The 193,374-nt window shown below is 62.7% G+C and carries 176 protein-coding genes and 1 pseudogene (1 of these 177 cut by a window edge); 115 read left to right on the top strand and 62 right to left on the bottom strand.

The features are described from left to right. The 3 genes from PQR54_RS28720 to prpF all read left to right on the top strand — a co-directional run. Positions 1-157 (top strand): citrate/2-methylcitrate synthase (locus tag PQR54_RS28720; protein WP_408251661.1); only part of this gene is annotated, 157 nt, incomplete at its 5' end. 327 nt (positions 158-484) lie between these two features. Continuing rightward, positions 485-3,082 carry a Fe/S-dependent 2-methylisocitrate dehydratase AcnD gene (gene acnD, locus PQR54_RS28715; protein ID WP_408251635.1) on the top strand — a complete coding sequence of 866 codons (2,598 nt, stop codon included), beginning with the start codon at positions 485-487 and terminating at the stop codon, positions 3,080-3,082. A 112-nt stretch (positions 3,083-3,194) separates the two neighbouring features. Continuing rightward, positions 3,195-4,382 (top strand): 2-methylaconitate cis-trans isomerase PrpF, encoded by a 1,188-nt coding sequence (gene prpF / locus PQR54_RS28710; RefSeq protein ID WP_408251633.1) that lies wholly within the window; start codon positions 3,195-3,197, stop codon positions 4,380-4,382. Between the two features lie 240 nt (positions 4,383-4,622). On the opposite strand, the gene PQR54_RS28705 is transcribed toward prpF, so the two are convergent. Continuing rightward, the gene (locus tag PQR54_RS28705) at positions 4,623-5,459 is read right to left on the bottom strand and encodes a class I SAM-dependent methyltransferase (protein ID WP_408251631.1); all 837 of its coding nucleotides are present in this window, start codon (positions 5,457-5,459) and stop codon (positions 4,623-4,625) included. Positions 5,460-5,687: 228 nt separating this feature from the next. Here PQR54_RS28705 and PQR54_RS28700 point away from each other — a divergent pair, with 228 nt between their 5' ends. Beyond that, positions 5,688-6,734, top strand: a complete 1,047-nt coding sequence (locus PQR54_RS28700) for an AraC family transcriptional regulator (RefSeq protein WP_408251629.1) — start codon at positions 5,688-5,690, stop codon at positions 6,732-6,734. A gap of 31 nt (positions 6,735-6,765) precedes the next feature. On the opposite strand, the gene copM is transcribed toward PQR54_RS28700, so the two are convergent. Beyond that, the gene (gene copM / locus PQR54_RS28695) at positions 6,766-7,161 is read right to left on the bottom strand and encodes a CopM family metallochaperone (protein ID WP_408251627.1); all 396 of its coding nucleotides are present in this window, start codon (positions 7,159-7,161) and stop codon (positions 6,766-6,768) included. A gap of 30 nt (positions 7,162-7,191) precedes the next feature. Then, positions 7,192-7,389 (bottom strand): heavy-metal-associated domain-containing protein, encoded by a 198-nt coding sequence (locus tag PQR54_RS28690; protein WP_408251625.1) that lies wholly within the window; start codon positions 7,387-7,389, stop codon positions 7,192-7,194. A gap of 152 nt (positions 7,390-7,541) precedes the next feature. On the opposite strand from PQR54_RS28690, the gene PQR54_RS28685 reads away from it, so the two are divergent. The 9 genes from PQR54_RS28685 to PQR54_RS28645 all read left to right on the top strand — a co-directional run bounded on the left by PQR54_RS28685 (position 7,542) and on the right by PQR54_RS28645 (position 16,019). Beyond that, positions 7,542-7,982: a hypothetical protein gene (locus PQR54_RS28685; protein WP_408251623.1), complete on the top strand. Its 441-nt coding sequence runs from the start codon at positions 7,542-7,544 to the stop codon at positions 7,980-7,982. A gap of 96 nt (positions 7,983-8,078) precedes the next feature. Beyond that, positions 8,079-8,381, top strand: a complete 303-nt coding sequence (locus PQR54_RS28680) for a hypothetical protein (protein WP_408251621.1) — start codon at positions 8,079-8,081, stop codon at positions 8,379-8,381. Further along, complete coding sequence (locus PQR54_RS28675; protein WP_408251619.1) at positions 8,378-9,829, top strand: TolC family protein; 1,452 nt, start codon at positions 8,378-8,380, stop codon at positions 9,827-9,829. Before PQR54_RS28680 ends, PQR54_RS28675 begins: the two co-directional genes overlap by 4 nt. A 1-nt stretch (position 9,830) precedes the next feature. Beyond that, positions 9,831-11,126, top strand: a complete 1,296-nt coding sequence (locus tag PQR54_RS28670; RefSeq protein WP_408251618.1) for a multicopper oxidase family protein — start codon at positions 9,831-9,833, stop codon at positions 11,124-11,126. A 55-nt stretch (positions 11,127-11,181) separates the two neighbouring features. Then, positions 11,182-11,517, top strand: a complete 336-nt coding sequence (locus tag PQR54_RS28665) for a copper-binding protein (RefSeq protein ID WP_408251616.1) — start codon at positions 11,182-11,184, stop codon at positions 11,515-11,517. Positions 11,518-11,652: 135 nt separating this feature from the next. Further along, positions 11,653-13,236, top strand: a complete 1,584-nt coding sequence (locus PQR54_RS28660; RefSeq protein ID WP_408251614.1) for a tetratricopeptide repeat protein — start codon at positions 11,653-11,655, stop codon at positions 13,234-13,236. A 125-nt stretch (positions 13,237-13,361) separates the two neighbouring features. Continuing rightward, positions 13,362-14,321, top strand: coding sequence for an O-fucosyltransferase family protein (locus PQR54_RS28655; protein ID WP_408251612.1), 960 nt, complete (start codon positions 13,362-13,364; stop codon positions 14,319-14,321). Between the two features lie 160 nt (positions 14,322-14,481). Then, on the top strand, positions 14,482-14,796 hold the full coding sequence (gene hmuQ / locus PQR54_RS28650) for a heme-degrading protein HmuQ (protein WP_012427906.1): 315 nt from the start codon (positions 14,482-14,484) through the stop codon (positions 14,794-14,796). Positions 14,797-14,999: 203 nt separating this feature from the next. Continuing rightward, positions 15,000-16,019, top strand: coding sequence for a zinc-dependent alcohol dehydrogenase family protein (locus tag PQR54_RS28645; protein ID WP_408251610.1), 1,020 nt, complete (start codon positions 15,000-15,002; stop codon positions 16,017-16,019). A gap of 74 nt (positions 16,020-16,093) precedes the next feature. On the opposite strand, the gene PQR54_RS28640 is transcribed toward PQR54_RS28645, so the two are convergent. The 3 genes from PQR54_RS28640 to PQR54_RS28630 all read right to left on the bottom strand — a co-directional run bounded on the left by PQR54_RS28640 (position 16,094) and on the right by PQR54_RS28630 (position 18,395). Then, on the bottom strand, positions 16,094-16,717 hold the full coding sequence (locus PQR54_RS28640) for an ABC transporter ATP-binding protein (protein WP_408251608.1): 624 nt from the start codon (positions 16,715-16,717) through the stop codon (positions 16,094-16,096). Positions 16,718-16,840: 123 nt separating this feature from the next. Next, positions 16,841-17,683 carry a shikimate dehydrogenase family protein gene (locus PQR54_RS28635; RefSeq protein WP_408251606.1) on the bottom strand — a complete coding sequence of 281 codons (843 nt, stop codon included), beginning with the start codon at positions 17,681-17,683 and terminating at the stop codon, positions 16,841-16,843. Positions 17,684-17,966: 283 nt separating this feature from the next. Further along, a complete protein-coding gene (locus PQR54_RS28630; RefSeq protein WP_408251604.1) occupies positions 17,967-18,395 on the bottom strand; it encodes a (R)-mandelonitrile lyase in 429 nt (142 codons plus the stop codon). 114 nt (positions 18,396-18,509) lie between these two features. On the opposite strand from PQR54_RS28630, the gene PQR54_RS28625 reads away from it, so the two are divergent. From PQR54_RS28625 to PQR54_RS28580, 10 genes are all read left to right on the top strand, one after another. Next, positions 18,510-19,400, top strand: a complete 891-nt coding sequence (locus PQR54_RS28625) for a LysR family transcriptional regulator (protein ID WP_408251602.1) — start codon at positions 18,510-18,512, stop codon at positions 19,398-19,400. A gap of 291 nt (positions 19,401-19,691) precedes the next feature. Next, positions 19,692-20,420, top strand: coding sequence for an SDR family oxidoreductase (locus PQR54_RS28620; RefSeq protein WP_408251600.1), 729 nt, complete (start codon positions 19,692-19,694; stop codon positions 20,418-20,420). Between the two features lie 396 nt (positions 20,421-20,816). Next, entirely contained in the window at positions 20,817-22,391 is a 1,575-nt protein-coding gene (locus PQR54_RS28615) for a sensor histidine kinase (RefSeq protein ID WP_408251598.1), read from the top strand. Continuing rightward, on the top strand, positions 22,373-23,749 hold the full coding sequence (locus PQR54_RS28610) for a sigma-54-dependent transcriptional regulator (RefSeq protein ID WP_408251596.1): 1,377 nt from the start codon (positions 22,373-22,375) through the stop codon (positions 23,747-23,749). Before PQR54_RS28615 ends, PQR54_RS28610 begins: the two co-directional genes overlap by 19 nt. Positions 23,750-23,888: 139 nt before the next feature. Continuing rightward, complete coding sequence (locus tag PQR54_RS28605; RefSeq protein ID WP_408251594.1) at positions 23,889-24,695, top strand: hypothetical protein; 807 nt, start codon at positions 23,889-23,891, stop codon at positions 24,693-24,695. A gap of 31 nt (positions 24,696-24,726) precedes the next feature. Then, positions 24,727-25,293 (top strand): hypothetical protein, encoded by a 567-nt coding sequence (locus PQR54_RS28600; RefSeq protein WP_408251592.1) that lies wholly within the window; start codon positions 24,727-24,729, stop codon positions 25,291-25,293. A 56-nt stretch (positions 25,294-25,349) separates the two neighbouring features. Next, positions 25,350-25,598, top strand: a complete 249-nt coding sequence (locus tag PQR54_RS28595; RefSeq protein WP_408251590.1) for a hypothetical protein — start codon at positions 25,350-25,352, stop codon at positions 25,596-25,598. Next, on the top strand, positions 25,595-26,905 hold the full coding sequence (locus PQR54_RS28590; protein ID WP_408251588.1) for an MFS transporter: 1,311 nt from the start codon (positions 25,595-25,597) through the stop codon (positions 26,903-26,905). The genes PQR54_RS28595 and PQR54_RS28590 overlap by 4 nt, the downstream gene beginning before the upstream one ends. A gap of 9 nt (positions 26,906-26,914) precedes the next feature. After that, the gene (locus PQR54_RS28585) at positions 26,915-28,186 is read left to right on the top strand and encodes an arsenic transporter (RefSeq protein WP_408251586.1); all 1,272 of its coding nucleotides are present in this window, start codon (positions 26,915-26,917) and stop codon (positions 28,184-28,186) included. A 39-nt stretch (positions 28,187-28,225) separates the two neighbouring features. Next, positions 28,226-28,369: a hypothetical protein gene (locus PQR54_RS28580; RefSeq protein ID WP_408251584.1), complete on the top strand. Its 144-nt coding sequence runs from the start codon at positions 28,226-28,228 to the stop codon at positions 28,367-28,369. Between the two features lie 63 nt (positions 28,370-28,432). On the opposite strand, the gene PQR54_RS28575 is transcribed toward PQR54_RS28580, so the two are convergent. Then, positions 28,433-29,458: an NAD(P)H-dependent flavin oxidoreductase gene (locus PQR54_RS28575; protein WP_408251582.1), complete on the bottom strand. Its 1,026-nt coding sequence runs from the start codon at positions 29,456-29,458 to the stop codon at positions 28,433-28,435. Between the two features lie 533 nt (positions 29,459-29,991). Between PQR54_RS28575 and PQR54_RS28570 the strand changes: the two genes are divergently transcribed. Further along, entirely contained in the window at positions 29,992-31,896 is a 1,905-nt protein-coding gene (locus tag PQR54_RS28570) for an AAA family ATPase (RefSeq protein ID WP_408251580.1), read from the top strand. A 79-nt stretch (positions 31,897-31,975) separates the two neighbouring features. Here the strand turns inward: PQR54_RS28570 and PQR54_RS28565 are convergent, their stop codons facing one another. The 3 genes from PQR54_RS28565 to PQR54_RS28555 all read right to left on the bottom strand — a co-directional run bounded on the left by PQR54_RS28565 (position 31,976) and on the right by PQR54_RS28555 (position 34,489). Next, positions 31,976-32,239, bottom strand: coding sequence for a hypothetical protein (locus PQR54_RS28565; RefSeq protein WP_408251578.1), 264 nt, complete (start codon positions 32,237-32,239; stop codon positions 31,976-31,978). A gap of 88 nt (positions 32,240-32,327) precedes the next feature. After that, positions 32,328-33,125, bottom strand: coding sequence for a TSUP family transporter (locus PQR54_RS28560; RefSeq protein ID WP_408251576.1), 798 nt, complete (start codon positions 33,123-33,125; stop codon positions 32,328-32,330). A gap of 206 nt (positions 33,126-33,331) precedes the next feature. Continuing rightward, complete coding sequence (locus PQR54_RS28555; RefSeq protein WP_408251574.1) at positions 33,332-34,489, bottom strand: acyltransferase family protein; 1,158 nt, start codon at positions 34,487-34,489, stop codon at positions 33,332-33,334. 232 nt (positions 34,490-34,721) lie between these two features. Between PQR54_RS28555 and PQR54_RS28550 the strand changes: the two genes are divergently transcribed. The 3 genes from PQR54_RS28550 to PQR54_RS28540 all read left to right on the top strand — a co-directional run bounded on the left by PQR54_RS28550 (position 34,722) and on the right by PQR54_RS28540 (position 37,842). Continuing rightward, positions 34,722-34,850: a hypothetical protein gene (locus PQR54_RS28550; RefSeq protein WP_408251572.1), complete on the top strand. Its 129-nt coding sequence runs from the start codon at positions 34,722-34,724 to the stop codon at positions 34,848-34,850. Between the two features lie 191 nt (positions 34,851-35,041). Further along, on the top strand, positions 35,042-36,175 hold the full coding sequence (locus PQR54_RS28545; RefSeq protein ID WP_408251570.1) for an OpgC domain-containing protein: 1,134 nt from the start codon (positions 35,042-35,044) through the stop codon (positions 36,173-36,175). Positions 36,176-36,240: 65 nt separating this feature from the next. After that, a complete protein-coding gene (locus PQR54_RS28540) occupies positions 36,241-37,842 on the top strand; it encodes a tannase/feruloyl esterase family alpha/beta hydrolase (protein WP_408251568.1) in 1,602 nt (533 codons plus the stop codon). Positions 37,843-38,011: 169 nt separating this feature from the next. Here PQR54_RS28540 and PQR54_RS28535 read toward each other — a convergent pair whose 3' ends face one another. After that, positions 38,012-38,428 carry a hypothetical protein gene (locus PQR54_RS28535; RefSeq protein WP_408251566.1) on the bottom strand — a complete coding sequence of 139 codons (417 nt, stop codon included), beginning with the start codon at positions 38,426-38,428 and terminating at the stop codon, positions 38,012-38,014. Positions 38,429-38,783: 355 nt separating this feature from the next. On the opposite strand from PQR54_RS28535, the gene PQR54_RS28530 reads away from it, so the two are divergent. The 4 genes from PQR54_RS28530 (at position 38,784) to PQR54_RS28515 (ending at position 42,503) form a co-directional block, all read left to right on the top strand. Beyond that, a complete protein-coding gene (locus PQR54_RS28530; protein WP_408213116.1) occupies positions 38,784-39,710 on the top strand; it encodes an ABC transporter ATP-binding protein in 927 nt (308 codons plus the stop codon). Further along, a complete protein-coding gene (locus tag PQR54_RS28525; RefSeq protein ID WP_106282490.1) occupies positions 39,707-40,468 on the top strand; it encodes an ABC transporter permease in 762 nt (253 codons plus the stop codon). The genes PQR54_RS28530 and PQR54_RS28525 overlap by 4 nt, the downstream gene beginning before the upstream one ends. 56 nt (positions 40,469-40,524) lie before the next feature. Continuing rightward, positions 40,525-41,940, top strand: coding sequence for an amidase (locus tag PQR54_RS28520; RefSeq protein WP_408251564.1), 1,416 nt, complete (start codon positions 40,525-40,527; stop codon positions 41,938-41,940). Between the two features lie 272 nt (positions 41,941-42,212). Next, positions 42,213-42,503, top strand: a complete 291-nt coding sequence (locus PQR54_RS28515; protein ID WP_408251562.1) for a hypothetical protein — start codon at positions 42,213-42,215, stop codon at positions 42,501-42,503. Positions 42,504-42,602: 99 nt separating this feature from the next. Here the strand turns inward: PQR54_RS28515 and PQR54_RS28510 are convergent, their stop codons facing one another. From PQR54_RS28510 to PQR54_RS28495, 4 genes and pseudogenes are all read right to left on the bottom strand, one after another. Continuing rightward, positions 42,603-43,469, bottom strand: a complete 867-nt coding sequence (locus tag PQR54_RS28510) for an SDR family NAD(P)-dependent oxidoreductase (RefSeq protein WP_408251560.1) — start codon at positions 43,467-43,469, stop codon at positions 42,603-42,605. A 109-nt stretch (positions 43,470-43,578) separates the two neighbouring features. Then, positions 43,579-44,676 (bottom strand): annotated as a pseudogene (gene ribBA / locus PQR54_RS28505) (bifunctional 3,4-dihydroxy-2-butanone-4-phosphate synthase/GTP cyclohydrolase II); the annotation flags it as partial. A 37-nt stretch (positions 44,677-44,713) separates the two neighbouring features. Then, entirely contained in the window at positions 44,714-45,517 is an 804-nt protein-coding gene (locus PQR54_RS28500) for an enoyl-CoA hydratase/isomerase family protein (protein WP_408251558.1), read from the bottom strand. 11 nt (positions 45,518-45,528) lie between these two features. Next, the gene (locus PQR54_RS28495) at positions 45,529-46,500 is read right to left on the bottom strand and encodes an alpha/beta hydrolase (protein ID WP_408251556.1); all 972 of its coding nucleotides are present in this window, start codon (positions 46,498-46,500) and stop codon (positions 45,529-45,531) included. Between the two features lie 270 nt (positions 46,501-46,770). On the opposite strand from PQR54_RS28495, the gene PQR54_RS28490 reads away from it, so the two are divergent. Beyond that, positions 46,771-47,952, top strand: coding sequence for a helix-turn-helix transcriptional regulator (locus PQR54_RS28490; protein WP_408251554.1), 1,182 nt, complete (start codon positions 46,771-46,773; stop codon positions 47,950-47,952). 70 nt (positions 47,953-48,022) lie between these two features. Here the strand turns inward: PQR54_RS28490 and PQR54_RS28485 are convergent, their stop codons facing one another. Further along, positions 48,023-48,373, bottom strand: a complete 351-nt coding sequence (locus PQR54_RS28485; protein WP_408251552.1) for a VOC family protein — start codon at positions 48,371-48,373, stop codon at positions 48,023-48,025. A 309-nt stretch (positions 48,374-48,682) separates the two neighbouring features. On the opposite strand from PQR54_RS28485, the gene PQR54_RS28480 reads away from it, so the two are divergent. From PQR54_RS28480 to PQR54_RS28355, 26 genes are all read left to right on the top strand, one after another. Next, positions 48,683-49,837 carry an LLM class flavin-dependent oxidoreductase gene (locus PQR54_RS28480; protein ID WP_408251550.1) on the top strand — a complete coding sequence of 385 codons (1,155 nt, stop codon included), beginning with the start codon at positions 48,683-48,685 and terminating at the stop codon, positions 49,835-49,837. Positions 49,838-49,961: 124 nt separating this feature from the next. Beyond that, positions 49,962-51,155 carry a flavin-dependent monooxygenase gene (locus PQR54_RS28475; protein WP_408251548.1) on the top strand — a complete coding sequence of 398 codons (1,194 nt, stop codon included), beginning with the start codon at positions 49,962-49,964 and terminating at the stop codon, positions 51,153-51,155. Positions 51,156-51,166: 11 nt separating this feature from the next. Further along, on the top strand, positions 51,167-52,927 hold the full coding sequence (locus PQR54_RS28470) for an FAD-dependent oxidoreductase (RefSeq protein ID WP_408251546.1): 1,761 nt from the start codon (positions 51,167-51,169) through the stop codon (positions 52,925-52,927). Beyond that, entirely contained in the window at positions 52,924-53,442 is a 519-nt protein-coding gene (locus PQR54_RS28465) for a flavin reductase family protein (protein WP_408251544.1), read from the top strand. Before PQR54_RS28470 ends, PQR54_RS28465 begins: the two co-directional genes overlap by 4 nt. A gap of 17 nt (positions 53,443-53,459) precedes the next feature. Then, positions 53,460-55,157 carry an FAD-binding protein gene (locus PQR54_RS28460; RefSeq protein ID WP_408251542.1) on the top strand — a complete coding sequence of 566 codons (1,698 nt, stop codon included), beginning with the start codon at positions 53,460-53,462 and terminating at the stop codon, positions 55,155-55,157. Positions 55,158-55,178: 21 nt separating this feature from the next. Beyond that, positions 55,179-55,943: a glucose 1-dehydrogenase gene (locus PQR54_RS28455; protein ID WP_408251540.1), complete on the top strand. Its 765-nt coding sequence runs from the start codon at positions 55,179-55,181 to the stop codon at positions 55,941-55,943. An 11-nt stretch (positions 55,944-55,954) separates the two neighbouring features. Then, complete coding sequence (locus tag PQR54_RS28450; RefSeq protein WP_408251538.1) at positions 55,955-57,031, top strand: 2Fe-2S iron-sulfur cluster-binding protein; 1,077 nt, start codon at positions 55,955-55,957, stop codon at positions 57,029-57,031. Positions 57,032-57,103: 72 nt separating this feature from the next. After that, positions 57,104-58,741: a FadD3 family acyl-CoA ligase gene (locus tag PQR54_RS28445; RefSeq protein WP_408251536.1), complete on the top strand. Its 1,638-nt coding sequence runs from the start codon at positions 57,104-57,106 to the stop codon at positions 58,739-58,741. A 76-nt stretch (positions 58,742-58,817) separates the two neighbouring features. Continuing rightward, positions 58,818-59,714 carry a VOC family protein gene (locus PQR54_RS28440; protein WP_408251534.1) on the top strand — a complete coding sequence of 299 codons (897 nt, stop codon included), beginning with the start codon at positions 58,818-58,820 and terminating at the stop codon, positions 59,712-59,714. A gap of 6 nt (positions 59,715-59,720) precedes the next feature. Beyond that, a complete protein-coding gene (locus PQR54_RS28435; protein WP_408251532.1) occupies positions 59,721-60,605 on the top strand; it encodes a CoA transferase subunit A in 885 nt (294 codons plus the stop codon). A gap of 10 nt (positions 60,606-60,615) precedes the next feature. Continuing rightward, complete coding sequence (locus PQR54_RS28430) at positions 60,616-61,413, top strand: CoA-transferase subunit beta (RefSeq protein ID WP_408251530.1); 798 nt, start codon at positions 60,616-60,618, stop codon at positions 61,411-61,413. Positions 61,414-61,421: 8 nt separating this feature from the next. Then, positions 61,422-62,339: an enoyl-CoA hydratase gene (locus tag PQR54_RS28425; RefSeq protein ID WP_408251528.1), complete on the top strand. Its 918-nt coding sequence runs from the start codon at positions 61,422-61,424 to the stop codon at positions 62,337-62,339. Further along, the gene (locus PQR54_RS28420) at positions 62,336-63,418 is read left to right on the top strand and encodes an NAD(P)H-dependent flavin oxidoreductase (RefSeq protein WP_408251526.1); all 1,083 of its coding nucleotides are present in this window, start codon (positions 62,336-62,338) and stop codon (positions 63,416-63,418) included. Before PQR54_RS28425 ends, PQR54_RS28420 begins: the two co-directional genes overlap by 4 nt. A gap of 43 nt (positions 63,419-63,461) precedes the next feature. Continuing rightward, on the top strand, positions 63,462-64,271 hold the full coding sequence (locus PQR54_RS28415; RefSeq protein ID WP_408251524.1) for an enoyl-CoA hydratase family protein: 810 nt from the start codon (positions 63,462-63,464) through the stop codon (positions 64,269-64,271). Further along, the gene (locus PQR54_RS28410; protein WP_408251522.1) at positions 64,268-65,449 is read left to right on the top strand and encodes an acyl-CoA dehydrogenase family protein; all 1,182 of its coding nucleotides are present in this window, start codon (positions 64,268-64,270) and stop codon (positions 65,447-65,449) included. The genes PQR54_RS28415 and PQR54_RS28410 overlap by 4 nt, the downstream gene beginning before the upstream one ends. 87 nt (positions 65,450-65,536) lie before the next feature. Next, entirely contained in the window at positions 65,537-66,601 is a 1,065-nt protein-coding gene (locus PQR54_RS28405) for an acyl-CoA dehydrogenase family protein (protein WP_408251520.1), read from the top strand. Beyond that, a complete protein-coding gene (locus PQR54_RS28400) occupies positions 66,598-67,749 on the top strand; it encodes an acetyl-CoA C-acetyltransferase (RefSeq protein WP_408251518.1) in 1,152 nt (383 codons plus the stop codon). The genes PQR54_RS28405 and PQR54_RS28400 overlap by 4 nt, the downstream gene beginning before the upstream one ends. Before the next feature lie 27 nt (positions 67,750-67,776). Further along, positions 67,777-68,652, top strand: coding sequence for an SDR family oxidoreductase (locus tag PQR54_RS28395; protein WP_408251516.1), 876 nt, complete (start codon positions 67,777-67,779; stop codon positions 68,650-68,652). A gap of 4 nt (positions 68,653-68,656) precedes the next feature. Continuing rightward, on the top strand, positions 68,657-69,889 hold the full coding sequence (locus PQR54_RS28390; protein ID WP_408251514.1) for an acyl-CoA dehydrogenase family protein: 1,233 nt from the start codon (positions 68,657-68,659) through the stop codon (positions 69,887-69,889). Then, a complete protein-coding gene (locus PQR54_RS28385) occupies positions 69,889-71,082 on the top strand; it encodes an acyl-CoA dehydrogenase family protein (protein WP_408251512.1) in 1,194 nt (397 codons plus the stop codon). Before PQR54_RS28390 ends, PQR54_RS28385 begins: the two co-directional genes overlap by 1 nt. After that, positions 71,079-71,882, top strand: coding sequence for an SDR family oxidoreductase (locus tag PQR54_RS28380; protein WP_408251510.1), 804 nt, complete (start codon positions 71,079-71,081; stop codon positions 71,880-71,882). The genes PQR54_RS28385 and PQR54_RS28380 overlap by 4 nt, the downstream gene beginning before the upstream one ends. 29 nt (positions 71,883-71,911) lie before the next feature. Beyond that, entirely contained in the window at positions 71,912-72,376 is a 465-nt protein-coding gene (locus PQR54_RS28375) for a MaoC family dehydratase (protein WP_408251659.1), read from the top strand. Positions 72,377-72,407: 31 nt separating this feature from the next. Next, on the top strand, positions 72,408-73,613 hold the full coding sequence (locus PQR54_RS28370) for an acetyl-CoA C-acyltransferase (RefSeq protein WP_408251509.1): 1,206 nt from the start codon (positions 72,408-72,410) through the stop codon (positions 73,611-73,613). Between the two features lie 122 nt (positions 73,614-73,735). Next, complete coding sequence (locus PQR54_RS28365; RefSeq protein ID WP_408251507.1) at positions 73,736-74,734, top strand: WD40/YVTN/BNR-like repeat-containing protein; 999 nt, start codon at positions 73,736-73,738, stop codon at positions 74,732-74,734. Between the two features lie 133 nt (positions 74,735-74,867). Next, a complete protein-coding gene (locus PQR54_RS28360; RefSeq protein ID WP_408251505.1) occupies positions 74,868-77,363 on the top strand; it encodes an efflux RND transporter permease subunit in 2,496 nt (831 codons plus the stop codon). Positions 77,364-77,519: 156 nt separating this feature from the next. Beyond that, a complete protein-coding gene (locus PQR54_RS28355) occupies positions 77,520-78,596 on the top strand; it encodes a 3-ketosteroid-9-alpha-monooxygenase, oxygenase component (RefSeq protein WP_408251503.1) in 1,077 nt (358 codons plus the stop codon). Positions 78,597-78,652: 56 nt separating this feature from the next. Here the strand turns inward: PQR54_RS28355 and PQR54_RS28350 are convergent, their stop codons facing one another. The 7 genes from PQR54_RS28350 to PQR54_RS28320 all read right to left on the bottom strand — a co-directional run bounded on the left by PQR54_RS28350 (position 78,653) and on the right by PQR54_RS28320 (position 87,316). Then, the gene (locus PQR54_RS28350) at positions 78,653-79,450 is read right to left on the bottom strand and encodes a tyrosine-protein phosphatase (RefSeq protein WP_408251501.1); all 798 of its coding nucleotides are present in this window, start codon (positions 79,448-79,450) and stop codon (positions 78,653-78,655) included. Positions 79,451-80,405: 955 nt separating this feature from the next. Next, positions 80,406-81,434, bottom strand: a complete 1,029-nt coding sequence (gene dmpG / locus PQR54_RS28345; protein ID WP_408251499.1) for a 4-hydroxy-2-oxovalerate aldolase — start codon at positions 81,432-81,434, stop codon at positions 80,406-80,408. Positions 81,435-81,444: 10 nt separating this feature from the next. Next, positions 81,445-82,344, bottom strand: coding sequence for an acetaldehyde dehydrogenase (acetylating) (locus tag PQR54_RS28340; RefSeq protein ID WP_408251497.1), 900 nt, complete (start codon positions 82,342-82,344; stop codon positions 81,445-81,447). A gap of 34 nt (positions 82,345-82,378) precedes the next feature. Then, positions 82,379-83,161, bottom strand: coding sequence for a 2-oxopent-4-enoate hydratase (gene dmpE, locus PQR54_RS28335; protein ID WP_408251495.1), 783 nt, complete (start codon positions 83,159-83,161; stop codon positions 82,379-82,381). A 78-nt stretch (positions 83,162-83,239) separates the two neighbouring features. Continuing rightward, positions 83,240-84,619: a DUF1329 domain-containing protein gene (locus PQR54_RS28330; RefSeq protein WP_408251493.1), complete on the bottom strand. Its 1,380-nt coding sequence runs from the start codon at positions 84,617-84,619 to the stop codon at positions 83,240-83,242. Positions 84,620-84,718: 99 nt separating this feature from the next. Next, positions 84,719-86,293, bottom strand: a complete 1,575-nt coding sequence (locus PQR54_RS28325) for a DUF1302 domain-containing protein (RefSeq protein WP_408251491.1) — start codon at positions 86,291-86,293, stop codon at positions 84,719-84,721. 111 nt (positions 86,294-86,404) lie between these two features. Next, entirely contained in the window at positions 86,405-87,316 is a 912-nt protein-coding gene (locus PQR54_RS28320; protein ID WP_408251489.1) for an SDR family oxidoreductase, read from the bottom strand. A 172-nt stretch (positions 87,317-87,488) separates the two neighbouring features. Here PQR54_RS28320 and PQR54_RS28315 point away from each other — a divergent pair, with 172 nt between their 5' ends. The 4 genes from PQR54_RS28315 to PQR54_RS28300 all read left to right on the top strand — a co-directional run bounded on the left by PQR54_RS28315 (position 87,489) and on the right by PQR54_RS28300 (position 90,199). Beyond that, positions 87,489-88,367 carry an alpha/beta fold hydrolase gene (locus PQR54_RS28315; protein WP_408251487.1) on the top strand — a complete coding sequence of 293 codons (879 nt, stop codon included), beginning with the start codon at positions 87,489-87,491 and terminating at the stop codon, positions 88,365-88,367. 105 nt (positions 88,368-88,472) lie between these two features. Then, positions 88,473-89,258, top strand: a complete 786-nt coding sequence (locus PQR54_RS28310; RefSeq protein WP_408251485.1) for an SDR family NAD(P)-dependent oxidoreductase — start codon at positions 88,473-88,475, stop codon at positions 89,256-89,258. 8 nt (positions 89,259-89,266) lie between these two features. Continuing rightward, positions 89,267-89,659: a nuclear transport factor 2 family protein gene (locus tag PQR54_RS28305; protein WP_408251484.1), complete on the top strand. Its 393-nt coding sequence runs from the start codon at positions 89,267-89,269 to the stop codon at positions 89,657-89,659. Between the two features lie 18 nt (positions 89,660-89,677). Next, on the top strand, positions 89,678-90,199 hold the full coding sequence (locus PQR54_RS28300; RefSeq protein WP_408251482.1) for an acyltransferase: 522 nt from the start codon (positions 89,678-89,680) through the stop codon (positions 90,197-90,199). A gap of 154 nt (positions 90,200-90,353) precedes the next feature. Here the strand turns inward: PQR54_RS28300 and PQR54_RS28295 are convergent, their stop codons facing one another. Further along, a complete protein-coding gene (locus PQR54_RS28295; protein ID WP_408251480.1) occupies positions 90,354-91,355 on the bottom strand; it encodes a helix-turn-helix transcriptional regulator in 1,002 nt (333 codons plus the stop codon). 182 nt (positions 91,356-91,537) lie between these two features. Here PQR54_RS28295 and PQR54_RS28290 point away from each other — a divergent pair, with 182 nt between their 5' ends. The 4 genes from PQR54_RS28290 (at position 91,538) to PQR54_RS28275 (ending at position 98,149) form a co-directional block, all read left to right on the top strand. Then, positions 91,538-92,449 (top strand): AraC family transcriptional regulator, encoded by a 912-nt coding sequence (locus PQR54_RS28290; protein ID WP_408251478.1) that lies wholly within the window; start codon positions 91,538-91,540, stop codon positions 92,447-92,449. A 490-nt stretch (positions 92,450-92,939) separates the two neighbouring features. Then, positions 92,940-93,365: a DUF3830 family protein gene (locus PQR54_RS28285; RefSeq protein ID WP_120295817.1), complete on the top strand. Its 426-nt coding sequence runs from the start codon at positions 92,940-92,942 to the stop codon at positions 93,363-93,365. A gap of 282 nt (positions 93,366-93,647) precedes the next feature. After that, complete coding sequence (locus PQR54_RS28280; RefSeq protein WP_408251475.1) at positions 93,648-94,868, top strand: sensor histidine kinase; 1,221 nt, start codon at positions 93,648-93,650, stop codon at positions 94,866-94,868. A gap of 428 nt (positions 94,869-95,296) precedes the next feature. Beyond that, entirely contained in the window at positions 95,297-98,149 is a 2,853-nt protein-coding gene (locus tag PQR54_RS28275) for a YadA-like family protein (RefSeq protein ID WP_408251473.1), read from the top strand. 110 nt (positions 98,150-98,259) lie between these two features. On the opposite strand, the gene PQR54_RS28270 is transcribed toward PQR54_RS28275, so the two are convergent. From PQR54_RS28270 to shiA, 3 genes are all read right to left on the bottom strand, one after another. After that, positions 98,260-98,388, bottom strand: coding sequence for an MFS transporter small subunit (locus PQR54_RS28270; protein WP_106282486.1), 129 nt, complete (start codon positions 98,386-98,388; stop codon positions 98,260-98,262). 10 nt (positions 98,389-98,398) lie between these two features. Further along, a complete protein-coding gene (locus PQR54_RS28265) occupies positions 98,399-99,802 on the bottom strand; it encodes an L-lactate MFS transporter (protein ID WP_408251471.1) in 1,404 nt (467 codons plus the stop codon). Positions 99,803-100,157: 355 nt separating this feature from the next. Then, positions 100,158-101,477, bottom strand: coding sequence for a shikimate transporter (gene shiA / locus PQR54_RS28260; protein WP_408251469.1), 1,320 nt, complete (start codon positions 101,475-101,477; stop codon positions 100,158-100,160). 361 nt (positions 101,478-101,838) lie between these two features. On the opposite strand from shiA, the gene PQR54_RS28255 reads away from it, so the two are divergent. The 5 genes from PQR54_RS28255 (at position 101,839) to PQR54_RS28235 (ending at position 106,214) form a co-directional block, all read left to right on the top strand. Continuing rightward, positions 101,839-102,057, top strand: coding sequence for a hypothetical protein (locus PQR54_RS28255; RefSeq protein ID WP_408251467.1), 219 nt, complete (start codon positions 101,839-101,841; stop codon positions 102,055-102,057). After that, on the top strand, positions 102,035-102,754 hold the full coding sequence (locus PQR54_RS28250) for a GntR family transcriptional regulator (RefSeq protein WP_012427873.1): 720 nt from the start codon (positions 102,035-102,037) through the stop codon (positions 102,752-102,754). Before PQR54_RS28255 ends, PQR54_RS28250 begins: the two co-directional genes overlap by 23 nt. A gap of 388 nt (positions 102,755-103,142) precedes the next feature. Continuing rightward, positions 103,143-104,390 (top strand): formyl-CoA transferase, encoded by a 1,248-nt coding sequence (gene frc / locus PQR54_RS28245; RefSeq protein WP_106282483.1) that lies wholly within the window; start codon positions 103,143-103,145, stop codon positions 104,388-104,390. Between the two features lie 29 nt (positions 104,391-104,419). Next, positions 104,420-105,238: a fumarylacetoacetate hydrolase family protein gene (locus PQR54_RS28240; RefSeq protein WP_408251464.1), complete on the top strand. Its 819-nt coding sequence runs from the start codon at positions 104,420-104,422 to the stop codon at positions 105,236-105,238. 64 nt (positions 105,239-105,302) lie between these two features. Beyond that, positions 105,303-106,214 carry an NAD(P)(+) transhydrogenase (Re/Si-specific) subunit beta gene (locus PQR54_RS28235; RefSeq protein ID WP_408251462.1) on the top strand — a complete coding sequence of 304 codons (912 nt, stop codon included), beginning with the start codon at positions 105,303-105,305 and terminating at the stop codon, positions 106,212-106,214. 62 nt (positions 106,215-106,276) lie between these two features. On the opposite strand, the gene PQR54_RS28230 is transcribed toward PQR54_RS28235, so the two are convergent. Together PQR54_RS28230 and PQR54_RS28225 are read right to left on the bottom strand one after the other, a co-directional pair. Then, positions 106,277-106,582, bottom strand: coding sequence for a hypothetical protein (locus tag PQR54_RS28230; RefSeq protein ID WP_408251460.1), 306 nt, complete (start codon positions 106,580-106,582; stop codon positions 106,277-106,279). A 96-nt stretch (positions 106,583-106,678) separates the two neighbouring features. Further along, positions 106,679-107,626: a LysR family transcriptional regulator gene (locus tag PQR54_RS28225; RefSeq protein WP_408251458.1), complete on the bottom strand. Its 948-nt coding sequence runs from the start codon at positions 107,624-107,626 to the stop codon at positions 106,679-106,681. Positions 107,627-108,033: 407 nt separating this feature from the next. On the opposite strand from PQR54_RS28225, the gene oxlT reads away from it, so the two are divergent. The 3 genes from oxlT (at position 108,034) to PQR54_RS28210 (ending at position 111,895) form a co-directional block, all read left to right on the top strand. Beyond that, on the top strand, positions 108,034-109,377 hold the full coding sequence (gene oxlT, locus PQR54_RS28220) for an oxalate/formate MFS antiporter (protein ID WP_408251457.1): 1,344 nt from the start codon (positions 108,034-108,036) through the stop codon (positions 109,375-109,377). Between the two features lie 29 nt (positions 109,378-109,406). After that, positions 109,407-110,378, top strand: a complete 972-nt coding sequence (locus tag PQR54_RS28215) for a LysR family transcriptional regulator (RefSeq protein ID WP_408251455.1) — start codon at positions 109,407-109,409, stop codon at positions 110,376-110,378. Positions 110,379-110,443: 65 nt separating this feature from the next. Then, entirely contained in the window at positions 110,444-111,895 is a 1,452-nt protein-coding gene (locus tag PQR54_RS28210) for an aldehyde dehydrogenase family protein (protein WP_408251657.1), read from the top strand. A 107-nt stretch (positions 111,896-112,002) separates the two neighbouring features. On the opposite strand, the gene PQR54_RS28205 is transcribed toward PQR54_RS28210, so the two are convergent. After that, positions 112,003-112,980 carry a 2-dehydropantoate 2-reductase gene (locus PQR54_RS28205; protein WP_408251453.1) on the bottom strand — a complete coding sequence of 326 codons (978 nt, stop codon included), beginning with the start codon at positions 112,978-112,980 and terminating at the stop codon, positions 112,003-112,005. A gap of 449 nt (positions 112,981-113,429) precedes the next feature. Between PQR54_RS28205 and PQR54_RS28200 the strand changes: the two genes are divergently transcribed. The 12 genes from PQR54_RS28200 to PQR54_RS28145 all read left to right on the top strand — a co-directional run bounded on the left by PQR54_RS28200 (position 113,430) and on the right by PQR54_RS28145 (position 128,319). After that, entirely contained in the window at positions 113,430-114,845 is a 1,416-nt protein-coding gene (locus PQR54_RS28200; RefSeq protein WP_408251451.1) for an undecaprenyl-phosphate glucose phosphotransferase, read from the top strand. Between the two features lie 256 nt (positions 114,846-115,101). Then, positions 115,102-116,202 (top strand): polysaccharide biosynthesis/export family protein, encoded by a 1,101-nt coding sequence (locus PQR54_RS28195; protein ID WP_459251844.1) that lies wholly within the window; start codon positions 115,102-115,104, stop codon positions 116,200-116,202. Between the two features lie 11 nt (positions 116,203-116,213). Beyond that, positions 116,214-116,636, top strand: a complete 423-nt coding sequence (locus PQR54_RS28190; protein WP_408251447.1) for a low molecular weight protein-tyrosine-phosphatase — start codon at positions 116,214-116,216, stop codon at positions 116,634-116,636. Positions 116,637-116,639: 3 nt separating this feature from the next. Beyond that, positions 116,640-118,850 carry a polysaccharide biosynthesis tyrosine autokinase gene (locus tag PQR54_RS28185; protein WP_408251445.1) on the top strand — a complete coding sequence of 737 codons (2,211 nt, stop codon included), beginning with the start codon at positions 116,640-116,642 and terminating at the stop codon, positions 118,848-118,850. 94 nt (positions 118,851-118,944) lie between these two features. Then, entirely contained in the window at positions 118,945-120,093 is a 1,149-nt protein-coding gene (gene wecB / locus PQR54_RS28180) for a non-hydrolyzing UDP-N-acetylglucosamine 2-epimerase (protein ID WP_408251443.1), read from the top strand. Positions 120,094-120,124: 31 nt separating this feature from the next. Next, on the top strand, positions 120,125-121,369 hold the full coding sequence (gene wecC, locus PQR54_RS28175; RefSeq protein WP_408251441.1) for a UDP-N-acetyl-D-mannosamine dehydrogenase: 1,245 nt from the start codon (positions 120,125-120,127) through the stop codon (positions 121,367-121,369). Between the two features lie 109 nt (positions 121,370-121,478). Beyond that, positions 121,479-122,789: a lipopolysaccharide biosynthesis protein gene (locus tag PQR54_RS28170; protein ID WP_408251439.1), complete on the top strand. Its 1,311-nt coding sequence runs from the start codon at positions 121,479-121,481 to the stop codon at positions 122,787-122,789. Then, a complete protein-coding gene (locus PQR54_RS28165; RefSeq protein WP_408251437.1) occupies positions 122,786-123,865 on the top strand; it encodes a glycosyltransferase in 1,080 nt (359 codons plus the stop codon). The genes PQR54_RS28170 and PQR54_RS28165 overlap by 4 nt, the downstream gene beginning before the upstream one ends. Continuing rightward, entirely contained in the window at positions 123,862-125,073 is a 1,212-nt protein-coding gene (locus PQR54_RS28160; protein WP_408251435.1) for a VpsF family polysaccharide biosynthesis protein, read from the top strand. The genes PQR54_RS28165 and PQR54_RS28160 overlap by 4 nt, the downstream gene beginning before the upstream one ends. A gap of 119 nt (positions 125,074-125,192) precedes the next feature. Further along, on the top strand, positions 125,193-126,296 hold the full coding sequence (locus tag PQR54_RS28155) for a glycosyltransferase family 4 protein (RefSeq protein WP_408251433.1): 1,104 nt from the start codon (positions 125,193-125,195) through the stop codon (positions 126,294-126,296). 225 nt (positions 126,297-126,521) lie between these two features. Next, a complete protein-coding gene (locus PQR54_RS28150) occupies positions 126,522-127,286 on the top strand; it encodes a WecB/TagA/CpsF family glycosyltransferase (protein ID WP_408251431.1) in 765 nt (254 codons plus the stop codon). A gap of 250 nt (positions 127,287-127,536) precedes the next feature. After that, positions 127,537-128,319, top strand: coding sequence for a heparin lyase I family protein (locus PQR54_RS28145; protein ID WP_408251429.1), 783 nt, complete (start codon positions 127,537-127,539; stop codon positions 128,317-128,319). Between the two features lie 244 nt (positions 128,320-128,563). Here the strand turns inward: PQR54_RS28145 and PQR54_RS28140 are convergent, their stop codons facing one another. The 3 genes from PQR54_RS28140 to PQR54_RS28130 form a co-directional block, all read right to left on the bottom strand. Further along, positions 128,564-129,184, bottom strand: a complete 621-nt coding sequence (locus PQR54_RS28140) for a LysE family translocator (RefSeq protein WP_408251427.1) — start codon at positions 129,182-129,184, stop codon at positions 128,564-128,566. A 113-nt stretch (positions 129,185-129,297) separates the two neighbouring features. Beyond that, a complete protein-coding gene (locus tag PQR54_RS28135) occupies positions 129,298-129,837 on the bottom strand; it encodes a hypothetical protein (protein ID WP_408251655.1) in 540 nt (179 codons plus the stop codon). Between the two features lie 230 nt (positions 129,838-130,067). Next, positions 130,068-130,652 (bottom strand): IMPACT family protein, encoded by a 585-nt coding sequence (locus tag PQR54_RS28130; protein WP_408251425.1) that lies wholly within the window; start codon positions 130,650-130,652, stop codon positions 130,068-130,070. A 294-nt stretch (positions 130,653-130,946) separates the two neighbouring features. Here PQR54_RS28130 and PQR54_RS28125 point away from each other — a divergent pair, with 294 nt between their 5' ends. Beyond that, a complete protein-coding gene (locus PQR54_RS28125) occupies positions 130,947-131,573 on the top strand; it encodes a LysE family translocator (protein WP_408251423.1) in 627 nt (208 codons plus the stop codon). Positions 131,574-131,624: 51 nt separating this feature from the next. Here PQR54_RS28125 and PQR54_RS28120 read toward each other — a convergent pair whose 3' ends face one another. After that, complete coding sequence (locus PQR54_RS28120) at positions 131,625-131,993, bottom strand: hypothetical protein (RefSeq protein WP_408251421.1); 369 nt, start codon at positions 131,991-131,993, stop codon at positions 131,625-131,627. A 107-nt stretch (positions 131,994-132,100) separates the two neighbouring features. After that, on the bottom strand, positions 132,101-132,223 hold the full coding sequence (locus PQR54_RS28115) for a hypothetical protein (protein WP_408251419.1): 123 nt from the start codon (positions 132,221-132,223) through the stop codon (positions 132,101-132,103). 78 nt (positions 132,224-132,301) lie between these two features. Here PQR54_RS28115 and PQR54_RS28110 point away from each other — a divergent pair, with 78 nt between their 5' ends. After that, positions 132,302-132,940, top strand: a complete 639-nt coding sequence (locus PQR54_RS28110; protein ID WP_408251417.1) for a 2-hydroxychromene-2-carboxylate isomerase — start codon at positions 132,302-132,304, stop codon at positions 132,938-132,940. 39 nt (positions 132,941-132,979) lie between these two features. Here the strand turns inward: PQR54_RS28110 and PQR54_RS28105 are convergent, their stop codons facing one another. Next, the gene (locus tag PQR54_RS28105) at positions 132,980-133,237 is read right to left on the bottom strand and encodes a DUF2866 domain-containing protein (RefSeq protein ID WP_012427844.1); all 258 of its coding nucleotides are present in this window, start codon (positions 133,235-133,237) and stop codon (positions 132,980-132,982) included. 274 nt (positions 133,238-133,511) lie between these two features. Here PQR54_RS28105 and PQR54_RS28100 point away from each other — a divergent pair, with 274 nt between their 5' ends. Beyond that, on the top strand, positions 133,512-134,627 hold the full coding sequence (locus PQR54_RS28100) for a GGDEF domain-containing protein (RefSeq protein ID WP_408251415.1): 1,116 nt from the start codon (positions 133,512-133,514) through the stop codon (positions 134,625-134,627). 159 nt (positions 134,628-134,786) lie between these two features. Here the strand turns inward: PQR54_RS28100 and PQR54_RS28095 are convergent, their stop codons facing one another. The 3 genes from PQR54_RS28095 to PQR54_RS28085 all read right to left on the bottom strand — a co-directional run bounded on the left by PQR54_RS28095 (position 134,787) and on the right by PQR54_RS28085 (position 139,121). Further along, entirely contained in the window at positions 134,787-136,520 is a 1,734-nt protein-coding gene (locus PQR54_RS28095; RefSeq protein WP_408251413.1) for a peptidoglycan D,D-transpeptidase FtsI family protein, read from the bottom strand. Positions 136,521-136,545: 25 nt separating this feature from the next. Continuing rightward, on the bottom strand, positions 136,546-137,169 hold the full coding sequence (locus PQR54_RS28090) for a trimeric intracellular cation channel family protein (protein WP_408251411.1): 624 nt from the start codon (positions 137,167-137,169) through the stop codon (positions 136,546-136,548). Between the two features lie 410 nt (positions 137,170-137,579). Then, the gene (locus tag PQR54_RS28085) at positions 137,580-139,121 is read right to left on the bottom strand and encodes a methyl-accepting chemotaxis protein (protein ID WP_408251409.1); all 1,542 of its coding nucleotides are present in this window, start codon (positions 139,119-139,121) and stop codon (positions 137,580-137,582) included. Positions 139,122-139,724: 603 nt separating this feature from the next. On the opposite strand from PQR54_RS28085, the gene aepX reads away from it, so the two are divergent. The 3 genes from aepX to PQR54_RS28070 are packed head-to-tail and all read left to right on the top strand — an operon-like array spanning position 139,725 to position 143,713. Then, a complete protein-coding gene (aepX, locus tag PQR54_RS28080; RefSeq protein WP_408251407.1) occupies positions 139,725-141,470 on the top strand; it encodes a phosphoenolpyruvate mutase in 1,746 nt (581 codons plus the stop codon). Beyond that, the gene (gene aepY, locus PQR54_RS28075; protein WP_408251405.1) at positions 141,467-142,630 is read left to right on the top strand and encodes a phosphonopyruvate decarboxylase; all 1,164 of its coding nucleotides are present in this window, start codon (positions 141,467-141,469) and stop codon (positions 142,628-142,630) included. The genes aepX and aepY overlap by 4 nt, the downstream gene beginning before the upstream one ends. 15 nt (positions 142,631-142,645) lie before the next feature. Continuing rightward, on the top strand, positions 142,646-143,713 hold the full coding sequence (locus PQR54_RS28070; protein ID WP_408251403.1) for a 2-aminoethylphosphonate aminotransferase: 1,068 nt from the start codon (positions 142,646-142,648) through the stop codon (positions 143,711-143,713). 43 nt (positions 143,714-143,756) lie between these two features. Here PQR54_RS28070 and PQR54_RS28065 read toward each other — a convergent pair whose 3' ends face one another. Together PQR54_RS28065 and PQR54_RS28060 are read right to left on the bottom strand one after the other, a co-directional pair. Continuing rightward, positions 143,757-143,999: a hypothetical protein gene (locus PQR54_RS28065; protein ID WP_408251662.1), complete on the bottom strand. Its 243-nt coding sequence runs from the start codon at positions 143,997-143,999 to the stop codon at positions 143,757-143,759. A gap of 10 nt (positions 144,000-144,009) precedes the next feature. Then, a complete protein-coding gene (locus PQR54_RS28060) occupies positions 144,010-144,714 on the bottom strand; it encodes a PIG-L family deacetylase (protein WP_408251401.1) in 705 nt (234 codons plus the stop codon). 444 nt (positions 144,715-145,158) lie between these two features. Here PQR54_RS28060 and PQR54_RS28055 point away from each other — a divergent pair, with 444 nt between their 5' ends. Beyond that, complete coding sequence (locus PQR54_RS28055) at positions 145,159-145,584, top strand: helix-turn-helix domain-containing protein (RefSeq protein ID WP_408251399.1); 426 nt, start codon at positions 145,159-145,161, stop codon at positions 145,582-145,584. 8 nt (positions 145,585-145,592) lie between these two features. Beyond that, on the top strand, positions 145,593-146,882 hold the full coding sequence (locus PQR54_RS28050) for a type II toxin-antitoxin system HipA family toxin (protein WP_408251397.1): 1,290 nt from the start codon (positions 145,593-145,595) through the stop codon (positions 146,880-146,882). 80 nt (positions 146,883-146,962) lie between these two features. On the opposite strand, the gene PQR54_RS28045 is transcribed toward PQR54_RS28050, so the two are convergent. After that, entirely contained in the window at positions 146,963-148,564 is a 1,602-nt protein-coding gene (locus PQR54_RS28045) for a UdgX family uracil-DNA binding protein (RefSeq protein ID WP_408251395.1), read from the bottom strand. 350 nt (positions 148,565-148,914) lie between these two features. Between PQR54_RS28045 and PQR54_RS28040 the strand changes: the two genes are divergently transcribed. Further along, positions 148,915-149,457, top strand: coding sequence for a PaaI family thioesterase (locus PQR54_RS28040; protein ID WP_408251393.1), 543 nt, complete (start codon positions 148,915-148,917; stop codon positions 149,455-149,457). Between the two features lie 102 nt (positions 149,458-149,559). Here PQR54_RS28040 and PQR54_RS28035 read toward each other — a convergent pair whose 3' ends face one another. The 4 genes from PQR54_RS28035 to PQR54_RS28020 form a co-directional block, all read right to left on the bottom strand. Next, positions 149,560-150,147: a nucleotidyltransferase family protein gene (locus PQR54_RS28035; protein WP_408251391.1), complete on the bottom strand. Its 588-nt coding sequence runs from the start codon at positions 150,145-150,147 to the stop codon at positions 149,560-149,562. Between the two features lie 122 nt (positions 150,148-150,269). Next, complete coding sequence (locus PQR54_RS28030) at positions 150,270-152,492, bottom strand: xanthine dehydrogenase family protein molybdopterin-binding subunit (protein WP_408251389.1); 2,223 nt, start codon at positions 152,490-152,492, stop codon at positions 150,270-150,272. Next, entirely contained in the window at positions 152,489-153,490 is a 1,002-nt protein-coding gene (locus PQR54_RS28025; protein WP_408251387.1) for an FAD binding domain-containing protein, read from the bottom strand. Before PQR54_RS28025 ends, PQR54_RS28030 begins: the two co-directional genes overlap by 4 nt. Before the next feature lie 12 nt (positions 153,491-153,502). Further along, positions 153,503-154,228 (bottom strand): 2Fe-2S iron-sulfur cluster-binding protein, encoded by a 726-nt coding sequence (locus PQR54_RS28020; protein ID WP_408251385.1) that lies wholly within the window; start codon positions 154,226-154,228, stop codon positions 153,503-153,505. A gap of 209 nt (positions 154,229-154,437) precedes the next feature. On the opposite strand from PQR54_RS28020, the gene PQR54_RS28015 reads away from it, so the two are divergent. From PQR54_RS28015 to PQR54_RS28005, 3 genes are all read left to right on the top strand, one after another. Continuing rightward, positions 154,438-156,495, top strand: coding sequence for a D-(-)-3-hydroxybutyrate oligomer hydrolase (locus tag PQR54_RS28015; protein ID WP_408251653.1), 2,058 nt, complete (start codon positions 154,438-154,440; stop codon positions 156,493-156,495). 159 nt (positions 156,496-156,654) lie between these two features. After that, on the top strand, positions 156,655-156,873 hold the full coding sequence (locus tag PQR54_RS28010; protein WP_106304997.1) for a hypothetical protein: 219 nt from the start codon (positions 156,655-156,657) through the stop codon (positions 156,871-156,873). A 23-nt stretch (positions 156,874-156,896) separates the two neighbouring features. After that, complete coding sequence (locus tag PQR54_RS28005; protein WP_408251382.1) at positions 156,897-157,709, top strand: exodeoxyribonuclease III; 813 nt, start codon at positions 156,897-156,899, stop codon at positions 157,707-157,709. Between the two features lie 96 nt (positions 157,710-157,805). Here PQR54_RS28005 and PQR54_RS28000 read toward each other — a convergent pair whose 3' ends face one another. The 4 genes from PQR54_RS28000 to motA form a co-directional block, all read right to left on the bottom strand. Continuing rightward, entirely contained in the window at positions 157,806-158,093 is a 288-nt protein-coding gene (locus PQR54_RS28000) for a CsbD family protein (RefSeq protein ID WP_168791284.1), read from the bottom strand. 169 nt (positions 158,094-158,262) lie between these two features. Continuing rightward, the gene (locus tag PQR54_RS27995; RefSeq protein ID WP_408251651.1) at positions 158,263-158,946 is read right to left on the bottom strand and encodes a Pr6Pr family membrane protein; all 684 of its coding nucleotides are present in this window, start codon (positions 158,944-158,946) and stop codon (positions 158,263-158,265) included. 85 nt (positions 158,947-159,031) lie between these two features. Further along, positions 159,032-160,021: a flagellar motor protein MotB gene (motB, locus tag PQR54_RS27990; RefSeq protein WP_408251380.1), complete on the bottom strand. Its 990-nt coding sequence runs from the start codon at positions 160,019-160,021 to the stop codon at positions 159,032-159,034. A gap of 14 nt (positions 160,022-160,035) precedes the next feature. After that, positions 160,036-160,905 carry a flagellar motor stator protein MotA gene (motA, locus tag PQR54_RS27985; RefSeq protein ID WP_408251378.1) on the bottom strand — a complete coding sequence of 290 codons (870 nt, stop codon included), beginning with the start codon at positions 160,903-160,905 and terminating at the stop codon, positions 160,036-160,038. Positions 160,906-161,332: 427 nt separating this feature from the next. On the opposite strand from motA, the gene PQR54_RS27980 reads away from it, so the two are divergent. Both PQR54_RS27980 and PQR54_RS27975 read left to right on the top strand, forming a co-directional pair. After that, positions 161,333-162,346, top strand: coding sequence for a hypothetical protein (locus PQR54_RS27980; RefSeq protein ID WP_408251376.1), 1,014 nt, complete (start codon positions 161,333-161,335; stop codon positions 162,344-162,346). An 87-nt stretch (positions 162,347-162,433) separates the two neighbouring features. Next, positions 162,434-163,846 (top strand): DUF2252 domain-containing protein, encoded by a 1,413-nt coding sequence (locus PQR54_RS27975; protein ID WP_408251374.1) that lies wholly within the window; start codon positions 162,434-162,436, stop codon positions 163,844-163,846. A 103-nt stretch (positions 163,847-163,949) separates the two neighbouring features. Here PQR54_RS27975 and PQR54_RS27970 read toward each other — a convergent pair whose 3' ends face one another. Further along, a complete protein-coding gene (locus tag PQR54_RS27970; protein WP_408251372.1) occupies positions 163,950-164,807 on the bottom strand; it encodes a polysaccharide deacetylase family protein in 858 nt (285 codons plus the stop codon). A gap of 229 nt (positions 164,808-165,036) precedes the next feature. On the opposite strand from PQR54_RS27970, the gene PQR54_RS27965 reads away from it, so the two are divergent. From PQR54_RS27965 to PQR54_RS27935, 7 genes are all read left to right on the top strand, one after another. Further along, positions 165,037-165,801, top strand: coding sequence for an SDR family oxidoreductase (locus PQR54_RS27965; RefSeq protein ID WP_408251371.1), 765 nt, complete (start codon positions 165,037-165,039; stop codon positions 165,799-165,801). A 77-nt stretch (positions 165,802-165,878) separates the two neighbouring features. Continuing rightward, a complete protein-coding gene (locus PQR54_RS27960; protein WP_408251370.1) occupies positions 165,879-166,091 on the top strand; it encodes an oxidoreductase-like domain-containing protein in 213 nt (70 codons plus the stop codon). Positions 166,092-166,144: 53 nt separating this feature from the next. Continuing rightward, entirely contained in the window at positions 166,145-167,014 is an 870-nt protein-coding gene (locus PQR54_RS27955) for an NAD-dependent protein deacetylase (RefSeq protein WP_408251369.1), read from the top strand. 29 nt (positions 167,015-167,043) lie between these two features. Beyond that, on the top strand, positions 167,044-167,649 hold the full coding sequence (locus tag PQR54_RS27950) for a pyridoxamine 5'-phosphate oxidase family protein (protein WP_408251368.1): 606 nt from the start codon (positions 167,044-167,046) through the stop codon (positions 167,647-167,649). 25 nt (positions 167,650-167,674) lie between these two features. Beyond that, complete coding sequence (locus PQR54_RS27945) at positions 167,675-168,307, top strand: DUF938 domain-containing protein (protein ID WP_408251366.1); 633 nt, start codon at positions 167,675-167,677, stop codon at positions 168,305-168,307. Between the two features lie 177 nt (positions 168,308-168,484). After that, the gene (gene gnd, locus PQR54_RS27940) at positions 168,485-169,894 is read left to right on the top strand and encodes an NADP-dependent phosphogluconate dehydrogenase (RefSeq protein ID WP_106282432.1); all 1,410 of its coding nucleotides are present in this window, start codon (positions 168,485-168,487) and stop codon (positions 169,892-169,894) included. A gap of 267 nt (positions 169,895-170,161) precedes the next feature. Beyond that, positions 170,162-170,479, top strand: coding sequence for a DUF4148 domain-containing protein (locus PQR54_RS27935; RefSeq protein ID WP_408251364.1), 318 nt, complete (start codon positions 170,162-170,164; stop codon positions 170,477-170,479). Positions 170,480-170,786: 307 nt separating this feature from the next. Here PQR54_RS27935 and PQR54_RS27930 read toward each other — a convergent pair whose 3' ends face one another. Continuing rightward, entirely contained in the window at positions 170,787-171,107 is a 321-nt protein-coding gene (locus PQR54_RS27930) for a hypothetical protein (RefSeq protein WP_408251362.1), read from the bottom strand. Between the two features lie 251 nt (positions 171,108-171,358). Here PQR54_RS27930 and PQR54_RS27925 point away from each other — a divergent pair, with 251 nt between their 5' ends. The 3 genes from PQR54_RS27925 (at position 171,359) to ltaE (ending at position 173,760) form a co-directional block, all read left to right on the top strand. Further along, positions 171,359-171,670, top strand: coding sequence for a cupin domain-containing protein (locus PQR54_RS27925; RefSeq protein WP_408251649.1), 312 nt, complete (start codon positions 171,359-171,361; stop codon positions 171,668-171,670). 155 nt (positions 171,671-171,825) lie between these two features. Then, positions 171,826-172,602, top strand: coding sequence for a peptidoglycan DD-metalloendopeptidase family protein (locus PQR54_RS27920; RefSeq protein WP_408251360.1), 777 nt, complete (start codon positions 171,826-171,828; stop codon positions 172,600-172,602). A 150-nt stretch (positions 172,603-172,752) separates the two neighbouring features. Then, positions 172,753-173,760 (top strand): low-specificity L-threonine aldolase, encoded by a 1,008-nt coding sequence (gene ltaE, locus PQR54_RS27915; RefSeq protein WP_408251358.1) that lies wholly within the window; start codon positions 172,753-172,755, stop codon positions 173,758-173,760. 119 nt (positions 173,761-173,879) lie between these two features. Here the strand turns inward: ltaE and PQR54_RS27910 are convergent, their stop codons facing one another. Continuing rightward, positions 173,880-175,247: an MFS transporter gene (locus PQR54_RS27910; RefSeq protein ID WP_408251356.1), complete on the bottom strand. Its 1,368-nt coding sequence runs from the start codon at positions 175,245-175,247 to the stop codon at positions 173,880-173,882. 737 nt (positions 175,248-175,984) lie between these two features. On the opposite strand from PQR54_RS27910, the gene PQR54_RS27905 reads away from it, so the two are divergent. Continuing rightward, entirely contained in the window at positions 175,985-178,438 is a 2,454-nt protein-coding gene (locus PQR54_RS27905) for a glycogen/starch/alpha-glucan phosphorylase (RefSeq protein ID WP_408251354.1), read from the top strand. A gap of 121 nt (positions 178,439-178,559) precedes the next feature. Here the strand turns inward: PQR54_RS27905 and PQR54_RS27900 are convergent, their stop codons facing one another. The 4 genes from PQR54_RS27900 to PQR54_RS27885 all read right to left on the bottom strand — a co-directional run bounded on the left by PQR54_RS27900 (position 178,560) and on the right by PQR54_RS27885 (position 181,428). Continuing rightward, positions 178,560-179,651 (bottom strand): hypothetical protein, encoded by a 1,092-nt coding sequence (locus tag PQR54_RS27900; RefSeq protein WP_408251353.1) that lies wholly within the window; start codon positions 179,649-179,651, stop codon positions 178,560-178,562. A 253-nt stretch (positions 179,652-179,904) separates the two neighbouring features. Continuing rightward, positions 179,905-180,264 (bottom strand): hypothetical protein, encoded by a 360-nt coding sequence (locus tag PQR54_RS27895; RefSeq protein WP_408251351.1) that lies wholly within the window; start codon positions 180,262-180,264, stop codon positions 179,905-179,907. Positions 180,265-180,440: 176 nt separating this feature from the next. Next, positions 180,441-180,830: a DUF6232 family protein gene (locus PQR54_RS27890; RefSeq protein ID WP_408251349.1), complete on the bottom strand. Its 390-nt coding sequence runs from the start codon at positions 180,828-180,830 to the stop codon at positions 180,441-180,443. Between the two features lie 94 nt (positions 180,831-180,924). Beyond that, on the bottom strand, positions 180,925-181,428 hold the full coding sequence (locus PQR54_RS27885) for a hypothetical protein (RefSeq protein ID WP_408251347.1): 504 nt from the start codon (positions 181,426-181,428) through the stop codon (positions 180,925-180,927). Between PQR54_RS27885 and PQR54_RS27880 the strand changes: the two genes are divergently transcribed. The 3 genes from PQR54_RS27880 to PQR54_RS27870 all read left to right on the top strand — a co-directional run bounded on the left by PQR54_RS27880 (position 181,384) and on the right by PQR54_RS27870 (position 184,031). Beyond that, the gene (locus tag PQR54_RS27880; RefSeq protein ID WP_408251345.1) at positions 181,384-183,174 is read left to right on the top strand and encodes a serine hydrolase domain-containing protein; all 1,791 of its coding nucleotides are present in this window, start codon (positions 181,384-181,386) and stop codon (positions 183,172-183,174) included. The two genes, PQR54_RS27885 and PQR54_RS27880, sit on opposite strands and share 45 nt — an antisense overlap. 125 nt (positions 183,175-183,299) lie before the next feature. Then, positions 183,300-183,521 (top strand): hypothetical protein, encoded by a 222-nt coding sequence (locus PQR54_RS27875; RefSeq protein ID WP_408251344.1) that lies wholly within the window; start codon positions 183,300-183,302, stop codon positions 183,519-183,521. A 3-nt stretch (positions 183,522-183,524) separates the two neighbouring features. Further along, on the top strand, positions 183,525-184,031 hold the full coding sequence (locus tag PQR54_RS27870; RefSeq protein ID WP_408251647.1) for an alpha/beta hydrolase: 507 nt from the start codon (positions 183,525-183,527) through the stop codon (positions 184,029-184,031). Here PQR54_RS27870 and nudC read toward each other — a convergent pair. The 5 genes from nudC to PQR54_RS27845 form a co-directional block, all read right to left on the bottom strand. Then, the gene (gene nudC / locus PQR54_RS27865) at positions 183,956-184,912 is read right to left on the bottom strand and encodes an NAD(+) diphosphatase (protein ID WP_408251342.1); all 957 of its coding nucleotides are present in this window, start codon (positions 184,910-184,912) and stop codon (positions 183,956-183,958) included. The genes PQR54_RS27870 and nudC overlap by 76 nt on opposite strands. A gap of 642 nt (positions 184,913-185,554) precedes the next feature. Next, positions 185,555-186,430 carry a glutamate/aspartate ABC transporter substrate-binding protein gene (locus PQR54_RS27860; protein WP_408251645.1) on the bottom strand — a complete coding sequence of 292 codons (876 nt, stop codon included), beginning with the start codon at positions 186,428-186,430 and terminating at the stop codon, positions 185,555-185,557. Positions 186,431-186,607: 177 nt separating this feature from the next. Next, entirely contained in the window at positions 186,608-189,661 is a 3,054-nt protein-coding gene (locus tag PQR54_RS27855) for an efflux RND transporter permease subunit (RefSeq protein WP_408251340.1), read from the bottom strand. 12 nt (positions 189,662-189,673) lie between these two features. Then, a complete protein-coding gene (locus PQR54_RS27850; protein ID WP_408251338.1) occupies positions 189,674-190,825 on the bottom strand; it encodes an efflux RND transporter periplasmic adaptor subunit in 1,152 nt (383 codons plus the stop codon). 73 nt (positions 190,826-190,898) lie between these two features. Then, positions 190,899-192,422 (bottom strand): efflux transporter outer membrane subunit, encoded by a 1,524-nt coding sequence (locus tag PQR54_RS27845; protein ID WP_408251336.1) that lies wholly within the window; start codon positions 192,420-192,422, stop codon positions 190,899-190,901. Positions 192,423-192,909: 487 nt separating this feature from the next. On the opposite strand from PQR54_RS27845, the gene PQR54_RS27840 reads away from it, so the two are divergent. Beyond that, positions 192,910-193,374: the 5' portion of an OsmC family protein gene (locus PQR54_RS27840; RefSeq protein WP_408251334.1), read on the top strand. It continues 108 nt past the right edge of the window; only the first 465 of its 573 coding nucleotides appear in the window; it begins with the start codon at positions 192,910-192,912; its stop codon lies off the right edge, out of view.

Here is a 193,374-nt window from a genome sequence, read left to right as displayed (position 1 = left end):
GACGGCGATGTTCACGCCGCTCTTCGTGATCGCTCGCACGGCGGGTTGGAGCGCGCACATCATCGAGCAGCGCATCGACAACAAGATCATCCGTCCGAGCGCGAATTACACCGGACCCGACGATCTGCCGTTCGTGCCGCTCGCCAAGCGTGTTTGAGGGCGCTCTGAAGACGCCTTCAATGGCGTATTCATCGCTCTCGGATGCATGAGCGCATAGCCGCGTGAATGCAAGCGTTTCTCCTCCATTGCGTCTAAAGAGCGCGGCGCAGTGAAGTTGGGCCTTGGCTCGCTGAAACCCCGGGCCAAGGCCGTTTTTTGCGGCGCGTTTGAGCGGCCGCCCGCAAACCCGGCCGGCATGCTGCCGCGCGCTAAACTACACGTACTGCCTGACGGGCCCGCCAGGGAAACGCTATAAAAAGGGGCCGCCGATCGTGATCGGCCGCCGCCATCGTCCCCGGATCATTACTGTTTTGTCCCCTACGCCATGAATACTGCAAACCGCAAACGCCTTCCCGGCACCCAGCTCGATTTCTTCGACACGCGCGCCGCGGTCGACGCGATCCAGCCCGGCGCTTACGACAAATTGCCGTACACGTCGCGCGTGCTCGCCGAAAACCTCGTGCGCCGTTGCGATCCGTTGTCGCTCGTCGCGTCGCTCAGGCAGATCATCGAACGCAAGCGCGAGCTGGATTTCCCGTGGTTCCCGGCGCGCGTGGTGTGTCATGACATTCTCGGCCAGACGGCGCTCGTCGATCTTGCCGGCCTGCGCGACGCGATTGCCGCGCAAGGCGGCGATCCGGCGCTGGTGAATCCGGTGGTGCCGACGCAGCTCGTGGTCGACCATTCGCTTGCGGTCGAGTGCGGCGGCTTCGACCCGGATGCGTTCGCGAAGAACCGCGCAATCGAAGACCGTCGTAACGAAGACCGCTTCGACTTCATCAACTGGACCAAGCGCGCGTTCAGGAATGTCGACGTAATTCCGCCGGGCAACGGCATCCTGCATCAGATCAACCTTGAGCGCATGAGCCCGGTGGTGCAGGTGAAAGACGGCGTGGCGTTTCCCGATACGCTGGTCGGCACCGACTCGCATACGCCGATGGTCGACGCGCTCGGCGTGATCGCGATCGGCGTGGGCGGGCTCGAAGCGGAAAGCGTGATGCTGGGCCGCGCGTCGTATATGCGCCTGCCGGATATCGTCGGCGTAGAACTGACGGGCAAACCGGCCGAAGGCATCACGGCGACCGACGTGGTGCTCTCGTTGACCGAATTCCTGCGCAAGGAAAAAGTGGTCGGCGCGTACCTCGAATTCTACGGCGCGGGCACGGCCAAGCTGACGCTCGGCGACCGCGCGACGATCGCCAACATGGCGCCCGAATTCGGCGCCACCGCCGCGATGTTCTCTATCGACGAACAGACCATCAAGTATCTCAAGCTCACCGGCCGCGACGACGAGCTCGTCAAGCTGGTGGAAACCTACGCGAAGGAAACCGGCCTGTGGGCTGACAGTCTCGTCAATGCCGAATACGAACGCGTGCTGAAGTTCGATCTCTCGACCGTGGTGCGCACGCTCGCCGGTCCGTCGAACCCGCATCGCCGTTTGCCGGTGTCGGAACTGGCGGCGCGCGGCATCAGCGGCAAGGTGGAGAACGAGCCGGGTTTGATGCCGGACGGTGCGGTGATCATCGCCGCGATCACGAGCTGCACGAACACCAACAATCCGCGCAACATGATCGCAGCCGGTTTGCTCGCGCGTAACGCAAACCGGCGCGGACTGACTCGCAAGCCGTGGGCGAAGACCTCGCTCGCGCCGGGGTCGAAGGCGGTCACGCTGTATCTGGAAGAGGCCGGGCTGTTGCCGGAGTTGGAGCAACTGGGCTTCGGCGTGGTCGCGTATGCGTGCACGTCGTGCAATGGCATGTCCGGTGCGCTGGATCCGGTGATCCAGAAGGAGATCGTCGAACGCGATCTGTATGCGACCGCCGTGCTGTCGGGCAATCGCAACTTCGACGGCCGCATTCATCCGTACGCGAAGCAGGCTTTCCTGGCGTCGCCGCCGCTGGTGGTCGCGTATGCGATCGCGGGCACGATCCGTTTCGACATCGAGAAAGACGTGCTCGGTATCGATGCCGACGGCCACGCCGTCACGCTGAAAGACATCTGGCCGTCGGATGCGGAGATCGACGCGATCGTCGCGTCGAGCGTGAAGCCGGAGCAATTCCGCAAGGTGTATGAGCCGATGTTCGCGGTTTCCGTCGATACCGGCGAGAAAGCTGATCCGCTTTACGACTGGCGCCCGATGAGCACCTACATTCGCCGTCCGCCGTATTGGGAAGGCGCGCTTGCCGGTGAGCGCACCTTGAAAGGCATGCGTCCGCTCGCCGTACTCGGCGACAACATCACGACCGATCACCTGTCGCCGTCCAACGCGATTCTGGCGGACAGCGCTTCGGGCGAATATCTGGCGAAGATGGGCTTGCCGGAAGAGGACTTCAACTCCTACGCGACTCACCGTGGCGATCATTTGACGGCCCAGCGCGCCACCTTCGCGAACCCCACGCTAAAGAACGAGATGGTGCTCGAAGACGGCAAGGTGAAAGCGGGATCGCTCGCGCGCATCGAGCCCGAGGGCAAGGTCACGCGCATGTGGGAGGCGATCGAAACCTACATGGAACGCAAGCAGCCGCTGATCGTGATTGCCGGCGCCGATTATGGCCAGGGTTCGTCGCGTGACTGGGCGGCGAAGGGCGTGCGTCTGGCCGGCGCGGAAGCAATCGTCGCCGAAGGATTCGAGCGCATTCACCGTACGAATCTGGTGGGCATGGGTGTGCTGCCGCTGGAGTTCAAGCCGGGTGTGAACCGGCTCACGCTGGCAATCGACGGCACGGAAACCTTCGACGTGGTCGGCGAACGCGAACCGCGCGCGGACCTTACGCTGGTGATTCATCGCAAGAACGGCGAGCGGGTCGAGGTGCCGGTGACGTGCCGGCTCGATACCGCCGAAGAGGTTTCCATTTACGAAGCCGGCGGCGTGCTGCAACGCTTCGCGCAGGACTTTCTCGAGTCGTCGAAGAAGGCGGCTTGAGGCTGGCTGGTTTTTCGGATCGCTTCGCTTGAAGCGGCGAACGCTACAACGCGGGACAGGGTGACATGGCACGCTATGCCGTATCACCCGCCCACATCAGGACACGATTTTCATGGCCCACCAACCTCAAATCAAGATTCCGGCCACCTACATGCGTGGCGGCACCAGCAAGGGCGTGTTCTTCCGCCTGCAAGACTTGCCCGAAGCGGCCCAAACGCCCGGCGCCGCGCGCGACGCGCTGCTGATGCGCGTGATCGGCAGCCCCGATCCGTACGGCAAGCAGATCGACGGCATGGGCGGCGCGACGTCTAGCACCAGCAAGACGGTGATCATCGCCAAGAGCAGCCGGCCCGATCACGACGTGGATTACCTGTTCGGGCAGGTCTCGATCGATAAGGCGTTCATCGACTGGACCGGCAATTGCGGCAATCTTTCGGCAGCGGTCGGACCGTTCGCGATCAGCGCGGGTCTCGTCGACCCGAGCCGCATTCCGCGCGATGGCGTGGCCGTTGTGCGCATCTGGCAGGCGAATATTGGCAAGACAATCATCGGACACGTGCCGATGACCGATGGCGCCGTGCAGGAAACCGGCGATTTCGAACTCGACGGCGTGACGTTTCCTGCGGCGGAAGTGCAGCTCGAATTCATGGATCCGGCCGCGGAAGAAGAGGGCGCGGGCGGCTCGATGTTCCCGACCGGCAACCTGGTCGACGATCTGGAAGTGCCGGGCGTCGGCACGCTCAAGGCGACCATGATCAACGCGGGCATTCCGACCATCTTCGTCGATGCCGAATCGATCGGCTACAAAGGCACGGAGTTGCAGGACGCCATCAATAGCGACGACAAGGCGCTCGCGATGTTCGAAACGATCCGCGCGCATGGGGCGTTGCGCATGGGGCTCATCAAGAACCTCGCCGAGATTGCAACGCGCCAGCATACGCCGAAGGTTGCGTTCGTCGCGAAGCCGGCTGCGTATGTGGCGTCGAGCGGCAAGCAGATCGGCGCGGGCGACGTCGATCTGCTGGTGCGCGCGATGTCGATGGGCAAGCTGCATCACGCGATGATGGGCACGGCCGCGGTGGCGATCGGCACGGCGGCGGCGATTTCCGGCACGCTGGTGAATCTCGCGGCGGGCGGCGGCGCGAAAGAGTCGGTGCGCTTCGGGCATCCCTCTGGCACGTTGCGGGTCGGCGCCGAGGCGAGCGAGAGCGGCGGCGAGTGGACGGTGATCAAGGCCATCATGAGCCGCAGCGCGCGGGTGCTGATGGAAGGCTGGGTACGCGTGCCGCAGCAGCGGTGAGCGAACGTCCGGCTTCGTCCGCAATGGACGAAGCCGGGAAAAAAGGGCTTTGATGCAACGTTGAAGCCTAAGACATCAGCCCGATGCTGGCGAGAACGAACCGAAGACCAAAAAAACAAACGGACGAAAACAGCGGCAGGCCGAAAGCTAGCGACATACACCGCAAGCCGACGGCGCTGGCCTGTGGCCATCGATCGAAAAAATAGACAGCCGCGCCGGCCAGTACGCGGCCGACCCCGTTCATTGCCGCACCATCACGATCTCGAGATACTCGCTGGGCAACACGAGTGTCCCGTCGCCTGACCGGTTGCGGCTTTCCATCAGCGTCATCAGATCGCGCTGGAAGGCCGCTTGCCGTTCGCCGTCCATTGCGGCGAACGCCTTGTTGATCGGGCCGTAGTAAGTCCGGAACACCTCGAGCCAATGCGCCGGCGAGTGGTAACGGAACATGAATTCGCGGCTCGTCACGGCGACACTGCGCACACTGCCGTGAAAGAGTTCGTCGAGCCGCGCCCGGGTGCCCCACAGCGCCGGCGACTTGAGGCCAGGCGGCGGAGGCAGATACTTGCCAATTGTCTTGAACACCTGGCCGATGAAGCTATCGGGCGTCCAGTTCGCGAGGCCGATCTTGCCGCCGGGCTTGCATACGCGCGCCAGTTCGCTTGCCGCTTTCTCCTGATTCGGCGTGAACATGACGCCGAAGGTCGACATGACGACATCGAAGGAGGCGTCTGCGTAGGGCAGCGCTTCGGCGTCGGCTTCGCGGAACTGCACCGCTGTCAGACCTTCCGCTTGCGCGCGAGCCTTGCCCGCGTCGAGCAGCGAGGCCACATAGTCGGTCGAGGCGACGTCGCACCAGCGGCGCGCGGCGGCGAGCGTGGCGTTGCCGTTTCCCGCCGCGACATCGAGCACGCGGTTGCCGGCGCGCAGGTCGAGTGCTTCGCACAGGTTTTCTCCGACGATCTGTAGCGTTGTGCCGACGACGGCGTAATTGCCCGTTTCCCACGCGGCGTGCTGGCGCGCTTTGACGTCAGCAAATTCGGAGGTTTGTGATGAAGAAGAATGGACTTCAGACATGGAAATGCTCCAGAGAAAAGTTGTGCGATGCACGCTAGTGTTAATGCGCCAGGGTTTATGAATTCATGTGGTACCTCCTTAATTGCGGTTAAGTATTCGATTCATTCAAGAATCCTTAGCATTGTTGTAAGGGATTCGCATGGATGCTAGTATCAGTGCGACTGTTAAATCGATGAATGACCAGGCGTCCAGATCTTTTGCGCAGGACGCCGAAGTTCCTGGACAACGATGGACGCTCTCTCCGACGTGCTCCGCCTGGTTCGCCTTGGTGGCGCGGTGTATTTAAATGGCGACTTCACCGCACCCTGGTGTTTGTACGGCCAGGCTGACGCAGGGTTGTGCGGCAGCTTTCTTCCTCCGGCCGAACGTATCGTCTCCTACCATCTGATCACCGAGGGGGGCTGCTGGGCTTCGCTCCCTGACGACCCCGAGTCCGCTATTTACGTGGCTGCCGGCGAGCTGCTTGTCGTGCCGCAAGGCGAGGCGCATCTGCTTGGCAGTTCGCTCGACATCACGCCCGGACCCACTGGCGAACTGCTCGAGAGTCAGTTGCGCAATGCACCGGGTCAGGTGATGGCGCTTCAGTACGGCGGTGGCGGCGACCGCACGCGTCTGGTGTGCGGCTTTCTAGCGTGCGACGACACGTTGAGCAACCCGGTGCTGTCCGCGCTGCCACGCATCTTCAAGGTCGACATGCGCAACGATCCGCAGTCCGCGTGGCTCGAATCGTCGCTACGGTTCGCGGCGGCCGAGGCGGCGGAATGGCGAGTGGGCAGCGCGATCGTTCTTGCGCGGCTATCGGAGCTGCTTTTCGTGGAGGCGGTGCGGCGTTGTATCGATGCGCTGCCGTCCGATCGGAAGGGCTGGCTCGCGGGCGTGGGGGACCGGTTCGTCGGGCGGGCGCTCGCGTTGATGCATGCGCAGCCTGCGCACGGCTGGACGGTCGATGAACTGGCGCGCAAAGCCGGGTTGTCCCGCTCGGCGCTGGCGCAGCGATTTACGCAGTTGCTCGGTCAGCCGCCTATGCAATATCTCGCGCATTGGCGTTTGCAGATCGCCGCGCAGGAGTTGCGCGGCGGCACGAAATCGCTGGCGGCGGTGGCGGATCAGGTCGGATATGAGTCGGAGGCGGCGTTCAACCGGGCTTTCAAGCGCGAATTCGGAATGCCGCCGGCGGGGTGGCGCAGAAGCCGCGGTGAGATGGCGGGTATTCCAGCGGGCGCTGCCGGCGCGGCAGCCGCCATGGACGGATCGTTCGACGATCGAGGTGCCTAGACCGCTGGCCGCGCGATCCAGCGCGCCGCCGTCACTTCACCCCATGCTTCGCCTGCCAGTTCTTCATGAACGCGATTTCGTCGTGCTGCGCCTTAATGATGTTTCTGGCCAGCCGCTTCAACTCCGGGTCCTTGCCGTACTTCAGTTCGACCTGCGCCATTTCGATTGCTCCTTGATGATGCGGAATCATGTGCGCGACGAAGTCCTTGTCGGCGTTGCCCGTATAGTCGGCGCTCATGTCCTGCATCATTTTGTCGTCGGCGGCCTTGAAGGCTTGCGTCGCGTCGCCGGCGCCGGCATCCGCTGACTTCGACATGTCCATGCCCGGCATGGCGGCCGGTTGCTGGGCGTGGACGGGCACGGTCGCGACAGCAAACGCAAAGCCGCTGAACAGGCAAAGGGCACGAAAGGCGCGAAGTTTTTTCATAGTGAATGTCCGTTGGGGAAAAGGTGTCCGTCAGGCTCTCAGCGACGGATGAAAGCCCGCCGCCTCGATGGCCTCGATGAGTTGTCCGGCGGCCAGCGTCGACGTAACCTTGACGATTTTAACGGGGACATCGACTTCGAGCTTCGCTGCAGGGTCGAGACTCGTGACTGCACGCGTGATGGCGTTGGCGCAACCGCCGCAGGACATATCCGGGACGTCGAATTCCATTTCCTACCTCCAATGAGAAGTCATGGCTCAAGCGTGGACCTTCCCACGGCGGTAAGGTCAAGCAGGTTTTCGTCGCTGGCTGAACATCGTGTCGGCGCACTCCAAGCCATCATGCGCGGCATCGTCCCAGCCTTACGATTTTGCAAACCTGCATGCTAGACTTCGTACCCATGTCTTACTGGCGCAAACTCTTCATTGTCGTGCTGCTCGTGCTGAGCCTTCCGGCTCAGTCGTTCGCGGCCGTCTCCATGAAATGCGGCTCCTCGCATTCCGTGAGCGATGCGGCGCCCGCGCATGAGGAGGCTGCTCGTGCAATGGCCCAGCATCACGACCATGCCGCGATGATGGCCGACCAAGCCGGCAATAACGCCAGTGCCCATCTTCAGCATCACAGTCCGGCAGGCGGCGAGCATCATGCGCACGCGTGCGCCACTTGCGCGTCCTGCTGTTTCGGCGGCGCGCTGCCGATCACGCCGCTCGCGTCCCTGTCCGCCAACGCGGCTCATTTCGCTGTTCCCCTGCCTCCTGCTGTGCGCGTCGCGCCGTTTCTGACCGGCGGCGTCGAACGGCCTCCCCGCATCACTCTCGTCTAGTTCTTTCGCAGCCTCACGCTGCGTTGTTCCGTTTCCATTCCGCCTCGATGGACGGCCGTGCGCCGTCCGTCGTGGCCGTACATGACGAGATGATTCATGCGAACGTTCATTGCGGCGCTGCTCGGCGCGACGGCATGTTTGCCGGCGCTCGCGCACGCCACATCCATATTTCCTGATCCAGCTGATCCGGCGGCATCCGTGCCGGCGCTCGATACGTCGTCCGTAATGGCCGACTATCGGCCATACCGTGATCAGCAAGCGCCGAGCTGGCCGGCGCTCAATCGCGCGGTGACGCATCCAGCGGGCCGCGCCGGAGCGAGCCACGGCTCGCTCTATTCGAGCAGCGCTGACGTTAAAGAAGACACCCACGGTTCCCATCGCGAAGGGGCGGCGAAATGAGGCCGTGCGTGGTTCCTGCCAGCCGCACCGTGGCAATTGCCATCGCGGTGACCTTACTCGCCGGTTGCACGACGTTTTCGAAGGACGGCGGCTTCGGCATCGTGTCGAGCGCCGCATCCGAACGGCTCGGTAAAGACGCCGTGCTGATCAAGACCGACGACGACCGACGCGCCGTCTCCAAACGCACGCAGGAACTGCTTTCCGCGCCGCTCGGCATGGACGACGCCGTTCAGATCGCGCTCCTGAACAACCGCGGTTTGCAGGCCTCGTACAGCGAACTGGGCATTGCCGAAGCGGACCTCGTTCAGGCGGGGCGCTTGCCGAATCCCGGCTTCTCGTTTAGCCGCACGCACGGTGGCGATGACCTGAGCATCAGCCGCGCGTTCACGCTCGGCATGTTGCGCGTATTGACGACGCCGTTGACGACGCGCATCGAAAGCCGTCGCTTCGAGCAGACCCGCTTGCTGGCCGCCAACACCATGCTCGAGGTCGCCGCCGATGCGCGGCGCGCCTACATCCGCGCAGTCGCTGCAAAGCAATCGGCCGCCTACGCGGAGCAGGTGAAGGACTCGGCCGAGGCCGGCGCCGAACTCGCACGGCGCATGCAGCAAGCCGGCAATTTCAGCAAGCTCGATTACGCGCGCGAGCAGGCCTTCTACGCGGATGCGATGGCGCAACTGGCAAGAGCGCGGCAGCAGTCGATGTCCGCGCGGGAAAAGCTCACTCGCGTGATGGGACTCTGGGGTTCGCAAGCGGAATACGCATTGCCCGAGCGTTTGCCTGATCTGCCTGCGACACGTCCCGAGCTGCACGACCTGGAAGCCTTTGCGATGCAAAACAGGCTCGACATTCAGGCCGCGAAATTGCAAACGAAAAGCGTCGCCGGTTCGCTGGGTTTGAGCAAAGCAACGCGCTTCATCAACGTGCTGGACGTCGGCTATCAGAACAATTTCACGACTTCCGATGGGCGTGAGCAAGGCTATGAAATCAGCGTGGAGATCCCGCTTTTCGACTGGGGCAGCGCCAAAGTGGCGCGCGCCGAAGCGATCTATCTGCAGTCGGCGAATCGCGTCGCCGGGACCGCAATCAACGCGCGTTCCGAAGTGCGTGAAGCGTATTCGACCTATGTGTCCGGCTACGACCTCGCGAAGCACTATCGCGATGAAGTCGTGCCGCTGCGCAAAACCATCTCCGATGAACTGCTGCTTCGCTATAACGGCATGCTCGCGAGCGTGTTCGAACTGCTCGCCGATTCACGCGACCAGATCGGCGCGGTGAATAGCGCGATCGACGCACTGAAGGACTACTGGCTCGCGCAGACCGATTTGCAACACGCGCTCGGCGGCCGGCTGCCTACCGATGCCAGCGCAGCACCGCTCGCATCCACGGCGACGCAAGCGGCGTCGTCCGCTCAATCCGAAGAAACCAAAGAATCCGAAGGTCAATGACATGGTGTCACGTCGACATTTTATGAGCGGCTCGGGCGCCGCTTTGCTGGGAGCCGCACTGGTGAGCAAGGCCGGCGCCGCGTCGCTACCCGAAGCACCCACGATGAGCACGGCCTCGATGCAGCCGCCACGCGCGCCGTCGAACGGCCGGCCGTACACACCGGTCGCCACGCTCAACGGATGGTCGTTGCCGTGGCGCATGAAGAACGGCTGGAAGGAGTTTCATCTGATCGCGGAGCCGGTGGTGCGCGAACTCGCGCCGGGCATGAGCGCGAATCTGTGGGGCTACAACGGCCAGACGCCGGGGCCGACCATCGAGGCCGTTGAAGGCGACAAGGTGCGCATCTTCGTGACCAACCGGTTGCCGGAGCACACCACGGTCCACTGGCACGGCATGCTGCTGCCGTGCGGCATGGACGGTGTGGGCGGTCTCACGCAGCCGCACATTCCGCCCGGCAAGACCTTCGTCTACGAATTCCAGCTCGAAAAGCACGGCACCTTCATGTATCACCCGCACGCCGACGAGATGGTGCAGATGGCGATGGGCATGATGGGCACGTTCATCGTCCATCCGAAAGATCCGGGCCTCATGCAGGTAGACCGCGACTTCGTGTTCATCATGTCCGCGTACGACATCGACCCGGGCAGCTTCACGCCGCGCGTCAACGAGATGACGGACTTCAACATGTGGACGTGGAACGCGCGCGTGTTTCCGGGCATCGATTCATTGCCGGCGCGCGCGGGCGATCGCGTGCGGATCCGCGTCGGCAATCTGACCATGACCAATCATCCGATTCATCTGCACGGCTATCACTTCGAAGTGGTGGGCACGGACGGCGGCTGGATTCCGCCGTCCGCGCGCTGGCCCGAGGTGACCGCCGATATCGCGGTTGGGCAGATGCGTGCCATCGAGTTCACCGCGAATCGTCCCGGCGACTGGGCATTCCATTGCCACAAGTCTCATCACACGATGAACGCGATGGGGCATCAGGTCCCGAACATGATCGGCGTGCCGCAAAAAGACCTCGCCAGACGCATCAACCGGCTGGTGCCCGACTACATGGCGATGGGCAGCACGGGCGGTTCGATGGGCGCGATGGAGATGCCGCTGCCCGACAACACGCTGCCGATGATGACCGGCACCGGCCCATTCGGGGCGCTCGAAATGGGCGGCATGTTTTCGGTGGTGAAAGTGCGCGAAGGGCTGGGTCGCAACGACTACCGCGACCCGGGCTGGTTCAGCCATCCGAAGGGAACGGTGGCTTATGAATATACCGGCGAGTTGCCGGATGGTTGACGTCGACGGTCGCGGATTGGCCGTGTGGATCGTATTTAACGTGGGAGCGTGTGAGATGAAGAATGGTTTGGCTTCAATGGCGATGGGTTGCATGGTGATGATTTCCGCATCGGCGTACGCGGCGGGTGAGGCGAGTGAAGTGCAGGCGAGTGCAAACGTCAATGCGCAGGCGGCGCTGTCGCATGGCGAAGTCAGGAAGGTGGATGTGGCTGCCGGCAAGCTGACCATCAAACATGGTCCGCTGGAAAACCTCGGCATGGATGCCATGACGATGGTGTTCAAGGTCAAGGACCCGGCGATGCTCTCGCAGGTCGAGCCCGGCGACACGATCGACTTCGTTGCCGATGAGGTGGCCGGAGCGCTGACAGTGGTCAAACTGGAGAAGCGATAGCGCGCCAGGCGTGCGGGACGTTTCGGAGCGGTCCTACAGACTGGCCAATGAGCGGCAACCATAATCCGCGCACACCGTTCGCGGGCAGGCAGCGTCGCCCGCGACACGTCACTGCTTCTTCTCATTGCGCTGAATATGCCGACACGTCCTGCTTTACCATTCGAAGAAACCCTTAATGCCTGGTTCGATCAAGCCGAGGAGGCTCGCCTCGCAGGCGAGTTCGACATGGCCCGAACGCTCCTCGACCGGGTCATCGGGCAAGACCCCGGACATGCGGACGCGTTGCACGCGCATGGGCTCGTTGCGCTCGCATCGAACCAATTGGAGTCGGCACAAAGCTGGGTCGAGCGCGCGCTCGATGTGTGCGCGGATCCGGCGTATTACGGCACGTTATGTATTGTCCAGATCAAACTGCGTGCATACGCACGCGCTTTGCAAACGGCCGAATGCGGGCTCGCGCTCGAACCGGCGTCACTGCCGCTCAACTTCTTCATGGCCGTAATCCTGCAAGTGCAGGGACATTCCGAGGATGCCGCCGTCGTCTACCGTCGCTTACTCGAACTCCAGCCGGACCATCCACAAGCGCTTGTCAATCTGGGCGTGGTCGTCAAGGACCTCGGCTCGCTGAGTGAGGCCGAGCGGCATCTCAGGCAAGCCGTCGCGCTCGCGCCGTCTTACCTCGGAGCGCGCGCAAGCCTCAGTCAGGTTCTGTTAGCCGCCGGCCGTTATGAAGAAGCCTGGCCGTATTTCGAAGACCGTTGGGCCAATTTCGTGGATGCCGACGGGCGGCCCGCATCAGTGCGCCCGACATTGCCGCTGCCTCAATGGAAAGGCGAGCGCCTCGACATCGCGAGCGCCAGCCAGGGAATGCCCGAATGCGGCGCGCGTCTGCTCGTCATTCCAGAGCAGGGTCATGGCGACAGCCTGCAGTTCGTGCGCTATCTGCCGATGGCGCTCGAACGTTTCGCGCGCGTCGGCTATATATGCCCGCCATCGCTGCGGCGCTTGTACGAAGAATCATTCGCGCATTTGCCGGGCCTCGTGATGCTCGACGACGGCTTATCCGACTTGAGCGACTGGGACTGGCATTGCCCTTTGATGTCACTGCCCATGGCGTTCGGCACGCGGCTCGACAACATTCCCACCGCCACCTACCTGCATGCGGATGCCGCTCGCTCCGCTTCGTGGCGCGCGCGGCTTGCCATGTTGCCCGATGCCGCCTTGCCGCGTGTCGGCCTGGTGTGGGCCGGCGGCCATTCAGGTCTGACCGAAGACCGCGCGCGTAGCTTGATCCCCGCGCAAATCGCGCCATTGCTCGCGTTACCCAATGTGCGCTGGATCAGCCTGCAAAAGACGGATGATCCCGCAAAGCGCGCCGATGCTGCATCGAACGCGCGTTTGACGGACTGGATGGACGACGCGACGGACTTTGCCGATACCGCCGCACTGATCGACAACCTCGATCTCGTGATCTCCGTCGACACGTCGGTTGCCCATCTGGCCGCGGCAATGGGCAAGCCGGTGTGGCTGCTCAACCGCTTCGCCGGTTGCTGGCGCTGGTTGCGCGATCGCGACGACAGCCCCTGGTATCCCAGCGTGCGGCTCTTCACGCAATCGCAACGCGGCGACTGGGACGGCGTGCTCGAGCGGGTCGCCGAGGCTTTGCGCTGCTCGACCGGTGCGACTTATAGGAAGTCTTACCGATCCTTTGTGCGTTAGCTCACCAAGACAAGAGGATCTTACTCGCCCCGCGCTTCTTAGATGTTATGCTCGGTCGTCGTGAACTTCTTCATGCATAGACGCGCGCGAATTTAAAAATACCTAGATTCCATTAGGAGCCGGGCATGCTAAGAAAAGTAGTCGATCGGGCGAAACAGATTCGACGCAGCGAGGGGTTCAAGCATTCCGTTGCCACACCACGTCGCATCTCGCTTCATGCCACACAGCGATTGAACAGGGGAATCTTCGCCATTGAAATTCAGGAGAACTCGGGTTTCTTCTCCGTGATGCAGATGGTCCTGTTTATTCTGATGTATTGCGACGAGAAGTGTCTGACGCCGTGCATCAGCGCACGCGGTGGGCTCTACGGAGACGCTGCGGGAACGATCGACTGGTTCTCGTCCTTCTTCGAGTCCGTGAATGGCAAGGCCGCGGCACCGCTCACACACAAGGTGAGAAAGTCGACGGTTCGCGACCTGGTCCAGCTAGGGTTTCGTCAACGCTACGAGGCGCAGCTTCAGCTCAACAGCGCCAGCCAACTATTCTTCGCACACTACCGGCCAGCCGCCCATATCGTCGATGAAGTCGATGCGATCTGCGGCAAGCTCGAGATCGGCGCGTCTACGCTCGGTGCGCATTTCAGAGGCACGGACAAATTGCTGGAAGCCATCCCGGTTTCATGGGGCGATTTCTGCCGCCACATAGAAACGACGCTTGCGGAAAACCCGCACTTGAGCAACGTTTTCGTTTCAAGCGACGAACAGGCGTTTCTCGACTTCTTCGTCGCGTGGCCGTTTTCCAGGCCGGTCAAAGTGGCGCCCGCGAAACTGCTCGCGTACGGCAATACGCCGATTCATTTCAGCGGTTATCCGGGACTCGAAATCGGCCGTGAGGCACTGGTCTCCAGTCTGCTGTTGTCCCGTTGTGGGTATCTGGTGAAGACGCCGTCGTATCTGTCGGCATGGTCCAGAATCTTCAATCCGTCGCTGCCGGTGAAGCTCGTGTCGCCGCCGCGGCCTGACGCATTCTGGTTTCCCGACAGCCGGCTATGGCTTGAACAGGTGGCGCAGGACAAAGCGGCCTGAACGAAGACGCGGTCGCTTTGCGTTGGCTGTATCGCAGTCGTGACATGGGTACGATGAGTAGCGCGCATATAATGAAAGGCCGCCTGATGGGTGTGTCGGAACGAGTCGTTCGAGTCCGGCAATCCGCCAGATACATCGTGACTGCAAAGAGGCCTTCAGCATGTACATTGCCATGAACCGTTTCAAAGTGACGCCCGGATCCGAAGCTGCCTTCGAACATCTGTGGACCACGCGCGATACGCATCTGAAAGAGGTGCCGGGCTTCGTGGAATTTCATCTGCTGAAGGGTCCGCAGAAGGACGATCACGTTCTCTATTCCAGCCATACGATCTGGAAGGACTACGCGTCCTTCGAGGCGTGGACGAAGTCCGACGCCTTTCGCGCCGCGCATCGCAACGCAGGCGGCGACAATCGCGTGCTCTATCTCGGGCATCCGGAATTCGAAGGCTTCGAAGTCATTCAGACCGTCAAATGAATGCGTAACCCTCGCGACGGCTCGTGTCATTCACGGGTGCCGCGAAGGGACTTCCCCCGGCGACAATGCGCTTTCAGCGAGCATCTCGCGCGCGTCGGCCCGTGCGCGCCACGACGACGCGCTGAGCAGGCTTGCGGTATTCTTTTGCGAGCATTTCGCCGCGACGCGTCACGCGCCGGCGCAACTCACAGAGGAACGAAAAGATGAAAGCCGTCAAAATCGGTTCGCCCGCCACCGTCGCCAATCTCCAGGTCGTCGACATCGCCGATCCCGGTCAGCCCGCGGCCGGCCAGATTCGCGTGCGTATTCACGCGAACTCCTTGAACTTTCACGACTATGGCGTGGTGAGCGGCAATCTGCCTGCTGAAGCAGGGCGGATTCCGATGGCGGACGGCGCGGGTGTCGTCGAGGCGGTCGGCGCGGGCGTGTCGGAATTCAAAGTGGGCGATCACGTGGTGTCGTGCTTCTTTCCGTTCTGGGAAAACGGGCCGCCTGCCATCGCCGATTTCACGACCACACCCGGCGACGGTGTCGACGGCTACGCGCGCGAAGCGGTCGTGCTGCCGAGCCACTACTTCACGCATGCGCCGCGCGGCTACAGCCACGCCGAGTCCGCAACGTTGACTACCGCCGGGCTGACCGCATGGCGCGCGCTCGTCGTTGACGGCCAGCTGAAGGCCGGCAATACGGTGCTCGTGCTCGGCACCGGCGGCGTGTCTATTTTCGCCTTGCAGATCGCTAAAGCGATGGGCGCTTCGGTGATCGCGACATCTTCTTCGGACGCGAAGCTCGCCAGGCTTCGCGAACTCGGAGCCGACCATACGATCAACTATCGCGAGAATCCGGAGTGGGGCAAGCAGGTCCGCGCGCTGACCTGCGGGCGCGGTGTCGATCATGTGATCGAAGTGGGCGGGCCGGGGACTTTGCCGCAGTCGATCACCGCGTGCCGGATCGGCGGTCATATCGCGCTGATCGGCGTGTTGACCGGACGGGCAGGGCCGGTGCCGACCGCGGCGCTGATGGCGAGGCAGCAGCGCTTGCAAGGCTTGATCGTCGGCAGCCGTCAGGATCAGCGCGATATGATCCGGGCTCTCGAAGCGACCGGCATCAAGCCGGTGATCGACAGCACGTTCGAGCTGGCGAAGCTCGGCGAGGCGTTCGCGCACGAGGAATCCGGCGCTCACTTCGGGAAGATTTGCGTGGCGATTGGCGTGCGCGGGTGAACGCCGGCTTGCCGGTTTCGCTCGCGCATATTCATGCCGCTGCCGGGTGGCATGCACGGGCAAGCAACGGCGTGTCAGTCGCGCTTTCCCAGCTCGGCGAAGTTGACGCTGCGCGCTTCGCACGCATTCGTAAAGACCTCGTCGTAGCTCGAGAAGAACACCGTGCGTGTTTGCGCCAGCGTCTTGAACAGATCGACCAGCACGGCACGTGCGGCGGCGTCGAGTCCGCCGACGGGTTCATCCGCGATCAGCACCTGGGTTTCGCCGAGCACGGCCGACGTCAGGAAAAACTTCTTGCGCGTACCGAACGACATCTGCTCGAAGCGTTTGTCGAGATGCGGCGTGAGGCCGAAGCGGTCTGCGAGCGCCAGCGTGTCGGCGGTGACAGCGGTGTTTCTCGCCGATGCCACCGTGTTCAGATACTCGCGACCGGTCTGATCCGAATAAGGCATGCAGTCTTCGGGCACGTGGGTGAGCACGGATTGCGCGGCCAGCGGCGCACTGTGCAGCGAATGGCCGCCGAGCCACACCTCGCCGGTATCGGACTCGATCGTGCCCGCGAGGATGCCGAGCAACGTCGACTTGCCGCTGCCGGATTCGTCGTTCAGCGCGACGCATCCTGATGCAGTGTCGTAATGCAGTGCCTGAAAGATGAGGCGTTCGCCGTAGCGCTTGCTGAGGTTTACGAATCGAAGCATGGTTGGAGCGTGAGTCGGGAGAAGACCCTCCGCGTCGAATTGCGGGGCACGTGTCTTCTACAGGTTGGCGTCGCGCAAGTGTAGCAGCGCGAGCCGTGGGCGCTGTCGCGTCCCACGCTTCAATTACTTATCGGCATCCAGCAAGAACGCCACGATCCGGTCGCACACGCGGCCGAACATTTGCGTGCCCGTCACGGTCGGGCATCCGCGCGCGCGGGCGGCTTCGATCAACGGCGTGAGCGGCGGCTTCGTCACCACATCGCCGACGAACGTGGTGGCCGGCACACGCGATACGTCGACAGGCAGCGGGTCGTCCGCACGCATGCCGAGCGGTGATGCATTGACGATGACGTCATAAGCACTGGCGTCTACGGCAGCAGCCGCGCTGCGCACTTCGCCTTGTCCGAGCGCATTCAACCGGCCGATCAGCGACGCCGTGCGTTCGGCATCGTTATCGCGCACATCGAGCGATGCCACGCCGCCTTGCACCAGTGCATGTCCGATCGCGGAACCCGCGCCGCCCGCGCCGACCAGCAGCGCACGTTTGCCGCGCAGATCGCAACCTGCATCGACGAGCGCCGCGACGAATCCGGTGCCGTCGAACATGCCGCCGTGCCAACTGCCGTCCACCGTGCGACGCAACGTATTGACCGCGCCGAGAAAGCTCGCCTGCTCGGTGAGCGAGCCGCAATACTCGATGGCGCTGAACTTGTGGGGCACGGTAATGATCACACCGTCGACATTGCGCATGGGCGTCACGCCTGCAAAAAACGCGGGCAGATCGGCGGGCGCCACGTGCGCGGGGACCACCAGCGCATCGCGTCCGGCCGCGCGCAAAGCGGCGGTCACGCCGGACGGCGAGCGGACCTGCGCAATCGGATCGCCGACGATGAAAACCACTCGCGTGGCGCCGCTGAGGCCTTCATCCAGCGAGGTGGAAAAAGAGGGCGCGTCGGGTTGCGTCATGTTGAGTGTCTCCAAAGTGTTGCCCGGCTTTCATCCTGCGCGATGCCGGGCAATCTTGCTTGAATGTACGCGGCGCAAAACGGGTCGTGGACCGGCTCAAGAATTCTGTGAACTCTAACCTTAAGTGGAATAGTGTTCGAAAATAAAATTATTTCACGCCGGCAACGTGGACTGGCGATAAAGCGCCACGGTTTGGCGCAATCCTTCATCTTTGAGCGCGGTATCGACCGGGAACGAAGTGGCGATCGGTAACGGCGCGCCGGCCACAAACGAGACGGACGATTTATTCGGTGACGAGCGGGCCCCCGTGATACTGATCGTCAGTCACCGGCTCCATCCATTCGACGTTTTTGCCGTCGAGCATTTCGGTGATCGCGAGGTGCGACATTGCCGTGGTCGCGGCGGCACCATGCCAATGCCGCTTTCCGCACGAGCACGACACGACGTCCCCGGCGCGAATTTCGGTTCGCGAGCCGCCTTCGCATTGAGTCCAGCCTACACCCGTGAGCACGACCAGAGTCTGGCCGAGCGGATGCGTATGCCAGAAGGTACGTGCGCCGGGTTCAAAGGTCACGATGGCGCCGCCAAGGCGCGCCGGCGGCTCAGCCTGGAAGAGGCTATCGATACGGACGGAGCCGGTGAACCAGCTTTCAGGGCCTTTGATTGACGGCTTGGTGCCGTTACGGACGATAGTCTGAGCTTCTTGTGTCATGGTTCTGATCCTTTGACGTATTAGGGGCGTGGCCGCGATGACACGTAATTTAGTGCTTCAGCAGGCCTTCGACTAGATGGCAAAATGGGCATACACTCATGCACAGGTGCATAAATGCCTACTCCGGACCTGAATGATCTGGTCGCGCTTCTCACCGTGGCGCGCGAACGGAGTTTTACGCGCGCCGCTGCGCAGCTAGGCGTATCGCAGTCGTCTCTGAGCAGAACCGTAACTTCGCTTGAAACGAAGCTCGGGATGCTCTTGCTCAATCGCACGACTCGCAGCGTTTCCACGACAGAAGCCGGGCAGCGCCTTCTCGACTCTGTTGCGCCGAAACTTGAGGAGATCGAGGCGGAGTTGCAGGCGGTCGCCGAACTTCGCGAAAGACCGGTGGGTACGGTGCGGATCTCCGCGACTGACTATGCCGCGAACCAGTACATCTGGCCGAAGCTCCAAGGGTTGCTTCGCGAACATCGCGAGTTGCACATTGAACTCATCAACGACTACGCCCTGTCGGACATCGTCGCCGATCGTTTTGACATAGGTGTGCGACTGGGGGATCAGGTCGAGAAGGACATGATCGCTGTACGGGTCGCGCCGGATGAAACGCTGGCGATCGTCGCGGCGCCGGAGTATCTGCGCGAAATGCCACCGCCCACTGCACCGCACGAACTCACCAGCCACAACTGCATCAATCTGAGGTTGCCCACGAGAGACACGCTCATGCCGTGGGAGCTCAAAAAAGGCAGGCGCCGCCTGGAGGTCAAGGTGACCGGCCAGCTCGTGTTCAATAACTCTTACCAGATGCTGGACGCGGCCTTGAAGGGCTTCGGGGTCGCTTACCTTCCGAAGGCACTCGCGGAAAAGAGCGTTCAGGCGGGGCGGCTTTGCTGGATTCTCGAAGACTGGTTTCCGACATTCACGGGACATCATGCGTACTATGCGACGCGGCGCCAGTCATCGCTTGCGGTTCGCCTGGTTATCGCGGCTTTGCGCGGCAGTTAGCGGCTCGAGGTATCGATGTGATTGGGTACCCGTTTTTTCATGGCGTTCCCTGATGTCGATTTAGTGCGCGAGCAGATCAGCAAAGCAAAGCGAGGCGGCCGCGGATTCGACGAAGCTTTCGATGCCCCATGTGCTCCCTTCACATCTTGGGGTATCCCATACGTCGAATCGCCTTGACAGTGTGCACGTCTAGAACGAACATTTGCGCTGCAAGAGAGCAATTGTTCTCGCGGCAGCTTGCGTCGTTTGGTGAATGCCTAAGCGACAGCCGCTTAGATAGGGGCAGGAGACATGGCGAAACAACTGGATGGGAAAGTCGCGGTTGTAACGGGTGCGGCGTCCGGTATCGGGCTGGCGACCACCGATGCTTTGCTGGCAGCAGGCGCGCGGGTAGTGCTGGTCGATCGCGACGAGGCAGCGCTGACTTCAGTATGCGATGCCCGCGGGGCGGCGGCCGTCCCGCTGGTGATCGATCTTCTGGATGCGAAAGCGTGCGCGACGCTCGTGCCGCAGGCTCTCGACCTCGCCGGCCAGATCGACATCCTGCATGCAAACGCAGGTCTGTACGTCGGCGGCGATCTGGTTGATGCGGATACGTCTGCAATTGACAGGATGCTCAACCTGAACATCAACGTAGTGATGAAAAATGTCCATGATGTTCTGCCGCACATGATCGAGAGACGATCCGGCGACATCATCGTGACGAGTTCGCTGGCTGCGCATTTTCCAACGCCATGGGAACCCGTCTATGCGTCGTCGAAATGGGCCGTCCACTGCTTTGTCCAGACGGTCCGGCGTCAGGTATTCAAACATGGCATTCGCGTTGGATCGGTGTCGCCAGGGCCCGTGATCAGCGCGTTGCTCGCAGACTGGCCGCCAGAGAAGTTGAGAGAAGCAAAGGAATCGGGCAGTCTCATCGAGGCCAGTGAAGTCGCCGACGTCGTGCTGTTCATGTTGACGAGGCAACGAGGCATGACTATTCGCGATGTAGTGGTGATGCCGACCAATTTCGACCTGTAGCTGTAGACGCGAAGCGCGAGTCACGGCAAGCGTCCTTACGAGCGTGGCCGGGAAGTTTAGGGTCGCGCAATGAGGCATCTCGTGTACGACACGCTCGACATATCGAGCACCCAGTCGTGGAAAAACGCCGGTCTGCGTAAAACAGCAACGCTCACCACGGCCTGATCGCTTGCCGTGAGGTGGACTGCGAGTGGAACGAAACGTGCTAATCGTTGGCTTGCACGTTGTGTCGAGAGGAGAACCCGAATGAATTCAGAAACTGTCGTGCTGGTCGCATGCGTTCCCGGAGTGCTGCATTACACTCATCGCCCATCCAGATAAAGTGTGGCGACCGCCAAAACTACCTCGCGTAACTTTCTGGGCCACTTCGACTTTACGCCGCGGACTGTCACGACAATGAAGCGAATCTCCTTCGCAACGCAACTGGCTTTGCTGTGGGCGCTCGTTGCAGTCGTCTGCATGCTGCTCGCAGGAATCATCTGGCTGCTATTCCAGACAGACCAAAGTCGGCAGATTTCCACCGCCAGCCAACAGTCCATTGCCGCGTGCGAACACGTGGCTGCACGCTATGCGCTCTCCCGGCAGCTTGCCACAGACCCAGATGCCACCGACCTGATGCATGCAGTCCTCGACACGGTCCTGATCCAGACACCGAAAGTCGAAGGTGGCTTCTGGGGAAGCAGTGACGACGGCCCGAGCAACCGGACTTCAGCGCCTCCTCCCATGCCCGGTCCTGCCGGCAGTGCTGCCCCGCCGAAGGCGCCTGATGGATTTCTAGCGTATTCGTTCCCGACGTACGAAGGCAGCGGTCTCAAACGGGACATTCCTCAGGCAGAGACGCCCCTGATACTGCGCGCGCTGCGCCTCGCAGTGTCCAGACACGCTTCGGTTTATGACTCGGTGCCCGGCGGCGAAGGCGCTACGGTTTCCGCTGCCTGCCCTGTCGCCGGAAGTTCAACGCTTTATGCATGGACGCTCACCAGGGCACAAGCTCCGCTCGGCCCATATGGCCATATCCTCGTGCTGTCTCTCGCCGTCATCCTGACGGGTATTCTGGTCATTGCCCTGATTCTTGGCATTGCGCTGCGACGGTGGAGGAAAAACCTGTCGGCGCTCGAGCGGGGCCTATCGCCAGAAACGGCGGACTCTCTGACTGAGCTTCCACTGGTCGGGGAAGCCGACCTCGACAAAATCATCAATGCCGTCAACGCGTTCGCCGCGCGGTCCAAGGCTTCACAAGCGCGTGCCTCAGCTCTAAGCGAGAAGTTACTGCAAGCCGAGCGCTTCGCCTCGCTTGGTAAGCTCGCTGCACAGATAGCACATGAAATCCGTAATCCATTGGGTGCCGTCAGGTTGAAACTGGAGAATGTTCTCGCGCATGACGGCGACGCACCGAATCAATCGCTCAAGTCGGCTCTCGGCCAGGTGGAACGTATCGAAACGCAGGTAACGAGCCTGCTCGCGTTGACGCAGCCCGTGACACTCGTCATGAAAACAGTCGATGTGGCGGAATGGGTAGCGTCGAGCGCGGGTACGCATCAGGAACGGGCGGCGCAGAAGGGCGTCAACCTGACATTGGATGTTGACCATCTGAAGCCGGCGCAACCGGCGGTTGACGGCCAACTGGCGAGGTTTGATCCGATACAGATGGCAAGGGCGTTCGACAACCTCATACTGAATGCAATCAGGCACGCCCCGCCCGGGGGCGTAGTCGCGGTACGCGCGCAACACGTCAAAACCAGCACCGGCGACACGTTGCGTATTGCTGTCGTCGATAATGGACCAGGGATACCTGTCGCCGACCGGGAACGTATTTTCGAGCCATTCGTCACCGGACGGCCTGATGGCTCGGGGCTGGGCCTGGCCGTTGTCCGCGAAGTCGCGGCAGCGCACGGTGGCCGCGCGCACGTGGCCGACACTGACAGCGGTGCTTGTTTCGTCATTGAGATTCCATGGCACACATACTCGTAGTCGACGATGACGATGGCTTTCGTGAGGGGCTCGTCGAAACGCTGATCGACCTTGGGCACTCGGTCGATGAGGCGACCTCAGGCGAACAGGCGCTGGAAATCCTGGCGAATGCCGCCGTTCCATTCACCTGCATGTTTCTCGACTTCCGCCTGCCCGGCATGGACGGGCTCGCGGTACTCGAAGCATTGCAGACAACCGTCCACGGGCCGATGCTGCCCGTTGTCATGCTGACCGGCTTTGCATCGAGCGACAACACGATAGGCGCGATGACGTTAGGGGCCTTCGATCATCTGACGAAGCCGGTCGGAAGACAGGCGATACAGTCGTTGCTCGAACGAATCGTCTCCTCGACCGCGGCAGGCGCGACGTCCGACGAGCCGCTGCCTCAGTTCACCGTTGAGCCGGCGAGTACGAAGCCCCGGTTGCTGGGTGTCAGTGAGACGTTGCGCGAGGTACAGAAGCAGATTGGGCGCGCGGCATCATCGGATGCAACGGTCCTCTTCAGCGGCGAAACCGGTACAGGAAAAGAGGTGGCGGCACGCGTGCTTCACGATGCGTCGAAGCGTCGGGGTAAACCGTTCGTCGCGGTGAACTGCGCTGCCATTCCTTCTGAGCTGCTCGAGAGCGAACTGTTCGGGCATGTCAAAGGCGCCTTCACAGGGGCCTCGGCAGACCGCGCCGGATGTTTCGCCGCAGCCGAAGGCGGCACGCTGCTGCTCGACGAGGTTGGCGACATGCCGCTGCCGATGCAGGCCAAGCTGCTGAGGGTCATCCAGGAACGGCAAATTACTCCGCTGGGCTCCAGCCGCGTGATTCCTGTCGATATCAGGCTCGTGGCGGCAACCCATCGGGACCTGAAGGCGATGGTCGAAGCAGGCGAGTTCCGCGAGGACCTGCTTTACCGGCTCAACATTATCCCCATCGAATTACCCCCTCTGCGCGAGCGACTGGCCGACATCCTTCCGCTCGCCGAACACTTCCTCGCCGAAGCCGCCATTCGCCGGTCTCGCGGCATGCGGCTGTCCTCGCCGGCGCAACGCCTGCTGCTCGGTTACCCGTGGCCGGGAAATGTCCGTGAACTCAGAAACGCAATCGAGCGCGCGGGTGCCCTGGCTCCCGGACCCTCGATTACGGCAGAGGACCTCGGGTTCCTGAGCGCGAAACCGAACGATGGCCAACCGCTCCTGAACGCAAGCTTCTTCGACATGTCATTGCCGGGCGCCGTCGAAGCAGTCGAGCGAGCGATGATTACCCACGCGCTGAGACTCGCTGACAACAACCGCGCCGATGCGGCGCGCCGGCTGGGCATTAGCCGCCAGACGCTTTACGCGAAGCTGGCGGCGCTCAAGCTCGAATAAGGTGTCAAGCAATCCGACGCGGTCTGTCGGATTGCCTGACACTGGTCTGGCTTGATCGCCCGCAAAGCCCTGCTGAGAAGGAACATTCGTTATGGCATAGGCCTTGCAATTAACTCCGTGTCTTTCAACGGAGAGCATCATGGCCTCAAACCATTTCAAGCCGACGGGCGGCCAGCACATGCTGGCGAGCACTACCGCTCCAACGGCAAAGGTCACCCGCGCTGCAGCCCTGGCACTGTGCCTCGTCACACTCGCGTGCGCCGCGCAAACCCCGCCGCTTCAGGGACCCGGCACGCCTGTTCCTCCACCGCTCGCCGGTGCACCCGCTGGCGCGATGCCAGCCGTGGCGCCGCCACCTCCGCCGCCGCCCGCTCCATTGGCGATACAGCAGCAGCCGGTTGTCGCGACAGGAACGGTGAGCCGCTTCGTCATCAACCCGGAAGGCGATGTCGACGGCTTGCTTCTGGGTGACGGTTCGCTGGTCCACTTCCCGCCTCACATGAGCTCGCAACTGGTCAGCGTTGTCCATGCTGGCGACCCGGTCCAGATCGCCGGGTTTCGTGGCGGCGCGGGCAACGTCACTGCGCAGCAAATCACCAATCAACGAACGTCCCAGCAGGTCGTCGACCAGCCCCCGCCAGTCAACGCAATGCATCTTCCGCCGGCCTTGCGCGGAGCAGGTCTCGTCAAACTCAGTGTCAAGGGCACGGTGGCACGCGTCACGACTGCACCGCGCGGAGAGCCTGATGGCGTGATGCTCAGCAATGGAACGGTCATCAAGATGCCGCCGCCGCAAGCACAGCAGTTTGCCAACCTGATGCGACCAGATGCAGTGGTGGCCGCCAGCGGATACGGAACGCGCAACCAATTCGGCGAGGCGCTGCAGGCAACAGCGTTCGGTACGCCGGGCAATGTCACGCAGTTGTACAACGACACCCGCAACTAAGTTCTTCTTTCTTACTTACTGGAGTTACACCATGCATTGGATTGACCCGGAGTGCCTGCAGGAGACGCGCGGTACCGTTACCCAGTTTCTCCTGAATCCCCGTGGAGAACTGGACGGTCTGATTCTCGACAGCGACAGACAGGTGCATTTCCCGCCCCATCTGTCCAGACAGGTCGCGAAACACGTCGGCGTTGGCGACAAGGTTCGCGTGCGAGGCGTCAAACCACGCGCTGCCAATATCATCGCAGCCGTTCAGGTGACATCGGGAACAGGTGTCGTGATTCTTGACGAAGGCCCGCATCACCATGGTGAGAAGCATGAGAAGCCTCATGTAGACAGGCATGCGATGGAGGCCACTGGCGAAGTGGAGCTCTCACTGTACGGGCCCAAGGGCGAACTTCGCGGCGCCTTGTTGACCGATGGAACCTCGATTCGCATGCCTCCTCATGCCGCGGAGACTCTGTCCAGTTACCTCGAACCGGGCGCCCATATCCAGGTCTGGGGCCATGGCGTGAAGAACCGGCACGGCAAAACCATCGAAGTCGACGACATCGCCGAACTGGTCGATGCGGAGAATCTCCCGGCGACGGCGGAGTAGTCACGCAGGCTGATCTTTTTCCTTGAGGGAGCGCGCGAGATGCACAGAGGCGACACATGACACAGGCGTCGAAGATTTCGCAACGCAACGAGCCGCGTGTAGGGATGCATATCGGCGACCTACGTCTGACGGAGGCCGAACTGCCCAACCATCTCGTGCTGAGCGACATCATCGCGCAGGCTAATGCGCATCTCGCCCGGCAAACCGACTTTGTCGTGCTACCCGGCGACAATGCCGACCTCGCGATGGATAGCGGCGTGCTGAGCTGGCACTTCAATCCTCTCGCAGAAGGGAGAAAGTGGTGAGCGCACAGTCAGAGCAACCGCCGGGTGACGGCGAAGCGCCGAAGTCTCCGTCGTCACGGAGCCTGCGCGGGCTCGACGGGTTGAACTTCCTGATGGCCGACGTGCGGGACGGTCTCGGCCCCTTCCTGTCCGTCTATCTGAAAGGCACCCAACACTGGGGCTCGGGCAACATCGGTCTGGTCATGGCGGCCAGCGGTGTTGCAGCGGCTATCTGCCAGATTCCGGCGGGATTGCTGGTGGACGCGGTCCGCGTGAAGCGCCTGCTCATTGCGATTTCAGGTTTGCTGGTCGGCGCGGGATGTCTTCTGATTGCGTTCTTCCCGAAACTGCCGACCGTGCTCGCCGCACAGATAACGCTCGGCGCAGCCTCAGCCATCATTCCACCTTGTCTCGCGGCATTGAGCCTTGGCGTGGTGGGACATCGGCTGCTGCCGGCGCGGATAAGCCGCAACGAAGGGTTCAATCACGCTGGGAACTTCACTGCGGCTATCCTGGCCGGTGCCCTCGGACAGTACGTCGGGGTCATCTGGCTGTTCTATCTCATCTGCGGATTCGCGGTAGCAAGTGCGCTTGTGGTTCTGCTGATCAAGCCGAAGGAAATTGACCACGAGCTCGCCCGTGGCGCTGAAAAGCCGTCGGAGACGAAAGGGCGGAGTAGACCCATGACGTTTTCGGCGCTATGGAAAAAGCGCGACCTCAAGGTATTCATCATCTCGGTCGTCCTCTTTCACTTCGGCAATGCCGCGATGCTGCCGCTCGCAGGCCAGGTCATTGCGAAGGTCCATCCAGGAATGGACGTCATTGCGCTAAGTGCGTGCGTTATCGCTGCACAACTCGTGATGGTCGCGGTTGCCGCAACCGTGGGCCATGCCCTGCACAAAGGTGTTGGGCGCAAGAAGATCTTCCTGGTCGCACTGGCTGTACTGCCAGTGCGGGGTGTGCTGTTCTCGATGACGAGCAGCCCCTATGCCGTAGTTGCGATTCAGTTGCTCGACGGGGTGGCAGCCGGCATCTTTGGTGTTATCGGGGTCGTCATAGCGTCCGACCTGATGCGCGGCACCGGACGGTTCAATCTTGCTCAGGGCCTCATGGCGCTTGCGGTGGGGATCGGCGCCGCGCTCAGTAACGTCATCGGGGGATATGTCGTTGAGAAATTTGGTTTTACGGCAGGATTTCTGACCCTGGCTGCCATCAGCGCGCTGGCGCTCATATTCTTCGCGGTGTTCATGCCGGAAACGCGACCGGACGAAGATGGTGAGACGGCGCCGGGCGGGCAGCTCGGAGAGTTCATTCCAACATCGAACTGACTGGAAAAAATGAATGCATTGCTGAGTTCCCCTGTGTCTGTATGGGCTATCGCCGCGATCTCGACGCTCGGCGTCATCACCCGGCCATTCAGGTTTCCTGAAGCAACGTGGGCGGTGCTTGGCGCACTTGCCCTATGCGGGCTCGGGATGCTGTCATGGTCGGACGCACTTGCGGCGGTCGGCAAGGGCCTCGACGTCTACCTGTTTCTGACCGGAATGATGGTGGCGTCGGAGCTTGCCCGCAAGGAGGGGCTATTCGACTACCTGGCTGCGCTTGCTGCGAAACGCGCAGCAGGCTCGGCGAAGCAACTGTTCTTTCTGATGTATTGCGTCGGTACGATCGTGACGGTCTTCATGTCCAACGACGCGACGGCCGTCGTGCTGACACCCGCGGTGCTCGCAGTCGCCCACGTCGTCAAGGCGGAAAAGCCTCTGCCGTATCTCTACATTTGCGCCTTCATCGCGAACGCCGCGAGTTTCGTATTGCCCATCTCCAACCCTGCGAATCTGGTCATCTTTCAGGACCGTATGCCGACACTGTTGAACTGGCTCGGCCGTTTCGCCGTACCGTCCGTGTTGAGCATCGTCGCCACCTATGTGGCGCTGCGTTTCATGCAGCGGCGAGAACTCACGCAGCAGATTGAATCCGAGGTCGACGTTCCCAGGCTGTCGGCCGCCGGCAAAGCGACGGGCCTCGGCATCGCCGTGATGGCCATCGTGATGCTGGGGGCGTCGGCACTCGACGTATCCCTTGGCCTGCCGACTTTCTGCGCCGGGCTGGTTCTCTTTTTCGCCATCTGCATCCTTAAGGGGAAGTTTCTCGGTGCGCATCTTGGCGAGATTTCCTGGGCGGTCCTTCCACTGGTCGCCGGACTTTTCGTCCTGGTTGAGGGTCTTCAACGCACAGGCGTGATAGAAAATCTAGCCGGTGTCGTCAGGACAGCTTCGACAACCATTCCCGCTCACGCGGGCTGGATTTCCGGTGCCGTCATGGTTCTCGTCTGCAATCTCATCAATAACCTGCCGGCTGGTCTGATAGCCGGCTCGGCGCTCACAGCCGCTCATGCACCCACGCCTGTCGCGAGTGCGGTCCTGATAGGCGTCGACCTTGGTCCGAACTTCTCGGTCACGGGCTCACTCGCCACCATTCTCTGGCTGACGGCCCTGCGCCGTGACGGGATCGAGGTAACTGCGTGGTCCTTTCTCAAGCTGGGTGTCGTCGTGACGCTGCCTGCGTTGGTGATTGCATTAGGTGCTGTCGCCCTGGGAGCGACCTGGTAGCTGTCTTGTCCCGAGGCAACCTGACGCGGCTCGAGTAACGTGAAGGACGCTGCTGCCCGCAAAGCGGCCCTGCTGTCCCGCGCCGAAATCAGGCGTATCGTCGCCGCCACCGTGATCGGCAATGGTTTTGTCGCTTACGACTTCACTGTCTTCTCGGCCGTCCTGATCGGCAAAAAGCAGTAGAACCTGAGAGAGCAAGCGGCGACAATGCGAACGGGCCCGGCGCACCGCCCCGACGCCTGACAGTCAATGCGCACCCGCGGCGCGGACCCGCGCCGCTGCGTCCGCCGCCTCGTTCATGAGCCGGTCGATAACTTCTGCCGCAGGCGCGCACCGCTCGATCAGCGCCGACGATTCCCCCGCGAACAACGCCATTTTTTCCATATCGCCCACCGTATCGCGTAGCGGAGAGATCGTGCTGAATTTGTAGATCGGGCCCTGGTCGTCGTGCGCGATTTCTTCGCGCGGCAACACGTGCGGATGATTGCCGAACAGATGGTCGCCGGCCTCGCGCGTCACGCTGTTCGCCAGCACGCGCACCGGCGAGCCCGGCGGCCAGTTGATCGCGTAGATGTCGGTATGCACGGTGTCGCCCGCGCGGGCATCGACGATCCGTTGCTTGTGATAGTCGTGTGCGAAAGATTCATGCGTCGCGACGAATAGCGTGCCGCAATGAATGCCCGCCGCGCCTAGCGCGAGCGCGGCAACCAGGCCGCCACCGGTCGCGAAGCCGCCCGAGGCGACCACCGGCACATGCAAGCGCTGCGTGAGTTCCGGCAGCAGCGCCATGATGCCGATGCGCCCGCGCACGTGGCCGCCGGCTTCCACGCCTTGCGCGATGACGGCGTCCACGCCGGCCTGCTGCGCGGCGAACGCCTCGTCGAGCGAGCCGACCTGCCAGAGGACGAGCGCGCCGGCGTCTTTGGCGCGTTTCACCACGTCCGGCATGACGTCCCAGAAGAAGCACATGGCCGGCACCTGCGCCGCGCGGCATACATCGAGTTGCGCATCGAGCAGCGCGGGTTCGGTCCGGAAAGGAATGAGGTTGACGCCGAACGGCCGGTGCGTCGTCGCGCGCACGGCGGCGATTTCGCACTCGATCACTTCCGGTGCTTCTCCAACCATGCCGAGCAGGCCGAAGCCGCCGGCTTCAGAAACGGCGACCGCCAACTCGGCGCGCGCCGGGCCGCCCATGCCGGCGGAAATGACGGGGTGCCGACAACCGAGCAAACGGGTCAGCGCTGTGTCGAATACCGGCGTGTTGTCGTGCATGGCGGTCCTCCCATCGTGTCGCGTGGCGGTGATTCACAGGATTGTGCGACTCGCCGCATTGCGCCTGCATCCGCGGCGGTCTTTTTAGAGTAGATAAAGATGAGCGCGGCGGCAGCGGCTATTTTTTCGTCGGAGGATAAGCAGGCGCTACGAGACGGTATTCAGTAATTCTGACCGCTTTTAAATAGGGAGCGGTTAATAGTAGATATGCCGGATACGCAATGAATTTAGCGCTGATAAACTGTGCGCCGGAGCACTCTCGTAGCGCGCAGCACGCAGCACTCGCTCCCCAAAATCCGGAGGTTTGAAAACGCCGGATAGACGGTAGAACTAGGCCTTTTCTGCGATTTGGAAGAAGCGGCGGCACGGCATACTGGCCGTGTGCACGTTGCTAAAAGGGACGTATGGTTGGCTGTCCTGTCTTCCGGTTAAGCATTGGTGTCGCATCAGTCGATTCCCCTCCGCCAACCTCTGCCCATCTGAACTTTGACAAGTATCGGGGCTCGCTTTGAGCCCGTTTTTGGAAGTGACTCATGAAGCCGGGAAACAATTCGCTTGGTAAAAGACGCACACGCAAGATCGCCATCTCGGTGGCGGCCGCGCTTATCGCAGTGCTGCTCGCATTCGGCGTGTGGCATTACCAGCAACGCGCTGCACAGGTCGCGCCTGCGCTGACCGGCGTCGCGAGCCAGATGCGCCACGATTCCTCGGCATGGACGCATGAGGAGAAAGACGCGTCGCAAATGCTGCGCGATATTCACGACGCCAAGGTTGCCGCGATCGGCGTGAGTCCCAACGCGATTCTGATCTCGAAGCGCGACGGCACGAAATACTTCGTCACCGACCACAACGCGACGTTCTCGCATGCGCTGCTGCTCGGCGAACCGAAGGCCGACGAAGCGGCTTCATATCAACTCGTCTGGCTTCCCGATGCGGATATTCAATCCGGCGGCTCGCGCTGGGTGCAGGTATTCGATCAGGTGCGCGACGCCATCAGCGTGCTGTTGCCGTTGTTGCTGGTTGGCGGCATGGTGTGGTTCATGCGGCGCGAAATGCGCGGCGGCGCGACGCTGCTCGCCAAAGCGCCCGTCCTGCGTTTCGACGACGTGATCGGCGCGGGCGAAGCGAAGGCCGCGCTCGCGGACATTCGCGGCTATCTGTCCGACCCGAAACAATTCACGTCGATGGGCGTGCGCGCGCCGTGCGGCATTCTGATGGTGGGCGGCCCCGGCGTCGGCAAGACGCGGCTTGCACAGGCGCTGGCCGGCGAGTGCGGCGCGAACTTCATCTCGATCACGGGCAGTTATTTCAGCGCGAAGTATTACGGCGTCGGTATTCAAAAGGTCAAGCATCTGTTCGAACTGGCGCGCAAGAATGCACCCACGGTGATCTTCATCGACGAAGCCGACGGGCTCGCCAAGCGAACGGATACGGGCAGCGGTCCTGTCGAAGCGGAGAGCAACCGCATCATCAATCAACTGCTGGCGGAAATGGATGGCTTCGCTTCGAACGAGGGCGTGATCATCGTCGCGGCGACCAATCATCCCGACAATCTGGACGAGGCATTGCGCCGGCCGGGCCGCTTCGATCGCACCGTGCAGGTCCGTTTGCCCGATCGCGAAGACCGCGCGAAGATTTTCCGTTTCTACGCGGAGAAGCTGAAGTCGAAAGCCGCCGACATCGACTACGATCAACTGGCGCGCCTCACCACCGGTTTGTCGCCGGCAACGGTCGCGATGGTGGTGAATCAGGCAGGGCTCGTCGCGCGTAAGGCGGGCGACACCGAAATCACCTCGAAGCATTTCATGGAAGCGATCAAGATCGCGCGGATCGGCGACGTGAGCGGGGCCGAGCGCGCGCTGAGCGAAGACGAACGCACCCGTATCGCGGTGCACGAAGCGGGGCATGGGCTCGTCGCCGCGCTGCTGGGCACGGGGGTGCTGGAAGAGGTCACGATTTTGCCGCGCGGCGGCGCGCTCGGTGTCGCGCTGATCACGAAAGCGCAGGACAAGCACCTGTATCGCGAGACCGAGATCCGCAACGAAATCCAGGTTTTGCTCGGCGGCCGCAACGCGGAAATTCTGACGTTCTCCGAAGCATCGAGCGGCGCCGCTTCGGATTTGCAGGAGGCGTCGCGTATCAGCCTCGACATGGTGTCGAAATTCGGTTTCAACAGCGACGGCGATCTGTTCAGCCTCGCGGCGCTGCCGTCGCAGTATGCCGGTCTGCAAATGAAGAGCGCCATCGAGCACGCGAATGTACTGCTCAAGGAATTGAACGAACTGTGTTACGGCTTGCTGCATGCGTACGAGCCGGTGCTGCGCGCGATTGCGGACGAATTGCTCGAGCAGGAAACCGTGCCCGGAGAAACCGTGTACCGGTTGATCAGGGAACACAAGAGCGCGCTCAAGATCGTTCATGAGCCGGAAGCGGCTTGAACGGATGATCGACTGATTGGGTCGATCGCAAACAATGGGCGGCGCCAGTCAATGGCGCCGCTTTTTTTTGCCGCACTACCTACGCGAAATCCGATGGTCCGGGCTCCGGTACGCCCGGAGGCGTTTCGGTATCGCCCAGGGCCTCCTCGCCATCGGCTTCGTCAGCGGGCGGCGGCGTTTCGCCTTTTTTCGGCAACGGTTGATCGAGACCCGGTTCGACCGGCGTGGGGATTGCGTCGCCAATCGGTTTGGAAACCTCGGTGGGCGGCCTGCCGGGGTCTTCCTCGGGCTGGCGCGCGGGCTCGTGCTCTTGCTCGTTCGGGGAATTGGCCATGGTTGCCACGACGGGCTCTCCGGTTGATTGAGGTACACCATTGAGCAGCAATGCGTGTACCACAGCCGATTTCGAACCCGCGCTAACGGTGCATTCCTTATAAGACGCCGGATTTCCAGATCATCTGCGCGGCGGCGGCCGCCACGAACACCAGCACCAGAATCCGGAATGCGGAGGGCGGCAATCGATCGCGCAGGGGCCGCACCAGCAGCATGCCCGCGATCACCGGCACGCTCGCGCAGGCGGAGATGGCCAGGTCCGTCCAACTGGCATGCGCTCCGCCGCTGAACGTCGCGACGAGCGTGATGATCGACACCACCAGAATGATGGCGATCTGCTTCGTGAACGCTTTACCCGTCGCGCCCGTGGCGATCAGATACATCGCGAGCAAGGGGCCGGGCACCGAAGCAATGCTTTCCATCAGCGCCGCGCCGAATCCCAGCACGAACCCGGCCGGCTTGGCCCACGTCGGCGAGAGCGTCAGCCGCGGCGAGGCGAGCAACAGCAAGGCTGCGATCATCAGCAAGGCGCCGGCGGCCGCTTGTGCGCGATGCGGCGCCAGCGAGATCAATACCGTCACGCCGACGATGTTGCCGATCACCGTGCCGATCAGCGGCGCGGCGATGCGCCTGACGGTCGGCAGGAGTTCGCCGCCTTCGAGCGCCTGCGGGATATTGCCGAGGATGATCGGCATCGACAGCAGAAGAACCGCTTCCTTGATCGGCAGGAAGTGGCTCAGGATCGGCATGGCCACGAGCGGCACGCCGATGCTGACCACGCCCTTGACCATTCCGCCCAGCAGAAGCGCGGCAACGATGCCGAGCCATGCGTAGAGGCTTAGCGCCTGCAGGCTTGCGCCTAGAACGCCGCCGGCGAAGAAAGTGAAATGGGACATGGTCGGAAAGCGCGTGTAGCAAACCGCGAACCGGCCGCGCGGGTCGGATCGACCGGACAGCGCGCGGGCGGTGGTTTGTTGTTATCGTTCGGCCAGTTCGGTGTCCGCGGGTCACGCAAGATCGGAAGCAGCCGGCTCAGTGAGGCCGCATGATACCGTGCTCCCGCTTGCGCCGCATGCAGGCAAAACGTAATGCGCGCGTGGCGTCAGACCGCGTCCGATGCGGCGCTTTCATTTCTCGACGAATGCTCCGCCCGCTCACGACGCGAGGGCAGCGCCACCGGCGCACGCCGCGTCTTCAAACGAAGGATCGGCTCTTCGATCAGCCGCCACGACAGCATCGCCATGCCGAGCGAAATCGCAAACGACCCGGCGATGCCCACGACGTGCGCCCACACCGGCACCGTGCCGCCGAAGAGCGCCGCGGCGTGATGGTTGCGAGCCAGGTCCGGGATCAGGTTGTGATAGAGGTAGAAGCCATAGCTGATTCGCCCGAAGCTCACCAGCCAGCCCGTTTCGAGCAGGCCGATTACAACGGCATTGCGGCAGCAGGCAATCGAACACACCAGCGCCGCGATGCACACACCGTACGAGGCACTGACCAGGGTGAACAGCAGTGGGCTGTCCACCTCGCTCCACATCGGCTCGGTCGCGCAGAAGCCCACCAGCGCGAGACTCAGCGCGAAGAGCGTCACGCCGTGCCCGAGCCAGCCTCGCAAGCGGCTCGCTTGCCCCGCGATCGTCAAGCCGCCAATGCCGCCCAACGCCAGCAACCAGAAGTTCGTCAGCGGATGCGTGTAAATGGTGATTTCCGGCCAATGCGCCGCGCGCATGGCGAGCAGCGAACCGAGCCCGGCCGCGACGATCGCGAGACACACCGCGCGATGCCGGCGTGTGGCAAGCAGCAGCAGGAGCGGCGCAAACACGAGATAAAACTGCTCTTCGATCGCGAGACTCCACAAATGCGAGTAGCGCCCTGGCCAATAGTGCAGCACGGAACCGATCCAGATGTTCGACAGATAGGCGAAATGAAACGGCATGCCGCTCGCCAGTTCGGGACTCGCGATGCCGAATGCCATCAGCACGCACATCACCACCAGCATCAGGTAGTAAATCGGAAAAATGCGCAGCGTCCGGCGAAACAGAAAGCGCTTCAATTCACCGCCGAATCGACTAGCGCCGCTTTCAATGCGCGCGCGTTGCGCGGCAAGAATGCCGATGATCAGGAAACCGCTCAGCGCGAAGAAAATCCATACGCCGAGATGGCCAATCTCGCCAATGTCGCCGAACAGGCGATGCTGAAAAAACACCATCAGGACTGCGATCGCGCGCAGTCCGTCGAAGCCGGCAATTCTGTTGTTCATGTGGTCGTCTTCCAGTGCGAAGGCGGCGCGCGTAGCGCAGCCGTTCTGGGCGGTAGTGGAAGGACCGGCGCGCATCGGTGACGCTCGGGTCGGCCGTGGCGAGTAGAAGGCGTCGCAATGACGCTTGGCGTACTAGCCGATCGCGGATCGGCGGGCCGCGTGTCCGGTCCACATGAGTGGCCGCCGTCGAAAGGTGGCATCGCGCGAAACGCGCGAGGTCCGACGGGCGTGCATGAAACCATCCTACGATGAAAAAAAGCAAAAAAAATCGCGCATCGCATTCAGCGATTTATTTTCCGCGCTGATTACCGATCGCCCGCGCGTGTGGCGAATTAATGCCGCAAATCTTGCCGCGAACTGAAGGCGTAATGACTCAGTATTACCGCATGCCGACAACGGAATTTCAAATCGCCGCCACGTGATTTGAAATTAGAGGCGGGTTGTCAGCGCGCGCGGCGGGGCAGCGCAGCCTCGCTGGGAACGTTTTATTGTCATGGTGTTCCTACGAAAAACGACGCGCGGCATGCGTGCGTCTCTCCTGCGAGAACCTGAATGGAAACCCGTCGCGGCCGCCCCGGTGGAAGTCCCCCTGGAGGGCGCTCGATCGAAGTGGACTTCTTCCGCGGCGTCGTGCTGATCGTCATCGTGCTGGATCACATTCCCGGCAGCACGCTGTCGCATCTGATGCTGCATGCCTACGCGTTGTGCGATTCGGCGGAAGTGTTCGTGTTTCTCGGCGGCTATGCGTCGGCGGCGGCGTATACGGCGGTACTCGCGGGCCGCGGTGAGAACGCGGCGAAGATGCGCTTTGTCAGGCGCTGCTGGGAAATCTACCGTGCCTATCTGTTGACGGCGGTATTGACGCTGCTGTCCGGCGCCATTCTCGCTACGCTGAATCTGAACCGGCCCATGGTGGACCTCACTGGCTGGCCGCCTTTCGCGGTTCAGCCGCTGCGCGAAGCTTTCGATATCATGCTGCTGCGGCGCCAGCCTTATCTGTCGAGTGTATTGCCAATGTACGTGATCTTCGCGCTCAGCGTGCCGTTCGCGGTGCCTTTGGCGCGGCGTTCGCCGCTCATGGCGCTGAGCCTGAGCGCGCTGATCTGGGCGTTGGCCCGGCCGTTGGCCGCACTATTCAGCATTGACGACGTGGCCGACTGGGCTTTTAATCCGTTTGCATGGCAACTGATGTTCGTACTCGGGATTCTCTGCCGGGTGCAGCCCATCAGCGAGCGCTTTCATGCAACCCGTACCGCGCACTGGTTCACGCGAGTCGCGGTGGTCGCGGTGCTGGCGTTCGCTATCGTCAAACTTTTCGTGCTGACGCAACCTTTGCCCGGCACGTTTAAACAGAATCTGTCTCCTGACCGCGTGATCAACTTCATCGTCATTGCCTGGCTCGCCGCGCAGTTCGTGCGCATGGGTAGCATCGCGTGGCTCGCGCGGCGGCTGCCTGCCGTGGTCACCGTCGGCCGCACGGGGCTCGTGTGTTTCGTTGCGGGCACACTGGTTTCGCTGATCGTCGATACGGCGACGCCGCATATGTTTCATGGCTTTCGCGGCGTGCTGATCGGTCTGGGCGGCGATCTCGTCGCGATCGGCGCCGTGCTGATGATCGCGCGCGGCTGGAACGGCTGGAAAGGGCAGAAGTCGGCTGCGGTCGCCAATGGCGCGGGTTACGGATGAGGTCGCGCCGTCGCCGTGCGCGTGTCGCGCGAGATTCGCGCGCGGTCATCCACGTTGTTGGCGCGATGTTGTGGCTTGCCGCTCACCCGGCGCTCGCCGCGCTCAAGGAAGCGCCCCTCGCCATGCGCTGCGCGGAATTGGCGGGCGCCGTTTTGCAACCGGAACTCATTGCGTTGCCCACTGCCGGCGCGCAGATCGAAAGCGCGGCGATGGTGAGCGCCACTGCGCCCGGCAATCAGCAGGGCGGCGAGTATTGCCGTATTACCGGCCGCATCAAAGGGTTCAACGCCACCACGCCCGATATCCGCTTCGATCTGAATCTGCCGCGCCGCTGGAACGGCCGCGCGCTGCAGATCGGCGGCGGCGGTTATAACGGCGTGGTGGTGAGCGGCACCGGTGTGATGCCGTTCTCGCCGAACCGCGCGCCGCTCGCGCAAGGCTACGCGACGTTCGGCGACGACTCGGGGCATGTCGGCGATTCATCGGTCGCGGTGTTCGGCCTCGTCGACGAGGCCGTCACGAACTTCGGCTTTGCCCATCTGAAGAAAACGCACGATGCCGCGCTTGCGCTGATTGCCCGCGCGTACGGCCGGCCGCCGCAACGCATGTATTTCGCCGGCGGTTCGACCGGCGGCCGCGAAGGCTACACGGTGATGCAGCGCTATCCCGACGACTATGACGGCGTGATCGCCAATTCGCCCGCGCTCAATTTCACGGGCGTACGCCTGCTTGGCGTGAAACTCGGGCAAGCGGAATACAGCACGCCCGGCGGCTTCATTCCGCCGATGCTGCTCGAACACGTCTATCAACGCACGCTCGCCACGTGCGACCGGCTCGACGGCGCGGCGGACGGCATTGTCAGCGATGTTGCTGGATGCCGTGAGCGCGAGGCAGAGATCATCGACTCGCTGCGTTGCAGCGGACGTACGCCTTCGCACGATGAATGCCTCACGAACACGCAGCTTTCCACCTTGCTCGTGATGCGCGACGGACTCTCGTTGCCCTACCGTCTGGCGTGGGATGTCGACGGCTATAGCGGCTACAACATTTTTCAGGGCACGCATCTGACCGGTCTGCTCGGCCTCGCGCATCAGCCGGAGCGCTTGCCGGTGCCGACTTTCTTCGCCAACGGCTACCTGTTCGCGCAAGGCGACGGCTATATCCGCTACTTCGTCGCGCGGGACGCCGGCTTCGACTCGCTCAGGTTCGATACGCAACACCCCGGCAAATATCGCCCGCAACTTATCGCGCTGTCGCAGACGATCGGCGCGATGAACCCCGACCTCACACGCTACATCGCGCGCGGCGGCAAGCTCATCACGCTGCAGGGCCTCGCCGACGAAGTCATCAGCCCGAACCAGACCATCGCCTATTACGAAAAACTGGTCGACCGGTTCGGCATCGACCAGGTCAATAGTTTCATGCGCTTGTACATGGTGCCGGGATTCCAGCATGGCAGCGGCGTGTTCATTCCATCGGTCGATCTGCTGGGCGCGCTCGATAACTGGGTGACGCGCGGGGTATCGCCCGAGACCTTGACGGCAACCGATATCGCGGCGGCGACTAACGGGCGCTCACGTCCGCTGTGCCGCTATCCGCTGTTTCCGCGCTATGTCGGCAAGGGCAATGTGAATTCCGCCAATAGTTTTGTTTGCGCGGAGCCGTGAGCGGTAGTTCTTAAAAAAATGCCTCGAAAGGGAATGACACGCGTGCGTGATCGGAGCCCCCGGTGGATCAACGCGTGATCTGCACTTCAAAAAAGAGGGCGGCGATGCCTTGCATCGGCGCCGTCGCCCCGGTCGAAACTGACCAGTCAATCTCCAACAACAGCCTGTTTTACTGGCCGTTCTGCGTCGTGCCGCCGGCACCATTGTTCATGCCATTGCCGGTCCCGTTGCTCATGCCTTTATTGGTGCCTTTGTTCATGCCATTGCTCATGCCGCTGTTAGAGCGGTTCATCGACGGGCTATTGGGTGTCGCGCCAGTGCCGGTGCCCATACCGCCGCCGGTGCCGGTCACACCCGGCGAGCCGTAGCCCGACTCGCCCGGGCTCTTCATCGACCCGGCGCCCACGCCAGGCGTGGCTGTACCACCAGCGCCGCCGGTCGTGCCGCCGCCCGCACCCACGCCGGTGCCGCCACCGCCCGCACCGCCACCCGCGCCGCCACCGCCACCGCCAGCTTGCGCATACGCGCCGCCCGACAAAGCCATCACGAGCGCCGAAGCGAAAATAGTCCTGGTAATGCGTTTCATGGTTCAACCTCCATAGAGTCGGTTTAATGTCACGCAAGCGCTTGTCGCTCACATGCATTGGACTGCGCAAGCGGTGTGCCTCGTGTAAGCCTTTCGCTTGACCGAGATGTACGCGGCAGCATGCTGGGAATCGAGCATGAGGCGTTCCCGGGGCCGCGTGACCAAACCGATTTGGAAACCGAACTATTTTGCACTGCAGCACGGCGCAGCTCTTTTCTCGTCGCAACCCTACGCGTTTCCGTCCCACTGCCGCGATGCGCTGCACGCTTTCCCACTTTCCTTTACATTGCGGGTGCGATTGTGCTTTAGCATCGCTCCCTCTAATTAAACAACGGTGTCTGCCATCGTCGATTCCATGCAGCCAATCGTCTCAGTCACGAACCTGTCGAAAACCTATGCCACCGGTTTTCATGCCCTTAAAAACATCAATCTGGCGATCAACCGCGGGGAAATCTTCGCTTTGCTCGGGCCGAACGGCGCGGGCAAAACGACTCTCATCAGCATCATTTGCGGCATTGTCAACGCCAGCGCCGGCAGCGTGACGGTGGACGGCCGCGACATCGCGACCGACTATCGCGGCGCGCGCTCGCTGATCGGCCTCGTGCCGCAGGAGTTGACCACCGACTCCTTCGAAACCGTCTGGGCGACCGTCTCGTTCAGCCGCGGGCTGTTCGGCAAGCCGAAAAACCCGGCCTACGTCGAAAAGGTGTTGCGCGACCTGTCGCTGTGGGAAAAGCGCGATAGCAAGATCATCACGCTGTCGGGCGGCATGAAACGGCGCGTGCTGATCGCCAAGGCGCTCTCACACGAGCCGCGTGTGCTGTTCCTCGACGAACCGACCGCCGGCGTGGACGTGGAGCTGCGCCGCGACATGTGGAAGCTGGTGCGCTCGCTCGCCGAGAGCGGTGTGACGATCATCCTCACCACGCACTATATCGACGAGGCTGAGGAAATGGCCGACCGCATCGGCGTGATCAGCGCGGGTGAAATCATGCTGGTCGAAGAGAAAACGGAGTTGATGCGCAAGCTCGGCAAGAAGCAGTTGACGCTGCAACTGGAGAGTCCGCTCGCGCAAGTTCCGGCCTCGCTCGCGGGCTACGGGCTCGACGTCGCGAAGGGCGGCAACGAGCTGATCTACACCTACGAAGGCGAGGGCGGACGCACCGACATCATCGCGCTGCTCAAAGCACTCGACGACGCCGGCATCCGCTTCAAGGACCTGCACACCACCCAAAGTTCGCTCGAAGACATCTTCGTCAGTCTGCTCCGAGGTAACCAATGAACATCTACGCGATTCGCGCGATCTACAAGTTCGAGATGGCGCGCACCTGGCGCACGCTGATGCAGAGCATCATCGCGCCGGTGATTTCGACTTCGCTTTACTTCGTCGTGTTCGGCGCGGCGATCGGTTCGCGCATCAAGGAAGTGGACGGCATCAGTTACGGCGCGTTCATCGTGCCGGGTTTGATCATGCTGTCGCTGCTATCGCAAAGCATTTCGAATGCGTCGTTCGGGATTTACTTTCCGCGCTTTACCGGCACGATCTACGAGTTGTTGTCGGCGCCGGTGTCGTATCTGGAAATCGTCGTCAGTTATGTGGGCGCGGCGGCCACCAAATCGATTCTGCTCGGGCTGATCATTCTCGCGACCGCGGGCTTGTTCGTGCCGCTGCAAGTGCAGCATCCGTTCTGGATGATCCTGTTTCTCGTGCTCACGGCGGTGACGTTCAGTCTGCTCGGTTTCATTATCGGCATCTGGGCGGATAGCTTCGAGAAGCTGCAACTCGTGCCGCTTTTGATCATCACGCCGCTGACTTTTCTGGGCGGCAGTTTCTATGCGGTCAATATGCTGCCGCCGTTCTGGAAGGTCGTGACGCTGTTCAATCCGATCGTCTATCTGGTTAGCGGCTTTCGCTGGAGCTTCTATGGTCTCGCCGATGTGAATGTCGAGGTGAGTCTCGGCATGACCGCACTGTTTTTGGCGGTGTTCTTGTTGATCGTTGCGTGGATCTTCAAGACCGGTTACCGGCTCAAGACCTGATAGTCCGCTTGTCATGCGAAACTCCCGACACCCCTAACACGGAGCCGATAGCCACTATGTCAGTCGATCTCAGTCTGATTGAGCGAAGCGCGTGCGAAGTCGTCGATCTGTTGCGCGAGGAAGCGGTGAGTCCGCACGACCTGCTCGACACGCTTGCCGCGCAGGTGGGGCGCGTCGAGCCGCAGGTCAACGCGCTGCCCACGCTGTGTTTCGAGCGCGCGCACGCTCATGCCGATGCGCTGCTGAAAAAGCCCGTGGCCGAGCGCGGCTTGCTGTGCGGCCTGCCGGTGCCGATCAAGGATTTGACCGACGTAGCCGGCGTGCGCACCACGCGCGGGTCGCTGGTTTATCGCGACCGTGTGCCGGAAACGTCGGATGCCGGCGTGACCTTGCTCGAAGCACGCGGCGGCGTGGTCTACGCAAAATCCAACACGCCGGAGTTCGGCTCCGGCGGCCATACGTATAACAGCGTGTTCGGCGTGACGCGCAATCCCTGGAACCCGGCGCTTTCGGCGGGCGGTTCGTCCGGCGGCGCGGCGGCCGCGCTGGCGTCGGGCACAGCGTGGGTCGCGCAGGGCTCGGATCTGGCGGGATCGCTGCGCACGCCATCGGCTTTCTGCGGCGTAGTCGGCTTGCGGCCGACGCCGGGCCGGGTCGCGTACGGTCCGGCCGCCAATCCTTACGACACGCTCGGCATTCACGGACCGATGGCGCGCAACGTCACCGACGCGGCGCTGCTGCTCGACGCGATGTGCGGCGAAGTCGAGAGCGCGCCGTTGTCGCTGCGTGAGCCGGCGACCTCGTTCCTGGAGTATGCGCGGCGGCCGCAACGTCCGGCGCGTGTTGCGTTCAGCGAAGGGCTCGGCATCGCCACCGTCGAGCCGGAAATCCTGGCGATCTGCCGCAAGACAATGGAACGGCTGTCGACGGATGGCGTCAGCGTCGAGGAGAACGATCTCGATCTGAGCGCGGCGACGCAGGCGTTCCACACGCTACGCGGCCTTGCCTACGCGACGAATTACGAAGACGTGCTGGCGCAACACCGCGACGTGCTGAATCCCAACGTGATCTGGAATATCGAGTTCGGTCTGCAGTTGGATAACCGCGCGATGCGTTCGGCGCAACGCACTCGCGCAGAACTCTTCTACAAGCTGAATGCGCTGTTGCAGCGCCATGACGTGCTGATCTGTCCGGCCTCGATCGTGCTGCCGTTCCCGGTTGAAGCACGCGATATCCGCGACGCGGTCGGCCAGCATTTCGAGACCTACATCGACTGGCTCGCCATCACGTATGCGCTGACGCTCACCGGCATGCCGGTCATCGCGATTCCGTGCGGCATGAGCGCGAGCGGGCTGCCTGTCGGTATTCAGATCGTCGGCAAACCGCGTGGCGAGGCGGCATTGCTTTCCGCGGCGCGCGCGATCGAAGAGATAATCGGCACCTGGGCCACCGGCAAGCCGCAAGTCTTGTGAACGTCGTCACCACGTCGATCTCACTGCGTTGACCCGACGTGACGGCGCTCGCCGTCACGTCCGCGACCTCGTTTTACTTCCTCCGCAATCCCCCTTAGTCCGTCCGGACGATGCCCGTGCGCGCCGAATCACCGTCAATGTCCGTATGAACCGGCAAGCGGCGCAGCCTCGATCGTGGCGCGCCCTATTGCGACAAAAACGCCGTGCGGCAGGCATTCAGGCCGCGAGCATGGACAGGCACGGAGACAGGCATGAGGCAGGAGGGCGGCAAAATGAAAGCGAGAATTCAGCGCGATGGACTGGTAGCCGGTTTGCTGGTGGCGATCGGCGTGATCGGCGTGTCGGTGCGGCAGTTATACGCGTGCGCATGGAGCGACGAATTTCCCGGCATGGTGTGCACGGCGGGCTCGTCGTTGTCGCTGTTTCTCGGCATCACCGGACTGGCCGCGCTGGCAGGCCGAGTGTGGGCGCGCCGTTCAGGCGCGGACGAGCAGTGCTTCACGTTCCTCGGCGCGGTAGGCGGCGCGGCGGTCGTGTTCGCGATGGTGGTGAGCGGTGTTTAGCGCAAAGCGCGCGTGTTTATGTCGAGCGCAACGAGGCTTGGTTCGATACGGTGCTTGCATGGACACTATCGAACCTCGCTGCATGCCCAAGGCTACGTATCAGGCAACAATAGCCGGATGCGCCTGCACCGGCCCGCCCAATGCTTCACGATGCGACGGCGGCCGCCGTCCGTCGAGTTCGGTGACGCCGTACTCGTGAGCCAACTCAGCGCCGACCAGCACCATGCCCGACTTTTGCATTCGTTGCGGATCGCGATACAGCGCGTCGATCAGACGCCCGGTGAACTGCGGCGTCTCCGCCAGTTCGCTGAACCCCGCATATTGCTCGGGATGCGCGGCGATCACGCGCGCGGTGCGCTCCGTTTGCAACATGCCCATCCAGATCGACACTGCGGCCACGCCATACGGTTTCAGATCGACGGCCATATCCTTGGCGAATTTATCGACGCCCGCTTTCTGCGCGCCATAGGCCGCGCCGTGCATATAGCAACTCGCGCCGAACGACGACGTGAACGCGATCAAGCCGCTGCCCTGCGCGGCCATCATTTGCGCGGCGTGCCAGCTCGCCACATACGCGGATCGCAAGCCGACGTCGAGGATATCGACGAGTTCGAGCGGCTTCTCCCAGAACGGCGCGGCGCGGATCAGCTCATCGTGCAACGTGGTGGCGTTGTTGACGAGAATATCCAGCCGCCCGCTGGCATGGCGAATATGTTCGAAGACTTCGGCGACTTGCTGGTCATCGGCATGATCGCAGGTCAGGGCGATGCCTTTGCCGCCCAGTTTGTCGATTTCGATTGCTGTCGCGTGCACCGTGCCGGGCAAGGGCGCGTCGCCTTCGCGTTGCGTGCGGCCGGTCACGTAGACGGTTGCGCCAGTTGCCGCGAGCGCGAGAGCGATGCCCTTGCCCGCGCCGCGCGACGCGCCGGTGACGAGGGCGACGTAGGGTTGTGTCCGTGCAGTCATGGAGGATTCAGCAGGAAGTAGTGTGGAGTTCGGACGAAGCGTTGCGAGTGCCTACCTGTGTCGGTGCGAAAGAGTGACGAACGCCGGCCTTTTGTGGCGTGGATTCGAACGCATGCGGATTGTCGAGATCCGCTTCGCCCAGAGGAATGAACGCCATGATTTCCAGGTCGTGGCCCGAAAGCGCCGGCAGTCTGAATGGACTCGACAGCACGTTCAGTCTGCGCACGCCGAGATCGCGCAAAATCTGCGAGCCGATGCCCGACAGGCGTCCATCCTTGCGAGTGGTGGCGCCCGGCGTACTGCGGCTCGCGTCGGCATGCATGTCGCAATCGAGCAGCACCGCCACGCCGCATCCGGCCGCGTCGATCTTTTGCAATGCCGCGTGCAGCGGCCACGAATGCGCGGACGGCTCGGCATCGAGCAGATCGAGCAGCGAGAAACATTCGTGCACGCGCGTCAGCACCGGCACTTCGGGCAGCGGGTTGCCGCGCACCAGCGCGAGATGCGTGGAAGCGCGCACGGTGTCGCGATACTGGATCGCACGGAACGGTCCCCACGGCGTGTGCAGCGGCCGCTCGCCGACACGCTCCACGAGCGATTCGTTGATGCTGCGATAGTGGATCAGATCGGCGATGGTGCCGATCTTCAGTTTGTGGAGTCCGGCGAATTCGATCAGTTGCGGCAGGCGCGCCATGGTGCCGTCGTCGTTCATGATCTCGCAGATCACGGCGGCAGGCGTCAGGCCGGCGAGCGCGGTGAGATCGCAACCGGCTTCCGTGTGTCCGGCTCGCACCAGCACGCCGCCCGCACGCGCCGCAATCGGGAACACGTGACCCGGCTGCACCAGATGCTCGGCGCGCACGTCGGCGTGAATCGCGGTACGGATCGTGTGCGCGCGGTCGGCTGCGGAGATGCCGGTGGTCACGCCTTGCGCAGCTTCGATGCTGATGGTGAACGCGGTGCCGTATTGCGTGCCGTTCTGTTGCGCCATCGGCGTGAGCTTCAGCCGCTCGCAATGTTCGGCGGCCAGCGTCAGGCATACGAGGCCGCGTCCGAAGCGCGCCATGAAATTGATCGCCTCGGGCGTGACGTGATCGGCGGCGATCAGCAGATCGCCTTCGTTCTCGCGATCTTCCTCGTCGACCAGAATGATCATGCGGCCGGCTTTCAGTTCGGCGACGATTTCGTCGGTGGTGGCCAGTTTCATCGTGGTGATCCGTGCGGGGTGAAGAACACAAACGGCGTCAGCGTGCGCCGGAGCCGAAAACGGGGGGACGTCTGCCGAAAAACGCGTCGATGCCTTCGCGGAAATCGTCGCCGGCCGCGCAGTGCAGGAAGCTGCGCTGCTCCGCGTACAGATGCTCGCCGAAGCTACGCTGCGGCGCGTGCAGCAGCAGATCCTTGGTGTGTGCGAAGGCATCCGGCGCGAGCGCGCCCATGCGTTTGAGCAGCGAGCGCGTGGCCGTGACGAGTTCGTCGTCCGCTACGACCCAGTTGACGAGGCCGGCACGCAGCGCTTCATCGGCCGTGTGGGGTTCGTCCAGATACAGCCACTGCGCGGCTTGCCTCGCGCCGAGCGCGCGCGGCAGCATGTATGTGGCGCCGCCGTCGGGCGAGGTGCCGATGCGGCCATAAGCCGACTTGAATGTAGCGCGTTGCGCGGCGATAGCCAGGTCGCAGGCCGCCACGAGGCTCAAACCGAAGCCCGCGACCGCGCCGTTGATGCTCGCAATCACCGGCTTGCGCGAACTCGTGATGGTCGCGACCACGGTTTGCGCGAGCCGCACGAGTTTGCCGATCGCGCGGTCGCGGGCCGCCGGTTGGGCATCGAGGGCGGCGCGCATGGCCTGCAAATCGCCGCCCGCCATGAAGGCGTCGCCGGCGCCTGTAAGCACGATGGCGCGGATTTCGTCGTGATGCGCGAGGCGTGTGAGCTTGGCGTTCAGTTCGGTTGCCATGGCTTCGTTCAGAGCGTTCAAGGCGTCGGGGCGGTCGAACGTGAGCGTCGCGATGCCGTCTTCGGCCGCGAGGCGAATCAATGCTGTCATGTCAGGTCGGATCAACGAAGTACGAAAGGCTCGACACGCAGCGCGCAATACAACGCGCGCGCGGCTATCGTGATTGCGTGATCGGCGGCATCGAGCACGCCGAGCAGGCTGGCAAAGCCATGCATCTGGCCAGGCCAGCGCATGTGGGTGGTCAGCACGCCGGCTTGTGCGAGCCGGCGCGCGTAGTGTTCGGCTTCATCGCGCAGCGGGTCGTACTCGGCGCTGATAATGGTGGCGCTCGCCACGCCGCTGAGATCGGCGGCGGCGAGCGGGCTGGCGAGCGGATTCGCGCGATCGGCGCCGTTGTCGAAATACTGGTCCTTGAACCAGCGCATCTGGTCCGCGCTCAGGAAGTAGCCAGTACCCATCGATTCATATGACGGATGTTCCGTTGCGCAATCCACCACCGGATAAAGCAGCAACTGGTGCGCGATATTCACGCCGCAATCACGCAACTGTTGTGCTACTACCGCGGCGAGATTGCCGCCCGCGCTATCGCCGGCGACAGCCAGCGTACCGGCGCGCACGCGCAGATCGGCCGCATTGGCGGCGGCCCAGCGCACGGCGTCGAGCGCATCGTGCGCGGCGGCTGGGAAGCGCGCTTCGGGCGCGAGCCGGTAATCGACGGAGAGCACCACGCTTTGCGCCCGTTGCGCGAGGCAGCGGCACAGGTTTGCGTGTGTATCGAGCCCGCAGGCTACGAAGCCGCCGCCGTGAAAAAACACGGTGAGCGGCAGCAATGCGTCGCGATCGACGCCGCCACTTGCGGCCGCCTGCACAGGCCGGTAAAGACGCGCGGCAATCGAACCGTTCGCCGTGGGAATCAGCAGATCTTCTTCAGCCGCGACCTTATCGCCGGGTGCAAAAGCGCCGCCCGCAGCGATCATCGCGCGGTAAGCGGGCGCGCTGAGTTGCGTGAAGTCGAGCGCGGGCATGCCGGCGAAGGCGGCGAGAACGGCCTGCGCCTGGGGATCGAGCGCCATCGGGTCTCCTGAGAAGGCTGTTATGAAAGCGGCTATACCGGGTATTGCAAAGCGAGCGCGGGCCACGCGACGAGCGAATGGCCGCGCCTGTAAGCGCCGATTGCATTGAAGCGCGGCGCCGTGACGGGGGCATCGTCCGATTGGACGAGAGTTCATTTGCACGCTCAGCGAAACTTCCCTCAGCTAAGTAGTTCCACCGATGCCAGCAGCCGGAGCGCCCCGTAAGCTTGGCGTCGCGATGCAAAGTCGCATGGAGGACGGAGCGTGTTGATGGAGACAAAATGGGCCCCTGAAGAGGGTCAGTCCGCGGGCGAACTCGCGGACATGAGCGTGGCGCAGTTCAGTGAACTTGCCGCGCGTATTTATCAGGGCCCGCTCGAAGCCACGCCGTGGGCCAGTGCGCTGGAACTGATCCGCACCTCGCTCGGCGCGAGCTATGCGACGCTGATTCTGCGTTCGCCTTCGAGCGATCGGCGCGGCCTGATGGTGCATGCGTCGGAAACCGGGCCGGGCGTGCCGGGCGAAGCGTCGTACAACAACTACTACTATTCGCTCGACCCGTTCGTCGGCTTGCCCGCCGAACGCGTGGTGACGGTCGACGAAGTTTTCGGCGACACCGGCTGGCTCACCAGCGAGCTGTACAAGCAGTTCCTGAAGCCGGCGGATATCCGCTACATCATGGGCGCGGATCTGCGCACGGAGTCCGGCGTGGAATGCCGTTTCCGCGTGTGCCGCAGTCATGGCGCGACGCATTTTTCCGCACGCGACAAGGCGTTTTGCGCGCTCCTGCTGCCGCATTTGCGTCGAGCGGTCGAACTGCACTCGCGGCTCGACATCGTCGAATCGGAGCGCACGCTGTATGCGAGCGCGATCGACCGGATGCTGGTGGGCACGGTCACGCTCGACGAGAGCGGCGCAATCATGCGCACCAACAGCGTGGCCGACGAAATTCTCGCGCAGGCCAATGGGCTGCGTATCCTGCATGGCCATGTCGAGGCCACCGACGCTCAGGAGAACCGCAATCTGCAGCGCCTCGTGCGTCATGCGCTGATGGGCCACTTCGGCACCGCCGCGCCGATCGTCGAAGCCATGCCGATCACACGCGGTTGCGACAAGCCGCGACTCGGCGTGCTGGTGCGCACGATTCCGCTCTCGGACTGGTCGGAGGACAACAAGCGCCGCCCGGCGACGGTGCTGTTCCTGCGCGATCCGGATCGCAAGTCGCAGGGTTCGCAGGAGATCGTGCGCAAGCTGTTCGATCTCACGCCGGCGGAGACGTCGCTCGCCTTGCTGTTGACCAATGGCTTGACGCTGGAAGAAGCCGCCGACGAACTGGGCATCAGCAAGAACACCGCGCGCGCGCATTTGCGAGCGATTTTCTCGAAGACCGGTGTGACGCGTCAGGCGACGCTCGTGCGGATTCTGCTGGGCAGCGTGGTGCCGCTCGGTTAGCCCTTTGGCGTTGCATGCCCCGCCGCGCTTTTCTTACGCGCGGCGGGCGCTGCAACGTATCAAGCGCGTATCAACCCACGCGCTTCTGCGACAACACCAGCAACGCGCCGTGTTTGTCCTCCAACACAGCGCGCCATTCGTGCGGACCTTGCTGCACCGGCACCCTCACTGAAGCACCGGCCGCCACGACGCGTGCCATCGCCGCATACAGGTCGTCGTTTTCGTCGACACGAAACACCAGCGCCGCGCGCTCGACGATCCTTTCCTCGCCCGCCACCAGCGCCACGGTCAGTGCGCCGCCATCGAGCGCGCAGTAGCGCTCGCCGTCGCGGAATTTCACCGCCAGTCCCAGCCCGTCGACAAAGAGCGGCAGCGCCTCGTCGATCGTATCGACCGGGTACAGCATCATCGAAGCCTTCATTGCATTGCACTCCCATCGGTTGAGCATCGTTGCATCGTCGTTGCACAGCGCTTCGATCGTGCGCCACGCACACGCGCCGCACGAGGTCCAATCGGACTAGCCCGCACGCGAAAAACCGGCGCGCAACGCCTTCGATCAAAGCGTCCACATCAAAGCGCGCGCCGTTAATCCAAATAGACGATGCCGGCAAGCACGCGCGATCTGAAACTCCATTCCGTGGACCGTCACGATCTTCGCGAGAGGTTCATCGCCGGGTCGCGGGCGGACCGCCCGTTTCAGCACAGTCCAAAATTCATGGAGACGCACGCAATGAAGTTTTCTCTGATCTACGAAGCCCAGACCACGGACGCTTCGCGGGAAGGCGATCACCGGGTATTCAAGGAGACCGTCGAGCAGGCGCTCCTCGCCGAGCAGATGGGTTTCGATACCGTATGGTGCGTCGAACACACGTCGCTGACCAACTACGCGCACATGAGCGCGCCGGAAACCTTTCTCGCGTATCTGGCGGGACGTACCACGCGAATCGGCCTCGGCCACGGCGTGATCTGCCTGCCGCCCGCGATGAACCATCCGATCAAGGTGGCGGAGCGAGTCGCCCTGCTCGACATCCTGTCCGGCGGCCGCGTGCATTTCGGCGTCGGCAAGGGCGGCAGCCAGCAGGAAGCCGGTGCCTTCGGCTACGATCTCGCCGAGCTGCAGCCGATGATCGACGAATCCATGTACCTCGTGCCGAAGATGTTCGTGCAGGACGAGATCGAGCACGACGGCAAATACATCAAGATTCCTAAGCGACCGATTCACCCGAAGCCGTTCCAGGACCCGCATCCGCCGATGTACATGGCGTGCACCAACAACGACGGCCTGCTGCGCGCCGGACAGCGCGGCCTCGGCGCACTGGTGCTCGGTTTCGGCGGCCCCGATGAAGTGGCGAAGAAGAACGCGATCTATCGCGAAGCCTGGGCAACGCGCAAGCCCGAAGACCAGGTCGGCTTTCGTCCGACCCAGCATCTGGCCGCGCTGTGCCCGACGGTGGTAATGAGCGATGGCCAGCAGGCGCGCAAGATCGGCATTCGCGGGCAGCGCTATTTCATGGAGTCGCTCGCGTACTGGTATACGGGCGGCGAGCGTCCTGATCCGTCGAGCTGGGGCGACGATCTCGTGAAGGGCAATACCGGCGAAATGGTGATCCGTTCGCGCTTCGCTTCGGAAGAGGTGGTGGTCGATTTCAGCGACCCGGCCCTTTCGATGATGAACCCCAACCACGCGTACGGCACCGTGGACGACTGCATCGGCTACGTGGGGCGCTTGATGGAAGCGGGCGTGGACGAGGTGCTGTTCCTTTGCCAGATGGGCACCGTGCCGCAGGAAGCGCAGCTCGAAACGATCCGCAATATCGGCGAGCACGTGATTCCTTATTTCAACCGCGTGAAGGCGGGCAAAGAGAAGGCGCAGGCCGTGGCGTAACGGCGCTGACGCCTGAACCGGCGCGTCGCTAGTCCCTTCAGACGATGCGACGCGCCCGCCGCGCCTCGAAGATGAACCCAACAGAACAAGCGCGAAACCTCTCGCGTAGACCCAGGAGACAGCCGTGCATCGCGACAACGACTCGAACGCCCTTGCCGCCGAACTGATCGCCCGTGCCGAAGCGCTCGCGCCGGTGTTGGCCGGCCGCGCCGCGCAAGCCGAGGCTAACGGGCGCATTCCCGCCGAAACAGTGGCCGATTTTCAGGCGGCCGGACTGTTCAAGGTATTGCAGCCGAAACGCTATGGCGGCTACGAACTCGACCCGCAAACCTTCTTCGAGATTCAGATGGCGGTGGCGCGCGGTTGCATGTCGAGCGCCTGGGTGTACGGCGTGGTTGGCGTGCACAACTGGCAGCTCGCGCTGTTCGACGAACGCGCGCAAGAAGATGTGTGGGGCAAGGATCAAAGCACGCTGATCGCGTCCACCTATATGCCGGTGGGACGCGTGACGCCCGTCGAAGGCGGCTTCCGGCTGTCGGGCCATTGGAAGTTTTCGAGCGGCAGCGAATTGTGCGACTGGGTGTTTCTCGGCGCGCTGGTGCCACCGGCCAAAGACGGCGAGCCGCCGGAATACCGCACCTTTCTGCTGCCGAAGAGCGATTACACGATCCAGCAGGACTGGGACGTGCTGGGCTTGCGCGCGACCGGCAGTCACGACATCGTGGTGAACGATGCATTCGTGCCGGACTACCGCACGCACAAAGCCATCGACGGGATGATGGGCACGAGCCCCGGCCTCGCGCTCAACGACGCGCCGTTGTTTCATCTGCCGTTCGCACAGATATTCGTGCGCGCAGTCTGCACGGCCTGCATCGGCGCATTGCAAGGCGCGCTCGACGATTTCACCGCGTACGCCGCCACGCGCGTGAGCGCCAACAGCGGCGCGAAGACCACCGACGATACGGGCGCGCAAACGGCCTGCGCCAGCGCGTCGGTAGCGCTCGACGAAATGAAGCTATTGCTCAAGCGCAATTTTGTCGAACTGATGGCAGCCGCTAACGGCGGCCCTGAAGTGTCGATCGAACGGCGCGTGCTGTTTCGCTATCAATCCGCGCAGGTCGCGGAGCGTTGCGCGCAGGCCGCCAACGCACTGTTGCGCTACGCGGGCGGCAACGGCATCTACAACCGCAATCCGCTGGTGCGGCGTTTCCTCGATCTGCATGCGGCGCGCGCGCACTACGCGAATAACGTCGACCGCTTCGGTCAGAATCTCGGCGCCGTGATGCTGGGACGTCCGAACACCGATTTCTTCATCTGACGGACGCGCTCATGAGCGAACAGCAATCGCAGCAGACGCAGGTGTTCGACGTGGTGGTGGTCGGCTCCGGCGCGGGTGGCATGCTGGCCGCGTGCCGCGCGGCTGACCGGGGTCTTTCGGTTGTGGTGATCGAAAAGAGCGAGGTATACGGCGGCACGTCGGCAGTGTCGGGCGGCGGCATCTGGATTCCGTGCAATCACCATATCGCCGAACTCGGCGCGACCGACACGCGTGAAGCGGCGCGCACCTATCTCGATGCGTGCACGAAAGGCCTGACCGCGTCGGACAGACTGGACGTTTACCTCGACGTCGCGCCGGAAATGCTGCGCTATGTCGAAGCGAATACGCCGGTGCGTTACGAGTCGTTGCCGAAATACGCGGACTACTTTCAGCATCTGCCGGGCTCGATGCCGGGCTATCGCGCGCTCGATCCGTTGCCGGTGGATGGCGCATCCCTCGGCGCGGAATTCGCGCGGCTGCGCCTGCCCTCGCCGGGCACGCTGATCGGCGGCCGCGTCGCGGTCACGTCGAAAGAAGCGCATGTGCTGTTGTCGAAAGCACCGGGGTATATCGGCCTCGCGTTGAAGCAATTCGGCCGCTACTGGTTCGATTGGCGTGCGCGTTTTCACTCGCGACGCGATCGGCGGCTGACGCTCGGCAATGCGCTCGTGGGCGGTTTGCGCCGCGCCTTGCTCGATCGCAACGTGCCGCTGTGGCTGAATTCGCCCATGCGTGAACTGCTCGAAACCGACGGCCGTGTGACGGGCGTAGTGATCGAATACGGAGGCCAGCGCGTGCGCGTGCTGGCCAAACGCGGCGTGATTCTCGCGGCCGGCGGCTTCGAACGGAATCAGGCGATGCGCGAGCGTTTTCTGCCGCGCCCGACGCAAGCGCAATGGAGCGCCACGCCGCCGCACAACACGGGTGACGCGATCGCCGCCGGCATGCAACTCGGCGCGCGCGTCGCGTTGATGGAGCACGTATGGGGCGCGCCGACCGTGCACGTCGATCATGAGGAAAAGCAGCGCGCGTTGTTCGTGGAGCGCAACTTGCCTGGATGTGTGGTCGTCAACGGACTCGGCAAGCGCTTTGTCAACGAAGCGGCGCCGTATTCGGAGTTCGTCCCGGCGATGTATCGCGACCATGCGCAGACGGGCGCCAGCGTGCCGGCGTGGATGGTGTTCGACGCACGGTTTCGCCATCAATATCCGTGCGGGCCGATCATGCCCGGCGCGATGATGCCCGACTCGCGCATTCCCGCGCCGTTCCGTTCGCTGCTTTACAAGGCCGAGTCGCTGGATGCATTGGCCGCGAAAATCGGCGTGGATGCGCAAGGCCTGCGCGACACAGCGGCGAAGATGAATCGCTACGCCGCGAACGGCGTGGATGAAGAGTTCGGCAAAGGCGGCAACGCGTTCGACATCTACTACGGCGACCCGAACGTCAAACCGAACCCGTGTCTCGCACCACTCGAAACCGGCCCGTTCTACGCAGTGCGGATCGACGCGGGCGACATCGGCACAAAGGGCGGACTGTTGACGGACGCGTCGGCCCGCGTGCTGCGCGAGGACGGCTCGCCGATTACCGGCCTCTACGCGATCGGCAACACCAGCGCCTCGATGGTGGGCGCGAGCTATCCGGGCGCAGGCTCGACACTGGGCCCGGCGATGACCTTCGGCTACATCGCCGCCAATCATCTTGCCGACGGCGAGCCCGTTGCATCGGACAGCGCCCGTGCTTCAACCAGCGAACTTCGCGGAGTCACACCATGAGCGATCTCAACTCTCACCCGCTGCGCGCGGACATGTTGCTGGCGATGCGCCGTCTCGCGCGCTCGGTCGCCGTGATCAGTTGCAGCGACGATGAGCGGCGCTATTCGATGTCGGCGACCGCGGTCGATTCGCTGTCGACCGAACCGCCTTCGCTGCTGATCTGCATCAACCGCAACTCGTCGATCTTTCCTCCGCTCGATCAGGGCGTGCCGTTCTGCGTGAACGTGCTGTCGGCGCAGCATCAGCATATCGCGATCGATTGCAGCGGCCGCCTGAAGGGCGAGGAGCGCTTCACCACCGGTAACTGGCAAAGCTCGGCGCAGGGCGTGCCGTTTCTGCTCGATGCGCAGGCCAGTCTGATCTGCACGCAGGACGGCCGCTTCGACTATGGCACGCATGCGATCTTTATCGGCCGTGTCGAACAGGTGCTGATCAGCGGCGAGGTCGATCCGCTCGTGTACGTGGATGGCATCTACACGACCGCCACGGCGCCCGCGCGCTGCGTGACGGCTTGAGCGAGGCGCACCGCGACATGCACGACTCATCGTCCGCACAACAGGACTTCGCGACGCCGGTGGATGCGCCGCTCGTCGTGGACGATCCCGCGCGCATGCGCTGGGATGATGTCTGCGACGTGCTGGTCGCGGGCTTCGGCGCGGCGGGCGCGTGCGCCGCGTTGGAAGCGGCATCGGCGGGAGCAAAGGTGCGTATCGTCGAGCGCTTCGAAGGCGGCGGCGCGAGCGCGAAAAGCGGTGGCGTGGTGTATGCGGGCGGCGGCACGCGCTATCAGACCGAAGCAGGCTACGACGACACACCGGAAGCGATGTTCGCGTACCTGCAGCAGGAAGTCGGCGACGCGGTGTCCGCCGCGACGCTCGCGCGCTTTTGCGCGGGCAGTGTCGATATGCTGCGCTGGCTCGAACGGCTCGGCGTGCGCTTCGCCGCGTCGGTGCCGCCGCGCAAGACTTCGTATCCGCAGAATCGTTACTACCTGTACTACTCCGGCAACGAGGCCGTGGGCGACGTCGTGCGCAAACACACGCCCGCGCCGCGCGGACACCGCGTAGTCGGCGACGGCATGTCGGGACGTGTGCTCTACGACACGCTGCGCCGTGCCGTCGAAGCGCAGCCGTTCATCGACACCTTGCGGCACGCAAGCATCCGGCGGCTCGTCACCGATCGCGGCGGGCGCGTGATCGGCGCGCAGGTCTGGCAAGTGGCGCCAGGCCGCGCGCAGCGTGCGCATGGGCGGCTCGCGCGTTGGGCCGAACTTCTGCATAACGGCATGCCCGCATGGGCGGACCGCTTGCGCGCCGCGCTGCATCGCATCGAAATGCGCGAAAGCCGACTTATCACGATCAAGGCCGATGCGGTCGTGCTGAGCACCGGCGGCTTCATCTTCAATCGATCCATGCTGGCGCAGCACGCGCCGCGTTATCTGCCGAACTGGCGGCTCGGCACCACGGGCTGCGATGGCAGCGGCATCCGGCTCGGCGCGTCGGCGGGCGGTGTGGCGGCGCGACTCGAACGCGTGTCCGCGTGGCGCTTCATCAATCCGCCCTATGCATGGGCGCAAGGCTGCGTCGTTGACCGTCACGGCGAGCGTTTCTGCAACGAGGAAGTGTACGGCGCAGCACTCGGCCACGCGATGTGCGAAACACGCGAAGGCCGCGCTTGGCTGATCCTCGACGCGCGCCTCGTCAAGCAGGCGCTCAACGAGTGCGTGCGCGGCAAGCTCTGGACATTTCAAAGCGTGCCCGCGCTGCTGCTGATGCTCGCGGGCCGTAAGCGCGGCAACTCGCTGGCGGAGTTGGCTACGCGCATCGGTTGCGATCCGGCGGTGCTCACGCGATCCGTCGTACGCTACAACACCGCCGCGCTGAACGGCAGCGATAGCGAATTCGGCAAATCCGCCGCGATGCTGCAACCGCTCACATACGGCCCGTATTACGCAATCGATATCTCGGCCGACAGCCGCGTGTTCCCGTGTCCGTCGATCACGCTCGGTGGTTTGCGGGTCGATGAAACAAGCAACGCCGTGCTGTCCGCCGATGGCGAGCCGGTCGAAGGTTTGTTCGCTGCCGGCCGCGCCGCGTGCGGACTCGCATCGAATCATTACGTGAGCGGTCTTTCGCTTGCGGACTGTATCTGGTCCGGCCGCCAGGCGGGCCGGGCCGCAGCGGGCGTGGTTCTCGCGAACGCCGCCCATTCCCTGACTGAAACTGACTGACACTGACAAGAGAGAATGAAGATGGGAGACAGACTCAAAGGCAAGATCGCGATCGTGACGGGCGCCGCGAGCGGCGTCGGCAAACAGGATGCGCTGCTGTTCGCTCGCGAAGGCGCGCGCGTCGTGCTGACCGACGTCAACGAAGAAGCGGGCCGCGACGTAGCGGCGCAAATCGGCGATGCGGCGCTTTTCGTGCGTCATGACATCACCTCTGAAGCGGGCTGGAACGATGTGTTCGGCGCTGCGCAGAGCAGCTTCGGCACGCCGGACGTGCTGGTCAACAATGCCGCCGTGCTGTTGCTCGGCAATATCGAGGACACCACGCTCGAACAATGGCAGCGCGTACTGCGCATCAACGCCGAAGGCTATTTTCTCGGCTGCCGCGCGGCGGTGAAGGCGATGAAGGAGAAGGGCGGCTCGATCGTGAATATGTCGTCGGTCGCGGCGTTGGGTGGGCTCGGCGCGTTCTGCGCGTATTCGGCCAGCAAGGGCGCGGTGACCGCACTGACGCGCGCAATCGCCGCGCATTGCAAGCAACAGGGTTACAAGGTCCGTTGCAACACCATTCACCCGGACGGCATTCTCACGCCGATGACCGCGCCGTTCTTCGGCGCCGCCGAAGAGACGCGCGAAGCGCTCACGCAATCCGTCGATCCGCATGCGCGCATGTGCTTGCCGGAAGATATCGCGAATCTGGTGCTGTTCCTTGCATCCGATGAATCGCGCTTTATCAACGGCAGCGAGTATCGGATCGATAACGCGCAGCTGATCATGGGCGTGGCCTGAGTTCGCGCGCCATGGCCGATTCGCGTTTTCACCGGCTCAAAGTGACGGACGTGATCGCGGAGAGCGCCGACGCGCGCTCTTTCGTGTTCGATCTGCCGCAGCCATTGCGCGATGCGTTCAGCTATCGCCCGGGGCAGTTCCTCACGCTCAAGGTGCCGTGCGCCGACGCGACCGTGCAGCGTTGCTATTCGCTTTCGAGCGCGCCGGGTATCGACCATGCGCCGAAGATCACCATCAAGCGCGTGCGCGACGGACGCGCGTCGAACTGGATGTGCGACAGCGTCCAGCCCGGCGACGAACTGGACGTGATGGCGCCGGCGGGCGTTTTCACGCCGCGCTCGCTCGACGGCGATCTGCTGCTATTCGCGGGCGGCAGCGGCATCACGCCGGTGCTGTCCATCCTGAAGTCGGCGCTGGTGAACGGGCGCGGCACGCTGACGCTGATCTATGCGAACCGCGACGCACAGTCGGTGATTTTCGCCGATGAATTGCGGCAACTCGGGCAGCGGCATGCGGGCCGTTTGCGGGTGATTCATTGGCTCGACAGCGTGCAGGGTATTCCGCAGCAGCGCCATCTGGAAGAACTGGCGCGGCCTTGGAGCATGCAGGAGTGCTTTATCTGCGGACCGGCGTTGTTCATGGAGAACGCGTTGGCGGCGATGCTGGCGTTGGGCTTGCCGCGCGCGAAAGTGCATGTGGAGCGGTTTGCTTCCTTGCCTGATTTGCCGGCGGCTGTGGTGAAGTCCGCCGCGCAAGCCACACCGGCAGCAATGGAATCGATCGGGACGGAAGCGGAAACCGCAGAAGCCACCGCCGCGAAAATCGAAACCGTGCTAGACGGCGCCACTTTTCACGTTGTGAGCGAACCCGGCGAAACCCTGCTGGACGCCATGTTGCGCGCCGATGTTCCCGCGCCCAATTCCTGCCGCAACGGTTTATGCGGCGCCTGCATGTGCCGGGTCGTCGACGGCAGCGTGAAGCTGAACGTCAATCACGTGCTCGACGCGGCAGACCTCGCCGAGGGCTGGACGCTCGCCTGCAGTGCCACACCCGCCAGCGCGACATTGCGTGTGGCTTTTCCCGACTAGGTTCGCGAGCGTGCGCGACGCACGGCTCACGTGTGTCCCGCACGCTCGCGAACCCTCTTCATCGAATTCATCATGACGCTGAACCACATTCTGACGACGCCCGCGTTGATCGCGCGAGGCGCCGCGCGCTACGGCACGCGCATCGCGATCGAAACGGTACAGGGCAATCTCAGCTACGCGCAACTCGACGCCGCGCGGATCACGGCGGCGCGGGCGTTGATCGGTTGCGGCATCGAGACGGGCGAGCGCGTCGCGATCTGGGCGCCGAACGTCGCGCTGTGGATCGTGGCGGCACTGGCGATTCACAGCACGGGCGCGGCGCTGGTGCCGATCAACACGCGCATGAAAGGCCTGGAAGCCGGCGCGATTCTCGAGGACAGCGGCGCGCGGCTGCTGTTCTGCTGCGGCACCTTCCTCGGCGAATCGTATCCGGCAATGCTGGCCGCGCATCGTTCGGCGTCGCTGGAGCGCGTTGTCGTGTTCGACGGTGAGGCGTTGCCGGCCACAGGCACGACCCAGGGTTGCGACGAAACGTGGGACGCGTTCCTGCTACGGGCAGCGGGGACGTCGATGGAAACGTTTCGCAGCCGTGAAGCGCAAGTGCGCCCTGACACGTTGATGGACATCATGTTCACGTCCGGCACGACGGGCCGCCCGAAAGGCGTCATGACCACGCACGGCCAGAATTTGCGCGCGGTTCATGATTGGGCCCAAATCGCGACGCTACGCGAGGCCGACCGCTACCTGATCGTCAATCCGTTCTTCCATGCGTTCGGCTACAAGGCCGGCTGGCTTGCGGCGCTGGCGAGCGGCGCGACGGTGCTGCCGCATCTGGTGTTCAACCCGGAGCGCGTGCTCGAACGCATCGTGCGCGACCGCGTCTCCGTGTTGCCAGGGCCGCCGACGCTGTATCACGCGTTGCTCGACATGCCGGGTCTCGCTGAGCGCGATCTGTCCTCGCTGCGCGTGGCGGTGACGGGGGCCGCGGCGATCGCGCCGAGTCTCATCGAACGAATGCGCGCGCAACTCGGCTTCGAGACGGTGCTGACCGGCTACGGTCTGACGGAATCGTGTGGCTTCGCCGCGCTGTGCCGGCGTGGCGACGACGGCGAAACCGTCGCGCACACCTCGGGCCGCGCGATGCCGGGTGTCGAAATACGTATCGCCGACAGCGACGGAAGCGCGCTCGCGCCGGGCCAAACCGGCGAAGTGCTGATTCGCGGCTACAACGTGATGCAAGGCTACTTCGGTCAGCCGGAAACGTCGCTCGACACGATCGACGCCGACGGCTGGCTGCACACCGGCGATCTCGGCACGCTCGACGAACGCGGCTATCTGCGCATCACGGATCGCATCAAGGACATGTTCATCGTCGGCGGCTTCAATTGCTATCCGGCGGAGATCGAACGGCTTTTCAGCGGGCATCCGTCGATCGCGCAGGTAGCGCTGGTCGGCGTGCCCGACGCGCGGCTCGGCGAAGTGGGGCATGCGTATATCGTGTTGCGCTCGGGCGAGCACGCGAGCGTCGAGGAACTGACCGAGTGGGCTCGCCAGAACATGGCGAATTACAAGGTGCCGCGCTATCTCACGCTGGTCGATCAGTTGCCTGTCAACGCGGCCGGCAAGGTGCTCAAGTACCGCCTGCGGGAGGGTGCCGCAAGCACCGTCGCTGGCAGCGAAAAAACCGCTGAAAACACCGCCGCGAGCTAGTCCCAACAGACGATGTTGCACACGCTGCGCACCGCCAGAATAAGCCTGACAACAACAGCTTCTGGAGGAGTCGGAGATGATCGATGTGCGGGCTTTAGGCTACGTCGTCGTGCAGTCGGCCAAGGTCGACACATGGCGCGATTACGCCGAAAACGTGCTGGGCATGCAGGCGCAGGAAGCAACGAATGGCGCGCTGTATCTGAAGATGGACGAGCGCGATTTCCGCTACCTGATCGTGCCCGGCGACACCGATCGCTACTTCGCGTCGGGCTGGGAACTGGCCGACGCTGCCGCGTTCGATCACGCGATTCGCACGCTCGAATCGAACGGTGTCGAGGCGGTCCGCGCGAGCGCCGATGAAGCGACACTGCGCCGTGTGCAGGCGATGGCGTGGTGCGTCGATCCGTCCGGCAACCGGCACGAGTTTTTCTGGGGCGTGCGCGCCGATTTCCGCCGCTTCGCTTCGCCGCTCGGCGTGCCCGGTTTCGTGACCGGCGCCATGGGCCTCGGCCACGCGGTGCTGCCCGCGCCGCACTTCGACGCCACCGATGCTTTCCTGCGCAACGTGCTGGGCTTCGAGCTGTCCGACATCTTCCGCGTCCGCTTTACCGACGACCCCGCCGAGCCGGAAAAGCGCATCCACTTCCTGCACTGCAAGAACGCGCGTCACCACAGCCTCGCGATCATGGATCTGGCGGTGCCGTCCGGCTGCATTCACGTGATGGCCGAAGTCGACTCGATGGACGAAGTGGGCCGCGCGCTCGACCGCGTCGCGGCGCAAGGCGTGAAGCTCTCCGCCACGCTCGGCCGCCATTGCAACGACCACATGGTCTCGTTCTACATGAAGACGCCGGGCGGTTTCGATCTGGAATACGGCTATGGCGGACTGACCGTCGACTGGGCAGAGCACAGCGTCTATGAAGCGACGCGCGTGAGCCTGTGGGGACATGACTTCAGCGTGGGATTTCGCTAGGCCGATATGAAAACACTCGACAAACAACTCAGCGCGCGCGACGTGGTCGCGCAACTCGCGGACGGCATGACGATCGGCATAGGCGGCTGGGGTCCGCGGCGCAAGCCAATGGCGCTGGTGCGCGAAATCGTCCGCTCCGATCTGAAGGACCTCACGGTGGTCGCGTATGGCGGCCCGGACGTTGGCCTGCTGTGCGCGTCGGGCAAAGTACGCAAGGTGGTGTTCGGCTTTGTCTCGCTCGATGTGATTCCGCTCGAGCCGCATTTTCGCCGGACGCGCGAATCCGGCGCGCTCGATGTGTGGGAGCTCGACGAAGGCATGTTGCAACTCGGCCTGCGTGCCGCCGCCGCGCGCTTGCCGTTTCTGCCCACGCGAGTCGGCCTCGGCACCGATCTGCTCAAGCATGCGCCGCATCTGCGAACGGTCGAATCGCCGTACGGCGGCGAGATGCTGCTCGCGATGCCCGCCATCGAACTCGACGCCGCGCTGCTCCATGTGAACGCGGCGGACCGGATGGGCAATACGCGCATCGACGGCCCCGATCCTTTCTTCGATGCCTGGTTCGCTCGAGCGGCGGCGAAGTGCTTCGTCAGCAGCGAGACGGTCGTCGATTCGCTCGCGAGCAGTGACCTCGACCTCGCGCGCCGTAACACCTTCGAACGTTCGCTTGTAACCGGCGTGGTGCATGCGCCGTGCGGCGCGCATCCGACCTCGTGCGCGCCGGCTTATGGCTGGGATCTGCCGCATCTGAAGACGTATTGCGCGAGCGCCGAGGGCGAAGCGCAAACAGCGGCTTATGTGCACGACACGGTAGGCACCGACGAAGCCGGCTACCTGCAGCGCGCGGGCGGCCGGTCCCATGTGGCGGCGTTGCCGTTGCCGATTGTGTAATGGAGCGCAGATGAGCGACTCTCTCGATTATTCTCTCGCCGAACTCATGATCACCGCCGCGGCGCGCGTCTGGCGCGACGACGGCGAAGTGCTGGCGACCGGCATCGGCACCGGACCGCGGCTTGCCGCGGGTCTTGCACGCCTTGCGTACAACGCCGGTTTGATGCTCACCGATGGCGAAGCCTATCTGGTCGAAAGCCCGGTGCCGCTCGGGCCGCGCGAAGCAGGCTATCGCGTCGAAGCATCGGGCCTGATGACCTACGAGCGCGTGTTCGATTGCGTGTGGCATGGCAAACGGCATGCACTCGTCATGCCCACGCAGATCGACCGCTTCGGCCAGGCCAACATTTCGTGGCTCGGCGACGACTATTCGAAGCCGAAAACACAACTGCTCGGCGCGCGCGGTTTTCCGGGCAACAGCATCAATCACGCGAATTCGTTTTTCGTGAGCGGGCATGGCAAGCGGACGTTCGTAGCCGGCGAAGTGGATATGGTGTGCAGCGTGGGCTACAACCCGGCCCGCGAGATTCCAGGCATGCGTGCATTCACGGATCTGCGCAGCGTTATCACCGATCTGTGCGTGATGGACTTCGGCGGCCCAGAACATGCGGTACGGGTGCGCTCGTTGCATCCCGGCGTGAGCTTCGACGAAGTGCAGGACGTCACCGGCTTTCCGCTGCTCGCGCATCCCGACATGCATGTAACGCCGCCGCCGGCCGAGAGCGATCTGCGCATCGTACGCGCGCTCGATCCGCACAACCTGCGCGCGAGCGTCGTGCGCAACAACCCGGCGCCGCGTCGCGCGTGAGGGACGTCATGTCGAACCAGACATCCACGGCGGAAACGAAAGCCGAAGAGCGGGTCGTCGAGTATCGCGTGACCGACGGCATTGCGACCATTACCATGAATCGCCCCGAGTACCACAACGCGCAGAACTCGAAGATGACTTACGCGCTCGACGCGGCGTTCAAACGCGCATCGAACGACGACGCGGTAAAAGTCATCGTGCTCGCCGGTGCGGGCAAGCATTTTTCGGCGGGCCATGACATCGGTACGCCGGGCCGCGACATCGATCAATCGTTCGAGCGGGAATCGCTCTGGTACGACCACGTCGGCAAGGAAGGCGGCGAGTTTCTCTACGCCCGTGAGCAGGAGGTCTATCTCGGCATGTGCCGCCGCTGGCGCGATCTGCCCAAGCCGACCATCGCGATGGTGCAGGGCGCGTGCGTGGCCGGTGGGTTGATGCTGGCGTGGGTGTGCGATCTGATCGTCGCATCGGATGATGCCTTCTTCTCCGATCCGGTCGTACGCATGGGCATTCCCGGCGTCGAATATTTTGCGCATGCGTATGAACTGAATCCGCGCATCGCCAAGGAGTTTCTGTTTCTCGGCGAGCGGATGGATGCGGCGCGCGCCTATCAGATGGGTATGGTGAACCGCGTCGTGGCGCGTGAGCGCTTGCAGGACACCGTCACGGAGATCGCCGCGAAGATCGCACGCATGCCGAGGCTCGGCTTGGCGCTCACCAAACAGGCGGTGAATCACGTCGAAGAACTGCAAGGCAAGCGCGCCGCAATGGATGCCGCGTTCGCATGGCATCACTTTGCCCATGCGCACAATGAACTGATCAGCGGCGACAAGCTCGGTGGCTACGACGCCCGCAAGATGGCCGACTCGCAACGTGCAACGCCCGCCAACGCTGCGGATGTCACGGCAAATGGAGAAGCCGCATGAGCGCGGCCCTGCATACGCCGCTGTGCGATCTGCTCGGCTGCCGCTATCCGGTCGTGCAAACGGCGATGGGTTGGGTCGCCGACGCGCGGCTCGTGGCCGCCACCTGCAATGCGGGCGGCTTCGGTTTTCTCGCCGGCGCGACGCTCGAAGCCGACCGCGTGGAAGCTGAGATTCTCCGGGTGAAGGAACTGACGGACCAGCCCTTCGGGATCAACTTCCATATGTTCCAGCCGAACGCGGCGCAGGTCGTCGATCTGGCGATTCGCCACAAGCTGCGCGCCGTGAGTTACGGCCGCGGCCCCGACGCGAAAACGATCCGCCGCTTCAAGGACGCGGGCGTGATGTGCATTCCCACCGTCGGCGCGCCGAAGCATGCGCAAAAAGCGGTCGAACTCGGCGCCGACGCGGTCACGGTGCAGGGCGCGGAAGGCGGCGGCCACACCGGTTCGATGCCGACCACGCTGCTGCTGCCGCGCGTGCTCGATGCGGTGAACGTACCGGTGATCGCCGCAGGCGGTTTCTTCGACGGACGCGGTCTCGCTGCCGCGCTCGGCTACGGCGCATCCGGTATCGCAATGGGCACACGCTTTCTGATGACCGAAGAATCGCCCGTGCCGCGCGCGACGCTCGAACGTTACGTCGCGGTGAATGACCCGTCGCACATTCGCGTGTCGGCCGCGCTCGACGGCCTGCCGCAACGCATGATCGACAACCCGTACCTAATGCGGCTCGAAGCCTTCGGTCCATTGCGCCGCACGCTGTTCGCCTTGAAGACGGCCGAAGCATGGCGCCGCCAGAGCGGCATGAGTTTCGCGCAAATGGCGTCGCTCGGACTCAAGGCGTTACGCGACCACAACTACACCGCGAGCCAGACGCTGATGGCGGCCAACGCGCCGTTTCTGATCCAGCGCGCGATCGTCGACGGCGCGCCCGACGAAGGCGTGTTGCCCAGCGGCCAGGTGGCCGCGGTGATCGGCGCGCTCGAATCGTGCGAAAGCGTGATTGCCCGCATCGTCGACGAAGCGGTGGCGCGACTCGACGCGCTCGCCGCCATGCGCGGCATCCCGGTTCACGCCTGAACCGCCCAAGCACATCCACACCATTCATCAGGGACGACAGACCATGACACAAGCCCTCGACAGCGTCCGCTCGCTGCCGTTCAGGATCGAACGCGAAGGCGGCATCGGCGAGCTGGTGATCGATCAGCCGCCGGTCAATGCCCTCGACTCGCAAGGCTGGCAGGCGCTCGCCGACGCGATCGACGCGCTCGGCCGCGACGACAGCGTGCACGTGATCGTGTTGCGCGGTGCGGGGCGCGGCTTTTGCGCGGGTGTCGATATCAAGGAACTGGCCGCGCATCCGGAGCGGATCGTCGCGGTCAACGCCGGCAACTATGCGACCTTTCGCGCGGTGCACCGCAATCCGAAGCCGGTGATCGTCGCGGTGCACGGCTTCGTGCTGGGCGGCGGAATCGGCATCTGCGGCGCGGCGGACGTGATCGTCGCGTCGGAGTGCGCGCGCTTCGGCGTGCCCGAAATCGACCGCGGCGCGATGGGCGGCGGTGCGCATTTGCAGCGCATGTTCGGCGTACAGAAAGTGCGCGCGATGTATTTCACCGGCGAGATGGTCGATGCCGCTGAAGCTTATCGCCTCGGCGCAGTCGAACGCGTCGTGCCGCGCGAACAGTTGCGTGACGCGGCGTTGGAGCTAGCCCGCAAGATCGCGGCGAAAAGTCCCGCGATGCTGCAACTCGCCAAAGAAGCGCTGAACGGCGTCGAGGACGGTGACCTTGAAGACAAATACCGCTGGGAACAGGGCTTCACGTTGCAGGCCTACATGACGAACGATTCGGCCGAAGCACGCTCGGCGTTCGTCGAAAAACGCGACGCGCAATTCGACGCCGCCCAACGCCCGGCCGGAGCGCGCGCATGAAGCTCGACTACACGCCGGCGCAGCGCGCCTTTCGCGCCGAGATTCGCGGCTGGCTCGCCGAGCATGTGCCGCGCGAACCGCTGCCGAGCTTCGATACCGAAGCGGGCTTCGCCGCGCATCGCGCATGGGAGCGTACGCTGCATTCGGGCCGCTGGAGCATGGTGACGTGGCCGCGCGAGTTGGGCGGACGCGGTTGCGATCTGATCGAGTGGCTGATCTTCGAAGAAGAATACTGGCGCGCCGACGCGCCGATGCGGGTGAATCAGAACGGCATCTTCCTGCTCGGGCCGACCTTGATGGACTTCGGCACTGACGAGCAAAAGGCCCGCTTTCTGCCCGCGATGGCGGCCGGCGAACACGTGTGGGCGCAAGGCTGGTCCGAGCCGAACGCGGGCTCGGACATGGCCGCGATCCGCGCGAGCGCGACTCGCAGTGACGGCGGCACGGGCGGCGAGTACATCCTCAACGGCCAGAAAATCTGGTCGACGCGCGCGGTCTGGGCCGACTGGCTGTTCGGCCTGTTTCGCAGCGATCCGCAATCCACGCGGCACCACGGCCTGACTTTCCTGATGGTGCCGCTGAACACCCCCGGCATCACCGTGCGGCCGATCCGCCAGTTGAACGGCCACACTGGCTTCGCGGAGATTTTCTTCGACGACGTGCGCGTGCCGCTCGATCACCGTCTCGCCGGCGAAGGCATGGGCTGGCAGGTCGCGATGGCGACGGCCGGTTTTGAGCGCGGCTTGATGCTGCGTTCGCCGGCACGCTTTCAGCGCACCGCCGAAGCGTTGCGCGAGCTCTATCTGGCGCATCGCGCGCAGGCCGATCGCGATCCGACTCTGCGCGAGCGCGTGATCGACGCATGGATGGACGCGCAAGCCTACGCGCTCTCGACCTACGCGACCGCCAGCCGCTTGCAGAAGGGCGGCCATATCGGCGCGGAGTCGAGCACCAACAAGGTGTTCTGGTCAGAACTCGATTTGCGCATGCATCAGACCGCACTCGACATTCTCGGCGCGCGCGGCGAAGTGGTGCCGCGTACTCACGAACAGCACGCCACGCTCGGTAACTGGCTCGACGGTTTTCTGTTCGCGCAGGCCGGGCCGATCTATGCGGGCACCAATGAGATCCAGCGCAACATCGTCGCGGAACGGATGCTGGGGATGCCGCGCTCGTGAAAGCCGCGCTGGTTGCCGCGTGCGTTGCAGATGCGGCACGCCGCATCGAGCCCGCATTCAGACGCTTAAAGGATTGAGCGAGGAACTATGGATTTCGTATTCAACGAGGATCAGGAAGCGCTGGTCAGCAGCGTCAGGCGTTTTCTCATGACGGAGATGACGCCCGAGCTGATCCGCGAGTTGTGGAACACGCCGACAGGGCGCTCGGACAGCATCTGGGACCTGTTCGCCGCGCAAGGACTGACGGCGCTCTCGGTGCCGGAAACTCACGACGGCATGGGTCTCGGTGAAGTGGAGTGGGCGTTGCTTGCACAGACCTACGGCTACTTCGCCGCTCCCGAGCCGTTGCTCGATACCGCGCTGGTGGCCGTGGGCATGCTCGAAGCGCTGCCCGCGAGCGGGCGGCGCGACGCGTTGTTGCGCGACATCGCGGCGGGCTCGGCGCGCGTGTCGATCGCGCATCCGGTGAACCCGTATGTCAGCGACGCGCATGTTGCCCAGGTTTTGCTGGCCGAGCGCGATGGCGAGTTGCACTGGCTCACGCCGCACGCGTGCCGGCTGAATGCGGTCGAAAGCGTCGATCCGTCGCGGCGTCTGTTCGAAGTCGATTGGCAATCTTCGTCGGACACGCGCGTGGCATCGCGCGACGAAGCGGCGCCGATTCTTGCGGGCGCGCTGGATCGCGGCGCATTCGCCGTCGCCGCGCAATTGCTCGGTCTGACACAGCGCGTGCTGGACATGGCGATCGACTACAGCGCGCAGCGCAAGCAGTTCGGCAAACCGATCGGCTCGTATCAGGCGCTCAAGCATCTGCTCGCCGATGTCGCGATCCGCTATGAATTCGCGCGGCCCGTGGTGCATCGCGCCGCGTGCGCGATCGCCGACAACGATCCGCAACGCGCGCTGTACGTCTCGCACGCCAGGCTCGCCGCCACCGCCGCGGCGCAACTCGCCGCGCGCCACGCGATGCAGGTGCACGGCGCGATCGGCTACACGTGGGAACTCGATCTGCAGATTTTCATGAAACGCATCTGGGCGCTCGTGAACAGTTGGGGCGACACGACGTTTCACAAGGCCCGCGTCGCGGCAGCGCTGATCGATGCGCGCGTGCCGATCGGCCCGGCCCATACTTTTGAACTGGAGTCCCGATGAAACAGGCTTATATCGTCGACGCGCTGCGTACGCCGACCGGCCGCCGCAAAGGCGGACTCGCGCAGGTGCACGCAGCGGACCTGGGCGGCTTCGTGTTGAAGGAACTGGTCTCGCGCAACCCGATTCCCGCAGAAGAGTACGACGACGTGGTGTTCGGCTGCGTCGATACGATCGGCCCGCTGGCGGGCAATATCGCTCGCACCTGCTGGCTCGCCGCGGGTTTGCCGCTGACGGTGCCCGGCGTGACCGTGGACCGTCAGTGCGGTTCATCGCAACAGGCTGTGCATTTCGCCGCTCAGGCGGTGATGAGCGGCACTCAGGACGTGGTGGTCGCGGGCGGCGTGCAGACCATGACGCAGATTCCGATTTCATCGGCGATGACGGCGGCCGTGCCGCTCGGTTTCACCGATCCGTTTTCCGGCAGCATCGGTTGGCGCGCGCGTTTCGGCGACGCGCCGGTCTCGCAGTTTCACGCGGCGCAGCGGATTGCGGATCACTGGAATCTGTCGCGCGAGACGATGGAACAGTACGCGCTCGAAAGTCACCGGCGCGCGCTGGCTGCGATCGAAAGCGGCTACTTCGCGCGCGAGATCGTGCCGTTCGCGGGCGTTGTACACGATGAAACGCCGCGCACGGACACCACGCTCGCGAAGATGGCGTCGCTCGAACCGTTGATGCCGGGCGGCGCGCTGACAGCCGCTGTCTCCAGTCAGACCTGCGACGCGGCAGCGGCCTTGCTGATCGTCTCCGAAGATGCGCTCAAACGCTACGGCCTCACGCCGCGTGCGCGCATCCATCATCTGAGCGTGCTCGGCGACGATCCGCTGTGGATGCTCACCGCGCCGATTCCCGCGACGCGTCACGCGTTGCGCAAAGCCGGCCTGACGCTCGATGACATCGACGTCGTCGAACTCAACGAGGCGTTCGCGTCGGTCGCATTGGCGTGGCTTGCCGAAACGCGCTATCCGCACGCACGCACCAATCCGAACGGCGGCGCGATCGCGCTCGGCCATCCGCTCGGCGCCACCGGCGCGCGGCTAATGACCAGCCTGCTGCACGAACTCGAGCGCACGCAAGGCCGCTACGGCCTGCAGACGATGTGCGAGGGCGGCGGTCTCGCCAACGTCACGATCATCGAGCGCCTGTAAGCGCATCACTGTCTACGAGGATCAAGCATGGGAATCTGCAATGGCCGCACGGTGATCATCACCGGCGCGGGAGGCGGGCTGGGCCGCGAATATGCATTGACGTACGCCGCCGAAGGCGCGGCGGTGGTGGTCAACGACATTCGCCGCGACGCCGCGCAAGCCGTGTGCGACGAGATCGCGCGGGCCGGCGGGCGGGCGCTCGGCAACGCGGACGACATCACGCGCATCGACACCGCGCAACGCATCGTCGATGCCGCGCATGAGGCGTTCGGCGAGGTTCACGTGCTGGTGAACAACGCGGGCATCTGCCGTGACCGGATGTTCGCCAGCATGACCGAAGACGATTGGGACGACGTGATGCGCGTGCATCTGCGTGGTCACTTCTGTCTCGCGCAATTGCTCGCGCGTGAATGGCGCGAGGCGTCGAAGGCGGGCGCCGCCGTGGATGCTCGCATTATCAACACCAGTTCCGGCGCGGGTCTGCAAGGCTCGATCGGCCAGGCGAACTATGGCGCGGCGAAAGCGGCCATCGCGGCGCTCACGTTGATGCAGGCCGCCGAGCTGCAGCGGTACGGCATTCGCGTGAATGCGCTGGCGCCCGCCGCGCGCACCTCGATGACCGAGGGCGTGTTCGCCGACGTGATGAAAAAGCCCGCCGACGGTTTCGACTATTTCGATCCAGCCAACGTGGCGCCGCTCGTGGTGTGGCTCGGCAGCGAACATTCACGCGATGTCACCGGCCAGGTGTTCGAGGCCGCAGGTGGCATGATCGCGGTCGCCGAAGGCTGGCGCACGGGGCCGCGAATCGATCATGGCGCGCGCTGGAACGTCGCCGAGATCGGCGGCGCGGTCGCCGCGCTGATCGCGCAGCGCGAGCCGGCGCAACGCGTCTACGGAAGCTGATGCGATGAACCTCGCTCTCTCCGAAGAACAGATCATGATCCGCGACGCGGCGGCCGAGGTGCTGGCCGAGCGCAGCACGTCGGCGGCCGTGCGGCACGCGATCGAACACTGCGCCGGTCGCGACGATGCGTTATGGCGCACGCTCGCGGGTGAGCTCGGCTGGTGCGCGCTGACCGTGCCGGAAGCATCGGGTGGCGCGGGTCTGGGCGCGACCGAGCTGGTGCTGATGATGGAGCAGATGGGCCGGCGTCTTGCCTGCGTGCCTTACTTCGGCACGGTCTGCCTCGCGGCGACGGCGCTCGCGCACTGCGACACCGATGCGGCCCGCGAGCGGCTCGCGCGAATCGCGAGTGGTGAATCAAATGCGACGCTGGCGCTGCCGCTTTCCGCGAGTTTCGATTTCGCCGACGCACGGAGCGTACCAGTGTTGGCCGAAGAAACTGCTAGTGGCTATCGGTTGTCGGGCACGTTGGCTCAGGTAGTGGACGGCGTGAGCGCGGAGCTTCTGCTTGTGCCGGCCCGCATCGCGAATGAAGCGCAGGCGCTCGCGCTATTCGAGTTGCAGGGCGTGGATATCGCGGGTCTGACGCGCACGCCGCTCGTTACGCTCGACGCAACGCGTCCGTTGGCGCGGCTCGATCTGCATGCCGTCGAGGTGCCGCGCTCGGCATTGCTCGCGCGTGGCCCTCGAGTTGAGCGCACGCTTTCGCGTACCGCCTGGTTTGCCGCGCTGGCGCTCGCTGCCGAGCAGGTGGGCGGCGCGCAGCAATGCCTCGACCTAACGCTTGCCTACACGGCCGATCGCGTGCAATTCGGCCGCACAATCGCCTCGTTCCAGGCCGTCAAACACCGCTGCGCGCAGATGATGGTCGAGATCGAGGCAAGCCGCTCGATGGTGCTCGGCGCGGCGCAGGCGTGGGATCGCGCTGCTGCCGCTGCAGTCGACGTTGATGACACGCTCGCCGACATCGCCGCCGCAAAAGCCGCCGCCAACGACGCTTTCCGTTTCTGCGCGCAGGAAGCGATCCAACTGCACGGCGGCGTGGGCTTCACCTGGGAATACGACCCGCAACTGTATTTCAAGCGGGCGCACGCGGCGGGCGCGATGTTCGGCACGACCTCGCAGATGCTGTCGTTCATCGCGCAACACGTAATGGCTCGCGACGAGCGGGCGTCGAACACGGCGGCGCTCGCGCGTGCCGATCACGCGCAAAACGTGCTCGCGGGAGTCCTGTGATGAACAGCGAAACGCAATATCAGCGCTTGCGCGTCGAAGTCGCCGACTGGATGCGCACGCATCTGAGCGGCGAGTTCGCCTGCCTCAAGTACCGTGGCGGTCCCGGCGACGAGGAAGCTTATCCGGCGCTGCGCAAACAATGGGAGCGCGAACTCGCTGCGGCAGGCTGGACCGGCCTCGGCTGGCCCGCCGGCGAAGGTGGCCGCGGCTTCACGGTGGCCGAGCAGGTGATCTTCCACGAGGAATATGCACGCGCCGGCGGTCCGGGCCGAATGGGTCATATCGGCGAAGGCTTGCTGGGACCGACCCTGATCGCATGCGGCACCGAAGCTCAGCGCAAGCGCTTCCTGCCCGGCATCCTCGACGGCACGCAGTTCTGGTGTCAGGGCTATTCGGAACCGGGCGCGGGCTCCGACCTCGCCAATATCCGCACGCGCGCTGTCCGCGACGACCAGGGCAACTGGCGCGTGCATGGACAGAAAGTGTGGACGTCGCTCGCGCACGACTCCGACTGGATCTTCGTCGTCGCGCGGACTGATCCGGAGTCGCGCGGCAATCGGGGACTCTCGTTCCTGCTTTTGCCGCTCGATCAACCCGGCATCGAGATTCGTCCGATCAGGCAGATGAACGGCGGCGCCGAATTCAACGAGGTGTTCTTCGACGGCGCGCTCGCCGCCGCTAATGACCTCGTCGGCGCGGCGGGCGACGGCTGGCGCATTGCGATGACCTTGCTCGGCTTCGAACGGGGCATGTCCACGCTCGGCCAGCAGATGCAGTTCATCCGCGAACTCGAATGGGTGATCGACGCCGCTCACGAAGCGGGCGTCGCGCGCGACGCGGTGATCCGGCAACGCATTGCACGCGCGTGGGCCGGCTTGCGCGTGATGCGCTACAACGCGCTGCGCATGCTGGCCGGCGCCGACGAATCGTCCGGCGGCGCATTGGGCCGCGAGGCGCTGATCTACAAGTATTACTGGTCGAACTGGCATCGCGAGCTGGGCCAGCTCGCGATGGACGTGCTTGGACTCGATGCCAACCTGATCGCCGCCGACGATGAGAAACGCACCCGTCTACAAGGCGTATTCCTGTTCTCGCGCGCCGACACGATCTACGCGGGCACCAACGAAATCCAGCTCAACATCATGGCCGAGCGCGGGCTCGGCATGCCGAAGGAACCCAGAGGAACGCTATGAACGAGTCTCAAACGGTGCGCAGCGCGCCCGCGTATGTGCCCGGCCATCGGTTGCTGGCGGGCAAGTCCGTGCTGATTACCGCCGCGGCGGGCGTGGGGATCGGTTTTGCCGCCGCAAAGCGTTGCGCGGAAGAAGGCTGCCGCGCGCTCTTTATCTCCGACATCCACGAGAGACGGCTTTCGCAGGCGGTCGAAACGTTGCGCGCTGAAACCGGCTTGCAGGCGATCTACGGGCGCCTCTGCAATGTTTCGGTGGAAGACGACGTGCGCGCGCTGGTGGCCGACGCCGAGGAAAAACTGCAAGGCGTCGATGTGCTGATCAACAACGCCGGACTGGGCGGCGCGCGTCGCATCGTCGAAATGGACGATGCGGAATGGTCGCGCGTGATCGACATTAGCCTCACCGGCACCTTCCGCATGACGCGGGCAATGTTGCCGCACATGCAGCAACGCGGGCATGGCGTGATCGTCAACAACGCGTCGGTGCTCGGCTGGCGCGCGCAGGCGGAACAGGCGCACTACGCCGCGGCGAAAGCCGGTGTGATGGCGCTCACGCGCTGTGCCGCGCTGGAAGCCGCGCCTTACGGCGTACGCATCAACGCCGTGGCGCCGAGTATCGCGCTGCACGATTTTCTGAAGAAGTCGGCTTCGGCCGATCTGCTCGATCAACTGGCGTCGCGCGAAGCATTCGGACGCGCCGCCGAAGTGTGGGAGGTGGCGAACGTGATGGTCTTTCTGGCAAGCGACTACGCGTCGTATATGACCGGCGAAGTGCTGTCGGTCAGCAGTCAGCATGCGTGATGGAGTGCGCCGTGGCTGAAACAAATGCGTTGGAACGCAGCGCGCGCGTATTCGCGCATCCGCGCGAGTTGATCGCGGCGGCGGGTGAACAGCTTGGCGCGAGCGCGTGGCTCGAGGTCGATCAAACGCGCATCGACCGTTTCGCCGACGCGACGCTGGATCATCAATGGGTCCACGTCGATGCCGAACGCGCAAAGGGCGGCCCGTTCGGCGCGTGTATCGCGCACGGCTTTCTCACGCTCTCGCTGGTCAATTTCTTTTTGCCGCAGATCGTTTGCATCGAAGGCGCGCGGCTCGGCGTCAACTACGGCTGCGACCGGATCCGCTTTCCCGCGCCGGTGCGAGTGGGCGCGCGCGTTCGCGGCGTCGGCGAGGTATTGCGCGCCGAAGCGTTCGAAGGCGGCGTGCAGGCGTGGATCCGCGTGAGCGTCGAGATCGAAGGCGAGCCCAAGCCCGGTTGCGTGGCCGACACCATCAGCCGTTACTACCTGTAGAAACCTGTAGAACCCGTAGAGGAAAGAGTTCATGAACGAAGCGGTCATCGTGTCGGTTGCGCGCACACCGATCGGCAAAGCGTATCGCGGCGTGTTCAACGATACCGAAGCGCCCGCGTTAGGCGGCCACGTAGTGCGGGCGGCGCTGGAGCGCGCGCAACTGGAAGGCGCCGAGATCGACGACGTGCTGATGGGCTGCGCCGCGCAGCAGGGCACGCAGGGCTACAACATCGGCCGGCTTTCGGCTGCGGCGGCGGGGTTGCCCGCTTCGGTGCCGGGCATGGCGATGGACCGCATGTGCTCGTCGGGCCTGATGACGATCGCGACCGCCGCGCAGAACATCGTATGCGGCGACGCGCGGATCGTGATCGCGGGCGGTGTCGAATCGATCACGCTCACGCAGAACAAACACAAGAACGCGTACCGGGCTCGCTCGAACGCCGTGCTGGCGCATCAGCCCTCAGCGTATATGGCGATGATCGAAACGGCGGAGGTCGTGTCGCGCCGCTACCGGATTTCGCGCGAGGCGCAGGATGAGTACGCGTTGACGAGCCAGCAGCGCACGGCGGCTGCGCAGGCCGCGGGTCGCTTCGATGAAGAAATTGTGCCGCTGGAAGTGCAGCGCGCGCTGTTCGACAAGGAAGGCAAACAAACGGGCAGCGAAACCGTGCGCGCCACGCGCGACGAATGCAATCGCGCCGACACGACGGCGCAGAGCCTCGCCGCGTTGAAGCCGGTGTGGAGCGGCGGCGAAGCGGTCGCACAGGGCGAGTTCATCACGGCGGGCAACGCGTCGCAATTGTCCGACGGCGCCGCAGCCGTGGTGATGATGAGCGTGGCGGAAGCGAAACAACGCAGCCTCGCACCGCTCGGCATCTATCGCGGCATGGCGGTAGCCGGTTGCGACGCCGACGAAATGGGCATCGGCCCGGCGCTCGCGGTGCCGAAGCTGTTGGCGCGGCATCGGCTGACGGTGAACGACATCGGCCTGTGGGAGATGAACGAGGCGTTCGCGTGCCAGGTGATTTTTTGCCGCGATCAATTGCGTATTCCTGCCGAACGGCTGAACGTGAACGGTGGTGCGATCTCGGTGGGCCATCCGTTCGGCATGTCGGGCACGCGCATGACTCTGCACGGTCTGCTCGAAGCGCGGCGGCGTGGGATGCGCTACGTGGTCGTGACTATGTGCATCGGCGGCGGCATGGGGGCGGCGGCGCTCTTCGAAACAGCGGCATAGATCGCGGTCGGAGGTTTGCAGGGGATCGGGGCGCGCTGCGTGGGACCGGAGTAAGTGCTGAAGCACTAACTCCGGATCGACATAAGCGCTAAAGCGCCAACTCTGGTCATAGGAGACAAAGTATGAACTCGACACTACCGGGCTTGCTGCTCTCGGCGGCCGTGCTGGGCGCGGCGCTATTCGCGTTCTCGCCACGGCCGGTACCCGCCTTCGCGGCCACGGCCATCGAAGCCAATCATCTGCAGATCAATGGGCTCGCCAACGCGGGCACGGGACTCGTCGCGGTGGGCGAGCGCGGCGTGATCCTGCTGAGCGGCGATAAGGGCGCATCGTGGCGGCAAGCGGCGGTGACGCCCAATGAAGCCTCGGCGCTCACGCAGGTGTTCTTCATCTCGCCGCGCGTCGGCATCGCGGTCGGCCACGACGGCTGGATCGTGCGCACCGTCGACGGCGGCGCGCACTGGAACGAAGTGCGCTTCGATCACAGACATTCGGATCCGCTGCTGTCGGTGTGGGGCAATGCGGACGGGCTCGTATTCGTGACCGGCAGCTTCGGCCAGCTGTTCGTCTCGCACGATGCCGGCGCGACCTGGACACAGCAGAAGACGCCCGCCGACGACCGTCATCTGAACGCGATTGCCGGCGACGCCAGCGGCCGTCTGATGATCGCCGGCGAAACCGGCACGCTGCTTCGTTCCACCGATTACGGCGCGACCTGGGAGAAGCGTCCCGTGCCCTATCAAGGCTCGCTATTCGGCGTGCTGAAACTGGCCGACGGCGACTGGCTTGCGTACGGCATGCGCGGCAACGTGCTGCGCAGCACCGATCAGGGCGAGACGTGGACGCATGTGGACAGCGGCGTCGGCACCTCGTACTTCGGCGCGGTGCAACTCGCCGACGGCGAACTGGTGCTGGTCGGCCAGGGCGGAGCGATCGTCACCTCGCGCGATGGCGGCTTGACTTATGCAGTGCGCAAGGTCGGCGGCGTGCAGAGCCTTGCCGCGGTGGTCGATGCCGGACACGGCGAACTGGCGCTCGGCGGTGAAGCGGGCGTTGCGCTATTGCCGGTCACGGCGCCGCCGCGAGCCGGTCAGGCCGCAAACGGCGCGCCGTCTTCCTGATACTGCGGCTCGAACCGCTCCCTCATCGGTTGCCGATTGTTTGCCGAGCTTTTGCCGATCTTTTGCCGCGCGCCCGCCGGTCGTTATTCAGCCGCGTGCGCGGGCTTTCCGTAGTCCTGCCGTGAGACGCACCATGAACGCATCGTCCCATTCTTCATCGTCCCGCTCTCCGTCGCGTTTGTCACGCTTTGTCGAGCGATGTGCCGACGTCATCATGCGTCACCGGCGTATCCTCCTCACGCTTTGTCTCGCGCTGACGGTCGCGCTGGGTTGCTCCGCGACGCGCTTGCGGCTCGACCCCGGCTTCAACAAGATGATCCCGATGCAGCATCCGTACATGCAGGTGTTCAATCGCTACGCGAGTGCCTTTCCCGGTGCGAACACGATACTCGTGAGTCTGCGCTGGAAAGGTCATGGCGACATCTACAACCAGGCGTTCATGGACGATCTGCGCCACGCCACCGACGACGTGTTCTTCATCCCCGGCGTGAATCGCTCGCGCGTGTTCTCGCTATTCACGCCGAACGTGCGTTATACCGAAGTGACCGAGGCTGGATTTCGTGGCGACGTGGTCGTGCCCGGCCAGTTCAGCAGCGCGAATCCCGCCGATCTCGCCACGGTGCGCCGCAACGTCGCGCGTTCCGGCCAGATCGGCCGGCTGGTCGGTAACGATCTGCATTCGGCGCTGATCCGCGCGGAGTTGCGCGAGACCGATCCGGCGACCGGCAAGCATCTGGACTACAGCGCCGTGGCGCGGCAGCTCGAAGAGATTCGCGCGCGGTATTCGAAGCAGGATGTCGAGGTCGACATCATCGGCTTCGCGAAACTTGTCGGCGATGTAGAGGCGGGCATTAGCGGCGTGATCGGGTTTTTCGCGCTGGCGTTTCTGATCACCGCGGCGTTGCTGCTGCTCTACACGCGCTCCGCGAAAACCACGGCCCTCGCGCTCTTTGTCGCGCTGCTGCCGGTGGTGTGGCTGCTCGGTGCGCTGCCGATTCTTGGGCTCGGCATCGATCCCATGTCGATACTCGTGCCGTTCCTGATCTTCTCGATCGGCGTCTCGCACGCGGTGCAAATGACAAACGCGTGGAAACAGGCACTGGTGGCCGGCATGCCTTCCGTCGACGCCGCGCGCGACGCGTTTCGCAAACTGTTCGTGCCGGGCACCGTGGCTTTGCTGACGAACGCGCTGGGCTTCCTGGTGATCATGCGCATCCAGATCGAGATCGTGCGTGAACTGGGCGTTACGGCGTGTCTCGGCGTGCTGCTGATGATCGTCACCAATAAGGTGTTTCTGCCGATTCTGCTGTCGTACACGCGGCTCGAAACGGCCACGCTGGCGCGCGCGCAGCGCCGGGCGGCGGCCGGCGGCAGCCGGCTGTGGACGCGCTTTGCCGTGTTCGCGCGGCCCGCGCCTGCGCTCGGCGTGTTTGCGCTCGCGCTGGTGTTGCTCGCGTTCGGCGCGAAGGCGTCGCGCGATCTGCAGATCGGCGATATCGGTTCCGGCGCGCCCGAGTTGCGCGCCACCTCGCGCTACAACCTCGACAACACGCGCATCACGAGCGAATACAACATCGGCGTCGATGCGCTCTCGGTGATCGTCGAGACCACCGGTTTCGACGATGCCTGTCTGCACTATCCGGTGATGAGCGCGATCGAGCGCTTCGAAATGGAGATGCGCGGCGTGGCGGGCGTGCAATCGGTGGTGAGCGTGCCGTCGCTAGCGAAGATTTCGATTGCCGCGTTCAACGAAGGCAATCCGCGCTGGGGTGCGCTGCCGCGGTCCAGCGATGGCCTCACGCAAGGCGCCAACGCCTTCGATCCCGACAACGGTATGAACACCGCGAACTGCCAGACGATCCAGGTGTTGATCTATACGGCGAATCACGAGGGCAAGACCGTCGCGCACATCGTCGATGAAATCAAACGCGTTGCCGCGCAGGATCACACGCCGAATGTGGCGTTCCGGCTCGCGGGCGGCAATGTCGGCGTGATGGCGGCGACCAACGAGGCGGTCGGCGATGCCGAAGTCGCCATGCTGCTGTCGATCTTCGGCGCAATCGCGCTGTTGTGCGTCGTGACGTTCCGTTCATGGCGCGCGGTGTTGTGCATCGTCGTGCCGCTGACGGTGGTGTCGATTCTGTGCAATGCGGTGATGGCGTGGCTCGGCATCGGCCTGAAGGTCGCGACTCTGCCGGTGATTACGCTCGGCGTCGGTGTCGGGGTCGATTACGGCATCTATCTGTACGAACGCTTGCAGCACGAACTGCGCGGCGGGGCGAGCCTGGCCGACGCGTTCGCGGCCGCCATGCGTCAGCGCGGCACCGCCGCATTGTTCACGGCGGTGACGATGTTCATCGGCGTGGGGACGTGGGCGTTTTCCGCGCTGAAGTTCCAGGTGGATATGGGCGTGCTGCTCGCCTTCATGTTCCTCGTGAACCTGTTCGGCGCGGTGTTTCTGCTGCCGGCGCTCGCGGCGTGGCTCGGTGTCGAACGCGCGGAGAGGCGCGCGGGTGGCGCCATGGTTGCCACTCCTGCAGCGCTGACCGTGAGCGCTGCCCCGTCCGCTGCCGCCTCCGCGAAAACCGCGCAGCCGGCCACGCTGGAGCATGGCAATTCGGCGCGTTAGGGCTAGCTGAGCTACCTAGTCCGTCGAGACGATGAACGAACTTCGAGCTGCGTCTATCGTCAGGCGTGAGCGCGCGAATCCGCGCGCTTTCCAAAAACCATACCTATGACGGCGGCGGGCTCGCAGCGCCGCGTTTTCCATCGGAGGAGATAACAGATGTCCGCACGTCCCTACAAAATCGAGGCGCAACCGCTCGTGCAGCGCTATGCGCGCGGCTGGCATTGCCTCGGTCTCGCAAGCGAATACAAGGACGGCCAGCCGCACACGCTGAATATTTTCGGCCAGCGTCTTGCCGCGTTCATGGACTCGCATGGCCGCGTGAATGTGGTCGACGGCTATTGTCCGCATATGGGCGCCGATCTGAGCACTGGACGCGTCGATGGCGATACGCTGGTCTGCCCGTTTCATGGCTGGCAATGGGGCGGCGACGGCAGTTGCCAGTCGATTCCCTATTGCAAGCGGATTCCGCCGAAGGCGAGGATCGGCACCTGGCAGACCTGCGAGCAGAACCAGTTGCTGTTCATCTGGCACGATCCTGAAGGCAATCCGCCGGCCGATGAAGTGGCGATTCCGCGAATCGAAGCCTGCTTCTCGGAAGAGTGGTCGGATTGGGTGATCGACCGCATGGTGATCGGCACCAATTGTCGCGAGCTGGTCGACAACATCTCCGACATGGCGCACTTTGCGACCGTGCACGGCGCGCCGGTCGATTACTTTGCGAATCTGTTTGAAGGGCATAAGGCGACGCAACTGCTGGTCGGTCGAAGCGAGCGCCTGGGTGACGATGAACTGATCGCACTGTCCACGTATTTCGGCCCCGCGTATCACATCACCGAGATGACGGGAAAGAGTGGCGGGCATCCGATTCATTCGATCCTGCTGAACTGTCACGTGCCGATCGACATGCACAGCTTCGAGTTGCGTTACGGCGTGATGGTGAAGAAGGTGCCGGGTTTGTCGGAGGAACAGAACATGGAGATCGCGCGCGCGTATTCGAAGCAGGCGCAGGCCGCGTTCTACGAGGATGTCGCGATCTGGGACACCAAGACGCGAATCGACAATCCTCTGCTGTGTGAAAGCGACGGGCCGCTCTATCAGATGCGCGACTGGTACTCGCAGTTTTATCTCGACTCGGCGGATGTGCGTCCCTCGTGTACGGCGAAGAAAGTGGTGGAGATCAAGGTGCGCGAGGGCGGGACGCCGCCGCTATTACGGCACGTGTTTGAAGGCTGATCGATGTTTTGAGGGCGGTGCATGCACCGCCTTTTTTTATGGTGCGGCCTGTTTGATTATGAAGGCTGCTCGGGCGCACTGAGATAGTTCGCGCGGATCTTGTCGACGTTGACGTGCAGGACATCGACGAGGTAATGCTGCATGCCGCCGTATTGCTGATCGATGACTTCCATGGCCGCGCCGATGTAGTCGGGATCGACGGCGAGCAACGGTGCCAGTACATCGGGCGCGACACCGATCTTTTCTAATTGCGCGGTGGCTTGTGCGTTGGCGGCGGCGTTGTAGCGGTTCGATTCCAGATAGTTGGCGATGGTGGTGGCGCGGTCGACGCCGAGCGCCGATAGCAGCAGGACGGTGGCGAAGCCAGTGCGGTCTTTGCCTGCGGTGCAGTGGTAGAGGATGGTGCGGTTGGCTTCGGCTAGCTTCAGGAAGCGGGTGAATTGGGGTTGGTATTTTTCTGGGAATTGTTTGTATAGCGAGATCATGAAGTTATGCGTTTGCGTTGCGGTTGAGCGCTTTAGCATTGGGATGATCGCTTCCGGTGCCAGGTTGCCGGCTAGAACTGGGTCGTCTTCGTATGGGAATTGTTTTGTGAAGCTTTGTTCTGTTGGTTTTTTTTCGCTTGCGGCGCGGAAGTCGACGATTGTGTCCAGGTGCATTGATTTTAGTTCTTCAATGTCGGATGGGCTGGCTGAGGTGGGGTTGCCGCTGCGGTACAGGCGATGTGGGTTGATGTGACGGTGGTCGAGGGTTTCTATTCCTGATAGGTCTCGGGTGTTTTGTACTTTTTCTAATGGGATTTGGTGGTCTGTTGTCCAGACTGTTTGTGCTGGGGATGGGAGTGTTGAGGCCATTAGGAATGTGGTTACGGTTATTGATTTGAGCATTTTTTTGCCTGTTGGTTGTCTGGTTGTCTGGTTTTCTGGTTGGTTGTGGTGATGGGGCGTTGGCCTTTCCTTGAATTCTTTGTGGTCTATTAGCGTTGCCCCTGTGCGGGGCGGCACCTACTTCTCTTTGCCGCCGCAAAGAGAAGTAGGCAAGAGAAAGCGGCTCACACCGCTAGCTTATAAGCGGGTCCCCCGCACAGCCACGGTAGTGGTGCATCTGGAATCGGTGTTCTCGCACATTCGGCGTGAGTGACACAGCAGTCATTCTTCCGGCGACGCTGCGCGCGCCGTAGCGGTTGTTCGGAAAACGGTGGCGATTAAAGTTGTCCCGGCCTAACGTCAATGCGTCTGTCGGCTCTCAGCGGGCAGTACTTTGTAGGCCCGTCGGCGTTCCGCCGGCCCGCGATCTTCGCGGATCTTGGGCGAAGTGCGCTGCGGTCGCATCACGCATTTCGGCGATCATCGATCTCCGGACCTGGAACGAGACTGGATGCCGTCGCATCAAACGAATCATTTCCACATTTCGATCAGACGCTCCTCGAAACCGCCGCGCACTACTGCGTATCGCCGAGGCGAAGCCGATGGCCCCAACCGCACAACAACGAACCGCTGGTCTGATGCAACCCCTTCCGGCGAGCACGTAGTGCGAGGCGGGAAGTATGACGGCCTTGTCACCAGGTCCGAATGTGCGAGAACACTGATTCCAGATGCACCACTACCGCGACTGCGCGGGGGACCCGCTTATAAGCTAGCGGTGTGAGCCGCTTTCTCTTGCCTACTTCTCTTTGCGGCGGCAAAGAGAAGTAGGTGCCGCCCCGCACAGGGGCAACGCTAATAGACCACAAACAAATCAAGGAAAGCCCAACACCGCAAAGAACAAAGAAAAAAAGCGCCGCGAAGGCAACCCCAAACCGCTAAACCGCTAAACCGCAACGCGCCCCTTAACAATACTCAAAGCCGTATCCTCAATCATATCCTCCTGCCCCCCAACAAGCCTTTGCCTCCCAAGCTCAACAAGAATATCTCTGGCGGCCACGCCATACTTAACTTCCGCCCGTTTAGCAAAAAGCAAAAACGACGAATAAACCCCAGCATACCCAAGCGTCAACGCATCCCGATCGATGCGAACCGGCGCATCCACAATCGGCAAAACGAGATCCTCGGCCACATCCGAAATCGAAAACACATCAACCCCAGTCTCAATCCCCATCCGCTCGCAAACAGCGACAAACACCTCCATCGGCGTATTCCCAGCCCCCGCCCCAAGCCCACCCGCAGCAGCATCGATCCGGTTCGCGCCGGCGGCAACAGCAGCAATCGAATTCGCCACGCCCATCGCCAGATTGTGATGCCCGTGAAATCCCAGTTCAGTCTCCGGCTTTAAAGCGGCACGCACGCAACCAATCCGCGCGGTCACATCATCAGGCAACATATACCCAGCCGAGTCGGTGACATAAATACAATTCGCCCCATACGATTCCATCAGCTTCGCCTGCTCGACAAGCTGCTCAGGCGGCGCCATATGCGCCATCATCAGAAAACCAACCGTATCCATCCCGAGCTTGCGAGCAAGACCAATGTGCTGCTCGGACACGTCCGCTTCAGTGCAGTGCGTCGCCACGCGAATCGTCTGCACGCCGAGCCCGTGCGCCATGCGCAAATGATCCACCGTGCCGATGCCGGGAATCAACAGCGCCGACACCTTGGCTTGCTTCAGTTCGCGCAGCACGGCGCTCAGATACGCCTCGTCGGTATGCGCCGGAAAACCATAGTTCACCGACGCGCCTCCAAGACCATCACCATGCGTGACTTCGATCAGCGGCACGCCGGCGGCGTCGAGACCACGCGCGATGGTGCGCATCTGCTCCAGTGAAATCTGATGGCGCTTGGGGTGCATGCCGTCGCGCAACGTCATGTCGTGCACGGAAATGCGGGTTCCTTCGAGAGACATGGTCGGCTCCTTACGCAGTGACGGACGATGCTGCCAGCATCTGTTGAGCGAAGACTTCAGCGGTGCGCGCGGCGGCGGCGGTCATGATGTCGAGATTGCCGGCGTATTTCGGCAAATAGTCGCCTAGACCTTCGACTTCCATGAACACGGAGACGCGCCGGCCGTCGAATACAGGGCCATTTTTCAGCTTATAGCCGGGCACGTACTGCCGCACTTCATCGACCATGGCGTGCACTGAGGCGGTGATCGCGTCGATGTCCGGATCGCCTTCGGTCAGACAGTGAATGGTGTCGCGCATGATGAGCGGCGGCTCCGCCGGATTGATCACGATGATCGCCTTGCCCACGGCCGCGCCGCCGATCTGTTCGATTGCAAGCGACGTGGTGCGCGTGAACTCGTCGATGTTCTTGCGCGTGCCGGGTCCGACCGAGCGCGACGACACGGTCGCGACGATCTCGCCGTACGCGACGGGCTGCACGCGCGACACGGCATACACCATCGGAATGGTCGCCTGGCCGCCGCATGTGACCATGTTGACGTTCATCACCTGCTGGTCGTTCTGCGCGGCGAGATTGACCGGCGGCACGCAGAACGGGCCGATCGCGGCAGGCGTCAGGTCGATCACCCGTACGCCGCGCGCGGTCAGCTTGTCGGAGTGCTCGCGGTGCACGTATGCTGATGTGGCGTCGAAGGCGATACGAATGTCGTCGGCGGCCAGATGCGGCAGCAGTCCGTCGATGCCCTCAGCGGTTGTTTTGAGGCCCAGTTCACGGGCTCGCGCGAGGCCTTCGGAAGCGGCGTCGACGCCAACCATCCAGACCGGTTCGAGGACCGCGCTGCGACGCAGTTTGTACAGCAGATCGGTGCCGATGTTGCCGGGCCCGATCAATGCGCATTTGATCTTGCTCATTCAATGCATCCTTAAGTGAGAGACGGTCGAGACTTCAGACGAACCGCACCGCGCAGCCGCCGATGCCTTCTATATGCATCTCCAGCAGGTCGCCACGCGTCACGGGAATTAGCGCCGCGAGCGAACCGGACAGCACCACCTCGCCCGCGAGCAAAGGCATGCCGAGTTCGCCGAGCGTATTGGCGAGCCAGGCGACAGCGTCGGCGGGATGCCCGAGCGCTGCGGCGCCGACGCCTTCGGCAACGCGTTCGCCGTTCTTGTCGAGCGTCATGCGGCAGGCGGCCAGATCGAGCGCGTTCGTCGGCACGCGCTCGTCGCCGAGCACGTAGACGCCGCACGAGGCGTTGTCGGCAACCGTATCGCCGATGCGAATCGCCCAGTCGCGAATGCGCGAATCGACGATCTCGAAGCACGCGCCCACCGATCCGGTGGCCGCAAGCACGTCTTCGCGGGTGACACCGGGGCCGCGCAGATCGTGTTGCAGATAGAACGCGATCTCGCCTTCCGCGCGCGGCTGGATCAGCGTGTCGATGGGGATCGCCTCGCCGGCGGCATAGTGCATGCCCGAAAGCAGCACGCCGAAGTCGGGCTGACGCACGTCGAGCATGTCCTGCACGACCTGGCTCGTCACGCCGATCTTCTTGCCGGCGACGGTTTCGCCGGCCGCGAGCCGGCGCGCGATGAAGTGCTGTTGCACACGGTAGGCGTCGGCGAGCGGCAAGCCTTCCGCGCGCGCGGAGAACGGCGCGACCGGCGTGCGATCGAGCCAGGCGCGATAGAGCGTGTCGCCGAGTTCGGCGTGAAGTGTCGATGTCATGACCGGTACGAGTAGAGAGTTGCGAGCGGCGCCGCGCAAACGCGGCGCCGCTCCTGCTGCGAAGAGGCGCAAGCGGGTTCAGTTGCCCGCGCCGCGAATCGCGTCCGGTGAGAAGTAGGCTTCGGTCAGTTGCGAGCCACGCGTAAGCACGGGCATCGGTTCCTGATTCACCAGACGGTCGGCGTAATAGGCGCCCGAGATCAGGTCGTGATAGAACACGGCGGTCGAATAGAACGTTTTCGCATCGAATGCATAGAGCGTCGGCGCGAAGTTTGTGCGCCACAGCGTGCCGCGCGCGTCGTAGTTGTCAGCGGCCACGGCATTCCACGTGTCTTCGTCGAGATACAGCACACGTTTCGCGTATTGATGGCGATAGCCGGACTTGAGCGTCGCCTGCAACACCCAGACGCGATGCAGTTCGAAGCGCATGTACTGCATGTTCTCGTGACCCTTGGTGAGCAGATCGGTGTACTTGATCGACGGGTCCATCAGCTTGTAGTTGTCGTACGGAACATATGCCTCGCGCTTGCCGACGATCTTCCAGTCGTAGCGTTCGCCCGATCCATTGAAGAGGCGGTCGTCGTCGACGGTGCGGAAACCGCCCGGTCCTTCGGGCTGGTCGAAGCCGAATTCCGGCGCCTGCCGCACGCGCCGCGTGCCGGGGTTATACGACCAGGTGCGGCCCGTATCCGAGCCCTCCTGGTCCCACATCTCGAAGCCGGTGATGATCGTGCCGCGATCGGAGAGCGGCAGCATGGTGGTCTGGCGGAAGAAGCTCTTGCTGTTCAGTGCATTCTTCGGGTCGAAGCGGTCCGCGCTGCGCGGCCCGTAAATCGCGTATTGCACCTTGCCCCACGCGATATTGCCGTCCGGATAGACGACGGCCTGATCGTAGGTCGCGGTTTCGCCTTCAATGGTGGAGGCGAAGCGCAGATTCCACATTGCCTCCACGCCGTTCTTCGGTACGGGGAACGGCGTGACCGGCGGAAACTCCTTCAGGCCGTTCTGGTCTTTCGTCATCGTGGTGGTCGGCGCGTACAGGCGGATGTCCTTGTACACGGCATCGCCATAACTGAAATCGCGGTGGCTCGGATAGACCGGAATCTTGAAGGTGTCGGGATACTTCTTGAACAGCGCTTTCTCGCCGTCGGTCAACCGCGCTTCGTATTGCTGCATGTTCTGCGCGGTAATCACGAAGAGCGGCTTCTCGCTCGCATACGGATCGGGAAAACGCTGCCCCTGTTTGTAATCGACGCCGGGCGGCGTGCCGAACCACTTGCCGCTCCATGCGGGGATCGTGCCGTCGGCGTTGGCCACGCGCTCGGCGCCCATCGGCGTGAGCGGGCCTTCGAGTTTGGCGATATCTTCCGGGCTGGTTTTGGCGAACGATGCGGCTGCGAGCGCGGCGCCTGCAGCAAACACGCAGACACGCAGTGCGGGATTGAAAATTCGACTCATGACCAAATCCTCTTGCAGTAAAAAGACGGCTGATTCAAAGGGTGATGCGTGTTGCAAGGCGCCGCGGATTCACCTTCGGGTTCAGCGCGGCGCGTCGACTCAGAACGAGTAGGTCGCGGTTGCGAGCACGTAGTCGCGATCGGCGAGCGGGCGGTTGGTGGGGTCGGGGCGGCCGAGAAACTTCGCGTAGACGAGCGCGAGTTTCAGGTTGCTCAGACGCGTGAAGTTCACACCGACCGTCACGCGGTGATCGCCGACACCCGTCATCGAACCGAGCGCGCCGGCCAGTGCCGATTTGCCGGTGAAGTCGTCGGCGTAGGTGATCGGTACGTCCACGTCCCAGCCGCTGAAGACGTTCTTGTAGCTGAGCGTCCAGGCCACTTCGAAGGCGGCGGAATTGCGCGTGTTGGCGAGCGTCGACGAGCCGAGCAGCGGCGTAATGTTGCCGGCGTGCACGTACGACACTTCGCCCACCAGCGTTTGCGAGGCGGCGAGGAAGGTCGGGCCGATCGAATAGATCGCGGAAAGATTCGATTGCCAGACGTCGCCGCGAGTGCTCTGTGCACCGGCCGCCGTGTTCACGAGCACGGCGGCGCCTTGCCGGTAAGAGGTTTCGCCCGCGACGTTCACGCCGTTCAGATCAGTGGAAAAACTCAGGCCGCTGAGCTTGATGTTGTCGAAGTACTTCTGCTGATAGCCGAGCGTCGGGAAATAGGTCGTCACGACACTGGGGTTCATGTCGTTATAGTGCAGGTAGTAGGCGCCGATTTCCGTATCGCCGAACACGCGCCAGCGCGCGCCGAGACCCCATTGGCCGCTGTTGCCCGGACGAATGTCGTCGCCGCGCGGAATATGAATGCCACCCGGTCCGATGATGTATTCCGCGCCGGGGCCGACCACGTCGGAATAGCTCATGTAGCTGCCGGGCGCACTCAACTGGTTCGGCTGGAAAGAGAACTGGTAATAGCCGAGCAAACTGAAATTCGGCGCGATCTGCCATTGCGTGGAGATCTGCGGAACTGGCAGCAGAATGTCCTTCACTTCTGCGCCCGCGACGAACGATTTGGTGGCGTCAGCAGGGCCTTGCGCCCCCGCGATGTTCGGGAAGAACACGCTCTCGCCCCACGCCACGACCTGATCGCCGACCTTCACGTTCAGGCTCGTGCCGCCCAGCTTGAATGTGTTGTACACATAAGCCGCGAGTAACTGGGTGCGGCCGCCGGCCCAGTAATTCGCCTGCTCGGTGAAGTTGTTGTAGACGCCGCCGTGATTCACCGTGCCGGGTGCGTCGTTGTAGTTCGGATGTTGATAGGCCTGATCGTAGAACGTGTCGGCGCGCACGAACACGCCCCAGTCGTCGTGCTTCAGGTTCACTTCGCCGAGCAGGCTCACCTGGTTCTGGATCAGCTTGTTTTTGGCGAAATTGCGGTCGCCGTCGTCGCCGTTGATGTTCTCCGGCGTCAGCAGATTGCCGCTTGGCGCGCGGGTGCGCATGCCGAGACCGTAGCCGAGCGTGAACGTGTAATCGAGCGTGGTGTCGGCGCCGAGATTAAGCGTGTCGCCCGCGTGGGCGGGGGCCACTGTGAGCGTCGCCGCGGCCAGCATCGCGAGTTTGCATGCCACGCACAGCGCGCGCATCGCCGGTGCGCGCTCTCGTGTTCCGTTGATCTGCATTCTGTCTCCTCTGTGGTCACATCTGAAATTTGTTGTGCTCAGAGGTTAGGCGGCGCGTGCGGCGCGAGAATCGTCAAAACGGACTAGTCGGTTCTCCTGGGGACGGGCGTGCTACTGACCTGCGGGTTCGTCGGACTTCGCGGTGAAGGCCTGATGCAAGCCGGTGGCGGCGAGAAAGGCCGGCACTTCGCCGCCGCCTTCGAGAATCAGATTGCTGCCCGATGCATATGCCGCGTGCGGCGACGCCAGGAAGAGGCACGCGGACGCGATGTCGGCGGGCTGAGCAAGACGTCCTGCGGGAATCGTTGCTTCGATGCGGGCGAGCGAGGCGTCTCGCGCGTCGCTCGTCGATGAACCGGTGTGTCCGCTGGTGGCGGCTTCGGTGTGCACGAGACTCGGGCTCACCGCGCAGACGCGTACCTTCGGCGCCCATTCGACCGCGAGCGAACGCACCGCATTGAGCAGGCCCGCTTTGGCCGCGCCGTATGCGGCTGTGCCCGGCGAGGCCCGCAAGCCGCTCACACTGCCGGTGAACAGCAACACGCCGCCTTCGCGCCGGCGTTGCATCAGCGCATTGGCGCGTTGCGCGAGTTGCAGCGGCGCGAGCAGGTTCAGGCGTATGACCGCTTCGGTGAAGCGCGGCGAGGCATCGGCGGCGAGCGCGAACGGGGCGCCGCCGGCGTTGCTGACCACGATGTCGAGGCGGCCGGTTTCGCGCTCGATCTGCGCGAGCATGGCGTCGATTGCGTCGATGTCGCGTACGTCTGCGGCGATGAAGCGCGGGGTCGGATCTGGCGCGTGCGCGGACGGATCGCGAGGCGCGTCGTCGTGAGAGCTTCCTAGCCGCTCTTCACGCGGATCGTGCCGCTCCGGCGAACCCGATACCGCGTTCTCCGGTGGCGTCCGTCCACACACATAAACCGTCGCGCCAGCCGCGACGAATGCTTGCGCGATGCCCGCGCCGATTCCCTTGGTGCCGCCCGTCACCAGCACCACCTTGCCGCTGAAATCGAATCCTGTCATTGCCGCTGTCTCCATCAGTTCGTGTGGGCCCGATGGTAGGAGAAATGCGGTGGCGCCTCGTAGTCTGAAAAGACGATGCCGATCCGCGTGTTCGCGCCGATGATGATTGCGCTGGCGACTCACATACCATCTGTCGCGCCGAAGAGCGCGGTGCGAAAGGAGACAAGCGCGCATGACCGCAACGCCCACCGAGTTTCAGGAAGCCGCGCCGCAAGCGCGCGCACCTTTGCAGCCGCCCACCGGCGTTTTCACCGAGGTGCCCGGCGGCCTCACACTGCATCACTTCGAAGCCGGCAGCGGTGCGCCCGTCGTGTTCATTCACGGCAGCGGCCCAGGCGCGAGCGGCTTCAGCAATTTCAAACACAACTACCCGCAATTCGCGGCCGCCGGCCACCGCGCGATCGTGGTCGATCTGCCGGGTTACGGCGCGTCGTCCAAGCCTGCCGACGCGCACTACACGCTCGATTTCTTCGTCAGCGCATTGCGTGCGCAACTCACGGACAACGGCATCGGGCGGGCCACACTGCTCGGCAATTCGCTCGGCGGCGCGATCGCGCTGCAATACGCGCTCGACTATCCCGAGGACGTCGACAGTCTGATCATGATGGCGCCCGGCGGCGTCGAAGAGCGCGAGACGTACTTCAGAATGGACGGCATCCAGAAGATGGTGGCGCTGTTCACAAACCGGCAAATGAACCGGCTGACCATGCGGCAACTGCTCGAAATGCTGGTCTTCGATCGCAGCCTCGTCACCGACGCGCTGGTCGACGAACGGCTGCGCGTGTGCGAGCAACAGCCGCCCGAAGTGCTCTCGACCATGCGCGTGCCGAACCTCACCGCGCGCCTCGCCGAACTGAAGTGCCCGGTGCTCGGCTTCTGGGGCAGCGACGACCGCTTCAATCCGGCGAGCGGCGCGATGCGCTTCCTCGAACATTGTGCCGACGCGCGCTTCGTGCTGATGAATCGCTGCGGCCATTGGGTGATGGTCGAACACCGGCGGTATTTCAATCGCGAATGCCTGGAATTTCTCGCGGAGCGGCGCGGCGCTTGAGGCATGCTTCAGTCTGCGGTGCGCGGTATTGCGATATCGCGACATCGCGACATCGCGTGAAACCGCGCGACGCGGACCACCCAACTACAACATCACGGAGACGCTATGACATTTCCCCATCAACTGTTCGACATGAGCGGCAAAGTGACCGCGATCACGGGCGGCGCGCGGGGCATCGGCGCGCAGACGGCGCGCACGCTGGCGGCGGCCGGCTCGGCGGTCGCCGTGCTCGACGTGCTCACCGAAGCCGGCGAACAACTCGTCGCCGAGATCAACGCGTCGGGCGGCAAGGCGGCGTTCTGGAAGATGGACGTGACGCAGGAAGACAGCGTGCAAAGCGTGTTCGGTGAAATCGCCGCGCGCTTCGGACGACTCGATGCGCTGGTGAACAACGCGGGCATCGAAGGCGCCAATCTGCCGACGCATGAAATGACGCTGCAGCAGTGGCAGCAAGTCATCGATGTCAATGTCACGGGCGTGTTCCTCTGCACCAAGTACGCGATCCCGCACATGCTGGCCGCGGGCGGCGGCTCGATCGTGAATCTGTCGTCGATGTACGGTCTCGTCGGCGGGCCGGACGTGCCGGCGTATCACGCGTCGAAAGGCGCGGTGCGTTTGATGGCGAAGACCGAGGCGATGCTGTACGCCACGCAGAACATCCGCGCAAATTCCGTGCACCCCGGCTTCATTCGCACGCCGTTGCTCGAAGAAGCCTTCGCCAAGCTCGGCGACCCGGAGCAGATTTTCGCGCACATGAAAACGCTCGTGCCGCTCGCGAAGATCGGCGATCCGCAGGATATCGCCGCGGGCATTCTCTATCTGGTCTCGCCGGCCGGCCGCTACGTGACGGGCACTGAACTGGTGATCGACGGCGGCTACACCGCACGCTAGGAGCGCGAATGAACACGAGTGAAAACATGAAGACGCGCCTCGTCGAGTATATCGAGGCGTTCAACGCGGCCGACGCCGCGCGCGTGACCGCGCTGTTCGCCGATAACGCGAGTGTCGAGGACCCGGTTGGCACGCCGGTGAAAGAAGGCCGCAGAGAGATCGACGCGTTCTATGCATACGCCACCTCGGTGGGCGCGCGGCTCGAACTGATGGCGCCGCCGCGCGGCTCGCACGGCAATAGCGCGTCGGTCAGCTTTCGCGTGCATGTCGCGTCGCAAGACGGACAGCCCGCGTATATCGACGTGACCGACGTGATGGATTTCGACGCCGCCGGCAAGATCGTGCGCATGCGCGCGTACTGGGGCGCCGACGACTATCACCTGTCGTCGCAGGCAGCCTGACGCGGCCGGCGCGAAGCGATGGCGCTCTACGAGTTCAACGGTAAGCGGCCGCGCGTCGATCCGTCGGCGTACGTGCATCCGGGCGCGGTGCTGATCGGCGACGTGACGGTGGGCGCGTGCTGTTATATCGGGCCGTTTGCGAGCCTGCGCGGCGATTTCGGCGCGGTGGTGGTCGAGCGCGGCAGCAACGTGCAGGACGCCTGCGTGCTGCATACGGGTGTCGACAACACGTGCCGGCTCGGGGTCGACAGCCATATCGGCCATGGCGCGATCGTTCACGGCGCGACGCTCGAGCCGAACACCATGGTCGGCATGCACGCCGTGGTGATGGACGGCGCGGTGCTCGGCGAGGCCAGCATCGTGGCCGCCTGTGCGTTCGTGAAGAAGGATTGGCATGTGCCGCCGCGCGTGCTGGTGGCGGGCGTGCCGGGGCGGGTGGTGCGTCGGCTGGACGAGGAGGAGATTCGCGCGAAGTCGTCCGGCACGCGGGTGTATCAGCAGCTTGCGGCGGATTGCCTGCGCACGATGCGCAGCGTGTAAGCCACGCTGAGGTACACGCGCAGCGCGCGGGAAATTGCCCTGGCGGAAAAGCGCTGCCGCATGTCTGGCATAGCAGGCGCGCCGCGATGATCCGATTGCGAGAGGCCCCACAGCCGGCACGCGCCTGCGCGCCGGCTGCGACCTTTGTCAGTTGCTACGTCACATAAGCCTGCGCGACATTGATCAACTGCACGCGGTTGCGCACGTTGAACAACTGCCGCAGACGGCGTAAGTGGTAATCGACGTTATGCGGCGACAGCCCGAGGAAGTAGGCGATCTCCTTGTCCCGCTGACCCTGCACCACCGCCTTCAGCACCGCATGCTGCAATTCGCTGAGCGCGACGCGCTGCTGCTGCGCGGGCGCGATGCCGATCACGCTCTTCGCGTGCGTCCAGATGAATTCGTGGATCGTGTGCGCGAACATCAGCGTCTCGGCCACGATCGATTCGGTCATCCAGCGCGGATTGCCGATCTCCGAGTTGAAGCACAGGCTCGCGCTCAGCTCCTGCTCGGGCAGCGGCATCTGCGTGAGAATGCCGCTTTTGCGCCCGGTCGCCTCCAGCATGTCGATCAGCCCGCCGAGCCGTTCGCTGCGCATTTGCGCACGCGGCAGGTCGGCGCGCATGTCGGCCGTATTCCAGAGAAACGGCAGGCCGGTGGGCGACGCGAGCGCCACGCGCGGGTCGAGCTCGAAATAACGCTCGCGGAAATAACGCGTGAGCCAGCTCTGCGATTCGTAGCTGGTCAGCACGAACATCGTCTTGTGATGCGCCGACGTGCGCGTGGCCGAATAGCTGAACGAGTCGAAGCCCAGTTGCTTGATGCGCTGCCGCACGAATTCGATGCGGTCCTGCGCGCTGCCAAAGCGCACCAGCGGACTGATGACGGGTGCGGCGCGCCGCGCGGCGGGCGAGGGCGTGCCGATCTCCTCCTCGGTGAAGAGCGTGAGAAAGCCTGTGGGCGCCACGCCTGTTGCGGTGCGGTTGGGTGCCCTGGATGCTTCAGCCGCGTGGGCTGATTTCTCGAGTTGCCGCGTGCCGGCCGGGTAAGCCGGTTGGGCGGCAACCGCCGAGTTGTATGCTGCCGACGCGTGCCCGGCTTCACCTTGCGGCGAACCGGTCAACCAGTGCGGCAGCGTATCGCATTCGTGTTCCATGAAACGGTAGCTCCGGCGTTCGAAACGCGTGAAAGACGACAACCTGAATGATTAGCTATTTCCAGAAATTGCGGTAGCCGGTTCCTTGCTATCATTTTTGAGTTCTTGCTCCGACAGAGGATCGGCAACGCGGGCATGGCAGGGTTCACTCTTCATATGGCACCTCCCTGGGAATGGACGTGATGGTACGAATTCCAAAACTCACAACGACGCTCGCCTACGACCGCTACATGGCGGGCCAGAAACTGGTGTCGAGCGTGGATCGCCCGTGGCGGCACCTGGTGCTGCGCTCGTATCTCGAACCGGCCGAGCAGGAACTGCTGGAAGCGCCCGGCTTGCAGGACCTCACGCTGATGACGCTCGCGAGCGGCGCCGAGCATCTCGAGCGCAACCTGAACGGGCGCTGGGAAAGCGCCGATCTGCGGATGGGCGACGTCTGGTTCGTGCCGCCCGCGCCGATCTCGTGGCGTTGGCGTTCGATCAGCGATGAGCCGCTGTCGACCGTCCATTTGCACATCGAGCGCAGCCTGATCGACAGCGTCGCCGATCAGATGGAGCTTGACGGCTCCCGCGAGCTGTCGCTCGGCGACGCGATGCAGTTTCGTGATCCGCTCATCGCCGCAATGCTTGCTGCATTGCATCGCGCCGCCGCCGATCCGTCCGACTCGCGTCTCTATGTCGATGCACTGGTTCACGCGCTCGCCGCGCATCTGTTGCAGCACTATGCGCGCGGCCGCCCCGTGTCGGCCAGAACGCCGGCGCGCCCGGAACGCCTCGTGCCGCGCCGGGTCCGTCGTGTAACCGATTACATCCGCGCCAATCTCGACGGTGATCTGGCGATCAGCGAACTGGCCGCACAGGCGGGGCTAAGCAGTTTCCATTTTGCGCGGGTGTTTCGCCGCGAGACTGGCGAGACGCCGCATCAGTACGTATCGCGATTGCGGCTCGAGGAAGCAGCGCGGCTATTGCGTGCCACCGATCAGACCGTGCTGCAGATTGCGATCGCGGTTGGTTTCGAGAATGCCAGTCATTTCTCCGTGCAGTTCAAGCGTGGCTACGGCGTGACGCCGCTCGCTTACCGGCTGCGCGGCTGAAGTACGGATTGCGCGGCTGGAAGTGGCCGGCTGGTCAGCCGGCAGTGGCGGGACGACGGTTAGCGGTTCGAGGCAGCCGCATGAGGGCACCAGGATTCTCGCTGCTTCCGCCGCTTTCGCCGCCGGGCAGTGCTGCCGCCCTGCCTCCGACCGGTTACAGGGTTGGGCCGCCGGCAGGTAAAGTCCGATGAGCCGCCTTGGGGGAATCACGCACATCGCGCAGTGTGCTGCGCATTGCGCGGCTTGCAAACTACGAAGTTTCGTGGCGGCCAGGCGGTTGGACCTGGCATGGACGTGCCGATGTGGCCTGCCGGGCATTGTTCGCTCAACATGTCGGCACTGGTCCAACTGGCCTGACCAGCCGAGCCGGAACTGTATCTGTCGAAGCCTTGCATCGGACGACAGAATCATGTGCCTGCGGCCTGGCTCCCGCCCTGCGTCAAAACCTCCGACCGACCATTCCATTCACTCTCACACTGGAAACCTGGCGATGACCCGACTCCGAATCACCTCCTGCGGCCATGTCTTTACCGCCGAAACCCATCCGGACGCGCCGCAAACCGTAGCCGCCTTCCTCAAGCTCCTGCCGTACCGGCAGAAAATCATTCATGTGCGCTGGAGCGGCGAAGGCTGCTGGGTTCCGCTCGGCGACTTCAAGCTCGAGAACGACGGCGCGGCAGTCGGCTTCGAGAATCACACGAGCCATCCGTCGGTCGGCGATATTCTGTTTTATCCCGGCGGCTACAGCGAAACCGAGATCATTCTCGCGTACGGTTCGTGCTGCTTCGCGAGCAAGATGGGGCAGCTCGCGGGCAACCACTTTCTGACGATCGTCGAAGGCAAGGAGAAGCTGCGCGAACTCGGCACCAAGGTGTTGTGGGAAGGCGCGCAAGACGTGCTGTTCGAGAAGATCTGAAGCGGCGGCGGGGTGTCGCGCAAGGGGATTGCACGCGGACGGTGTTGACGCGGACTTCCTTCTTCGGGACGTGCCAGTGCGGACACGTCCTAACCCTGGTTAATTTTTGTTCCATAAATCGCGCATACTGGAGGCGCCCGGGCGGCTTGCGCAGCGCTCACCGTTTGCCTCCTGAGCGCGTTTTGCAGTCCATGCGGTCGCGTTGAGTATGTCCCGAAGGATGTCTCCCAAGGACGGCGCGGAACACCTATTTTCGCCGCCATGCGGCGCCAGGTCTCCCACATGACAGACTCGCAAGTATTGCCGCTCGCCGCATTTGCCAAACAGTTGCGCCTGCAACAGGTCGAACTGACCGAGCGCTGGATGAAAGCCGTCTTTCACGACGCAGAATTGACTGAATCCGACCGGCTGACCTACGAGCAGTTGGCCGATCACATTCCGAACATCCTCGAGGAAATCTGCAGCGTGCTGGAGAACCAGGATCTCGACCACGCCGAGAACGCGATTGAACGCGACGCGCGCCTGCACGGCAAATTGCGCTGGAAGCAAGGCTACCGGATCGACGAACTGGTGCGTGAGCTCGATCTGTTCCGGCAGATGCTGACCGGCGCGATCGTCGAGTTCAGCGAGCCGCGGCCGTTTTTCACGCGGCGTCACGAAGAGCGGGCGCGGCATTTCATCGACGAAGCCGTGAGCTTTGTCACGCTGACGTCGATCCGCGAGGTCGTCAACGAACGTGACCGCAAGATCGACGACTACACCGGGCGCCTCGAGCGCGCCAATCACGAACTGACGCTCAAGCAACGGCTGGTCGGCGATCTGTACGAGTCGCGCATGCAGATTACGCGCAGCGTGGTGCACGATTTGCGCAACTTTCTCAACGTGTTTTCGATGGCGCTGCAACTGATCAGCCGCGCGCCGGCCAAAGTCGAGACGGCGCTCGCGCTGGCGAACCGTCAGGCGGCCGATATGAAGACGCTGGTCGACGAACTGGTCGAGTACTCGGTGGTGCTGGGCGACGACAGTCCGCTCGCGCTGGAAAGCTTCGCGCTGCGCGAGTTGTTCGACGAACTGGTGATTTCGTGCGAAAGCGCGATCGAAGCGAAAGGGCTGCGTCTTCTGACCGCGTTCGACGGCGCGCTGGACGTGGTTGTCTCCAATCGTCTCAAACTCAAGCAGGTCGCGCTCAACCTGTTGACCAACGCGGCCAAATACACCAAGGCGGGGCAGGTCGAATTGAGCATGACGGCGACGGAAAACGATCGCTGGCGCCTGCGCGTGTCGGACACCGGCGTGGGCATCGGCGCGTCGGACCGGGAGCGCGTATTCAAGGAGTTCGAGCGCGCCACGGATGAGGACATTCCGGGCGCGGGCCTGGGCCTCGCGATCGTCAAGGAATTATGCCGGGTGTTGAAGGGCGAGATTCGTTTCGACTCGCAGGAAGGCGAGGGCACGATCTTCGAGATCAGCTTTCCGATGCGCCTGGAAGCCGAGGGCGGCTGATCGATCTGCCTGGCTGCGGCACGGTCCGCTGTATCAGCTCACGTCTCTTCACGTGTAGTTCTCCTGTATGACTTCCGTTTGACTGCCGAGGGTAGACTCATTGTGGTCGATGTTCGTCCTGTTTGAGAACTTCGACCGGAATCAGCACTGTCTCGTGCGCTGATTCGGAATAGTCAAAGCTACTGCTTAGAAATGCCTAAAAATAACAAGCGCGATATAAGACGTTTGGCATTTTTAGTCTTAAACGCGTTATGCCGTTTTTCCAATATAAGCTAAAAAATCGCTTTACACGGTATATTTGTGTTCGGCGACTTTGTGTCGTGGCGAGGTAGTCACGCTGTCTTAAGTTTCTATTGGATCGCGTTAAATAATTAGGATGGCATAGTAAAAGTCCTGGTGCATGGATCTTCTATAAAAGATTGGGAGGAATGTTGAACAAGTCTTGTAAGACCGTATGGAATAGCACGACCCGCACATACGCGGCGGCGTCCGAGGTGGCGAAAAGGCGTGGAGGGAGAGGGGTTGCGGGCTATGGCGCGCTGGTAGCCGCCGGTACCAGTCTGTTCGGGACGTTGGCGATGTCTTTGCCTGCAAGAGCGGCCGGGGAGTCGCCTAACCCGATCATGAATGCGCCTGTCGAATGGGATGCCGCCGATCTGGCGACTGTCCGCCAAACGCCCGAATCCAACGTGAGCCGTTCAAAACCGCTGGCGCTTGCAACTGCCGTGTTGACCGATCCAGTACCCGTCACCCAGTTCATTGCCGTCAGTCCGTTCACGACACCCGCTCTGACGACGTCCGCGTCGGGAGGCGAAAACGCAATGGCGATCGGCGTCGGTGCGATGGCCATCGACGATAACGCGCTCGCAATCGGCACGAGTTCCGGCGCTGCGCGTGTCAATACGACCGCCGTCGGCGCGGGAGCCGCTGCGTTGGCGTCGAATGCGACGGTGGTGGGCGCCGGCGCGACAAGCAACTATTTTGCAGAGAACGGTGTTGCAATCGGCTATAACGCGGCCGTTCAGAACGTCAATGCGCTGGCTATCGGGACGAACGTTCAGACCAACGCGGCGAACTCGATCGCAGCGGGTAGCGGCGCCTTTATCACGGAGGCCGCCACGAAAGCAATCGCGTTTGGTTCCGGTGCGACGGCCACGGCAGCGGGCTCGGTCGCGCTGGGTGCGGATTCCTCGGCGAACCGGGCGAATACCGTCTCGGTCGGCAGCGCCACGCTGCAACGGCAGATCGCCAATGTCGCGGCCGGCACCCAGGGCAGCGATGCCGTTACCGTCTCGCAGTTGAAGGGCATGGCGGGCGTGCTGGGAGGCGGCACCGACGTTGCCGCCGACGGAACGATCGCGAAGCCCGTCTACAAGGTCGGTGGGAGGATATATAACGATGTCGGCTCCGCGCTCGCAGCCGTCGTCACGAGCAGCACTCAAGCCAGCGCCGATTCCGTTCAGTACGATTCGACCTCACACGATAGCGTCACGTTAGGCGGCACTGCCGTGCCGGTTCGGCTCACCAACGTGCGCGCCGCGAATCTCGCTGCCAACAGTTCGGACGCCGTCAACGGCGCGCAACTGTTCGCCACCAATCAGGCCGTCGCGCAGAACACCGCCAGCATCACGAACCTCGATCAGCGCGTGACGGATAACACGACGAACATCAGCAATCTCGATCAACGCGTCACGGACAACACGACGAACATCAGCAACCTCGATCAACGCGTCACGGACAACACGACGAACATCAGCAATCTCGATCAACGCGTGACGGACAACACGACGAACATCAGCAAACTTGATCAGCGCACCACGACGATCGAAGGCAACGTGAGCAACATCACGAACCAGATCAGCAATGGTGAGATCGGGCTCGTTCAGCAGGATCAGACCTCGCGTAATCTCACCGTGGCGAAAGACACGGACGGCGCCCGCGTCGATTTCGCCGGCACCGGCGGCGCCCGCGAGTTGACGGGCATCGCAGCGGGCACCGTGGACGCATCCGCGGTCAATCTCGGCCAGTTCAAGCCGATGGTGGCCGCGCTGGGCGGCGGCGCGCAGATCAACGCCGATGGCTCGCTGACCGGCCCCAGCTATCACGTGCAGGGCGGCACGCAAACCACCGTCGGCGACGCGCTCGGCTCGCTCGACAATGGCCTCAGCACCTTGCAGCAAAGCATGGAGACCGGCGGCATCGGCATGGTCACGCAGGATCCCGTGTCGCGCGTCATCAATGTCGGTGCGACCACGGACGGCAAGCTGATCAACATGGCCGGCACCGCGGGCAAGCGCGTCATCACGGGCGTGGCAGCCGGCGCGGTCGGTCCGGCCAGCAGCGACGCGGTCAACGGCTCGCAACTGTATGCGCAGGCGGCGAGCACGGCGGTGGCGCTCGGCGGCGGGGCGACCGTCAACGCGGACGGTTCGGTTTCGGCGCCGTCGTATAGCGTGGGAGGCACGGTGGTAAACAACGTCGGCAGCGCGATCACCAACCTGGATGGCCGTGTGACGCAGAACAGCAGCGATATTGCCGGTCTGCAGACCACCGTCGGCAACCTTGGCGGCGCGGTTGCGAATGCGGTGCAGTACGACAGCTCGGCGCATGACAGGATCACGCTCGGCGGCGCGGCGGCCAATGCGCCGAAAGTCCAACTGACCAATCTGCAGGACGGCACGCTATCGTCCACCAGTACGGACGCGGTGACGGGAGCGCAACTCTGGAACACCAACCAGTCTGTCAGCACGCTTAGCCAGCAGATCAACGTGGTGCGGAACAACCAGACCAGCGGCACGCCCTATGTCGCCGTCAACAGTTCCGGCAAAGCGGCGCAGGCAATCGGCAACGGTTCTGTGGCGATCGGCGGCGGCTCGAAAGCATCGGCGCCGAATTCAGTGGCGATCGGCGAGGGCTCGGTGGCCGATGTGACGAACACGGTTTCGGTAGGCTCGTCCGGCAGCGAGCGCCGCATCACCAACGTCGCGGCCGGGCAGGGGCCGACCGACGCCGTCAACATGCAGCAGTTCCAGGGCGGCTTGAGCGACATGGCGCGCAACGCGTACTCCGGAACGGCATCGGCGCTGGCGCTGACGTCGATCCCCGAAGTCGACGCCACGAAGAACCTCGCAATCGGCGTCGGAACGGCTGGTTACAAGGGCTATCAGGCGGTGGCGGTGGGGCTGTCGGCGCGCGTCACGCAGAGTTTGAAAGTGAAACTCGGCGCGGGCATCAGTTCCGCTACGACCGCGGTCACGGCCGGCGCGGCGTATCAGTGGTAGCGAGGAGGCGGGAGATCGGCGCCCTTGAAATGCGCCGGTAGACAGTCAGCGAGTGGCACTCGCTGCAGAGGCACCCCGCACGTCTGAATGCGCGGGGTGCCGAACGACATTTACTTGAAGAGCTTCATCGCCTGCGAGAGCGTATTGACCACGCCCCATGCGAGCGGCAGCGTCACATACAGCCAGAAGACGGCGAGTTTGACCTTGCTGGTCTGATTCACTGCTTGAATGGTCGACATGCGAGTCTCCTTAAGCGCCTTTGGCGAGTTGTGCGTCGGTCATGTGGTGCTTGTCGTCCACACGCTTGATCAGCAGGTTGCAGACGAAGCCGACTACCAGCAGCACGGCCATGATGTGAACGGTCATCGTGTAGGCGTCGGCCTTGGCGACACCTTGCGCGACTTCATAGGCGCGAATGTAGTTCACCAGCACCGGACCGGCGACGCCCGCCGCGGCCCACGCCGTCAGCAGACGCCCGTGAATGCCGCCGACGAACGCCGTGCCGAACATGTCGGCGAGATAGGCCGGCACGGTGGAGAAGCCGCCGCCGTACATCGTCAGGATCACGCAGTAAGCGAGCACGAACAGGGCGATGTGGCCCGACGCCGCGAAACCCGGCACGAGGTAATACAGTACCGCGCCGAGCGCGAAGAAGATGAAGTAGGTGTTCTTGCGGCCGATCCAGTCCGACGCCGACGCCCACACGAAACGGCCGCCCATATTGAAGAGCGACAGCAGGCCGACGAAGCCGGCCGCCGCGGCTGCCGTCACCGTGTCCTTGAAGCTCTCCTGAATCATCACCGAGGCCTGGCCGAGAATGCCGATGCCGGCTGTCACGTTCAGGAACAGCACGAGCCAGATCAGATAGAACTGCGGCGTCTTCAAGGCCTGATCGATATGCACGTGATTGCGCGAGATCATTTTGTTCTGGCCGGTAACGCTCGGCGTCCAGCCGGCCGGCTTCCAGTCCGCCGGCGGCACGCGGATCGCGAGCGCGCCGATCGTCATCGAGATGAAGTAGGCGATGCCGAGCACGACGAACGTTTCGGCCACGCCGATGCTGGTCGCGCTGCGGAAGTGGTTCATCAACGCCACGGACAGCGGCGCGGCGATCATCGCGCCACCGCCGAAGCCCATGATCGCCATGCCGGTCGCCATACCGCGGCGGTCCGGGAACCAGCGGATCAGCGTGGACACCGGCGACACGTAGCCAAGTCCCAGCCCGATTCCGCCGATCACGCCGTAGCCGAGATAGAGCAGCACGATCTGATGCAGATACACGCCGAGCGCGGAAACGAGGAAGCCGCCGCCGAAGCAGCATGCGGCGGTAAACATCGTGCGGCGCGGGCCGACGCGTTCGAGCCACTTGCCGGCGAAGGCCGCCGACAAACCGAGAAACACGATCGCCAGCGAAAAGATCCAGCCGAGCGAAGTCAGCGACCAGTCATCCGCGCTGGATTGAGTAATGCCGATGACTTTCGTCAGCGGGCCGTTGAACACGGAAAAGGCGTACGCCTGGCCGATACAGAGGTGGACGGCAAGGGCCGCGGGCGGAACCATCCAGCGCGAAAAACCTGGCTTCGCGACGGTGGCCTGTTTGGAAAAGAAGGGGGCGGAGCCTGAATTCCCGCTCGGCTCGGTGATGCTGCTCATGGTCGGTCTCCGGGGTGACGAATTAGTTGTTATCGGCGCGGCACGCGAATGCTTTAGGTCTCGCGGCGTAAAAATTGCAGTTTTCGAAGCCGCTAATATATGTATTTCGATTGCATATGGCGTGCTCGAATTTGCGACGAAATCAACTTCGTCGAACGATAGGGCGCGATCATGCCCTTGGCAATATGAGATGCAAATACATAAGGTGTTTGCCTGGTGAAACACGACCGTAATCTGTCGAATCGCGGCCTGATGGTGGTGTTGTCCGGAATAAACTACCGAGTGCCCAAAGCAAAGCGGGCCGGCAGTGGCATCTTTCGCCACGCCGGCCCGCTTGACCGCGATCGGGAAAAACTCAGTCGACGGTGCGCCCGGTCTTCATCTTGGCCGCCACGAGCACCGAGATCAGGCAGCCAACGGCCAGATAAGCAGCCACCGGATGCCACGAGCCGCCGGCAAAGCTGACCAGCGCAACCGCGATAAACGGCGTGAAGCCGCCGCCGACCACGCTCGCCACCTGATAGCCCACGCCCGCACCGCTGTAGCGATACTCTGTGCCGAACAGTTCGGTGAACATGGGCTGCTGCACGCTCACCACCATGTCGTGCGCAACGTTGGCGAGCATGACGGCGAACACCACGATCCACACTGTCGAGCGTGCTTCGAGCGCGAGGAAGAACGGCACCGCGCTCAGCATGCCGACCAGCGCGCCGGTGATATACACGCGGCGGCGGCCGAAACGGTCCGCCAGCAAGGCGAAGCACGGAATCGTCACGCAACTCAGCGCGCCCACCAGCAGACCGATGGTGAGGAAGAACTCGCGCGGCATGTGCAGATTCGCCGTCGAGTAGTTCAATGCGAACGCGGTCACGATATACATCGTGAACAACTCGGCGAGACGCAGCGCGATGATCAACAGGAACGCCTTCGGATGCCGCAGCAAGGCTTCGACGATCGGCAGGCGCACGCTGCGTTCACCGTGCTTGCCGACTTTCTCGACGAATTCCTGCGACTCTTCCATGCTCGAGCGGATCCACAGCGCGATCAGCACCAGCACCACGCTGAACAGGAAGGGCAGGCGCCATCCCCAGCTCAGGAACGAGGCGTTGTCCATGGAACGGCTGATCAGCGCAATCAGTGCGGTCGAGAGCACGAGGCCCACGCCGTAGCCGACCTGCACGCCGCTGCTGTAGAACGCTTTCTTTTTCTCGGGCGCGCTTTCGACGGCCATCAACGCCGCGCCGCCCCATTCGCCGCCCACCGCGAAGCCCTGGATCGCGCGCAGACTCACGAGCAGCGCCGGTGCCCACCAGCCGATGCTGGCGAACGACGGCAGCAGGCCGATTGCGGCGGTCGACAGACCCATCATCATTACCGTGAGCACCAGCATGCGTTTGCGTCCGAGCCGGTCGCCATAGTGTCCGAACACGAAGCCGCCGAGCGGGCGGAACAGAAAGCCGACGCCGAAGGTGGCGAACGCGGCGAGCGTCCCCATCGCCGGGCTGACTTTTGGGAAAAACTCGGCATTGAAAACGAGCGCGGCGACAATGCCGTACAGCAGGAAGTCGTACCAGTCGACCACGGCGCCGACGAAGCTGCCGAGCGCCGCCTGGCGAGCCTGGCTGCGCGCTTTGCGGCTGTCGACCGTGGCGGCCGTCGGGATGGTGGTGCTCATCAAATTGTCTCCTTGAAACGCTCGGGCTGCCGGGATCGTGCGACGGATAAGACTGTGGCCGCTCGTGATCGATTGCAGGATCTGCGAAGGTTAATGATGCGGAGTCAATCCCACAATCCACATGCGCTTGAAATTGCGCGATCATCGAACGCAACTGCGCGAATAGCGCGCGTTTTGCGCGTTTACACCGAGTCTCGGGCGCTCGCGCATTGCAATGAACCACCGGAAAGCGGCCCGTGCTACCGTGAGAGCGTAATCCTGAAAACAACAGCGACTGATATACTACATACGGAATATTGATTTTTGCGGCATTGCAGCATATGATTGAGTCATTCCTTCACTCAATCATCCGGAGTTACAAATGGAAGTTGTTCCTCTCTCGCTGCTCGCCGTTGCTTTTGTCGGTTTAGGCTCTGCCGCCACTGTGCTGTTGACTCGCTGGATTCCGCAGCCGGTCGCGCAGCTCGCAGCGCAACATGGCCGCTTCGTCGGTCTGGGCGAGCAACGCGCGGCAGTGGCAAAACCGTATCGTGCGCATGTTCAACAAGAGGCGATGAATGTCGTCAGAACTTCAAACTGAAGCAGTGGCCACACCGTTGACGTTGTCATTGCAGCCGATCGGCGCGAGCGCGAGCTTGCGCGATCAGGCGTATGCGATGCTCCGCCAGGCCATTGCCGACGCGGACATCTATCAGAACCGTGAAGAAATCCGTCTCGACGAGCGGGTGCTGAGCGAGTCGCTCGGCGTGAGCCGCACGCCGGTGCGCGAGGCCATGACGCTGCTCGAACAGGAAGGTTTTCTGCGCATGGTGCCGCGCCGCGGCATCTATATCGTGCGCAAGAGCAAGCGTGAAATCGTCGAGATGATCCAGATGTGGGCCGCGCTCGAAAGCATGGCGGCGCGTCTTGCCACGCTGCACGCCACGGACGAGGAAATCGCCCGTCTGCGCCATATGTTCGACAACTTTCGCGACGCGACGCCGGCTGAGCACATCGCCGAGTATTCGGACGCCAACATCGCGTTTCACCAGGCGATTGTCGAGTTATCCAAGTCGCAGATCATTCTCGACACGATCAAGAACATCTTCATCCACGTGCGCGCGATTCGCCGCATGACCATTTCGCAGAGCGACCGCGCGTCGCGCTCGATCGTCGATCATCTGCGCATTATCGAGGCGCTGGAGAAGCGCGATACCGAGCTGGCCGAGCGTCTTACGCGTCAGCATTCGCTCGATCTGGCGGCTTTCGTCGAGGCCAATTGCGATTTTCTGGATTGACGCGGCTGCCAGCCTGAGCGGCGTTTGATGGTTGAGTAGGACAGGAAGGGCCCGCGGTGGAGACACCGGCGGGCCTTTTTGTTTGCGTCGAACGCAGGCGGCGCGTGGCTTCCCGGGCAGTGCGGGATAAACCTCGCTTGACGGTCTGAAAAATATGGTATGTGATATATCAAAAGACGCGAGCCGAAAGCCGACGCCGATGTTTCCCTCGCACCGAACGTCAGCGCTAACGTTTTTTGCCGCGAGGACAAGCCGCATAGCCAGTGCGGCGGAGAACGCACCGAAATTTGCCAGGAAATTACAAGTAGACGCCCTTTCAACAACTACGTTGCTTGTGACCAGAGTACGGCGCTAAAGCGCAAGCCCTGGTCGACACAGGAGACAGGACATGAGCAAAGCACTCGACGGTGTGCGCATTCTCGACTTCACGCATGTGCAATCCGGGCCCACCTGCACCCAACTGCTCGCATGGTTCGGCGCGGATGTCATCAAGGTGGAGCGGGCGGGCGCGGGAGACATTACGCGCGAGCAGTTGCGCGATATTCCCGATGTGGACAGCCTCTACTTCACGATGCTCAACCACAACAAGCGCTCCGTCACGATCGATACGAAGAATCCTGAAGGCAAGCAGGTGCTCGAGGCGCTGATCCAGAAATGCGACGTACTGGTCGAGAACTTCGCACCGGGCGCGCTGGACCGCATGGGCTTCACGTGGGAACGGATTCAGGAGCTGAATCCGCGCATGATCGTCGCGTCCGTCAAGGGCTTCGGTCCTGGGCCGTACGAGGATTGCAAGGTCTACGAGAACGTCGCGCAATGCGCGGGCGGCGCGGCCTCGACCACTGGCTTCGACGACGGGCCGCCGGTCGTGACAGGCGCGCAGATCGGCGACAGCGGCACCGGCCTGCATCTGGCGCTTGGCATCGTCACGGCGCTGTATCAGCGCACGCACAGCGGACGCGGTCAGCGCGTACTCGCCGCGATGCAGGACGGCGTGCTCAACCTGTGCCGCGTGAAACTGCGCGACCAGCAGCGGCTCGAACGCACCGGCGTGATGAAAGAGTATCCGCAATATCCGAACGGAGAGTTCGGTGAAGCGGTGCCGCGTGCGGGCAATGCGTCGGGCGGCGGACAGCCGGGCTGGATCCTGAAGTGCAAGGGCTGGGAAACGGACCCCAACGCTTATATCTACTTCATCACGCAGGCGCCGGTGTGGGCCAAGATCTGCAACGTGATCGGCAAGGAAGAGTGGGCCACGGATCCCAACTACGCGACGCCCGCCGCGCGTTTGCCGCATCTGAAGGACATTTTCGCCGAGATCGAACGCTGGACCATGACGAAGACCAAGTTCGAGGCCATGCAGATTCTGAACAAGTACGACATTCCGTGTGGACCGATTCTGTCGATGAAGGAAATCGCCGAAGAACCGTCGCTGCGCAAAACCGGCACGATTGTCGAAGTGGATCATCCGACTCGCGGCAAGTATCTGACGGTTGGTAATCCTATCAAACTGTCCGACAGTCCGACCGAGGTCACGCGCTCACCGTTGCTGGGTGAACATACCGACGAAGTCATGGCCGAGTTGGGCTATTCGCCCGAGCAGGTCAGTGCATTGCGCACTGCCGGTGCGATCTAGGCCCGATCCACGTAAACAGGGAGCGACGTATGGATACATGGATGCGGTTCATGTCGAGCGATGGCGGCGTCGTGTTCGGCCGTGTGGAAGGTGGCTATCTGCACGAGTATGAAGGTCTGGAGCGCCCGGTGCCGACCGGCGCCGTGCTGTCGACGCGCGCGCTGACGCCGCTCGCGCCGTGCGCGCCCGGCAAGATCGTCGCGCTGTGGAACAACTTTCACGCGCTGGCGGCGAAGCTCGACAAACCGGTGCCCGCACACCCGCTTTTTCTGTTGAAGCCCGCAGGTTCGGTGATCGGCTCGGGTGAGCCGATCAGGCGGCCGCTCAGCTATGCGGGCAAGATCGTCTATGAAGGCGAGCTCGGCATTGTGATTGGACGGCGCTGCCGGGACGCGAGTGTCGAAGAGGCGGCCGAAGCGATTTTCGGCTACACGCTCGTCAACGACGTCACCGCAGCCGATCTGTTGAACGAGAATCCGCACTTCCCGCAATGGTGCCGCGCGAAGGGCTTCGATACGTTCTGCTGTATCGGCCCGGCGATCGTCTCCGGTTTCGACTGGCAGCAAGCGCGTCTTGTCACCATGCTCGATGGCGTGGAGCGGCAGAACTATCCGCTCGCCGACATGGTTTTCTCGCCCGCCGAGCAGGTGAGTCTGATCTCGCAGGATCTCACGCTCGAGCCGGGCGACGTGATCGCGTGCGGCACGTCGGTCGGCGTCGGCTCGATCAAGGATGGCGCGACCGTAACGGTTACGGTCGACGGGATCGGCACGCTGAGCAACACCTTGAGCGCCGCGCGCGCGGGCGCCGCCGCGGGCGCGGAGCCGGTCGCGGCAGGCGCTGTCTGAACGGTCGACCGATTGCGCGATCCGTCGGGATCGCGCCCATGCATTCCGGTACGGAGGAGCAGGCATGCCGCTAGCGTATGACAGTACCGTCTGGTGTTCGCTGGCCGTGGTGTTTGCTTCCGTGTTGGCCGTTGCGCTTGCCGCAGTCGGGCAACTGCCGCTCGAACGGCGACCGAAGCGCCGCCCTGACTGGCACGCCGGTGCATTGGCCGCCGCGCTCGCAGGCCTTTTCGCAGCCGGCATGGGTGCAAGCGATGGCGTGGTCGGCGCGGCGGTGGCGGGCGCGGTGCTCGGCGCGTGGCTGGTGCGCCGGCGCAATCTGGCGCGGCGCCCGCGTCTCGTTGCGCTGTTGGGCAGCAGCATGGGGCTCGCTGTCATGTCGGGCGGCTTTGCGCGTTATCTGTCGTCGGCGGCGCAGGCGAATGTCGAGCGCGTCGAACTCTATGCCGCCGTGTTCATCGGCGCGTTGATCTTTGCCACCTCGGCCATTGCGTTCTGCAAGCTGCGCGGTGCGTTGCAGCTTGGCGCGGTGGCGCGTCCGGGGCACGGCATCGTCAATCTTTTCGCACTGCTGCTGTGTGGCTGGCTCGGCTATGGATTCGTGACGGAACCGGCGCAGCCATTCGGACTCGCCGCGCTCCTCGCGATGAGCGCACTGGCTTGTGCGATGGGCGTGCATCTGATGCTCAGCCGCGAGTATTCCGACAGCCGCGAGCATGGTCACGATTCGGGCACACTCGCCTTTGCCGCGCGTTGCCATAGCCTGACGATGCGCAAGCATGGGCTGTTGGCACGAATCGAATGGCGCGGTGGGGAAGAGCAGGGCTGGATGCTGCGCGACGTCACAACAGACTGCGTGCGTACGGCGGCCTACCCGTATCGTCGGAACGGCAGCAATGGTGTGAATGCTCAAGTGCGGCAACGTGCGTGCGACCGCCACCGGCCGGCTCGCGCTAGGACACGGCGCACGCTATGAGTGCTCGCACATTCAGGTGGGCTGGTATGACGTGTCGCGGGACCGTGATCCCGCGAACACCCTCACTCACCCGCCGACGCGAACTCGCTGAAGTACTGAGCCTTCTTGTGCAGAATCATTTGAGCGAGAAAGTCGGCATCGTATGCGCTATGCAGATGGGCGTGAAAGCGCTCGATGTAGGCAGTAATTCGAGCCGCCTCGCTATTGAATTCCTTGAGCACGTCGAGCGTGGCGCGATCCCAGCGGAAGCGCAGGCCGAGGTCGCTGAAGGCGGCGTTGTACGCGCTCAGGTGAGCGTCGTCGGGATGGATTGCGGCAACACGAGCAGTGTGCGCGCTGGGCTGAAACTCAACCGAAGCGTGATTCATGACCGGACTCCTGGGCAGACGAGTGATGGAACTCGCTTGCAGCATAGAAGTCCTGACGAATCCGCAATAGTTAAAGTTTCATTGGATCTCCATAGCCTACTGCTTATACACGCTCAATTCCTTGACGCGCGTGATCTTCTCGATCAGATTCGCGCCTTCCTCCATCAGGAAGCGTTTGAACGCGACTGCCACCGGCGGCAGTCGCTTGTTCTTTCGATGCACCACGTACCAGTTGAGCATGACCGGAAAGCTCTCGACATCGAGCACGACCAGGTGGCCGAGCTGCAATTCGAGGCTGATGGTATGCGCGGACAGAAAGGCGATACCCATGCCTGCGATCACGGCCTGCTTGATCGTCTCGGTGCTCTTGATCTCCATGGCGATCTTGAGGTTGGAAAGCCGTCCGGCAAAACCTTCCTCCATCGAATTCCACGTGTCCGAGCCGCGTTCCCGCACGATAAACGCTTCGTTCGCCAACTGGCTGAACTTGATGTTGCGCTTATTGGCAAGCGGATGCGTGGGCGCCGCCACGATCACATACGGGTGCGGTGCAAACGGCTCGTTGGTCGCGTCGGTCTCGTGGGGCGGACGCACCATCACCGCGAGATCGGTCTGATTGGTGGCGAGCTGATGCAGCAATTCCTCACGATTGTGCACGGCGAGATTGAGCACGACGCCCGAGTAGCGGCGCGTGAATTCGGCCAGCAGCCGCGGAAAGAAGTAGTCGCCGGCGCTGATCACCGCGACATTCAGCTTGCCGCCGGAGACGCCTTTGAGCTGACTCATCGCTTCGTCGACTTCGTGGAACTGTTGAATGATCGCGCGACTGTAGTGAAGCATTTCGGTGCCGGCCGGCGTCAGATAGATTTTTTTGCCGAGTTGTTCGAACAGCGGCAGCCCGGCGTGTTCTTCGAGTTGCCGGACCTGAGTGGAAACGGCCGGCTGGGTGAGGTGCAGTTCTTCGGCGGCGCGCGAGAAGCTCAGGTGGCGCGCCACCGTTTCGAAAACCTTCAGTTGCCGCAGAGTCGCATTCCGCATCGTCATGGCCGATGTATAAGCAAATGTGAATCAACATAATAACAAACTTTAATTATTAGTAATTCAGCAATGACCCTAGCATGGCTCTATATAAGAAAGCGGAATTGCCGCCGGAGCGCCTGGCGAAAAACTCGGGTTAACGCTTGGATTTGAGGCCTGATGTACGAAGCAACCGACGCTCACAGTGTAAAAGGCCTTAATTGATCGGAATAAAGCAGTTCCCAGAAAGCGATGATTTAAGCCGGTCTATTTTTAAAGCAGCGAATTAAAGACGCAAATATCAAATATTCCCGAAGAGCACGGCTTTTCGGGTCATAACCATAAGGTGGGACGCATACAGCGCGGCGCGTCGCCGAGACGACTTCCTTCGGGATGCTGGCCGGCTGCACCAGATAAATAGTGGAGACAAGCGAATGGACGATATCAGTCAGCAGACTACGAGCCGCGCATTTTGGGGCAACCGTTGGTGGCAACTCGTCATCGGCATGGTGTGCATGGCGCTCGTGGCCAATCTTCAATATGCGTGGACGTTGTTCGTCACGCCGATGAACGCGCGGCATCACTGGGGCGAAGCGTCCATTCAACTTGCGTTCGCGATTTTCATCCTCACTGAAACGTGGCTCGTGCCGCTCGAAGGCTGGCTCGTCGACAAGTTCGGACCCCGGCCCGTGGTCGCGGGCGGCGCGATTTGCGCGGGCATTGCGTGGGTGATGAACTCGTACATCACGACACTGCCGATGCTGTACGTCTCCGCGGTCATCGCCGGCATTGGTGCGGGCGGCGTGTACGGCACATGCGTGGGCAATGCGTTGAAATGGTTTCCCGACAAACGCGGACTTGCCGCGGGTCTCACGGCTGCGGGCTTCGGCGCAGGCGCCGCGGTGACGGTGATTCCGATCGCCAACATGATCACGCGTTCGGGCTATGAGCACACGTTCTTCTTCTTCGGCATCCTGCAAGGCGGATGCATTCTCGCGCTCGCGTTGCTGTTGAAGAAGCCGAACCTGCGCGCGCAAGCGGCACCGAAGAAGAAATTCGCCGTATCGAAGGTCGACTTCACGCCGGGTCAGATGATCAAGACGCCGGTGTTCTGGGTGATCTACGTATCGTTCGTCGCCGTGGCCGCGGGCGGTTTGATGGCTACCGCGCAGATCGGTCCGATCGCGAAAGACTGGGGCCTTGCACGCATCCCGATGACGATCTTCGGCATGACCTTGCCGCTTCTGACCGCGACGCTTTCCATCGACAACGTGTGCAACGGTTTTACGCGTCCGCTGTGCGGCTTCATCTCCGACAAGCTCGGCCGTGAAAACACGATGTTCGTGATCTTTATCGGCGAAGGCCTGGCGTTGCTCGGTCTGATGCAATACGGCACTAACCCGTACGCGTTCATGACGTTCGCCGCATTGATCTTCCTGTTCTGGGGCGAAATCTTTTCGATCTTCCCGGCGATCTGTGCGGATACCTTCGGCAGCAAATACGCCGCGGCCAACGCAGGCACGCTGTACACCGCCAAAGGTACGGCCTCGCTGCTGGTGCCGATCGCGTCGGTACTGTCGGCAACGGGCGGATGGAGTCTAGTGTTTATCGTCTCAGCGGTCGTGACGATCGCCGCGGGCATCGCCGCGAAGTTCGTACTCGCGCCGATGCGTTCGCGCTGGATCGAAACGCACAACGAGCCGCAAGGCGTGCTGGCCGTTGCCGGCAACGGCCAGGCTTCGCGCTTGAGCCATTGGCCTGAGCAGACAGGAGAATAGGCGAATGGCCCACACCCGGCAGTGACGTCATGAATGTTTCGTTGCAGCAACTCAAGGTGTTTGTCGCCGTCGCGCGTGAGCGGAGTTTTACGCGCGCGGCGCGTGAGTTCGACTTGACGCAATCGGCGGTGAGTCGTTGCGTGCGCGAACTCGAAGAAGCCGTGGAATTGAAGCTGTTTGACCGCACCACGCGTCAGGTCGAACTGACGCATGCGGGCGCGAGCCTCGAGCGAAGAATCGGCCGATTGCTCGATGAAATCGAACTCACGCTGCGTGAAGAGCGCGCCGCTTACGACGGCCACACCGGTGTGGTGGTGCTTGCCAGCAATCCGGTGTTGTCGTCGAGTTGGGTGGCGCAGGGACTCGCGCGCTGCGCGGCGGCTTTTCCGGAGCTCGCCGTCTCCGTCAGGGATCAGCCGCAAAGCGGCGTGCTCGCGAGTGTCGAACAAGGCGAGGTGGACTTCGGTGTGGTCTCGATGGCCGAGCCGCTTGTTGGCGACCTGTTGCACGCGCAACTGGTCTTCTCGACATCACTCCACGCGGTGATGCCGCCTGCGCATCCGCTAGCCCGCCACGCGAGTGTTGCGTGGAGCGAGTTGCACGAGTGGGCGCTCATCACGCTGAACGCCGACACGGGTATGCGCGCGGCGCTCGAACTCGCCTTCAACGCGAACGGCGTGAAACGACGGCCGGTGCAGGAACTCGGACATGTCGCGGCGGTGCTGCGCATGGTCGAACTCGGGCTCGGCGTCGGCATATTGCCCGTCGACACGCATTGGCCTGCAATCGGCGCATCATTAGTCAGCCGGCCGCTCGCGCCCGCGATGAATCTGGCGACACTGCTCGTGCATCGCCGCAACCGTTCCCTCCGACCCAATGCCGCAGCCGCCTGGGCCCAGTTCTCCACCACTTCACAGACCACCGACGTGTCGCCGTCCGCTTCGCAGATACACGCGAAGCCGACCGTTGCGCGCGACGGCGCCGTTCTCCACGAACCCTAGCGTCATCTACTCGAAGCGGCTCGCACGCACTCAGCCCACGCAACATCCAAGCAAGGAGCTTCATGATGGAAACTGAAACCGACCTCAGGCGCCATGATCTGCTGATCGACGGCAAACGCTTGCCGCCCGGCACCGGCGAATATTCCGTCGACATCAACCCCGCCACCGAAGAGCCGATCGCGCTGGTTGCGCAAGGCAGCGCCGCCGACGTGGATACCGCCGTGCGCGCCGCGCGCGCTGCGTTGAAAGTATGGAACGGCATTCGGGCCGCTGAGCGGGCGCGTATTCTGATGCGCCTCGCCGGCCTGATGCGCGCGAATCTCGAGGAGCTCGCCGCGCTCGAAAGCCTCGACGCCGGCAAGCCGATCGCGGCCGTGATGCGCCAGGATATTCCAGCCGCGATCGATACGCTCGAATACTACGCAGGCTGGTGCGACAAGATCAACGGTCAGGTCGTGCCGGTGCGCCCCGATGCATTGACGTACACGTTGCGTGAACCGGTCGGCGTGGTCGCCGCGATCGTGCCTTGGAATTTCCCGCTGATGATCGGCATGTGGAAGATCGCGCCCGCGCTCGCATGCGGTTGCACGCTGATCGTCAAGCCCGCTGAGATTACGCCGCTGACCGCGTTGCGCGTCGGCGAACTTGCACTTGAAGCTGGCGTGCCGCCGGGCGTGCTGAATATCGTCACCGGCAAGGGACGGGTGGTCGGCGATGCGCTGGTCGCGCATCCCGGCGTCGACAAGGTGACATTCACTGGTTCGCCTTCCGTGGGGCGCGGCATTTTGCAGGGCGCGGCCAGCAATTTCAAGCGCGTCACGCTGGAGCTCGGCGGCAAATCGGCCAACCTGATTTTTCCGGATGCCAATCTCGACAACGCGGTGCGCGCCGCGGCGTCGGGGATCTTCTTCAATACGGGGCAGGTGTGTTCGGCGGGCTCGCGCATTCTCGCCCATCGCGATGTGTACGACGAAGTGGTCGAGCGCCTCGCTGCGCGCGCGAAGTCGATCAAGGTCGGCGACCCGTCGTCGCGCGAAACGTCGATGGGGCCGCTCATCTCCGCGGCGCAGATGAAGACGGTGCTGGGCTATGTCGAGACAGGTCGCGCCGAAGGGGCTTCGCTCGTGACCGGCGGCGCGCGGGTGGGCGAGCGCGGCTTCTTTGTCGAGCCGACCGTGTTTGCCGACGTCGAGCATGAAATGCGTATTTCGCAGGAGGAGATCTTCGGGCCGGTGGCGAGCGTGATTCGCTTCAACGACGAAGCCGACGCGATACGGATCGCCAACGGCACGCTGTATAGCCTCGCGGCGGGCGTGTGGAGCGCGGACATCGGCCGGGTGCATCGGGTTGCGCGGGATCTGAAGGCGGGGACCGTGTGGATCAACACCTACGGATATACCGATGTGCGCCTGCCGTGGGGCGGCTCCGGCGACTCGGGGTTCGGCCGCGAACACGGTGACGTCGCGATCGAGAACTTCACCGAGCCGAAGGCCGTGTGGCTCGCCATCGATCAGTAGCGTTAGAAAAGGATCGAACGCGTTATGGCGTTCGATCCTTTTATGTTTGCGTTTGCCGATATGCGGGAGAGCGAACGGGTTTCTGATCGTGCGCTCTCGCTTAAGCCTCAATCTCCCTGCAATGCCATCCGTTCACGCAGTTTGATGAGCGCCAGCACGACATCGATAGTCGGCGTCGGCTCGGCGACGAGGTGGCCCATTTCCTGCACGACCGTCAGCAGCGGATCGATTTCCATCGGCCGGCGATTCTCGAGATCGACCAGCGTCGAGGTCTTGTGCGCGCCGACCGCGCCCGCGCCATCGATACGCTTTTCCACGTCGACGCGAAAGTGCACGCCGAACTGCTCCGCGATGCGCTTGGCCTCGAGCATCATCGTGCGCGATACCGCACGCGTGCCGGGGTCGCTGGTGAGCACGTCGAGGGTGGCGTGCGTCAATGCGCTGATCGGGTTGAAGCACAGGTTGCCCCATAGCTTGAGCCAGATTTCGTCGCGGATATTGTCGCGGATCGGCGCATCGAAACCCGCCGCCTGCATGATTTCGTGTAGCTGTTGAATGCGCGGCGTGCGTTCTCCGCTCGGCTCGCCGATCGGGAATTTCTTGCCGTACACGTGTTTGATAACGCCGGGTTCGACGATTTCGGCGGCCGGGTAGAGCACGCAGCCGATCGCCCGTTCGGGGCCGAGCCTGGTCCATTGACTGCCGTCCGGATCGACGCTGGTGAGACGCGTGCCGGCGAAGCGGCCGCCGTGTTGATAGAAGTACCAATACGGAATGCCGTTGACGCCCGTGACGATGGCCGTGTGCTTGCCGAGCAGCGGCTGCATTGCATCCACTACGCCAGGCAGCGAATGCGCCTTGAGCGTAATGATCACGAAGTCCTGCACGCCGAGTTCGCGCGGGTCGGACGTGCAGCGCACGGGGGCGCTGAACGTCTCGCCGTCCATGATCAGACGCGCGCCGTGCTCGCGCATGGCCGCGAGATGCGGACCGCGCGCGACGAAACTCACATCCGCACCGGCGCGTGCGAGTTGCACACCCATCAAGCCGCCGATCGCTCCCGCTCCGAAGACACAGATCTTCATGATGCCGCTCCTCTGACGATGAATAGTCGCTTGCCCGATGCCGTGTCTCGCGGTGCACGGTTTGCGGGTCATTGTTCGAGCATACGGGGGCGGGACGATTGCAGATAGTTAAAGTTTGTGGAGAGGTTCATTAGGGATTGGTTATGGATGACGTGGCGTCCGAAAAACATGGGAATAGGACTGGACTGAATTGGAAAGAAAAGGAAAGTGGGAAGAGGGACGAATGCCGCGATCGATTGGGAAATGTCTCAAGCCTGCCCAATCGTCGTAGGCGCAGAATGCGACCTCTTTAAGAAGTTACGCATGCAGGCGGCATCGCAAAAGGAATATTGAGAGTGGTGCCATGAAATCAAAGGTTGATGTGAGCTATCTCGTCGTGTTCTTGCGTGGGGCATCTATGTGTGAGCTGCGCGGCGTCGGATCGACGGTTCCTCGCTAGGCCACACCTCATGCACACGGTGATTCGTAAGACCGCTGGCCGGGATTTGGCGGAGATGGAAAGCGTCCTGGCGCGCCTGCTCGACGCGATGTTGATCGCGTTGTCGGCGGCGCTGGCCGAGCTGCTGTTCATGCCCGGCTCAGGGCATTCGATTCTCGAAGGGGCCTTTGTCGCGCTCGATATAGCGTTCGCGGTTTTGCTGCTGCCCTGGTTCGGTGTGTATGACTCGTGGCGTGGCCGCTCGAAATGGCGGCTGAGTATCAATCTGGTGTTCGGCTGGATCGCGGTGCAGGTGTGTGGGCTTGCCGTGTTGCTTCTGCTTCATCGCGCTTCACAGGTGTCGCGGCTGTGGTGCGGGAGTTGGACCGTGATCGCCGCTGCGGCGCTCGTTGCTTCGCGGTGTGTGGTGCATGCGGTACTCGGTCGGATGAGGCGTAGCGGCCGGAACTTGCGAATGGTTGCTGTGGTTGGCGCGGGCGCGCATCGCGACGCGGTGATCGCCAACATCATGGGTTCGCCAGATGCAGGCTTCCGGGCGGTTGCCACGTTCAACACGCGACAAGACAGCGGATCTGGGTTTTCTGGCTTGCCGTCGTTCGAGGGGTTCCGCGAATTCGCGGACTGGGTGCGTCGCGAACAGGTTGAAGAGGTATGGCTCGCACTGCCGATGTCCGAAGAAGATACCGTGCTGAGGGTTCTCGACGAATTTAGCGGCGACCTTGTTAATTTGCGGTTTATTCCTGATGTGCGCAGTCTCGCGATGTTCGATCGCAACGTGATCGATCTGATCGGCGCGCCGGCCATCAATCTGATGGCCTCGCCGATGACGCCGTACGCGCTGGTTCAGAAAGCGGTTTTCGACCGGTTGTTCGCGAGTGTGGCGCTGTTGGCTTTGTTGCCGGTGATGTTGTCGATTGCAATTGCCGTCAAGGTGACTTCGAAGGGGCCGGTGTTGTTTACCCAACGGCGTAAGGGTGCGGATGGGCGCGTGTTTCGCATTTACAAGTTTCGTTCGATGCGTGAGCACGTGGCGCGGCCAGGTGTGGTTCTGCAGGCCAAGCGTGGAGATCCGCGTGTGACTCGTGTCGGCGCGTTTTTACGTCGCACGAGCCTCGATGAGTTGCCGCAGTTTATGAATGTGTTGCGTGGGGAAATGTCGGTGGTTGGGCCGCGGCCGCATGCGATCGAACACGATGATCAGTATCGGGGCGTTGTCGATGGGTATATCCATCGCTACCGGATTAAGCCGGGTATTACCGGGTGGGCTCAGGTGAATGGTTTTCGCGGTGAGACGGATCGGGTTGAGAAAATGCAGGCGCGGGTTGAGCACGATCTGTATTACTTGCGGAACTGGTCGTTTGGGTTGGATATGCGGATTGTGCTGGCGACGGTGGTGAAGGGGTTGTTGCATCGGAATGCGTATTGACATGCGGGTCCGTAACTGACTTCAAGCAGATTGTTTGTAAAGCAGTACTCCGCGTGCACAGACGCGTGTCCTAATGGAATACGAATCAAATTTGCCCAATGTCGGGCAGCGAGAGCGTCGCTTCGGCACGTTTGCTTGAAATAGGTTGAACACGATGTTAGCGGTATTTTTAACCAGGCCGGCCTTCAGGCTTGGAGCCTTGATGACGGCGGTGAGTCTGTTGACGAGTGCGTGCACGGTGGCGCCGGGAATGCGGATGGAGACGTCTCGCGTGCAGGACATGGCGAGTGCGTCCAATACTTCGACCGTTGCTGGAGAAGCCGGCGAAGGCGCGGCCAGCGAATGGGCAAGTGCAACGAATGGTACGCCGGACATCGCGATAACGGAGGTCGACGCGGCGCTGATTTCGCAGTTGGCACAACGTGGAAAACAGCAGCGGATCGAGCTGTCGCAATTGCTCTCCGGAGTGCCGCAGCCATACGCTGTCGGGCCCGGTGATGTGCTGCAAATCGTCGTTTGGGATCATCCGGAATTTGCTGCCGCACTCGGTTCTTCGCAGACACAATCGTCGGCAAAGCCGGCAGATCCGCTTGCTGGATTCGTGGTTGACCAGAACGGTGGGTTGACGTTTCCCTATGCGGGCACGCTACACGTGGCGGGCCTGCGCACCGAAGAAATTCAGCAACGGCTGAGCAGCGCGCTCGCAACGTATTTCGTCAAGCCGCAAGTCACCGTGCGAATGGCGTCTTATCGCGCGCACCAGGTCTACGTCGACGGCGAAGTGCGTAGTCCCGGTGCATTGGCCGTCAACGACGTGCCCATGACCCTTTACGAAGCAGTCAGCCGGGCGGGTGGTTTCAGTGAAACGGCCGACCAGAGTGATCTCGTTCTGGTGCGTGGCGATCACTCTTATCGCGTGAATCTGACGCAAATGCTCGCTCAGGGATTAAGCCCGTCGCGTCTCTATCTGAACCCCGGTGATCTGCTGCGTGTCGTCTCGCGTGATGAAAACGATGCGTACGTGATGGGCGAAGTGAACAAACCAGTTTCGGCGATTCCGCGCCGAACGGGCCGCATGACGCTGGCTGATGCACTTTCGCAGGCGGGCAGTGTGAACGCCTCGACGGCCGACGCTGCTCAGATGTTCGTGATTCGCGGCTCGCTGGCGGGCACGCCTCAGGTGTTTCACCTCGACGGTCACTCGCCGGTCGCGATGCTGCTCGCCAAGGACTTCGAATTGCAACCGAAGGATGTGGTGTATGTGGATGGTAGCGGTCTTGTTCGCTTCAATCGGGTGTTGAGTCTGTTGATGCCGTTGATTAGTACCGGATTAACGGCAGGGGTGATTGCGAAATGACCCGAGTTCTCATGGTGTGCGAAGGCAATATCTGCCGGAGTCCGGTTGCGCGGGTATTTCTTAAACAGGTGTTGCCGTTCGTCGCAGTGAGCTCCGCTGGCACGCGCGCACTGGTTGGCAAGCAGGCCGATCCACTAGCAATTCAGCTTGCCCACGAGCGTGGAATGGACCTCAGTGATCATGTCGCAGTCGGTTTGACTCGCGATCACGTGCTTTCCGCCGAATTGATCCTGAGCATGACGAACATGCAGCGCGAATTCATCCTCGCGGCTTATCCATTCGCAAGAGGAAAAATATTTCGCCTCGGCGACCACGACGAAATCGATATCGTCGATCCTTACCTGCGGCATCGCTCCGCATTTGACCTGGCATTTGCACAAATCGAACTCGGTGTTTCGAATTGGCTCGAGGCTATTGCAAGGCTCGCGCACTGAATCATGAATATGCTTAAGCAAAGTTGTGCTGCGGATACTGCGGCCAACGACGAAATTGATCTATCTGAAATCATCGGGGTTATCCGCGAGAACCGGCTTTTGATCGCGCTGATCACTGCCGGAATGATGGTTATCGGCATGGCGTATGCATTTCTCGGTACGCCCGTATATAGGGCGGACGCGGTGATTCAGGTGGATGAAGACTCGGGTACCGGGAATATCAATGACAAGCTTGGCGATCTTGCTGCACTCTTCCAGAACAAGGCGACGGCGGATGCAGAGATCGAATTGATCCGCTCACGGATGGTGGTCAACGAAGCAGTGCGCGGCCTGCATCTCGATATCAACGTGAAGCCACACTATTTTCCCGTGATTGGGGCACCCATTGCACGGCGTGCGCCGGGGGATGGTTTGGCCGTCCCAATGCTAGGGCTGAGTCGTTTTGCGTGGGGCGGTGAAAAGCTGGATATGGCCCAATTCGATGTACCACGAAAATTGTACAAACGTGCCTTCACTATTGTCGCCGAGGCGAATCAGCACTTTGAACTCCGTGATCCCGACGGCAATACAGTGCTTCACGGTCGTGTTGGCAATGCTGAACATGGTCAAACCCTGGATGGCCCTGTCGAGGTGACCGTGGCTGGGATGGTTGCCAACGTCGGCACGGCATTCGACCTCTCCCGGTCGTCGACTCAACTCACGATCGAAAATCTGCAAAAGTCTCTCGACATCAAGGAGAAGGTCAAACAGTCCGGCATCATTTCGGTCATGCTCGATGGACCCGACGCGGTACGTACCACAGCGACGGTCAACGCTGTTGCGCAAATATATGTACAGCGCAACGTGGATCGAAAATCCGCGCAGGCGGAGCAGATGCTCCGCTTTCTCGGCGAGCAGCTTCCGGTTCTCAGGGAGGATCTTGACACGGCCGAGCAGCGTTACAACACGTTCCGTGCACAGCACGGCACCGTCGATCTGCAGGCTGAGGGCAAGCTCCTGTTGCAGTCGATTGTCGATAACAAGGGGAAATTGATCGAGTTAGAGCAGCAGCGCTCGCAGCTTGTTCAGCGCTTCACGGCCACACACCCATCCGTTGTGGCGATTGGTGCGCAGATTGGCGAGCTTCAGCGGCAGCAGGACGTTCTTGACCATCAGGCGGCAGCATTGCCCGATGTGGAGCAGCAAGTGCTGCGGCTAATGCGGGACGTGCGGGTCAACACGGATTTATACACGAAGCTTCTCGATAGCACGCAGCAATTGCGTGTATTGAAAGCAGGCCAATTGGGCAATGTACGGGCGGTGGACTATGCCGTGGTTGCAGAGAAGCCGGTCAAGCCCAATAAGCTGCTGGTGATTGCAATGTGCTCGGCATTCGGCCTGCTATTTGGATGCACCATTGCGTTTGTGCGGCGCGCGCTCAATCGCGGTCTGGAAAGCCCCGCTGAAATCGAGCGTGCGGTCGATGTACCGGTGTACGCGATCATTTCGCGCAGTGCACGTCAATTGGAGTTGCAGTCTTCGCGCAGAGGCGTGCCCGGCCCTCGGGTGCTTGCAGTGAACTTCCCTGAGGATATTGCCGTGGAGGGTATCCGTAGCCTGCGGACCGCACTGCAGTTCGGAATTCTGAGGACGGACAACAACATTGTCATGCTCACGGGGCCACGACCCAGCGTCGGCAAGTCGTTCCTATCTGCGAATCTTGCCGCAGTGCTCGCCGCTACAGGCAAGCGAGTACTGCTTGTCGATGCCGACATGCGCCGCGGAAATGTTCACACGTATTTTGAGCTGCCTCGCAGGCCGGGGCTTAGCGAAGTTCTTGGAACAACCAATCCTGGCGAGGCAATTCACCGCGCCGTTCTGCCGAACCTCGACGTTCTCATGAGCGGAACGGTTCCGTCGAGCCCGGCCGAGTTGTTGATGAGTGATCGCCTCAGCAAGGTTCTCGCCATGTTTGGCAAGGAGTACGACGTTGTGATCGTCGACTCTCCACCAGTTCTGGCCGTTACGGACCCTGTGCTGATCGGTAAGCATGCCGGCGCGACGTTGCTTGTCATGCGCCACGGCCGTCACTCCGCGGCGGAACTCAATGAGACGACGCGTCAACTGAACAGCGCCGGCGTACCTTTAAACGGCATCCTCTTGAACGATGTACCGCAGCGGGCCAGCGCCTACGGTGCCTTTTCGGAATACGAGGCGAGGAGGATGGAATCGTGATCCATGATGATCTGGCCTTGCACCGGCCGATGCCATGTGAGGGCGAGGCGATGCGTTTCCGCGAGGTTGTGATGTTGAGTACAGGGCTGACACTATGAACAATCGGATATTGCTCACTTTCGGAACGCGTCCTGAAGCCATTAAGATGGCGCCGCTTGTCCATCTTCTGAAAAACACGGCTGAGGTTGATTGTTTCGTTTGTGTGACAGGCCAGCATCGAGAAATGCTGGATCAGGTGTTGGCTCTGTTTCAGGTACGTCCTCATTTTGACCTGAATGTCATGAAGCGAGGCCAGGATCTTTACGGCATGACGACAGCGATCATGCTTGGTATGCGCGACGTATTGAACGACTGCAGACCGGACCTGGTTCTTGTCCATGGAGATACCACGACAACAGTGGCGGCGAGCCTCGCTTCGTTCTACCAGCGGATTCCGGTTGGGCATGTTGAGGCCGGTTTGCGGACCGGCGACCTGCTGTCGCCTTGGCCGGAGGAGGCGAATCGCAAGCTGACCGGGGCGCTCGCGGCGTTGCATTTCGCTCCAACCGAGTGGGCGCGCCAAAACCTGCTCGCGGAAAATGTGCCTGACGATCGCATCGTTGTGACGGGTAACACGATAATCGACGCGCTATTGCATGTACGGAAGTTGCTCGCCAGCGATCCTCAATTCGTTGCAGCGGCGCAGCGGCAACTGCCGGCTCTCTCACAAACCAGGCGGATAGTGCTCGTCACCGGGCATCGCCGCGAAAGCTTTGGCGATGGATTCGAGCGTATCTGTTCGGCGTTGGCGCAACTCGCGCACACCTATCCGGATGTGGACATCGTGTATCCGGTGCATCTGAATCCGAGCGTACGTGAGCCAGTGAATCGTCTTCTAACGAATATTCCGAACGTTCATCTGATTGAACCGCTTGACTATTTGCCGTTTGTCTATCTCATGGATCGCGCGTATTTGATTCTGACGGATTCTGGCGGAATTCAAGAAGAGGCGCCTTCGCTTGGCAAGCCGGTGCTCGTAATGCGTGACACGACCGAACGGCAGGAAGCGGTCGACGCTGGCGTCGTGCAACTCGTTGGAACGGACTCGCAGAAGATTGTGGACGGCGTCTCGCAGTTGTTATGCGACGCTGGACGGTACGCAGAAATGAGTCGCGGCAGCAATCCGTACGGCGATGGCACGGCCTGTGAACGCATTGTCCGTGCTATTACGGAAAACCGTTTGGCGGCGGCTTTCTCTGCATAAAGATAAATAGATAACTATTCGGACGAAAAATATGGAATTCCAGACTGTTTCGGTGGTTGGACTTGGATACATCGGCTTGCCGACTGCGGCCGCTTTTGCGGCACGTCGAAAAAACGTGATTGGTGTGGATGTCAATCAACACGCTGTCGACACGATTAACAAGGGTGCTATCCATATCGTTGAACCAGAGCTCGATATGCTCGTTCATGCCGCGGTGACGCAAGGCTATCTGCGCGCAACGACGGTGCCGGAGCCTGCAGACGCGTTTCTGATCGCGGTGCCGACGCCGTTCAGTGACGGCTTCAAACCTGACTTGAGCTATATCCAGGCGGCTAGCCAGGCCGTTGCACCCGTGCTGAAAAAGGGCGACTTGATTGTCCTGGAATCCACTTCGCCGGTGGGCGCGACCGAGCAGATGGCATCGTGGATTGCGGAACTCCGGCCTGATCTGACGTTTCCGCATCAGGCTGGAGAAACCTCCGACATACGTATCGCACATTGCCCTGAGCGCGTGTTGCCTGGGCACGTCATTCGCGAATTAGTCGAAAACGACCGGGTGATCGGCGGCATGACGCCGCGGTGCGGCGAACTGGCTCGCGACCTGTATCAGAGTTTTGTCCACGGTGAGTGCATTCTGACTGACGCCCGCACAGCGGAGATGTGCAAACTGACGGAGAATTCGTTCCGCGACGTGAATATTGCGTTCGCAAACGAACTGTCTCTGATCTGCGACGAACTCGATATCAACGTGTGGGAGTTGATTCGCCTTGCGAATCGCCATCCACGCGTGAGCATCTTGCAACCTGGGCCTGGCGTCGGCGGGCATTGTATTGCGGTTGACCCGTGGTTCATCGTGGACTCCGCGCCTAATCAAGCCCGTCTGATTCGCACGGCGAGGACGGTGAACGACGACAAACCGCGCTATGTGATCGACCGCGTCGAACGCGCGGCGAAGCGCTTCAGGGATCCCGTGATCGCGTGCCTCGGGTTGGCGTTCAAGGCGAATATCGACGATCTGCGCGAGAGTCCCGCTCTTGGAATTGCGCATCAACTGGCCGAGCGTTTCGCGGGGCGAGTGGTGGCGGTCGAGCCGAATATCAGGAAGTTGCCGGAAGTGCTCGAAGGCATGGTGCGACTTTGTGAATTAAACGAGGCGCTTGCTGAGGCGGACGTGGTAGTGATTCTCGTCGACCATGCCCAGTTCAAACGTGTCGATCCCATAAGACTGCAAGCGAAGGTGGTGATCGATACGCGAGGGTTGCTCTCGCATGGCTAGGCGGGAGTTCGGTCTGGTTGCGGGATATGCCACTTCTCTGGTGGGTGGCGTACTCTCGCTCGTAATGTATGCGCATATGCTCGGGCCCACCGACTACGGGCGTCTTGCGGTGAATCTCGCGCTCGTTGAGGCATTGCAAGGTGTGTTGTTTCAGTGGCACCGACTAGCGGTCGTGAGGTTCTGGGCGGAGAACGAGACGGCAGGCCATGCGTCATATTTGACTACCTACCACCTGACGTGGTTTGGTTTGGCATGTGCCGTTCTTTTCGTGTCAGGTGTTTTTGGGGTTTTCGGCGTCAAAGTCTCGACAACCGAGTGGCCGGCAGTGATTGTGATGGGGATTGCGAAGAGCGCCGCTCTGTACGCTCAGGAAATCGCTCGCGCATCGGGAGCAAGTTTGCGCTACGCAGCGGGTGCGCTACTTCTGACTATAGGCAGTTCAGTTGCAGGAGTGGTCGCCTATCGAATGACACATTCGATAACGCCCGTGCTCATGGCCTCAGCGGCCGTATTCGCCATGTTGAGCGCCCTATGTGTATGGCGCAATGGATCGCGCGTGGGTGTAGGAGGATTCAACGGCGACCATTTTCGTACGATGCTGCGATACGGACTTCCTCTGATTCCAGTCTTTATTTCTGTGACCGCTCTGACAAGGCTCGACCGCCCCATTCTGGCATTATTCGCAACTTCTTCTGTTGTCGGTGTCTATGCCGCCGCGACGGCGCTAATCGCGAACATGATCGCGGCAACCTGCCTGATCGTGGTGACGCCTGCTTATCCGTGGCTGCTTAGGGAAAGTAAATATCGTCCAGAGCATGAATACAGGCGTCTACACGCGCGGCTTGGCCTGTTGATGCTGTCGGGAGTGCTGGCGATGGCCACTGCGCTGTATTGCGGGCGCTTCGCACTGCTGCCCCTGCTACTCGGGACCGCAATAGGCGATGCCGCCGAGCCTTATGTATTGCCGCTGCTTGCGATCGCAGTTGTCGGAGCGTTCCGGGCACACTTTTTCGATCAGGCATATCACCTGTATTCGCGGACGCGAGCGCTGATGGCTATTAACGTCGCTACGCTCATTGTTGCTGTGGTCGCGGTTTACGTTGGCGCAAGGCTGGCAGGTATAAACGGGCTTCTTTGCGGATTGCTCGTCGCGAATGCGTTGTCCTTGCTCGCGAGCGCAACTTTCTCCCGGTCGTTCGTGAATCTGAAGCATTTGGCGGGTGGAATCGGGGCGCTTGCATTGGTGTCTGTCGCATCCTGTTTGACAGGCGAATGGCTAACTCGTTCGTCATCCTATGCCACGACTGATCCTGAGTTAATGGGTATTGCGTCGGCGGCGGGGGCGATGCTGGTATTCGCTGCTGGAATCTACTTAACCAATGTGGGTGCAATCCGCTCGCTGAAATGGAGGCACACGTGAAAAAGCGCTACGACGTCTTGTTCCATGTGCCTTCGCTCAAAGGCGGCGGGGCCGAGCGCGTGGCCATTGAAGTCGCGCGCTTCTTTCTTCAGCAAGGAAGATCTGTTGGATTTTTCGTGCACAGCGACGAAGTTGCGTACGATCTACCTTCAGGTGCTGAACTGATCGTTGCGAGGGGTCAAGGACATTTTCAACGTATCGCCGAGTTTCGGTCGTTGTTGAAGAGAGTCGATGTACATGCGGTTATCTCGTTTTTGCCTTATGCAAACCTCATCTCGCTGCTCGCGAACGTTGGTCGAAAGCGCTGCTCGCGGCTTATCGTCAGCGAGCATCAGTCGTATGCTCAATTCAAGCCGAATGGAATAAAGGAGCGTATTAAGTTCAGTCTGCTAAAACGGTTGTATGCGTCTAGCGATCTGATCGTCGCAGTATCGAACGGCGTCGCGGAGGATTTGCGGCAGCGTCTGAGCAAAGCTGGAGCCAGCAAGATCGTTGTAATTCATAACCCCTGCTACATCCCTGATGCCCTCCCCCTGATCAGGCGTGACGCGAGCTCTTCTTCCACGATACTGGCGGTGGGGAGACTGGCCCATGAGAAGGGGATTGACGTGCTGATTGACGCATTCGCGACTGTCAGTCGGAAACTAGCCGACGCACGTCTGGTAATCGTTGGGGAAGGTCCAAAACGAAAGGAATTGGAAGAGCAAATTGCACGGCTTAGGTTGAAGGATAAAGTGAATCTACCCGGGTTCAAGCGGTCCATCGCAGACGAGTATCGGCGGGCAGACCTCTTTGTTCTTGCCTCGCGTGCTGAGGGGTTTGGAAACGTACTGGTCGAAGCGATGTCGTTCGGGTTAAAGATCGTATCGACTGACCGCCCGGGACCGGCAGAGATCCTCGACAATGGGAAATATGGAACGCTTGTTCCAGTCGAAGATGTCGCCGTCTTAGCGGATGCAATGGTGAATGCCCTAACGGCGGAGATCGATCCGTACCAACAAATCAGGCGAGCACAAGATTTCGCGCTTGACTTGATTGGTGCGCAGTACGCAAAAGCTACGGGGATTGCGGGATGACGATCGGGCGATCCGGGTTGGCCGCACGTTTCGCAATGCTCGCCGTACTGTGCGCACTTTTTTTGAGTGGTTCCACGCTAAATAGTTTTGGCTTGAACTACTCGACCGATTCGACGGCAGGCGGTTTCAAACTTCATCCCTACACTATTCTCACGGCTATTGCGGTGGTTCTGTTGGCATGTGGGCCACGGGCGTTTGAGCGTTGTATGGCCGTCAGGCAGTTTCGCACGGCAATGGCGGGAGCCGCGGTTACGTTTGCCGTTCTCATGTTAAAAGCAATCACCGGGGCCGGGCAGGCGCTAGGATTCGCCGTAGACACGGTTTTTTCTGCCTTTCTCATGGCGGCCATTCTGCCTTTTTTAGCTGCCGGCATTACCAAATGCCTGTCCATGGCCTTGATGCTGTTTCTGCTAATCGAGTGTACGATCGCGCTGATTGAGGTTACAACGCATGTCAATTTGATACCGATTGACACGTGGTACGGACAGTACTTTCGCGCTACTGCGCTGCACGGACATCCGCTGAACAATGCGCTTATTCTGGTAACAGTGGCGACGGCGCTGCAGGCATATGCGCGTCGATGGAATACCGGGTTAATTTTCCTTCTGACTGTGTGTGCGCTTGTCGCGTTCGGTGCACGCGGAGCGCTCGCGGCATATCTGTTGGTCAATGCCGGTACCTTCATTCGTTTCGGCCTGAGGTCAGCGCAACGGGCACTGGCTTTAATAGCTGGGGGCGCAGTGAGTCTGGCTGGTCTAGCCTGGCTTCTCTTCTCAGGATTGCTCGGAGACCGGATCACGCAGGTCGGTGCTTATGACGACAGCTCCCAGGTCCGTGTGCAGTCGATTGATATCCTGAATCACCTGAACTGGTCACGACTTCTTGTTGGCATCGACTCAAATCAAATTTCTCGTTTGATGGATGAGGCCAAGGTCGGGGTCATCGAGAATTTCGCTGTGGACTACCTTCTCATGTTCGGCGCGATTATGGCAGCGCTCTTGTTCTATTTCGTATATCGGACATGCAAGGAGTTTTTTGCGGGTGTCTCGCCTGCAGGCAAGGGGCGCTTGCTGGCCGTACTGTTCGTTTTTGTGTGTACTGCACTGACGAACAACTCATTGGCGACCAAAACGTCGGCTCTGTATCTTCTGATGGTCGGATTGTGGTGTGTTAGAAGCCGATTCCTGATGCACGAAATTTCCCGGTGAAAGGCGCATGGGTTAGTCGATGGCGCGTTGAGTTTATTCGATCTTTCGATGTAGGAAGTCGTATCTTGGAATGAGATTGCTTGCGATTCTGCTGTCCAGCGTGATGTATATAAATTGAAATGAAAAGATCCTCGAATCAAAACACACCACACACGGTCATACAACTTGGTCCGAGCTTAACTGCTCAAGGCGGCATTGCATCTGTTCTTTCTGGCTATGCGTCGTATCAGGCTGGGTTCACGCGACTTGGTTATCGTCTAGTTTTCATAGCGAGCTGTGGAGAGGCAGGTCGAAGCTGGATTCTGACTTTCATCTCGGCATGGTGTCGATTGATTTTGCTGTCGCTACTCGGTGAGGTGAGCCTTGTTCATATCCACTCAGCGACCAAAGGCTCGCTGTTGAGGAAGTCGATTCTTGCGCTTACGTGCATGGTGATAAGGAAACGCTATGTGATCCATGTTCATAACGGCGCTTTTGCAAACTATTACATGGGCCTACCTGGGTCTGTCCGCGCGCTTGTCCGGCTGGTGTTGAGAAATGCCACGTCAGTTATTTGTCTGTCCGCTCACGCGCGTGAGCAGTTCATTGCGATGAAGCTGGCGGTGCCGGAGAAATGCCAACTGGTGTACAACGGCATCAACGATCCATTCGAGCAGAACTTGAAGTTATCTGATCCGTCACGGGAGGTTGCGCTTAGTTTTCTCGGTAAATTGTGCGAGGCCAAGGGAATCGTCACGCTGTTCGAAGCGCTAGCGTTACTGCCACAGTCTGCGCCCGGATACAGATTGTTCGTGGGCGGTTCTGGGGAGGCAGGAATGTTATCAAAGTGGATAAGCCAATATGGCCTTAGCGAGCGTGTCGTCTGCATGGGTTGGATTGAAGGCGAAGAGAAGAATTGTTTGCTGAGAAATACCGAGATATTCGTACTTCCTTCACGGAGCGAGGGATTTTCTGTCGCAATCCTCGAAGCAATGGCGTTCGGTATCGCCGTGGTATCCACCCGAATTCCTGGCGTGGTGGACGCGATCAGACAAGGAAAAGATGGCTTGCTGGTCCGACCGGACGACGTCGCAGGGTTGCGCGACGCCATTTTGCAACTTCTGAATGATGCCACGGCGCGCCAACGCTTTGGCGCTTCGGCAAGACAACGTTTTCTTGACCATTTCACGATTCAGCGTACGGCACTCCACCTAGCTTCGGTTTACGAGGGAGCCATGCGATGAACATGCTCGCGCATACCTGCCGGGCGGCGCCTATCGAGCACTAGCGCGGGTTGGTCCGCTGATAGTCTTTACGTTCCTTGTGTATCGATTGAACAACGTCTCTTTTTTGCTAGAAGGATGCGGAATGACAACCTGTCCAGGTTATGCATATAGCGATCTGAAGCAGAAATGCTTCATGAACTCAGTCAACTGCGGAGCATGTATGAACTTGTGCGGAATCAAGTTATGAAACGTATTGAACTATTCTCATGCCCCATGGATATAGCCACGATGGATGGGACAGTCGAAGCGATCAGCTCTCGACTTGAGCGAGGAAAGTTCACTCAGCATGTCGTGATCAATGTAGCGAAACTTGTGCGTATGCAGAACGATGCGGAATTGGCCGCATCGGTTCGGGCATGCGACATCATTAACATCGACGGCATGGGCGTTGTCTGGGCGGCACGACTGTTAGGAGTACCGGTTCCCGAGCGCGTAGCTGGCGTGGATCTTTTTGAACGCTTGCTGGCGTTGGCATCACAGAAGGATGTACCGGTGTTTTTGCTCGGCGCGACCGACGCAGTGGTGACACGGGCGGCAACTGTAGTCTCGGAACGGTATCCGGGACTGCGAGTCGCAGGTCATCACCATGGCTACTTTTGGGGCGATGAGGAAGCTGCGGTCGAACTGATCCGTCGATCGGGAGCGAAGTTACTTTTCGTGGCGATCACGTCACCGATGAAGGAGAACTTTATCGATCGGTGGAAAGATCGTCTCGGCGTTGACTTCGTCATGGGCGTGGGTGGAACGTTCGACGTTGTGGCAGGAAGGGTGCGCCGTGCGCCAAGCTGGATGCAGCACTGCGGGCTGGAATGGGCCTTCCGGGTGGCGCAAGAGCCGAGACGGATGTGGAGGCGCTATCTCGTCACGAATACCAGGTTTATGCTGATGTTGCTAAAAGCGCGTCTCGCTTCGGCCATGCACAGGACGGCACGCGGACATGGTCGGTAGGGTTGCATGGCTGTCCTGCGTATATCGGAGCCTCTTGGCATGCAGCATGTCGCCGCTTGCTGAACGAATCGCGGCGCGCACATAGTTATATATCGAGCGCGTAGCGCGAGGGTATAGACGCACACTGTCGATTCAGCTACTCCAACAAGTCCATGAATGATGCGATGTACTACACCAATGTTGAAAAGCGCAGTCTTCCGAGGTGCCGACACATCGGCTGCGGTGTGCTCAGTCATCTACAAGGAGTCTAATGAAACGCCTAAAGCCATTTCTGTGCGTGTTTGTTTTGTCTTGCTGTTGGTCTGCGCATGCTCAAGATCTTTCCATGCAATGGAGCGATCCTACGATCTCATCGCTTGGCAGCACTTTCACTACACTCGCTCGATCGGACTGGCAAGCCGGTCTTGGTTTGTTATCTAGCGTTCAAAGCCCATCTGCAGACAATGTGACGATCGTCGACGATCCGTTCGTGGCGGGACGGAAGGTCGTTCAGGTATATGTCCGCAGCGGCCAGAATTACTCGCAAGTGGCAAATGGTTCGGTCCGTGCGGAAATGGTCTTTAAGAGAGACGTAAAGTTCGTCCAAAAGCAAGACTATCTGGTGCGATGGAGTACCTACATACCAGCGAGCTATGTGTTCGATCCTAAGCTCCTGATGGTTATTACCCAGATTCACCAAAGCGCGTTGGCCGGTTCCCCGGCAATGGAGCTGGATCTGAATGGCAGCAATTATGTCGTTTCAGTGCGCGGTAATAGTCACGAGGCTTATAGCAAGCAAATCTGCTGTGCGTCGCAGGATCAGGGGAAATGGGTTAACTGGGCTCTGCGCTATGTTCCCGATTCGAGCGGCGCTCATGCGTCAACGCAGTTATGGAAAAATGGCGTTGCTGTCTTTGCGACCCAAGGAGTGCCGAACGCATACCCGGGAGACAACGACGCCTACCTAAAAATGGGAATCTACCTACTGTCACCCTTCCAGAGCCTCAACCAGATCACTCTCCTATTCGGGGAGGTCACGATTGGTCAGCAGTGAACGTCGTGACAAGCTGCATTCGGCTGGTCACGCGAAGTCATGACGCGCGAGATGGGGCCGGCGCAACGACTCTGTGGGCGTGAGCCGTGACTGATCGCAACAAGCCTCCCGAATCAGATCACTTGCGGCTGCGCTGGAATCGGCATCGGGGATTTGTCAAAAGAGTAAAGTGGCGCATGACGAAAACAAGGACAGAGCGGGCAGGATGTAATTCTCTATCCGGACTCGCGGTCGTTTCGCCCCCTCACCCCCGCCTAACCATCAAAAACCCCACCCCAATCGCCGCCAGAAAACCCCCACAGCACCGATTAAACCACCGCCTGACTCTCGCACGCACCAGCCACTTCCCAAGATACATCCCCGCCCACGAATACAACGCGATAGCGAACCACTCCAACACCAGAAAACTCGCTCCCAGCACCGCAAACTGCGGCAACATCGGCTTCGCGATATCGACAAACTGCGGCAAGAACGCGGTGAACACCAGAATGGCTTTCGGGTTACCGGCAGCCACGAGGAACTCTCTCCGTGCGACCCGCGCCAGCGAGGCATCTTCCTGCTGCGTCGTGTCGATGGTAGGCGCATCGCTACGCCACAACTGAATGGCCAACCAGATCAGATAACCGGCACCGGCCAGTTTGATCGCGAGAAAGAACCACTCCGATGCGTGCAACACGACGGCGAGACCGGTTGCGGCAAGCACGAGCATTACCGCGAATGCAACCAGGCGCCCCGTGCCGCCGACGAACGCGGTCATGAAACCATGACGCGCCGCCACATTGATCGACAACAGGTTATTGGGCCCGGGCGCGAGATTGATCGCGAAGCAGGCGGGCAGAAAGAACAGCCAGGCGGTAATGGACATGACGGCTCGCACGTAGAAAGAACGCAATCGCGACGGGCCGCGCGGCAAGACGACGCGCGCGGCACCCTCATGCGATTGTAGCGAAGCGGGTGAGGCCGATGTCGAGGGTGCGCTTAATTCACCGCTTTGACAAACCCCGGATCGCCGATCAACGCGTCGACGCTCAGCCTGACCGTATCTTCAATGGCGATGGTGCTGCTGGTGAACTTCGGCGATTTTTGCTTAACCGTCTTGGTGGTTGAGAACACAACCTTCTGGGTCGCGGCGTCGGTCACCACGTAGCGCATTTTCAATGTCCAGAACGCCGGCGAGCGCGTGTCGTCCACAGTGAATTTCTCGATGCTGCCGCTGAGAACCCGCTTGCCCTCGTCGAGATGAAAACCGGCGATCCGCAAGCTCTTCACAATGCCGTTGCGCACGGTTTCATTGATGTCGTTCTTGAGCACGATGCCCGTCATCGCCGTGTTTTCGATGCGGTTCGGCGAAACTTGTCCGTTGCGAGCGGGCATGTAGGCGAAGTCACTTGCAGGGGCGACGCTAAGCCAGCCGGTCGGATGCGCTACCGTGCGTGCCGAGCTATTCAGGCCGAACCACGACCACGAGCAGGCGGAGAGCATCAACGGCAGCGCGATCGTGCCGCATCCCTTGAGCACGGTCGAGGTCAACGGTGAACGCATGGCATTGAGCGATTGCGGCACGGACGCGCTCCGATGCGGCGACTCAGGCGCTGTGCTGGAAAAAGCGGCGGTCGAGGTCAGAGGAGTTGCCCTTTTAAATTGAATCATGCCGGGGGAATAACCGCCATGGTAACAGCGGCCCGGATCCGGGCATCTCTTATTCACGGAGCCTTCCGCCTCCCGCAAGAAATAAACACGCCACGCCGTCAGAAGAACCCGGCTTTCCCTTGAGTCATATCCACCAACGCTCGCTGCGCATCATCCACCATGTTGATGGGCAAGCGGATCGTCATCTTCACCAGCATCGCGTAGGCGCTGTCCACGAGCGCGTAGCCTTCGGCGTCGATCCATCGGCGCACTTTCGCCTCGTCGGCGTAACTGACCTCGACGGTCAGCGAAACCTGCGCGATGCGCTCGACGCGCGGCGCATCCAGCAGCGCCGAAGCGATCGCATCGGTGTACGCGCGCACGAGGCCGCCGGCGCCGAGCTTCACGCCGCCGTAGTAGCGCACGACGGCGGCCAGCACGCCGTCCAGATCATGATGCCGCAGCACTTCGAGAATCGGCCGGCCAGCGGTGCCGGAGGGCTCGCCGTCGTCGGACATGCCGGACTGGCCGCCGGCCAGCAGCGCCCAGCAGACATGCGTCGCGGCAGGATGCTCGTCGCGCAGGCGCCGCAATTCGGCCATCGCGGCGTCGCGGTCGGCAACCGGTATCGCGTACGCTATAAATCGGCTCTTGCGTATCTCGAGTTCCGCGCTCAACGCCGCGGGCAGGGTGTAAGTGGGCAAGGCAAGGAGTTCGGTAGATAAAAAGTACGGGCCGCACGCGGCCTCGTGCCCGCCATGGTAACGGATCAGCGGCCGCTGACGGGTCATCTCCGGGACGACCCTGCACGGTCTGCGCGCCTGGTTTGCGGCGAGTGTTGCGCCGGCCCGCTCGCCGCGCGCTTACCGGGTAAGTCATGGCAATGCGCCGGACGGCAGGCACGGCGCGCGTCAATCGGAAATTGCACATTCATCTACAATCTTTTGCTGAACACGTGCGCCTGTTCGCTGCGACCAGCGCGTCATCAAGGAGACAGCATGCTTGACCTATCCACGTTAGGGACTTTCGTTGCCGTTGTTCTCGGGCTCTTTCTGATTCCGGGTCCGGCCGTGCTGCTTGTGTTGACGCGCACCTTGCATGGCGGCCGCAAGGCCGGCATTCTCACCGGCCTCGGCATTGCGGTTGGCGATTTCATTCATACGCTGGGCGCATCGGTCGGCCTCTCGGCGCTGCTGATGACCTCGGCGCTGGCCTTCAACGCGGTCAAGTTCGTCGGCGCCGCCTACCTGGTTTATCTGGGCGTTCGCGCGTTGCGCGAGAAAGAGGCGAGCGCGCATATGCCGGCCGTCGCGCCGGTGTCCGCCTCGAAAGCCTTCTTCCAGGCTATTCCCGCCGAAGTATTGAATCCCAAGACCGCGTTGTTTTTTCTTGCGTTTCTGCCGCAGTTCGTTCGTCCCGAACACGGTTCCACGTTTCTGCAGTTCACCGCGCTCGGGCTGATTTTTGTCGGCATGAGCGCGCTCTATACGACGTTGATCGTGTTGACGATTCGTCCGCTGGGCAAATTCGTCAAGCGTCTGACGTGGCTGACGCGCTGGCAGAACAAGATCATCGGCGTGCTGTTCATTTCGCTCGGCCTGCGCGTGGCCACGCAAACGCGTTGATCGAACGACGCGGCCTCGCTTGATCGCAGCGGCAGCGAAATTGCGTTTGCGCTAGATATTGCGGCGTTGTCGCCTGAGGCGGCCTTCGCGCGCGTATTCCATCTGGCCTTCGGTGCGAACCGCAAGCCTTTCCTGCTCGGCGCGGCTCATTTGCCGCGTATCGTCGATCTCGCCGACCCGCAGCACTTCCTGGGCGATTCTGATGCGCAGTGTCATCAACGGTTCGCCACGCTCCACCAGCGTGCGGTCCGCGGCGCGCGCCTGCTGGACGCCGCCGTCGATCAGGTTGCGCAGTTCCAGCAGCGTGAGCCGCTGCCGCTGGATTTCGAGGATGAGCCGCTGGACGGCCTGCTCGTCGCGCGTGCGCCACCAGGCGCGCAGCTCGGCGAGCGTGGGAGGTTCGAAAGGTGGAAGGCGCATTGCTCAGACGAAAAAGTACTGTATATATGTACAGTATATCCCGTCTTTTTACGGGAACGCGTAGAGCACGTTCCCAGGTTGACCGGCGCCGTGGAAGTATGAAGCGCTCAGGCCAGCGCGAGCATGATCGACGTGGAAACCACGATGATGAAAAGACAAGCGGCGGTGAGAATGTCGTAGGGATACTTCATGTTATGAGCATCTGACGTAGCGGTGTGAAGGGCCATCATAGGGATAAGCGCGCTGTCCGACTGTTAAGCTTTGCAAGACATAAGCGCGGTCCGGCTACGTATGACTGGAGGGCAAAGATGAACGGAACAGCAACGCGCGTGCCCACGCGTGCACCGGAAATCGATTTCTGGTTCGACTTCGGCAGCAACTACAGCTACCTCAGCGTCATGCGCATCGAAGCGGAGGCCGCGGCGCGAGGCGTGCAGATTCACTGGCGTCCGTTCCTGCTGGGGCCGGTGTTTCGCGACCTCGGTTTCGACAATTCGCCGTTCGTGCTTCAGAAAGAGAAGGGCGCGTATGTGTGGAAGGACATGGAACGGCAATGCCGCAAATACGGCATCGCGCTAAAGCGTCCCACCACGTTCCCGCGCGCCGCGCTTCTTGCGATGCGCGTGGCGCTGCTCGGCGCGCAGCGCGAATGGATCGCCGCCTACTGCCGCAAGATCATGCAGCTGAACTTCGCGTATGACCGCGATATCGGTTCGATGGAAGTGGTGAGCGAAGCGCTCGATGAGCTGGGTTTGCCGGCGGGGGAGATCATCGCCGAAGCGCAAAGCGACGCGAACAAACTACGTTTGCGTGAACAGACCGCGGCGGCCGCGGCTCGCGGCATTTTTGGCGCGCCGACGTTTTTTGTCGGCGATGAAATGTTCTGGGGCAACGACCGGCTGGAGGATGCGTTGGACTACTGCGCGTCGCTCGCCGCGAGTGGCTAGGGTGTCGAGTGCGCGGCGCCGGATCGGCGCTCTGCTGGGTTATTCGTTACCGTCCTGGCAAAAACGGCGGCCCGGCACGTGCGACACGACAGCCTGAGCGATCTCGAGCGGCGTGCTCTCGGCGGGCACCACCCGGCGGCTCGATTCGGGCGTGTGCTTCATGGTCCATTCGACGAGCCGGTATGAGCGGCCCCAAGGATGCTGGAGCGGGTCCGAGACCTTGCATGAATGAATCTGGCTGACCCATTCGTTGCCGGGCATGGCGCGCAGATGCTCGAATACCGTGTCTTCAACCATGGTTTGACTCCTTCTTCGCGGGCCTGCAGCCCATCTTCTGGCGCGTCGTCGACACCCGGGGGAAAAAGCGCCGCCGATGTTCTGGCGGCTTCAACAGGGGATGTTGTGCCTCATGGTTGCAGCAAAGAATTAAGCCAGACTTAAGAACGCAAAAAGCGGATCGCGTAAAAGCGTAGTTGTCGCGATCAGACCCTCAAGCCCTCGCAAAATCCGCCGTTATTACAGCGATTGGGGTCGCCAACCCCGCTTCGCCTTCGGGCCCGCCCCTGATAACGTGACGAACCTCGCCCAAACGCCGCTTTCCGAGCGCCTTCGTTCGCTCGTCGATACCGTGCAGCACAACGAGCGCACGTTGCGGCGCTTTCAGAACGTCGAGTTGCGTCTGATCGGTGCTCAGGACTTCGCATCGTTTCTCGACACGCTGTTCACTCAATTGCCGCGGGAATTTTCGCTGACGGGCGTGACGCTCTGGCTCGACGACCGCGCGCCGATGCTGCGCGAGCTGCTCGAGCCGCCCGCCTTGCGCGCACTCGATCAGTCGAAATTGCTGGTCTCGCGCGAAGGTGGCCTTGCCGCACAAGGCTTGTGCGAAGAGGGCCGGCCTTGGCTCGGCAAGCTGCACGGCATGGGCGATTCGGCGCGGGGTGCATTCTTCGGCGCCGGTGCAGCACCCGCGAGCGCAATCGTGCTGCCGCTTGCCGCGGGCGATGCCGTGAGCGGCTATCTCTGTCTCGGCAGCGACGACCCCGCGCGTTTCGCCGAGGGCATGGCCACCGACATTCTGGAGCGCTTCGCGAGCATCGTGACGGCGAGCCTCGACAACGTCGCGCATCGCGAACGGCTCAAGCAACTGGGCATGACCGATTCGTTGACGGGCCTCGCCAATCGCCGCTATTTCGACGAGCGGATGCGCGAGGAGATCATGCGCGCCTGTCGCTACGGCGTGCCGGTGGCGTGTCTGTTCATCGATATCGACAGTTTCAAGCGCATCAACGACACCTACGGCCATCAGACCGGCGACCGCGCGTTGGCGGCGGTGGCGGCTTGCGTGCGGCAACAGGTGCGTCTCGGCGATACCGTGGCGCGTTATGGCGGCGAGGAATTCGCCGCGCTGCTGCAAGGCGACCGCGCCGACGCGCTTACCGTCGCCGAGCGTGTGCGGCTGGCGGTCGAACGGCTGGCTTTGCAGGACGATCATGGCGAGCGCATCGTCCTGACGGTGTCGATCGGCGTGGCGGCGCGCACGATCAGCGGTACGCCGACCGAGGCGGTCAAACTGGGCGGCGCAATGATGGAAGAAGCCGACCGCGCGATGTATCAGGCCAAACGCAACGGCCGCAATCGCATCGAGGCGCTGATTAAAGTGGGCGATGCGGAAACGGCACGTTGATCTGAGTCGCTGAAGCTCACGCCGAGTTCGCGTGACCGGCGCGACTGGATGACCGGTGTGATGGACGCAATTGGCAACTCAACGCGGCAATCTTGCGCACGGCATGCGAAAGAAACTGCGAGCCCCGCCTGGCTCCCTGTATGCCGCTTCAAGTCGCGTTCAAGTGCCCGGCGCATCCGGCGGCACACCCAGCAACTGCAGCGCTCCGCCCGTCACGCCGCTGAACACCGGGCCGGCCACCGTCCCGCCATAAAACGCCTTGCCCGCCGGGTCGTCGATCATCACGGCGACGATCAACCGCGGGTCGCTCATCGGCGCCATGCCGACGAACAGCGCGCGGTAGCGGTTTTTCGCGTATGTCGCGCCGACCTGTTTGCGCGCCGTGCCGGTCTTGCCGCCGATCCGGTAGCCTTCCACCGTCGCTGCGCGGCCCGTGCCGCCCACGCCGGTCGCCATTTCCAGCATCGAGCGGATGGCGCGCGCGGTGGCCGGCGTCGTGACCGCGTGGCCCTTGTCGCCGGATGGTGCGGCCGCGCCCGCTGCGTTGCGCAACAGACTCACGCGATGCATCGTGCCGTCGCCGGCATAGGCCGTGTACACCTGCGCCATCTGCAATAGCGACGCGGACAGCCCGTAGCCATACGCCATGGTCGCCTGTTCGATCGGGCGCCAGCGTTTATACGGACGCACCTTGCCGGATGCCACGCCCGGAAACGTCAGTTCCGGGCGCAAACCGAGCCCGTATTCCTGATACTTGGTCCAGATTTTCTCGGCCGGCAGATTCAGCGCGAGCTTGGCGAGCGCGATGTTGCTCGACTTCTGCACGGCTTCGGCGACGGTCATCACGCCATGATTCGAGGTGTCGTGGATGACGGCCGGCCCGATCTTGTACCAGCCGGGCGCGGTATCGATCACGCTCTGCGGCCGCACCTTGCCTTCGTCGATCGAGAGCGCGACGACCACCGGCTTGATCGTCGAGCCCGGCTCGAACGTATCGACCACCGCGCGATTGCGCAACTGGCGGCCGGTCAGGCGGGCGCGGTCGTTCGGATCGAAGCTCGGGTAGTTGGCGAGCGCGAGAATCTCGCCGTTGCGCGCGTCGAGCACCACCACGCTGCCGGCTTCGGCGTGATGTCTGGCGATCGCGTCCTTGAGTTGGGCATAGGCGAGCTGCTGAATCCGCCGGTCGATCGTCAGGTGGATGGTTTCGCCGTTCTGCGCGGGCACGAGTGGCCGCGTCTCGGACACTACGCGGCCCAGGCGATCGCGGATCACTTCGCGCTGGCCGGGCACGCCGAGCAGTTGCTCGTTGGCGGCGAGTTCGACGCCCTCCTGGCCGTTGTCTTCGATATCCGTGAAGCCGACCACGTGCGCCGCCGACTCGCCTTCAGGATAAAAACGCTTCGAATCCGCGATCTGCGTGATGCCCGCGAGGCCCAGTTTCGACAGATGCCCGGCGGTCTCGGCATCCACCTGACGCTTGAGCAGGACAAAGGTCTTGTTGCCGTTCAGACGGCGGCGCAGTTCCGCCAGCGGCAGATCGAGCAACTTGGAGAGCGGCGCGACAGCGGCTTCGTCGATCAGCTTGGGCGAAGCCCAGATCTCGTAGGTTGCGAGGCTGACGGCGAGCATCGAGCCGTTGCGATCGACGATCCGCCCGCGCGTCGCGTCGAGTTCGAGGGTGCGCTGATAGCGCTTTTGCCCCTGATCGACGTAGAAGTCCTGGTTCACCACCTGCACCCAGAACGCGCGTCCCGCGAGCGAGGCAAACGCGCCGAACATGAGCAGGACGATGAATTTCGAACGCCACATCGGCAGGCGCGCGGCCAGCAACGGGTGCTTCGCGACGGGCGCGTAGGGATCGTGCGACTGCGATTTCTTCTTCTGGATCATTGGATGCGCATAACGAACAGCTCGATTAACTTGCGCCGCCCGAATCGGCGGCGGTGAACACCTTGAGTTGCCAGCGGAAACGCACGGCCAGCATGCGCACCGCGAAACCCCCTGCGAGCACGCCGACCGAAGCCGGCCCCGGCGCTACGCCGCAGGCTTGCAAGGCCACATACGCGGCGCCGGCGCCGAGCGCGATGCTGGCGTACAACTCCTGACGCAACACCAGCGGCATCTGATTGCACAGCACGTCGCGCAACATGCCGCCGCACACGCCGGTGATCGCGTCGGCCAGCACGACAATGGCGGGGCTCACGTCCATCGTCGCGGCCACGTCGCAGCCGATCACCGTGAAGGCGATCAGGCCGATCGCATCGACGGTGACGAAGAGCCTTTGCCAGTTGCGCAGCCACTTCGCGCACGCCGCGGCAACCGACGCCGCCCCGATTGTAATGAGAACGTAATCTGGATGCGAGATCCACGCAAGGGGGTAGTGTCCCAGCAGGACGTCGCGCACCGTGCCGCCGCCGAGCGCGGTGACGGTGCCGACGAGGCACAAACCGAAGCGATCCATGCCGCGACGCATGCCCATGAGCGCGCCGGACATGGCTTCCGCGACGATCGCGAGCAGGTAGAGGAGATGGAGCAGCATGACGGCGAGCCTCTGGAACGGCGCTCGCGGACGGCTCCGGCCTGGAGCGCACTCGCGCGGCGTGCGTTAGAAAGCGGCCATTATCGTAAGCGTGCCGTTAGCATGAAAATGCCTTAAGCAAAATTCGGCGATGCCAAATTCGGCTTAAGCTGGTTGCGGTTTGGCGCGTGGTAAGCGTTTGCTGAGCAAGCCGACGCTATATGCGCCGGAGGTGGTCCGAGGTGGACCGAGGCGCGCGGGCGTAAAAAAACCGCGCGGACTTCAAAAATCCGCGCGGCTGTTTCGTTCGATTAATGCGTCGACTCCGACGCGGCGTGTTAAAGAGGCGCTCCCTGCCTGTTGAGCGCCTTCTTTTTTTGTGTGCTGCTTCTGTTGGTTTCCGCTGCCGAAGTCCGTCGGCGTAAAAATGCTCAAGCAGGCAGCGCGAAGCTCGAAATCGCTTCGCGCAGCACACCCACCTGATCCTTCAGCGAATGCGCCGCGGCCGCGGCCTGTTCGACCAGCGCCGCATTCTGCTGCGTGACCTGATCCATTTCGCCGACCGCGCGATTGACCTGCTCGATGCCCGCGCTCTGTTCGCGCGAGGCATTGCTGATCTCTTCGAGAATCTCGTTCACGCGACGCACCGACTGCACGATCTCGCCCATCGTCGAACCGGCGTTGGCGACCAGCGAGGCGCCGGCTTCCACCGTGTTCGTCGAGGTTTCGATCAGTGCCTTGATTTCCTTCGCCGCGGTTGCCGAGCGTTGCGCGAGGCTGCGCACTTCGGCGGCGACCACCGCGAAGCCGCGTCCCTGTTCGCCCGCGCGGGCCGCTTCGACGGCGGCGTTGAGCGCCAGAATGTTGGTCTGGAAAGCAATGCCGTCGATCACGCCGATGATGTCGCCGATCTGTCGCGAACTGTTGGTGATCTCGCCCATTGTGCGAACCACGTCGTCGACTACGCGGCTGCCGCGCGTGGCGACGTCCGCGGCCTGGCCGGCGAGATGCGCGGCCTGCAGCGCGCTGTCCGCGTTCTGCTTCACGTTGACCGTCATCTGGTCCATGCTCGATGCCGTCTCGACGAGCGCGGCGGCCTGTTCTTCCGTGCGTTGCGAGAGATCCGTGTTGCCGGCGGCGATTTCGGTCGCGCCGATGTTGATGTTCTCCGTGCCGAGACGCACGCGCGACACCGTCTCGACGAGACCGGCCTGCATCGTCTGAAGTGCATGCAGCAGGCTGCCGGCGTAGTCCGACTGGACCGGCACGCGCGTGGCCAGATCGCCGCGCGCCATCAACTGCGCGTGTTCGACGGCCACTTCGAGATCGCCGCCGAGCGTGCGGCGAATACTGCGCAGCACCAGCAGCATGACGGCGGTGGCGATCGCGCCGAGCGCGACGGTAATGACGAGCCAGCGCAGCAGATTGGCGTAGAACGCGCTTTGCACGTCGTCCATGTACATGCCGGTGACGATATACCAGTCCCATGGCGTGAAGTGACGCGAGTAGCTGGTCTTGGCCACGGGTTTGTCGCTGCCCGGCTTGGCCCACAGGTAGTCGACGAAGCCGCCGCCGTCGCGGTTGCCCGCGTTGACGATATCGACGAACAGATGGTTGCCCGCCGGATCGGTGAATTGCGTCAGGTCCTTGCCGATCATCTCCGGCTTGAACGGATGCATCAGCATGACGGACTGCGAATTGTTGACGGAGATGTAGCCGTCGCTGCCGTAGCGCATCGCCTTGAGGGAATCGAGCGCCTGCTTTCTGGCTTCCTCTTCGGTGATCGTGTGCTGCTGGGCGAGCGTGTAGTAACGCTCGACGATATGGTTGGCCTGGTCGATCAAAGATCTCAACTGATCGCGGCGATCCGAGATCATCGAGGCACGGTTTTGCCATGCGCCGAAGCCGCCGATCAGGATCAGGCCGATCCAGAGGACGGCGATCATCGAGGCCAGTTTTTTGTTCAGAGTCATAGCGGTTTCTGCTTTCGCACAGTGGTCGGTCAGGGAGTGGATTCGCTTGCGGCGAGTGGCTTGTCGCTGACTGTGTTTACGGCGCGTCGGCAGGGGCTGCGCAGGGCAGGGGAAACCCGCTATCAGGTATTTTTATTCGTCTGACTAAATAGTCTTTTTTTCGTCGTGAGTGCGTTTTTATGCTGCGTTCGCACTGGCTTATTTATTTCATGTTGATTCAAGCGGGCTTTCCCTCCATTGCCGGTATGAAAATGGCGCCGATTGGCGAATCGATATTAAGCGTTAAGGTTTATGTAAATAAAAACGGATATTAAAACCTCAAGATCGCCACAATCGCCTAATGACCAAAACGAACGGACGCGCCGCCCGTCGAAGCCTGGTCATGGGTTGCGTCAGGATTCCACAAAACGCCAATAAAATCCAAATGATTTCTCGCGTTAGTGGATTGCAAAAAACGACACATTTTTCCACTTATCCGCAAATGGAGAAAGCCGCTGTCACGAAAAAGACGAATAAATAAAAATTCCGCTATAGTCGCCATTTTCCAGACGCCAGTCGGGCAATAGAAGAGCGCCAATAAGCCCGCCACCAGGAGTACATAAAATGAACGCCCGCGAACCTGCCTTCGTCTCCGCTTCCCGTAGCGCGCGCCTGCGCCAGATGCTCGTCAGCAACGAACTCGAATTCATGATGGAGGCCCATAACGGCCTGTCCGCCCGCATCGTCCGCGAAGCCGGCTTCAAGGCCATCTGGGGTTCGGGCCTCGCGATCTCCGCGCAATACGGCGTGCGCGACAATAACGAAGCAAGCTGGACGCAAGTGGTCGACACGCTCGAATTCATGGCCGACGCCAGCGATCTGCCGATCCTGCTCGACGGCGATACCGGCTACGGCAACTTCAACAACGTGCGCCGCCTCGTGCGCAAGCTCGAACAGCGCGGCATTGCCGGCGTGTGTATCGAAGACAAGCAATTCCCCAAGACCAACAGCTTCATCAACGGCGAAGCGCAACCGCTCGCCGATATGGATGAGTTCTGCGGCAAGATCAAGGCCGGTAAAGACTCGCAGTCCGACGAGAATTTTTCGATCGTCGCGCGGGTTGAAGCGTTGATCGCCGGCTGGGGCATGGACGAGGCGCTGCGTCGCGCGGAGGCTTATCGCCAGGCCGGCGCGGACGCAATCCTGATTCACAGCAAGCTGTCGCGTCCCGACGAAATTCTCGAATTCGCGCGCGAATGGGCCGGCCGCGGCCCGCTCGTGATCGTGCCGACCAAGTACTACAGCACGCCGACCGAAGTGTTCCGCGAAGCCGGCATCAGCACGGTGATCTGGGCGAACCATCTGATCCGCGCGGCGACCTCGGCGATGCAGGCCGTCGCCAAGGAAATCCACACGAGCGAAACGCTCGTCAACGTGGAAGACAGCATCGCCGCCGTCAACGAAATTTTCCGTCTGCAAGACGCGGACGAATACTCGGAAGCGGAAGACCGCTACCTGTCGAGCGGCCGTGCGGCCGGTTCCGCGGTCGTGCTCGCGGCGAGCCGCGGCAAGGGCCTCGAAGCCGTGACCGAAGACCGTCCGAAAGTGATGCTGCCGATCGCCGGCAAGCCGCTGCTGCGCTGGCTCGTCGATGCGTTCAAGAAGCAGGGCGTGAACGACATTACCGTGGTCGGCGGTTATCGCGCCGATGCGATCGACACGGCCGGCATCAAGCTCGTCGTCAACGAACAGCACGCGCAAACCGGCGAACTCGCGTCGCTCGCCTGCGCGGTCGACAAGCTGGCCGGCGACACGGTCGTCTCGTATGGCGATCTGCTGTTCCGCAGCTACATCCTGCGCGATCTCGTGGAGAGCGAAGCGGCGTTCAGCGTGGTGGTCGATTCGTCGTTGACCGACGCGGAAAACGCCAGCGTGCGTGACTTCGCCTGGTGTTCGGCCGCCGACGACCGTGGTTTGTTCGGCAATAAGGTTTTGCTGCGTCATGTGTCGAGCGGGCAAGACGCCACCTCGGCGATCGCGTCGCAAACGCCGCATGGCCGCTGGGTCGGTCTGCTGAACGTGCGCGGTGAAGGCCGTGAGCGTTTGCAGGCGGTGATGAGTCAGCTGCAGGCGCGCGCGGATTTCGCGTCGCTCGACATGCCCGCGTTGCTGAATGCGCTGATCGAAGCGGGCGAATCGATCGAAGTGCAATACGTGCACGGTCACTGGCGCGGCGTGAACGACCTTGAAGACTTCCGCCGTGCGGGCGACTTCGCGCATGCGCAGGCGCCGTTCGCGGCCGCGGCCGGTGCGGTGGATAAAGGCGCGTTCAACGGCGCGACGAACGCAGCGAGCGGAGCCGCGCAATGATCGAGGCAGCACAGTTCGTCGAGGCGGCGCGTGAGCGCGGCTTCGACTGGTACGCGGGCGTGCCGTGCTCGTATCTGACGCCGTTCATCAACTACGTGTTGCAGGACGAATCGCTGCATTACGTGTCGGCGGCCAATGAAGGCGACGCCGTCGCGTTGATCGCGGGCGTCACGCTCGGCGCGCAAAACGGCCGGCGCGGCATCACCATGATGCAGAACTCCGGGCTCGGCAACGCCGTGAGCCCGTTGACCTCGCTCACGTGGACTTTCCGTTTGCCGCAATTGCTGATCGTCACGTGGCGCGGGCAGCCCGGTGTCGCCGACGAACCGCAGCACGCGCTGATGGGTCCGGTTACGCCGGCGATGCTCGACACCATGGAGATTCCGTGGGAAACCTTCCCGACCGAAGCCGACGCCATTGGCCCGGCGCTCGATCGCGCCGTCGCGCACATGGATGAAACCGGCCGCCCATACGCGCTCGTGATGCAGAAGGGCAGCGTGGCGCCGTATGAGTTGAAGGACAGCGGCGCGAACGAACGCCGCGCGCCCGTCACGCCGCAATCGCAGTTCACGAATGTGGCGGCGAGCGAACTGGCTTCGCGGCACGACGCGCTGAACAAGGTGATCGCGCACACGCCGCTCGAATCGACGGTGGTGCTCGCGTCGACCGGCTTTTGCGGGCGCGAACTCTACGCGATCGACGACCGTGCGAACCAGTTGTACATGGTCGGCTCGATGGGTTGCGTGACGCCGTTCGCGCTGGGTCTTGCGTTGTCGCGTCCCGACCTGCATGTGGTCGCGCTCGACGGCGACGGCGCCGCGCTGATGCGCATGGGCGCGTTCGCCACCATCGGCGCGTACGGTCCGTCGAATCTCACGCACGTGCTGCTCGATAACGGCGCGCACGATTCTACCGGCGGTCAGGCGACGGTGTCGTCGCAGGTTTCGTTTGCGGGCGTGGCCGCGGCGTGCGGTTATGCGTCGGCTGTCGAAAGCGACGACGTGAATGCGATCGATGCCCTGTTCGAAGCGGCGCCGCTCGACGGCCCGCGCTTCGTGCGTCTGGCTATTCGCCGCGGCACGCCTGACGGGCTGCCGCGCCCCACCATCACGCCGCCCGATGTGAAGACGCGTCTGATGCGCCACATCGGCGCCGCTTAAAGTCAAGGAACCCTCATGCTGCTGCTCAATCCAGGCCCAGTGACGCTCACCGAACGCGTTCGCAACAGCCTGTTGCAGACGGATCTGTGCCACCGCGAAAGCGAGTTTTTCGATCTGCAGGAAGAGGCCCGCACGCGCCTCGTCGACCTCTACGGTCTCGACGCCAGCGAATGGCAGGCCGTGTTGATGACCGGCTCCGGCACGGCGGCAGTCGAAAGCATGACTGCCGCGCTGGTGCCGCAGAACGGCAAGCTGCTCGTGGTGGAAAACGGCGTGTACGGCGAGCGTATTTCGCAGATCGCCACGCAGTACGGCATCGCGCATGAATCGCTGAAGCACGACTGGATGCAGGCGCCCGATCTCGCGAAGATCGCCGAACGCCTCGACGCGGATAAGGCGTTCACGCACGTCGCCGTGATCCATCATGAAACCACCACCGGCCGTCTAAACGATCTGGCGGCGCTCGGCGCATTGTGCCGCGAGCGCGGACTGCGTCTGCTGGTGGACGGCGTGAGCAGCTTCGGCGCGGAAACGATCGATTTCGCCGACGCCAGTCTCGACGCGGTCGCCGCCACGGCGAACAAATGTCTGCATGGCGTGCCGGGCGCGTCGTTCGTGCTGGTGCGCCGCGCGGCGCTCGCGCAGGCGGCGAGTCGCACGTATTACCTGGATCTCGGCCGTCTCGCGAAGTTGCAGGACCAGCGCAACACGCCGTTCACGCCGTCGGTGCATGCGTATTACGCACTCGTCGAAGCGCTGCGCGAACTCGCCGACGAAGGCGGCTGGCGCGCGCGTCACGCACGCTACGCGGCGCTGGCTGAACAGGCGCGCGCGGGCCTTGCCGAGCGCGGCATCGGCAGCGTGTTGCCGCCGGAAGAGTCGTCGGTGGTATTGCGCGCGTACCGCTTGCCGGAAGGCATTGCGTATCCGCAACTGCACGACGCGCTGAAGGCGCGCGGCTTCGTCATCTATGCAGGGCAAGGCGGCTTGTCGGCCGAACTGTTCCGCATCTCGACGATGGGCAACATTCACGCCGCCGACATCGACCGTCTGTTGCAAGGCTTTACCGAACTGATGCGCTGATTGGCGTAGATGGGCGCTTCCGGTGGCTGGCCGTGCAACGCGGTCACACCGGGTCTTTATCCGGCGGCCCATCGGGGCGCTGCGGTTCCTCGGTGTGATGGCCAGGCGACGGCGGTACTAGCGGATCGGCTTCCGGGTCGCGATTCGGATCGGCGTTGGGGTCGGGAATCGGACTGGTATGCATGTCGTAGCTCATGGCAGCACCTTTGAGTGGAGAAGAGGCCAGTGCGGCGACGGCGTCGAACTCACGCCGGCCGTTCTCTTCAAGCGTAGGCCTTTCCGGCACACCGCGTCTCCTACTTTTTCACGCGACGACCCACGCTGAGCTGCCAGTAGCGCTCGGTCGCGAAGACGTCGTCGTAATTGCCCGCGCCGAATGCGCGCAACTGGCTCTCATAAGCATAGACCGCCTCGCGTTTGAGTTGCGCGCGGCGCTGCGCGTCGATGGTGTGGCCGGCGCTCGGACTGGCCGGCGTCGCGACGATGCCGCGCTGCGCGAGATCGGCGAGCCGCGCCTGCACCACGCCGGGCGTGCGCCGGTGAATCGCTTCCTCGTAGCCGAACCAGGTCAGATGCGACAGGCGCGGCAGGATTTCACAGCAGGCTTCGAACACTCGCACGTGATCGTCGTGATACAGGCCGAGCGGCATCAGCAAGGTGTTGGCGGTAGTGCGGTAGATGGTTTCTTCGAGCGCCGCCGCCATTTTGCTGATCGAGGGCGAGTCCAGGTACTGGCTGTCGCGAAACGGCATGCGCAGCGGAATCGCGTCGAGCACTTCGAGTGCGCGGTTGTCTTCCAGCGTGCGTTCGTGGATGGCCTGATGGGCGTCCGTGAAGCCTGCCTTTTTATCCCATTCGGTATGCATCGTCTGCTCGGGCGGCGCGGCGAATACCGTGCAGACCGCGGCGTCGGGGTGGGCGGCGAGCAATGCGCCGCAACTGAAGACGGCGTCGTCGAAATGGGGCGAGACAATAAAAAGGCGTGGGCTGGTTTCGCTCATGGGGCGTGTGTTGGGTTCGCGACGCGCGGGCCGTGGAGGAAGCGGGTAGTGGCTCGAGTGTCGCGCCGATGCTTGGAAAAATGCGGCGGTACATCAGCTTAGGCGGAATCGTCGCGGCTTGCGCGGCGGGTTTGTGGTGTGCAAGCGGCGTGCCTGAAGGGCTCGGCGGGTAGCGGGTTCTGCAGAGGCTCACCGTGCGGGTGGAAGGTTTCCCGGATTGGCTCACCTTTGCGCGGCGAGACGGCGTCGTTGTGATGGGCAGTACGTGACGTTTCGTGCGCGCTGAACCCTGGCGAATCTCGATCCCGGAACGCCGCTTTGGCTAAGCAGGTGCCGCCATCCTCATGACTTTAATCCTTCCTGTTAATCGCTCACATGTGAGCGCAAAAATTGATTAAGAGCTCATATGTGATCGATTAAGATGATTTTCTTGACCGGGAAGCGATGCGCGCGGACAATAGGGGAACCAATATCACGACGTTTACCGCTCACATGGAAACCGCAAAGCCGCATAAGCGCTCACATGTGAGCGCTAAGAGAAAAAGAGATCCGCTCCCTCTACCTGTCGTGCGTGCCTTGAAGAAACTCGGAGTAGACCTTGCGCTGGCGCGACGTCGGCGCCGGTTGACGCAGGCGTCAATGGCCGAGCGCATTCAGACGTCCGTAGCTACGCTGCGTCGCATGGAACACGGCGACGAACGTATTCCCATCGGTACGATCGCGCAGGCGTTCCTCGTCCTGGGTGAGTTGGACAAAATCAACGGACTACTCGATTCCGCTGCCGATACCATCGGGCTGACCTTAATGAATCAGCAACTGCCGCAGCGGGTTCGCAATAAACGTGTCACGCCCGAATCGGGGGCTCTATGAAGCGGCCTATGTCGCAGCAGATCGTCCAGGTGGCGCTCGGCCAGGCTGCGCTTCCCGTCGGCGCCCTGACTTTCAACAAGGACGGCGCACGCGAAAACTCAACCTTTGCTTATCACGAAGCGTGGCTGCAATCGACCGACCGGTTCGAGATCTCACCCGATCTGCAACTCGTCTACGGTCAGCAGTTTCGTAAGGCGCCCTCCAGAGACGATTCGATTTTCCACTTCGCATTTGCGGACACCGAGCCGGACGGATGGGGATGCCGGGTTATCGCGCGTGACCACGCAAGGCGTCGCAAATCGGCACAGGAGAAGGGGCAGGAGGTGCCGCGCGCCGGGCTCACGGAGATGGACTACCTGCTGGGTGTAGACGACATGAGCCGGATCGGCGCGTTGCGACTCGTGGACGAGGCGGGCAACTATTTGCGTAGCATCGAAGACGGAGGGCGTGGCACGCCGCCCTTGCTCGAACTGGGTCATTTGATCGGCGCCACTCGCGCGGTCGAGATGAACAGGGAAACCGCAGCCGACCTGAGGTATTTGCGCGGGCGCGGAACATCGCTGGGCGGCATGCGGCCCAAATGCACGATTCTCGATGAAGATGGGCAACTGGCCATCGGCAAGTTTCCGAGCGTCAACGACGACCGCAGTGTTACGCGTGGGGAAGTGCTCGCTCTTCATCTGGCCGCAGCCGCCGGCATTACGGTGGCGCAATCGCGCATCGTCATGTCGGAAGGCATCCCGGTTGCGCTTGTGCGCCGCTTTGATCGTGTTGCGAACGGCGGCCGGATTCCGTACCTCTCGGCTGGTTCCATGCTGCAAGCCTCGCGGCAGGAAGAGCACGCCTATACCCAGATAGCGGATTGCATCATCGCGCGTTGCGCCGACCCGAAGCGCGATCTCGAAGAGTTGTGGCGGCGACTCGTGTTCAATCTGCTGATCACCAACGTCGACGACCATGTGCAGAACCACGGTTTCCTGCACGTCGAGCATGGGCAGTGGCGGCTCGCGCCGGCATTCGACATCAACCCTTTTCCGGATAAGGACCCCGAGTTGAAGTTGTGGCTCAACGAAGACTACGGGCCGGTCGATTCGATCGAGGCCGTGATGAACGAAGCCCGCTACTTCAGGCTCTCTGCCGACGAGGCGAAACGCATCCTCGATGAAGTTCGCAACGCGGTCAGCGACTGGAAACGCGTCGCGAAGTCGGCGCCGGTCGGCATGACCGACGACGACCTCGATGCCTTTCAGCCCGCGTTCGAAAACGAGCAGACCAAGGTGGCGGCGGCCCTGCAATGAATTTGGGTGCGCAGGCATACAAGACAGTCAATCAATGAAGTTGAGGCGTGTGCGAGCAGCACAGATTCAGGGTAAAAAAGCTACGCTCCTTTCGCCGCCAACTGCGCCGCGTGCCTGAACGCCGCCACTATGCCCGCGACGATATCCTCGCGCAACCGTCCGTCGGCCATTTTCAGCGCATATGACGGATGCCACGTTGGCACGATCAGCCGGCCGCCGTGATCGATGGTCTGCCCCAGATATTCAGACAGATTGACGTGGGCGCCCGTCAACGCCTTCAGCGCCGTCGCGCCGAGCGTGACGACCACGCGCGGCGCGACCTGCGTGATCTCATGTTCCAGCCAGTACCGGCAAGCCTCGACCTCGCGCCGCGCGGGCGTGCGATGGACGCGCCGCTGTTCCAGCGTTTCCCACTTGTAATGCTTGACGGCATAGGTCAGATAGAGCGCCGAGCGTTCGAGGCCGGCGCGCGCGAGCACCGTGTCGAGCAGTTGACCGGCGGGGCCCGTGAAGGGCACGCCGTGCTGGTTCTCATGCTCGCCGGGTTGTTCGCCGACCACCATGAGCGCTGCCTGAGCCGGACCGGCGCCCGCGACGGCCTGCTTCGCGTTGCGCCACAACGCGCAGCGCCGGCAGGTGGGCAGCGGGCCAGTGGGCTCGCGCAAGGGTGGCGTCACCGCTGAATATTCGAGCGGCGGCATTGCCGGAACGGTGACAGTGCCACTCTGCGCGCCAAGACGGCTCCGTTCGCGCGCGAGTTGCGCGGGCAGCGGCGGACCGGCGGGCGGCGTTTTCCAGTAAAGCAGCGGCACGGGCGCCGGCGCGCCATTGAATACGCTGGCGTAGTAGGCGAGCCAGAGCGCCTCGGTAGGTTCGCTGGTGGTGGCTTCGCCGGCCATGGCGGCGGGTGGCAATGTCGGCGCGGTCGGGCCGCTCCGCTGCCGCGGCGGTAATGTCAGCGTGGTCGGCTCGCTCCGCTGGCCCGGTGGCAATGTCGGCGTGGTCGGCCCGCTCCGCTGGCTCGGCGGCAACGTCAGCGTGGCTGGCTCGTTCAACTGGCTGGCCGGCAAAGCGTGCGTGACATGCCCGTCTTCTCCCACTGCCGGCCGGCTGATTCGCAGCAGCATGCCGTTCCAGAACACCGCGCCTTGCGGCGTCGCCAGCATCCACGTGGAATCGCCCATGCGTTCGGCAAAACGCTCGGCGACCAGTTCCAGCAAATCATGATGCGGCTCGTACCAGCCGACGAATTCCGGCGGTCCCATGGACGGATCGCGTCGCCTGAACAGGGTGAGCGCCACCAGGTCACCGGTTTCATGCTCGACCGACTGGATGCGCTGATCGAGCAACGCGCCGTCGGCGTCTTGCGGATCGAGGACGTGGCGTTCGCCGTGTGTCCAGCGCCACAGGATGCGGTAGAGCAGGGGCCACCGATCCGGCGCGTAAAAGCACGCCGCTGTTTTCAGCCAGGCGAGCAGCTCACGAGGAATGGCGGGCGTGGGAGCGGCCGCAGCGGAGGAGGAACCTTGTTGAACGCTTGCGTTGCCGCTATCCGAGCCGGCCGAATCACACGAATCGCATTCAACCCACTCGATCTGCTCCGGCTCGACGCCTTGCCGCAGCAGTTCCCGCGCCGCATGGCGCCAGGCGGCAAAAGACGGTTCGATAGAAATGCGTTTCATGCGGATGCGCCGCGGCTATGCGTAGCTAAACGCATGAATCCGTGCGGACTGAAATACTGTATGAATATACAGTATGCGCCTGAAGGCCGGTCCAGATCAAGCGTGTTACCGCAGGGAAATGGAATTCGTGACCGGGGGGCTTCTATTGAGACCAAGTCAGGGCCCATGGACGCTTCATGACCGAACCAAGCCCAATAGCGGCCACTACCGATCGGCCCTCTGCAAACCTTCCAACGTTCGCCGAAGCGGCGTCCACAGCTTTACACCCGGCGGAGCGGACAGCGGCGGCCGCCGATTGATGATGTAATTGGCGCCCTCACTCTCTTTTCATTTACCGGGGGACACCTGCATTGGCTAACGAACAAACCCTTGAACGCTGGATTGCAGAAGAACGGGACGTGCTTGCGAGAATCAATGCCGGGCCGGGACCGGGTCTCGCGAGTCCGGAGCAGATCGCGGGCAAGTCGGGACTGGAAGTATTGCAAGCGATCGTCGCGGGCGAATTGCCGTACGCCGCGATCGCCAAGACGCTCGACTTTACCCTCATGGAAGTCGCTGCGGGACACGCGGTGTTCCAGGGCACGCCACTCGCCCAGCATCTGAATCCGCTGGGCACGGTTCACGGCGGCTGGATGGCGACACTGCTCGACTCCGCGCTTGGCTGCTCAGTGCACACGATGATGCCGCCCGGCCGCGGCTATACGACCGCCGAACTGAGCGTGAACTACGTGAAAGCGGTGACACCGCGCCTGCAGCGTGTCCGCGCCGAGGGCAAAGTGATCCACTGCGGCCGTCAACTGGCGACCGCGGAAGCACGTCTGGTCGGCCCCGACGGCACGCTTTACGCCCATGCCACGACGACCTGCCTTGTGTTCGAGCTACCTAACCGATAAGTCGGGATTTCACGCGGCCCGCTGCCCGCCAGATCGTCGGTCGCGTAACTCACTTCATCGCCACGCGCATCCCGCCCTTCGACCTTCGCGCAATCGACCGGCCTACAGCTTGCGCAAATCCTCAGGCGTATCGACGTCGCGCAAAATACCCGCATCGTCGACGTCGAGCCGCGTCACCTGCTGCGACATGAACAAGGATCTGGCGCCCGTATCGCCGTCGAGCGCCAGAAGCGCGTCGCGATGCTCGATGCCGAAGCCGACCGGATGTCCGCGCTGCCCTTTGTAAAACGGCGCGACCAGCGAAGCGCCACTGTCCAGCGCGCGCGCCACGTCTTCGATCGTAGTGGTGTCGATGCGCGGCATGTCGGCGAGCGCGACGATCCAGCCCTCGGCCTCCGCGCTAGCCTCGACGCCGGCGGCAAGGCTCGTACCCATGCCGCGTTCGGCGTCCGCCGCGAACACCACGTCGCAGCCGGCGTCGTTGAGCAGTCGCGCGAGCGCGTCCGAACCCGGCCGCACCACGGCCACCACCTGCGTCACGACCCGCAGCAGCCGATGCGCGGCTTCATGCGCCACCGGCGTGCCGTCGGGCATGCGTGCCAGCAGCTTATTGTGCAGGCCGTCGGGGTCGAAGCGCGAACCGAAGCCGGCGGCGAGCAACACGCCAGTGGCAAGCGAGGCGTAGGCCATGGGCGGGCACCGGTAGAAGGGATGAGGTTGATTGTGCGATGCAACGCGGGCTCAGGCAAGCGCCAATATAAAGGCGCGGCGCTGGGCCTTCGATTCGTACCGCGAGCGCAAAAGCGCGCACATCAAACCTGCACCCCACTCATCACCTTATCGAGCGTGATGGGCAAATCGCGCACGCGCACGCCGGTGGCGTGATACACCGCGTTCGCAATCGCCGCCGGCACGCCCGTAATGCCGATCTCGCCGATACCTCGCACCCCGAGCGAGTTGATATACGGATCCGGCCGGTCGATAAAGGTGATGTCGAGCGAGCCGATATCGGCATTCACCGGCACGTGATACTCCGCCAGATTCGCGTTGGTGAAGCGGCCATAGCGCGTATCGAGCGAGGTCTCTTCCTGCAGCGCCGCCCCGATACCCCACACGATGCCGCCCATCAACTGGCTGCGCGCCGTCTTCTGGTTGAGCACGCGCCCCACGTCGTACACGCCGACCACACGCGCCACGCGGATCGCGCCGAGATCGGCATCGACATGCACCTCCGCGAACACCGCGCCAAACGAGTGAAACGAGTACTTCTGCTTTTCGTCGCCGGGCTTGACGGTCGCACTCGCCTCGATCGGCTTGCCGCCCGAGCGCGCGATGATCGCCGCCGCCGGATCGCGCTTGCCCGGTTGCGAGCGGCTCGTCACCCAGCCGTTTTCGACGGTGATGTCGTCGAGCGCGATGCCGTGCACGGGCGATGCCTGATCGGCGAGCGCCAGCGCGATCAGCTGGCTGCGCGCCTGGTTCGCCGCATCGCGCACGGCCGGCGAGACGCTCGCGGCCGATTGCGAGCCGCCCGATCCCGGCGCTCTCGGCAACGACGAATCGCCGAGCGCGAAGTGAATGTTTTCCGGCGCGAAGCCGAGCGCGTCGGCGGCCACCTGAGTCATCACGGTATAGGTGCCGGTGCCGAGATCCTGGGTGCCGGACGCAACCATCGCGGTGCCATCCGGCAAAATCCGCGCGATGGCGCTGGCTTCGCTGCGATTGGCCGGATAGGTGGCGGTCGCCATGCCCATGCCGATCAGCGTGCCGCCGTTGCGCATCGAGCGAGGGGCGGGCGCGCGCCGCGACCAACCGAATTTCTCGGCGCCGATCTGATAACACTCGCGCAAGGACTTGCCAGACCATGGCTTGTTTTCCTGAGGATCGGCCTCGGCGTAATTCCTGATGCGCAGCGCGAGCGGGTCCATCTTCAAAGTTGCCGCGAGTTCGTCCATCGCCGATTCGAGCGCGAACGAACCGGTCGTCTCGCCCGGTGCGCGCATGAAAGTCGGCGTGCCGAGATTGAGCGGCACGAGGCGATGCGTGGTCACCTGGTTCGGCACCTCGTACAGCATGCGCGTGACCATGCAACAGGTCTCGGTCCAGTCTTCGATCACCGAGGTGTTCGAGATGCTGTCGTGGCGCATCGCGGTCAGCGTGCCGTCGTGGCGTGCGGCGAGCACGAAGTGCTGTTCGGTGCGCGGTCGCGCGCCGACCGGTCCGAACATCTGTGGGCGTTCGAGCACGAGCCGCACGGGGCGTCCGGTCTGCTTCGCGGCCATCGCGCACAACGACACGTGCGACCACGACGAGCCCTTGCAACCAAAACCGCCGCCCACGAACGGCGAAATCACCCGCACATCGGCCGGTGACATGCCGAACGTCTTCGCGATCGCGAGTGCCGCGCCGCTCACGCCTTGCGTCGAATCGTAGAGCGTGAGTTGCGGACCGTCCCAGTGCGCCATCGTGGCGTGCGGTTCCATCGGATTGTGATGTTCGATCGGCGTGGTGTACGTCGCGTCCACGTGCACCGCGCCGCTTTGCAGACCGTCGTCGAAGCTGCCGCGTTGCGTGTCTGTCTGCCGGCCTTGCGGTTTGTCCGGCGCATGCGCGTTCGGCTTGGCCCGCGTGAAGTCAACGGTCGCGGCGCTGCTCTGATACGTGATGCGCAATTGACGCGCGGCGTCGGTAGCGTGTTCGAGCGTGTCGGCCACCACCACGGCGACCGGTTCGTTGCTGTAGTGAATCTGATTATCCTGCAGCAGCGACAGGCGGCGTCCGGCCGGCGGCGCCAACGCGGGCTTGCCGCCGTTCGGCAGACGCGGCGCGTTCTGATACGTCATCACGAGCAGCACGCCGGGCAGTGACTGCGAGCGGCTCGCATCGATCGAGGCGATGGTGCCGCTCGCAATCGTGCTGGTCACGAGCACCGCATGCGCAAGACGCGCTTCGGGAAATTCGCCGGCATAGCGGGCTTCGCCGGTGACTTTGAGCAGACCGTCGGTGCGGTCGACGGGTTGACCGATCAGATTCATGCGACACCTCCCGCGCGGCCGGCGGCCTGGTTCACGGCGCGCACGATCGCGCGCTGCGCGAGCTGCACCTTGAAACGATTGTCGTGTTGCGGCCGCGCTTCGCGTAATGCGGCCGCGGCGGCGTTGCTCAATGTCGCTTGCGTGAGCGGCTGACCGTTGAGCATCTGTTCCGCGACGCTCGCGCGCCACGGTTTATGCGCGACGCCGCCCAACGCGATGCGCGCGGTCTTCACGCGGCCGCCGTCCATCTGCAATGCGGCGGCAACCGAGATCAGCGCGAATGCGTAACTGGCGCGGTCACGCACTTTCAGATAGTGGGAGTTCGCGCTGAAGAGCGGCGGCGGCAGATCGACGGCGGTGATCAGTTCGCCGGGTTGCAAAGTGGTATCGACATCGGGCCGGTCGCCGGGCAGCCGGTGAAAGTCGGCGAACGCAATGGTCCGCTCGCCGGCCGGGCCGCTCACGCGCACCACGGCATCGAGCGCGGCAAGCGCCACGCTCATATCCGACGGATTCACGGCGATGCACTGCGGGCTCGCGCCGAGAATCGCATGAGTGCGATTGTGGCCGTCGAGCGCCGCGCAGCCGCTGCCTGGCGAGCGCTTGTTGCATTGCGTGAAGGCGGTGTCGTAGAAATAGCCGCAGCGCGTGCGTTGCAGCAGATTGCCACCCACCGTCGCCATATTGCGCAATTGCGACGACGCGCCCGCCAGAAATGCTTGCGAGAGCAACGGATATTGCTCGCGCACCAGCGCGTGGTTGGCCGCATCGCTATTGCGCACTAGCGCGCCGAGCCGGATGCCGCCGTCAGGCAGCGTCGTGACCGTATCGAGTCCGCTGATATGCGTGATATCGATCAGCCGCATCGGCCGCGCTACGCCGCCCTTCATCAGATCGAGCAGATTGGTGCCGCCGCCGATGAACACCGCCCCCGGTTGCTGCGCCGCTCGCACTGCGCCGGCGACATCGCCGGCGCGTTCATAAGAGATCGCATCCATGCGTTGGCTCCGTCAGGCGTTGGGGTTGTTGTTGCCGCTCACTGGTCCGCCGCCCTCGTGCACCGCCCGTACGGCGGCCACGATATTCGCGTAGGCGCCGCAGCGGCAAATGTTGCCGCTCATGCGCTCGCGGATCTCGTCGTCGGAGAGTTGAGCGGGGCGACTGCGGACATCGGCGGTGACGGTGCTGGCGGTGCCGTTGCGGAATTCGTTCAGAAGGGCAGTCGCGGAACACAACTGCCCGGGCGTACAGTAACCGCATTGAAAGGCATCGTGTTCGATGAAGGCGCGCTGTATCGGACTCAATGCGCCGTTGGCGGCAAGCCCTTCAACCGTCGTGATGTTCTCGCCTTCGTGCATCACGGCGAGTGTCAAACAGGAGTTGATGCGGCGGCCGTCGGCGAGCACCGTGCATGCACCGCACTGACCGCGATCGCAGCCTTTCTTCGTGCCCATCAGGCCCGCGTATTCCCTTAATGCATCGAGCAAGGTCACGCGCGGTTCGAGTTGCAGCGTGTATGCGCGTCCGTTCACAGTCAGCGTGACCGGGCGCGGTGGCACGGCTTGCTGAACCTGAGCCGGCGGCGCGGTTGGGGTTTGGGTTTGCGCGCGCAGATGCGGCGCAGCGCCGACCGTGGCGGCAGCGGCAGCAGATTGAAGAAAGCGGCGGCGTGAAGGTTTGGTTGGGATGGCGGCTGGGACTTCGCCCGGATCCTGACTTTCGTTATGCGAGGACATGACGTTCTATTGACTCCATTGAAAGGTCAATGCAGGCTAGCGATGCGTCGGTATCCGAAGCGTCGCGATCCATTGGACAGTACGCAGCAATTTCGGTGCCGTTGCATTCACAACGGTATTAGCAAATATCGGAGACGAAAAACGTGAAGTCCACACTCAGAGTCGAGCCCGCGCAACGGGCGGTGCCGGTGGTGCGAACCCTGGCGATAATGTTTGCGGTGGCAGTCGTACTGACTGCCTGTCACGGCGGCAATGACGATAATTCGCCGCCGCAAGCGAACACGCTACCAGGTTTCATTACCGCCTCCTCGGTAAAAACCCAGTCCTACGACGGCAATACCGACGATCTGCTTACTGCGGGCCTGGGCAAAACCGGCCTTGCGTCGGCCACGGCGCCGGCCATTGCCAACGCCGCGCAACCTACCGCCGCCGAACTCCGGCGCCTCGCCATCTGGTCGAACTATCGCGCGCTCGTCGACATGACGGCGAACGGCGGCTATGGACGCTTCTGGGGGCCGAACGTCGATCTGAACGGCAACGACACGCTCGGCGAAGGCAAGATCGCCGGCAAGGAATACATCGCTTACGCCGACGACGGCAGCGGCACGCAGAACGTCACCATGCTGGTGCAGATACCGGCGAGCTTCAATCCTGATCAGCCGTGCATTGTCACGGCGACGTCATCCGGTTCGCGCGGCGTGTACGGCGCGATTTCGGCGGCCGGCGAGTGGGGACTCAAGCGCGGTTGCGCGGTGGCGTACACGGATAAAGGCAGTGGCAACGGTGCGCATGAACTGTCGTCCAATCGGGTCACACTGATCGACGGCACCTTGCAGGATGCCACCGCCGCGGGCAAGGCCAGCCTCTTCACGGCCAACCAGGGCAACACCGATCTCGCGACTTACAACAGCCAGTTTCCGAATCGCTACGCGTTCAAGCATGCGCACTCGCAGCAGAATCCCGAGAAGGATTGGGGCAACGATACGTTGGAGGCGATCCAGTTCGCGTACTGGGCGCTCAACGATTCGTATGGCGCGCTCAACGGTTCGACCCGCACCGTGCGTTACGCGGGCGGCAGCATTACGACTATCGCGGCTTCGGTGAGTAACGGCGGCGGCGCGTCGCTCGCGGCGGCGGAACAGGACACGTCCGGTTGGATCACCGCGGTCGTCGTCGGCGAACCGCAGATCAATTTGCGCTTGCCGGCGCAGGTGTCGGTAGCTCAGGGCGGTGTGCCCGTCGGTGCATTCGGCAAGCCGCTCGCCGACTACATGACGCTCGCCAACCAGTTGCAACCATGCGCGGCGCTCGCGCCTGCCGCAGCCGGCGCACCCTATCTGACGGCGCTGCCGCTCGCCACAACCACGGCGATCCGCACCGCGCGTTGTGCGTCGCTGGCAAGCGCCGGCGTGATCGCGGGTGGCAACGTGACGACCCAGGCGATCAATGCTCTCGCGCTGCTGCATCAGAACGGCTACCAGACCGACTCCGATCTGCTGCAAGCGCCGATGTGGGACTCGCAAGCGGTGCCGGCCGTTGCAGTGACTTACGCGGATGCGTACGCGAAAGCGAGCGTCACCGCCAACCTTTGCGACTTCAGCTTCGGCACGACGAGCGCGACGGGAACAGCTGGCGTAACACCAGCCGTGTCGCCGATGCTCACGGTGTTCGGCAATGGCAACGGGGTGCCGCCGACCAACGGCATCAACCTCGTCTTCAACTCGGGCGGCGGCGCAGCGGACCACCGGCTGGCGACGCCCGACGGCAGTTATGCGGGCGCCTCCTGCCTGCGTACGCTGTGGACGAACGGCGCGCTGACCAACAGCGTCGAGGCCATCCGCGTGAACGCGAATCTGCATGGCAAGCCTGCGATCATCGTGCAGGGCCGCGCGGATGCGCTGGTGCCGATCAACCATGCATCGCGCCCGTATCTCGGCCTGAATCAATTGAGCGAAGGCGGCGCGAGCAAGCTCTCGTTCTACGAAGTGACGAACGCCCAGCATTTCGATGCGTTCCTCGGCGTGGCGGGCTTCGATACGCGCTTCGTGCCGCTGCATTACTACAATCTGCAGGCGCTCAATCTGATGTGGAGTCATCTGAAGAGCGGTACGCCGCTGCCGCCGTCGCAGGTGATTCATACGGTGCCGCGTGGCGGCACGGCCGGCGCCGCGCCCGCGCTGACGACGGCCAATCTGCCTGCGATCGCGGCGAGTCCCGGCATCAATGCGATCACCGTGACCAACGGCGCCGTGAACGTGCCAAACTGAGTCGCGCGGACTGCACGCGCCGCGCTCATAACGACGGCAATCACGCACGCGAGCCAGTGTGCGTGAGCCGCCGTGCAGTGAGCACAGTTGTCCGGGTATAAGCGATGCTACCGCTGTTGAAGTGATGCGTTGAAGTGAAGCGCGTTTAAAGGAGAGCGAATGCAGTTCGACTACCGGCATTTTCATATCGATTGCCGCGCCCGCCATGATGATGACGGCCTCTACTACGCGAGAGCGAAGATCACTCGCGTGCCGCGCAAAAACGAGCACGTCCAGTCGCACGATTCCGGCGACATCGACGCCTTTTCCGACCAGGCCGATGCCATCTCATGCGCGAAGTCCTGGGCGATGGAGTGGTGCGACGCGGCGGCGCAATAGCACGCATTGCAGGAGGACATGTCGTGGCCAGGCTTCGAATCGCGACCTTCAACATCAACGGAATCCGCTCGCGCCTGCCGGCGCTGCTGCAATGGCTCGAACGCGAGTCGCCCGACATCGTCTGTTTGCAGGAACTCAAGGCGGTGGACAGCGCGTTTCCCGTCGAGCAACTTCGCGACGCGGGCTACGGCGCGATCTGGCAAGGGCAGAGCGCATGGAACGGCGTGGCGATCCTGTCGAAGGGCGAAGCACCGCTGGAGAGTCGCCGTGGCCTGCCCGGTTTCGAGGACGACACGCATAGCCGCTACCTCGAAGCAGCGGTCGGCGGCGTGCTGGTGGCGTGCCTCTATCTGCCGAACGGCAATCCGCAACCAGGCCCCAAGTTCGACTACAAACTGGCGTGGTTCGACCATTTCATCAAGCACGCGGCGAAGCTATACAAAAGCGCTCATCCGGTCGTGCTGGCCGGCGACTTCAACGTGGTGCCCACCGACGAAGACATCTACAACCCGCGCTCCTGGCTGAAGGACGCGCTACTGCAACCCGAGAGCCGCGAGCGCTACCAGCGGCTGCTCGCGCAAGGCTGGACCGACGCGCTGCGAACGCATTTCGGCGACGAACGCGTCTACACCTTCTGGGACTATTTCCGCCGGCATTGGGACACGAACTCAGGCTTGCGCATCGACCATCTGCTGCTGAGCGCCGACCTCGCGCCGCGCTTGCGCGATGCGGGCGTCGACCGCTGGGTGCGGGGCGAGCCGCACGCGAGCGACCATGCGCCTACGTGGGTCGAATTGGAGATGGGCGCGGGGCGCCGCAAGAAAAACGGCGCATAAAGGGATCGATAAACGCTAGCGCACAAACGGTGGTGCATAAACGCGAAACGGGCGATCGCCTGAAGCAGATCGCCCGATGGTCAACCGTGTCGAAAATTAACGGCGATAGTCGCGTCCCGCCGCTCCGTGCGCCCACAGCGCGCCGGCCACGAAACCGGCGAGCGCGACCACCGCGATCGCGGTGAACGGGCTTTCCGCCGTGGTCTCACGCACGAGACTCGTCGTGCTCGCGGCCAGTTGCTGGGCTTTACCGCTGAGCTCTTTCGCCTTGCCGGCCAGCTGCGTGCCGGTGTCGCCCAGCACGTCGCCGACGGCGCCCTGAACCTTGCCCGCGACTTCCTTGACCGCGCCTTCCGCTGTGTTAGCTGCCGAATTGGTGTCCATACGTTTTTGCTCCCATTGTCAAATTTACGTGTGAGCCATTGCGATCGCAACGCTGCCACACCAAGGTCTCGCGCACGCCGCGCCGGAAAGCGCGGCTTACGTCCACCAGACAGGGCGCAAGAAGCGCGCCCGGGGGGGGAAGGGCAAAGGGTCGACGCCGGTCCGGCGCTCAGTGGCGCCGCCGGGAATTGATCCCCACGAACAGAGCCATCAACATAAGGAAGCCGCCGAACAGCAGCGCCGAATTCACCATGGCGTGCGTGAAGCCGAGCCTTTCGACGTTGATGAACGGATAGGGGTAAAAATCCGACAAACGCCCGCGCCAGAACGTCACGCCGAGGTAGGTCAGCGGATACACCAGCCACCACAGACAATGCCGCAGCTTGAGATGAAAGCGCGGCACGAACAGCACCCAGTAGAGCGCGGAGAGCATGGGCAAGACGCTGTGGAGCGACTCGTTGAGCAGCATCCGGAATGCCGTGGGCGTCCAGTAACCTCGCAACAGCAGGTTGTAGGCGATCCCCACGAACGCCATGTACACCACCACGGCGGTGACTACAGTTGGCTGGCGGAAAAAGCGCGCAGGCGTCGATCTGTGCCTGCGCAAGGCCACGCAGGTAAAACAGATTGCGCAGGCGAGCGCCGTGAGATTGGTGAGGTAGCTGCTCATGCGGGCGAGGCCGTCGAACACGGTGAGCCCGCGGGCGAGCGTGCGATCGATCGTTACCTCGGCTTGCGCGACGATCGAAATCCACGCAATGACGGCGATGATCGCGGCGAGTGTCACCGACGATACACTGGGCGTATGCAGCGGAAGTTCGGGCTCCCGTTGCTCGGAAAGGGCGGGGCGCATGAGTTTGATTTTATACACACAGGTGCCTTGCAATGTGCGTTATCGAGCGCACCCGCCAAATCTGTCGACGCCCGGCCGAAAAATGCTACGGCGTGCTATGCGAACCGGTCACCGGCTGCAAGCGTTCGACCACGGCGGGAATGGTCGAACTTGCCGGCGTGGCTTCGTCTATCGCGGTGCGTCCGCCATCGTGAAAGAAGGCGAGTTCCGCGGCCTTGTTCAATACGAGAATGCTGATGCGCCGATTGGTCGGCTCGTCGGCGACATGGCTGTTCAGCGGCAATACGTCGGCCAGTCCGCGAACCTGCAGCAGCTTTTCGCCATGCATGCCGCCGGCGACGAGCGCGCGGCGCGCGGCATTCGCGCGTTCCGACGACAACTCCCAGTTCGAATAACCTTCCGGGCCCGCGGTGTATGGCACCGCATCCGTATGACCGGCAATCGAAACGCGGTTGTCGACGTCGTTCAACGCTGCGCCGATCTGCGTGAGGATCGTCACCGCATACGGCTGGAGCTTCGAGCTGCCGGAAGGGAACATCGGCCGGTTCTGCGAATCGACGATCTCGATACGCAGCCCCTCGTTCGTGATCGAGATGCGGATCTGATCCTTGAACGCCTTCAATGTGGGGCTTTGCTCGATCAAGGCGGTGAGCTTCGCCTTCAGTTGCTCGAGACGCGCGGCATCGAACGGCGTCACCGACGGCGTGGCCGCGGCGGGCGGCGTCGGTTCGCTCTGGCTTTTCTTGCCGACCGCGGGCCGCGTATCGGAGATGTCGCGGCCGCCGCCTTGCACCACGCTCGGACGCGCGGCGGCCGTGCCTTCGTTGCCGCCGAGCAGGCTCGACAGGGGCGTGTTGAAATAATCCTCGATCCCCTGCTTGTCGAACTTCGACGTGGAGCCGAGCAGCCACATCAGCAGGAAGAACGCCATCATCGCGGTGACGAAATCGGCGTAGGCGATCTTCCATGCGCCGCCGTGATGGCCAGCGTGGTCGCCGCCTTTTCTCGACCGGCGCACGATCACCGGCGCCGGTGCCTGTTCCTGCTGCGAGGCGCGCGATCTTCTTTCGCTCATCATGCCGCTCCGCGTCAGGCCGACTTCGGCATCTTGGTGGCGCGCACGGCGTCGTCGAGTTCCTGGAAGCTCGGACGGTCGGCGGTGAACAGCACCTTGCGGCCGAACTCGACAGCGATCGGCGGCGCGTAGCCGGAGAGCGACGCGAGCAGCACCGCTTTCACGCACTGGTACGGCTTGGCCTCGGCACGGCCCTTCGCGTTGAGCAGATCGGCGACCGGCCCGATGAAGCCGTACGCGAGCAGAATGCCGAGGAACGTGCCCACCAGCGCACCGGCGATCATCTCGCCGAGCACGGCGGGCGGTGCGCCGACCGAACCCATGGTGTGCACGACGCCCATCACCGCGGCGACGATACCGAAGGCGGGCAGGCCGTCGGCCATCTTCTGAATCGCGTTCGCCGCGACCGACGCTTCCGCGTGATGCGTGGCCAGTTCCTCGTCCATCAGGTCCTGCACTTCGAGTACGTTCACATTGCCGCCGGACATCATGCGCAGATAATCGACAATGAAGTCGAGCAGATGATGGTCCTCCAGCACGTGTGAATACTTCTGGAAAATCACACTTTCTTCCGGCGCGCCGACGTCGGCTTCGAGCGACATCATGCCTTCCTTGCGCGCCTTCTGAAGCAGTTCATAAAGCAGCGCGATCAGTTCCAGATATTTTTCCTTGGTGTAGCCGCCGCTTTTAAAGCATGACGGAATCGCCTTGATGGTTTTCTTCAGCGTGGAAGTCGGATTGCTCACGACAAATGCGCCGATTGCCGCACCGAAAATGCAGAGTAATTCGAACGGCTGAAGAAGCGCCGGCAGGTGCCCACCCACGCCGATAAAACTACCGATCACAGAACCGATCACCAGAAGCCACCCGATTGCAACAAACATGCTTTCTCCGATTATCTTGCGCGGCGCACGGTCGATCAGAACGGGTCCTGTTTCAAGGACTTTTCTGGTGCGTCACAAAAGTTTTTGCATGTATGGGTAAACGGCTGAATTCGCTATTGCTGAAGTGCCAGCCCGAATGAAACACCAAAAAATTCACTAATCGGTTAGTTTTGAATAGGTGCCGGTAAATTTGTCCGCGTTTTGCGATCGTTGCAACTACAACGTGTATTGCTGAGCTCGTAAAAACCCGCCAATATCCCGCTGATGCCGCTGATGCAAACGGTTACGAACCTTTTTACCGATCGGTCTGCTAGCATGGCGGACAGATTGAACCGACAGCATCCCGTGTGACGCCCTGCCGCGTCACGAATCTCCGTCGATCATGAACACTAGCAGCGCTAGCGACTCAACCGGAGAAGAATCCCATATGCGGACTTTGACATCTGCCGCCCGACGCTGTCTGGTTTCCAAGGCGGCGGCCTGCGTCACGGGACTCGGCCTGCTGTTCATTCCCACGCTCAGCGACGCTCAGGAATTTTCGCTATTCGGCGGCGGCTCGCGCGCGAGCAGTATTAACACCTATACGTGGGCCTTCAACTATCAGGAAGGCCTCGGGCAATATTTCGCCGCGAGCTTCACGTGGCTCAACGAAGGGCATATTCCCGAACATCATCGCGACGGCCAGATGATCCAGCTGTGGGCGCGCATTCCCGTCGGTAGCCCGCAGTTCGTCGTGCAAGCAGGCGTCGGCCCCTATCGCTACTTCGATACGACCACCCCCCAGCAGGGCGGCAGTTATTCCAACACGCACGGCTGGGGCGTGGTGTACAGCGTGCGCGCCGCGTACTACGCGTCGAACCGGTGGATCACGCAACTCCAGTTGAACCGCGTGCACGTCCAGCGCGGACCGGATTCGTCCGGCGTGATGGTCGGCGTCGGCTATCAGCTCGACGCGCCGGGTTCGCCGGGTCCGCGCGACTGGGCAAGCGGCAGCCCGCACAAAGTCACCAATAACGAAGTGGCGCTGTATCTCGGCAAAACCATCGTCAATTCGCCGAGCTCGCCGAACGCGGTGGGCGGCGCGATCGAGTATCGGCGCGGCCTCGCGAAGTATCTCGACGTGACGGTCGGCTATCTTCACGAAGGCAGCACCCAGGTGGCGCGCCGCGACGGCCTGACGAGCCAGTTGTGGGCCACCCGCGCGTTCCTCGACGACAAGGTTTCGCTGGCGGTCGGCTTCGGCGCCTACTATGCGATCAACGAGAACGAACACAGCGAGTCGCCCGGGCCGGGCGCCGGGACGTTCTCCGGTCTCATCACGATCGCGGGCGCGTATCGCATCACCGACCACTGGGACGCGCGGCTCGCATGGAACCGCGTCATGACCCGTTATGATCGCGACTCGGATGTGATTTTCGGCGGTGTGGGCTATCGGTGGTGAGGGCTCGTGCGTCAGTCGCCGGATGTCGTCGTGCCAGAAGAAGCAGTCTCTCGAACCGCTATTCAAGATCTGAAAACGGAGAAGAGCATGAAAGCCAGCACCATCGCCGAACGGGAGGCCCGGGGCCGTGCCGCTCGCGAGCATTCGAAACGTTCGAGCCATAAGGCGGTAGGCGAACTGCATCGCAACCCGATCGAGTTGCTCAAGCAAAGCAGCGAGGATCGGGTGCACAACCTCGTGCCGCTGCGCTATGGGCGCATGGCCGTCTCGCCGTTCACGTTTTTTCGCGGCACCGCGATCCTGCAGGCGCACGACCTCAGCCAGGTGCGCGACTCCGGCCTGACCATGCCGATCTGCGGCGACGGCCATCTGATGAATTTCGGTGGTTTCGCCACGCCCGAGCGGCAACTCGTCTTCGATCTGAACGACTTCGACGAGGTGTCGGTCGGGCCGTTCGAGTGGGACCTGAAGCGTTTGACCGCGAGCCTCGTCGTCGCCGCGCGCCATATGCGCCTGAGTCGGGGCGCGGCGGAAAATCTCGTGATGACGGCGGTCTCCGAATACCGCGATCGCATGTCGCAGTATGCGCAATGCGGCGCACTCGAACTCTGGTACGACCGCATCACCTTCGACCGCATGGCGGAAACCGCGCTGACGCCTGAAGGACGCCGCGCCGTGCGGCGCGGCATGGAAAAGGCCGCGAGCCGGACGCACGAAAACCTGCTCGAGAAAATGGCGGAGCGCGACGGCGAACGCTGGACGATTCGCGACGCGCCACCGGCGCTGTTCCATGTGCTTGGTGCCAACACGCTGTTCACCGAGGAAGAGACCGAAGCGTACAAAACCGGGAGCTCGCGCAAGATGCTCGACCGCATGTGGGGCGAGTATCTGAAGACGATGTCGCATGACCGGCGCGAACTGCTCAGTCATTTCACCGTGCAGGATATCGTGTTCAAGGTGGTGGGCGTGGGCAGCGTCGGCACGCGCTGCATGGTGGTGCTGATGGTCGATCACATGGGTAAGCCGCTGTTCCTGCAAATGAAGGAGGCGCGGCCTTCGGTGATCGCGCGGTTTTACAAGTCGCCAGCGAGCAAGCACGAGGGCGAACGCGTCGTGCAGGGGCAGCGCACGCTGCAGGCCGCGAGCGATATCTTCCTCGGCTGGGCGACGGGGCCGCTCGGCCGGCATTTCTATTTCCGGCAGCTGCGCGACATGAAGCTCTCGGCGAACATCGAGCTGTTCGATATCGATCTGCTCGAAGGTTATGCGCGGCTATGCGGCTGGATCATGGCGCGCGCGCATGCGAAGGCGAGCGGGCAGGCCATCGAAGTCAGCGCGTATATCGGCCGGGGCGATCAGTTCGCGGAAGCGCTCTGCGCCTATGCGGCGGCTTACGCGGATCAGGTGGAGCGCGATTACGACGTGTTCCTGAAGGCGTGCCGCAGCGGCCAGCTCGAGGCGCGCACGGACGAAGACATGGCGGCGGATTTCCGCATGTAGCGCAGGTGCTCGCCTTCTTTGCTCCGCGATGAACTGCGCGCGAGCCGCGTGATCTCCAACGCGCATTGGCTGAGTGGCCCGCGCGGGTACGCGTCTATGCGCTTCAGTTGTCCACGCGCGCTTCGCGGAGCGTCACGAAACGCAGATGCCGTTGCCGCGCCGCATCGATCACGCGCGGCAGCACCGCGAGGATCAACGGCGTGCCCTCGGCCGTCAGGGCGGCGTTGCCGTCGTGCAGCAGCAGAATGTCGCGTGGCGCGAGGCCGTCGAGCAGTCGCCGCGCGACCACTCGAGGATCGCGCTCACGCGTGTCGTAACCGCGCCGCGTCCATGCCGCGAGCCGCAGATCGAGCTTGCGCAAGACCGGTTCGAGAAAGATGTTGCGCAAGCCGGCCGGCGCGCGGAAGAACATCGGCCGTTCGCCGCTCAAGGTCTCTAGCGTGCATTGCGCCGCGTCGATCTCGCGCGTGAGGGCGCCCGGCAACGTCACGGAAAACGTGTGGACGTGGATCTGCGAATGATTTTCGAGCGCATGCCCGCGGGCGACGATATCGCGCGCGAGTTCCGGATAACGCTGCGCCTTCGCGCCGATGCAGAAGAACGTGGCGCGCACGCCGAAGGCGTCGAGCAGGTCCAGCACTTGCGGCGTGACGGCCGGGTCGGGACCGTCGTCGATGGTCAGCGCGATCGCGTCGGCGTTGCGCGCGTGGGCCGGCAGGCGGGTCCAGTTCGGACCGAGCAGCGAAGTGCGCGGCAACAGCCCGGCCACGGTGAAAATGGCGTGATTCACAAAAATCGCGGCGAGCCACCAGGGCCATGCGCTGGGTGCGATCAGCCATCCTGCCAGCACGATGACGTGCCATGCAGCGGTGGCGGTGAGCATCGCGGGATAGCCGGTTTGCGGCCAGCGGCGTGACGGCGCGTCGTGGACGCCATGCGGCGGCGTGGAGAGTTGTTTCATAAAGCGTGCTTCCTGTCTTCCTTCCTCCTTCCTGGGAAGGGCTTGAATCGCGCGCGCGGCGCGCAACGGCAAACGATACCATTGATGCGCGCCGCGACGCTCGCGCGGGCAGGAATGGCAAATAATGAAAGCGCGCCGAAAGACGTTGCGGCCCGCGATGGCCCGCGACGGCCGGTTCGCGTGCAGACTCTCTGCACCCTGCATCAACTGAACTACGAGGAGACGTGACGTGACGGATACGGGAATCAAGAAGGTCGCGCTGGTAACGGGCGCGGGCAGCGGGATCGGCCGCGCGAGTGCGCTCAAGCTGCTGGAACACGGTTATAGCGTCGTGCTGGCCGGCCGCCGTCAGGCGCCGCTCGACGCCGTCGTTCAGCAGGCGCAGCAACTCGGCGGCGACGCGCTCGCGGTGGCGTGCGACGTCACGAACGCCGATAGCGTCACCGCGTTGTTCGAGACGATCCGTGCGCGCCGCGGCCGGCTCGACGTGCTGTTCAACAACGCGGGCCGCAACGGTTCGCCCGTCGATATCGACGAACTCGATATCGACGAATGGCGCTCGGTGGTCGACACCAATCTCACCGGCGTGTTCCTGTGCACGCGCGCGGCCTTCGGTCTGATGAAAACGCAGAATCCGCGCGGCGGGCGCATCATCAATAACGGTTCTATCTCGGCGCACGCGCCGCGGCCGAACAGCGTTGCCTATACCGCCACCAAGCACGCTATCACCGGGCTCACGAAAGCCGTGTCGCTCGACGGGCGCAAATACGACATCGTGTGCGGGCAGATCGACATCGGCAATGCCGCGACGGAAATGGCCGAACGCATGGCGCGGGGCGTGCCGCAGGCCAACGGCGAGATCGCGGTCGAGCCGTTGATGGACGTTCAGCACGTGGCGGACGCGGTGCTGCACATGGCCGAACTGCCGCTCTCGGCGAACGTGCAGTTCATGACCATCATGGCGAGCAAGATGCCGTTCGTCGGCCGGGGCTGACGGTCTCGCACGAACAGCAAGCGGCGCGGGATCAACTTATACTGTTCGCTTCCCGCCTTGATGGAACGCGATTTGCCGTGCCCCGAGCCACACTGAAGGACGACCCGCAGCCGGTGCCGCCCGTGCAGCCCGATCTCGACGACTGTTGTCATAGCGGCTGCAATCCGTGTGTGTTCGATCTCTACGACGAAGCGCTCGAACGTTATCGAGCCGCGCTGGCCGAGTGGCAAGCGCGGCAGGCGCAGCATAAGACGGCAACGCGGCAGAGCAAGCCGCGTTCGCACCGTTAAACGGCGCTCGAGATATTGCCCCGCGACCGCCGCAGCCCTTCACCATGCCCGTCATGACCGACCTTCAGCCCGCGCCTCTCGAACCCCTCAACGACTCACACACGCTGGACGACCTGCATCGCTTCGTGCAGCGTTATCCGCGGCTGTTCGTGCTGACCGGCGCGGGCATCAGCACCGACTCCGGCATTCCCGGCTATCGCGACGACAACGGCGAATGGAAGCGCTCGCCGCCTATCACGCTGCAGGAGTTTCTCGGCACGCTCGCCATGCGCCAGCGCTACTGGGCGCGCAGCATGGTCGGCTGGCCAGTGGTCGCGCACGCGCAGCCCAACGCCGCGCATATCGCGCTGGCGCGGCTCGAAGCGGCCGGCCACGTGCCGACGCTGGTGACGCAGAATGTCGACGGCCTGCATCAGCGCGCGGGCAGCCGCGAGGTGATCGAACTGCATGGCGGCATAGACGGTGTGACGTGTCTGGACTGCGGCACGCAGCATTCGCGCGCGTCGATCCAGCAGAAGCTTGAAGCAGACAATCCCGCGCTCGTCGACGTGACCGCCGAAACCGCCGCCGATGGCGACGCGCATCTCGAGTGGCACGATCTTGGCGGTTTTCGCATTCCGTCGTGCTCGAACTGCGGCGGTCTGCTGAAGCCTTCGGTGGTGTTCTTCGGCGAGAGCGTGCCGAAGGAGCGCGTGGAGGCGGCCTCGCACGCGCTCGACGCGGCGGACGCCGTACTGGTGGTCGGCTCGTCGCTGATGGTTTATTCCGGCTACCGTTTTTGCGTGTGGGCGCAGAAGCAGGGCAAGCCGGTCGTCGCGATCAATCTCGGGCGCACGCGTGCCGATCCGCTGTTGTCGCTGAAAGTCACGGCGCCTTGCGCGGAGACGCTGACCGCGCTGGCCGGCCGGCTTGCTCTGGATTGAACGGCCACACCAACAAAAAAGGAATGCCGATGTTGACGACGATCGCACAGCTCGAAGCCCTCTACGGTCAACCGCACGAGCGCGCCGTGCGCAAAGAGATTGACCATATCAACGAGGACTACCGCGCGTTCGTCGAAGTCGCGCCGTTCGCCGTGCTCGCGACGGCCGGCCCGGAAGGCCTCGATTGTTCGCCGCGCGGCGACGCGCCGGGCTTCGTGCGTATCGTCGACGAACGCACGCTCGCGTTGCCTGACCGGCTCGGCAACAATCGGCTCGACAGCTTGCGCAATATCATCGTCGAGCCGCGTCTCGCGCTGCTGTTCATCATTCCCGGCGTGGGCGAAAGTTTGCGCGTGAACGGCCGCGGCCGTATTACCGACGACCCGCAATGGCTGGACAGTTTCGCCGTCGAAGGTAAACTGCCGCGCACCGTGCTGCTGATCGACGTGGACAGCGTCTACTTTCACTGCTCGAAAGCATTGGTGCGCTCGAAGCTGTGGGACCCGGCGCATCACGTCGAACGTTCGCGGCTGCCGAGCGCGGGCGAGATTCATCGGCGCATCAATGGCGCGCAGTTCGACGCGGCGACCTATGATCGCGAACTCGCCGAACGCGTGCGTACCACCCTCTACTGAAACCGAAGCAGAACCGAAGCTGAACATGACCGATTCCCAACCGGCGCTGCGGCAACATTCGCCATCCGCCGAACGCAACCGCGAACCGATCCTCGCGGTGTTGCGCGCGGCGCTGCCGGCAAACGGCCGCGTGCTCGAAATCGCGAGCGGCACCGGCCAGCACGCGATCTGGTTCGCCCGCGCGATGCCCGGACTCGACTGGCAACCGAGCGACGCCGATGCCGGCGCACGCGATTCGATTGCCGCGTGGGTCGCGCACGAAGGGCTCACGAACGTGCGCGCGCCGCTCGCGCTCGACGTGCATCAGCCGGACTGGGGCGTGGACACGCTCGACGCGGTGGTGTGCATCAACATGATTCACATCTCGCCGTGGAGCGCGGCGCAGGCGTTGTTCGCGGGCGCGGGGCGCCGTCTCGTCGATGGCGGTGTCCTGTACCTGTACGGCCCATACAAACGCGGCGGAGCGCATACTTCTCCGAGCAACGATGCCTTCGATCAGCAGTTGCGCGGCCGCGACCCGCAGTGGGGCGTGCGCGACATGGAGGAGGTCGTGGCGTTGGGCGCGTCGGTCGGACTGGTGTGCGAGGAGCCGATCGCGATGCCCGCCAACAATTTCAGTCTGGTGTTCAGGAAACACGCGGACGCGACGCAAGTCTGACGACGTTAAGCGCGGTTAAACGCGGGTTCACTGCAGGTTCGACGCGGTGGAAAACGCCGCCCGTTGCCCGCCAACGAGCGGCAAGCTGGCATTTCTTTTATTCTTTCACCCTCGACGTTGCGCCGACGTTCTTTCCGGCGCGGCGCTACGACATTTTTTGGACTCTGGAGAATTCACATGGGCAAACAGGCAATCGGCGTGGTGGGGCTGGCGGTCATGGGCCGCAATCTGGCGCTCAACATCGAGAGCCGCGGCCACGCGGTGTCGGTGTACAACCGTAGCCGCGAGAAAACCGACGAACTCATCGCCGAATATCCGGACAAGAAGCTGGTGCCGGCTTTCACGCTGGAAGAATTCGTGGAGTCGCTGGAAAAGCCGCGCCGCATTCTGCTGATGGTGAAGGCCGGCGAAGGCACCGACGCCACGATCAACCAGTTGAAACCGCTGCTGGACAAGGGCGACATTCTGATCGACGGCGGCAACACACATTTCACCGACACCATCCGCCGCAATCAGGATCTGGCGAAGTCCGGACTGCACTTTATCGGCACGGGCGTGTCGGGCGGTGAAGAAGGCGCGCTGAAAGGTCCGTCGATTATGCCGGGCGGCCAGCGCGATGCGTACGACCTCGTGGCCCCGATCCTCACCGAGATCGCCGCGAAGGCGCCGGACGGCGAACCGTGCGTCGCCTACATGGGACCGGACGGCGCGGGCCACTTCGTGAAGATGGTGCACAACGGCATCGAATACGGCGACATGCAGTTGATCGCGGAAAGCTACGCCGTGCTCAAGCAGGTGGTCGGGCTGTCGAACGAAGAACTCGGCAAGGTTTACACCGAGTGGAATCAGGGCGAGCTCGACAGCTACCTGATCGAAATCACCTCGAAGATTTTCAGCAAGAAAGACGACGAGACCGGCAAGGATCTGGTCGACGTGATTCTCGATCGCGCCGCGCAGAAGGGTACGGGCAAGTGGACCAGCCAGAACGCGCTCGACCTCGGCGCGCCGCTGCCGCTGATCACGGAAGCCGTGTTCGCGCGTGTGCTGTCGTCGCTGAAAACCCAGCGCGTGGCCGCGAGCAAAGTGCTGGAAGGTCCGGCGGCGAAGCCGCTCGGCGCCGAGCGCGACGCCTTCATCGAATCGGTGCGCCGCGCGCTCTATTTCAGCAAGGTGATTTCGTACGCGCAAGGGTTCGCGCAACTGCGCGCGGCGTCGGAAGAGTACAAGTGGGATCTGGATTACGGCACGATCGCGAAGATTTTCCGCGCCGGCTGCATCATCCGCGCCCGCTTCCTGCAAAAGATCACGGACGCTTATACGAAGGACAAAGCGATCGCCAATCTGCTGCTCGATCCGTATTTCCGCGACATCGCCAAGAATTATCAGGCGGCGTTGCGCGAAGTCGTGGTGGCCGCGGTCAATGCCGGCGTGCCGGTGCCGGCTTTCGCGTCGGCGATCGCGTATTTCGACGCGTATCGTTCGGAACGTCTGCCGGCAAACCTGGTGCAGGCGCAGCGCGATTTCTTCGGCGCGCATACGTTCGAGCGCATCGACAAGCCGGGCAGCTTCCACGCGAACTGGAGCTGAGCGTTTGAATCACGGCCCGGCGCGCCCTTGCAGCAAGGCGCGCCGGGCCGCAAAGGCGCTTCAAATTTGCGACAGTCAATTATTGCTGAAAGCCGTCGGCCAGATCGGTCTCTATAGCGGCCCGTCTACTACTGTTGCGAAATTCGAAATAGAGTTTCGTCGTTTTAGGGGTTTCCCCTAGGTGTCGTCCCTCCTAAACTTCTACTTAAGCGCTACGGAACAACAAATCCGCGGCGAATTACAAAACAAGTTCTGGAGGTTCACATCATGAAGGCTCTTATCTCTGCAGTCGTAGTCGCCGCCGCTCTGGCCGCTCCTGTCGCTTCGTTTGCTCAATCGAATCAGCCGGTTACGCGCGCTCAAGTGCGCGCTGAACTGGTTCAACTGGAAAAGGCCGGCTACAACCCGATCGGCGATCAGGTCAACTACCCGGCTAACATCCAGGCCGCGCAAGCACGCGTCGATGCGCAAAACGGCACCGCTCAAGCTGTGAACAGCGGCTACGGCGCACCGATCGCCGGCAGCTCGCAAGCTGGCCGCCCGGTAAGCAGCAACGACCGTAACTCGGTCTACTTCGGCAACTAATTTGCGCCGAAGTTGAGGCAAACGCTGCCTGATTGTCTGGCGGCAAGCAAATGAGAACGCCGTCCGGATTGCCGGGCGGCGTTTGTCGTTTACGGCGCGGTTGGGGCAGCGGTATCTGAGTTGATGCCGCGTGCGCGCTCGCTTACGCGCGGTTTTCATTGGACGACCGGCATTGGCGACGCGGGAGCGGCGGGACGAGCGGTGAGCAACACGTGGCGGACCGAAGGTGCCGCTGAACGGACGCCGAAAGGTGCGCGGCGCGGGATGCAGCCCGGATGTAACCCGGATGCAATCCGCCAGTGCGGCCCTAATGCAGCGTGCGATGCCGGCGGCCTATTTCGTCGAATAATGCGCGGCTGGGTTCGAGGGCGAGCAGCCAGGACTCGTCATAGCCGCTCAGATTGTCGAGCGCCTCGCGCAGCCGCTCGATCGCCACAGCGGGGATTTCGACGCTCGCCTCCACGCCGCTCGACAATCCCGCGATGCTGGCCAGTTGGACGAGGGCGTCGGCGGCTTCGGCCACGTCGGCGGCGAACACCAGATGCGTGTTCAGCAACTCGACCAGACCGGGCGACGCCGCGACATCGTCGACGTTGAGTTGTACGGCCAGAAAAGTGGCTTTGTTCATTCTCAAGTCCCTCGCAGAATTCAGACGTTTTGCTTTCGGCGCGTCGGGGCGGCAAGAACGAGTATAGGCGAGGGCCTCGTGGATTCAATGCTCACACAAATCGCCGCGTGTTCCGCCGGCGGCAGGCATGCCGTCCAGCGCACCTATAATGGGGCCAGCCGGAGACCGGCTCCCGCGACTTTTGGCCGCCCGCCGTGCCCAACGGATCGTACGCCATGCCGGCGCCGTTTTCTCTCAACTGCCTCGTGACCATGAAGATCATTCGCAGCAAGAATTTCACCGCGGAGCGCGCCTGGGGCGCGCTCGATATCGCCAACATGGGCGGCATCACGACGCGCCTGCATTGGACCGATCAGCCTTATAAGTGGCATGTCAACGACGGCGAGGAAGTGTTCGCCGTGCTCGATGGCCGCGTCGAGATGCGTTATCGCGAAGGCGGCCTCGAACAGTCGGCCATTCTGGAGACGGGCGACGTGTTCTACGCTTCGGTCGGCACCGAGCATGTGGCTCATCCGATCGGCGCGGCGCGCATTCTGGTGGTCGAGGCGGAAGGCAGCGTCTGAATCCTGGCGGACGGCCGATGCCATGCCGGCGCGGTTCTCACCGCGCACGGCGGCATAATGGAGATCCGCTGCCGTGCTCTAGAGACGAGCGGCACGGCAAATGCTAGGGCACCGATTGAATCCGATTGATCGAACCAAGTGTCGAGGAAAATCACATGACAAGACCATGGCAATTGACGGGGACCCGGTTGCTGGCAGCGGCGGCGCTCGGCGTGATATTCAGCGGCTGTACGACCATGCCGTGGGACAGCACGCCGTTTTACAGCAGCACACCTTCCCGCCCGACCACGCTCAGCACGGTGCCGGTTCCCGCCGGCTTCTACCGGGTCAATCCGGGCGACACGATCGGCGGGATTGCGTCGGCATATGGCCGCAAGCCGCAGGAGATCGCGGCGTGGAACGGCCTCGCGGCCAACGCCGCCGTCACCCCGGGACAGGTGCTACGAGTGTCTCCGCCGATGGCCTCGGGCAGCGTCGTAACGCCGCCGGTCGCCGTCGGGCCGAACGGTTCCGCCGCGCCCGGCGTGCCCGGCGCGCCCACGGCAGCCGCCGGACCGCAGCAGGGCGTATTGCAATGGCCGGTGCGGGGGCCGATATTGAGAGCCTTCGCGCCGGGTAAGTCGAATGGCATCGTGATCGGCGGCCGGGCGGGCGATCCGGTCAAGGCCGCCGCTACCGGCCGCGTGGTGTACGCCGGCACGGGTATCGAAGCGTACGGCCCGCTCATCATCATCAAGCACGACGACTCGCTGATCACCGCTTACGGGCAGAACAGCACGCTGCTCGTCAAGGAAGGCGACGCGGTCGCGCAGGGGCAAACCATCGGCGAAGTCGGTGTGGATAGCCGCGGGGTGGCGTCGATCCAGTTCGAGGTCCGCCAGAACGGCCAGCCGGTCGACCCGCTCGCGTGGCTGCCGAAGTCGGGCGGGTGAGGCTTCTGTCCCCGCGCGATTTCAGCGCCCCGTTAATTGAATATACTGTGTGGCTGAACTGCCGGCGCCGTTGCCGCCCGTCGATTCCGACGGTGCGGTGCGTCGACCGGCTCGCATAGGCTGTCATTCACAGACGCACAGGGACACACAATGATCGATTTGCGCAGCGATACCGTAACCCGTCCAACGCCGGCGATGCTCGCGGCCATGTCCGCCGCCGAAGTCGGCGACGACGTCTGGGGCGACGACCCCACCGTGTTGCGTTTGCAGGCCACGGTGGCCGAACGCACCGGCAAGGAGGCAGGCCTGTTCTTCCCCAGCGGCACGCAAAGCAATCTGGCGGCGTTGATGGCGCATTGCGCGCGCGGCGACGAATACATCGTCGGCCAGTTGGCGCACACGTATAAATATGAAGGCGGCGGCGCGGCGGTGCTCGGCAGCATCCAGCCGCAGCCGCTCGAAAATGCCGCGGACGGCTCGATCCCGCTGGAGAAAATTGCCGCGGCGATCAAGCCCATCGACAACCATTTCGCGCGCACGCGGCTGCTGGCGCTGGAAAACACCATCGGCGGCAAGGTGCTGCCGGTGGGGTATGTCGCCGAGGCGGTGCAGCTTGCGCGTCAGCGCGGCCTGTCGGCTCACCTCGACGGCGCGCGTGTCTACAACGCGGCGGTCGCTTCGAACAAGCCGGCGGCGGCGTTGTGCGAGCCGTTCGATTCGGTCTCGATCTGTTTTTCGAAGGGACTGGGCGCGCCGGTCGGGTCGGTGCTGGTCGGCAGCCGGGCACTGATCGACGTGGCGCACCGCTGGCGCAAGGTGCTGGGCGGCGGCATGCGTCAGGCCGGCGTGCTGGCGGCGGCTTGCCTGTACGCGCTGGATCACAACGTCGAGCGCCTCGCCGACGACCACGCGCACGCCGCGCATCTGGCAGCGGGTCTGGAAGCCATCGATCAGGTCAAGGTGCAGTCGGTCGCCACCAACATGGTGTTCGCGCAGTTTCCGCAGCAGCATTGCGCGCCGCTCGAAGCGTGGCTCAAGGAGCGCGGCATTCTCACGCAGATGCTGTACGCGTCGCGATTCGTGACGCATAAAGATGTATCGCGTGGGGATATCGATACGTTTATCGCAGCGGTGAAGGCGTATTTCGCGGCGCGGTAAAGCCGAATGCCGAAGGCTAGGCGGCTGCGACTAACGCCGCAAAGCAAGGCAGCAGAACAAATCTGCAACCCAGCAGCAAACCAAAGCGGACGCACTGTCACCTCAGCGCGCCCGCTTTTTTATTTCATCGATGCCTTCGCATGCACGCCCGACCGATGCGACGGCGCCAGCAACCTGAGCCCGCTCGCGAGGCTCGCCGCGCCCGCAAAGAAGGCGCCGGTACTCAGCGCCAGCGTCGGCCCATGCCGCCCGGCGATCCCGAAGCTCAACGCGACCAGCGCCGCACCGGTGGTTTGCCCAAGCAGCCGCGCAGTCGCGACGATGCCGCTCGCGCCGCCGCTGCGCTCCGGCGGCGCGCTCGCCATCAACGCCTTCAGATTCGGCGACTGGAAAAACCCAAAGCCCGCGCCGCAAACCGCCATGCGTATGCCGATGTCGAGCACGTGCGGATGCACCGGCAGAAGCGCCAGCGAAGCCATCCCCGCCGACATCACCGCGAGACCGATCGCGCCGAGCAGTCCGGGCGGATAGCGGTCGGACAAGCTGCCCGCCAGCGGCGCGGCCAGCGCGACCACCACGGGCCAAGGCGTCATCAGAAAGCCGGTTTCCACCTGGCTGCGATGCAGCACGTCCTCGAAGTAGAACGGCAGCGAGACGAACGCCAGCCCTTGCGCGGCGAACGAACACACGGCCGTCACCGCCGACAACGCGAACACCGGCCGCTTGAACAGATCGACGGGCAGCATCGGCGCGGGATGGCCCGCTTCGCGGCGAATCAGCAGGAAGCCGAACACCAGCGCAATCGCCGCCGCGCTCAGCACCAGTTGTGTCGACGCGCGCTGGGCCGCCTCGCCGAGCGCGAAGATCAACGCGGCGAAGGTAATGACGTTCAGAAGCGCCGCGACCGGATCGAAGTTGTGCTTGCCGCGCTCGGTGTGCGGCAACGCCGGCCAGGCGAAGCCCAAAGCCAGCAGGCCGAGCGGCACGTTGACCGCGAACAGCCACGGCCACGCGGCCACCGACAGAATCAGCGACGCCACTGTCGGCCCGACCGCGAACGACACGCCGACGATCAGCGCGTTGGTGCCGAGACCGCGTCCGAGCCGGTGCGGCGGATACAGATAGCGGATCAGCGCGGTATTCACGCTCATGATCGCGCTCGCGCCGAGGCCTTGCAGCACGCGCGCGGCGGCCAGCAGCGGCAGAGTCGATGCCAGCGAGCACGCCAGCGACGCCAGCGTGAAGAGCGCAATCCCGCCGATATAAATCCGCCGATGCCCGACGATATCGCCGAGCGCGGCGAGCGGCAGCAACGTCGCGACCATCGCGAGCTGATACGCATTGATGATCCACACCGACGCCGCCGGCGCCGCATGCAGGTCGGCGGCGATGGCGGGCAGCGCGGTGTTGGCGATGGCGGTGTCGAGCGTGGCGAGCGCGACGGCGAGCATGATCGCGGCCATCGCGCGGCGGTTGGCGGCGGACATCGGGACGTCCGCGGGAAAAGGGTGGGCGGCGCTGGGTTTGTCGGACAAGGCGGTGGCTCGTCGGGTTGAGCATGCCCGCGTGCAGCCGGGCGAGTCGAGGCGCGCGGCGCGCGAGTGGCAGAGGTTGCGGGACGTGAGACGCGCGTGGCCTGAATCCGGCGTTAGAAGCATTTCAGGCGGCCGCGCGGCGAATGTAGCGATTGTTACAGAGACGCGGAAATCGTGCTGGGACCCGGGCGGGGAAGGGCGTCGATCACGCCGCCTCTAATGCAACTAACGGTCAAGTCCGCGCACCGTCCGCGAACTGGCCCGCGCTCGTGTTGTCACACGCCATTCCGGCACAACCGCTTAGCAGACGAGGCGCTCCGATTTGACCACGCATCGAGCCACCTGCTCATTCATCCGCGCGTCACGCGGCGAAAAAATAATTGCGTTGCCTTCCATCCAATGCGCATTGAGCGTTTCGCAATCGTTTGCCTGTTTTGCGCAGCCGATGCACGCGCGCAGTGCCGCGCACACATGGCTTGCACCTCGCGCGTGCGAAAGCGTGCGAAAAAACCCCGCCCCGGCCGATGTCGGCGGGCATGGCATGTGCGTAACCAGCCGTTCGCGTCCGCCGGTGTCCGGTGGCCTTAAAATGACCTACTCTGTTTCTTAACCCGCTTGACCGGCTCGCGCCTCCCGCCCGTCATCTGTGCGGTCCGCGCATGTCGCGTCACACTTTCCCGGAGGCTTCGATGACAGCCGTCGATCTGGAATTCGACCAGCTCAACAGTACCGTCGACGCGCTACGGCGCTCAATTTCCAATCGCATGATGTACGGCGTCGGCAAGGACGCCGTCACCGCGCATCCGCATGACTGGCTGCACGCCGCGGCGCTTGCCGTGCGCGACCGGCTGGTCGCGCGCTGGATGAAGACCACGCGCCTGCAATACGAACAGGACGTCAAACGCGTCTACTACCTGTCGATGGAGTTCCTGATCGGCCGGACCTTTACGAACGCCTTGCTTGCTCTCGGCATCCACGACCAGATGAAGGAAGCGCTGGCGAGTCTTGGCGTGGATATGGATGCGCTGACCGAAATCGAGCCCGACGCCGCGCTCGGCAACGGTGGCCTTGGCCGGCTCGCGGCGTGCTTTCTCGATTCGATGGCGACGCTCGGCATTCCGGGCTTCGGCTACGGCATCCGTTATGAATACGGCATGTTCCGTCAGCAGATCGTCAACGGCGAACAGGTCGAAGCGCCGGACTACTGGTTGCGCGCAGGTAATGCGTGGGAGTTTCCGCGGCCGGAAGTCACGTACATCATTCACTTCGGCGGCCGTACGGTGCAGCGCGGCGAACACGTGGAATGGATCGACACCCAGCACGTGAACGCTACCGCCTACGACACCGTGATCCCAGGTTACGCCACGGACGCGACCAACACGCTGCGCCTGTGGTCCGCGCGCGCGACCGAAGAACTCGATCTCGGCGCGTTCAATCGTGGCGACTACCGCAATGCGGTCGACACGAAGAACATGTCGGAGAATGTCTCGCGCCTGCTGTACCCGGACGACTCGACACCGGCCGGCCGCGAGCTGCGTTTGCGGCAGGAATACTTCTTCGTCTCGGCGACCATGCAGGATCTGATTCGCCGCTATCAGCGCACGCACAGCACGTTTGGGCGCTTTTCCGAAAAAGTGGCGGTGCATCTGAACGATACGCACCCCGTGCTGGCGATTCCCGAGCTGATGCGTTTGCTGGTGGACGTCCACCATCTGCAGTGGGACAAGGCGTGGAAACATGTCACGCAGATCTTCTCGTACACGAACCACACACTGATGCCGGAGGCGCTCGAAACGTGGGACGTCGAGTTGCTCGCGCGGCTGTTGCCGCGCCATCTCGAGATCATCTTCGAGATCAACGCGCAGTTTCTCAAGCATGTGAGCGAGCAATCGGGTCATGACGCCGAGATGATCCGCCGCATTTCGCTCGTCGACGAATACGGGCAGCGGCGTGTGCGTATGGCGTATCTGGCGATCGTCGCGAGCCACAAGGTCAACGGCGTGTCGAAACTGCACTCGCAGTTGATGACGCGCGATATCTTCGCGGACTTCGCGCGAGTCTTTCCGGACCGCTTCACCAACGTCACGAACGGCATTACGCCGCGCCGCTGGCTCGCGCAGGCGAGCCCGTCGCTGTCGTCGCTGATCGATCAGCAGATTGGCAAACACTGGCGCAGCAATCTGTTCGAACTCGAGCAGCTGCGCAACCTGCGCACGGACAGCGGTTTTATTGAGGCCTTCCGTGAAGCCAAGCGGCAGAACAAACTGCGGCTCGTGCACCGTCTCGCGCATCACACCAAACTGCATTTCGATCCGGATGCGCTGTTCGATCTGCAGGTCAAGCGCATTCACGAGTACAAGCGGCAACTGCTCAACGTGCTGCATGTGATCGTGCGCTACAACCAGATTCGCGCGAATCCCGAGCGCGACTGGGTGCCGCGCGTGGTGATGTTCGCCGGCAAGGCCGCGTCCGCGTATCGGATGGCGAAGACGATTATCAAACTGATCGGCGACGTGAGCGAGAAGGTCAATCACGATCCACTGGTCGGCGATCGCCTGAAAGTGGTGTTCGTGCCGAACTACGGCGTGAGCGTGGCGGAGCTGATCATTCCTGCCGCGGATCTGTCGGAGCAAATCTCGATGGCGGGCACGGAAGCGTCGGGCACCGGCAACATGAAACTCGCGCTCAACGGCGCGTTGACGATCGGCACGATGGACGGCGCGAATATCGAAATCTGCGACGCGGTGGGCCGCGAGAACATCTTCATCTTCGGCCATACCGCCGACGAAGTGGACAACCTGCGCGCCACCGGCTACCGGCCGCGGCAAATCTACGAAGAGAACGCGGAACTGCGCACGGCGCTCGACCAGATTCGCACGGGCTTCTTCTCGCCGGACGATCCGCTGCGTTTCTCGGATATTTTCCACACGTTGGTCGATTGGGGCGATCACTACATGGTGCTTGCCGATTTCGCCGCGTTCGCCAAGGCGCAAGACGAAGTGGACGCGCGCTTCGTCGACAAGCGTGCATGGACGGAAAGCGCGATCGAGAATGTGGCGGGCATGGGGCAGTTTTCGTCGGATCGCACGATCGGCGAATATGCACGCAACATCTGGCATGTGAATCCGCTGAACATCGAATAGCGGAACGGTTGCTTCGTCCCAGCTCGACGTAGACGTGAAAAGGCCGTGCGATTGCTGGTGAATCGCACGGCCTTTTCATTGACTGATGCCGCAATTGATGCTGCAACTGATGCCGCAGCGGTTATTGCGCGAACTTCTCGACCTCGTTCGCGGCGCGCAGGCCGAGCTGGCCGTGCGGGAAGTCGAACAGCACGTCGATATTCTGCATGCCCATCAGGCCGATCACGATGCGCTCGGCGCCCGGTTTCGTCTTGACGATCGTCACTTGCGCGCCTTCATAGCGATGCACCCATTTACCGGTGCCGAGCGCCGCGTCGTAGTTGCCTTGATTGAGCACCTTGCCGACTTCGTCGTCGCCGGTCCAGTTCGGCGCCTTGTCCATTTCGATGCGAATCATGTCGGTGCTGGCCGTGGCGAACACCAGCGGCGCGCAAAAGGTCATCTTGTCGCCGACGTTGACGCAACCTCTCGGCCATTGCGCGGTGCCGTCCTGCAAGACGGTCATCGGCACCATGGTGTAGTCCTTCGTGAGCGCGCTCGACGGACTCAGCACCAGGTAAGGTTTCGCAAAGTTCGAATGCACCAGATAGCGCTGGCCGATATTGCCCGGCAACGCGCGCAGCGGTTGCGTGCAGCAGCTGTCGTCCGGTTGCGCCGCGCCGATGCCGAACAGACCCGAGAATGCCCAGCCGAATTCGCCGGTATAGCCGTCCATGCCCACGCAGCGCCGGGCGTTGGGCTGGCAGTTCACCGACTCGACGGCTTGCGCGTCGACCTGGGCCGGCTTCGTGCCCGCGAGGCTCATCGGCAGTTTTACGGCCGCGCCGGCGACTTGTGCGCCGTTCGCCAACGGCAGCGAACTCAGCGGACCGGCGTTCGGATAATTCGTGGCCGGCAGGACCGACTTCAGTACGCGCACGCCTTGCGTGCCCGTGTCCAGTGCCATATACACCGCCTTGCCGTCGAGCTGGATCGGCAGGCCGAGGCGCGCATGACCTGCGTCGACGCGCTCAATTTGCAGCGGTATCAGCAGGCCGTCCTGGCCGCCGTTGATCAGCGAGGCAGCCGGCGCGGGCGGCGTGGGCGTGGGAAAGGTCACGGCGCAGCCGCTGAGCGCGACGAGCGCACCGGTCACGACAAGCGCGGCCGCGCTGGAACGACGCCGGCTGAGGCGCAAATGCCGGCGCGCGGCATCGAGGGACGACAGGAACATAGATCACACGCTTTGCAAAGGGCGGGTCCCTGACGAAGGCGAGGCATTGCAAGCGGCGAGGCGGACAGCGCGAGCGGCAATCGCGCTGGATTGGCCGCGGCGTGATCGATAAAACCGGGTCGCTTGCGAACCTGCGGAAGGGAACACGCGATGACAGGAGCGGCGACTCTACATGGCCGCTCGAGTGCATCTGCAAAGATGTGTAAAGGCACGGGCGCGGCCGGCAACCGGGCCGTGCAAATGTCGATCTACATCAATAGTCGCGCGGACGCCGGATTACGGTAGCTTGCGCGCGGCCGAGCGTGGCGCGATCGAGTTTGACGGTCAGCAGGCCGATCACGTCTTCGAGAGTGCGCGAGGTGACTTCGACGCGGAACGTCACGCGCTCGCGTTGCTGGTCGATGGTGACGACATAGAGACGCAGGTCGTCGCCGAGCGCGGCGTGCAACGCGCGCCGTCCGTTGGCCGACGACGTGCCGGGCACGGTGACGTCGATGATGACGAGCGGCACGACGATATGCGTGCGGCGCGGCAGGCGCGGCGCTTGTGGCGTGCGCTGGGTGCGCGAGGTACGCGTGAGGGGAAGATCGGACGTAGCGGTGGACGTGTGCATAGGGTTGCGCCGACCCGGCGGGCGGCGCGCGTTGTTGACACCCGTCCACTCTAGCGACGCGCGTCTCAAGGACGCGCAAAAGCTGCCGCGCGGCGAATCAAAATTGTGTTAACGCGCGGGCTGCATGTGGCGTGCTATCGCGCCCAGATCGCGGCAAATAGCGCCAAACCGCGGTATCAAACCTTCGCCGCCGCGGCTGCGGCCTTCGCCTCATTCACGGCGACGGCGACGCGTTCGACGAACTCGCGATCGACGCTCATCAGCGCTTCGCGATCGCCGTTCGCCGTCTGCACCATCAGACGATGCGTGATGTCCTGGGTCAGCCAGGTGAGCCAGCCGACCACGGCCAGCATCGTGCCGCACACGATGCCCACGGGCGAGCGCAATATTGCGCCGACAATAACGCCGACGATGCCGACCAGCGAAATCGTGACCGGCAAGACCTTGTTTTTCGGCACGGTGACGACGCGCACGTCCACGATATCGCGCAGCGGAAAGACCTGGCCGGCGGACGAGAGTGCGTTGCGCGTGACCGACACGCCACGATCATTGAAGGGTGTTTCCATCGAGTCGAATGCAAGCGGGAGCAAAGGGCGCAGCGTACCAGAACTTCGGCTGACTAATGTTATGGGATTTTTTTCGGCCGCTGACGCGGTTTAGTTAAATCTGCTCAAACATACTTATCATGCGGATCATGGGAATCTGCGCATCGCGTGACATCCCTGGCGACGTAAAATGGTTGCGGGGGACGATCTCGCCGCCGGCTATGGCAACGTGGAGATCTTTCAGGGCGCGAGCTTGCATGTCGGCCCGACCGCGGGTAGGGTCGCCATGGTAGGCATCGGGGCTGACCTTGCGCTCGCCCCAAGATCGCCGGCCGGCGTGACGAGTCGAAAATTCTGCCCGGAGCGTGACGTCTCGCAGGCAGCAGCGTCCCAGTACGTCAGATCTATGAAGCTTGCCGTTGCCGCGTTGGCGACGCCGTGGTTGAAGAAAAGCGCTCTCTTGCAAGTTCTGGAAATCACAAGAAAGGGGAATGCCGTGGCCAGGTCCGATTGCAATCACGAGGATTTCTTTAGCGTAGGCCGGCGGCAGTTTCTCGGCTACACCGGCGCCGGAATGCTCGCAGCAGTGCTGCCCGGTTGCGGCAACAACGACATCCATTCGACGCCTTATCAGAAGACCATTGCGCTCGGCCAGCAGATGATCCAGCAGGCCGTCACCGACCCGTCGAATCCTGTGGCGGCGATCTCGGTCGCAATGGTCAAGGGCAACACCGTGGTCTGGCAGCAGGCGTTCGGGTTGGCGTCGGTGCCCGGGCAGATCAAGGCAACGCCGCAGACACGCTTTAACATCGGCTCGGTCAGCAAGTTGTTTCCGGCACTGGCGGCGACGATCCTCGTCGATCGCGGGCTGATCACGCTCGACACACCGATCGTCAAATATCTACCGACCTTCACGATGCTGTCGCCGGAATACGCGCAGATCACCACGCGTCATCTGCTGTCGCATGCATCCGGTCTGCCCGGCACGAATGGGCGCAATCTCTTCACGTTTCAGCCAGTCGCCGGCTACGCCGCCGACACGCAAGCCGAACTTGCCAACTCGCACCTGAAACATCTGCCCGGCGAACTGGCCGTCTACTGCAACGACGGCTTCACAATGGTCGAGCAGATCGTGCTCGCCATGACGGGCCAGAGCTTCGCGGACTTCGTCCAGTCGGCGATTCTCGCGCCGCTGAAGATGACCGACTCCAGCTATTTGACGGGCGTACCGTCCAGCGGATCGTTCTCGCTGCCGTACGTGAACGGCATGCAGCATCAGGAATTCGTCAACGCGTACGCGACCGGCGGACTGAGTTCGACGCCCACCGACATGATGAATCTGGCGCAGATGATTTACGGCGGTGGCGTGTTTCAGGGACAGCGCATTGTGTCCGCGGCGGGCATTGCGCAGATGGGTACGGACCAGACAAAAAGCCTGACGATCAACCCGTCGCCAGAATGGCGCTGGGGTCTAGGCTGGGACACCGTAGTACAGCCCGCACTCAACGCCGCAGGCGTGCTGGGATGGGAAAAGGACGGCGGCACTGCGTTCTACTCGACCGAATTTTTCGTTGTGCCCGACTCGCAGTTCGCGCTGCTGGTGACCGGCAACGCCGGCTACAACGCCCGCGCGATTGCCGAGACGCTGGTGCTGTCGGCGTTGAAGGAAGACGGCACGATTGCGTCGCTGCCAGCAAAGCTCGGTACCACGGCGCCGCCGGTCGCATCGGGGCCGGCCATTGCGAGCGGCGCGGGCATCTACGGCAATTCCGATTCGCCGTATCAGGTGCTCGCCAACGCGGACGGCAGTCTGCAGATCAACCAGTGGGACGCCGATACGCGAGGCTGGACGCAGATCGGCGGGTACCGGTACCGCACCGACGGCTGGTGGTGGAGCGATACCGATACGGCGTCGTATCGCTTCGCGGTCGTGTCGGGCAACGACAGTGAAGGAAGTGCGTTCAGCTATCGCTATCTGATGAAGCGGGTCGTGCCTGGCGCGGGCTATGCCTATCTGACGCTGCCGGTCGGTCAGCAACTGGCACCGCTGGCAGCGCTCGACAGCGCGTGGCAGCAACGCGTCGGCACGCAATGGACATTGACCAACGATTCGCCGAGCGCGGTGCCGATTGCCGTTCTCGGCAACCCGCCGGCGTTCTTCGCCACGCTCGCCGAACTTCCCGGCTACGTGCTGTACGGCAACGAAGACCTTCGCTATCAACTGTTCGTGCCGGAGAGCGATACGCTCGGCGGCATGTCGATCAAAGTGCCGGGCAATTTTGGACGCGACCTTTACGACATCCGTTTCGCGTCGGCCAGTGCGACGACGCTGACGATCGGCAGTTCGATATACGCGCGGATTTGACTGACACGCGCTCCAGGCCGCTCGGACTTCAGGATTTCTGGACCTTCCTCGTTTGTTAGGGGAAATCCTCCAGACTCCTTAAGCTTGCACCATCAAGGTTGGCTTTGCCGTGCCGTTACTCACTGATGACTAACCGGTACGACAGATTTGCAGACGAAGCATTTCCGAGCGAACTCGAGGCGTTCGCTTTTTGCGCGATGGTTGACACGATCCGAAAGGCTCAGGGGCGGGATGACCCGGCTGCATTCGAGCCAGGATCGCCGCAAAGGGCGCAGGCCGAGATCGATCTTATCCGCGACACGCTGCGGATGATGGGCATTGATCCCGACGGCAGCGATCTGTCATGAAGGATATCTCCCAAGCTTACTTTCTTCTCGCCTGAAGGGAGTAAGAGAGACCTCTCGCCAGTCGTCATTCTTATTCATGGTGGATGCTGGCAAAGCCGGTACGGCGGCCTTAAGCAATTCCGTGCGCTGGCCGCGGCGTTCGCCAGGCAGGGCATTGCGGCCTGGAATATCGAGTGTCGTCGCGTGGACGAACCGGGCGGTGGATTTCCCGGCGCCTACGCGGACATCACCAGCGCAATCAATGAGTTGAGCCGTGACGCGAGCGCGTTGCAGATCGACCTCGAGCGGGTCGTCGCAGTAAGACATTCTGCAGGAGCACGGTTGGCGCTGTGGGCGGCATCGCGTGGTCGAATACCGGAAGGCAGTCCCTTGCGGGTGCGCGATCCCTTGCGAATTCCTGTTGTGGTGAGTCTGGGCGGATTCGCCCCGCTGCCTCACGGCAACGGGGTTTTTTCTGCGTGTGTGCCGCATACCGACTCACCCTTCTCGACGTACGCTCGCAGCAAATGATGGGCAATGGCGAACGGCTTGGGCGCCGACAGTCCGTCGGCGTGAGTTCCCGCGAGCATCGCCGCAACCTCCTGGCGTGAGAACCAGCGGGCGTCTTCGAGTTCTTCCGTATCGACCACGATGTCAGTGTCGCTTGATTGCGCAAAGCACCCGATCATTAGCGAAGAGGGAAATGGCCACGGCTGCGACGCGAAGTAGACCACCTGCCCACACTTCACGCCAGCTTCTTCCATCACCTCGCGGCGCACGGCGTCTTCCGCTGTCTCGCCCGGTTCGACGAAACCGGCAAGCGCCGAGTACATGCCCTTGGCGAAATGGCGCTGACGGCCGAGCAGACACCGTTCGCCGTCTATCACGAGCATGATCACGACTGGATCCACCCGCGGGAAATGGCGCGCGCCGCAAACATCGCAGGTGCGTTGCCAGCCGGCGTTCGTAATACGGCTTGCGGCGCCGCAGTTCGCGCAGAAGGCATGGCGGCGATGCCAGTCGAGCATCGACTTGGCCTCAGCCAGAATGCCGAGTGCACCAGCAGCGACGAGGTCCTGCAGCGCCAGCGAGCGAAGGTCGATGCGTTCGTACTCGTTGTCTGGCGCTAGGTCTGATGGCGCGAAGCCGATTGCGAAACGGCCGCTGCCGTCGCTTTCTACTCCAAGAAAAATGGTATGAAGCGGCTGGCCGAAAGCAGCGGTTTCGCTGGCGACGAACCACGGGTCGTGCGCGCTGCCTCGTTTGAGCAAGGGGATGTCGCCGTTGAAGACCAGAAAACGCGCGGCCGGATCGCTGCGTAGATGCTCGATCGAGGCGTCGTCGTTCCGCTTGTCGGAGCGGCGGTCGAGCGGGTTGTGGTTAAAGCCAATGGATGCGGGAATGGCGGTCATCACAGTCGTCAAGATTGCAGGAAGATCCGCAAGTATTGCACGGGGTGCGGGTTGATCGCTTGTTAGGGTTTCGTCGGCTCGAACACGAATGCGCCAGTCGGACCGGAGGAGGGCGTCGCCTGGTCGACACTGTCATCGTCATCGCGCATTTCATGGCGGGGATCGCGTCTTCGGTGGTCGGCGACGACAGAGCGCGACGTCGCTAGACGACTGTCGAAAGGATCAGCCGCTCGTTCTTCTTGCGACAGACGCGTAGCTGATCGGCGCGTGGCCGCCGTTTGCGCCGTAGTCGCTTCGCATGTCGAGCGCCGACCAGAGTGAACGAGTACTTGCGGCCCCAGGCGGTCCTCATTTGCGACGAGTCCGGACGTCTGCCAGCGGCTCCGCAGCGGGCGCCCTGTTGCGCGCTCGACCCGCACACGTTAACTCATCTTTTTGTAGCTGATATCCGCAAACCGTCGTATCTGGTGTCGCAAAAGCACTTGTCCTGCCAGCTCGAATATGGAGCCGCTAACCAGGTCGAAAACGACCGTCTGAAGTGCCCCCCGTGAGCAGGCAGCGCAATCAATTGACGCGAAAATGGTGCGCGCAAAAAGCCGGTGCCGGCGTGATGTGATGGCGACCCGATGTCCTTTGCCAAACTCAATCAAACGCCTTGTCGTTTGGCGCCGCGTACAACTTTTCCAGCGCCTCGCTCATGGGAAAATCGAAGTTGATGCCTTTAGGCGGTACCGGCTTCATGAACCACTTGCCGTACAGGGTTTTGACGTCACTGCTCTTCATCACGCGAATCATGACGTCGTCCACCAGCTTCTTGAACTCCGGGTCATCCTTGCGGAGCATGAAGCCATACGCTTCGGACGACTGAGGCGCTCCCACAATGACCCAATCGGCCGGCCTGGCCGTCAGCGAGCGCGCGCCCGCGAGCAGCACGTCGTCCATCATGTACGCCACGGCGCGGCCGGTTTCGAGCGTGACACGGCCTTCACCGTAATCCTTCGCGCTGATGATCTGCATGTTCATCTTTTTCTCCTCGTTCATTTTCCTGAGGAGACGCTCCGACGTGGTTCCCTGGTTGGTCACCACGGTCTTGCCGGCCAGGTCCGCGAAGTCCTTGATACCTGAGTCTTTGCGTGTCAAAAGACGCGTCGTGGCAACGAAGAACGTGTCGGAAAACGCGACCTGATTTTGCCGGGACGTCAGATTCGTCGTCACCCCGCATTCGAGGTCGACGGTGCCGTTCTGAACCAGTGGAATGCGGTTCTGCGAAGTAACCGGTATAAAGCGGACGTGCAGATCGGGGTGGCCGGTTTTAGCCTTCACCGCATCGATGATCCTGTTGCAAATGTCCTGGGAAAATCCGATCACCTGGTTATTCGTATCGACGTACGAAAACGGCACGGACGTTTCGCGGTGACCGATCGAAATCGAATTGCCGCTCTGGATTTTTGCCAGCGTGGACTGTGTCTCCTGGGCCGAAGCGCTGGTCGAAACAACGGCAAAAGTCGCGAGGGCCATCAGCAGCCTGTGTTTCATAGCAATTACCCCATCGTGGTGAGAACCAGTCTCTGCGCACCTGCGCGGCTGGACTGATACATATGTTGCCAGAAAAATATTAAATGCAACATATGTTAACCACTGATGCGTGGAACATCCGCCGCGCCAGGCGCGGCTCGAGTGAGGTACTGTAGGGTCTTAACCCGCCTTCGGCACGCCGGCGTCCCGATGATGGTCGGCGGCGAGAAACATATACATCGCGGGCACCACGAACAACGTGAAGAGCGTGCCGATCGACAACCCCGTGAAGATCACGAGGCCCATCGCATTGCGGCCCGCGGCGCCCGCGCCCGCGGCGACCACGAGCGGCAGGACGCCGAGCACCATCGCCGCCGTCGTCATCAGAATTGGGCGCAGCCGCACGCCCGCCGCTTCTTCAAGAGCTTCGCGCTTCGATCGGCCGGCGTGTTGCAGTTCGTTGGCGAACTGGACGATCAGGATGCCGTGCTTGCTGACGAGCCCCATCAGCGTGACGAGCCCGACCTGCGTGTAGATGTTCAGCGTGGTCAAACCGATGTTGATGAAGATCAGCGCACCGAACAGCGCCATCGGTACCGAAACCAGAATCACGATCGGGTCGCGGAAACTTTCGAATTGGGCCGCGAGCGCAAGGAACACGATGATCGTCGCGAACAGCAGCGTAACGACGAAACCGCCGGACTCCTGCACGAACTGCCGCGATTGCCCCGAGTAATCCGCCGAATAACCCGCGGGCGCGGCCTGCGCGGTCGCCTTGCGCAGAAAATCGAGCACCTCGCCCTGTGACACGCCAGGCACGATCACGCCGGAGATCGTCGCCGAGTTGAGTTGCTGGAAATGATTGATCGATTCTGGCACGACGTTGTGTTCGAGATGCGCAATCGTCGAGGCCGGAATGACGCTGCCGTCCGGCGTGCGCAGATAATAATCGAGCACCTGCGAAGGATTCAGGCGGTCGGTCTGCAACACCTGCGGGATCACCTTGTACGAGCGCCCGGCGATCGAGAAGTAGTTGACATAGCCGCCGCCGAGCGCCGAGCCGAGCGCTTGCCCCACGTCGCTCTGCGAGAGCCCGAGCGAAGCGACCTTGTCGCGGTCGACCACGAGCGTGGCTTCCGGCTTGTCGAGCTTGAGATCGCTGTCGACGAAGAAAAACATCCCGCTCGCACGGGCTTGTTGCAGAACCGCCTGCGAGACCTCGTTGAGGTTTTCGAACGGCTCGGTGGTGCTGATCACGAACTGCACCGGCAAGCCCTGCGAGCCCGGCAGCGGCGGAAACTGGAACGCCGCGACGCGCGCGCCGGCAATCTGATTCCATTTCTGCTGCAATTCCTGCTGCAACGCGCCCGCGCCTTTGCTGCGCTGATCCCAAGTCTTGAACAGCACGCCGCCGATCCCCTGGTTCAGTGTCGGCGCGCCGGTGAGCTGGAACATCTGCGAGTATTCGGGCAGCGCCTTGGATATATTGAAGACCTGGTCCGCGTAGGTTTGCATCTGCTGGATGGTCGCGTTCGGCGGACCCTGGATTTGCGACAACACGATTCCCTGATCTTCCTCGGGCGCGAGTTCCGACTTCGACGTCATGAACAGATAGATCGTGCCGGCGAGCAGCAGCGCGCCCATCACGATGAACACGGGCCAGGTGTCGAGCGTCGCGTGCAGCAGACGGCCATAGCCGCGATGAACGCGTTCGAACTGGCGGTCGACGAAGCGCGCGAAGCGCCCCGACTCCTGTTCCGTACGGAAGAAGCGTGAGCACATCATCGGCGACAGCGTGAGCGCGATCACGCCGGACACCGTCACCGCGCCGGCCAGCGAGAACGCGAACTCGGTGAAGAGGGCGCCTGTCAGGCCGCCCTGAAAACCGATCGGCGCATACACGGCGATCAGCACGACGGTCATCGCGAGGATCGGTCCGCCGAGCTCGCGCGCGGCGATCAGCGCGGCATCGAATGGCGCCTTGCCTTCCTCCTTCATGTGGCGATCCACGTTCTCGACCACGATGATCGCGTCGTCCACCACGAGCCCGATCGCGAGCACGAGCGCGAGCAGCGTCAGCAGATTGATCGAATAGCCGAGCAACTGCATGACGAAGAACGTGCCGATCAGCGACAACGGCATCGCGATCAGCGGCACGACGACCGCGCGGAAGCTGCCGAGGAACAGGAAAATCACCGCGGTGACAATGAGCAGCGCTTCGACCAGCGTCTTGATGACTTCGACGATCGCCGTGTTGACGAAATCGGTTGCGTCATACACGATCTCGCCCGTCATGCCGGTCGGAAACTGCTTCTGCAGGCCGGGAAAGATGGCCCTCACACGCTTGGCGACATCGAGAATGTTGGCGTCCGGCGCGACCTTGATGCCGATGAACACTGAACGCTTGCCGCTGAACGCGACGTTGAAGTCGTAGCTGTCGGCGCCGAGCACGACGTTGGCGACGTCTTCGAGGCGCACGATCGCGCCGTTCTTCTGTTTGATGACGAGTTGCTTGAAGTCGTCGACGGTATGGAGGTCCGTGCCCGCGTTCAGGTCGACGCTGACCATTTGCCCTTTGGTCGTGCCGAGCGTCGCGAGATAGTTGTTGTTGCCGAGCGCCGTGAACACGTCGGCCGCCGTCACGCCGTGGGCGGCGAGCCGCGTCGCATCGAGCCACGCGCGCAGCGCGAACTGCCGCCCGCCGAGAATTTCGGCGGTTTGCACGCCTTCGATCGAATCGAGCTTGGGCTTGACCACGCGCAACAGATAATCCGTGACGTTGTTGCTCGGCAGCACGTCGCTGTAAAAGCCCATGTACATCGCGTCGGTGGTCTGCCCGGTCTGTACCGTCAGCACCGGCTGCTGCGCTTGCGGTGGCAACTGGTTGCGCACGGAGCCGATCTGCGTATTGATCTCGGTCAGCGCGCGGTTCGCGTCGTAGTTCAGGCGCAGCGTCGCGATAATGGTCGACACACCGGTGCTGCTCGTCGACGACATATAGTCGATGCCTTGCGCCTGGGCAATCGCCGCCTCTAGCGGCTGCGTGATGAAGCCGGCGATGGTGTCAGCGTTCGCGCCGTAATAGGCCGTGGTGATCGTCACGACGGCGTTTTCGGTCTGCGGATACTGGCTGACTTTCAGCGCGGCCAGCGAGCGCAATCCGAGCACGAGGATCAGCAGGCTGACCACCGAGGCCAGCACGGGCCGCCGGATAAAGAGATCGGTGAAGGTCATCGCGCGGTCTCTCTATTGTTCCTGAGGCGTCGGGTTCGGATTGTCCGCCGGCTGCACGCTGTTATTGATGACGAGCGGCGTGCCGTTCTTCAGCTTGAGCTGCCCGCTCGTCACGACCTGCGCGCCGGCGTCGACCCCGTTGAGGATCGCGACCTGATCGCCGCGCGTCGGGCCGGGCGTGACGAAGACCTGCTGCGCGACGGGCAGCGCCTTGCCCTGTGCGTTGGGTTGCGTGCCCGGCTTGACGAGGAACACGGTCGCGCCATAGGGGTTGTACGTGATGGCGGTTTGCGGCAGCGTCAGGTAGCGCTGTCCCGCGCCCGCGTCGATCTTCACGTTCGCGTACATGCCCGGCAGCAGCTTGCGCTCACGATTGTCCACGCTGGCTTCGATCTGCACGTTGCGGGTGGTGCTGTCGACCTTCGGGCTGACCGACTGGATCTTGCCCACGAACGTTTGCCCGCTGTAGGCGTTGGTGTCGACCACGATGGTCTGGCCGATCGCGAGCTGGCCGAGTTGCTGCTGCGGCAGGTAGAAATCGGCGTAGATCGGATCGATCGCCTGCAGCGTGACGATCGCATCGCCCGGATTGATGTACTGCCCCGGATTGATCGTGGTGATGCCCAGGCGCCCCGCAAACGGCGCTCGAATCGTCTTCTTGTCGACGAGCGCGGCCTGTTGCGCGACTTGCGCCTTCTTGACCTTCAGGTCGGCGGCGTCGGCGTCGAGCTGCGCCTTGGCGATCGCCTTGATGTCGTACTGCGCCTTGTCGCGCGTGTAGACCGTCTGCGCGAGCTCGGCCGATGCCTCCAGCGACCGGAGCAGCGCCACGTCGCTGTCGGCGTTGAGTCTGATGAGAACCTGCCCGGCTTTCGCTTCCTGTCCCGAGCTGAAGGCGACTTCGCGCACGAGGCCTGCGACTTCGGTGGTGACATCCACGCCGCGCACGGCGCGCAGGCTGCCGACCGCCGCAAGCTGCGGTTGCCACTGCTGATAGCGGGCCACGACCGCCGAGACCGTGGCGGGCGGCGCCGCGTTGCCCGACATGAATTTGGCGATCATGTGCGCGCGGAACACGTTGAAGCCGACGAGCGCGGCCAGCAGCAGGCCGACGCAGATCAGCATGATCACCATCCGTTTTGTCATCGGTTTTCGTTCGGTCATCGTGATGTCCTTGCACGGCATTGGGCGAAGCGTGTTGCAACGAGCGGTGCGGCGAGCGTCCTGCCGGGCTATGTCAATGCGCGGCTGCGGCGGTGCCTGCGGCGGCTGCGGCGGCCGGCGCGGCGGCGTTCCACCAGCCGCCACCGAGCGCCTGGAAGAGCGCCGCGGTGTCGGCGTAGCGGGCGGCCTGAGCCTGCGCGAGGTTCACCACCGTTTGCTGGTACTGGCGTTGCGCATCGAGAAGCGACAGGTAGCTCACTCCGCCGACGCGATATTGCCCACGCGTCAGTTCCAGCGAGTCGTTCGCGGCGCGCCACGCCTCCGTCTGCGCTTGCAGGCCGGTCGCGTCATGATCGAGCGCGCGCAGTGAATCCGCGACGTTCTGGAACGCCAGCAGCACCGTTTCGCGGTATTGCGCGTCAGCCTGCTCGTATGCCGCCTCCGCCGCGCGCTTCTGCGCGCTCAACTGCCCGCCGTGGAAGACCGGTTGCAGCAGGCCCGCGCCGATACTCCAGATCGTGCTGCCCGCCTTGAACACCTGGGCCGGCGTGAGCGCCTCGGCGCCGTAGCTGGCCGACAGCGTGATCTGCGGATACATCGCGGCGGTGGCCACGCCGATTTGCGCGCTGGCCTGATGCAGCACGGCGTCGGCGGCGAGAATGTCGGGCCGCTGTTGCACCAGCGCCGACGGCAGGCTGACCGGCAGCGTGTCGGGCAACGAAAACATCTCTAGCTTGAATTCGGGCAACGCGGTATCGCTGGGCAGTTTGCCGGCCAGCACGGCGAGCTGATGGCGCACCTGGTCGAGTTGTTGTTGCAGCGGCGGCAGCGTTGCGCGGGTCTGCGCCAACAGGGTCTGCTGCGCGAGCACCGCCGTACGGCCCACGCCTCCCAGTTCGAACTGCTTGCCAAGCACGGTGAATTGCTCGTCTTCTTGCGCGGCAATCTGCTCGGTCGCCGCGATCTGCGCGCGCAACGACGCTTCCTTGACGGCCGCGGTCACGATGTTCGCCGACATCGCGAGATAGGCGGCCTGCAACTGGAAGCGCTGGTAATCGACTTGCGCGTGCAACGCTTCGAGTTCGCGCCGTGTGCCGCCGAACACGTCGAGTTTGTACGACACGTTCACCGATGCGTTGTAGAGATTGAAGTCCTCGACGAGTCCGGGCTCGCCGAATGTGATGCCGTTCAGTTTCTGGCGCGTGGCGCCGAGTTGCGCATCGACGCTGGGCAGAAGGGTGCCGCCGGCTTGCGCCGAGAAGTTTTCGCGCGCCTGCCGCAATGCCGCTTGCGCCGCAGCGATGTTCGGACTGTTGACGAGCGCCTGACGGATCAGCGTATCGAGCGGTTCGCAGTGAAAGAGCGCCCACCAGGCGGCGGGAATGTCCTGTCCCGGCACGAAGCGTTGCGGCAAGCCGGCCGCCCCCGGCGAAGAGGCCGTTTGGTCGGGCAGTGGCGAGGCGGTGTAGGTGTCGGTAGCCGGCGCGAGGGGAGAGCGGTAGTCAGGACCGACCATGCAGCCGGCCACCGCGACGCAGCCGCATAGCACGACGCACAGGCGCCGCTGCCGGACAATACGCTGGTTAACGTCGATCATCGATCCACCTTATATCGCCCGCATTTTGACTAAACGAGCGAGCGGACGCGGATATTCGGGCCACGTGAACTTTCGGTGTTTGCTTTCCTGCCTGACGCCGGAATTGACCATCTGGGACGATCGCTACGCGTAGCCTAGCATGGTCGATTGCTGCGCTCGCACACGAGATCACGTAGGCAGTGCGCTCAACGATCTTTCAACCGGTCGTCGTTAGCGTGCCCCGTGCCTTGCCACACGCAACGTTCATTCACACGCGTCGAACCTGATCAGGCGTTTCGGTCATATCTTACGGCGACCTGATCATAGAACGCCGCGTCTCCCAATCGTACATTTGAGCCACCGGAATGCCAGGCCAGCCGCCTGGTTCCGGGCCGGTAGCGACCGTGACATCACGCAGACCAGAGCATGCGCATCCAGACCGCGCTCGCCACCCTGCAATGCGATTTTCCGAAGCTGAATAATCCACGTTTTGTAGAGGAGTTGGAACATGAATGCCAATGCACAGACCAAAGAATCCAATATCGTCAACGGCCTCAACGTCGATGATCTGTTCTCCCTGATCGAAGGCGTCAAGGGCGATGCATCGAAAGCCACCACCAGTTGGCGCGTGGCGACGACGTGGCAAGGCCAGGCCCGCAGTCACTCCGAGATCGAGGGATTCGCGATCGGAGGGCAGGACGTGTCGCGTCGATTCACGATCGATATCGACGAGCCTCGCGAACTCGGCGGCTCGAACCAGTTCGCCAATCCTCAGGAGCATCTGATCGCGGCGCTGAACGCCTGCATGACGGTGGGTTACGTGGCGCAGTGCGCTGTGCGCGGGATCACGCTCGAGTCTCTCGAGATCGAAACGGAGGGCGACATCGACCTGAGAGGATTTCTCGGGCTCGATCCGAACGTGGCCAACGGCTACGAGAGCCTGCGCTACACCGTTCGTATCAAGGGCAGCGGC

This window comes from Paraburkholderia phytofirmans, from assembly GCF_046028095.1.
GTDB lineage: Bacteria > Pseudomonadota > Gammaproteobacteria > Burkholderiales > Burkholderiaceae > Paraburkholderia > Paraburkholderia phytofirmans_A.
Note: the sequence above shows the minus strand (reverse complement) of the source record. Positions and strands in the feature narration are given on the sequence as shown.

What these genes read in the sequence shown, in the direction of transcription:
- PQR54_RS28585 (WP_408251586.1), top strand. Translation starts at nt 26,915, where the DNA reads ATGAATGCATTGCTGAGTTCCCCTGTGTCTGTATGGGCTATCGCCGCG.
- PQR54_RS28470 (WP_408251546.1), top strand. Translation starts at nt 51,167, where the DNA reads ATGAGCGAACAGCAATCGCAGCAGACGCAGGTGTTCGACGTGGTGGTG.
- PQR54_RS28660 (WP_408251614.1), top strand. Translation starts at nt 11,653, where the DNA reads ATGCCGACACGTCCTGCTTTACCATTCGAAGAAACCCTTAATGCCTGG.
- PQR54_RS28060 (WP_408251401.1), bottom strand. Translation starts at nt 144,714, where the DNA reads ATGAGCGAAACCAGCCCACGCCTTTTTATTGTCTCGCCCCATTTCGAC.
- PQR54_RS28265 (WP_408251471.1), bottom strand. Translation starts at nt 99,802, where the DNA reads ATGAGCAGCATCACCGAGCCGAGCGGGAATTCAGGCTCCGCCCCCTTC.
- PQR54_RS28495 (WP_408251556.1), bottom strand. Translation starts at nt 46,500, where the DNA reads ATGGCGCTCGATCCCCAGGCGCAGGCCGTTCTCGCCGCCTTCGCCGGC.
- PQR54_RS28140 (WP_408251427.1), bottom strand. Translation starts at nt 129,184, where the DNA reads ATGTCCATTACCGCCTGGCTGTTCTTTCTGCCCGCCTGCTTCGCGATC.
- PQR54_RS28500 (WP_408251558.1), bottom strand. Translation starts at nt 45,517, where the DNA reads ATGACAGCATTGATTCGCCTCGCGGCCGAAGACGGCATCGCGACGCTC.
- PQR54_RS28540 (WP_408251568.1), top strand. Translation starts at nt 36,241, where the DNA reads ATGTTGTGGCTTGCCGCTCACCCGGCGCTCGCCGCGCTCAAGGAAGCG.
- PQR54_RS28705 (WP_408251631.1), bottom strand. Translation starts at nt 5,459, where the DNA reads ATGTCTGAAGTCCATTCTTCTTCATCACAAACCTCCGAATTTGCTGAC.
- PQR54_RS28070 (WP_408251403.1), top strand. Translation starts at nt 142,646, where the DNA reads ATGCTGCTGCTCAATCCAGGCCCAGTGACGCTCACCGAACGCGTTCGC.
- PQR54_RS28205 (WP_408251453.1), bottom strand. Translation starts at nt 112,980, where the DNA reads ATGAAGATCTGTGTCTTCGGAGCGGGAGCGATCGGCGGCTTGATGGGT.
- PQR54_RS28355 (WP_408251503.1), top strand. Translation starts at nt 77,520, where the DNA reads ATGTCCGCACGTCCCTACAAAATCGAGGCGCAACCGCTCGTGCAGCGC.
- PQR54_RS28670 (WP_408251618.1), top strand. Translation starts at nt 9,831, where the DNA reads ATGGTGTCACGTCGACATTTTATGAGCGGCTCGGGCGCCGCTTTGCTG.
- dmpE (WP_408251495.1), bottom strand. Translation starts at nt 83,161, where the DNA reads ATGACATCGACACTTCACGCCGAACTCGGCGACACGCTCTATCGCGCC.
- PQR54_RS28575 (WP_408251582.1), bottom strand. Translation starts at nt 29,458, where the DNA reads ATGCACGACAACACGCCGGTATTCGACACAGCGCTGACCCGTTTGCTC.
- PQR54_RS28530 (WP_408213116.1), top strand. Translation starts at nt 38,784, where the DNA reads ATGCAGCCAATCGTCTCAGTCACGAACCTGTCGAAAACCTATGCCACC.
- PQR54_RS28160 (WP_408251435.1), top strand. Translation starts at nt 123,862, where the DNA reads ATGACGATCGGGCGATCCGGGTTGGCCGCACGTTTCGCAATGCTCGCC.
- PQR54_RS28410 (WP_408251522.1), top strand. Translation starts at nt 64,268, where the DNA reads ATGAAGCTCGACTACACGCCGGCGCAGCGCGCCTTTCGCGCCGAGATT.
- PQR54_RS28360 (WP_408251505.1), top strand. Translation starts at nt 74,868, where the DNA reads ATGAACGCATCGTCCCATTCTTCATCGTCCCGCTCTCCGTCGCGTTTG.
- PQR54_RS28310 (WP_408251485.1), top strand. Translation starts at nt 88,473, where the DNA reads ATGACATTTCCCCATCAACTGTTCGACATGAGCGGCAAAGTGACCGCG.
- PQR54_RS28280 (WP_408251475.1), top strand. Translation starts at nt 93,648, where the DNA reads ATGACAGACTCGCAAGTATTGCCGCTCGCCGCATTTGCCAAACAGTTG.
- PQR54_RS28330 (WP_408251493.1), bottom strand. Translation starts at nt 84,619, where the DNA reads ATGAGTCGAATTTTCAATCCCGCACTGCGTGTCTGCGTGTTTGCTGCA.
- PQR54_RS28525 (WP_106282490.1), top strand. Translation starts at nt 39,707, where the DNA reads ATGAACATCTACGCGATTCGCGCGATCTACAAGTTCGAGATGGCGCGC.
- PQR54_RS28120 (WP_408251421.1), bottom strand. Translation starts at nt 131,993, where the DNA reads ATGCGCCTTCCACCTTTCGAACCTCCCACGCTCGCCGAGCTGCGCGCC.
- PQR54_RS28050 (WP_408251397.1), top strand. Translation starts at nt 145,593, where the DNA reads ATGTCGCAGCAGATCGTCCAGGTGGCGCTCGGCCAGGCTGCGCTTCCC.
- PQR54_RS27845 (WP_408251336.1), bottom strand. Translation starts at nt 192,422, where the DNA reads ATGATCGACGTTAACCAGCGTATTGTCCGGCAGCGGCGCCTGTGCGTC.
- PQR54_RS28125 (WP_408251423.1), top strand. Translation starts at nt 130,947, where the DNA reads ATGCTTGACCTATCCACGTTAGGGACTTTCGTTGCCGTTGTTCTCGGG.
- PQR54_RS28350 (WP_408251501.1), bottom strand. Translation starts at nt 79,450, where the DNA reads ATGGCCTCAACACTCCCATCCCCAGCACAAACAGTCTGGACAACAGAC.
- PQR54_RS28225 (WP_408251458.1), bottom strand. Translation starts at nt 107,626, where the DNA reads ATGACGATGCGGAATGCGACTCTGCGGCAACTGAAGGTTTTCGAAACG.
- PQR54_RS27970 (WP_408251372.1), bottom strand. Translation starts at nt 164,807, where the DNA reads ATGAAACAACTCTCCACGCCGCCGCATGGCGTCCACGACGCGCCGTCA.
- PQR54_RS28485 (WP_408251552.1), bottom strand. Translation starts at nt 48,373, where the DNA reads ATGAAGGCTTCGATGATGCTGTACCCGGTCGATACGATCGACGAGGCG.
- PQR54_RS28295 (WP_408251480.1), bottom strand. Translation starts at nt 91,355, where the DNA reads ATGGAACACGAATGCGATACGCTGCCGCACTGGTTGACCGGTTCGCCG.
- PQR54_RS28440 (WP_408251534.1), top strand. Translation starts at nt 58,818, where the DNA reads ATGATCGATGTGCGGGCTTTAGGCTACGTCGTCGTGCAGTCGGCCAAG.
- PQR54_RS28020 (WP_408251385.1), bottom strand. Translation starts at nt 154,228, where the DNA reads ATGTCCTCGCATAACGAAAGTCAGGATCCGGGCGAAGTCCCAGCCGCC.
- motA (WP_408251378.1), bottom strand. Translation starts at nt 160,905, where the DNA reads ATGTTTGTTGCAATCGGGTGGCTTCTGGTGATCGGTTCTGTGATCGGT.
- PQR54_RS28480 (WP_408251550.1), top strand. Translation starts at nt 48,683, where the DNA reads ATGAAGTTTTCTCTGATCTACGAAGCCCAGACCACGGACGCTTCGCGG.
- PQR54_RS28595 (WP_408251590.1), top strand. Translation starts at nt 25,350, where the DNA reads ATGACACAGGCGTCGAAGATTTCGCAACGCAACGAGCCGCGTGTAGGG.
- PQR54_RS27920 (WP_408251360.1), top strand. Translation starts at nt 171,826, where the DNA reads ATGACAAGACCATGGCAATTGACGGGGACCCGGTTGCTGGCAGCGGCG.
- PQR54_RS28215 (WP_408251455.1), top strand. Translation starts at nt 109,407, where the DNA reads ATGAATGTTTCGTTGCAGCAACTCAAGGTGTTTGTCGCCGTCGCGCGT.
- PQR54_RS28200 (WP_408251451.1), top strand. Translation starts at nt 113,430, where the DNA reads ATGCACACGGTGATTCGTAAGACCGCTGGCCGGGATTTGGCGGAGATG.
- dmpG (WP_408251499.1), bottom strand. Translation starts at nt 81,434, where the DNA reads ATGTCTCTCGAAGGAACCCGCATTTCCGTGCACGACATGACGTTGCGC.
- PQR54_RS28625 (WP_408251602.1), top strand. Translation starts at nt 18,510, where the DNA reads ATGCCTACTCCGGACCTGAATGATCTGGTCGCGCTTCTCACCGTGGCG.
- PQR54_RS28535 (WP_408251566.1), bottom strand. Translation starts at nt 38,428, where the DNA reads ATGAAACGCATTACCAGGACTATTTTCGCTTCGGCGCTCGTGATGGCT.
- PQR54_RS28415 (WP_408251524.1), top strand. Translation starts at nt 63,462, where the DNA reads ATGACACAAGCCCTCGACAGCGTCCGCTCGCTGCCGTTCAGGATCGAA.
- PQR54_RS27980 (WP_408251376.1), top strand. Translation starts at nt 161,333, where the DNA reads ATGCGGACTTTGACATCTGCCGCCCGACGCTGTCTGGTTTCCAAGGCG.
- PQR54_RS28430 (WP_408251530.1), top strand. Translation starts at nt 60,616, where the DNA reads ATGAGCGACTCTCTCGATTATTCTCTCGCCGAACTCATGATCACCGCC.
- PQR54_RS27950 (WP_408251368.1), top strand. Translation starts at nt 167,044, where the DNA reads ATGTTGACGACGATCGCACAGCTCGAAGCCCTCTACGGTCAACCGCAC.
- PQR54_RS28155 (WP_408251433.1), top strand. Translation starts at nt 125,193, where the DNA reads ATGAAAAGATCCTCGAATCAAAACACACCACACACGGTCATACAACTT.
- PQR54_RS28640 (WP_408251608.1), bottom strand. Translation starts at nt 16,717, where the DNA reads ATGCTTCGATTCGTAAACCTCAGCAAGCGCTACGGCGAACGCCTCATC.
- PQR54_RS28300 (WP_408251482.1), top strand. Translation starts at nt 89,678, where the DNA reads ATGGCGCTCTACGAGTTCAACGGTAAGCGGCCGCGCGTCGATCCGTCG.
- PQR54_RS28185 (WP_408251445.1), top strand. Translation starts at nt 116,640, where the DNA reads ATGAATATGCTTAAGCAAAGTTGTGCTGCGGATACTGCGGCCAACGAC.
- prpF (WP_408251633.1), top strand. Translation starts at nt 3,195, where the DNA reads ATGGCCCACCAACCTCAAATCAAGATTCCGGCCACCTACATGCGTGGC.
- PQR54_RS28190 (WP_408251447.1), top strand. Translation starts at nt 116,214, where the DNA reads ATGGTGTGCGAAGGCAATATCTGCCGGAGTCCGGTTGCGCGGGTATTT.
- PQR54_RS28255 (WP_408251467.1), top strand. Translation starts at nt 101,839, where the DNA reads ATGGAAGTTGTTCCTCTCTCGCTGCTCGCCGTTGCTTTTGTCGGTTTA.
- PQR54_RS28610 (WP_408251596.1), top strand. Translation starts at nt 22,373, where the DNA reads ATGGCACACATACTCGTAGTCGACGATGACGATGGCTTTCGTGAGGGG.
- ltaE (WP_408251358.1), top strand. Translation starts at nt 172,753, where the DNA reads ATGATCGATTTGCGCAGCGATACCGTAACCCGTCCAACGCCGGCGATG.
- PQR54_RS28030 (WP_408251389.1), bottom strand. Translation starts at nt 152,492, where the DNA reads ATGAATCTGATCGGTCAACCCGTCGACCGCACCGACGGTCTGCTCAAA.
- PQR54_RS28025 (WP_408251387.1), bottom strand. Translation starts at nt 153,490, where the DNA reads ATGGATGCGATCTCTTATGAACGCGCCGGCGATGTCGCCGGCGCAGTG.
- PQR54_RS28490 (WP_408251554.1), top strand. Translation starts at nt 46,771, where the DNA reads ATGGAGACAAAATGGGCCCCTGAAGAGGGTCAGTCCGCGGGCGAACTC.
- PQR54_RS27850 (WP_408251338.1), bottom strand. Translation starts at nt 190,825, where the DNA reads ATGACCGAACGAAAACCGATGACAAAACGGATGGTGATCATGCTGATC.
- PQR54_RS28390 (WP_408251514.1), top strand. Translation starts at nt 68,657, where the DNA reads ATGAACCTCGCTCTCTCCGAAGAACAGATCATGATCCGCGACGCGGCG.
- PQR54_RS28600 (WP_408251592.1), top strand. Translation starts at nt 24,727, where the DNA reads ATGCATTGGATTGACCCGGAGTGCCTGCAGGAGACGCGCGGTACCGTT.
- PQR54_RS28325 (WP_408251491.1), bottom strand. Translation starts at nt 86,293, where the DNA reads ATGCAGATCAACGGAACACGAGAGCGCGCACCGGCGATGCGCGCGCTG.
- PQR54_RS28150 (WP_408251431.1), top strand. Translation starts at nt 126,522, where the DNA reads ATGAAACGTATTGAACTATTCTCATGCCCCATGGATATAGCCACGATG.
- nudC (WP_408251342.1), bottom strand. Translation starts at nt 184,912, where the DNA reads ATGACCGCCATTCCCGCATCCATTGGCTTTAACCACAACCCGCTCGAC.
- PQR54_RS28520 (WP_408251564.1), top strand. Translation starts at nt 40,525, where the DNA reads ATGTCAGTCGATCTCAGTCTGATTGAGCGAAGCGCGTGCGAAGTCGTC.
- PQR54_RS28010 (WP_106304997.1), top strand. Translation starts at nt 156,655, where the DNA reads ATGCAGTTCGACTACCGGCATTTTCATATCGATTGCCGCGCCCGCCAT.
- PQR54_RS28290 (WP_408251478.1), top strand. Translation starts at nt 91,538, where the DNA reads ATGGTACGAATTCCAAAACTCACAACGACGCTCGCCTACGACCGCTAC.
- PQR54_RS28045 (WP_408251395.1), bottom strand. Translation starts at nt 148,564, where the DNA reads ATGAAACGCATTTCTATCGAACCGTCTTTTGCCGCCTGGCGCCATGCG.
- PQR54_RS28095 (WP_408251413.1), bottom strand. Translation starts at nt 136,520, where the DNA reads ATGATCCAGAAGAAGAAATCGCAGTCGCACGATCCCTACGCGCCCGTC.
- PQR54_RS28385 (WP_408251512.1), top strand. Translation starts at nt 69,889, where the DNA reads ATGAACAGCGAAACGCAATATCAGCGCTTGCGCGTCGAAGTCGCCGAC.
- PQR54_RS28270 (WP_106282486.1), bottom strand. Translation starts at nt 98,388, where the DNA reads ATGTCGACCATTCAAGCAGTGAATCAGACCAGCAAGGTCAAACTCGCC.
- PQR54_RS28605 (WP_408251594.1), top strand. Translation starts at nt 23,889, where the DNA reads ATGGCCTCAAACCATTTCAAGCCGACGGGCGGCCAGCACATGCTGGCG.
- PQR54_RS28195 (WP_459251844.1), top strand. Translation starts at nt 115,102, where the DNA reads ATGGAGACGTCTCGCGTGCAGGACATGGCGAGTGCGTCCAATACTTCG.
- oxlT (WP_408251457.1), top strand. Translation starts at nt 108,034, where the DNA reads ATGGACGATATCAGTCAGCAGACTACGAGCCGCGCATTTTGGGGCAAC.
- PQR54_RS28635 (WP_408251606.1), bottom strand. Translation starts at nt 17,683, where the DNA reads ATGACGCAACCCGACGCGCCCTCTTTTTCCACCTCGCTGGATGAAGGC.
- shiA (WP_408251469.1), bottom strand. Translation starts at nt 101,477, where the DNA reads ATGAGCACCACCATCCCGACGGCCGCCACGGTCGACAGCCGCAAAGCG.
- PQR54_RS28435 (WP_408251532.1), top strand. Translation starts at nt 59,721, where the DNA reads ATGAAAACACTCGACAAACAACTCAGCGCGCGCGACGTGGTCGCGCAA.
- PQR54_RS28285 (WP_120295817.1), top strand. Translation starts at nt 92,940, where the DNA reads ATGACCCGACTCCGAATCACCTCCTGCGGCCATGTCTTTACCGCCGAA.
- PQR54_RS28455 (WP_408251540.1), top strand. Translation starts at nt 55,179, where the DNA reads ATGGGAGACAGACTCAAAGGCAAGATCGCGATCGTGACGGGCGCCGCG.
- PQR54_RS28240 (WP_408251464.1), top strand. Translation starts at nt 104,420, where the DNA reads ATGGATACATGGATGCGGTTCATGTCGAGCGATGGCGGCGTCGTGTTC.
- aepX (WP_408251407.1), top strand. Translation starts at nt 139,725, where the DNA reads ATGAACGCCCGCGAACCTGCCTTCGTCTCCGCTTCCCGTAGCGCGCGC.
- PQR54_RS27955 (WP_408251369.1), top strand. Translation starts at nt 166,145, where the DNA reads ATGACCGACCTTCAGCCCGCGCCTCTCGAACCCCTCAACGACTCACAC.
- hmuQ (WP_012427906.1), top strand. Translation starts at nt 14,482, where the DNA reads ATGTACATTGCCATGAACCGTTTCAAAGTGACGCCCGGATCCGAAGCT.
- PQR54_RS27895 (WP_408251351.1), bottom strand. Translation starts at nt 180,264, where the DNA reads ATGCACACGTCCACCGCTACGTCCGATCTTCCCCTCACGCGTACCTCG.
- PQR54_RS28370 (WP_408251509.1), top strand. Translation starts at nt 72,408, where the DNA reads ATGAACGAAGCGGTCATCGTGTCGGTTGCGCGCACACCGATCGGCAAA.
- PQR54_RS28420 (WP_408251526.1), top strand. Translation starts at nt 62,336, where the DNA reads ATGAGCGCGGCCCTGCATACGCCGCTGTGCGATCTGCTCGGCTGCCGC.
- PQR54_RS28015 (WP_408251653.1), top strand. Translation starts at nt 154,438, where the DNA reads ATGTTTGCGGTGGCAGTCGTACTGACTGCCTGTCACGGCGGCAATGAC.
- acnD (WP_408251635.1), top strand. Translation starts at nt 485, where the DNA reads ATGAATACTGCAAACCGCAAACGCCTTCCCGGCACCCAGCTCGATTTC.
- PQR54_RS28110 (WP_408251417.1), top strand. Translation starts at nt 132,302, where the DNA reads ATGAACGGAACAGCAACGCGCGTGCCCACGCGTGCACCGGAAATCGAT.
- PQR54_RS27935 (WP_408251364.1), top strand. Translation starts at nt 170,162, where the DNA reads ATGAAGGCTCTTATCTCTGCAGTCGTAGTCGCCGCCGCTCTGGCCGCT.
- PQR54_RS28445 (WP_408251536.1), top strand. Translation starts at nt 57,104, where the DNA reads ATGACGCTGAACCACATTCTGACGACGCCCGCGTTGATCGCGCGAGGC.
- aepY (WP_408251405.1), top strand. Translation starts at nt 141,467, where the DNA reads ATGATCGAGGCAGCACAGTTCGTCGAGGCGGCGCGTGAGCGCGGCTTC.
- PQR54_RS28510 (WP_408251560.1), bottom strand. Translation starts at nt 43,469, where the DNA reads ATGACTGCACGGACACAACCCTACGTCGCCCTCGTCACCGGCGCGTCG.
- PQR54_RS28675 (WP_408251619.1), top strand. Translation starts at nt 8,378, where the DNA reads ATGAGGCCGTGCGTGGTTCCTGCCAGCCGCACCGTGGCAATTGCCATC.
- PQR54_RS28000 (WP_168791284.1), bottom strand. Translation starts at nt 158,093, where the DNA reads ATGGACACCAATTCGGCAGCTAACACAGCGGAAGGCGCGGTCAAGGAA.
- wecB (WP_408251443.1), top strand. Translation starts at nt 118,945, where the DNA reads ATGAACAATCGGATATTGCTCACTTTCGGAACGCGTCCTGAAGCCATT.
- gnd (WP_106282432.1), top strand. Translation starts at nt 168,485, where the DNA reads ATGGGCAAACAGGCAATCGGCGTGGTGGGGCTGGCGGTCATGGGCCGC.
- PQR54_RS27900 (WP_408251353.1), bottom strand. Translation starts at nt 179,651, where the DNA reads ATGTTCCTGTCGTCCCTCGATGCCGCGCGCCGGCATTTGCGCCTCAGC.
- PQR54_RS27855 (WP_408251340.1), bottom strand. Translation starts at nt 189,661, where the DNA reads ATGACCTTCACCGATCTCTTTATCCGGCGGCCCGTGCTGGCCTCGGTG.
- PQR54_RS28425 (WP_408251528.1), top strand. Translation starts at nt 61,422, where the DNA reads ATGTCGAACCAGACATCCACGGCGGAAACGAAAGCCGAAGAGCGGGTC.
- PQR54_RS27860 (WP_408251645.1), bottom strand. Translation starts at nt 186,430, where the DNA reads ATGGCCCTCGCGACTTTTGCCGTTGTTTCGACCAGCGCTTCGGCCCAG.
- PQR54_RS28630 (WP_408251604.1), bottom strand. Translation starts at nt 18,395, where the DNA reads ATGACACAAGAAGCTCAGACTATCGTCCGTAACGGCACCAAGCCGTCA.
- PQR54_RS28515 (WP_408251562.1), top strand. Translation starts at nt 42,213, where the DNA reads ATGAAAGCGAGAATTCAGCGCGATGGACTGGTAGCCGGTTTGCTGGTG.
- PQR54_RS28315 (WP_408251487.1), top strand. Translation starts at nt 87,489, where the DNA reads ATGACCGCAACGCCCACCGAGTTTCAGGAAGCCGCGCCGCAAGCGCGC.
- PQR54_RS28460 (WP_408251542.1), top strand. Translation starts at nt 53,460, where the DNA reads ATGCACGACTCATCGTCCGCACAACAGGACTTCGCGACGCCGGTGGAT.
- PQR54_RS28090 (WP_408251411.1), bottom strand. Translation starts at nt 137,169, where the DNA reads ATGCTGCTCCATCTCCTCTACCTGCTCGCGATCGTCGCGGAAGCCATG.
- PQR54_RS27930 (WP_408251362.1), bottom strand. Translation starts at nt 171,107, where the DNA reads ATGAACAAAGCCACTTTTCTGGCCGTACAACTCAACGTCGACGATGTC.
- PQR54_RS28700 (WP_408251629.1), top strand. Translation starts at nt 5,688, where the DNA reads ATGGACGCTCTCTCCGACGTGCTCCGCCTGGTTCGCCTTGGTGGCGCG.
- PQR54_RS28545 (WP_408251570.1), top strand. Translation starts at nt 35,042, where the DNA reads ATGGAAACCCGTCGCGGCCGCCCCGGTGGAAGTCCCCCTGGAGGGCGC.
- PQR54_RS27905 (WP_408251354.1), top strand. Translation starts at nt 175,985, where the DNA reads ATGACAGCCGTCGATCTGGAATTCGACCAGCTCAACAGTACCGTCGAC.
- copM (WP_408251627.1), bottom strand. Translation starts at nt 7,161, where the DNA reads ATGAAAAAACTTCGCGCCTTTCGTGCCCTTTGCCTGTTCAGCGGCTTT.
- PQR54_RS28380 (WP_408251510.1), top strand. Translation starts at nt 71,079, where the DNA reads ATGAACGAGTCTCAAACGGTGCGCAGCGCGCCCGCGTATGTGCCCGGC.
- PQR54_RS28235 (WP_408251462.1), top strand. Translation starts at nt 105,303, where the DNA reads ATGCCGCTAGCGTATGACAGTACCGTCTGGTGTTCGCTGGCCGTGGTG.
- PQR54_RS28685 (WP_408251623.1), top strand. Translation starts at nt 7,542, where the DNA reads ATGCTAGACTTCGTACCCATGTCTTACTGGCGCAAACTCTTCATTGTC.
- PQR54_RS27885 (WP_408251347.1), bottom strand. Translation starts at nt 181,428, where the DNA reads ATGGATGTCGTTGTTGCCGCAACCGGGCAGCACTGCTGCGAGCATTCC.
- PQR54_RS27880 (WP_408251345.1), top strand. Translation starts at nt 181,384, where the DNA reads ATGCTCGCAGCAGTGCTGCCCGGTTGCGGCAACAACGACATCCATTCG.
- PQR54_RS28365 (WP_408251507.1), top strand. Translation starts at nt 73,736, where the DNA reads ATGAACTCGACACTACCGGGCTTGCTGCTCTCGGCGGCCGTGCTGGGC.
- PQR54_RS28115 (WP_408251419.1), bottom strand. Translation starts at nt 132,223, where the DNA reads ATGATGGCCCTTCACACCGCTACGTCAGATGCTCATAACATGAAGTAT.
- PQR54_RS28620 (WP_408251600.1), top strand. Translation starts at nt 19,692, where the DNA reads ATGGCGAAACAACTGGATGGGAAAGTCGCGGTTGTAACGGGTGCGGCG.
- PQR54_RS27925 (WP_408251649.1), top strand. Translation starts at nt 171,359, where the DNA reads ATGAAGATCATTCGCAGCAAGAATTTCACCGCGGAGCGCGCCTGGGGC.
- PQR54_RS28105 (WP_012427844.1), bottom strand. Translation starts at nt 133,237, where the DNA reads ATGGTTGAAGACACGGTATTCGAGCATCTGCGCGCCATGCCCGGCAAC.
- PQR54_RS28400 (WP_408251518.1), top strand. Translation starts at nt 66,598, where the DNA reads ATGAAACAGGCTTATATCGTCGACGCGCTGCGTACGCCGACCGGCCGC.
- PQR54_RS28680 (WP_408251621.1), top strand. Translation starts at nt 8,079, where the DNA reads ATGCGAACGTTCATTGCGGCGCTGCTCGGCGCGACGGCATGTTTGCCG.
- wecC (WP_408251441.1), top strand. Translation starts at nt 120,125, where the DNA reads ATGGAATTCCAGACTGTTTCGGTGGTTGGACTTGGATACATCGGCTTG.
- PQR54_RS28210 (WP_408251657.1), top strand. Translation starts at nt 110,444, where the DNA reads ATGGAAACTGAAACCGACCTCAGGCGCCATGATCTGCTGATCGACGGC.
- PQR54_RS28550 (WP_408251572.1), top strand. Translation starts at nt 34,722, where the DNA reads ATGAAACCATCCTACGATGAAAAAAAGCAAAAAAAATCGCGCATCGCA.
- PQR54_RS28340 (WP_408251497.1), bottom strand. Translation starts at nt 82,344, where the DNA reads ATGAGCAAGATCAAATGCGCATTGATCGGGCCCGGCAACATCGGCACC.
- PQR54_RS27910 (WP_408251356.1), bottom strand. Translation starts at nt 175,247, where the DNA reads ATGTCCGCCGCCAACCGCCGCGCGATGGCCGCGATCATGCTCGCCGTC.
- PQR54_RS28645 (WP_408251610.1), top strand. Translation starts at nt 15,000, where the DNA reads ATGAAAGCCGTCAAAATCGGTTCGCCCGCCACCGTCGCCAATCTCCAG.
- motB (WP_408251380.1), bottom strand. Translation starts at nt 160,021, where the DNA reads ATGAGCGAAAGAAGATCGCGCGCCTCGCAGCAGGAACAGGCACCGGCG.
- PQR54_RS27995 (WP_408251651.1), bottom strand. Translation starts at nt 158,946, where the DNA reads ATGCGCCCCGCCCTTTCCGAGCAACGGGAGCCCGAACTTCCGCTGCAT.
- PQR54_RS27890 (WP_408251349.1), bottom strand. Translation starts at nt 180,830, where the DNA reads ATGGAAACACCCTTCAATGATCGTGGCGTGTCGGTCACGCGCAACGCA.
- PQR54_RS28395 (WP_408251516.1), top strand. Translation starts at nt 67,777, where the DNA reads ATGGGAATCTGCAATGGCCGCACGGTGATCATCACCGGCGCGGGAGGC.
- PQR54_RS28465 (WP_408251544.1), top strand. Translation starts at nt 52,924, where the DNA reads ATGAGCGATCTCAACTCTCACCCGCTGCGCGCGGACATGTTGCTGGCG.
- PQR54_RS28655 (WP_408251612.1), top strand. Translation starts at nt 13,362, where the DNA reads ATGCTAAGAAAAGTAGTCGATCGGGCGAAACAGATTCGACGCAGCGAG.
- PQR54_RS28405 (WP_408251520.1), top strand. Translation starts at nt 65,537, where the DNA reads ATGGATTTCGTATTCAACGAGGATCAGGAAGCGCTGGTCAGCAGCGTC.
- PQR54_RS28275 (WP_408251473.1), top strand. Translation starts at nt 95,297, where the DNA reads ATGTTGAACAAGTCTTGTAAGACCGTATGGAATAGCACGACCCGCACA.
- PQR54_RS28085 (WP_408251409.1), bottom strand. Translation starts at nt 139,121, where the DNA reads ATGACTCTGAACAAAAAACTGGCCTCGATGATCGCCGTCCTCTGGATC.
- PQR54_RS28665 (WP_408251616.1), top strand. Translation starts at nt 11,182, where the DNA reads ATGAAGAATGGTTTGGCTTCAATGGCGATGGGTTGCATGGTGATGATT.
- PQR54_RS28250 (WP_012427873.1), top strand. Translation starts at nt 102,035, where the DNA reads ATGTCGTCAGAACTTCAAACTGAAGCAGTGGCCACACCGTTGACGTTG.
- PQR54_RS27875 (WP_408251344.1), top strand. Translation starts at nt 183,300, where the DNA reads ATGACTAACCGGTACGACAGATTTGCAGACGAAGCATTTCCGAGCGAA.
- PQR54_RS28320 (WP_408251489.1), bottom strand. Translation starts at nt 87,316, where the DNA reads ATGACAGGATTCGATTTCAGCGGCAAGGTGGTGCTGGTGACGGGCGGC.
- PQR54_RS28560 (WP_408251576.1), bottom strand. Translation starts at nt 33,125, where the DNA reads ATGTCCCATTTCACTTTCTTCGCCGGCGGCGTTCTAGGCGCAAGCCTG.
- frc (WP_106282483.1), top strand. Translation starts at nt 103,143, where the DNA reads ATGAGCAAAGCACTCGACGGTGTGCGCATTCTCGACTTCACGCATGTG.
- PQR54_RS28570 (WP_408251580.1), top strand. Translation starts at nt 29,992, where the DNA reads ATGAAGCCGGGAAACAATTCGCTTGGTAAAAGACGCACACGCAAGATC.
- PQR54_RS28615 (WP_408251598.1), top strand. Translation starts at nt 20,817, where the DNA reads ATGAAGCGAATCTCCTTCGCAACGCAACTGGCTTTGCTGTGGGCGCTC.
- PQR54_RS28230 (WP_408251460.1), bottom strand. Translation starts at nt 106,582, where the DNA reads ATGAATCACGCTTCGGTTGAGTTTCAGCCCAGCGCGCACACTGCTCGT.
- PQR54_RS28035 (WP_408251391.1), bottom strand. Translation starts at nt 150,147, where the DNA reads ATGGCCTACGCCTCGCTTGCCACTGGCGTGTTGCTCGCCGCCGGCTTC.
- PQR54_RS27975 (WP_408251374.1), top strand. Translation starts at nt 162,434, where the DNA reads ATGAAAGCCAGCACCATCGCCGAACGGGAGGCCCGGGGCCGTGCCGCT.
- PQR54_RS28055 (WP_408251399.1), top strand. Translation starts at nt 145,159, where the DNA reads ATGCGCGCGGACAATAGGGGAACCAATATCACGACGTTTACCGCTCAC.
- PQR54_RS28145 (WP_408251429.1), top strand. Translation starts at nt 127,537, where the DNA reads ATGAAACGCCTAAAGCCATTTCTGTGCGTGTTTGTTTTGTCTTGCTGT.
- PQR54_RS27945 (WP_408251366.1), top strand. Translation starts at nt 167,675, where the DNA reads ATGACCGATTCCCAACCGGCGCTGCGGCAACATTCGCCATCCGCCGAA.
- PQR54_RS28555 (WP_408251574.1), bottom strand. Translation starts at nt 34,489, where the DNA reads ATGAACAACAGAATTGCCGGCTTCGACGGACTGCGCGCGATCGCAGTC.
- PQR54_RS28305 (WP_408251484.1), top strand. Translation starts at nt 89,267, where the DNA reads ATGAACACGAGTGAAAACATGAAGACGCGCCTCGTCGAGTATATCGAG.
- PQR54_RS28450 (WP_408251538.1), top strand. Translation starts at nt 55,955, where the DNA reads ATGGCCGATTCGCGTTTTCACCGGCTCAAAGTGACGGACGTGATCGCG.
- PQR54_RS28690 (WP_408251625.1), bottom strand. Translation starts at nt 7,389, where the DNA reads ATGGAATTCGACGTCCCGGATATGTCCTGCGGCGGTTGCGCCAACGCC.